Source organism: Xylanibacter sp., from assembly GCF_057607445.1.
Genome location: NZ_DBLZAX010000004.1, coordinates 83,872 through 246,453, shown reverse-complemented (window position 1 = coordinate 246,453; position 162,582 = coordinate 83,872). Strand labels below are relative to the sequence as shown.

The window sequence follows — 162,582 nt, the reverse complement described above, 5'->3', positions numbered from 1 at the left end:
AATAGGCAGACTTATGACACTGGAACGGGATATAAAACAGGCAGGGATGGATGAAAATTATACGCTAATGGCAAAAACCAAAGACCGATGGCAGAATTTAAGGGTGGTTGAATTCAAAAGGAAGAAAACTGCAAACTGACTCCGTAGAATTTCATTCCAAATAAATTTCTATGGAGTCATAAAATCTAAAAGTAATTAAATATAAAAAATAGATATTCAAAAATATTATCCTATGACAGTAATAGAATTATTTTAGCCCAATCGGTCATTAAATCACACATAGCTTTAGCTATATTGTGCATTCATGTTTTCAGCAATTATTTGTTCGCTTTTTCTTTACATAACCACTATGCTTATAGAAAATATAATAAAAAGCCTCTCAATATAAGGCAAAAATACAGACATAATGACCTCTAAGTTTGAAACAAGAAGCAACGCAGTCGCATAAAATGAATATAAATGCAGATAGCTCAAAACTGTTTCTTACCTTTATTAATGTGAGTTCGACGAATTGTAAATGCGTGTAAATTTGGTGATTATCGAAAATTGTTGTAACTTTATAGTGCTGAATTACAAAGTATTACAAACAATAATCGCTATGATAACCGAGAGCAAAGTTATAGAATTATTTTGTATGGCAGACGACTTCTGCAAATTTTTTGATGCTATGACAGCAAAATATACGTTTAAACCAACAGCAAAGCGCAGATATCACCGTGATTCTACCATGTCCAAGGCAGAAATCATGCTTATCATGATACTTTTCCATGACTCAGGATACCGTTGTCTGAAGCATTTCTATCAGGAAAAAATCTGCAAACATATGCACCATTTCTTTCCAAAGGTCGTTTCTTACAACCGTTTTGTTGAATTGGAAAAAGACGTTGCCATCCCGCTGGCCATATTCATCAAGAAGGTTCTTTTGGGCAAATGTACAGGCATCAGTTTTGTTGACAGCACTCCTTTACGGGTATGCAAGAACCAGAGAATCCACATTCATAAAACGTTCAAGGGAATAGCACAAAGAGGAAAATGTTCCATGGGGTGGTTTTTCGGATTCAAGCTGCATTTGATATGCAACGAACGTGGAGAACTTCTGAATTTTATGATTACGCCGAGGGATGTTAATGACCGTAAACCGCTTGAATATAAAGCCTTTGTAGAATTTATATATGGAAAGCTTGTCGGGGACAAGGAGTATATAGGAAAGAACCTGTTTCAGAGATTATTCGTTGATGGAATACAACTTATAACCAAGTTGAAGAGCAATATGAAAGGTGCACTGATGTCCGTTTCTGACAAACTGTTTCTCAGGAAACAAGCCATTATTGAGACCGTCAATGACGAACTCAAAAATATAGCACAAGTGGAACATTCAAGGCATAGGGCCTTTGATAATTTTATCGTTAACCTCTTGAGTGCAATTGCGGCATATTGCTGTTTTCCTAAGAAGCCATGTATCAATGTTACGAGAACTATTGACACACAGCTTGCATTATTCTAAATTCGTCGAACTCACGTTAATATAAAACAAAAATCCCGACCGAATCCTTATGACTGATTTGGGTTAAAAAACAAAAAACCTGCGCCAATCGAACAGAAACGGCATGGCGCAGGTTAAACGACAAGCATCTTCATGCTTGCAGCCCCTATAAAACTAACATCGGTATCAGACCGCTGTTAAACTGTTGTGGGCTTATGAAAAAACTAAGACATTTTCGGTCTTTTTCTCCAAACAGCCGTTATGTTTCAACGGCCAGGAGAGTTATCGCCGCACCGCCTACAGCAGATTTGCCCGCTGAAGGCGGCCGGCTATATTGTTTAGAACTCGAGCACGAGCACCTGGCGCGGAGTGAGCTTCAGGTCTTTATCAAGAGCCACGCTGCTGCCGGTCAGCACGTCGCGTGCCTGCTTTGTCTGTCCGATAACCTCGGCATAGCGCTTAACAGAGAGAGCGGCATCCTTGCGTGTGCCGTTGATAACGGTCATTACGGTCTTGCCGTTATACTGACGTGCAATGACATATACGCCCTTGTAAGGTATAAACTGCTTCTGGCTGCCCTTGATTATCACGTCGTTGCCCTGACGCCAATGGAGCAGATTGCTCAGCCATGTGAACATTGCGTTCTCTGCCTTTGTGCGTCCTTCTGCTGTAAAGGCATTACGCTCGTCGCCCTTGAAACCGCCGGGGAAGTCCTTGCGCACGTTGCCGTCGGTAACTTCCTTTGTGCCGTTCATCAGGATTTCAGTGCCATAATAGAGCTGCGGTATGCGGTTTACGGTGAGCAGCAGCGCAAGAGCCTGCTTCAGTGCCGTTGTGTCCTTGCCGTTGCCGAGGAAGCGGTCGGTGTCATGATTCTCGATGAAAGCCATGACGCTCGACGGGTTAGGATAAAGATAGTCGTAAACCAGACTGTTGTATATGCGGTTGTATCCGTTCCACCAGTCGTCGGTGTTCTCCTTCTTCGCCATGTTTATCTTGTCGTAGAAGCTAAAGTCCATCACCGTCTTCAGATAGCTGTTCTTCTTGGCAATCTTTGAATCTTTCTGCCATGCGGCTGTATATGCCGGCTCGGTTACCCATGTCTCGCCTACAACGTTGAAGTTAGGATATTCCTCGTCGAGAGTCTTCATCCAGAGGGCCATGGCGTCGGCATCGGCATAAGGATAAGTGTCCATGCGTATGCCGTCGATACCAACGGTCTCTATCCACCACTCGCTGTTCTGGATAAGATATTTAATTACATGAGGATTCTTCTGGTTAAGGTCGGGCATAGACGGAACAAACCATCCGTCAACAGTCTCGTGCAGGTCGATGTCGCTCACGTATGGATCTACCACCGGAGTAAGCTTATAGCTTGTCTGCAGATAGAGGTCGTTAACCTTGCCGCTGCCGTCAACATAGCCTGTAGTTACGTCTCTTCCGGTCTTCTCTCCGGCTGAAAGCCATTCGGGAGTGTTGAGCCAGTCTTTAGAAGGCATGTCCTTTATCCATGGATGCTCATAGCCGCAATGGTTGAAAATCATGTCCATAACCACCTTCAGCCCCTTCTGATGGGCCTCGTCGATGAGCTTGCGATACTCCTCGTTGGTGCCGAAGCGGGGGTCAACCTTGTAATAGTCGGTTGTGGCATAGCCGTGATAAGAGCTGTTGACGCCGTTGTCGGGTGAGTCGTTCTCAAGAACGGGAGTAAGCCACAAAGCCGTAACACCCAGTTCCTTGAAGTAGTCGAGGTGCTGACGTATGCCCTCGAGGTCGCCGCCGTGGCGCAGGCTCGGCTGCGAGCGGTCTATCTTGTAGCTGTACTTTGTCTTCACGGCATTGTTCTTCTGGCTGCCGTCGGCAAAGCGGTCGGGCATGAGCATGTAGAGCACGTCGGCGTTGGTGAAGCCCATGCGCTTGTCGCCGCTCATCTCGCGTGCCTTAAGCAGATACTTAACTTTCTTTGTCGAGCCGTTGTTCTTGAAGTTGAGCGTCATTGTTCCGGGCTGCGCTCCGTCAAGATTAAGGTAGACCAAGAGATAATTAGGACTGTCGAGGCGCACCAGGCTGTCCACCTTTACGCCGGGATAATCCGTTGTAACGTCTGCTGTCTTGATGCCTTCGCCGTAGACCATCAGCTGCAGTGACGTGTTCTTCATTCCCACAAACCAGTCTGTAGGTTCAATGCGGTCTATCTTTACCGCTGCTTTCATTGTCATAATGCTGAGCAATAAGCTTAAAGATAAAACTAATCTGTTCATGATTATTTGGTTATTTGTTTATGTTATTATTTTCAGTCGGGTGATGCCTTACATTCATCTACGCGGCATGTCAGTCGTGAATGATGAGTGCCGACTGCGCCGGAACGTTCACTTCGCTGCCGCTGACAATGCCGAGTCCGCTCTCGTTGATAACGCCGTCGCGGCAGACAACTGTGTAGCTGCCTTCAGGAACGGCTACGGTGCGTGCCTCCTTGGCAGAGTTGAGCACCACGATGATGTTCTTCCATGCGTCGCCTCCGGCATTGTCTTTCAGGCGGAAGGCCACGAGATTGTCCTGCACGGGCAGGAACTCAAGATGACGGCGCACCTTGTCGGCCGTGCCGAGGCGGAATGCCGGATGATTCTTGCGCAGCGAGATGAGTTTGCTGTAATAGTCCATCACCTGCGGATACTTCTCAAGGTTTATCCAGTCGATGCGATTGATGCTGTCGGGCGAGTTAAAACTGTTGTGCACGCCCTTCTTGTCGCGCAGCATCTCCTCGCCGCTCAGGATGAACGGCATGCCCTGCGATGTCATCACGGCTGTCTGTGCAAGCAGGTCGAGACGTATAAGCTCGTCCATGCCTATGCCCGGAATGCTTGTGCGCAGACGGTCAACTAGGCACATGTCGTCATGGCAGCTCACATAGCTGAGCATCTGCACAGGCTCTGCAGCCCATGCTTCCTTGCTGTAGTTTACCTTTGTCATGTCTACCTGCGGATGGCTGATTGCTCCGGCTATGCCGAACTTTATGCTCTCCTCGTTGCCGGGAACGGCTGCCAGGAAAGCACCCTTGTGGTCATCGTTGAACGGACCGCGCAGAGCGTCGCGCAGCTCGTCGCCAAAGGCAGATATGCCGGGCATGCTGCTCATGTTGGCCTTCATGGCCAGCTTGTCCTGCGGATAGGCACACGGACCTGCCGACCAGCCTTCGCCGTATATAATTGTGGCAGGATATTCCTTATTGAGCGCTGCACGTATCTGGTTCATCGTCTCTATGTCATGAACGCCCATGAGGTCGAAGCGGAAACCGTCGATGTGATATTCCTTAACCCAATACAGCACAGACTCTATCATAAACTTGCGCATGGCAGGGCGTTCGCTTGCCGTCTCGTTGCCGCAGCCCGAGCCGTCAGACCAGCGTCCGTCGGCTGTCTTGCGGTAGAAGTAGCCGGGATAGGTGCGCTCAAAGTTGCTTCCCTCTATGTTGAATGTGTGGTTGTAGACCACGTCGAGTATAACGCGTATGCCTGCCTTATGCAGAGCCTGCACCATCTGCTTAAACTCCTTAATGCGTGTTGCGGGCGTATAGGGATCGGTCGAGTAAGAACCTTCGGGCACGTTGTAGTTCACCGGGTCGTAGCCCCAGTTATACTGAGGTTCATTAAGGCGTGTCTCGTCTACCGAAGCGTAGTCGAACGATGGCAATATGTGTACGGCATTTACGCCCAGTTTCTTCAGATGCTCTATAGCCTTAGGCTCTGTCAGCGCCAAAAACTTACCTTTATTTAAAAGGCCCGACGAAGGGTCGACAGAGAAGTCGCGGTGGTGCATCTCATATACAATGAGGTCGGCCGGACTTACAACCGTGGTTATGCGGTCGGTGTCCCATCCTTCGGGATCAGTGGCAGACATGTCTATGATGGCTGCTCTCTGTCCGTTTACTCCCACTGCCTTGGCAAACACTCCGGCGCACTCTCCTGCCCCGGTGTCAAAGGTGTAGAACTTGCCTTTCAGGTCGCCTTTAAGCTCGGCAGAATATGTCTCGGCTGCCGTACGCTTCATCTTAACGGTCTTCACCGGCTTGCCGCCCTGTCCGTCGTCGTATATGCGCAGCGTAACCTGCTTTGCATTGTCGGGAGCAAAGAGCTGAAAACGGGTAAGCCCCGGAGTATAACAAGCCTCGCTGAAGGTCTGTGCACCGGCCTTTGGTGCCAGCAAGAAGGACAAGATGCCCATAACAAGAATCTTTTTAAATTTCATACTGTGGTATGCTTTATTGTTTTCTGGTATTTTTTTGTCGTTCATATAAAATATTACTACAGCAGGTATAACATCCTGTATGTCAGGGTATTATAAAAGGCCACCTTTCAGGCTCCAAAAGGTGGCCTTTTACATGCAGAAAGACGGCCTTTTGCACCCTGAAAGGATGCCTTTTGGAAAACGTCAGGTTTTCTTTCCTCTCCGCATTTCTGTATTTTGTATTGTTATTGAGCGATGAGCGACACGGCAAAGCCTCCGCCCGGAGCTTCCTGCAGCTTGAGCACGTCGCCCTTCTTAACAATCTTGTGTGTTATCTCGTATGCCTTAGGATTCTTCTCATAGTGAGCGTCCTTGGCATCGGCGTATATCGTGCAGTCATACTTGCGGCCCTTGTCGAGGAAGTCGAGCTTAACGACGGCCTTATGTCCGTTTTCGTCACACTTACCTCCGACAAACCAGTTGTCTGTTCCCTTTGCCTTGCGTGCAACGGTGATATAGTCGCCCGGCTCAGCCTCTAGATATTTTGAGTCGTCCCAGTCTACGGCAACGTCGCGTATGAACTGGAAGGCATCATAATACTTCATGTAGTTCTCGGGCAGGTCGGCAGCCATCTGCAGCGGACTGTACATAACGAGATAAAGCGACAGCTGGCCTACGAGCGTTGTGTGAACAAACGAAGTGTTCTCGCTCCATGTGTTGAGCTGAGTTTCAAGAATACCCGGAGTGTAGTCCATCGGACCTCCCTGAAGACGTGTGAACGGCAGCACGACAGTGTGGTCGGGACGGCTTCCGCCGAACGCCTCATACTCTGTTCCGCGTGCGCTCTCGTTGCCCACGAGGTTAGGATATGTGCGACAAAGACCTGTAGGACGTGTTGCCTCGTGTGCGTTGACCATGATATGATGCTTTGCAGCCTCCTTTACGGCACGCAGATAGTGGTTGTTCATCAGCTGACCGTAGTGGTACTCGCCGCGCGGAATGATGTCGCCAACGTAGCCGCTCTTCACGGCGTCGTAGCCATACTTGTTCATCAGCTCATATGCTTTCTCCATCCAGCGCTCATAGTTCCATGCCGACGAAGATGTCTCATGGTGCATCATCAGCTTGACACCCTTAGAGTGGGCATACTCGTTGAGCATCTTGATGTCGAAGTCAGGATAAGGAGTGATGAAATCGAAGACGTCGAGCTTTGAGTGTCCGAACCAGTCTTCCCATCCTTCGTTCCATCCTTCAACCAGCACCTCGTCGAGTCCGTTGTCGGCAGCGAAGTCAATATATTTCTTCACGTTCTCGTTGTTGGCAGAGTGTGTGCCGTTTGGCTTGCACTTGCTGTAGTCGGTAACACCGAGATGAACCGACGGAAGGTCGTTGGTGTAGCTCCATGTGCCACGGCCAACAATCATATCCCACCACACACCGCAGTATTTTATAGGACGTATCCAGCTTACGTCGTCGAGCGCGCAAGGCTCGTTGAGGTTGAGTATGAGGTTGGAAGATAGCATGTCGCGTGCGTCGTCGCTCACGATAATCGTGCGCCACGGCGTGTTGAACGGAGTCTGTATATAGCCCTTGTAGCCCTGTGCGTCGGGTGTGAGCCACGACTCAAACACCATGTTCTTGTCGTCAAGGTTAAGGTGCATTGTGGCATAGTTTACGCAGGCTGCCTCATGAATGTTGATGTAAAGTCCGTCGTCGGTCTTCATCTGCAGCGATGTCTGCACGCCTGTCGGCGAGAATGGGGTCTGCGATGAGTTTGGTGTTATGGCACTCTTCATCAGTTCGCGTATCTCCGAGAGCTTCGACTCCACGGTCTCATACTCCTGCGTGTCGTAGTCGCCCGGTATCCAGAAGGCCTTGTGATCGCCGGCCATGGCAAACTGTGTGTGCTCTTCCTTTATAACGAAATAGTTGAGCTCTTCCTGCTGCGGAAACTCGTAGCGCAGGCCCATTCCGTCGTCGTATACACGGAAACGGATAACGATGTTGCGCTTTGTTGCCGGCTGGTTGAGCGTAACGGCGAGCTCATTGTAGTGGTTGCGTATTGTGGCAGTCTCGCCCCACACCGGCTTCCATGTCTCGTCGAATGTTGAAGTGTCAGTCTTGGCAACTACGAAACCGTCCATCAGGCTGGTTTCCTCCATGCCCTTGCTGGCGTGCTTTGTCTTGGCCAGCTCAAGTCCCAGATAACTCGGCTTTACGACAGCCCGTTTTTTGTAGCTAACTTCATAAACAGGTCGCCCGTTGTCGAGCGAGAACTTCACCGACACATTGCCGTTGGGAGATTTTACGGTCTGCGCCATTGCCAGCATCGGCAGAAGCATCAATGCAAATAAAATCTTACGCATATTAGTTAAGTTAATATTGAATATAGGTTAGAAATCCATTTCTGGCATAAAAGACGGCAGACCTGACTGCCTGGCCTGCACGTCTTCAGTGTATCATGATGAAAGAATTACATACGTCCGCTCTCTTTGATAAGGTCGGTTATGTTCTGGTTATAGTCGTGTGCCTCCATGAGGTCTTCAATGCACATATGCATCCTGTAGCGCCAGTAGTGACGCGGATTGGAAGGTATGTTTATGCGCTCTGCATTGGCGTCGGCCAGGCGTATGCTCTCGTCTACAGCCAGCCAGTCCTGCACGGTCAGTATGCACAGCATGGACGGGCACAGCAGATGGCGTGATATGATGTCGCGTGCAAGCCATCCGGGCAGCGGATGAGGCGCAGCGCCATATTTCTGCAGCACGTTGTTATAGTAGTCTTGCGTGCGGCTCGCATCCTCGTCCCACCACTGACGCAGCGTCGGCGTGTCGTGGCTTGATATCGTGCACACCGAGCGGTAAGGATTGCGCGACAGCACACCGAAGCGCACGCTCGGATCTTTCGGCATCGACTGTAGCTCAAGACTGAGTATCTTAAGTTCGTTCATCACCCACTGAACACAGTCGGGCACCATGCCCAGGTCTTCGGCGCACACCAGCATGCGGGTGGCCTCAACGAGTTTGGGCAGCTTGTTCATCGCCTCACGATACCAGAACTGGCTGTTGCGGCGATAATAGTAGTCGTTGTATATCTTGTTGAACAGGAACTTGTCGCTGTCGTAGAGCGACTCGTAGATGAAGTCAAACTGCACTGATATGCGCGGATGGAACTTATTGGGGTCCCGATGGTCGCGCACAAAGAGCACGTCGCTTATCAGCGCATACAGGCCGTCGCGCAGGTCGGTGTCGGCCTTGTCGGTCTTGCCCTCAAAGGCAGCCTCAACCTTGCGCTGTGTGTCATATTCGGGCTTCATGCGGTAGCGGCCGTCGTGTGCAGGCTCAAGATAAGTGTCGCGCACCATTGCCGCCCTTTCACCGAACATGCGGTCGAGCACCCAGTCGGTGATGAACGGTTCGGTGAACAGTTCTTCCTGGAAGTGCAGGCCATAAGCCTCAATCTCCTCGCGTGTCATTCCGAGTGCAGGCGAGAACTGGCCCAGCAAGCCGTGTACGGCATTGTAAGGAATCTCCCATATACGGAAGAAGCCGAGCACATGGTCTATGCGGTAGGCATCAAAGAATTTTGCCATGTTTGAGAAGCGGCGCACCCACCAGCGGCAGCCGTCCTTTATCATCTCGTCCCAGTTGTATGTCGGGATGCCCCAGTTCTGACCGTTCACAGAGAAGTCATCTGGCGGAGCACCAGCCTGCCCGTTAAGGTTAAAGTAGCGCGGCTCCTGCCATACGTCGCAGCCATAGCGGTTTACGCCGATAGGAATGTCGCCCTTAAGTATCACGCCCTTTGAGCGTGCGTATTCATGAGCGTCAGCCATCTGTGAGTTAAGGATAAACTGCACAAAATAATAGTAGGCCACGTTCTTATAGGCTGCATTGCGCTGAACAGAAAGGGCATGACGCTCGCTCTCGTCGAACGCATGATGGTCGGGCCACTTGCTGAAGTCGGCCGTACCATATTTGTCGCGCAGATAGCAATACTGTCCGTAAGGCACCAGCCACGATTCTGCCTCCTTAAAGAAAACCTTAAACTCGGCAGAAGCCATCACAGTCTTGCCTTCCTGCTCATATATTATGCGCAGATATTCGTTCTTGGCGTTGTTCACGCGCTCATAGTCGATCTGCGGCAGGGCGTTGAGTTCCTGGCGCAGGGCCTCAAACCTTTCGCGTTCGGCCTTGTCGGCAATAGGCGGCAGGGCGTTGAGGTCGGCATACTGAGGATGCAGCGCGAAGATGCTTATGCAGCTGTAGGGATAAGAGTCGGTCCATGTGTGGGTGGTGGTTGAGTCGTTGATAGGCAGCACCTGCAGCACACGCTGCTGTGTCAGGGCAACCCAGTCAATCATCTTCTTCAGGTCGCCGAAGTCGCCCACGCCGAAACTGCTCCTCGACCTTAGCGAGAACACCGGCACCTGGGTTCCGGCGCAGCGTATATTGTATATCGGGAAGAAAGCGTCGTCGAGTTCATAAACCATGATGTCGTCCTTTTCCATCACGGGCACATCGATGGTGCGGTTGAAGCGGTCTTCCCACAGTATCTCGGCAGTGTCGGCCACGTCGACGGCCACAAACTTAAACTCTATTGTCTTGCCCGAAATCTTCAGCGCATTGATGTCTGCCACCCACTCGTTGTAGTTGTGCTCATACATCTGCTGGCCCTTAAACACGTCCCATGTGCCCAGAGTAACCTCGTTGCCCACAAGCACAAGGCGCTCATGGCCGCGGAGCTGCGGGGCGCGCACCTTTATGCGCAGCGTAGCCACATGGTCTGAAGGCGGCAGGGCCGACAGACGGCGGCGCTTTATGCAGTCGGTGAAGGCCGAACTGTAAAGATAAGAGTTGTCGGGTATGCCTATCCAGCGGTCGTAGGCAACTATGCGGCCGCCCTTTGCGGCGCCGAGTTCAAGCCTGTGGGGAGCCACGGTCCATTCCTTTCTCACGACGTTGCTCTCGCCTCTCACCACGCTGTAGTAATAATCTATATATTCACCGGTCTTGGCGTCAAGTTTCAGACTGTAGGTCCACACCTTTCCGTCGGACGTGCTCATCCTGTATGGAGTAACAACGTCTGCCCCGTTCTCTCTGCCGTTGATGACATTCAACACGAGTTCTTCGCCAAAAGCCGTATTATAAGCTATGTTTAAAAGTATATTCATAGGTCACGAGTTATGGTTTTCATTGTAAAAGATACATAATGAAATCATGCCCTGCAGGCCACGCCATGGCCTTTGTTTCAAGACACGACTTATCTTACCTGCAAAGATAATAATAAAAAAAATAAATGATAATCTAAATTTATCTGTTATCTTTCAATTAATCATGCAATCGTTTACACAAACCTGTCTGCATGCCCACACCATGCTCTATTTCAAAGATTTACAAGAAGCGTAAATCCGTTGGGCATAACAGCTACATCTACATTTTTCTTTTTCTCTCCGGTTATCAGGTCGCCAAGCCTGTAGCCGGCTTCGACAGACAGCACGCCAATGGCCGCACCTGCCACCACGTCGCCCCAGTGATGGCGGTTGCGTCTCACGCGGTCTACGGCAGTAACGGTGGCCACGGTGAATCCTGCCACGCTTATCCACGGACTCACCTTGCCAAACTCCTTATGCAGTATGGCGGCTCCGCAGAAGGCTATCGACGTGTGGCCCGACGGAAACGAATGGTCATCGGTGCCGTCAGGGCGCGTAGAATGTATGGTATGCTTCAGCGCATAGGTTACGCCGGCGTTGATGACAAACGACGTGGCCGAATTGACAAGCAGACGCTTCCACGAACTCTGGGCGTCAACCCCTGCTGCCTTGAGCACATAGGTTGATGCCAGCGGTACATACTGCAGATATTCGTCGATGCCGTCGCCATGATAGCGCTCATACTGCTGCTGTGCGTTGCAGGCCGATGACATAAAGACTGCAAAAACAATTATTATCAGTTTGCGTAGCATGGGTGCAAAGATAATGAAAGGTGAGAGCAATACAAAATAAAACTTGCTTTATTTTTATTGCCGAACCGCATCCTATCTTATCAAAAGATTACAAGACATTTAAATAAAAGACGAAAAGAGAACAATGAAAACGTTTTTAAGAAAGCTAAAACGAGAAAACCATTAATCAGACATAGGAAGCAAGCGGATTGAGAATTAGCTTCGCTGACCGTTGGCTCCTTATACTTTATTACGGATTTTCACTATGCTCATCAACTTGCATAAATCCGTCGGAACAATAGCATTGTTGCCATATATCCGGCATAACGGATTTCCGTCATTATGAGTAAATAATTTTGTCAGGATTTTGTGATTACGTCTATTATGCTTATCTTTGTGAACAGTGATAAAGATAATGATGAAAACTGCGATTTGCCTGGCTCTTCTTACGGCAACGCTGATATCCTGCAACGACAAAAAAGACCTAACCATATTTACGGCAGGATGCGAGCTAAAGACGGGAGACATTGTGTTTCGCCGGGGAGGAGGCATAAGCAGTCATGCGGTGATGATGGCCGACAGAAACGGACGCTACTCGCATGTGGGCATAGTGGTCGACTCGGCCGGCAAAAAGATGATTGTGCATGCCGTGCCGGACGAACCCGACTTTGAGGGAGACCCGGACAGGGTGAAGATGGAGACGCCCGAGAAATTCTTCTCACCGATAAACGCCAACGCCGGCGAGGTGAAAAGACTGAAGGGCGACACCATTATACCGCTGAAGGCAGCAGAATATGCCATGCAGACCTACCGCCGCAACACGCTCTTTGATCACGACTATGACGACAGCGACACCACGAAGATGTACTGCTGCGAACTCGTGGAGTTTGCCTACGCCAAGGCAGGACTGACGCTGGCCGGAACAGAGCGCCACGACATAAGTCTGCCGGGCATGAAAAAAATAAGGTGCATGCTGCCGTCTGACATCTGTAACAACAAGTCGCTAAAAAAGATTATTGCATTTTAAACCTATTATTAACAAACAAAAAAATTTTTGAACCATGAAAAAATTAATTGGAATTATGGCTCTTATGGCAGCCTTGTTTATCATGACATCGTGCGGTGGCGGCGGAAACACCCCTAAAGCCGTGGCAGAAAAGGCTGTTAAATGCTTGCAGGACAAAGACTACGACAAATTTGCCGACCTCGTTTATATGAAGGTTAAAGAGGGCGAAGACCCTGAAGCCGGAAAGAAGATGCTGTCGGGCATGATGCAGGGCAAGGCCGACAAGATGTATGAGAAAAAAGGCGGAATAAAGTCGTATGAGGCGCTGTCTGAACAAATAGACGAAAGCGGCGAGAGCGCTGTTGTTAAGATGAAGATTATGTACGGTGACGGCTCTGACAAAGAAGACGACATCAAGCTCAAGAAAGACGAACAGGGCAACTGGAAAATAGACATGGGCAAATAGTAACAGAGGCTTAATCATAATAAAAGACAGGGGGCAAGATGCTGATACATCTTGCCCCTGTCTTTTATCCCCTATCGGTAATTATACCGTATATGGCTTTATTATCTTGTATATATTGTCTGAAATATAACGCCCGACAAAGGTTTATCCTTGAATGTTATTCTGTGATGTCAAGCCGTTACTTCACCACAACCTTCTTGCCGTTAACGATGTAAAGGCCTTTGGCTAGTCCGCTTACAGCCTCATCGGCCGTAGCACCTCCCGACGTATGGCGCACGAGGCGTCCGTCTATGGTGTAGACACCTGCAGAGGTGCGTCCTTCGGCTTTGTCGGCCACGATACCGCCGATGCTTGTGGCATACTTGTCGGTAACATCGTCAACCTTATACTTGCCGCCCTCAGAGGTTGAAGAAATCTCGAAGTAGCTGTCTTTGCTGACGTTGTTCACGTCAACAGTCTGAGGCGAACCGCTCGCGGTGCTGAACACGAAGCACACGCAATCGTCCGACGAGTTCATCGTGTAGGTCTGATAATACCATGTCTTGCCGCCCACGGTCTTTGTAGTTGTAACGTTGTCGCCGGGCCATGAGCCGTTCACGGGCGAATGTGTGCCGTCGCCGCCCCACGACCAGAAGTTTACGCGGCTCCATCCTACGTTGTCGGCATTGACGCATACGGTTATCTCATGTGGCTGGAATGCCGTAACGGTGTAGTGACGTGTTATCATGCCGCTCACTGCGCCGCCTGTCAGCAGTGCAGCCTTGAGGGTTGTGGTGGCGTCGATGCTCACTGTTGCGCCGCTGCTGACCTTCGTGCCGTTAGATGCCGTTGGTTCGCTGCCGTCCGTGGTGTAGACAATCTGTGCGCCGGCATCGGTTGTGAGTGCGCTGAGAGTTACGCTCACGCCGTTGTCGTAAGAGCCGGAAGGAACATCGGCCCACACGCTGCCGGCATTGCGCGAGATATAATATGCAAAGTTCTGTCCCTTGTCAACGAGCTGATAATCGGCTTCCTTTACGGTTGACGAAGGCCATGAGGTTGAGCCCATAAGCACAACCACCGACTTGCCGTCAGTGCCGTTCACCTTGATGGCATACTGCGCAGCTGTGCGGTTCATGGTCTCAAATGTGCTCTCGTTGTTTATGCCGGCCATGTTGCGCGCATATATCATCTGCTTAATGTCCTGCTTATATTCCTTCCAGTGAGGCAGGAAGACGCACGGAGTGCCCGGCGCTGCCAGGATGAAGGCGTTGGCAGCCAGGATGTTGGCCTTCACCTCGCCGTCGTTGCCGCGGCCATAGGTGTCGTGGTTGTCAACGAAGGTTACGGCATAGCGGCGATAATACATGTCGTTGGCCAGACAGCTGCCGCCCAGCGTACTCCAGTTTGAAGACGAGTTGCAGCAGTCGCGCAGCAGATATTTCAGCGGGAAGTCGAACGCAGCCGACTGCTTTGCGCCGTTGGCTGTGGTGCCGTTGGCTGTGGTGCCGTCTATCCAGCTCTTTATCTGCGACACGCCGTCCCAATACTCGCCTACCGAATACTGCGGGTTAGCGGCCGTGTTGTATATGCCCGTAAACTCAGGCGCATAGCCCTTCACCATGTCGTAGCGGAAACCCGTATATCCAAGGTCGTTGAGCAGGAAGTCGAGATATGCCTTAACCATAGCCTGCACGTTGGCGCTGTTATGGTCGAGGTCGCGCGCTCCGTCGAAGTCGTCGCCCGTGTCGGTCTGTCCCGTAGGCTTAACCTCAGCCTGCGCAGCCGTCTTGCCTCCGTCGTCGTTAGAGCAGATGTCGGCAGCCCCCATCGTGTAGGTTACGCCCTTGTAGGTCTCCTCGGGGAAACTCATCCATGTGCCAGCCATCGACGAGCGGTGGTTGATAACCACGTCGGCTATAGTGCCCAGCCCCTTGCTCTTGAAGGTGCTGATCATGGAGCGCAGCTGCTGCTCGTTGCCGAACGTGCTCGTGTAGTTGTTAAACCAGTAGAGGTCGTTGTATCCCATGGAGTTGCCCGAGCCGCAGTTGCCACTCTGAGGTATCCATATCAGTTTGAAAAACTCAGACAGCTCGTCGGCCTGACTCTCGAGGTTGGTCCACTGTGTGTCTGAGAACGAGTCCCAATAAAAGCCTTGCAGCATCACGCCCTGCCAGCCCGACGGCCATCCCTGTGCCGAAACCGACAAAGCCATAAGTGACGATACGATTGTGGTAAATAATTTTCTCATGATATAAAAATGTTTTTTCACGGTGTAAAATTAAAGATATTATGAACATCTTGTTTACACGTCGCCACAAATATCAGCGAAACTTCTGTGCAAGCGTTTGTCTTGAGAACTGGAATGAATAATATTAAATCATTATACCATTTGACAAACGCCAAACCAGCCAACAAATTACAATTTATCAATAAGGTAACGTTTAAACCACGACGGAATATATTCAACCCCGTCAGCCATTGTCAGTTCACCGTCATTTACCGATGCCAACAACAAAGGCTTTGAACTGCTGTTGTCAAAGATATATGCTCTATCTGACAACCGAATTGCACTCAACATGAGATTAAGACTACGGTCATAGCGTTCAACTACCTTATCATCAGGTACATCATGTCCACCCAATTTTACACGTGCCTGCACACGTTCACGGTTCAAAGAAGGATTTTCGAGCGCCACAAAATACAGATAAACACGGAAGCCTTTACTCCGCGCCTTGCGGATATACTCCAACTTTGAAGGATGAGACATCACAGTCTCAAATGTAAACTTATCACAGTTATCCAATAAAGCCTCACGCAGATATGCCGACAAGAACGAAGTAAAATAATCATTCACTTCACACCTGAAATGCATAATACAACCATCCACATAACATGCATTACACATATCGTCACCTCCGGCCTTAATGAAAAGTGACGATTCCGAGAAGCTTTGCTTGAAATGAGATTCATCAAAGGTTTTTAAATAATGGCTAAAGTCGAAAGTTTTTGTTGCATTGATAATTTTCTTCATTTCGTCTGCGTTCACATAAATGCCAAGACTTACACCAGCCTCACGCACTATAGACGTAATCGTTGATTTGCCCGAGCCGTTTGGCCCTGCAAAAACACGCAGCCGTTTAACATTCATAATATTCCTCACTTCAGCTTATAAGTGTTCTGAGTCACCCGATAACGAGTCTGACCAAGCTCTTCTATTACAGAAACATCGCCACGTCCGTTAACACGACAGATTTTGTTGCCACGAAGCACAGTAGCCTCTCCACCTTGTTTTAAAGTTTCGTTATAAGCCCTGCGTCCGAATCGTTTCAGTCCGGCAACAATACGCTCTTCTTCAGAACCTGCACTGAGCAATTCTGAAACAGAAGTATTACGGTATGATGTCTGATTCTTTTTCATGTTGCTTTTAATTTAGATTATCCGTTTACAAATATAACAAATTTTCGTGATAGCATCTATAATTTCCGACTAATTTTTCATCTATAAAAAAGCATAATTCATACATGTCTGCCTCACGTGCCACCGGATGTGTTACCACAAGGCATTAGGATTTTTCACTCTTCACTTTTCGTTTTTCACTTATGTCAAAGCACGTCGAGATATTTCTCCAGAGGTATGCCGCGGTTCTTGTCAGTGTTGTCCTTGTTGAGGTCTATCAGCTTATACACCACGTCCATGGCCTTGCGTGTGCTTGGTTTCAGTTCCTTTCCGCCCAGCAGATAGCCTATGAGCACGGCTGAGAAGATGTCACCGGTGCCGGGGAAATGAACGGGTATCTCGGTGTAGGGCTGTGTGAAATACTCGCCGTTGACGTGGTTGTAGCCAACAACTGACGGCTGGCCGTCTACACGTATGCTCGTTATCAGGGCCGACTTTGTGCCTAACTTCAGAAGTGAGTCGAGCAGTCGACGGGCACCTTCGGCTGTTACTCCGGCAGCGTCATATTGGCTGTCGGTGAGATAGCAGGCCTCAGTATAGTTTGGAAATACAAGATGGGCCACGCTGACCATCTCGCGCATGCTCTTTATGGCCTCGTCGGTAACGCCGTTATACAGCTTGCCCTCGTCGCCCATTATCGGGTCGACATACACCACCGTTCCGTTCTCTGCCTGTTCGCGACAGTAGGCTGCTATGATGCGCGCCTGAGTCTCCGACGCCATGAAGCCTGTGGCTATGGCATCGAACGAGAAGCCGAGCTCGCGCCATACGGGGAACACGCCCTTGATATACTCTGTTGTCTCGAGTATGTTGAACTTTCCGTAGTCGAGCGTGTTAGACACAAGTGCCGTGGGCAAATTATATGTGGGATGTCCCATATACGACAGTATAGGGAGCATGGCTGCCGTGGCCACCTTTCCGTAGCCTGCCATATCGTTTATGAGCAATATCTGTTTCTTTTTCATAACATTCTAAGTTTCGGCTGCAAACTTACATAAAACTGATGAATTAACGCAAACAAAATTGAAAATATGGTCTGGCACAAAGCATATTTATATGACAAGCACAAAATGAAACCCGCAAAGCCCCAGCCGGCCATTATACCGCATACTATGTTATACACAACATAAGACAAAGACACAGGCTGAATCATAACGCTATATTTCAGTTAAAGCCCTGCCGGATATCAGTCGTTCAATGCGAAACCATCTTCAGTCCAATTATTGAGGCTATCAGCGTGGTGATAAAGAACAGGCGCAGGAATGATGCCGGCTCATGAAAGAAAATGATGCCCAGCAGCACCGTGCCAACGGCCCCTATGCCTGTCCACACGGGATAAGCCGTGCCTATGGGCAAAGTCTGCACCGCCTTGGCCAGCAACACCATGCTCAGGACAAGACACACAAGAAAACCGACGCACCACAGATACCACTCCGTGCCGGAGGCTTCCTTCATCTTGCCAAGGCAGAAGGCAAAGCCCGACTCAAAAAATCCGGCAATAACAAGAATAATCCAATTCATCTGCTTTTATTTTTTCTGCATATACAAAATCGCAAACAAAGATACGAATTTTAATCTAAAACAGAATGACATAAAAATCTAATCAGTCGACATACTGCAAATTGCGCTGTCACAGGCAACAGCTTTTATTCGCATGCGCAGCTTTATGACGCAAAAAATTAACTAAGATTATCGTCATAAGGCTTAATATTTTCGCATAAATTAATTACTTTTGTAAACGGATTGAGAATACTCTGTCCAAAATATATTTTAAGGATTTAAAGAAGCGTTATGCTTTTCTTGTAAGTTGGAAACGTAGGAAATTTCATAACTTGGCACAAGAGAGGGCATAGTGGTTCTCACGCTATAGCGTGGGCTGCTATTATCATATCTGTGCCAAAGGTTTCCTACGACCTCCAACTTAGACATGATAGCATTGCAGTTCCACGCTTTCATATTGTATAACCGCCCTCAGAGGAGCTTATGGGCACAAAACATACTTATATATGAAACAACACTTCTGCCAAAGTTGCGGAATGCCGATGCAACCATAACTATGTCATTCTGCATTTTAAAGGTACAGAAGCCACATTCTGGATTAACGGAGAATTTAATCACTCTACAATTTGATTTACATGAAAACAATAATTTCTGATACACAAAACATTGCGGCCTGCGGCCTTTACTGCGGAGCATGCCGCAAATACCTTGCCGGGAAATGTCCCGGATGCAGGCTGAACGAGAAAGCGTCATGGTGCAAGACACGCTCATGCTGCATGGCAAACAAATTCAACACATGCGCCGAGTGCCCGCGCGACGTGAACGACTGCAAACTGTATTCAAACTGGATAGCAAAAGTGTTTGCCTTTCTGTTCAACTCAGACAGGGCGGCATGCATACGCTATATCAAAGAGAAAGGCGAAAAGGCTTTTGCCGAAGAAATGAGCAAACGTAAATGTCAGACAATAAAAAGAAAATAAAAATATGAAGAACGAAATATTATATGTCCTGCTGGACAACTATGCCGACCACGAACCTGCGTTCCTTGCCTCGGCCATAACATGCGATGAGCGCGGCATGAAAGAGACACCTAAGTTTGTAAACAAGACCGTTGCCCCCACACTGGACGCGGTATGCTCCTGCGGAGGCTTCCGCACTCTGCCCGACTACTCGTTAGACACCATGCCCGAGGATTACGCAGCACTGATACTTATAGGCGGATTCGGCTGGCTTAACGGGCAGGAAGCCGACAGAGTGGTGCCAATAGTAAGAAACGCCATCGGTCGGGGCATCATTGTTGGAGCAATATGCAACGCGGCATCATTCCTCGCCAGACACGGATTTCTTAATAACATCAGGCATACCGGAAACGGACTGGAACAACTGAAACTTTGGGGCGGAAACAGCTATACGAACGAGGCCAACTATGTAAACGAACAGGCAGTGTCAGACAAGCGTATAGTTACAGCCAACGGCTCCGGCTATCTGGAATTTGCCAAAGAACTTCTTCTACTGCTTGAAAACGACACTCCAGAACGCACGGAAATGTTTTATCGCTTTAATAAAGAAGGACTTGTAAAGATTACTTCAAGTTCAAGCAAATAAGTCATTATGCAAACGGTCGGCAGCAACAAAAGTGACGTCACGCCGGAATTATTAAATCAAGGAATATTTTGATGCATACCATTTCATCACTTTTGTTGCTGCCACATTTTAACCTAAATCGCATTAGGATTCAGCCTTTCGCTTTGCCTGATAACAAGATGCCCTAAACAAGACATTCTGTTTATTATAATATACTCACCCCCCACAAAAACCACCTCGTCTCCCTCCTACCCCATTCGCCGGCCTAGAATTTTTCATGCCGAACCATTTCATTTTTGCAATATAAAACAAATTCCGGGTATCTTATACATAAAAACATAAAGGCGTTAAACCGTAGTCAGGATGTTAGCATGAAAAAGTAAAAAGTCAGGACAAAATATTTTTTCAATCTGGAAAATCAACATATAACGGATGTTAAAGAGTATGCATTGCAGCAGCAAAATATTTAACATCTGTTTGCTTTTCTCATGCAAAAATGGCGCAAAAGCATAAATTTTCAGAGCTAAAACGGCTGTTTTTGTGATGTAAAAGGGCAACATCCGAACGGTAAACCTATCGGTTTTGAGTGAAAAGTGGCCGAGTAACATTTTTTAACCATTACGTTTTAGTTCTGTAAAACGTATAAAGCACTATAAATCAACGTCTTAACAAAAATGTGCAAAATCTGCCATTTTTCACGCCAAACCACGAAACCGTGACGAGCATGGCGATTCTGGAGGCGTTAAACGTTCAATTTAGGAGATATTTTTTTAGGAGTTAAAGTCAAATGCCTTGTAACTTAAAAACAAACGACATATACCAACAAGGCTATTGTGCCGGCTGATTTGTAATTGTCGTGCAAGCGAGAGCAGAAGCAAATCTCATTTGATTATGCCGAGCGTAGCCGGCAATCAATAAAATTAATCTGCCGGAACTGAATATAAGGATTTTTTTATCCGATTACTTCCTATTTTTTATTAATAGGTATGAGTCTCGGATCAAAGATCCTTATATTTTTTGCTGTCGGATAGCATATCCGACAGAACAATAGTCTTGTTGCTTCAAAACAAAAATAGAATTTTCCATCACCATAAAGCATTTCAATTTAAGAGATTTTCCAGTGACGCCGGACATATACCAACAAGACTATTGTGCCGGCTGATTTGTAATCTGCCGGAATTGAGTATAAGGATTTTTCAATCCGCTTGCTTCCTATTGCTAATTTATAGGTATGTTTTTCGGATCACAGATTCTGATACTTTATGCTGTCGAATAGCATATCCGACAGAACAATAGCCTTGCTGATTCTCTACGACAATTCCATACAAAATTTTGCATCACCACAAAGCATTTGGATTTTTCACTCTTCACTTTTCGTTTTTCACTTACACATGTATAGCATATACAACAAAAAATATCTTGTGGATTCATAACAATGACAAAATCCACAAGATATTTGTTTTAAATCTTTAAATAAGAAGATTCTAAAGTTCAACCCTGCCGTCTGACGGATACGTGAAGTTGATTTCGTGGAGCGTGTTGTGGCTGTTTATCACGAGAATATACTTGCCGGCCTTCAATGGCCCGACCTCATAAGAGACGTCGAAGGGACAGATGCAGTTGCAGCTTGTGTCGGTCTCCTTTTCAACAACGCTTATGCGGTTGCCTGTAACGGTCAGCGTAACGTCTATTTTCTCCGAACAGCAGTTGTAAGACACGTTAGCATGGTTGATGTAGACATAACCGTCGCTCTTGCTCTTATACTCTACATACTCTGTATCAAACGGACTGCGTGTTGTTGCGGAGCCGGCCTGTGAGGGCTGTCCTTCAGTCTTACATCCAGTAGTGTAGACATTACGGACGTTTACCGTTGTCGTTCCTTCGTCGTCGCTGCTGCATGACGAAACAACGAACGCCGCACACATAGCGGCAAGACATGAACAAATTAGATTTAGCTTCATAGATTAAGGCTTTTTAGTTGAAAAACTCTTGTTGGCTGTAACCTCGATGCACCGCCTTGAGCGCTGACCTGAGGCGAAAGACGCCGGCCGCAGCATGGGTCTTTAAAGATACTGACGCCGGCGAGAGAGTGATGCGGCCATGAAAAATGTGCCGCAAAAAATCAAATGCGCCACGCACTTTGTATTTAAACAAGGGTGCATGGCGCATAACACAAAATCTGATATTATTCTGCTAAGAATACAAATTCAGTAGTAATGTCGTTGAAGTAGACGCTGTAGGTACCAGCCGGAACTGTCATGTTGCCACCGTTATAGTCGGCTTTGCCATAATAGTTGTCGGCAATGTTGGCACCGTTGCCCCAGCTGTCAGCCCAGTCGTGTCCTGCACGGAACTTGAGTCCGCCGTCAGACGGGATGCTGACCTTGGCATACCAGTTGTGGGGAGTAACCTGAGTGAGGTCTACGTCGCCGTTCCAGCTGTTGAAGTCGCCGATGAGCGAGATTGAGGTGTATTCCTTCGGAGCCTGGTCGCTGAGCTTAGTCCATGTATACTTCATGGTTGTCATGTCGATGGTGAAGGTGTAATACTCGGCAGAAGGAGCAGAGATAGACTGTGCGCCAGAGTTTACGATGTTGCCGGCAGGAGAGTTGTCGCCGTCAACTGCACATCCGTAAGCCTTGTCCCAGTTGCCGAAGTCGGCATCTGCCCAGAACTTCAGGTCGTAAGCACCCTTCCATTTTGTAGTGTAGCTCATCACGGTGCTTGTCTGCGGATAGAACAGACATGTCATGCCTGTAGCCGGGTCGTTGTTCCATCCCTGCAGGTCGCCCACCATGTAATACTCGCCGGCCATCTCTTCGATGGTGTAAGTATAGTCCATCATATTGACGGTGAGCTTATAGAAGCCCTGTTTCTCTATCTTACCGGCCTTTGGAGCTGTGGTTACGAGCGAGCCTGTGAGACTCGGGTCGCCGTCAATGGCAACACCCACAACACCGTCTGTTCCCTCATGCCACAAGTCGCCAGAGTCGATGTTGCCCTGCGGAACTATCTTCCAGTAGCAGTCGGCCTTAGGTGTTGTGAACACTACAGAGAACACAGGATCCTCATATACATCGGCACCTGAATGTGAGAACTTGATAGCTGCATCAGCAGCCCATCCGCACATGTCGCCAACAAGATAATAAGCGTCGGCAATGTAAGGAGCCTTAGGCGTAACTGAAATCTGAATCTTGCCGGCATCAACCAGGAACGACTGGCCGCCGATGACGATATCAGAATAAACCTGAGCGTCGAACACGCGGGCTGCCGGACGACGTCCGTAGAACTCAACCACGGCGTCCTGAAGCGCAGTGCTGTCGAGCATGCCGTCGGCGGTTGCCTCAAGCGTTTTCTTTGTTGCAGAAGAGCCGTCAGCCGGCAACAGTTCTACACGTGTATGCTCTATCGTGGCACCCTCAGGCAGGGTTGCAGCCGAAAGCGTGAACGCCTTGACGCTTGTGCCGGGGTTAGCCAGGTCGATAGGGTCGGCAGCCGTTGCCGTATAGCCCGGCAACGTAACTGCTTCTTCCTGCGGATTGCTCTGCGGGTCGGCCCAGTCGTCATAATCGCCGTTACATGAAACGAACGTCATGGCTGAAAGCAACAGACCGCCCAAAAATAATATCTTTTTCATAATGATATTTCTGTTAAATGGTTTAGATTATTGGTTATTTTACTTCTCCTCTGTCGTAGTCGAAGTCTACATAGAGTTTCTGACCCTTCTCGCAGGTAACAGAATAGTCGCTGCCCACGTTCTGAGCCCAGTTGTCAGGGATGTCGCAGTCGCGCCAGTAGAGGTCGCCCTTATAGAGAGTGAACTCTGTGCGCCACCAGTCGAGACCCGGCACCTTGATGCTTGCGCGGAGCTCGCCGCCGGCAAGGAAGGCAGGAGATACCCACTGAGCAGAAGCATCGGCAGGAGCTGTAAGCTGAGTTGCAGCGTCATGTCCCCATGTAACCTGAGACATAACAGTACCGAGGACATAAGCCTCGCCCGGATAAACAGTGAGGGCAGACTTAATCTGGTTGTTCTCAACCGAAACGTTCATAAACAGAACATACCATCCGCCGTTGGCCACCTGTATGCCGCCGTCAGCACCCTGAGACAAGCCTGCGCCGGCCTGGTCGTCAAACGAGTTGGTCAATGCATAGCCCTTGTCCGGTGTGTCTGTGTCGCCCCACATGAATGTTGAGCCTGCAGCAAGATAAGCCATGCCGTAGAACTGGCCCTCGAATCCGTAGACAGCAGCAAGAGGCTTAGCCTCAGAACCGTTGCGGATAGAAGAACCTGCGATATATACAGTCTTAGGCATTGTTGCAACATAAGATACAACAACCTTTGGCAGAGTGATTACGTTAGAGTTGCACCAGCCCTTGTCGCTGTTGGCGATGTGGGCACGCAGACGCACGTAAACAGGCATAACTATGCCGGATGGGTCGGCACCGTTGTTCTTCTCCTGATACATTCTTACAATGGCATTGTTCATTTCGGTAGCATTTACGTTCATGTTAGCCTGGTTGTATGTGGTCTCAAGAGTTGTGTAAGTGGCAGCCTCCACTTTGGCAGCATCGCCAGAAGCGAAGTCTGGGTCGATAGAAACCTGCACCTGATAGGTGGTTACAACAGGGAAGCCATAGTCGGGCTGCGATGTCGTAAGGTTGACATATGTAGAGTTAGCCAAGTCGTATACATTGTCGTTGGCATGAGCCGGCACGTTAAGCACAAACGATTCGGGCTGATTTAATATAGGGTTGCTCTCGTCGTCGGTCTCACATGAAGCCATGAAAGGCAGCACGCCCAACACCAGTGCCGGAACGAACAGTTTCTTTATTATATTTTTCATAATCATTTTCATTTTAAAACTTTATTGCAAACTGATTGCCATGTTATCAATAACCGGGGTTCTGTGTAAGGTTGCTGTTGTTGAGCACGTCGGTTGCCGGTATAGGATAAACATTATAGTGAGAGTCAACGGTTGTTCCGTTAGCGGCTCCGCCCTTCCAGTCCCATAGATATTTGCCTGTCGTGAAGCAGCCAAAGCGTACGAGGTCGCTGCGGCGACGGCCTTCGAGATAGAACTCGCGGCACCACTCGTCGAGGATATCCATGTCAGATGTGATAGAGCTTATCTGCTTTGCGTTGGCACGCTTGCGCAGCTCGTTGATGTCAGAAACAGCCTTCTCGGGCTGGCCCTTGCGATAATAAGCCTCTGCACGTGTAAGATAAACCTCTGCATAACGGAACAGCGGAATGTCTATGTCGGGATATTCGGTGTCGTGTGTGGGCTGACCGTCTGTACGGAAGTTGTTCCACTTAACGATAGAAAGTCCGTCATTGAAGCTTGATATAGCATCTGTCTGCAGCTTGCGTACACCACCGCCACGGCCGCCGTAGAACAAAGCTCGGTCGTCGCCGGCCTTAGCCACGATCTGAGCTGTTGACGAACCGTCCTGCTGGTCGAGAGCCTTGATTTCGGCCTCTGTAGCTCCGGCAGGAGCCGGCTCTGTAGAAATCGGGCAGTCAGACAGTGTGGGGAAGAACTTCTTTACCATTGCTGCACGTGCGAAGATACAGCTCCAGCCATTGGTTGTTCCCATGTCGGGCATTCCGGCAATACGTGTCGCGCTGACGAGCATGAATGAGCCGCTGTAGCTGCGGGTCTTCTGTCCGTCCTGACGGATAGGCAGGATAATCTCCTTCATAGCCTGCGGGTTCTCGTCGTTGTCGGCCATGAACAGCTGTGCATATCCAGAATAGCCGTTCTTGGCTGTCTTTGAAAGTTCGTAGGCTCCGCTGCCAATAAGCAGGTCGCAATAGCTGATAGCCTTGTCATAATCCTTAATCTCGCCCTTGGTGTAGATCTCAGAGTTGAGGGCCAGACGTGCATGCAGCATATAGGCAGCACCGCGGTCGGCACGGCCAAAGTTCTCAGAGTTGCAGTAAGCACCAACCTCGGCCATCTGCGGTTCAATCTCTGTCAGCTCCTGGTCGATCCATGTGTAAAGGTCCTTGCCGCTCTTCTCAACAGGAAGGTCGCTGATGTTGAAGTCGAGCTTGAAAGGTGACTTGCCGAACAGGTCGAGCATGTACCAATAATGGAGAGCACGCAGGAAGCGTACCTCGGCACGGTTGAGCTTGTTGGCCTCGTCGTCGGGCACCTGGCTCAGGTAGCTGTTGAACAGAGTGATGTCGTAAGTAAGGCGTGTGTAAACCCACTGAGTACGGATACTGCTTGAGTTCCATGCAATGTTGGTAAGCTGCGGAATGTCAGTATCTGTCTGCCAAGCCCATACACACTCGTCAGAGGGAAGCTCCATGCAGTTGAACGTTGTACGGTAGAAACCCGACTCACCCTCGTCGTCGCTCAAGTCGCCATTGCCGGCTACACCTTTCTGACCTGTAAGTCCGAGAGTGGCATAGCATTTAGCCAGCAAAGCCGTAGGATCAGCAGACGGCTTGGTCTGCGGGTCGATTGAGCTTATGTTAAGGTCGTTGGCACAACCGGTCAATCCGGCTGCAAGCACAGCGACTGCCAATGTTCTAAAAAATATCTTTTTCATTGTTATGTCCTTTATTTATTACTTTTATATAAATGCACAACCATTAGAAATTAAGGTTAAGACCGATCTGAACGCTGAATGGACGTGGGTAAGGATTTCTGTCGATACCGCCTGCAACTTCAGGGTCGAGTCCCTTATATTTTGTAATGATGAACGGATTCTGCACAGTTGCGAAAATACGTCCTGAGAAGTAATCCTGTCCTGCATACTTGAGCAGAGCCGGGAACGAATAGCCAAGCGTGATGTTGGTACACTTCAGGTATGATGCGTTGCGTACGAAATAGTCGCTGAGATAATACTCAGTACCGTTTGTTCCGCTGAAGCCGAGGTCAACGGCTGCCTGTGTAGTGTTTGTGAATGCGCTGTTAGAGTAGAGTCCTGATGCGCTTACGGCTGCCCTGTTAGACAGGAAGTCATAGTAAACATAGTTGCCGAGAGATGCGCGGAATGCTGTGCTCAGGTCCCAGTTCTTGTATGTGAACTTCATTGTAAGACCCATGAACACGTCAGCTGCCGGGCTCTTGTAGAAGTAACGGTCGTCGTTGTTGATGATGCCGTTGCCGTCGCGGTCAACATATACGCCTTCGAGCGGTTTGCCGTTCTCGTCGTAAACCTGCTGGTAAACCCAGAATGAGTTGGCCGGCTGACCTACTGTGTGTGCCTGAACGTGAGTGCTGTTACCGCGTGAGATGGTTGAACCAGACTCAACATAATAGTCTTCGTCACCGCCGATAAGCTCTGTAATCTCGTTGTGGTTCCATGCAACGTTATACTGAACGTCCCATACAAAGTCCTTAGTAACGATAGGCTTGGCTCCTACTGTGAATTCAACACCGTAGTTCTCAAGTGAACCGATGTTCTGTGCCATACGCTGACCGAAGTTCATAAGTGTAGAAAGAGTAACCTCCTGGATAAGGTCTGTTGTCTCACGATAGTAAGCATCGATGTTTGCAGTGATGCGGTTGTTCAGGAATGCAAAGTCAAGACCTGCGTTCCATGTTGTTGTTGTCTCCCATGTCAGGTCGGGGTTGTATTTGTTCGGACGCATTGTGTAATAGTATGTGTCGCCGAAAGGATACTGAGCATAAGAGTTGCTGTTTACATAGAGCGGAGTGTAGAGGAAGTCGTAACCGATGTCCTGCTGACCTGTCTGACCCCATCCGAGACGGAGCTTGAACTCGTTCCACCATTTGATGTTCTTCATGAACTTCTCGTCATTGATCTTCCATGCAAGAGCTACAGAAGGGAAGTAGCCCCACTTGTGTCCGTCGGCAAAACGTGAAGAACCGTCGGCACGGATTGTGGCTGTAAGCATATAGCGGTCGAGCAATGTATAGTTGAGACGTCCGAAGTAAGACACAAGAGAGTTGTGTGTGGCCCACTCTGTCTCATTTCTCAGAGCCGGGTTGTTGGCCTCGCCTGTATACGGGTCTGTACCCTGTCCGATGTTGTATCCGCTGCGGTGATAGTGTGACTCCTCGGCACCGGCCATCACGTCGATGTAGTGAGCGCCGAAGGTGTGTGTATACTGTGCATAGGCATTAGCCGTGATGCTGTATTTCCAATAGTAAGTACGGCCGTCCCAGCCATAATAGTTGTTGCTGTAACCGTAAGGAGAGTTTATGTCGCTCTGACGGCTTGCAGTATATTGTCCACCATAGCTTGCATGCAGGCGCAGGTCCTCAAATCCGTGAATCTTGTAGTCAACCTCAACGTTTGCAGTGAAGTCGTTAGAATGAGCATAGCACTCGTTCTGCTCAAGATATGCAACAGGGTTCTGAGGAGCGTTAGGATTCTTGGTGTAAGCCCAAGAAGGATCGCTGAAGTTTGCCGAAACGATGTTCTGCCAGTAGCCGCCCAGCCACTTGTAAGGCTCGCTGTCGTCCATTACAGGGCGTGTCGGGTCCATTGAAAGCGCACCGCCGATGGCTGCGCCGCTGTCAACATAGCGGTCTTTCTCGGCCATGTACTTGGCAGTGATGTTAAAGTTAAGGTGATCGTCAAGGAATGACGGCGCAAGGTTAACAGAAGCGTTGAAACGGTTCATGAAAGAGTTCTTGATGATACCCTGGTCGCTCTGATAGCCGATAGACACGCGGTAAGGCATGTTCTTGAGTCCGCCGGTCATTGACAAGTTGTGAGATGTGCTGACTGCAGTGCGGAATATCTCGTCCTGCCAGTCGGTGTTTGCATTGCCGAGCATGGCAACGCCGCTCTCGCCGATAACCTTGCCTACGAGTGCGCGGTATTCGTCGCCGTTGAGCACTTCATAGCGTTTCTGAGTTGTTGAAACGGTTACGTCGCCGTTGTAAGAGAATTTAGGACCAGAGCCCTTCTTTCCTTTCTTTGTGGTGATGATGATGACACCGTTAGACGCGCGCGAACCGTAGATGGCTGTAGCTGAAGCATCCTTAAGGATGTTGAAAGTCTCGATATCATTAGGGTTGATCATAGCCAGCACGTTGCTCATACCTGTAGCGGTGTTGTTGTCGATGGTAAGACCGTCGATAACGAGCAGCGGGTCGTTGCTTGCATTAAGAGACGAACCTCCGCGGATGCGGATCTGAGATCCTGAACCCGGGGCACCGCCGCTGGTGATAACATCCACACCGGCAACCTTACCGACAAGCATGTCGGCAGCGTTGTTGGTGATACCTTTACTCATATCATCAGGCTTCATAGCAGAAACAGAACCGGTGAGGTCGCCCTTCTTGACAGTTCCGTAACCGATAACGACAACGTCCTCAAGCAACTGCGAGTCGTCCTGAAGGGCTATCTTCATATTCTGCGATGCTGCCGTCTCCACCGTCTTGTATCCGATGTATGAAACCGACAGCATGCTGCCCGGCTCAGCCTTGATACTGAAGTTTCCGTCAATATCAGTTATCACACCGCCGCCCTGACCTGCAACACGGACAGTAGCTCCGATGATCGGCTCTCCGGAAGCATCTGTAACTTGCCCGGTAATAGTACTTTGGGCAAATGCTCCCACTGATAGGAACAGACCAAACAAGATGGCCAGAATCCTAATAGAGGTTTTCATTTTTACCTGCTTCATCTTCTTGTGGTTTTAAAGTTAACATTAATGATTTATTAATTAAATTGTTTATATTTGCAGTAGTTCAAAAAATAGAGCTTTAAGGTCATTTTTTCTAGCTGCAAAAATACGTTTAGATATGATAAAATTATCTTTTTTTAGCTAAAAAATACGTTTTGCTCTGTGCAAACGTTTACACAAATAAAACGATATAATAATAATAATGTGAAAGACAAGATAATTGTGTTTTGACTACTTTTGCTTTGTAAAATAAAATCCGATGCCAGAAAAGAACACACCCATAACGATGAAAGACATTGCCAGAGAACTTAAGGTTTCTGTGGCAACGGTTTCGAGGGCACTGAAAGACAGCCCGAGAATCAGCGCAAAAAGGCGCGACGAGATAAGACGATATGCCGAGGAACACAACTTCAGCCCCAACATAATCGCCGAGTCGCTGCGCAACAGACGGGTTATAAAAGTCATTGGAGTGATTGTACCGCAGTTCACCCACTTCTATTTCTCGTCAGTTTTGAGCGGTATCGAAGAGGAGGCCGACAAATACGGCTACCGCATACTTGTGGCGCAGAGCCTTGAACAGTATGACAGAGAGGTGGAAGTGTGCCGCTCGTTCTATGAAAACAAGGTGTGCGGCATACTTGTGTCGCAGGCTATCAACACATCAAAGTACGATCACTTTACCGACCTGATAAACAAGAACGTGCCGCTTGTGTTCTTCGACCGCATCTGCACGGGCATGAACACGTGCCGCGTGGTGGTGGACGACTACATGGGAGCGTTCTCGGCCGTGGAATATCTCATCAAGACCGGATGCAGGCATATTGCCTACTACGGCTCGAGCATGAACCTCGAGATATCGAAGAACAGATACAACGGATGGCACGACGCGCTGCGCAAGCACGGCATAGACCCCGACAGCTGCGTGAAAAGATTCTGCGACAACCGAGAACATGCCGAAAGGATTACGCCCGAGGTGCTCAACATGGAGGACAGGCCCGACGCCTTCTTCGCCGTCAACGACGACACGGCCATCGGCATAATGTACACGGCAAAGCACATGGGGCTGCGCATCCCTGAGGACATCTCGGTGTGCGGATTCACCAACGGACAGCGTGCCATTGCCTGCGACCCTATGCTCACCACGGTCGAACAGAACGGAAAGGAGGTGGGCAGACAGGCTGCATCTATTCTGATAGGCAAGGCCGAGGGCAGAATACCGCTCGACAAGATTGAGAAAAGAGTGGTAAGAACAAGACTCGTGGTGCGCGGGTCGACAAAATAACAGCTGAATACACTGACGACTGCGGCACATTAGCCGCGGCAACAGCAAGCATATAATAACATAAATAAAAATAAACGCCTTAAACTATGAGTTCTAACTTGAAGAAGAAACCCGACCTGAGTTTCGCAACGCTCTGGAATCTGAGCTTCGGCTTCTTCGGCGTGCAGATTGCCTACGCACTGCAGAGCGCCAACATCAGCCGAATTTTCGCAACACTGGGGGCCGACCCTCACAATCTTAGCTACTTTTGGATATTGCCTCCGCTTATGGGCATCATCGTGCAGCCTATAGTGGGCACGCTGAGCGACAAGACGTGGTGCCGCTTCGGACGGCGCATACCTTATCTGTTTGTCGGCGCACTGGTGGCCGTACTCGTCATGTGCCTGCTGCCCAACGCCGGCTCTCTCGGCATGGCTGTCAGCACGGCCATGGTGTTCGGTCTTATATCGCTGATGTTTCTCGACACGAGCATCAACATGGCCATGCAGCCGTTCAAGATGCTCGTGGGCGACATGGTGAACGAGAAGCAGAAAGCCCTGGCCTACTCTATACAGAGCTTTCTGTGCAACGCCGGCTCGCTGGTGGGCTATGTGTTCCCGTTCCTGTTCACGTTCCTCGGCATAAGCAACGTGGCTGCAAAGGGCGTAGTGCCAGACTCGGTAATCTATTCGTTCTACATCGGAGCCGCCATCCTCATCCTGTGCGTCATCTACACATCGGCAAAGGTGAAGGAGATGCCGCCGAAGGAGTATGCAGAATATCACGGACTAGACAAGCCGCTTAACGAAGAGAAGGTGAACGTCGTGAAACTGCTGCGCAACGCGCCGAAGGCTTTCTGGACCGTAGGTCTGGTGCAGTTCTTCAGCTGGGCTGCATTCCTGTATATGTGGAACTACACCAACGGTGCCATAGCCGAAACATGCTGGCAGACCACCGACCCTACGTCGGCAGGATTTCAGGAGGCCGGCAACTGGGTCGGCATTCTGTTTGCGGTGCAGGCAATAGGCAGTGTGGTGTGGGCTATGGCTCTGCCGCGCTTCTCTAACCGCAAGATGGCCTACGCCCTCAGCCTCGTGCTAGGCGGCATAGGCTTCCTGATGATTCCTTACATCAGCGACCAGTATGTTCTCTTTATTCCTTATCTTCTGATAGGATGTGCCTGGGCTGCAATGCTGGCCATGCCGTTCACCATCGTCACCAACGCCCTCAACGGCAGCCACATGGGTGCCTACCTCGGTCTGTTCAACGGCACGATATGCATCCCGCAGATCATAGCGGCAGCACTCGGCGGCGTGGTCCTCACGCTTGTAGGCAGCGCACAGAGCCACATGATGATTGTGGCCGGTGTGTTCCTCATCATCGGTGCGGCATGTGTTGGAATAATTAAGGAGACTATAGGCGAAAGCGAATAACAAGGACATGCTGCGCCACGGCGCCTGCATGAGCCAAATAATCAGCCTGCGAATACTGCACATGGGGCATACATAAATCGTAAACAGCATTATTCGCAGGCATAAACAAAGCATTTCGCGATTTTGCACTAATCGCAAACAAAATCACTTTTCAAGAGTGATTATTCAAGATTTTGCCGGAGCCGATCTGCTGTTACACTGCATAAAAAGCATGTAGCAAGCAGACCTGCTCCGGCAAATTTTATGTTACATCCCGAGGTTAAACTAAAGTCTGTCATCTGTATCCGGCAGGAATGCTCTCACGGCTATGCAGCACGCAGACACGACAGCCTGCATGCTGCCATGCCGACAAAGCCGGCGCGGCAGGGCTGTAACAGATAAAAGAATAAAGATGTTGCAGGGCTACGGCACATCAAAGGGCATCATCGTGCATCTGCCTGCCCTCGCTGTAACCCTCGTCGTAACCTTCCTCATAGCCATCTTCATAACATTCCTGAAACTTGCCTGAGTAGTCTGAAGCGTTTTCGCTGTAGTGAGTTTCGTATTTCTCGCCCACTTCGCCGTCTTCCATGCCGTCGTTATATCCGGCCTCCATTCCTTCGCGGCGTGCAGTTTCCTGCGGCGTCTCCTCTGTACGGGGCAATTGTCTTGTACTTACGGCAGGCTTGTCTGCTGCTGCATTATGGCGCAGCTGCCCGGTGTCGCGCATGATTATCGACGACGGCTGCTGCTGATGCACACTGTCGCCACATCGGTCGAGCGCAAAGACAGACACCAAGACCACAACAACGGCTATAATCGCAATGGTTTCGCCAGTTTCTCCATACCACGGCTTGCGGCGTTTACCATTGCGCCCACGCGTTTCTTCGTCGGCATTATTATTTTTCATAGAACTGCATTTTAAGGTTTTGTCGGTGGCAAAAATAGTTATTTTCAGCAATATACGCAACCACTTAATATTAAAACATAGTTAAATGAGAAAACTTAACATATCCCGTATATGCATCATGGGATATAAAGGGCAATGACGATCAGCTGCTTTCAAAACGTAAATTTTAGTTAAACCACATCTTTTATATTAACACTTTTATGCCTACTTTTTCATTCTGGAGTAAACATCGGCTCAGGATACGAAAAAGTGGGCATAAACGCCATTTACACATAAGAATCTGTATATCAGCGGTTTACAATAACCAAGCCGTAAATACAAATCGTCTAAAACCCGGATTTGCGCCTGAAATCATGCAAAAAGCCACGTTTCAGAGCGTAAAAAAGTACGTTTTACATCACAACTCAATGCCTTTTAGAAGCTAAAATAGTGCTTTTAGAGGTGCGAATAGTATATATAATCACAGCAACTATATTTATTCTCACATTTCAACAGGCAAAATTCATAAACAGAAAGCGCATTATTTAATTTATTAGAGAAAAAATACTGCTCATTAAAATGTTAAATACAGAAAGAATAAAATAGGCTATATGCAAACTAACGTTAACAGAATTAGGCATCAACATAATGTTTATTTTACAAGAAAAAACATGACGGCAGCACTAATGCGGACAAATTATGCCACACTGTACACCCGTGTCATCAGTACGGACAGAAGACCGGCACGGCACTAAAGGCAAAAAATAACCTTAAAGCATGGGCTTGTCTCAGTTTTTTTTAGTAAGTTTGCACAAAACAAACAGCCTCCGCCAAACCGGACGGCAGATAACATAAAGATAACGTAAAAAGAAAAATCAATATGCAGGAAACAAGACAAAACCGCATTGCAAGACTGTTGCAAAAAGAACTGAGCCTGATATTCCAGTCGCAGACAAGAGGCATGAGGGGCACGATGGTGAGCGTTACGCGCTGCCGCATCAGTCCCGACCTTAGCATCTGCACGGCATATCTGAGCATATTTCCGCCCGAGAAGTCGGAAGAACTGATAAAGAACATCACGGCTAACGAGAAAACCATACGCTACGAACTGGGTACGCGCGTGAGAAACCAGCTGAGAATTATCCCCGAGCTGCGCTTCTTCATCGACGACTCTCTTGATTATATCGAGCACATTGACGAGCTGCTGAAGAAATGAATTTTCCATTCTACATAGCACGCCGCTATCTCTTTTCAAAGAAGAGCACGCACGTCATCAACATCATCAGCGGCATCAGCGTCGTAGGTGTGGCCGTGGCCACAATGGCGCTGGTGGTAACTCTCAGTGTGTTCAACGGCTTTCACGACCTCGTGGCGTCGCTGCTGACATCGTTCGACCCGCAGATTGAGATTGTACCTACTAAAGGAAAGACAGCCCCGGCAGACGACCCTATACTGACAAAGATACGCAACCTGCCGCAAGTCGACGTGGCAACGGAGAGCGTGGAAGACCAGGCGATGGCCATATACAAGGGCAGGCAGGCCATGATTAAGGTGAAGGGCGTTGAGGATAACTTCAGCGAGCTGTCGCACATCAACGACATTCTGTATGGCGACGGCGAGTTTTCGCTGCATGCCGCCAATCTCCAGTTTGGCGTTGTGGGCATCCGCCTTGCCGATAACCTTGGCATGACGGCCGACTGGGACGGACAGCTGAAGATATATGCTCCGAAGCGCGAGGGACAGCTCGACCTGATGAATCCTACCGAAGGATTTGTTGAAGATTCGGTGATTTCGCCCGGTGTGGTGTTTTCCGTTAAACAAGCGCGCTACGACCGCGACTACGTATTGACTTCGATAGCATTCGCACGCAATTTATTCGGTCAGCAGGGCATGCTCTCACAGCTTGAGATCAGACTCAAGCCGGGCAGCGATCTTGACGCCGTAAAGGCTGAGATGCAGAAAATTGCGGGCAGCAAGTATCGCGTTCTCGACCGTATGGAGCAGCAGGCTGACACGTTCAAGATTATGAAGATAGAGAAGTTTATCGCCTATATCTTCCTTACGTTCATCCTTGCCGTGGCTTGCTTCAACATCATAGGCTCGCTGTCGATGCTGATTATCGACAAGAAGAACGACGTGGTTACGCTGCGCAACATGGGCGCGAGCGACAAGCAGATAGTAAGGATATTCTTGTTTGAAGGCCGCATGATATCGGCAATCGGAGCCATACTCGGCATATTAGTCGGCCTGTTGCTGTGCTGGCTGCAGCAGGTTTACGGACTTGTTTCGCTGGGACGCAGCAGCGGCTCATTCATCGTGGATGCCTATCCGGTGAGCGTTCATCCTGAGGACATCATCATAATATTCATCACGGTGCTTGCCGTTGGCTTTGCCTCAGTGTGGTATCCCGTAAGATATTTCGCCAAAAGACTCATTCAATAAAAGATTCTACACTAAGAAAAAATAAAAAAGGAAACATGAATGTTCAGGATTTTTATACCTACATTCATGTTTCCTTTTGTTTATTGTCAATTATAAAGGCCTACTGTTATTTAATTTTTTCTGCTGTAAAGCAGGCAGCAACATGCCTTATGCGCCTCCTCGCTCGGCCCAGTCGCTCCTGTCGAGGTTACGATAGCTTATGGCTTCAGCCAGATGCTGCGGCAACACACGCTCAGAAGCCTCAAGATCGGCTATGGTGCGCGCCACTTTCAGTATCCGGTTATAGGCACGTGCCGACAGGTTTAGCCTCTCCATGGCCATGCGCAGCATCTCAATGCCGTCTTCGCCGGGCTCGGCATACTGGTGTATCATGCGCTCGCTCATCTGCGCATTACAGTGAACTCCCTTGCATTCCCTGAATCTTTCCTCCTGTATGTGGCGAGCCTTGATAACCCTTTCGCGTATTACGTCGCTGCTCTCGCCCGGTGCTGCACGAGATATGTCCTTGAAGGGCACGGGCGTTATCTCTATCTGTATGTCGATGCGGTCGAGAAGCGGACCGCTGATTTTGTTCATATAGCGCTGTATCTGTCCCGGCGTGCACACACAATGGTGGGTAGGATCGTTGTAATATCCGCACGGACACGGGTTCATCGAGGCCACAAACATGAACGAGCAGGGATATTCTATGGTGTATTTTGCTCTCGAAATGGTTATCTTGCGGTCTTCCAACGGCTGGCGCAGCATCTCAAGAGTTGACTTGTTAAACTCCGGAAGTTCGTCGGCAAAGAGCACGCCGTTGTGTGCAAGCGATATTTCTCCGGGCTGCGGATTCATTCCTCCACCGACGAGTGCCACCTGAGATATGGTGTGATGCGGCGAACGGAACGGCCGCTGTGATATCAGCGACATGTTTTTACCCAGCTTTCCGGCAACAGAATGCACCTGCGTAGTCTCAAGACTTTCGGCCAGTGAGAGCGGAGGCAATATCGACGGAAGGCGCTTGGCCATCATTGACTTGCCGCTTCCGGGCGGACCTATCATTATCATATTGTGGCCTCCTGCAGCCGCAACTTCCATAGCCCGCTTAACGTTTTCCTGCCCTCTAACGTCGGCAAAGTCAAGTTCGAAATGACTCTGATGCTCGTAAAACTCGCGCCGCGTGTCGACAACGGTAGGCTCATAGTCGCCCTCACCGTTCAGGAAGTTCACAACATCCATTATGCTCTCCATACCGTAGACGTCAAGGTTATTCACTACGGCAGCCTCTCTTTCGTTCTGTTTGGGCACAATAAGTCCCTTAAACTTTTCCTTGCGTGCCCTGATAGATATCGGCAGAGCACCTTTCACGGGCTGTATCATGCCGTCGAGCCCAAGCTCACCTACTATCATATACTCTGACAGCAGGTCGGGCTTCACCTTTCCGATAGCAGCCAGAATGCCTATTGCCAGCGGCAGGTCGTAGCTGCTGCCTTCTTTACGGAGATCGGCGGGAGCCATATTCACGGTAATGTCGGCAACGGGAAACTTTATACCATTATTCTGTAGGGCAGCCACAATACGGTCGCGGCTCTCCTTCACAGCTGTATCCGCAAGGCCGGAGAGATGATAAAGCACACCTCGCGACACGCTAACCTCAACGGTAACGGTTGTTACGTCGAGGCCATTGACGGCCGCACAATAAGTTTTTACAAGCATATATCACCAATTATCCAATTAATCTTGTGTCAATTACAAATCGAGTTAGCTGCGAAAAACCGCGCTAACTCTACAAATGTATTCATATAGCTATAATGTCTGTAACTCAGAAACAGACAAAAATTCATGCTGAAGCTCCAACTGCCGGCATCACCAATGTCACAAATTCGCACCTCACAACAGGGTGCAGACAATGGCAAACGGCAAAAGCACAGCGTTAATTAAGCAGTACCTTGAGCTTAGTTTCAAGCTCATTGATGTTCAGGCTGCGCTCTACAATTCGTCCTTGCGCATTATATACAATGTTGTCTGCCACGCGTCCAAGGCCAAAGGTCTCAAGAAGCGGACTCTCAAACATAAGCTGATCGCATATTACAGGCGATGCCGTAGAGTCACTGCGCACAGCAAAACTGCATGTACGCTTGCTTGCATCAAGGCTTATGCCCATCAGTGCAAGTTTATTTCCATATTCATTTTTCAGTCTAAGCAGCCTGTCTCGCATATTACGGCTTTCATAGCTCCACTCAGCCCATGTATAGACAACGGCAACTTTACCCTGAAGATATGAAGCGGAAATATTCTTTCCGTTGATATCCTGTGCAGAGAACGACGGTATTCTGGCTCCACCCGCATTGTTTTTCATCATCTTCACATAACGCACAATGCGTGCAACCTCACCGTTCTTCGGCTGCGCCTTGTAAACTATATCAGCCAAACTTGCAGCCTTGTCAAGGTTTACATCAGGAACGAGGATAAAATATTTCTTAAGAACATACACGCTGGCAGCCGTAGCCGGATTGTTTTTCACAAAATTCTCAGCATAAGACATCTCCTCAGGAGGCGACGCCTTTACGAGCTGCTGACGGAAAGCCGTCATAAGTTCATTCTCCTTTGTACCTTCAATCTCAATTTCCTTAAGGTGTGATGCGTCACCCTTTACGGAAACAGACTTGCCCGGCTCGGCAAAGACCGGCACTTCGGAGAAGTTTGGAAATACGATGACGAGCGTGCCGCTCTCCTTGCATTGCGTCTCAAAAGTGAAGCGTCCGCCTTCAACCTTTATCGTGTCAATGCCGTCGAACACACCGTCAGGACTGTAAACATAAAACTCACCTTGGTTAAGGTTGAGTAGTCGGCCATCCAAGTTGAAATAGCCTCTGCGTGTTCCGCAGGCAACCAAAACCAAGGTGAGCGTAAGATATATCAATCGCTTCATGCGTCAGCGATGTTTACTTGCTTATTTTAGCCAGCTCAAGATCGTTGTTTGCGTATGTTGCAAGTGAAGGATCTTTCTGCAGAGCGCTCTTCAGATAAGAAGAAGCTGCGCTGTCGTTGCCCTGACGAGCATTCAGGATAGCCTGCAGATAGTCTGTCATAGCGTCCTTGTTCTTGATGCTGTTCAGAGTGTTAGCTGCACCGGCATAGTTCTTGTTAAGAATCTGAGCCAAAGCAGTTGTGTTGCAGTTGATACCGTTGAGGTTCTGCTCAGCTGTAGCATAGTCACCCTTAGCGAGGTTCAGAGTACCGAGAACCTTGTTGTAGTCACCAACTCCGTTAGCCTTAGCTATATAGTTTTCAGCCTCGCTTACATTGCCGTTCTTCAGTGCCATCAAGCCAAGGTTAGCGTTAGTCTCAGCAGCATTGCCGTTGATTGACTGAGCCTTAGCCAGATAGTTCTTAGCTTCAGCGTCGTTGCCCTTAGCGAACTCGATAGCAGCAACGTTGTTGTAAGCACGGTAATCGTTAGGATAAACCTCGATAGTCTTCTTGTAGATAGCCTCCTGAGCGTCTACGTTGTCCTCAAGAGTAGCTGAGTAAAGAAGTTCGTCAACGCTAAGCTTTGTAGCGTCAGCCTTATACTGCTCCTTAATCTGCTCGTCGCTGCGGCCGATTGTCTCATAGTTGATGATCAGGCGAGAACGACGGAGTTCGGGAAGAATACCGTCAGCGAGTTCACGGAAACCTGCAGACATGTTACGGATCTGCTGCTCACGCTCTTCAGGATCCTGATACATAGAAAGAACTCGGAGGATTACGTCCTTGTCCTGGATGTCAGAAGCCTGAACAAGCTGCTGGAAGCCTTCCCAGTCCTGTGCAGTATATTTACCAGTAACGTCAGACTGAACCTTAGCGCTCTTAAGCTGTTTCTTAGCGTAGTCTACAGAAACATCCTGACGTTTGCTAGCCAATTTGTCGTTGAAGTCGAATCCACCATCAGGAGAAGCGTAAGCCAAAACCTCTACGTTCTTGATGTTCAGACCTTCCTTATCAGCGTTGATCTTCTTAAGCAGCTCAACAAACTCCTTAACAGAGTTGTTCTTCAGCTCGCTCTTGCGCAGGTTAGCCTGGTTGATGAGGAACTTAATCTGAGCAGCCTGTCTCTGATCTCTAACACGCTGGAATGTGTCGGGAGCGATGCAAGCGCCGCTTCCGGCGAGAGTATTCTTATAAAGTTCAGATGTAGCGATAACACCTTCAGCAACCTTAACAGCAGGAATCTCTACCTTCTTCTTCTTTTTGCCAACATAAGCATCGAAAGTCATATAAAGGTCGCTCTTCTGCATTTCGGGAACATACTTGAAGTTAGACTTCATTGTATAGTTACCTCCAGCCTTGTAAGCAATTGTCTGGTCGTTGCCCTCAACCTTTTCGCCCTGGAACTTAGCAGCCTGACCCTGTGCAGCCTGTCCGTTGCCATAACGCAGTTCGGGGATAACTGTAACCATAGCCTTTTTCTTCATGTACTTCTCGGGGAATGTACCATTGATTGTTACAGCCACCTGTCCACCTCTAGACTCGAGCGGATTAGGTGTAACATTGAAATTGTCAGCAGACAACTCTCCAAGCTTAGAAGAGCAAGAAGACAGTGCAATCACTGATGCTGCCGATAAGAATAAGATAAGATTTTTTTTCATAATGAAAGGTTTTAGATATAAGTGCCGCGAGCGGGACTCGAACCCGCACAGCCATTACTGGCCAAGGGATTTTAAGTCCCTCGTGTCTACCAATTCCACCATTGCGGCTCCACTAGAGCGGAAAACGGGACTCGGACCCGCGACCCCGACCTTGGCAAGGTCGTGCTCTACCAACTGAGCTATTTCCGCATTAGAGCAGTGCAAAGATAAGTTTATTTCTCGAAAGAGCAAACTAATTTACACATTTTAATACTCTCACTGCCCATTAATGACCGAAAGCACGCCTGTCGGACCCGTTGTACTGCATCTGTAGCGTATAAGTTTGTCTCCGGGATCGCCGCTGGATATGATTCCGCCGTTGTTCATGTCGTACACGCGCTTGCAGCTCTTGCATGTCGCCTTGCCGGTTGTGTCCATCGTAAGTCCGTAGCGCGGCAGGTTGCTCTCCTTGTAGCAGTTGGGGCACTGATTGTCGTAGGCATAGAAGATGGCCGGCGAGTTTAGATTGCCGTAACCCACGATAATTCCGCTCTCGTTATATGCCCCGAGGATTAGCGTGCGCTGCTCGTCGACGGCATTGAATGCCACGCGCTCGGTCTGTCCGGGAGCGGTGTTTGTGTTGAACACGAAATATCTTCCGCTCACTGCCGCATGGCAGAACACGCCTGGCGAAAGCGAATTCATGGCCGTGCCGAGCATAGGACTGCGGTTGGCGCTGTTGTCGAATATGAAATAGCAAGAGTCGCTGCTGAACTCAAACTCGGCATCGTCGCACGACACGAAGAGTGCCAGAAGGGCTATTATATAATAGGTGTACTTTTTCATTTCAGTAAGTTTTTCTCAGCATTTTCCATTTTCTCGAAGTGGAAGCCGTCGAGACACTGCTCCATGAGAGCCTGTATCTTGTCGTTGCAGAGGTTTCCGATAGAACCTTCGTGAGTGTGGTGTATGTTCTTGTCGGGCACAAACTGACCTGCCTCGATGTCGAGTCCAACCTTCTTGTAGGCGTCTCTGAAGGGCATGCCGGCAGCCGCAAGGCGGTTTACTTCCTCAACGGAGAACATGAGGTCGTACATCTTGTTGTCGAGGATATTGCGGTTTACCTCCATCTTGTTGATAATGTAGGCAGCCATCTGCAGACAGTCCTTAAGCTCGTCGAAAGCAGGAAGGAACGACTCCTTGATAATCTGCAGGTCGCGGAAATAGCCGCACGGCAGGTTGTTCATTATCAGCACAATCTGCTGCGGCAGGGCCTGCAGCTTGTTGCATTTGGCGCGTATCAGCTCGAACACGTCGGGATTCTTCTTGTGGGGCATAATGCTGCTGCCTGTGGTACACTCCTTCGGGAGCTTGACGAACGAGAAGTTCTGGCTGTTGAACATGCAGGCATCGAATGCCATCTTGGCCACCGTGCCGGCTATCGATGCCATGGCAAATGCCACGTTGCGCTCTGTCTTGCCGCGTCCCATCTGAGCGTACACCACGTTATAGTTCATCGTGTCGAAGCCCAGCAGTTCGGTTGTCATGGTGCGGTTGAGCGGGAACGACGAGCCGTAGCCGGCAGCGCTGCCCAGCGGATTGCGGTTGGTCATGCGCCATGCAGCCTGCAGGAAGAGCATGTCGTCGGCAAGGCTCTCGGCATAGGCTCCGAACCAAAGGCCGAACGAGCTGGGCATGGCCACCTGAAGATGGGTGTAGCCGGGCATGAGCACGTCTTTAAACTGGTTGCTCTTTTCTATCAGCTCATCGAAAAGCACCTTGACGAGCATTGCAATGTCTCTGATTTCATGACGGATGAAAAGTTTAAGGTCTACCAGCACCTGGTCGTTGCGCGAGCGTCCGCTGTGAATCTTCTTGCCCATGTCGCCAAGCTTGCGCGTAAGCATGAGCTCCACCTGCGAATGAACATCCTCTACGCCGTCCTCAATGACAAACTCGCCGCGCTCGCACACGGCATAGATGTTCTTCAGTTCGGCCAGAAGTGCCTTAAGCTCGTCGCTGCCAAGCAGTCCGATCGACTCGAGCATGGTGATGTGTGCCATTGAGCCCAGCACGTCATACTTGGCCAAATACATGTCCATCTCGCGGTCGCGCCCTACGGTGAACCGCTCTATCTCTTCGTTAATTCCGTAATTTTTCTCCCAAAGTTTATTTGACATCGCAATACTAATTTTATCATAATGCCCCACTGCGGCCGGCGTCTGCGCGCCCGGCCGTAATGGGGCTGCATTTATTATATAAGGTATAAGCCCTAAACTCCGCGGCCTACTCGTAAGGAATGGCTGCCAGCGCATCGGCAATCTTGTCAACGCCGTCCTGCAGCTTGCTGCCTATCATGGGCTTCAGGAACATGGGTATGTCGGCCTTAACCGTAACCTTCATCTTGCTTGTGGTGTCGGTTACGGGCAAAAGCTGTATCCACATGGTGAAAGGCACGGGCGAGTTGGCCGTCTCGAACTTTATGCACTTGGGCTCTTCGCGCTCGATGATGTTGAGCGTTATGCTGCCCACGGGCGGCACGCTCACCGACACGCTGTCGCGACTGAACGTCAGGTCGTTGATCTTGTCGGCCGGTATGCGGTCTTTCACCTTCTCGATGTTCTCGAGATTGCTAAGCCGCTCATAAACATTCTGCTGCGGATATGGTATCTGCTTCACTCCGCTCTCATACTTGCTGCTCATGTCTCTATTTGTGTTATCCACACCGCCGCAGGCTGCGGCGTATGTGCTGTTAGTGTTATTTCTTCCAGTTAGCAGGATCCTTGCGCCACTCGTGCAGCAGCTCTACGTCGGCCTCAGAGATATATCCTGTCTCAACAGCCTCAGCCACTACGTGCTCATAGTCGGTAAGAGTTACCAGCTCTACGCCGGCATCCTCGAACGCCTTCTGTGCAACGGGGAATCCGTAAGTGTAAGATGCAACCATACCTACCACCTCGACGCCTGCCTGGCGCAAAGCCTCAACAGCCTTAAGGCTGCTTCCGCCTGTAGATATAAGGTCTTCAACGACAACCACCTTTGCGCCTTCGGGCAGCTCACCCTCAATGAGGTTGCCCATGCCGTGGTCTTTAGCCTTGCTGCGGACATAAACGAACGGCAGACCGAGAGCATCGGCCACGAGCGCTCCCTGAGCTATGGCTCCTGTGGCAACGCCGGCAACGGCATCAGCCTGCGGGAAATGCTCAAGCACTGCATGCACAAGCTCGAGCTTCACATAGCTGCGCAGGTCAGGATACGACAGGGCCTTGCGGTTATCGCAATAGAAGGGCGACTTCCATCCCGAAGCCCATGTGAACGGATTGTTTGGCTGAAGCTTTATAGCCTTAATCTTCAGCAGCTTTGATGCAAATGCTTTTTTCAGTGTGTCCATATTTGTATTGTTTTTATTGTTTTAAATTATGCCGGGCGGCGCGCCGGCCCTCATGCCTTGTTTGCCGTCGTGCCCGACTCACCGCCTTTTCATCCTGCAAAGTTACGTTTTTTTGGGTGCAAAACCAAATTATCCGGCCTTTTTTGCCCTAAACGTGCGCATCACGACTATGTTACGCCCCAGACACCGCGGCGCATCCGGCATCGCCGGAAAGGTCTTTCAGAGCATGGTTTCCATCGTCCTTCATAACTATCTGATATTCAACGCATTGCAAAAGGCCATGTTTTAGGCTCTAAAAGGCCGTCTTTTGCAGGCTAAAAGGTGCCCTTTTGCAATGCGAAAGGATACCTTTTAGAATACGCCCGATATTCTGCCGTCTGACAGCGTGCCGCGGCATGGGTATGTCATACACGTAGTACACCCGGCACAGGGACATAGTACACCTAATACACCTTATTATATTGCATATCGCACTACCAGCCGGCATGCCCCAGCATAGCTATTGCGGCTTCATAAGCGGCATTTTTCTTAAATTCTGTTTATATTCCCGCAACATTCAGCCACAAAGCGTAAACAGACGTTAAAAATTGCACTTTAATTGCATTTTCTTGCCCAAATGCTTGGAAGTTATGTTTTATTAGCCTACATTTGCAGTGTACTAATAAACTAGTACACTATAAGACATTAACAGACAAACAATTATTGACAATTAAAGACATTAACAATTATGAGTACTATTATCACAACAGCAACAATCATGGCGATGTATCTTAACGCCGCCGGAAGCGCAAACTCGCAATATGCATATAACGCCGACATTGAGAACGGACAGGTCAGCACAATGTATGTAATGAACAAGAGCGGCAAAAGCCTCAGCGGAAAACTGAAATACAGCTACACCTACGACGCCGCAGGACGGCTGACGGCCAAGACGGCAAGCCGCTACAACAGTCTGACGGGCAAGTATGTGCCGGCCTTCCGCCTCGACTTCAGCTATACGGCCGACGGATATGCCGTTGAAAGATGCACATGGAACAGTCGCAGCAAGAGCTTCAACCGCCCTGACAGCCGCACCGAATACCGCCATGAGATGAGTAATGTGATGGCCGTTACAAACTATGAATGGAGCGACGCCGAAGGCAAGATGCTCGCCGTGGACAACATGCTGGTGATGACACAGGCCGACGGCTATCTGCTGGCAGAACTGCAGTAAGAGGAGCGCGCAGCGGCAGCAATAATCACCCACCACTGCCCCATTCCTCCCATTACCCCCATCTCTCCCATTAACAACAAACACCCCTTAAAATAAAAAGAAACGATATGATAGAAATAAGCAACCTTAAATACAGATATGCAGGCGCAAAGCAGTATGTGTTCAACAACTTCAGCCTGTCTCTCAGCGAGAACAACATCTACGGACTGCTCGGCAAGAACGGCATGGGCAAGTCTACCCTGCTCTACCTCATCAGCGGACTGCTGCGCAAGGAGCAAGGCACGATAACCATAGACGGCATCGAGACCGACCGCCACGACCCTGCCGTGCTGAGCGAGATATTCCTCGTGCCCGAGGAGTTTGAACTGATGCCGATGAGCCTCGACGCCTATGTCAAGATGAACGAGCCGTTCTATCCGCGCTTCAGCCGCGAGGTGCTCAACAGCTGTCTGAGCGACTTTGAGCTTACGCCTGACATCAACCTGAAGGAGCTGTCTATGGGACAGAAGAAGAAGGTGTACATGAGCTTCGCCCTGGCTGCCAACACCAAGCTGCTGCTTATGGACGAGCCTACCAACGGATTAGACATTCCGTCGAAGAGCCAGTTCCGCAAGGTGGTGGCAAACAACATGAGCGACGACCGCACCATGATAATATCAACCCATCAGGTGCACGACGTTGAGTCGCTGCTCGACCACATCATGATACTCGACCACTCTGAGCTGCTGCTCAACGAGTCGGTGGCCGACATCTGCAGCAAGTACAGCTTTGAGTTCCGCTCAATGGGCGAGCCGGCCGACGACGTTATCTACGCAGAGCCGTCGCTGCAGGGCAACGCCGTGATAACACGCAGACGCGAGGACGAAGACGAAACTCAGCTCAACCTCGAACTGCTCTTCAACGCCGTAACAAAGAAGCTGCTGCCGCACGAATAACTGCCGATGCAGCACAAGACACATATAAAATATAAGATTAAAAACGATTCAAGATGAGCAACTTTAATACAAAACGATTCATACAGACGCTCAAATGGTCGGCCCAGGCCACCAAGAAAGAGATAGCAACCATAGCCGGATGCATGTTTTTCCTATACCTGGTGCCGTTCATAATATCGGTGATGTCAAGCCACGGCGAGCCCGACATTATAGTTGAAAGCAACATACAAAGCGCAACAATCACATGCACCTTCTTTTTCACTTTCTACTTAACTATCAGCGGATGCTGGATTATGAACAACATGAAGACCAAGGAGCAGCGCATAACATTCAAGATGCTGCCGGCATCCGACCTCGAGAAGTTTATCGTCCGCGTACTCTACATCACGGTGGTATGGGTGCTTATCGGCGTCGTAGCGTTCTGTCTGGCCGACTTCTGCCGCATGCTGATTTGCTTCATATCAGGCTCTCACGGAACCTACAGCACCATACCCGACGTGCTCAACATGTGGTTTGGCCCGGCAGACACACACTCAATGCGCATGACAGCCTGGGGGCTGGACTTTATAGCAGGCGTTATGGCCGTCAATGCATGGGCATTTTGGGCTCACTCGTTCTACGTTCTGGGCGGAGCCTTCTTCCGTCGCCGCCAGTTTATACTTACCTCATGCGCTCACTTCGCGCTCGGCATACTGTCGCTGATAATAATATCCTATATCCCTAAGGAAAGCATCTTTCTGTCAATCGAGAAGAGCCAGAATCTCGTGAACACCATTGCTTATGTTTATACGGCCGTCGCCATAATGGTCGGTCTGCTAAATTGGTGGCTGACCTACAGGCTGTTCAAGCGCTCGCAAGTTATCAACAATAAATGGATCAATCTATGAGCAATTTCAACTATAGCCGTTTCGGCATCACATTCAGATGGATTGAGCGATACTCACGCAATACAATGATAAGAGTATTGTTCCTCGCTCTCGCAGTATATCTGTTTATTCTTCTGATGAACACCGTCACTGCAAGCTACAAAGGCATTCCGGCCGACATGCAGCAGCTTACGCTGCTAAGGGCGATAAGAAGCTGCGGCATGGCCTACTTCTTCTGGGTTATCATCAGCGGAACATGGTTTTGCCAGAACATCAAGACCAAGCAGCAGCGCATAACGGTGAAGATGCTGCCGGCAACAGCCCTTGAGAAGTTTCTCTCTCACATGGCATGGCTCGCCATACAGCTTATAGGCATGGCCCTTATGTTCTGCCTTGCCGACGTGATACGCGTGGCGCTGTTCGCCGCATTGGGACTCGACTGGATACAATGGGGCATCCCTGTGTTCTTCAACATAAGCCGCGTAGCCGGCGACATGTACATCCTTGGCGTCAAGTCGGCAGCCGTCTATGCGGCATGTGCGGCATGGCTGCTGTGGGCACAGTCGCTCTATGTTCTCGGAAGCATATTGCTAAACCGCTACAATAGCGTCATCGTCTCAGCCATACACGTCATACTCATCGTTGCACTGGTATGGATTGTATCCAAATCCGGCAGCGGTACGGCACCAGCAGATATTACAATGACGGCAGAAACCGCGTCATATACAGCAATGACGGCATTCGCCCTATTGGGCATATTCAACTGGGTTATGGCCTACAGGCTATACAGCCGCATGCAGGTGATAAACAACAAACTGATTAATTTATGAAGTTCAACAACGACAAAGCCATATACGTACAGATAGCAGACCGCCTTTGCGACGAGATTCTGACCGGTAAGTATAACGACGACGAGCGCATTCCGAGCGTACGCGAATATGCCGTGCTGCTCGAGGTGAACACTAACACCGCCGTAAAGTCGTATGATCTTCTGGCATCCGCCGGCATAATATACAACAGGCGAGGACTGGGCTACTTTGTAACGAAGGGAGCCAAGGACATGATTCTGCAGGAAAGGCGCGAACAGTTTATGGAGGAAAAGCTGCCCGAACTGTTCCGCAACATGGAGATGCTCGGCATAACAATAGCCGACATAAGCGAAGCCTGGGACAAAAGAGGCTGACAAACATCATGCGTGCCACGGCAAGCGGCAGGCGCACTGGCCGCCGGGAACGGGCATACCGCCACTCTCTCTAACCATCGAAAACCACAATTGACGGTATCGCCGACACCTGCACACGTTTGCCGGGGCATCGCATGAAAAAAAACATTGCTCATGATGCAACCTGAAACCAGGTTATTACGTCTAATGATATAAAAGGAAAATACAATGATACATCTGAAAGACATCAACAAGACCTACAATAACGGACAGCCGCTGCACGTGCTCAAGGGCATCAACCTCGACATAGAGCAGGGCGAGTTTGTGTCTATCATGGGGGCGTCGGGCTCGGGCAAGTCCACGCTGCTCAACATTCTGGGCATTCTCGACAACTACGACTCGGGCGAATACACCCTGGCAGGCACGCTGATAAAGGATCTGTCGGAGACGCGCGCCGCCGAATACCGCAACCGCATGATAGGCTTCATCTTCCAGTCGTTCAACCTCATTGCCTTCAAGACTGCCGTTGAGAACGTCGAGCTGCCGCTGTTTTATCAGGGCGTCAGCCGCAAACAGCGCCACCGCATGGCCATGGAGTATCTCGAAAGGCTCGGGCTGGAGCAGTGGGCTAACCACTATCCCAACGAGATGTCGGGCGGACAGAAGCAGCGCGTGGCCATAGCAAGGGCTCTGATAACCAAGCCGCAGATTATTCTTGCCGACGAACCTACCGGTGCGCTTGACTCTAAGACCAGCGTGGAGGTGATGAAGCTGCTGAAGAAGCTCAACGAAGACGACGGCATGACCATTGTTGTGGTTACTCACGAGAGCGGCGTTGCCAACGAGACCAACAAGATTGTGCATATAAAAGACGGTCTGATAGGCAACATAGAGACCAACTTCGACCATCACGCTTCGCCGTTCGGCATCGACGGAATGATGAAGTAACACGGCGCCATGCGCTTGAAATGGCGGTCTGAAGGCTGCCTGAACAATTAATGAAAAACATTCAATGACAATAACATGAGAGACGTTTTAGCTGAGATATGGAGCACCGTAAGGCGCAACAAGCTGCGCACCGCGCTGACAGGCTTTGCCGTGGCGTGGGGCATCTTCATGATTATCTTCCTGCTCGGAGCCGGCAACGGACTCATCAACGCCCAGAAAATACAGAGCGACAGGTTTCTCGACAACTCGATGATGGTGGGCGCGGGGTATACGTCGAAGGCTTACGACGGTCTGAAAGAAGGCCGGCGCATAACCCTCAACGACAAAGACAAGGCCCTGACCGACCAAAGCTACAAGCAATACATTGAGGACACCGGAGCCGAACTGCAGCAAAGCGGCATAACGCTTACAAAGGACGCCAACTACGTGAGCGTCACTCTGTCGGGCGTTTATCCCAACGAGGTGAAGATAAACAAGAAGGAGATGCTCTACGGCAGGTTTATCAACCAGATCGACATAGAGCAGTCGCGCAAGTCGCTCGTGCTGAGTGAAGACGACGCAAAGGAGCTTTTGCCCGGCGACGTGAGCAATCTCGTCGGCCAGTATGTCAACGTCGGCGACATGGCTTTCCGCGTGGTGGGCATCTACGAGGCCGACAAGAGCGGCATGAACAGAGGAGCGTTCATCCCATTCACCACGTTCCGCACCATATACAACAAAGGCGACGAGGTTGGCAACATCGTTTTCTCCTTCCACGGACTTGAGACAGAGAAGGACAACGAGGAGTTTGAGACACAATACAGGGCACGCATCAACGGCAATCACCGCGCCGCTCCCGACGACGAAGGTGCCGTGTGGATATGGAACCGCTTCACACAGAACATGCAGATGAACAAGGGCATTGGCATAATACAGACCGCCCTGTGGATAATAGGTCTGTTCACGCTGCTCAGCGGCATCGTAGGCGTGAGCAACATCATGCTGATAACCGTCAAGGAGCGCACCCGCGAGTTCGGCATACGCAAGGCCATCGGAGCCAAGCCGCTGTCGATATTGCGCCTGATCATCACCGAGAGCATCATCATCACCACCTTCTTCGGCTACATTGGCATGGTGCTGGGCGTGGCTGCCAACGCATATATGGACGCTACGATAGGCCGGATGAAGGTAGACAGCGGACTTTTTGAGGCCACGATGTTCTACAATCCCACTGTCGGCATCGGCACATGCATATCGGCTACGGTAGTGATGATCGTTGCCGGAACGCTTGCCGGACTGATTCCTGCACGCAAGGCTGCCAAGATAAGACCTATCGAAGCACTGAGAGCGGAATAAGTTTTTTAATTCATAATTCACAATTCATAATGCATAATAGGGATGAGGGCAATTCATAATTCATAATTAATAATTCACAATTCATAATTGTGGATGAACGAAAGCCGCAAAAGCATGTTTTCTTAATTCTTAATTCATAATTCTTAATTAGAAAGCGATGAGATTTGACATAGACCGTTACCGCGAGATTCTCGACACGCTTACGAGAAACAAGAGCCGCAGCTTCCTTACCGGATTCGGCGTGTTCTGGGGCGTGTTCATGCTTGTGTCGCTTCTCGGAGGAGGACAAGGACTGAAAGAGTTGCTGCAGAAAAACTTTGAAGGCTTTGCCACCAACTCGGCGATAATATGGGCACAGCCCACCACCAAGCCTTATGCCGGATTCCGCAAAGGGCGTCAGTGGAGCATGGTTTACAAAGATGTGGAGCGCCTAAAGCAGCAGGTGCCCGAGCTCGAAGTTGTCTCGCCGGTGCTGTCCCATTGGGGAGGCAGCGCCACCTTCAGCGACAAGAAGTCGTCGTGCTCAATGAAAGGCCTGCTGCCGAACTATCAGGAGGTGGAAGCGCCCAAGATGTACTACGGCCGCTACCTAAACGACATGGACATTAAGCAGAACCGCAAGGTGTGCGTTATAGGCAAGAAGGTTTATAAAGACCTGTTTCCGGGCGGCGGCGATCCGTGCGGAAAGATGATATGCGTAGACAAGATCTACTATGACGTGGTAGGCGTCGACTACAGTTCGGGCAATATGAACATCAACGGACGCACAGAGGAGTCGGTAGTGGTGCCGCTGACACTGATGCAGAAGGCATACAACCTCGGCGACAGCGTCCACATGATATGCGTAACGGCAAAGCCGGGTATAACCATGAACAGCATATCCGACAAGATGAGAAGCGTGGTGGCACACGCCCATCAGATTGACCCTGCCGACGAAAAAGGCATCATGGTGTTCAACACCGAGGTGCTCTTCGGCATGCTCGACAATCTTTTCAACGGCGTAAACTTCCTCATCCTGCTCGTCGGCATAGGCACACTGCTCGCCGGAGCCATCGGCGTGAGTAACATCATGATGGTTACGGTGCGCGAGCGCACAACAGAGATAGGCATACGGCGAGCCATAGGAGCCACGCCGCGCAACATTCTCGGACAGATAATAACCGAGAGCGTCATACTTACGGCCGTGGCGGGCATGAGCGGCATACTGTTCTCCGTGATAATACTCGAAATGCTTGAACTCGGCAACACGTCCGACGGAATCGTGACAGCCCACTTCCAGGTGAAGTTCTGGACTGCCATTGGCGCCATCGTCCTGCTCAGCATTCTCGGCGTGCTGGCCGGCCTGGCTCCGGCTGCAAGGGCAATGAGCATAAAGCCGGTGGACGCCATGAGAGACGAATAGGCACACACGGCCATGATGACAACAGCCCGTATAGCAAAAAGATAAATCACTGATAAAAAGAAACAAATAATTTAAAACCATACTGAACATGAAGAAGTATTTTAAGTTCATTGTCGCAGCACTTATCGTTCTGATATTCATCGGAACATTCGTGTTCCTTTACCAAAAGTCGCAGCCCAAGCCGCTGACTTATGGAGAGTTTACTCCAAAGTTTACTGACATCTACAAGACCACGGTCATAACTGGCACGATAGAGCCACGCGACGAGGTGGAGGTGAAGCCGCAGATAAGCGGTATCATCACCGAGATTTACAAGGAGGCCGGCGACATGGTCAAGGCCGGTGAGGTGATAGCCAAGGTGAAGGTCATTCCCGACATGAGCCAGCTAAGCTCTGCCGAAAGCCGCGTACGCCTTGCCGACATCAACCTTAAGCAGGCTGAAATAGACTTCCAGCGCGAGAAGGGACTCTACGACAAGCAGCTCGTGAGCGCCGACGAATACGACAAAGTGCGCCAGACGCTCAATCAGGCTAAAGAGGAAAAGGCTGCTGCCATTGACGCCCTCGAGGTGGTACGCGACGGTGTGTCGCGCAGCAATGCCAGTGCAAGCAGCACTCTCATACGCTCAACCATCAGCGGACTTATACTCGACATTCCTGTAAAGGTGGGTAACTCGGTAATCTTGAGCAACACATTCAACGACGGAACCACCATAGCATCGGTTGCCGACATGGGCGACCTTATATTTAAAGGCAACATCGACGAGACCGAAGTGGGACAGCTCGTAACCGGCATGGAAATGAAGATTACCATTGGCGCACTGCAGAACCTGAAATTCAACGCACAACTCGAATACATTTCGCCAAAGGCAACAGAAAACAACGGAGCCAACCAGTTTGAGATAAAGGCCGCCGTAAGCGTGCCTGAAGGCAACAAGATACGTTCGGGCTACAGCGCCAACGCCGAGATAGTGCTGGCAAGTGCGAAGAACGTGCTGACAGTGCCCGAAAGCGCCATAGAGTTCAGCGGCTCAGACACCTTTGTCTATATCGTGAAGGGCAGCGGCGAGGACAAGACCTACGAGCGCAGGAAGGTTACCACCGGACTGAGCGACGGCGTGAACATACAGATAAAGAGCGGCCTGTCGGCCAAAGACCGTGTTCGCGGACCAAAGAAGGTTACCGACGACGGTGCAGACGAATAAAACTAACCAAAAAGCTCATTTGACATGAAAACCATAATAACCTCAATAGCTCTCATGGCAGCAACCGCCGCCGGAGCGCAGACTGAGCAGGCTGCACAGGGATGGTCGCTGCGCCAGTGCATCAGCTATGCCCTTGAGCACAACATCACCGTGAAGCAGCAGGACGTTACCAAGCAGCAGCGCGAAATAGACCTCAACACGGCAAAGAACAGCCGTCTGCCCGACCTCAACGGTTCGGCATCACAAAACTGGTCGTTCGGACGCGGTCTGACATCAGAGAACACCTACTCTGACACCAACACCAGCAGCACGTCTTTCTCGCTGGGCACAAGCGTGCCGCTGTTCAGCGGACTGAAGATTCCGCGCACCATAGAGCTCAACAAGCTCAACCTTGAAGCAGCCACAGCCGACATGGAAAAGGCGCGCAACGACATCAGCGTGCAGGTGGCACAGGCATACGTGCAGATTCTCTATGACCTGGAGATGCGCGACGTGGCACAGCGCCAGATTTCAATAGACTCAATGCAGGTAGCAAGGCTCAAGGAGATGTACCGCAACGGCAAGGCAAGCGGCGTTGACGTGGCACAACAGGAAGCCACGCTGGCCCAAAGCCGACTGACATACACACAGGCCGACAACGACTACCGGCTGGCACTGCTCGCCCTGACACAACTGCTGGAACTGCCCTCGCCCGAGGGTTTCGCCATAATTCGTCCCGATGCCGGCGGCATTGATCCGTCGGCCGGGGCAGTTCCCCCGTCGCCCGACGAGATTTATCAGGAGGCCATCACCTTCAAGCCCGAAATAAAGGCAGAGCTCTACAGGCTGAAAAGCACCGAGATGAACATCAAGATAGCCCAGAGCGCCCTGCTGCCCACGCTGTCGCTTAACGCCGGCATAGGTTCAAACTATTACAAGACAAGCGGATTCAAAGCCGAAAGCTTCGGCAGACAGATGCGCAACAACTTCAGCCAATATATAGGTCTGAGCCTCAACGTGCCGATATTCAACCGCTTCGCCACGCGCAACAGCATACGCTCGGCAAAGCTTGAACGCGAAACTCAGCAGCTTCAGCTCGACAACGTAAGGAAAAACCTGTATAAGGAAATACAGCAGGCATACTATAACACCATTGCCGCACGCGCCAAATACGAAAGCAGCATGGAGGCCAGCCGCAGCAACAAGGCAGCCTTCGACCTCATGTCGGCAAAATATGAATACGGCAAGGCCAACATCACAGAGTTTAACGAGGCAAAGAACAACTGGCTGAAGGCCGAAAGCGACCTCGTGATAGCCAAATACGAATATGTCTACGACACAAGCCTCATCGACTTCTACCGCGGCAAGGAGCTCGACTTCTGAAATTAATCTCTAATATTCCGTTATGGCCAAGCAGTAATCAGCCAAAGACGGTCTGCACTGCACGCCCAAGACATCAATACCTCTGCAAAAGTTAAGGCAATACTGCCGGCAGAACCTTTGCAGAGGTATTTTTTTATCCCATTAATGACGCCAAACAGTGCGGATACAAAAAAGTGCCATATCAAACTTTCATCCGAAAGTATTGATATGGCACTCAAATTATTTTAATCAGTCATTCAGGAATAAGCCGTCATCCTAAACGACAATAATGCAAGAGTCGTCTTATTATTTTACAACCTTAACAGCCTTGCTTGTTCCGTCAGCATACTTCATAACCATGATGCCGGCACCCTTCTGGATGTTGCTTATGCGACGGCCAGAGAGGTCGAAATATTCTGTAGAAACAACGTCCTTGTTCACACCGTCATTAACAACGTTTTCAACGCCTGCTGTACCAGCCTTTGCAATCTTGCTGTTCTTGTGACTAGTTGAGAAACCAATACCCTGCTGAGAAGCAAAAGCGTCAATCAGATCATAATTGCTGTCCTGAACATATGAATCGCTTGCAGCGTCATATGTAAAGTCGATATTGCCATCATAAAGCTGATTGCCAGACAATTTAGCCAATACTATGTCGTCTGCAAGTGTCTGAAGCAGAGGGAATGTGAGTGCAGACTCGGTGTAAACAGCACAAGTCCATGCTGTAGAATAGTCAGCGAGAATGTTACCCTGATTATCTTCCATCTTTTCTGTGAAAAGACCGTTTACATAGCATACTTCCTGATCACCCAAGTTAAGGTTAATCATAGATACAGTGCCTTCATGATTCTTTCCGTCATAATCTGTATATGAATAATTGTGAGTAGTAGGTGCCGGGAAATACTCTGCAGGAATATAATTTAAGCTACCAGCGATTGTATAGTATCCATTATAAGTGTCGTCAGTAATTGCCAGATAGCTGTCCTGATAATCCTTAGCATAAATCTGTCCTGTTGCTTTATCATAAGTGAGCACTAACGGATTCTCCTTATCAAAAGTAACATTGCCAGACTGATCAACATGTGCTCTGCACAAGAAGACTTCAGAACCCTGAATTGAGCCTATTTTCTGGCAGTTGTCAATGGTTATCTCTGTGCCGGCAGCATTGAGTGTTCCTGTTATCTTTGCATCAGGAAAAATGCTGGCGTATAACATGTTGGAGAAAGTAACCTTGCCGTCATTTCCAAACTCAACATCGGCAGCCACATGGAATCTTGTTGAAAATCCTATATTATAGGCACAATCAACATAATCAAGATAATAATTTGACGCATTCTTTTCAGCTGCATTGGCTTTTGCCTTTGCCATACCTGCAGAAATTCTTGTGGTCTGTGCCTTTGTTACAGTCCTCTCTGTCAAAGGATTAACGTCTACTTTTGTCATCTTTTTCAAAGGTGACTGTGCAAACATACTCACTGAAACGAACATTGCTGCTACGAGTAAAAATTTTTTCATAATAATTAATGATTTAAGTTAATAAATAAGAGCTTTTTTAAAAGTGCTGCCAAATATAATAATTATTTGCCAAAGAACAACAAGCTTATATAGTTTTAATTATTTTTTATACTTATTCGACCAGTTTTTTATACAAATTTATCAGTACGGCATTGAAAGACATACATTTTTCGCCATCATGGTTCTGTATCAAAAAAATTAATGCCGACAACAGAAAACTTTTTTATTTTGACGCTCTCAGAGTGGCGATGTCCGTCACGAATACGGCTTCGGGACGTAAAAAGTGCCAAAAACGTAAAACCAAGACAATCAACTGATATACTGACAGTTACACATTTTCAAGCAGAAAAAGCAATGAGTTAAAAAATATTACTCAGCCGTTTACCACACAAAAGTGGGCCGTTTACGATGTCAAAGTGGCTCACTTTTATGGTTAAACGCAGCAATTTAGCCGTGAAAAACGGCTCTTTCAAGAGAAAAGACAGGCGATAAAGACAACAGATGTTAATGAAAACAGCCATTACAGGCCAAAGATTTAACATCTGTTATATATTTGATTTCTATTTCACAGAAAACTTTATACATAATAATGTAAAAAGTTTTCGGATAAGCATGTATATTACCGGAGGTTTATTACTATGTATATACAGCATCTCCGACAAGCACCGAAACAAATTTGAAAATACATCTTTTTCAGATTACAGGCACATATGTTAATCTAACATCCTCTGAAAAAATTATTGCTGTCCGTATATAATTCATATTCATACGGACAGCAATAAAAGGATGCAAGATATTTTCTTGTAAATTACAAGTCGCTATTTTTTATATCTATATTTTTGACCTGATTGACAGCATCAATGTAATCAATCCACAACTGATATTTGAATGCATAATCAGCTTCTTCTATTTTCAATTCTATGAAGCCCAACATAGGAGAGTCTTCTTTTATGGGAGGCTGCATGACTAGCCAATTATACGCATCGGAATAGTCGTTTTCTTTATCCTGCATATCATCGTGGACAAAAGAAACTGCATCGTATTTATTACCCAATGCCGCCTTATAAGAGGCAAAATCCACACGTGCATCACTTTTCGAATTATAAAGATAGTCAAACACCACCCTGCACATATAAACAATCTTTGACCTATTATTGTAAAAGACGTATATTTTTGCACTTTCATTAGTAAAATAGCCTTCGAAAAGTCTAACTCCAAGAGGCAAATACTTATTTGATGAGGATGGCCTGAGCCCCTTTTTAATGAGTTTGTTCTGAAATGACGTTATCGTTCCGTCTATAGGCAGTCCCATAAACGTAAGATGATGCTGACTAAAACATAATATGGAGGTGCAGCATAAGAAAATAAACAAAATCAGCCTTTTCATATTGGTATGATTATTTCATGATTAATATAATGACTACTGCGCACATACATGAACAGCGCCGTCACGGATTCTTGCGTATCAACGTCAGTCCGTCGCGCAACGGCAAGAGGACCTTCTCTACGCGGCTGTCGTTCATCACGAAGTCGTTGAAGTTTTCGATGCCGGCAGTCTGACGGTCGCTGCTCTTGGGCACTTCGAGCACATGGCCGTCCCACAGCGTGTTGTCGGCAAGGATGAATCCGCCGGGACGGAGTACGGACAACGCCATTTCGTAAGACTCGATATATGTGCGCTTGTCGCCGTCGATGAAAGCCATGTCAAACTCTATGCCCAGTTTTGGTGCCTCCTTTATGGCGTCGCCAATGATAAAGCGTATCTTGTCGGCCACGGGCGAGTTTTCAATCCAAGGACGCGTGAAGTCTTCCTGCTCGTCGTTTATCTCGTATGTATACACCATTCCGCCCTCTTCCAGTCCTTCCGCCATGCATATAGCGCTGTATCCGCTGAACGTTCCCACCTCAAGGATATTCTTCGGACGTATCATCCTCACCAGCATCTTCAGCAGCCTGCCCTGCAGGTGTCCGCTCGCCATGCGTCCGCGCAGCAAGTGAACGTTAGTGGCACGCCACAGTCTGTAAAGATAGTCGCCCTCAGGGTCGATATGGGACAGAACGTAGTTTTCTAATTCAGAATTCATAATTCACAATTCACTTTTCTAATTCATAATTCACAATTCATAATTCATAATTGGGATGCTTTCTTAATTTTTAATTTCCTCCCCTTTCCTCCCAATTATGAATTATGAATTGTGAACTATGAATTAAATATTATTCCTTCTATCGCAAGTCTGTAGGAGTCGAGACCAAAGCCGCAGATGACGCCAAGGCAGGCGCACGAAATCATTGACTTATGGCGAAACTCCTCTCGCTTGTGTACGTTAGAGATGTGAACCTCAACAACGGGAGCTTTCAGCGAACGTATGCAGTCCTGCAGGGCAATACTCGTGTGGGTGTAGGCTCCTGCGTTGAGCACTATGCCGTCGTAGGTGAATCCCACTTCCTGCATCTTGTTGATAAGTTCGCCTTCTATGTTGCTCTGATAATAGTCGATGTTTACATCAGGCATCTTTTTTCTCAGTTCGTCAAGATAAGCCTCAAAAGAGTTGCTGCCGTAAATCTCAGGCTCTCTACGCCCCAGCAGGTTCAGGTTGGGGCCGTTGATAATCATTATGTTCATAATATATCGCGGATTTATACTTTAAGCGGCAACATGCGTGTTGCCATAAGCAATATCGTTTATTGTGATGCAAAATTAATAAAAATAAGGTAAACGCAAGAATCATAAATAAAAAAACGGCGCGGCAAGCATCTTGCAAGATGCCTGCCGCGCCTTATCTATTATAATATATGTCTGCAATTATTTGCCGAAACGCTGTCTCAGTTTCTCGATCATGTCGCGTGTCATGGCGTCAAGGTCATACTCGGGTTTCCATCCCCACTCCTCACGCGCACATGTGTCGTCAAGAGAATTAGGCCATGACTCGGCAATAGCCTGGCGCAGCGGGTCTACCTTATACACCATCTTGAAGTCAGGTATATATTCTTTTATCTTGTTGTAGATAATCTCCGGCTCAAAGCTCATAGACGCAATGTTGAACGAATTGCGGTGCTTCAGTTTAGACGGGTCGGCCTCCATAATCTCTATTGCGGCACGCAGTCCGTCGGGCATATACATCATATCCATATATGTGCCGGCTGCTATCGGGCACTCGAATTCCTCACCCTTTACGGCCGAGTAATAGATGTCAACTGCATAGTCGGTCGTGCCGCCTCCGGGAGGTGTAACGTAAGATATAAGTCCGGGGAAGCGCACAGAGCGTGTGTCAACGCCGAAGCGCACATTATAATAATTGCTGAGCAGCTCGCCCGAAACCTTCGTAACGCCGTACATGGTCTTTGGGTCGCGCACGGTGTCCTGCGGAGTCTTGTCCTTGGGCGTGTTGTCGCCAAACGAGCCAATCGAACTGGGAGTGAACACGGCGCATTGTTTCTCGCGCGCCACCTCGAGCACGTTGAAAAGTCCGCCCATGCCTATCGTCCAGGCAAGCTGGGGCTTCACCTCAGCAACGGCAGAAAGGATGGCAGCAAGATTGTATATTGTATCAATCTTGTATTTAGACACCACCTCGCCTATCTGTTCAGGCTTAGTAACATCAACGACCGCCGACGGTCCCGACTCCAGAAGTTCGCCCTTAGGCTCTGCTCCGGGAATATAACCGGCAACGATATTTCCATTGTAAAGTCCACGTAACTTCATTGTCAACTCCGACCCAATCTGACCGGTAGAGCCAATAACTAAAACATTTTTCATACTATAAATATTAGATTTACAATTAATCTTGATACATGCACAATATCTTCAATGGACACGCCACAACAACGGCAACACGCACCGGCAGCCACAACAACGGCTGCCTAAGAGCAACGCCACACCGGAAATGGCCATGCACAACATCAAATTAAGGTTAACCTGCCGAACCGCCGCCACACCAAGACAACAGACATGGACGGCATGCCGAGGCAGCAATAAGCAGCAGCCGTACACAAAACGGCGCATACATATAATGCAAAGATATGAAGAAAAGATTATATTATAACAAAATTTATCGGATTATTTACTCTATTTTCAAAAAAAAACAAGAACTTTGTAAAATGAAAACATTGATGTTAAACTTAATCTAAGAATTATGTACGGAAAAATGAAAGAGTTCCTCACGAAGGAACTGGACGGCATAAAGGCCGCCGGCTTATACAAGAACGAGCGTATAATAACAACTCCGCAGAGAGCCGGAATAAAAGTTGGCGACGGACAGGAAGTGCTCAACTTTTGCGCCAACAACTATCTTGGACTTTCTGACAACACACGCCTTGCCGAGGCTGCGGAGAAAGCCATGAAGGAAAGAGGTTACGGAATGTCGTCAGTAAGATTCATTTGCGGAACACAAGACATGCACAAAGAGCTTGAAGCCGCAATTTCCGATTATTTCAAGACCGAAGACACCATCCTGTATGCTGCATGCTTCGATGCCAACGGAGGTCTGTTCGAGCCTTTGTTTACCGAAGAGGACGCCATCATATCTGACGCGCTCAACCATGCATCAATAATAGACGGCGTCCGTCTCTGCAAGGCTAAGAGATACCGCTACGCCAACGCCGACATGGCCGACCTTGAAAGATGCCTGCAGGAAGCACAGGCACAGCGCCACCGCATAATAGCAACGGACGGCGTGTTCTCTATGGACGGAAACGTTGCCCCGATGGACAAGATATGCGAACTTGCCGAGAAATACGACGCACTCGTAATGGTAGACGAGTCGCACTCTGCCGGCGTTGTAGGCCCGACAGGACACGGCGTGGCTGAAAAGTTCAACGCTTACGGACGCATAGACATATTCACCGGAACATTAGGCAAGTCGTTTGGCGGCGCAATGGGAGGATTCACCACAGGCCGAAAGGAAATTATCGACATGCTGCGCCAGCGCTCAAGACCATATCTGTTCTCTAACTCTCTGGCACCAGCCATCGTAGGAGCCAGCATCGAAATGTTCAAGATGCTGAAGGAAAGCAACGCCCTGCACGCCAAACTGATGGAGAACGTTGAATATTTCCGCGACAAGATGACCGCTGCCGGATTCGACATCAAGCCTACGCAGAGCGCTATATGCGCAGTTATGCTGTATGACGCAAAACTGTCGCAGGACTTTGCAGCCCGCATGCAGGACGAAGGCATCTATGTAACCGGATTCTACTATCCAGTTGTGCCTAAAGGCCAGGCCCGCATACGCGTACAGCTGTCGGCAGGCCACGAGAGAGAGCATCTCGACAAGGCTGTCAACGCCTTCATAAAGGTAGGCAAGGAACTCGGAGTAATCAAATAACACTCAAGATAATACGGCCAAGGCGGCACCACACGCAAAACTTGGCTGAGAAATAAAAATCCGGGGCATGTCGGTCCCCGGATTTTTTAAGCTAAAACCGGGCGTTAGAGTTAAGCCTGTATTTCAGCCTTATATTGAGCTGATTTCCGTCTGACTTTCGCAAGCATGGCAGACTATGGCCAGAAAGACGGACGAAAAGGCGACAACAGAAAACAAAAGACGGCTGAAAGCACGAATAAGCAAGACAGATAAAAATATATGCTGTCTAAGAACCGATTGTAGAATAAATCCTGCCGTGCAGACATGGCCATGACGCTAAAGCCGGGAAAATACAGAATAAAGCAAAGATGATTCAGAAAGAACAAGACAACATTATACACAAATATATCCGCTACATGAAACTTCAGCGTAATTATTCAGGCAATACGCTCGAAGCATACATCCTTGACATCAACAAGCTATTAAAATTCCTGAAGGACAACGGCATCAGTCCGGAAGCGGCAAAACTAAGCGACATACAATGCTTTGCCGCCTCACTGCACGACATAGGGATATCACCTCGCTCACAATGCAGGATTCTAAGCGGCGTGAGAGCATTCTACAAATATCTGTATCTTGACGGATACATCAAGGACGACCCTACAGAACTGCTTGAATCGCCAAAACTCGGCGACCATCTGCCCGAGGTGCTCACCACGGAAGAGGTGGACAGACTGGAGCAGGCAATAGACCTGAGCAAATGGGAAGGACAACGCAACAAGGCCATAATAGAGGTGCTGTTCAGCTGCGGACTGCGCGTCAGCGAACTTGTAAACCTGAAGATGTCTGCGCTTTATCTCGACGAACAGTTCGTAAGAATAATGGGCAAAGGCAACAAGGAGCGGCTCGTTCCTATATCTGAAAATGCCATAAAGCAACTGAAATACTGGTTTATAGACCGCAGCCACATGAACATAAAGCCGGGAGAGGAAGACTACGTGTTCCTGAACCGCCGCGGAGCTCACCTGACGCGCACCATGATACTGATAATGATAAAGCGGCTGGGTGCCGAGGCCGGCATACAGAAGACCATAAGTCCGCACACGCTGCGCCACAGCTTTGCCACCGCCCTGCTTGAAGGCGGAGCCGACCTGCGCGCCATACAGAGCATGCTGGGGCACGAAAGCATAGGTACAACCGAGATATACACCCACATAGACACGCACACGCTGCGCGAGGAAATTCTGAACCATCATCCAAGAAACATAACAGCAAAGGATAATAAGGTGGAAGAATAAGCCGGCAAAGGCGTGAGACAAGTATGACAATAGCAATCCGTCAAATGAATATATTAGAAAGTAGTGATACCGACCGTAAACTTTTGAAATAAATTATTTTATCTTAATATTTACAGATTATGAAAAAATTACTTTTTGCTTTTTTACTTGCCCTCGTAATTCACAGTACATCTTATGCAAGTGATTTTTCAAAATATCGTGGAGTCTGGGCTTCAAATAATGCAGAAGCGGTTATAACAGACAGCATTTGTATGTTCTTTGAGAAAACTCCAACAGGTCTGAGAGCATTTCTCAATATCCCTACACAAGACATATACAGCTGTACCACTTATAAAGATTCGGCATTTGTCGTTGAAACCACTACGCCTCTTACACTCACTGACGAGGTCAAGACGGTTAACGGAACTGCCGTTAAGACTCTTCGTATTGGAGATAAAGTCATGTCTAAGGTAGAGGAGATAACTACCTGCAAGCCTTATGAAAAATCCATTGCCAAAAGCAAGTTAGACATCGGTAAGTGTCTACAGGAATGGAGACTTGGCGCCAGGTTTGGAAAAGATGGCGACGTTTTTATGTGTGAGGTCAATACAAACCGCCATATGTTTGTCTATTTGGTAAATGGCCGTATGATATATATCAGGGCAGCTGCAACAGCCAACAACAATAATGGCACACTGTTTTTTCAGAACATTCGTATGATGCGCAACGACAATACCGGAGAAATGACATCATATATTGAACCTGACAATTATAATATCGCCGCAAACAATTTGAATATTGACAATAGTAAGTTTAATCCCAACGCTTGCGTATTTAGTCCTGATGGCGGAATTTACTGGTCATTCATCTCGTTTACACCAGACCAAATCCAGCTAAACGGCTGTGGCGAAACTTATTATATAAAGCGTACTGATCAATTTGACGAATACTTTAAGTATATTCCCTACGAAAAAGCAGGCTTATAACAATTACTATTTCTGGGATAATGGGCTTTACCGTACCTTTGTGGCTTGGTAAAGCCCATATTTTTATTCAGGCCTGCCCGATGAACAGCTTTCGTCAAAGCATATTACCATAAGCTTACCCCAAAATCATCATACGGCATATAAGTTCTATCTGTCTTGTTTATTTATGCCTTCATCCGCTCAATGAAAAGCAGCAATCTGCCCTAATAATAAAAGGCTGTTTGGGTTAAAGGACCGTTAAAAGCCGGTATTTTATTGTTTTAATGTGTTAAATTATCGTTTTTCGATAAATTTTTATTGAAAATATTTGGAACATTCAAATATAGTTCATACATTTGCATATCGAAAAACGATAAATCAGCGAAGCTAAATCGTCTGCCATACAAAATAATTCTATAACTTTGCACTCGATGATCATAGCGATTATTGTTTGTAATACTTTGTTCTTCAGCACTATAAAGTTACAACAATTTTCGATAATCACCAAATTTACACGCATTTACAATTCGTCGAACTCACATTATAATAATAAACGCAATGAAATTATTAAGTATTTTACTTCTGCTTTTTTGTTTAAATTCAACAATTAGTGCACAAAAGCAAAAAGACCTGGTAACAATAACAGGAAAAGTTTCTGACTATAACGGCAATCCTATTGATAATTGTTCTGTTATGTTCCAAAATTCAAATTTTGATGCTCTCTTTGAGACTAAAACTGACGAAAAAGGGAAATATCAAATAAATATACCAAAAGGCAAATACAGCAACATGGGTGCTATAAATATGGATACTTATCCTCATACAATGAAAGTGGGAACAAATAATGAGAATCTGAGACTGGAGTTTTGGGGTTGGAATTTTATTGCAGACAGAGATACAACTTTAAATATACAATATAACCGAATGGAAGCATACGGAATGCACGTTTTTCAAATCCCCGGAGCTGTACCAGCCTATCAGATCTATGTCCGTCCTATGAGCTTAACAAGATTTCTTACAAATAAAGGCATACAAAACGCTCAACATAAAGAGGATTTGTCAAATATTACTCAAAAGTCATCTGCTGATACGGCCAAATGTGATAACATAGCTCCGACAATTGATAAGGTAGGCATAAAAGTATGGATTGATGGAGAAAGCGTGGATGTTTTGATGAAACAGCAAATAAAAGAATATTATAAAGAAACTGAATACGGAATAGCTTACTATATAACAGTAAGTGAACCTAAAAAAACGACAACACTGCCCTATAAAATATTTAAGATCGAATTAACTGATTTGGAAAATGGAGATAGAGGGGAGGCAATATATTATCTTGAGAATACAAATTATATAGAACATAAATGACAAAATTAAACATATTATAATCCTATTGATCTTTTTTGCAAGTTTAATGTCATTATAAAAGAGATAGCGGCTTATTGGAAAATATAAAGTCACTTGACATACTTTTTATACTCAAACTTTATATTATTGGGTGGGAAAAAGGGTGTAAATCTTTCAAATGCTTGATTTACATCCTTTTTTGCTTTATTGCGGAGAGAGAAAAAAGGAGGATAAAAAAGGCAGATGCCGGGCTATGAAAGCCAGCCGGACCCCGGCAGGTCGGAACACAGGAAAATCTACCAGATGGCACTATAAAATATTCTGATATGCCGACAGCAAAAAAATCAAGCTGTCAGCCACATAAAAACTAACCTTCATATACATCTGAAAACAACAAAACAAGGCTCCGTATCGGTTAAAAGACCGTTAAAAGCCGAAGATTTATTGTTTTAATGTGTTAAATTATTGTTTTTCGATAAATTTTTATTGAAAATATTTGGAACATTCAAATATAGTTTCTACATTTGCATATCGAAAAACGATAAATGATTATTGAATTTAGATAACACCGCTTCCCGCAGGATATTAAAAAGACAATATCACGACGTAGTTTTTCAGAACAAAGAACGTCTAACGACAAAACAGATAAAGAATTAAATAAACAAGAATAATAACGAAATAAAAAATATAGCATTATGGAACTGATTACAATTACCGCCGCAACAATTATGAGTTTGTTCACAAGCATCGCAGGAACATCCAACTCTGACAACCGCTTCGCATACAACGCAGAGATGCAGGACGGTAAAGTAAGCGCAATAGTTACTTACGACAACAGCGGCAAATATCTTACAGCCAAGACACGCAAGCAATATACATACGACGACCAGGACCGCGTGATAAGAAAAGAGGTGATGAAGTGGAACAGCGACAAGCAGGAATGGGAAAACTACCTCTGCATGGACTACACCTACAACGCCGGCAACACTGTGCTCGACATGAAGGTATGGAAGAACAGCGACAACGCCTACGTGCAGAGCCAGCGCATGACATACAGCAGCATCAGCGGAAACGCCACGGGAGTTGACTGCTACACATGGAACAAGAGCAGCAACATGTATGAGCTTAACGACAACTACGTACTGCTAAGCGACTACACCGCCAACCTGCTGGCCGACATGAAATGACAGCAACAACGACTCTCTCTAACTAAATAAATAAAGGCCTGCCCGCCGGCCGAGAAAACAGGGCGGCGGGCATTTTTATGAAAAATACGCAACAAGATGAAAACAAAGCTCAACATATTCTGCCTGCTTATCTTCGCCGTTATCATCGTAGACATATTGATGGCCACCGACCTTATGTTCAGCGGCATGGTCAGCGGATATAAGTCGGCCAAGCACATCCAAGAGACAAACACTGAAAGCGTGGACGGCTATCGCGTTGTTTCGCTCATACCAAACGAAATCACATGGCGCAACGCAATAACCATAACCGACAGCGCAACGAATAAGTCGTATAGGGCATGGCCTACACAGATAAACCTGCCGATAGAGGATTCTTCAGGCACAGCAGGCAGCATTCTGTCAGTGATCATAGGCATAGCAATAATGGTGGCAGGCATCATCACGCTGGTGTCGTTCATACGCTTCGTGCTGAACATCAACCGCAACAACATCTTCACACGGAAGAACACGAAATACCTTAAACGCATAGGCTGGTGCATGGTGATAATAGGTCTGCTGGCAACGATAAAATACTGTAACGACGTATATGCCGCCACACAGACGTTCAGCCTGACGGGCTACACCATCGGATATTCAGACGCCGTGTACACGGGAACGATACTCTTCGGACTATTCTCTCTTGTAATGGCAGAGTCGTTCTCCATCGGACTGAAGATGAAAGAGGAACAGGAACTCACGATATAATAACCTACGTAAACAACTCTAAAGCAACAAGTATGGGTAAAATAATAGTAAACCTCGACGTGGAGATGGCCAAGCGGAAGATTTCGCTAGGCGAGCTGGCCGAAAGAGTGGAGCTTACGCAGGCTAATCTGTCGATCCTGAAGACCGGCAAGGCCAAGGCCATACGCTTCACCACGCTCGAAGCAATATGCCGCGAGCTGGGGTGCCAGCCTGGAGACATTCTGGAATACCGGGAGGAAACATAAACCGGCTTACAGCATGGTATTTACACGAAAGTAACAATTTTGCATACAAAACGTATAAAATTTATTAAATATAACAACCAGTAACAACATTCGAGAGATAAAAAAACTATCTTTGTTGAACTATTTTAAACTCTTTTTTATGAAAATAAAACATCTAATCATCACAGCCGCACTGTTCTTGGCAAGCACAGTGGGCATCATGGCTCAGGGCATGCAGATGCCTCCCATCCCGGTTGACCCGGCAGTGAGGACTGGCAAGCTGGCCAACGGACTGACCTATTACATCCGCAACAACGGTTATCCGGAGAATCGTGTTAACTTCTACATTGCCCAGCGCGTGGGTTCTATCCAGGAGAACGACGACCAGCGCGGTCTGGCTCACTTCCTTGAGCACATGGCCTTCAACGGCTCAGACAACTTTAAGGGCAACAACCTCATTGAATATCTGCGCTCTATCGGCGTAGAGTTCGGTTCTGACCTCAACGCATACACAGGCGTAGACCAGACCGTATACAGAATATGCAACGTTCCTTCTACACGCATTGAGGCTCTCGACTCTTGTCTTCTCATCCTGAAAGACTGGTCTAACGGCCTTACACTCGACCCCAAGGAGATCGACAAGGAGCGTGGTGTGATCAACGAGGAGTGGCGCCTGCGCACTGACGCACAGACAAGAATGTTCGACCGCAACCTCGAGAAGATCTATCCGGGCAGCAAATACGGACAGCGCATGCCTATCGGTAAGATGGAGATCATCAACAACTTCAAGCCTGAAGTTCTCCGTCAGTACTACCACAAGTGGTATCGTCCCGACAACCAGGCAATCATCGTAGTCGGCGACATCGACGTTGACCGCACTGAGGCTAAGATCAAGGAGCTGTTCAGCGGCATCAAGCTTGATCCTAACGCTCCGAAGGTTGTCAACGAGCCCGTGCCCGACAACAACGAGGCTATTATCATCGTAGACAAGGACAAAGAGCAGCAGACTGACATCATACAGCTGATGTACAAGCACCCCGAAGTGCCAGACAGCCTGAAAGGCAGCCTTGCATATCTCGTTCAGAACTATGCAGTAAGCCTCTCAACACAGATGCTCAACGCACGTCTGCAGGAAATACAGCAGAATCCTGACTGTCCGTTCGTTCAGGCTTACGCTTACGACAGCGACTTCATCCTGGCTTCTACAACCAAGGCATTCACCCTGGTTATCCTGCCGAAACCGGGCATGAGCGAGCAGGCCATCAGCACAGCCACACGCGAGGTTATGCGTGCCGTTAAGTTCGGCTTCACAGCCACAGAGTTTGAGCGCGCCAAGGCCGACTATATGAGCTCACTCGAGAAGGTTTACACCAACCGCAACAAGCGCGACAACGCTATATACGGTGACATCTACCGCGACAACTTCCTCGGCAACGAGCCTATGCCTTCAATCGAAGACGAGTATCAGATAATGCAGCAGATTTCTCCGGTTATCCCTGTTGAAGCTGTCAACGAGATCACCAAGGAGCTGATAAGCGAAACTGACACCAACACAGTTGTAGTGGCATTCTACACAGAGAAGGAAGGTGCTAAATATCCTACAGCTGAATCTATCAAGAAGGCCATCGACGGCGTTCACGCTGAGCAGCTCACAGCATGGGTTGACAACGTTAAGAACGAGCCGCTGATAAGCGTTCTGCCCAAAAAAGGCAGCATCAAGAGCGAGAAAGAGAACGCTAAGTTCGGCTACAAAGAGCTCACACTGTCTAACGGTGCAAGAGTATTGCTGAAGAAGACTGACTATAAGGACGACGAGGTTATCCTCAGCGCTACATCTAAGGGTGGTGCTTCTCTGCTCGGCAAGGAAGACTACGCTAACATCAAGATGTTCGACACGGCCATCGGCTACAGCGGACTGGGCAACTTCAGCAGCACTGAACTGCAGAAGGTACTGGCAGGCAAACAGGTTAACGTTGACCTCACAATGCAGAACCTGCACGAGACTGTAAGCGGAAGATCAACTCCTAAGGACCTTGAGACTCTCTTCCAGATGACATATCTCTACTTCACAAACATCAACAAGGACGAGAAGAGCTACAACTCAATGGTGGGACTGATAAAGACCTCTCTGAAGAACAAGGAGCTTTCACCTGAGATGGCACTGTCAGACTCTGTAAAGAACACTCTCTACATGCACAACCCGCGCTTCGCCTCTATCGAGATGAAGGATGTTGAGAACGCTAACTACGACCGCATTCTGCAGATTGCAAAAGAGCGCACAGCCAACGCTGCCGACTTCACATTCACAATCATCGGTAACTTTGACGAGGCTGCCATCCGTCCGCTCATCGAGCAGTATATAGCTTCTCTGCCTGCAAAGGGCGCTAAGGAAAACTGGAAGCCTGTTACTACTTACAACAAGGGCAACACCGTTAACCAGTTCTACCGCAAGATGGAGACTCCGAAGGCTAACGCTTACATGTACTGGTATAACAACAAGACTCCTTACACTCTCGAGAACAGCATCTACGCTGACGCAGCAGGACAGATCCTGAGCATGATCTACCTGGAGAAGATCCGTGAGGAAGCCAGCGCTGCCTACTCTGCAGGAGCTGCCGGATACTCATCACTCGGAGGCGACGTTCCGTTCACATGCATCATCGGTGTTTGCCCGATGAAACCTGAGAAGAGCGACATGGCTATCGGCATCATGAACGACGAGGTTACTAAGATGACCAAGACAGTTGACGCTGAAATGCTCAGCAAGGTTAAGGAACTCATGCTGAAGCGTGCTGACGAAAACGTTAAGAAGAACAACTACTGGCTGGGCGTTATCCAGAGCTTCGACGAGTACGGAGTTGACACAAACACCGACTACAAGAAGATTGTAAGCGAAATGACTCCTGAGAAGATGGCTAAGTTCATGAAGAACGTCATCATCGGTGGCGGCAACAGCATCAAGGTTATCATGCTGCCTGACACAATGAAGAAATAACACATACGGTTATTAACCATACAAAAGGCTCCCTTACTTGCCGCACAAGGCAAAGGTAAGGGAGCCTTTCTTTTTGCCCTTTTATCAGGATAAGACACGGCTGACAGCATTGCAAAAGGCATGCTTTTACACGCTGAAAGGCGGTCTTTCGCAAGGTAAAAGCATACCTTTTGGAGATAAAGGAATGAGACAACCAAAACCGGTAATAGGCCTGTTTGGAGTAAACCTATATCTGGAATGACGATGCGATATAATCATAAAAAAGTTTTCGGAGAAACTCGTCACTCATCACAAAGGCACATAAACCGCTGCATATCAACATTTTACAGCGTGACGAGTTGTATTTTCAACTCATAACATACAGGTCATCGCCCCATCCAAACATCCAATTAACCGGTTTCTCAAAAACAATGTGACGAGTTGAACGACAAACTCGTCACACTATAACACACTGTTATTCAATAATTTACATAAGAATGTGACGAGTGATGAGTTTATTATAAAAACACATTAGTGTCCCGTTAAAATGGGACACTAATGTGTTGCTTTAATTAAAGCACGATTATTCTCCACGTATAAACATGTTCTGATAGTTGATTGTAAGCCGTTTGAATGACAACACAAAATCTGTCCCTAACGAACCTGCAAACAACCGACTGTTTATTCCTGTGTTCGTAATCACTTCTGTATTATGCAATGTCACCTTAGTACCTGCCGCCTCGAAACAGAAATTTGGCAATGTTACTGCTTTTATCTGCGATATTCCACCAAAGCCGCCACGTGAAGTTACATGTTCTGCCAATCCGGCAATGGCATCTGGAAATGTTTTTGCAAATTTATTCCCCAAGTCAGACTTTACATTTCCTGTATCAAAAATCAGGTCAAAAGGCTTTCCGTTATAGCCGATTCTTACTTGAGGCGTATTTGATGCCAGATACATATTTGGCTCTTCCTCAGACACTTTTTGCGGAAAAACAAACTTTCCGGCCTCATTGTCTATGATTATTTCCTTGGCGTCCCTGATAAAGTGGTAACCTATCACTCCATCAAAAGCAAATACCGAATCGACCTCATGATCGGGAGGCGCAACCATAAAAACAGGATTATGATATACCATTTCTCCTATTTTCATTGAATCTGCCACAGCAAGTTTTACAAGACCAATCTCCATACCTGATACAGGAATAGAATCAGCCACAATTTTCAGACCAACTTCTTCTGCATACTTTTCTGAAACGAAATTGCCAAAAGAGCAACCTGTATCGAAAATATAGTTTTTCGTTATGCCGTTTACCTCTACAGGTATATAGATATGTTTGCCTCTTCCCACAGTTTCAACACTTAGCGGCACGGTAACATCTCTATCAGGACGTTCAAGATAAGGTTTTGGAACATTGGCAAGTGCTTTGCTTACTTTTTCGATAAATACAAAACTGTAAAGAGATTCAAACGGAACTGATTCCTTTAGTGCATTCACCAGACTTTCTCCAACTTTTCCGGCTTGCTCATACATGCCCAAATTCAAGAGGTTCATGCCTTGCAAAGCAGCCATACCTATTGATGTTTGCGCACCAAGCTCGTTTTGGTGATGCGCCAACAAACTGTCAAGGGCAACGGCAGCATTTTCCAATTTATTAAATCCGATGCCTAACTGAGCGTCTGCCACCAGATTAAGCATCTTCACACTCACGGAGCCTTTTAGATTCGGATATTCTTTTCTCAATTGGAACAGATCACCGCCATTCAGGATTTCACCCATTTTCACATCAGCCTGTGTTTGTGAATAAACAGAGCTATACCCCAACAAAAAGGCAACAAGAAAAAATGAAAGTCTATTTATAATTTGCATACTGCTTGTAGATTTTGTATTAAACATGAAACAAATATACAAAATCCCATGAATTTTCCAGCAGTATTTATGATTTATTATTTATTTATCTTGCCGTCGGCCTTTCCATGGCATAGCCCTCTATAACAACACAAAGACAGACGGCAAGACGCTATATAATAATAGAATGACAATCCAAACAGATTATGATTGTGATATAATAACAGCAGAAATGCCATAAATATTCACCTTTATTGGCATACATTAAATTTGGCTTTTTTCCCATTAACCCGAAGCGTTACTTTTGGATTTGAAAATTTGGTAATATGAGGAAATACAAGTGTTACAGTAACTATGCCATTCTTTTCTGCTATTTTTACAGAAGTAGCAGAATATTCTTCTCCATTCCATGATGACGACCTGAGTTTTACATCTGAGACCAAATATCGCTCTCCTACTTGATTGTCCGTAAAAACGATTGTCACCTTATCATCGTAGTTGTTGAATCCTTGACAATGAGGCTTTGCTTTGGCAGCCAAAGCTATGACAACCCACAAAAATATAATTATAAATGTTTTCATATAAATATAATTTAAAAACGGTTCATTTCATTTACTCCTGCTCCTTGTCCACGGTACCTGTCTCGTGTCGAGTTAAAGGTGTATTGCAGAGTAAGCATAAAAGTACGGTTATTGGTTGTATTGAGCTTATAAATAGAAACATCTTTGCTCATGAGTGTTACATCACGATTGCTTTTGTTGAATATATCATTGGCCTCAATTGTTATGCTGAAACGATTATTGAAAAAAGCTTTATACAGTTTTGCATTGAGATAAGATGATGATTTCTGATACGTATTGTCGCTGTTTCCTGCACTCATCCATTGCATATCCACATTCATCCAAATATCAAAAGGCAGATGAACTGCATTTTGAAATTGCACAAGACCGATGGGGTTTTCCAACCTCTTACGACCATTTGAATATTCTATGGCCAGCCATTGTTTCATAATTCCCATGTTGACTCTCGGTTGCCATATACCAACATTAAACTGCCCACCTACAAAAGCCTGTAAGCCTTGAATTTTAGAGAAATTATCCATTGTTATAAGTTTTATCTCGCCATCATCACCATACGGACAAGTGGTGTTCATTATCGGGTCTTTCTTATAGGTATAGGTAATCTGACCGAAGAACTGATGCCATGCTCCCATTAGCTCCAAAGAATGTATTTTCTCCTGTTTAAGAAATGGATTGCCACTTTCAAGAGTAAACCGGTTAATATAGTCCACAGTACCGTCAAGATCTGCATATTCCGGACGTTGTGTCTTGTGTGTATAACTTATGGAGAGCTGTACATTCTTAATCTTAGTTGACAGCGATAACGATGGAAAAAGATTGTTATAACTTCTACTTTGATCGTCTTTTTTCTGGCCATTATCAAAATAATCAAAATTCACATGTTCATATCGTAAACCCACGTTGACATTAAAATTTCTGAAAGACTGGCCTATTTCAAAAAATCCGGCAATATTGTTTTCTTCCACGTTAGAAGCTGAGCTATCAATTATTGATGCATCTGTAATGTAATCAGACGAGAAGCGTGAAGATGTATATTCCTCTCCTATTTCTATTCCTCCTTTCCATAGCGGATAACTGAAAACAAGTCTTTCGGCAAACAGGTGGCTTCTATTTGCCCCGATGGAGTTGACAATAGAGTTATCCTGATTCTCGCTTGTCTCATCGTTCCACATATTCGTCCTGCTTTTGCGCCACATATAATCCATATTGAAGTCTATTCCAAGTTTGCCTATTTCACCATTGTAATAGAGATTTGCATGGTGTTTGGGGAGTATGTTATTTCTAGTGCGGCCAAGCATTACCAGATTATCATAAAGCATATCATCAGTAAATATTTGACTGATACCAATATGTTCTGTCTTTTGTTTCGTAAAACCATTAGAATAATAAGCTCCTATGGAATGATTTTCACTGAACATATATGAAAAGCCTGCTTTTCCAAAGAACTCATTTGTACACATATTTCCATCTTGAGCCAACGTCTGATTCCATATTACGGAAGACTGTGTGAGCATATCAACTTCGTTGCTACTTTGGAATTTACCCCACATATAGCCGAAATTGCCAAATAATTCAAGTCCGCCTGTACGGAATTTGAAGTTTGCTTGGTCAACGGTACGAAAATATTTTTGCATAACACCCTGTGTCCGAATAGTCATGCCAAAGCCGTCACCTTGAGGTCGTTTTGTTTGAATACGAATAACTGATTTTACCGAGGCATCATATTTTGCTCCAGGATTTGTTATTACTTCAATATTTTTAATATCTGCAGAACTCAACTGAGATAGTTGCGTAAGATCCATGACTTCACGACCATTTATATAAATAGCAGGAGAACCCTTACCAAATACTTCGAAATTACCATCACGTCCAAGAACCATAGGGACTTGTGTAAGAACATCATTTGCCGTACCTGCATGCTCAAGTTGAGAGCCTGCCACATTAGTGACAAGGACATCTCCTTTCATCGTTGTTACAGGGCGGTTTGCTTTTACAACCACCTCTCCCAGCATTACATTCTCCGTATTAAGCGTAATTATGCCCAGATTCCCAGAAGATGGAATGACAACAAGTTTGTCTGCATAGCCAATTGAAGACAATTTTAACAATTCGGCATTACTCTGTTCTTCACTGAAAAGGAAAATCCCATTTTCGTCAGTAACTGTACCTGTTATATAGGTAGAATCGGCTCTTAGTAGAACCACGTTAACAAAGCCAAGAGGAGAATTGTTTTCGTCCATAACCTTGCCAGTTATACTTTGAGCCATTGCTGTAACCGAAGTAACAGCCATAACAATTAATGTGAATATTGTTTTCATATTAAATTGATTATTGGTTTTTGATACAAAATTACAGCCGTCGTAAACTCTTTGCAATACCCAAAAGTATACAAATGTGTTTATTGGTAAAAAAATACACTTTTAGGTATGGCATATCGTCGAAGATAGACATAATTTTGCACCTCAAAAATAATAAAGAATATGACAAATGAAGAAATACGCCTTATTTCAGACTATAGGATTGTGATTGCTGGATCTACCGATTTTACAAACAACATTAAGACCGAATTGTATAAATCCGGTTTCAAGTCAATTACCATTATTTCATCAACAGACTGGTATCCAGATACTGTCTCTGTTGATATGATTATAGAGTATGTGGGTGATTGTATTTCCGGTTTAAAGGACAACATTTCAATACCTATAATATATCCTTTTGATTTTGTATATGGTGCAGGAGCAATTGTAATAAAACCTGACGACAAGAATGAATTACATCACAAAAGTGATATGCGCTTTTGGGTTGCTGAATATATGGCCGGTTATTGTGCTTTCTGGAATATAGAAGGATGCGAGTGGTTATATTCTGCCCTTTCGGCAATAAGAGAAGGCAAAACAAGTGAGGCTGCTCTGAAAACAGCGGCGCACGTCTGTGCACGGATAGCTGTCAACATCGCCGTTAATCGCAAAGTAAAATATTTTCCAAAATTCTACCTTTGCAGGAACTTAGATTAGTTTGTTGTTCGTGGCCGCGGCTATGGCTTCAGAGATATTACGTACATCAAGTTTCTCAAATATGCGTTGTCGATATTTCTTTATCGTGTCGGGAGACAAGCATAGTTTATCTGCAATCTCCACCATAGTATATCCCTGCATGGAAAGTGTAAGTACAGATTTTTCTCCATCTGTAAGCGTAGGAATCTGTTTTCTTTTCCATTTGCGAGAAACGGTATTATACTCAAAGAAATCAGATGTACCTATATGGTGCATCTCTATATGTCCAGCATCGGTATGTGTTGCCGCCGACACTACGCATAATGCAAGCCATACACGACCGTCGGAAGTGAGTCTAAGTGGTGTCAGCTTATGATTGACAAGGATTTTTCGTCCTTTGTTGAGAATATGAAAGTCGTATGAGATATACCAATCCTTGCGTTCCTCAACTGGGATATCATTGTAGAAAGCAAAACCTGTTCTATTTATACTCAACAACAATGACAGCTCATTTTCCGGAACATAATCGAGATAAAATCGGTAGCCTAACTCTCTCACACGCTCCTGTGATTGTCCACACAGAAACATAGGATTGGGTGACACATACAAAAAATTCTGCTTGAAATAATCGATGATATAGACACTCTGATAAGATATTCGCGAAAATGCCTCGACCGAACGGATGCATTCATCCACTCGGCTATAATCAAGTTCCTCTGAAAATTTAACCTCGTTGTCGGGTATGAAAAATTCGTCTGACTTATTCATATTAAAATGCGAAATATTAGACATGGAACAAATATACGAAATCCCATGAATTTTCCAGCAATATTTATGATTTATTATTTATTTGTCTTGCCGTCGGCCTTTCCATGGCATAAGCTCTATTCATGCAAAAAAAGCAGACGGCAAGACGCTCTGTATAAAACGATAACCCAACAGGATTATGATGAACGGTTCAGTTTAAAGCTCGTGAAGCTCTTTCAGCTTGTCAGCCATTTTCTCTATCATAACCGTTGACAGGATGATCTTGCCCTGGCGGTCGATAAGATACATGGCAGGAATCCACTTGATTTTATACATCTGCGAAATTTGGGTTTCCTTCCATTTCTTCAGTTCGCTGACGTTGAGCCAGTCCATGCCGTTGGCCTCAACATAGTTTTTCCAATTTTCTTTTTTGTCGTCGAACGACACACTTACAAACTTGATGCGCTCGCCGTATTTGGCATAAAGTTCCTTCAGCATGGGCACATCCTTTCGGCAGTCGGGACACCACGAAGCCCAGAAGTCGAGCACGACATAGTTTCCGCGCAACTGGCTCAGCGTGTGTTCTGTGCCGTTGATGTCCTTCAGAGTGAAGTCGGGAGCCTCAGTTCCGGGCTTCAGCAGTTCGGTGGCATAGCGCGAGTCGGCATCCTGAGCCGCAGCGCCAAGGACAGTCATGATGGCGAAAGCCGCCATAAAGATAAGTTTTTTCATAACGCTAAAATTTATTTTGGTTAATAAAATTCACTACAAACATCATGCCTGAACGAGAGCAGATGTGCAGGCACGACACGAAGAGTCAGAGCCGCTCCATGCGCAGCACACGGTCGCAATAGTCTACCACGGCCATGCGGTGGGTTACAAAGATGATGGTGCGCTGTCTGTCTGCCAGCAGATTGGCCAGCAGGCGGCGTTCTGTGTCAGGGTCGAGCGAGCTTGTTGCCTCGTCGAAGAGCACCACGCTGCCGTCGCGCAGCAGTGCCCGGGCTATGGCTATGCGCTGCGCCTGACCTTCGCTCAGTCCCCCGCCCGACTCAGAGCATACGGTGTCGAGCCCGTCGGGCAGCTCGCTGACAAAGTCGGCACAGGCACGATGAAGGGCGTTGAGCATATCATCGTCAGTGGCCGAAAGGTTTCCAAGCCTCAGATTGTCACGAATGGTGCCGCTCAGCAGCGTGTTGCCCTGCGGCACATATACAAAGTTGCAGCGCGTGAGCGACGACAACTGGTAGCTTTCGCCTCGTCCGTTGTATATCACGGCGCGTCCCGAGTCAGGGCGTATCAGGGCAAGAATCATGCGCACAAGAGTGGTCTTGCCGGTGCCGGTCTCGCCGAGCACGGCAGTACAGCTGCCCGGAGTGAAGTCGAACGAAAAGTTATTCATTATCTCGCGTTCGCCGTCGGCATAGGCATAAGCTACATTCTCAAAGCGCACGCCCACTCCACCGTCGGCAGCTACATGCAGCGGGGCGCCCTGCTCCTCAAGCGGATTTTCCTCAAGTTCCATGAGCCGTTCTGCCGCCGTGAGCACCGACACAAACTGAGGAACAAGCTTTGTCAGATTGCGTGCCGGCCCTTGTATGCGCGCCACGAGCTGCAGAAAGGCCGTCATGCCGCCGAAAGACAGCGTGTGTCCGTACATCCTTATGGCTCCCCACAGAAAGGCGATAAGATAGCCTGCCGCAAAGCCGAAGTTGAGGACAAAGCTCGAAAACAGCGAGAAGGCCGTGCGCCTTACCACATTATGCCGCAGTTCGCTCTGCGTTGCCTCTAGCCGCTCCACCATGGCGTCATCCTTTTCAAGAGTCTTTATGAGCATGCGGTTCTGTATGGTTTCCTGCAGCACGCTCTGCACGCGGCTGTCGCAGTTGCGAACGTTGCGCGTAAGACTGCGCATGCGCCCCACGTAGAGCCTGCTGACAAGCATAAACAGAGGCAGCATTATCACGATGACAACGGCCAGCATGGCGTCCATCGAGAACAGATAGAAAAACGAGCCGAGAAAAAGAGCCACCACCGAAAGCGTGTTGGGCATGGTTTCGGTAAGAAACTCCACTACAGTCCTAACGTCAAGCTCAAGCCTGTTGAGCACGTCGCCGCTGTGCATGCTGTCGCGTCCGCGCCACTCTGAGCGCAGTATGCGGTCGAGCATGTGCTGCTGCATGCGGTTCTGCGCCTTTATGCCGAGAATGTTTCTCACCCATACCGAAGCTATGCTGACGCCAAAGTCGCAAAGCACAAACACGCCCATAAGCGCCACTGCCGCATAGAGCGAGCCGCTGCGGACATGAGATGCCACGTCGATGGCATTCTGAACAGCCCACACGGACATCAAGCTGGCAGCCACGCCGAGCAGTCCGAGCGCGGCGTTGAGCACGGCCTGAAGCCGGTTGCCGCGCCAAGCGTGCCACAACCAGCGCAAAATAGCCTTGACGGGATATTTGCTTTGGGGTATTCTCAACAGGTTCTTTATCTTCATAAGCTTCTGCTAAAGGTGCTTCCGGGTATGCTGCAGACACCACGCCGGAATGCGAGGCTGATGTCAGCATACTGGTGCGGAGATGTTGTCAGCCGCGCGTGTCGGCTCCCCACATCATCTTCTGGCGCAAGGTGGAGAAGTATTTCTGACTGCTGCGCTTCACGATTTTTATGTTGTATGGTGCCTTGCGTATGGTGAGCCGTGTCTTCTCGCTGCACTTTGCCGACTGTCCGTCGACGGCAATGAGGAAGTTATGGTTACGGCTCTCCACGGTGAGAGTTATTTCAGAGTCGTCTGAAATCACCATCGGCCTGATGTTCAGGCTGTGCGGAGCCACCGGCGTAAGGCACAGGATGCCCGTCTGCGGCACGATGATAGGTCCGCCGTTCGACAGCGAATAGGCCGTTGAGCCTGTAGGAGTGCTGACTATGAGTCCGTCGGCCTGATATGTAACGAGATACTCGCCGTTGATGCTTGTGCGTATTGATATCATCGAGGCATTGTCGCGCTTCAGCACGGCTATGTCGTTGAGCGCATGGCTCACACCCGGCAGAGGCTTGCCGTCGGCCTCAACGCATATTACCGAATGGTTCTCCAGCGTGTAGTCGCCGCGATAGAGCGAGTCGAGCGCGCTCTCGGCTTCGGTAGGCACGATGTCTGCCAGGAATCCGAGCCGGCCCATATTGACTCCAAGTATTGGTATATTCTTGCTTCCTACGAGCCCCGCCGCACGCAACAGCGTGCCGTCGCCGCCCATAGATATGACGAAATCAGCCATGAAGTTGCCTCCCTCAAACACTTCAACGGAGCCAGGCGACAGTCGTCCGGTGCTTACAAGAAAGTCGTAAAAAAGTTTTTCAACGCACACTTCAGCGCCGCGGCGCGTGAGATACGACATTATATCCCGGATGTTAGCCGACTTCTTTGCCTGATAGATATTTCCAAATAGTGCGAATTTAAACTTGCGCGACCCCATAATTTTAAGCTTTTAAATTTCTTTTTTAGTACAGGATGCAGAAAAATGACAAACATTTAGTAACTTTGCCAATGAATAAATTTATCTGCAAAGATGTCACAAGCCTCGTATGACAACAGCCAGAAAGCCGCCTGCACAAGGCTTGTCATATGCAAAATTACATCATTTTGCGGAATAACAGATACTGCTAACTAAATAAATTTGTAAAAAATGACGAAATTAAGCGTAAACATCAACAAGGTGGCTACAATACGCAACGCACGCGGAGGCAACAATCCCGACGTGCTGAAAGTGGCCGTTGATTGTGAAAAGTTTGGCGCGCAAGGCATCACCGTGCATCCACGTCCTGACGAAAGACACATCAGATACCAGGACGTAAGAGACATCAAACCACTGATAACAACAGAGTTTAACATAGAGGGCAACCCAATTGACAAATATATTAAGCTGGTGCTCGAGGTGAAGCCCACCCAGGTAACACTTGTGCCCGATGCTGACAACCAGATAACGAGCAACCACGGATGGGACACAGTGGCCAACAAGGGCTTTCTGACCGACGTGATAGGACAGTTTAAGGAGGCAGGCATCAGAACGTCGATATTCGTCGATGCCGAGCCTAAGATGGTTGAAGCGGCACGTATGTGCGGCACCGACAGAATAGAGCTTTACACTGAGCCATACGCAGCAGGCTATGAGGCCAACCGCGAAGAGGCGATAAAGCCGTTCGTAGAGGCGGCAGAAGTGGCAAGAGAAGTGGGGCTTGGCCTCAACGCAGGACACGACCTCAGTCTGCAGAACCTGACCTATTTCCATCAGAACATTCCATGGCTCGACGAAGTCAGCATAGGGCACGCACTGATATGCGATGCGCTGTATTTCGGTCTTGAAGACACGATAAAGAGATATCTGGCTTGCCTGAAATAAGGCTATGCCATCATTATACAAATAAACGTTTAAACCTTAAAATTCAGAAAACCACATGGCTAAAGTTTATGAATTCCTGGCTACAGGCTTCGAAGAGATTGAAGCCCTCATACCATTAGATATTATGCGCCGCGCAGGCGTTGAGTTTAAAACCGTGAGCGTTACAGGCGCAAAGGAAGTTGAATCGGCACACGGAGTGAAAATCACTGCCGACCTGCTGTTTGAAGAGGCTGACCTCAGCGACGCCGACCTGCTCATGCTGCCGGGCGGACTGCCGGGAGCAACCAACCTCAACGAGCATGTTGGAGTAAAGAAGTCTCTCATAGAGCAGAACCGCAAGGGCAAGATGATCGGTGCAATATGTGCCGCACCTATGGTGCTTGGCGGAATTGGTCTGCTGAGGGGCAAGCGTGCCACATGTTATCCCGGATTCGAGAAATATCTTGATGAAGCAGAATACACACACGAACTGTGCACAGTAGACGGCAACATCACTACCGGAGAAGGTCCGGCAGCCACCCTGCCCTATGCCTACACACTGCTCGAGGCTCTTACCGACCATAAGACAGCCGACAGCGTGGCCGAAGGCATGATGTTCAAGCATCTCATGATGAAATAACAACAACCGGCTCATCAGCCCGGATACGGCAGCAAGACTTGTATTCGGGCTGATGAATATATAAGCACGGATTAGCCCCCGTGGCGGCGTGTATGCATGATGCGGAACACATACATCTGGCCTGCATCTGAAGATATAGCCTGCATGGGCACAGCAGCACGCCCATACACACATAGAAAACTTACTGACAATAAGACAAAACAAGAAGAATCACAAGAAGAATATTATGGACTATGTTGTAATCGTTGCCGGAGGCAAAGGATTGAGAATGGGCTCTGACATACCAAAGCAATTCTTGCCTGTCAACGGATTTCCTGTCCTTATGCACACAATAAAAAGATTCAAAGAATACAGCACCACGCTGAAAATAATACTTGTGCTGCCTAAGGAACAACAGGAATATTGGCACGAACTGTGCAAGAAATATCACTTCGCTGCTGAATATCAGATAGCAGACGGAGGCGAGACACGCTTCCACTCAGTCAGAAACGGACTGGCATGTATACCCGACGACGAAACAGGAGTGGTTGGCATACACGACGGTGTGCGCCCGTTCCCGTCGATTGAGGTGATATCCAACTGCTATGAAACAGCAAGAACACGCAAGGCCGTGGTGCCGGTTACGCCCGTAGTAGAGACCCTGATACATCTCAACACCGAAAACAAGAGCACCACCGTGCCAAGACAGGAGTATCGCCTTGTCCAGACGCCGCAGACCTTTGACATACAGCTGCTGAAGGAGGCATACAAGCAGCCCTACCGTGAGGACTTCACCGACGACGCCTCTGTGGCAGAAAGCATCGGGCAAAGTCCGACGCTCATAGAGGGCAACCGCGAGAACATAAAGATAACCACTCCGTTCGACCTGCTTATAGCAAGGGTGCTGGCGTAGATAATTTGCTGACATAATATTTTCATCTAATCTGAAACATCTCTCAAAACGCGACAATGCTCGACATATTAGACCAGGACATACAGTATCTTCCGGGCGTAGGCCCAAGGCGCAAGACTCTGCTCAGTAAGGAACTGGGCATCAGCACCTATAAGGAACTGCTTGAATATTACCCCTACAAATATGTCGACCGCAGCCGCATATACCGCATAAATGAACTTTCGGGCGACATGCCCTTCGTTCAGATACGTGCAAGAATACTGAGTTTTGAGACTTTCGAGATGGGGTTCCACCGCACAAGGGTCGTGGCACATGTGTCAGACGGAACCGGAGTGGCAGACATCGTGTGGTTTTCGGGAGCAAAATACATCATCAGCCACTATAAACTTTCTACCGACTACATAATATTCGGCAGACCTACCGTGTTCAACGGGCGCTACCAGTTTGCACATCCCGACATTGATCCGGCATCAGAAATGCAGCTATCACAGATGGGACTGCAGCCGTATTATGTAACTACGGAAAACATGAAGAAGACGGGCATGACGTCGAGAGCCATCGAAAAGCTCATAAAAAGCATGCTCGACAACATGAAAGAACCGCTCAGGGAAACCCTGCCCGACTTCATAACCAAGCCGCTGAACATGATATCAAGGGACGAGGCGTTCAGAAAAATACACAACCCCAAAACGCCCGACGACATGAGCAAGGCCCGCTACCGTCTGAAGTTCGAAGAGCTTTTCTATGTTCAGCTCAACATTCTGCGATACGCCAGCGACCACAGGCGCAAATATCGCGGCTATATATTCAGCCGTGTAGGCAAGACGTTCAACGACTTTTACTTCAACAACCTTCCTTTTCCGCTCACAGGCGCACAGAAACGTGTCATTAAGGAAATAAGGAAAGACATGGGCTCGGGACAGCAGATGAACCGTCTGCTGCAGGGCGACGTGGGCAGCGGCAAGACGCTCGTGGCACTGATGTCCATGCTCATCGCCATCGACAACGGCTTTCAGGCCTGCATAATGGCACCGACAGAAATTCTGGCGGAACAGCACCTTGCCACAATACAGGGAATGCTCGGCGGAATGGACGTAAACGTAGAACTGCTGACCGGCATGGTGAAAGGCAAGAGGCGCAAGGCCGTGCTGGAAGGACTGGCCAACGGAAGCGTAAACATACTGGTGGGCACCCATGCCGTCATCGAAGACACCGTGCAGTTTGCACGCCTCGGCTTTGTAGTCGTAGACGAGCAACACAGATTCGGAGTGGCACAGAGGGCACGGCTATGGAACAAGAGCGACAACCCGCCGCACGTGCTGGTCATGACAGCCACGCCTATTCCGCGAACGCTGGCAATGACCATATACGGCGACCTGGACGTGAGCGTCATAGACGAACTGCCGCCGGGACGCAAGCCTGTAGTGACAATACATAAATATGACGACCAGACAACAAGCCTGTATAACGGAATAAGGAAACAGATCAACGAAGGGCGTCAGGTATATATCGTGTTCCCGCTGATAAAAGAAAGCGAGAAGATAGATCTCAAGAATCTTGAAGACGGATTTGAAGGACTCAAAGAAGCGTTTCCCGAATTCAGGCTGAGCAAGGTTCACGGCAAGATGAAGCCGGCTGAAAAAGAAGAGGAGATGAAGCACTTTGTGTCCGGCGAGACCCAGATACTCGTGGCCACCACCGTAATTGAGGTAGGCGTAAACGTGCCGAATGCATCAGTGATGGTAATACTCAACGCCGAACGCTTCGGCCTGTCACAGCTGCATCAGCTGCGCGGCCGTGTAGGACGAGGAGCCGACCAGTCATACTGCATACTTGTAAGCAAGCGCAAGTTAAGCGAAGAGACACGCAAGCGAATAGACATAATGTGCGACACCAACGACGGATTCAGGATTGCAGAAGCCGACCTGAAGCTGCGTGGCCCCGGAGACCTTGAAGGCACACAGCAAAGCGGAATGGCCTTCGACCTCAAGATAGCCGACATTGCGCGCGACGGTCAGCTGGTGCAGCTGGCACGCGACGAGGCACAGAAAATAATTGACAAAGACCCCATGTGTCAGAAGCAGGAATATGCCATGCTATGGAAAAGGCTTGACTCACTGCGCAAAACAAACATAAACTGGTCTGCCATTTCATAGATATTTTAACTAAAATGCTAACAATATGAATATCAACCAGTTAGTATTAGTTAAATTAGGGACACCTTGCATGCCAGTTTGTTAAAGTGTCCATAAAGTTGTTAAACCGGAAAACAACTATCACACTTTTTTATTATCTTTGCAAAGGTTTTTATGATAGGCCGGAAAATTTTTATCTGTTGATTTTTTTCTGACTATCGCCCGCGGCAGCCTCCGCACTTTTATCTTAACCAAGAACAATAAATTATGTATTTAATAAAAAGAACAATAAAGACATTAGCATTTACGGCATTATTTACCCTTACGGCAGTAACGGCATCAGCCCAGGACCTGCTGGCCCGCCAGGCACCTATCGACAGAAAGATGAAGGCGGTTGACACTTTAGCCCTTAAAAACATAATACAGAGAGAACAGACCGGCTCCCCTTCGGCACAGCTTTACAAGGAATGGAGCAACAAATATGCTCACCGCGCCACAACCCTTCCCGATTCTTTTCCTATTAACCTCAAGCACTTCTGCATGCCTACGACAAGCAAAGTCATAACGTCTAACTTCGGACGTCGCTGGGGCCGCATGCACAAAGGTATCGATGTGAAGGTTTATATCGGCGACACAATACGTGCCGCATTCAGCGGAAAAGTAAGAATAGTAAGATACGAAGCCAACGGATATGGCAACTATGTGGTTATACGCCACTATAACGGACTTGAGACTATATACGGACACATGTCTAAACACCTGGTTGAAGAAAACCAGACGGTAAAAGCCGGAGAGCCCATCGGACTTGGCGGAAACACAGGACGAAGCACAGGTTCTCACCTCCACTTTGAGACACGTCTCTGCGGCGTAGCCCTCAACCCGGCACTCATGTTCGACTTCAAGAACCAGGACGTAACAGGCGATACATATATGTTCCGCCGCGACACTTACGACAACGACTCAAGACTTGCAAACAAGGAAAGAGGAAAAGACGACAACGAATATGCATCAGCAGAGAACAGTTCATCGTCTGACAAGAGAAGCAGAAACAACGACAGCGGCGACATACGCTATCATAAGGTTAAACGCGGAGAGACTCTGTCGAGCATCGCAAAGAAGCGCAACACAACTATCGAGGAGCTCTGCAAGCTTAACCACATAACAAAGAAGATGCGCATACGTCCCGGACAGATCTTAAGATACTCATAATTGTTAATGTCTATAAATGTCAAGCGGCTGTCAGCATTATGCTGGCAACCGCTTTTTTTATTCCAATCGGTCATCAGGCAGGCTGAAAGCATGAATACACAAAATTGATAAAGCTATGTGCGGTCTAATGACCGACTGGGGTTTATGTTTTTTGCCAGACATACCTGTTTTTGTCGCCTGTCTGAATCTGCATTTTCCTGATACAGCCGCAATGCCTGCGAAAAAGCAGACGGCAGCACTTCCGATATAAGAAGGCTATACTTTCTATATAAAACAACAATACGCCCAAATCAGCATGACCGATTTGGGCGTAATTTATAACTGATATTTCTGATTCTTATTTTTTTATCACCGCACGTATGACAAACCAGGCATGCATGACGATAGTGGTAAAAAGTCCGTAATGACGGCTCATAACATCAAAACGTTCAAGAAGCGAGGCCCTGTGGTTCTTTGTCGACTGCCCCTCACGCTGATAGTCGGCAATGGTGGCATGAACGTTCACCAGTGGCAGCGACTCTTTCTCTGCTTCTTTCATAATTTTTATACACCAGTCAACATCTGCCGAAAAACGATAACGCAAGTCGTAAGGAACCTTCTGCGCCAAATCAGTGCGCGCATAAAAAGCCTGATGGCACACAAGCATACCATGACGGAAAGAGCGCCACGTGAGTTTTTCTGGCGGTGTAAGCCTGCGCCGGCTCATATAGTTGCCGTCATTATCCACCCAGTCGGTGTCGCCATACAACACTCCCGGCAGCGGTTTTCCTTCGCTGCTGCACTCTTCAAGACGTGCGTTGGCAGCAATAACATCCAACGTATCGGCCGACGGGAAGAAGTCTCCGGCATTGAGGAAACACACATAATCGCCCGTAGCCAGCCGGCGCCCTTTGTTCATGGCGTCATACAGTCCCTTGTCAGGTTCGGAAACTATCCTCACCTCATGGCCGTTGCAGGCTGCATTTGAAGCCTTTTTATATTCTTCTGCCAAATTCTGCGTGCCGTCAGACGAAGCCCCGTCTATAATAAGATGCTCCACTGCCGCATAAGTCTGCCTCGCAACGCTGTCAGCCGTGCGCATAAACACATCGGCCGCATTATACGTAATTGTTACAATCGTAAACTTTATCATAATCTGTAATGCCTGTAAGCCCTGGCCTGGTTATAAACCTCGATATACTTCATCGCCACGCTCTGCTGCGAATAGCTTATTGAAACCTTTTTCACCGCATTGTCGCTCAGCTCGTCATAGTCGGCTTCAGAGAGCACCCATCGCATGCCTTCTGCCAGATCTTCGGCACTCTTGTATTCAGCCACATACCCATTCTTGCGGTGATCTATCATCTCCGGGATGCCGCCCGACTTAAATCCTACGCACGGCACGCCGCAGGCCATAGCCTCCATTATAGTGTTAGGCAGGTTATCTTCAAGCGAAGGCAGCACAAACAAGTCGGCCGCGTTATACACATCTATAATCTTCCGTTGGTCGCTGACATAGCCGAGCGGACACACCGGAAAAGCCAGCTTGTCGGCATAGTCTTCCGAGTGGCCTCCAAGGATAACTATGCTCGTGTTTTCCTTCATCTCAGGGCAACGCTCTGCCATAATCTCGCAGGCACGCACCATATAGTCCATACCCTTGCGCTTGTCTGTTATGCGCTGTGATACGACCAGAATAAGACGTCTGTCAATAGGCAGCGACAGACGCATGCGTGCCTCGCGCTTGTCAGCCGGCTTATATTCGCGCGTATCTATTGGGTTAGGTATGCTGACCACCTGCTTTCCCGTCAGCAGCCTGCTGCCGCGCACGGCTGAACACAGCCATTTGCTGCACGTAACAAAGAATATGTTGCGCGACGACCACACCTTGGCCTTGCGCCTCCATATCTTTGCCGAGAGGTCGTTGGCAGAGCCTCCGCCGGGCAGATACTGACAGTTATGACATCCCGTGGTCTTATAATAGTTACATTTGCGGGTGTAGTGACATATACCCGTAGCCGGCCAGAAGTCGTGCATTGTCCACACTACAGGCTTTCCGCTGTCGATAATCTTGCGTATATCCTTTATCGAGAGCATGCCCTGGTTTATCCAGCTCAGATGTATCACGTCGGCTTCCTTAAACTCGCGCATGCGAGTTATGTCCGTGCCGGCATTTGCTATGTCAACCTCAAAGAGATGCTTCCGTGAAAAGTGCATGTGACAGAAAATGCACCATCGCTCCCACAGGAAGTTCCAACGCTGCCATATACCTTTAGGCAGCTCCACCACCGTGATGTCCGAAGTCTCCTTGTCGCGCACCAGCATCTTAGCCTTAACGCCATTATTGTTAAGAGCCTCCATTAGCCGGTTGGCAGCCACGGCGGCGCCTCCGGTCTTCTCGCTTGTATTTACGATTAGCACCCGCATTGTTCAAAATGTTTATGTTTTTTATTGCAAACACAAAATTAAAATAAAATACTTATTCTACCAAATTTAACGGCTGTTTATATGCTGTTATCGCACACAATTTATTGATTTGCGTCAAGAAAAGCGTCTTTGATTGCAAAAAGACACGTACAAGTATTGACAGATAACGTTTTTCGCCGTATCTTTGCAGCATCAAAAGGTTAATAAATTGTTTAGGTTAGTAAATAGTATTAGTTTAAGGTAAAGTTTTCATGATTATTTAGGATGACAAAGGAGGCCGTGAGGTTCCCTTTCGAATCGAAAAAGGTTTTTTAGTTAAACATATTTTTAATACGCTGCAGCTTGCTGAAAGTTGCAGCGTGTTTTTTATACTCACAAAAGTTCCAAACAGGCATAGCTTCAGTCAGTCATTAGACCGTTTTTATCTATTCTGTACATTCATGCTTTCAGTCCGTATCCTTGCTTTATATAGGCGTTTTTTGTGCTACGTGATGTGCAGCAAAAAGAGACTACGACATAAACAATAGCGCACAAATTCAGACAGCCCGTAGGGCTACACTTTTGTAACCGGGTGTGGCGAAGCTCAGCGAAGCCACGCCCGGTTGTTCTGCTAAGATAAGCATGCACCCGAAGAGGTGCTACTTTAAAACATGTTTTCTAAGTGAGTGTTTTTTATAACAAGTATCACCACTTCGGGTGATTTCCCATGTTTATGCATCCGTGGGTGTGCCACCCACGGTTACTGAAATATAGCCCTTCGGGCATCTCTTACCAGATGTGCCGGTTGATTTACAATTATCGTGCAAACGAGAGCAGAAGCAAATTATATTTGGTTATGCCGAGCGCAGCCGACAATCAATAAAATTAATTTGCCGGAATAAAATATAAGAACCAACGGTCAGCGAAGCTAATTTTTCAATCCGATTGCTTCCTATTGCAGATTTATAGGTAGGAGTTGCGGATCAAAGATCCTGATATTCGATGCTGTCGGATCGCAGATCCGACAGAACATTAGCCTTGCTGTTTCTCTACAATTCTTATATTCAATGCTGCCGAAATTTCAATCCAAATGCTTCCTATGTATAATTTATTATAGGTAAGAGTTGCGGATCAAAGATCCTTATATTCAATGCAGCCGAACTACTGACCGAATTCCAATAACAGATTTGCTATGATCAGTCGTCCTTGCGTTCTATCAGCACCACGGCATAAGCGCTTATGCCCTCTTCACGACCCGTAAATCCAAGTTTCTCGGTTGTAGTAGCCTTTATGGATATGTTGTCCTCGTCGGTGCCTATAACTTCTGCAAGGCATGCCTTTATGGCCGGCACATGCGGATTGATCTTAGGGCGCTCGGCACACACTGTGGCGTCGATGTTGCCTACCACATATCCTTTGCCGGCAATAAGTTCAACGGTCTTGCGCAGCAGCACCTTGCTGTCTATATTGAGTGTGTCGGCCGATGTATCAGGAAAATGATAGCCTATATCACGCATATTGGCAGCACCGAGCAGTGCGTCGCATATAGCATGTATAAGCACGTCGGCATCGCTGTGTCCCAGCAGTCCCATGCTGTGCTCTATCTTTATTCCTCCGAGCCACAGGTCACGGCCCTCAACAAGTCTGTGAACGTCAAATCCAAATCCGGTTCTAATCTTCATAATCGTTTATTTTAGTTCTGTTTTGCTATTCAATATGATAATGTAAAACAAGAAGTCGCATGGGCGCGTTATTTCGGGCTCATGCGACTTCTTGTTTTTCCTGCTCCCTTCGGTTTATCTGCGGAACAGGTCCTTTATGCCGTCCATGTCGAATCCGAGAGTGAAACGCAGTGTCTGGTCGAGCGGGTTGCTCTTTGCCGTTGCGATTACATAACCGCAGTCGAGCGAGAAGGCGCTCATGCGGAAACCGGCACCTACGGTGAAGTATTTACGGTTACCCTTGTTCTCCGACTCATGGTGATAACCGGCTCTCAGCGTAAACTTGTCGTTATACACATACTCAGCACCTACACTCCAGTTTATCTCCTGCAGCTCTTCCTTGAATCCGCCGGGAGCATCACCGAAGCTCTTGAATATACCCGATATGCTCGACACGTCGTAATATTCTTTCTGAACGCGCTGCTGATAGTCTTCTGTCGACTCGCCTTCCTCCTGCTTAGGATATGTAGGCACAAGGAGCTTGTTGGCATCTGCAGCTATGGTGAATCTGTTAAACTCGTCGATGGGCACCATCAGGGCAAGACCAAGACGCATGTTCGTCGGTATAAACTCGCTGTTGTCATCGCCTCCGAACGTAATCTTACTACCGATGTTGCTTATGTTGAGTCCGATGCCGAGCTGACACTCGCGCGCACCAATGTTTATATAGTCGTTATAGTAGCAGGCAATGTCGGCTGCAAACGCACTACCAGGCGACGTATCGTCCGTGTAGTCGTATGTAAGGTCTGAGTAGATCCATCTTACGGCAGCAGCCAAAGAGAACTTCTCGCTCAGCATAAGCGAGTAAGCCACGTCGAACGACATTTCATAAGGGTTAATCGTCATGCCGTTGCTCTCGCCTGTCGTGCTGTCATAGTTGGTCATAACCTCACCCAGCGAGAAATATCTCAACGATGCCGACACGGCACTGTAGTCGCCAATGCGGTAATATCCTGACAGATAAGCAAGGTCCATGTCGCTTACGAGCTGACGCAGCCACGGCGTATAGTTGAGCGACACTCCTGCACGGCTTATACAGAAAGGATACTTGGCAGGGTTCCAATATTGCGAGTTGACATCAGGGTCGGTAGCCACACCGACATCACCCATACCGGCGGCACGTGCGTCGGGGGCTATCATCTGTGAAGTTACTGAGGTGTTAACCGGATTAAACATGTCCAGCTTGTCCTGAGCAAAGGCTCCGGCCGAGGCCACAGCAAGCATCAATGTCAACAATATTCTTTGACTATTCTTCATTCTTTGTCTTTATTTCTTTTTCTGTAATGATTATGCAACTAAAAAACTTTTGTCATGCGCAGAAGCGACATGCGCCTTGATATAATAACCGCTTTTCTCTCATTTTATTGTGTAGTGCGGTCATTAATGCCACATTTAGCGCCGCTATGCCTTATTGTTCCGGCTGCCGCCATGCAGTGTCAGACATGGCGCGTCACCGGTGCGGCTGCCGTGTCAGCGCGATATGATAATCAACTTCTTTGCCTTCGACACCATGTCGCTGCCGCTGCCGCCAATCTTCACGCGGTAGATATAGACGCCCGTCTGCAGCTTGCCGCCGTTGCTGCCCGTCAGGTCCCAGTCTACGGTATAGTTGTTGTTTGCCGACACACCGCTCTCCTTGTGTTTCCACAGAGGACGGCCGCTCATGTCGAACACCTCAATCTCCACGTCAAGGTTGCTTCCGGCGCGGTCGTGGTTGATGATAAACGTTGTCGACGTTCTGGCGGGGTTGGCCGTGCAGTTGATGTCTATCAGACCGGGGCGCAGACCGCTGACCACGTTGAACGTAAGTTCGGTGGTGGTCAGGTTGTTCATTATGTCCCATGCCTTAAACCTGAGCGTGTGCATGCCCGGCTCAAGCTCCGGTATGCTGTAGTATGTCGAGCCGCTGGTGTAGCTGCCGAAGTCGTAGCTGAAGTTGTCGTTCAGCACGTATGTCTTGTCGGCATCGCCGTCTATGGTCAGCATAAGGTCGTGGCCTATGCCGCTGCCCGTGGTGTTTATTCCGTCCTTGTCGGTTATCTCGGCCACGAAATAAGGCGTTGGATTTACGTTGCCGCCGTTGACAAAGGTCGGAGAGTTAAGATAGCAGTAGACAGACGGGCCTATGCCGTCGTTGTCGAGCGAGCCTGTTCCGCCCACGATGAAGTCTTCGCTGTAGCCATTCACGGCATCGCCCGTGTCGCCGTTTATTGCAAACACGTTTATCAGTCCGCTCTCGTCGCTGTAGTCGATGTCCTTGCCCACGGCAAACGACATGCTGAACTTGCCTGCCCTCACGCTGTCGGTGCCGTTGAACAGGGTGTTTGAGCGGTCGTAATATTCAAACGGAGTGCTTGCTCCCTCGCTCGACGTGTTGTTAAGCTTGCACACAACGAGCTTCTCGGCGTCTCTCACGGTCAGCGTGGCCACGCCTCTGAAGGCCTCGTCTATGCTGCCCGACGCTCCCTCTATGTGTCCTTTCACTGTGGCCACGGAGCCTGCCTTGAGCTGAGGCAGAGTCTCGGCAGAAGCCAGGGGCACGCCGTTGATGCTGTCTACCACCACTCTCATCTGCGGCAGGTTGAGCTTCAGGGCGGGGTCGCCCAGCAGCGAATATTGCAGCTTGTTCTCCGTCTTGTCGGCACCAGACTCTATAAGGTCGTTCTTGGCCAGGCGCTGCGCCTCGCCTATAGTGACATAGGTGCCGTTCTGCGGGGTGAGCAGGGCCTTAAGATAGGCACGGTTGATAGCCCTGTTGCGGTCTACCCACACCGTTCTCGTTGTTCCGTAGAATGCCACCGCACCGCCGTTGCTGTTGAGCACCGCCGTCTCGCCGATGTTCTGCTGCTGCGAGTCGAAGGGCATGATGTCGCACGACGCCGTTATCCACAGCGGCAGGTTGGCGTTGCTGAAGCCGGAAAAGTCGGTCAGCGTGAGCACACGCTCATGCGATATCTGGTCGGCACGTCCGTGTCCGCTGTAGTTCATTATCAGCGCGCCGGCGCTTTGCTGCTGCTTTATTATCTTGGTCACGTCGGGATATGTGTTTCCGGTAGACGTCGTTACGCAGGTGTATGCGTCCCACATGACGCGCTTTACCTGAATGGCGGGATTGATGCCCTCAACCACCTTTGCCATTTCGTCGGCATCGCTCATGTGCTGGTTGTTGTTGCCGTCGTCGCCCATAAACATCATCACGTTCTGCCAGCTGCCGGCATTTTTGTTCTCGGCGTAGCTTATGGTCTTGTCAACCATTATCTTTGCTTCTTCTGCGGTGCGCACGGGGAAGCGCCCCACAGCCATGTCGAGCTTGTCGGTCTTCGGATTGCCGCCCTCGCCGTCGTCTAACAGGCAGAAGAATCCGTCGTCAACGTAGCAGTCGGTGGCGCTGAATGAGTTTTCGCTCTCATTACACAGCAGGAAATCGTCCTGACTGAGACTCGAACACTCTTGCGTGTTCATGCGGTTGTCCCACACGCAGTCGCCAAACAGCAGCAGGTGCGACGGCATGTCGGCCTCTGTCTCGGCGCGGTCGTAGAGCATCTTCAGATAGCGGCGGTATGCGTTGGCGTCGGGCGTACCGCTCGAAAATTCGTTATACAGTTCGTCGGCCGGCACTATGCGCACTCTCATGCCGTCTTTCTCCTCGTGCAGTTCCTTTATGCGCTGCGCCTGAGCCGTAAGAGCGGCAGAGGTGGGCACTATGATTATCATGTCGGCAGCCTCGTCGGCATGATGGTTCTGGTTGGTTATGTTATACACATATTCGGGCACGCTGAACTCACGTCCGCTCAACGTGGGGCACGGGCGCGGCTCGTCCTGCGTTACGCTGATATAGTCGAGCCTTGCCGGACCGCCCGATACGGTGGTTATCGTTACCGTGTCCGACGGCGACGCGTAGGCATTGCTGTAGGTCATGTTGACCGACTTGCCGTGGTCATATTCGCCGAATGTCATGCTGAACGTGCGCGTGTCTGACCCGTTAATCTTTATCTGCACCGTGGTGGCCTGTCCTGCGGTGACGCTGGCATAGACCTTACGTATGCCCTGACACGGCGAAGAGTTCTCCAGGATATATGTCTTCGACGTTCCTGCGCTTATCGGCGTGTTCTCATAAAGGTTGCGTCCGCCCTGATACCATGCATAATTGTCTATCTCGTGCAGGAAGTGATAGTCGTCGGCAGAGGGATAGAACGAGTCTACAAAGGCTGTGCTGTCAACGGTGAGCGGCTCGCCGTCGCTCTCGGTAAGGAAGTAGTAGCCGTAGTCGGAGTAAGGATTGCGGGTGCGCGTGGTTGTTGTGTTGCTGCTCCACGACACCGGTCCCTGCGCATGGAACAGCCTGCGGCCGTCAACATAGCATGTGGGCACCTCCTTCAGGTCGTCATACTTTATCAGGTCGTCTGCTTCGAGACTTTCATTCTGCAGCGCGCCGCCGTAGCCATACACCTTTACGCGGCTCATGTCGCTGAATCCGGCGCGGCGTATCAGCGCGTCGGTTATCTGATATATGCCCGTAGAGGGCACGCGTATCTTTGCCCAGCGGCCTTCGGCCAGCACCGACTTGGCGGCATAGCGGCCGGCAGGACTTACGGCTTCGGCTCTCGAGGCTGTCCTGAGGGCAGCGTTCTTAGGCTTAGCCTCAACGTCTATCATAAAGCTCACCAGCTTCTGCCACTTGCCCCCGCGCTTTACCACCGGCACAAACGACACCTCGATGCGTCCGCGCTTGCGCTCCGTAACCACGTTGACCTCCAGCTCCGGCATTTCGGGCATGTTGTCGCCGGCAATCTTCAGGCAGCGCTCTACGTCGCCGCTGCTCATCTCGTAAAATTCGGGATATTCAATCTTTACCGTATATACAGAGTCGGCCCATGCGCCGCCGAGCGGCAGCGAACAGGCAAAGCGCGGCAGCACGCTGTCTATCTTAACCTCGTCGGCAGTGAGGTTAAAAAACTTCTGCACACTGCTGCCCATGATGTTGCAGCAGCAGAGCAGCGCGATAACCGACAATAATATTTTTCTCTTTGTCATTTAACGTTAAACTCCAATACCTTGCGGTCTTCAAGCCAGCCCGTAAGGTGGTCATCAATATGAACGGGGCCCACTCCGGCCGGAGTGCCCGTATAAAGGATGTCGCCGGTCTTCAGCGTGAACCATTGACTTATGTAGGCTATTATCTCGTCTACCTTGAAGAGCATGTCGCTCGAGCAGCCTTCCTGAACGGTGTTGCCGTTGATGTCGAGGCGGAAATGTATTGCCTGTATGTCGCGAAACTTCTCTATGCTCACCCATTCGCCTATTGCAGCCGAGCCGTCGAAGCCCTTGCACAAATCCCACGGCTTGCCTTCGGCGCGCAGCTTGTTCTGCAGGTCGCGGGCGGTGAAGTCGATGCCCACGGTTACGGCGTCGTAGTATCTGTGGGCGAAGCGCTGCGGTATGCTCTTGCCCAGGCGGCAGATGCGCACCACCAGCTCTGTCTCATAGTCGATGCGTCCGAGCTCGTCGGGCAGGAAAAACGGCTTGCTGTCTTTTAGCAGAGCTGAGTCGGCCTTTGTAAATATCACAGGCTCTTCCGGTTTATATAACGTTCCATCCAGCTCTTTATTGTGCTGGATATAGTTCATTCCTACGGCAAAAATCTTCATAATCTGATACTTGTTTATACTTTATCCTAATAACACGGCGCCAGCGTCTCTGCAACAACTATCCATACCCGCACCGTGTTGTCTGTTGCAAAGATAAGATTTTCTGACGAAACGGCAAAAGGATATTTATTAGGAGTTATTTATTAAGGAGTTAAAGAAGTTAGAGTAGTTAAAGGAGTTAAAGCCAAATGCTTTTTTTACAATAAAGCGCCGGCAGCATAGCGGAACATACCTATAAATCAGCAATAGGAAGCAAGCGGATTGAAAATCCTTATACTCAATTCCGGCAGATTAATTTTATTGATTGTCGGCTGCGCTCGGCATAACCAAATATAATTTGCTTCTGCTCTCGCTTGCACGACAATTGCAAATCAGCCGGCACATTAGTCTTGTTGGTACAGAATTGTAAAGAAACAGCAAGGCTATTGTTCTGTCGGATATGCTATCCGACAGCATAAAATATAAGGATCTGCGATCCGAAAAACACACCTATAAATCAGCAATAGGAAGCAAGCGGATTAAAAAATCCTTATACTCAATTCCGGCAGATTAATTTTATTGATTGTCGGCTGCGCTCGGCATAACCAAATATAATTTGCTTCTGCTCTCGCTTGCACGACAATTGCAAATCAGCCGGCACATTAGTCTTGTTGGTACAGAATTGTAAAGAAACAGCAAGGCTATTGTTCTGTCGGATATGCTATCCGACAGCATAAAATATAAGGATCTGCGATCCGAAAAACACACCTATAAATCAGAAATAGGAAGCAATCGGATTGAAAAATCCTTATACTCAATTCCGGCAGATTTTTCGCTGCGCTCAACAACACGTGCAAATCTGCCGGCACATTAGTCTTGTTGGTATATATCGTTGCTTGTAAGCCTCGTTGCCTGGGAGCCACAAGAGTAATGTTCTGTCGGATATGCTATCCGGCTGTATCGAATATCAGGATCTGCGATCCGAAAAACATACCTATAAATCAGCAATAGGAAGCAAGCGGATTAAAAAAATCCTTATATTATATTCCGGCAGATTAATTTTATTGATTGTCAGCTGCGCTCGGCATAACCAAATATAATTTGCTTCTGCTCTCGCTTGCACGACAATTGCAAATCAGCCGGCACATTAGCTTTGTTGCTGCATGTCCGTTTTTAAGCAACAATGCATTTGACTTTAACTACTTTAACTTCTATAACTACTTTAACTACTAAAAATTAGCTTTGTTTCTGCATATCCGTTTTTAAGCAACAATGCATTTGACTTTAACTACTTTAACTCCTTTAACTACTTTAACTACTAAAAAAATTGAGGCTGATGTTCAGTTTATTCACACAGCCAACACTTCAACGCTCAGCAAGCCAGTGCCGCCGTCATAGTCTATGGCCGAACTGTAGAGATAATCGGCCGGACGGCTTACATATTCCTGTCTTACCGGATTGTCGTGTATGTATCTCAGCTTTTGCTTAAAGAAGTAAGGCGTTGCTATCTGTTCCGGGTGGTAGCCGTCTTGCCAGAAACGGTATTTAGATGTCTTCGTGTCGTTTGCGGCTGCAAAGCCAAACTGACTTAGCATCCATTCCCTGCGGCTCTCCTGCATGTCGTCTTGCAGTTCGGCTATTATCCGTTTGCTTGTATGTTTTTTAAAGTCGCGCATGATGTCGGCCACGCTCTCGTCCGATTCACTGCGCACTATTGCGTGCAGATGGTTACTCATCAGCACCCATGCATAAATTATCAGTCCCTTGTGCTGCCGGCAATAGTCTAGCGACTCCAACACTATATGCTTATACTTTGGCCGTGTGAAGATGTCTATCCAGTTGACAACGGTTGTTGTTATAAAATATACTTCATCCTGTATTATGCCTTTTGCGTTGTTCATGATATATCCGTCGTTTTGCAGTTAACAAAACAAATATAAGCTTTATTTGGCTTATATTCAAATGTTTGCATCACATTTCTGCATTATTTCTCAACAATCATGTCATGTCGGTTAGCTTTTTGCTGTATGTTCCGCTGTTATTGGGTCTTGTTGCTGCATATCATTGCCTGGGAGCCACAAGGCTATTGTTCTGTCGGATTTGCAATCCGACAGCAAAAAATATCAGGATCTTTGATCCGAGACTCATACCTATTAATCAAAAAATAGGAAGTAAGCGGATTGAAAATCCTTATATTATATTCCGGCAGATTGCAAATCAGCCGGCACATTAGTCTTGTTGCTACATATCTGTCGGCACGGGAAGGCACAATAGCGTCGTTGCTACATATCCGTCGGCACGGGCAAATCCTTATATTATATTCCGGCAGATTACAAATCAGCCGGCACATTAGTCTTGTTGCTACATATCCGTCGGCACGGGGGCTAATGTTCTGCCGGATATGCTATCCGGCTGTATCGAATATAAGGATCTGCGATCCGAAAAACATACCTATAAATCAAAAAATAGGAAGTAAGCGGATTGAAAATCCTTATACTCAATTCCGGCAGATTGCAAATCAGCCGGCACATTAGTCTTGTTGCTACATATCCGTCGGCACGGGAAATCCTTATATTATATTCCGGCAGATTGCAAATCAGCCGGTACATTAGTCTTGTTGGTACATATCCGTCGGCACGGGATATCTGATGATTCTGTAATGTATCTTGTGCACAGTTTACGGCGTACTGCAAACCATTCATAATATCAGAGAATGAATTGGTTTGAACACTGTCCGGCTCATCGTCATTATTTTTCTTGCCTCTGTGAAAAAGTCCCATGTTTTTAATTTAATTACTTGATTTGTTGTCTTTAATGAGCACCAATCTTGACAATGTCCGGCTTACAGCTTCCATATTTACACTGGAGTCTATATTATTATTGACAATGCCTTGATGTCAAAACCTATATGGTGGATTCTCCGTGTGTTCCATCACGTCCTCCTTTCTTTATTGGGGTTATACTTCGGTTCTTTCCGTTGCGGGCGGAACTTTTTCCGCCCGACGTTTACTGCTTCCTCAAGGTAGGCAATGCTCCGTTAAGTTCGTAACGCCACTCTGAGCCTGCGTTCTGCAAGGCGGTGTTCATGGCATCAACGGCTTTCTGCCAGGTAACGTAAGTGCCGTCCACCTTCGTGGCTTCGGGGACGATGTTTTCTTTATTGTAGCCGATGCCTTGTTCATGATTGTTCTTCCAATAGCAGGCGGTCACGGTGGTGTAGTTATTTCCCAAAAAGCCGCCGATATGTACTTTGCCGGTGCTACTACCCGTACTGGTTACGTTGCCCGTGGCATAGCAGGCAAGGAGGCTGCTTCCTGCGTTCATTCCCACCAGACTGCCGCCAGCGATATTCTTTTTGGGGTTTATTTCTATGATCACGTTGCCCGTGGCATAGCAAGCGGTCAGGGTGGCACTCGAATTCGTCTGACCTGCCACGCCGCCGACATCGACCGTTCCCTTCACTGTGGCAGAGGAACTGCATCCGGTGATGGAACCGCCTATTTGAACACCCACCACACCGCCGACATACACCGTGCCGCTGACGTTGCCCGACACCGAGCAGTTTTCAATGGTGCCCCAGCTAGATCCTACCACGCCACCAATACTGCCGCCATATATTTGATTGCTTGTTATCTGTACGCCCTCCATCACCACGTTCTTCACCGTACCAGCTCTATTGAGCCAGCCGAACAGACCCGCATATTCGTCATTTGTCGTAAAGGTCAGCCCCGTAATGGTATGGCCGCCACCGTCGAAGGTGCCTTTGTATGAGTTGTCGTAGTCTGTGCCTATCGGTGTCCAGTCTTTGCCTGTGAGGTCAATGTCGGCGGTGAGGGTAATGTTAATGTCGCTCTTACCTCCGTTCACTAATTCGGCTATATTCATCAGACCATCGGCGGAGGTCACGGTGTAGCTGCCGTTGCTCTCTATGGTATAGCCCAGGTCTTTTGCCGCAGCGAGGGAGACGGTGTAGGTATATTCACCGCCCGCCTGCCAGTCGGTAGCATTCTTCATCTTATAAACGAAGGTTTTGCCGTTGGTGAAGGTGCAGGTAATGAAGGCCGTGCCAGCTGCCACACTTTGCGGGGCTACGAGGGCGGTGTAGGTGTTGCTGCCCTTGTCATACGGGGTGATTTCGGCAGGGTTGTCGCCTTCGGTGGAGAGGCCCGTCAGCCGCACGGATGCCAGTCCCTCGGTGTAGTCCGTCAGAACGATGGTCACCCGCGCCGTGCGGTGGGTGAAGCGGAGCGTGGGGCTACCGTAAGTCACCGTCTGTCCGTCGGCTACGATGAGGTCACTGCCCTCAAAGTCTTTCTGGGCACTTTGGTTGGCTTTTACCTTTACCGCAGGTGGAGTTGTCTCGCCCTCGGTGTAGGGCCACCACGCCGTGACGGTGATGTCGTTGTGGTTGGTCCAGTAGTACGGGTCGGTGGAGGTCAGTGTGGCGCTGGTGGGGTCGGCGGTGGAGGGCGTCACGTTGTACGTCTTCACCGTGCCGTCCATCAGAACTGCCACGCTCTGCACACCCGTCCAATTGCCATCCGCTGGGGCACGGGTGCCGGCGGTGGCTGTCGCGGCGGGGTTCAGCCCCGTGGCGGTGAAGACGATGGGTGTGCCTTCCGCCCCTTCCGGTAGGAAGCCCGCTTCGTCCTGCGTGCAGGCGGCAAGGGCGAACAGCAGGGCGATGGCTGCGAATATATGGATGTTTGTTCGTTTCATGATGCGTGTTGTTTAGGGGTTGTTATTGTTTCTTTTCAGTACGGGCAGGCCGTCGGTGCCGAGTGCCCACTGGTAGTCGTTACCGGTGAGGGCGGGGTTCATGCCGTCGACGGCTGTCTGCCATTTCACGGTCGCGCCGTCCACCTTCGTGGCAACTACCGTTCCTCCTTCATTACGGAGTACTCCTTGCCCGGCATTGCCTCCCCAATAACAGGAAGTTATATTCTTGTAGTTGAAACGCACTAGAGTTCCACAGCCAGACTCATCTATCAATGTGCCGTCGAACCAGCAAGCGATGATATCGCCATAATTTGCATTGGTTATACCACCACTATGTACAGTAAGTTTTCCCGTCACAGAGCAGGCAATGATTTGGCCATGATTTCGGTCCACCATTCCAGCAGCTCCTCCACTACTGCCATCCAGATTCACATCTATGAGTTGTAGGTTCTTTATCACTCCACTTACATTTAAAAAATAAAAAAGTCCAAAACTCGCTGCTGAAAAGTTTAATCCCGTAATGCGGTGTCCCTGTCCATTAAAGACGCCGGAGTAGCCTGGCCATGTGTCTAAACGTGTCCATTTCTTACCCGTCAGGTCGATGTCGGCGGTGAGGGTGCAATTTATCGATTCGTCTTTTTGTATGGCTTTGTTCCATGCCAGCAGGCCGTCAGCGTTATAGACCGTGTAGGTATTGGTGTTGCTGTCGTAGATGTAGCCCAAATCCTCAGCCGCGCCGCTCTCGCCGCCGTCAGTCCAGCTACCGATGGTGCAACCCTCTAACGTCAAGCCGGTGGCGTTCACCTTAACGGTATATTTATAGCGGTTGCCAGCCTCTAATACGACGTCGTTCTGCGGGCGGAAGTAGAAGGTGCCGCCGCCGAGTTCCACCTTGACGAACGGCTTGCCTGCCGCAACGGTCTGCGGGGCGGTCAGTGCCTCGTAGGTGTTGCCGCTTGCGTTGTAGGTCTTGATGGCGGTCGGGTTGCCGTTATCAGCGGACAGGCTCACGAGGCTCACCGTGGCACCGGTGACGCTCGTGAATCCCGTGCCGGGCTTCAGTTCGATAGTCATGCGTGCCGTGCGGTGGGTAAATTCAAGAGTCGGGTTGTTAAATTCCACCTTCCGGTTCTCAGCAGAGATGAAGTCGCTGTTCTGGAAGTCAGCCAGTTTGCTTTGGTCTTCTGCCACCTTCACGGCAGGCATCTGTGTGATGTCGGCATTGTCGAAGGGCCACCATGCCGATACGGTAATCGGGTCGCGGCTGGTCCAGTAGTACGGGTCGTTCTCGCGTGAAAGCGTGGCACTCTTGAAATCGGTAGAAGCCGTTACGGTGTATTCCTTTACCGCATCGCCCATCTTGAGTGCCACGGAAGTGACGCCCTGCCAGTCGCCGTCCACAGAGGCACGGGTGGAAGGGGCTGCCAGCGGCGTTGCTTCTACGGACAATCCGGTGGCACGGATGACGACGGGGTATTCACCTTCGGGCAGACGGTTATCGCCAGCAAGTTCGTCCTGCGTGCAGGCGGCGAGGGCGAACAGCAGTGCGGTGGCTGCGGGGATATATAATCTATGTCTCATAATTCTTCATTCTAATCGATTAATTATTAAAATCCTACAGGCCAGCACCCACATCTCCACCGTCTATATCGTTCCACTTTGCAATGGTGGCTTCGCTGACTTCAAGGACTTTGTTGCGTACCTTGACGGTATAGGTATAGTTGTTGCCCGCCAGCAGTGCGCCTTCGGGCATGGTGAGTGTGGCATGATATTCCTGACCTTTGTAATTCACAACCAACGGCAGGGATGCAACTGTCTGCGGGAAGAGGATGATCGATGACGTGAGATTGCCGTCTGCCAGATTCATGGTCAGTTCTCCGGTCTGTACTCCGTTGTCTGCGGTGGCAATACCGTCGGCCGTGTTGAACGTACCGGTGAGTAACAATCCGTCTAGCGTGTAACGTTCAGGCTTGACCACGCTGAAATTCACGCCGTCGCCCGCCTCGAAGGTAAGGGTTATCTGGCTCATGCGGTGGTGGAAGGAGTTGTCTTCACCGCCTTTGGCGGTTTTGTCGGTGAAGCTTACTACCGGGTTGTTTTTGTCTCCCGTGGCTCCTGAAGCAAAGAGGAAGTCGATGGCAGGCTGGTTTTGCTGCGCCGTGGCATCGGTCGTGGCTGTGAGGATGCCTCCCGCCGCGTTGTACGGATAGTAGGCGCGGAAAGTATGGGTCTTTGCATCTTCGATATAGATAACCTTTCCTTCTGCCTCAAATTTCCCGTTTTTCAGGATGAAAGGCACGTTGCCGTACTGGGAATCGTTGCCGATGTCGGTGATGCCGATACGGTCGCCGGCAGTCCAGGTGGTTCCGCTGGCGCGGGTGGCGGGGGCGATGTTTGCGGTAAACTGGGCGGCCACGGGGTCACCGTTCAGGTTCTCGTTGTCGTTGTTGCAGGCTACCAGTGCGAGGGCGAGCGCTGCAAGTGTAAAAAATCTTGTCTTCATTATATCTATAATTTTATTATTTACAAATCAGCATTTACATCATCACCTTTCACTTCTTCCCAGCCGTTGATTTCGGCTCCGTCCACTTCCATGCCTTCGGGAGTCTCAACCAGCGTTCCGCCGAGGGTCAGCGATTTGCCCTTTCTGGTGTTGAACTCCTTGAGAGCTTCTGTGAGGTCGCTTTTCAACGTGGTGGGGCTCGGGTTGCCGTCCGCATAGCGGATTTCAGCCGTCAGCAGTTGTTCCGTGCCGGTCACACCCAGCAACCGCACCGTGGCTTTCCACTTGCCGGCATCGTCACCTTCGGTTATCTTGGTGAAGGGCAGCACGACGTTTGAAGCGGCTCCGTAGGTATCGGTAGCGAAATCGAGTGTTCTGGCTGCACCCGTCAGATAAGCAACAATCTCCGTGATGCGTCCGGCGGCATCACCCGTCGGTTTGACGACAAGCGTCAGTTCGCGTACCTGCTGCTTCATTGCGGCGGTCAGCGGATAGTCCTTGTCTTTCTCGATGCTCACCTGTTTCGTATAGGTGAAGAACCATCCAGGGGCATTGTTCACAAAGGCATCCGTGCCTGCCCGGTTTCCCGTGGCTGCGGCAATGGTGGCGGTGGTACCATTTACCGTGATTCCTTCAGCTGGGTTCCACACCGCAAGGGTGTAGCTGCCCGGAGCAAACAGATGGTCGGGGGCATGGGTGGCGGAAGTCTCCGTACCCGTATAGTCGCCCATGGTGACCGTCCACGTGGCAGGTATGTTGATACCCTCACCGCAGGCCGACCAGTCGGCTGTCACCGCAATTTTCCCATAGTCGGGATGCGGCGTGTCATAAAGCGTGTCCTTCACGCAGGAAGATAGCAGCACGGCGGCTGTCATTCCTACCATATTTATATATTGTCTTGCTTTCATACTCTATTCCTCCGTATTAGAATAACTTCCATACCAATGTCACACCGGCGTTGATGGGGCCACACCAATTTTTTGTCTCGTTGCCACAGCGCACGCGCACACCATCGATGACTTCATATTTTTCGAAATCGGCATTCAGGTAGCCCAAGCCGAGGTTGAAATCAAGAGTCAGTGCCTTGTTCAGCCGCAGCTGATAGCCGGCGGTGATGCCACCACCCATCAGGTCGCCCTGCTTGCCTGCTTCGGAGAACTTGTAGTTGAACTGTCCGGTCTTGAACATCGCACCCAGATACCATGCCTTGCTGCTGCCTATATAATAGCGCACCTCGGGCATAACCTCCCACAGAGCGTAGCGGCGGTCTTTGTCGTTCCAGCTCCATGATGTCCATGAGCCGTTGACCAGTAAGCCCCACGACGGGCTGATGCGCCACTCGATGCCGAGGTCGGGCGTAAGCGTGGCCCAGCGCAGCAGGTTGAAGCGGAAGGCGAAGCCCCCTCCAACCTCCCCCCGATGGGGGAGGCTCAAGCCTTCTGATTCCGCTTGGGAGTTGTCTGAGGCTTTGCCGGCAGTATCATCTGAGACCTTGCCGACAGTATCATCTGAGACTTTGACATCAGTATCATCTGAGGCTTTGACATCCATAGCCTCATCCACACGGGAGAGGTTGGTGGGGACTTTCACTCTCACCACCACATAGTCGCCGTCAGTGGGATGGTTGGCTGTGACGAAGCAGTCTTCAGTAAGGTTTCTCCTTATTATAAGTTCTGACTTCACACGGTTTGAACGTATGGCAGCTGTGGCGAGGTTTTCTTTTTCGCTGCCCATGGAGCTACAGTATCCGTCGACATAGACAGGCACTGTGCCGTCGGTTATTCCAGGCATGAGCCGGTCGATGCAGTCGAGCAGGCGCGCCAGTTCGTTTTCGTTGTCATACATAGGCACATAGAACATATCCTTCTGAGGCAAGAAGCGGAACGTGTAAACCGTGTCGGCCCCGGAGTTGCCCTGTGCTGCAACAGGCGAAAACGCTGCCGTAATGAATAGAAAAAGTGTCAATAATAATGTTTTTTTGCTCATACTTTATATATTTCTGGATTATACGCATTAGATTTTCGGTGTATAAAGTAAGTAAAAATATTCATGTTTCAATAATTTTTTTTAATAAAAAATGTTTTAATTGTCAAAATCGCATATTTTTGTCGTTTTAGCAGTTTTATTTTTGACGTTTCAGCACTTTTTTGACGTTTCAGCACTTTTTGCTATTGTGTTCCTTGGGGGGATAAAAGGGGGGATAATTGAAAATTGAGAAGTGAAAATTGAGGATTGAGAAGTGAAAATTGGGAAGTGAAGTTCAGCGCAAGCCAATTATGAAATGCTTTGTGGTGATACAAAATTTTGTAGGGAATTGTTGTAGAGAAACAACAAGGATAATGTTATGGCGGATATGACAAATTAAGTGAAGAACGAAGAGTGAAGAGTGAATAATTCATATGCATTGTGGTGATACAATTGAGAAACAACAAGAGTAATGTTCTGGCGAATATGCACGTGTTGTTGAGCGCAGCGAAAAATTCGACAGCATCAAATATAAGAACCAACGGTCAGCGAAGCTAATTTGTGATCCGAAATTCATACCTATAAATCAGCAATAGGAAGCAAGCGGATTGAAAATCCTTATACTATATTCCGGCAGATTGCAAATCAGCCGGCACATTAGCTTTGTTGGTACATATCCGTTTTTTAGGCTACAATGCATTTGACTTTAACTACTTTAACTCCTATAACTACTTTAACTACTAAAAATTAGCTTTGTTGCTACATACCGAGAATTGCAGAGAAACAACAAGACTATTGTTCTGTCGGATATGACAAATTAAGTGAAGAACGAAGAGTGAAGAGTGAATAATTCATATGCATTGTGGTGATACAAAATTTTGTAGGGAATTGTTGTAGAGAAACAACAAGAGTAATGTTCTGGCGGATATGCTATCCGACAGCATCAAATATAAGGATCTGCGATCCGAAATTCATACCTATAAATCATAAATAGGAAGCAAGCGGATTGAAAAATCCTTATACTCAATTCCGGCAGATTACAAATCAGCCGGCACATTAGTCTTGTTGGTACATATCGTTGCTTGTAAGCCTCGTTGCCTGGGAGCCACAAGAGTAATGTTCTGTCGGATATGCTATCCGACAGCATAAAGTATCAGGATCTGCGATCCGAAAAACATACCTATAAATTAGCAATAGGAAGCAAGCGGATTGAAAAAATCCTTATATTCAGTTCCGGCAGATTACAAATCAGCCGGCACATTAGTCTTGTTGGTATTATGCCGCTTGTAGGGAATTATGGAGAAACAGCGTGAATAATTCATATGCATTGTGGTGATACAATTGAGAAACAACAAGAGTAATGTTCTGGCGGATATGACAAATTAAGTGAAGAACGAAGAGTGAAGAGTGAATAATTCTTGTTGCTACAGAATTGTAAAGAAACAGCGAAACAGCAAGACTAATGTTCTGTCGGATATGCTATCCGACAGCATAAAGTATCAGGATCTTTGATCCGAAACTCATACCTATAAATCATAAATAGGAAGCAAGCGGATTGAAAAATCCTTATATTCTATTCCGGCAGATTAATTTTATTGATTGTCGGCTGCGCTCGGCATAACCAAATATAATTTGCTTCTGCTCTCGCTTGCACGACAATTGCAAATCAGCCGGCACATTAGTCTTGTTGGTATTATGCCGCTTGCAGGGAATTGTGGAGAAACAGCAAGACTAATGTTCTGTCGGATATGCACGTGTTGTTGAGCGCAGCGAAAAATTCGACAGCATCAAATATAAGGATCTGCGATCCGAGACTTTAACTACTTTAACTCCTAAAACTTAACCTCTCCAGAATTGCCATGCTCATCACGAAACCGCGGTTTGGTGCGAAAAATTGCACAAAATCGACATTTTCGGTAAAGTGTTGATATATCGGATTTTACCAAGATTACAGAACAAAAAGGCAATGGTTAAAAAATATTACTCGGCCACTTTTCATCCAAAAGTGGGCCGTTTACGATTCGTAAACGTGCCATTTGCACGACAAAAAGCAACGCTTTAGAGCATAAAAACAGGCGTTATTCTGAATGAAACAGCGCATAAAAATAAACGAATGTTAATACCACATGGTCTAAAAGTGCTTAAAATTAACATCCGTTACGAATTAGTTTTCCAGATTGGAAAAAATTTTTGTCCTGACTTTTTACTTTTTATCACGTAGCATAAAAGCAATAAGGCTAATGTTCTTTGTGGTTGGAAATTCTTTGTAGAGAAACAACAAGACTAATGTTCTGGCGGATATGCTATCCGACAGCAAAAAATATAAGGATCTGTGATCCGAGACTCATACCTATGCAATAAGAAATAGGAAGCAAGCGGATTGAAAAATCCTTATACTCAATTCCGGCAGATTACAAATCAGCCGGCACATTAGCTTTGTTGATACATACCCGGCGGCACGGGGGATATGCTATCCGACGGCAAAAAATATAAGGATCTGTGATCCGAGACGCGGTCATGGAATGTATCGTCGTCCCATTCCTTTTTTACCACCTCGCTCTGTTCTTAATTATTTGATATTCAGCTCTTTTATACATCGGTTTACATTTTACGCAGTGGAATGCGTATTTTTACGCAGTGCAAATATAATAAAATTACCAAACAATATCAATTTATTGAAGGATCTTTGATCCGAAACACAAAATCCTTATACTATATTCCGGCAGATTTTTCGCTACGCTCAACAACTCGTGCAAATCAGCCGGCACATTAGCTTTGTTGCTACAGAATTGTAAAGAAACAGCAAGGCTATTGTTCTGTCGGATATGCTATCCGACAGCATAAAGTATAAGGATCTGTGATCCGAAAAACATACCTATAAATTAGCAATAGGAAGCAAGCGGATTGAAAATCCTTATATTCAATTCCGGCAGATTGCAAATCAGCCGGCACATTAGCGTTGTTGATACATATCCGTCGGCACGGACATAACCAAATATAATTTGCTTCTGCTCTCGCTTGCACGACAATTGCAAATCAGCCGGCACATTAGTCTTGTTGATACATACCGAGAATTGTAGAGAAGCAACAAGGCCAATGTTCTTTAGGCATAAAATTTACGCCGGCATCTGCATCAAAAAATTGCGGAATTGATAAATCGGAACAGTCAAACTATCTGTAATACAAAATAATTGTATAACTTTGCTTTCGGTAATCAGAGCGACTGTTGTTCGCAGTTCTTTATTCTTTATCATTATAAGGACACGGCAAATTTTCGACAATCATCTAAATTACAAGCATTTACGATCAATCAACATCACTTTAAGACAAGTATATATATGGAACAAATATTTCGTGTAGGCATCATCGGCGCCGGAAGCATTGCGGCATCAATGGCCGAAACTGTAGGGCGCATGCCGGAAGCACATCTTTATGCCATAGCATCGCGCAGCATTGAAAAGGCCAGGGAGTTTCAGAACAAATGGGGCGCAGAAAAGGCTTATGGCTCTTACGACGAACTGATACAGGATGAGCAGGTTGACCTGATTTATATTGCCACACCACATTCGCATCATTATGAGCAGGCGCGCCAGTGCCTGCTGAACGGCAAGGCCGTGCTGTGCGAAAAGACATTTACAGCCAACAAGGCGCAGGCTGAAGAGCTGGTGGCGCTGGCCCGTGAACGCAAAGTGTTCCTCGCTGAAGCCATCTGGACACGCTACATGCCGTTCTCTAAAGAAATAGTAAAGATGGCGCACAGCGGCGAGCTGATTGGCCGTCCGTATATGCTGACAGCCAACCTTGGCTATCCGATAGAGCACAAAGAACGCATAAAGAAACCGGAACTGTGCGGCGGCGCCTTGCTCGACTTGGGCGTCTACCCCATCAACCTTGCCTTCATGCTGTTTGGAAATTCGCCTGAGCGCATAATGTCATGCTGCAGCAAAAACGAGCTGGGAGTTGACCTGCAGAACAGCATGACCTTTATCTATCCCGAAGGAGAGATGGCCGTGATGCAGACCACAGCACGCTGTGCCAACGACCGCATGGGAGTGGTGTCGGGCGATAAAGGCTATATGGTTATCGACAACATCAACAATCCGCACACGGTAACTGTCTACGACACTAACCACAAGCAGACAGGCATATACACCTGCCCGCCACAAATCACAGGCTATGAATATGAAGTGCATGCCGCCATGGAAGCCATACGCAAAGGCGTGATTGAGCCTGAAGACATGCCGCACGCAGAAACCTTACGCATTATGGAGCTGCTCGACAGCCTGCGCAAAGAATGGGGCGTGGCTTATCCGTCGGACAAGCTATAAAAAGTTGTGTGGGCAAAATTGTAGAGAAACAACAAAGCTAATGTTCTGGCGGATATGCTATCCGACAGCAAAAAATATAAGGATCTGCGATCCGAGACTCATACCTATTTAATCAAAAAAATAGGAAGCAAGCGGATTGAAAAATCCTTATATTCAATTCCGGCAGATTTTTCGCTGCGCTCAACAACTCGTGCAAATCAGCCGGCACATTAGTCTTGTTGGTATATGCCGCTTGTAGGAAGCAGCAAAGCTATTGTTCTGGCGGATATGCTATCCGACAGCATCGAATATCAGGATCTGTGATCCGAGACTCATACCTATTAATAAAAAATAGGAAGTAAGCGGATTGAAAAATTAGCTTCGCTGACCGTTGGTTCTTATACTTAATTCCGGCAGATTAATTTTATTGATTGTCGGCTGCGCTCGGCATAACCAAATATAATTTGCTTCTGCTCTCGCTTGCACGACAATTACAAATCAGCCGGTACAATAGTCTTGTTGGTATATGCCGCTTGTAGGAAGCAACAAGGCTATTGTTCTGGCGGATATGCTATCCGACAGCAAAAAATATAAGGATCTGTGATCCGAAATTCATACCTATTAATAAAAAAAATAGGAAGCAAGCGGATTGAAAAATCCTTATATTCAATTCCGGCAGATTACAAATCAGCCGGCACATTAGCTTTGTTGATACATATCCGTCGGCACGGAGAAGCAACAAGGCTAATGTTCTGTCGGATATGCTATCCGACAGCATCAAATATAAGGATCTGCGATCCGAGACTCATACCTATGCAATAAGAAATAGGAAGCAAGCGGATTAAAAAATCCTTATACTTAATTCCGGCAGATTACAAATCAGCCGGCACATTAGTCTTGTTGCTACAGAATTGTAAAGAAACAGCAAGGCTATTGTTCTGGCGGATATGCTATCCGACAGCATTAAATATCAGAACCAACGGTCAGCGAAGCTAATTTGTGATCCGAAATTCATACCTATAAATCATAAATAGGAAGCAAGCGGATTGAAAAAATCCTTATACTTAATTCCGGCAGATTGCAAATCAGCCGGAACAATAGTCTTGTTGCTACATATCCGTCGGACAAGCTATAATGTAAATCCTCAAATCTTAATTGGCTTGCGCCGAACTTCATTTCTCCATTCTCAATTCTCCATTCTCAATTATTCTTCGTATTTTTGCAGATATAACAACTTTGCCATAAACAGATATGCAGAATAAGAAGAAACGAGTTTTTCATATAGTGTCGCATTTCGATGTGGGCGGAGCCGAGAGAGTGGCCGTGAACATTGCCAAGTCGCAGACTGAAGGCTTTGAATATCACGTGGTGGAACTGATACGCGCACACTCGGCGTTCACCAAGGTGTTTATAAAGGAACTCGAAGACGCGGGGATAAAATATCACCGGGGGCTGGTGCCAGAGGTGCATTTTCATTATCTGTTTGAGCGTCTCGCCGCAGTTACCTTTCCGCTGTGGTTTATCTTTCTGTTTCTGAGATACCGCCCTGCCGTGATACACAGCCACACCGAGATGCCCGACCTTGCCGTATATTCGTTCTTCAAGATGTTCCCGACGCTGCTCAGAGGCTGCAAGGTGGTGCGCACAATACACAACACACAGCTGTGGACAGGACTGAAAAAGACCGGGATGAAGGTGGAAAAATTCTTTATACGCAACAACTCAAACATAGCCATATCTGTAGCCGTGCGCGACAACTACACGGCAGAATATCACCAAACTGCACCTATTATATATAATGGTGTGGCTCCGTCAACGCAGAAACCGTTTGACGGAATTGTTGAAGGCAAGAAGAACATCCTGTTTGCCGGACGGCTCGAACCACAGAAAGGCATCGACGTGCTCGTGGAGATTATCAGCAGACTGAGCGGCGACGGCCGTTTCTTCTTCCACGTGGTGGGCGACGGCAGCATGCACGCCTTTGTACAAAGCAAGCTCGGCGGACTGCCAAACGTAAGTCTGCGCGGCCCTATACACGGACTGCCGGCATATCTGTCATCGTTCGACTATCTGCTCATGCCGTCGGTGTTTGAAGGTCTGAGCATAATGTCGCTTGAGGCAAGCATGGAGGCACTGCCCGTGATAGCCAACAGCTGTCCCGGACTGCGCGACACCCTGCCCGACGACTGGCCGCTGAAGGTGAGCGGCAACAGCATCGACGCCTACATGCACATATTCAACGACATTGTGGCAAAGGAAGACAAGAGCCGCTTAGGAGGCATCGCCCGCGACTTTGCCGCCGCAAAATTCGGCGTAAGACAGATGCAGACAAGCTACGAGAAGGTGTACGGCTGACCTGATGACGCCATGCAGGCCTCAACGCCTGCACCAACAGGCACATAACGCCCGGCAGGACGGCCCATGTTAAGCTACTTTTTACAAAGCCATGCGGCAAAAACATAAAAAAGCATTACCTTTGCATCAAACTGATTTACGCGGAAAAGATATGAAACGAATTACCGACATAGCCGAACTGCGCAAGGTGCAGACGGGCATACTCGACGACATACACAGATTCTGCACTGCCAACGGAATAATGTATTTTCTGTCGTGCGGCACTCTTATAGGAGCCGTGCGCCACAAGGGATACATACCATGGGACGACGACCTCGACCTGTATATGCCGAGAAAAGACTACGACAGATTTGTGAAGCTCTATACTGACGCAGACGGACGCTACCGCGTGCTCGACCCGAAGAAGGAGAAAAACTACTTCTACACATTCGCGAAGGTGGTAGACACACGCACGCTGCTCGTTGAGACAGAAACAGAAGGATACCAGATTGGCGTTTACGTAGACATATTCCCAGTAGACTACGTCAGCGACAACGAGGCCGAAAGGCAGCGCATATTCAAGCGCAAGCGGCTGCTGTATAAGATAAGGCGATGCAAAATTTCAAAGAGAAACTATCTGAAGTCGGCACTGGCCTACTATTGCTACAAGATGCTGCCCGTAACCGTGGGCATGCTAAACGGCATGATTGAGCGCATGGTGGTAAGACGGGAGCCTACAAACACCGTTGCCAACATGACCGAAGCCGGCCCGTCGGTAAAGGGATGCATGCCAGCAAAGGACATAGAGGGCGACGTTGACATTGAGTTTGAGGGAAAAATGTATAAGACCATGGCAGGATATAAAGACTATCTGAGCCGCACCTACGGCGACTATATGAAGCTGCCGCCCGTGGACCAGCGCGTAACCCACAGCTTCGAGGCTTACTGGACCGACGGCAACGAGCCGAAAGACGGCGAATAGCATCAAGAAAAAGAAAAAACGATTTAGACATAAGAGAAAAGAAAAGCCGGGCAATGGTCATTGTCCGGCTTTTCTTGTATTGTCACAACTGACATCTGGTCATAAAATCTTGCTCATTCCCCACTCGTAAACCTTGTCAATAACCGGACAAGGTATATGTTTTTCTTTTGCCAGATTGCGTATTATGGCAAGTCCGTAGGGAAAGTCCTCGGTGAAATATCTGCTCGAGAAATCGGGAACATAGCCCCCGTCGACCTTCTTCATTGGCGACGGTATGCCCTTGAAGGCTTCTATGGAGCGCAGCTTTGCCGCAAGAGAGGCGGCGTCGGTGCTCTCGTAATATTCGAGCACGCCGGGTATGCATCCGGGCGAAACGGGAAGCACACGGAGCAGCAGGCTAAGCTCGTTGTCCATGGCGATATAAATGGCTGCCGCCTCTTCGGTCCATTCCTCATAGAACATGCTGTTGCGGCTGTAGACATCACCCGGCTTCCAGTCTTTCCACATGCTGTAAAGGCGCGAGGGATGGAGCAGCGGATTGCTGTTGGTGAGACTCACCTCATACATATTGTCAAGAAGAGTTACCGGAGTGGCCATGAGGCGCTCTATGTCGCTACGCAGCTGTTCGGGATGCTCCACGTTGTCCGTGCCCATGCTCAGCGACTTTTTATACCCAAGGAGCGACGCCCTGTGGCCATACTCCGAGGTGCGGGCTATGAAGGGCACGCGCTGAAAGCCGAAAAGAGGTGTGCCGGAAGGCAGCAGGCGCCTGGCATGGAAATAAAAGCCCGTGCTCGACACGATGCTGCCCACAACCGTGGAGGCAGAGAGATGCGGACATATTTCGCTGAGCGTAGACTCTATTGAAAAGCCGGGAAGGCAGAGCAGAACGATGTCGGCACCGGGCACCACCTCGGCGGCATCTGCCGACACGCAGGCCAGACGGCCCTCGAGCGTGCCACGGTCAGGAGTGTCGACAAGCAAAGTTTCGCCCCACTGAGCCGGGCGGCGCGTAAGTATTCTCACTTCATCGGTGCCGGCTGCGGCAATAAATCCGGCTGTTACATGTCCGAGGTTTCCACCTCCGCAGATACATATTTTCATGTCGTGCGTATTGTTGTGTTATTGTTTGTCTAAAGCCAGCAGTGCATCCACAAGCCTATCGTTGTCGGCCGTGTCTCTCACTGATATCCTGACAAAGTTCTTGCCCTCAAGGAAGGTTTTAGTGTTGCAGTCTTTTATCATTATATTAAACTGCGCCAGGAGCTTCTTTGCCAGTTCGTGCGACGTGAACTTGCCAAGCACCTCACAGCAGAAATAGTTGGCCTGCGACGGCAGTACACGCATGTAAGACACTGTCTGCAAGCGCTTCATGAAACGTGCCCGTTCGCTAATAAACTTATGGCAGGCTTGGGTGTAGTCAGCCTGATATTTGTTGAATATCTGCATGTAGAACTCGGCAAACGAATTGATGTTCCAGATGCTTACATCCTTCTTCACACGGCTGATAAGCTGCTCGTCGGCCGACGCCATTATGCCAAGGCGAAGACCCGGCACACCGTATGACTTGGATATGCTCTTGATGACAACAAGGCGGGGATTGTCCTCGAGCGTTGAGTTGCGCAGCAACGTGTTATGCTCAAAGTCATCGCTGAAGTCGACAAACGACTCGTCAACAACGAGCCTTATGCCCTGCCCTGCGCACCAGCGGCTAAGGCGCAGGACATCGTCTGCCGGAATGAAGTTGCCTGAAGGATTGTCGGGATTGATAAGCAGAAGACTCTTTATGCCGCTGCCTTCGAAGAAACGCATAAGGTCGTCGGCGGTATAAGACAGGTCATTGTTGTCGGGATAAAACGCCACGATGTCGTCCTTACTGAGGCGGTGGGGATATTCCTCAAACGTAGGGAACACCACGCCCGTAAGTCCTGCCGACTGCTCCATGAGGCTCTTGATAAGCTCTGCCGCACCGTTGCCCACGACAACAAACTGCTGCCTGATGCCGAAATACTTGCCGGCCAGCAGCGAGTTGACATACATGCCCGACGGATATTCGCGCATGAGCGTGTCAAAGTTGGCCTTCATCTCCTCGGTGAGCTGCTCGGGCGGGAAGTAAGGGTTGACAAGATAGCAGAAGTCGAGCATCTTCGGGAAGCGCCAATGACCGCCGTAGCGGTAGTTATAGCGGCGCATCATCTCCTCGTCCTCGGCAAAGAGCGTCTCGGCAATGTCAAGGTCCTGCACGTCGTCAATCTCATACCATTTCTCGTTTCCAACAGGAAGCGCCTTAAGGTTAGAATTGTCGAGCAGCGTTATCACTCGCAGCACCTGCTCATAATATTCGTTGTTGCCCAAGGCCTTGCAGTAAGCATCGAGGAAAGGAACATACTGACGGCACGAAAACTCACGGCTGAACTTATAGATGTTTACGGTTTTATAGTAATCATCGACATCCTCAAACCTGAAAGCCTTCTTCGGGACAAAGTTCACGATATTGCGCTCCTTGTCTATCCTTACCATCGTTCCGTCCATCCACGACTCATATTTAGCCACAAGTGCAAGATTGGGATGCGAGTCGTTCAATATCATGGGCAGCATGCGGTCGGAGAAAATAAGGTCGGACTCTATAAGCAGCGTATCGTCCTGCTGCAGCTGCTCCTTGGCCAGCGAAAGCGAATAAATATTGTTTGTCTTGTTATATATAGGATTCTCCACATACTCTATGTTGAGCCTGCCGTCGTACCTGTTGCCTATATGGGCCTTTAGTTCACTGCCCTTATATCCCACAACGATAACCACGCGCCGCAAGTCAAGACGCGCAAGCTGTCCGAGCATACGGTCAATCAGTTTCACGCCGTTGACCTCTACCATACATTTAGTGTTGTTCTTGGTGTATTCGCCAAGTCTGCGCCCAAGTCCGGCCGCAAGGATTATTGCCTGCATAACAAATAGTCTTAAAAATTTGGATATCCGGCAGAAGCTTAAAGTGCCGCAGCACCATCAGGGCCGCTTACATATTCAGCATGTAAACAACGCCTAAGCCCAAAGCTGCACATTCTGCCGCCACAATCTGATTATCTTTCTGTCGGCAAAGATAATGAAAGGTGAGAGCAAAGCAAAATAAAAAACACAGTTTTTTTTACTTTTTGCTTAGCCGAACCGCATCTTATCTTATGAAAAGATAATGAAAGGTGAGAGCAAAGCAAAATAAAAAACACAGTTTTTTTTACTTTTTGCTTGGCCGAGCCGCATTTATTCTGCTGAAAAGGCATCAGGTTTTACGCTATACGCCGCCCGGCGGTAGTTAAACTAAGTTAATTAAATATAATACAACACATTCAACGCCCTTCCCTGCGAACGAGTTATAATAAAAATATGTACCTTTGCAGTCCGATTATTAAGGGGATAACTCTTAGAACCCCGGAACGGAGTGTTAATAGTCGTACTTTTGGCCGAGTGCGACGGTTAGTGAATCGCCGTTCAAGCAATAATGAATTTAAAAACGTTTTTTAGTAGTAATTTTAAAATTAAAAATGAACACTTTAAGTTACAAAACTATTTCCGCAAATAAGGAAACAGCAAAGAAAGAGTGGGTTGTTATCGACGCCACAGACCAGGTAGTTGGCCGTCTTTGCTCTAAGGTTGCCAAGATTCTGCGTGGAAAGTACAAACCTAACTTCACTCCTCACGTAGACTGTGGTGACAATGTTATCATCATCAATGCCGCTAAGGTGGTATTCACTGGCAAGAAAGAAACCGACAAGGTGTACACCCGTTATACTGGTTATCCTGGCGGACAGCGTTTCAACACTCCTGCCGAACTGCGCAAGCGCAAGGACGGTGCAGACAAGATTATCCGTCACGCAGTTAAAGGCATGCTGCCCAAAGGCCGTCTCGGACGTCATATCTTGAACAATCTTTATATATTCGATGGCACAGAGCACGATATGCAGGCTCAGCAGCCAAAAGCAATTGATATTAACCAGTATAAATAATTAAGCAATAATGGAAGTAGTTAATGCAATAGGTCGCCGTAAAAGTGCCGTGGCACGTGTTTACGTAAGCGAAGGTACAGGCAAAATTACAATAAACAAGAAAGACATTACAGAATATTTCCCATCAGCTATTCTGCAGTATGTTGTTAAGCAGCCTCTGCAGCTCCTTGACGTAGCTGAGAAATATGATATAAAGGTGAACCTCGATGGTGGTGGTTTCACAGGTCAGAGCCAGGCTCTGCGCCTCGCCATTGCACGCGCACTCGTTAAGATCAACGAGGAAGACAAGAAGAATCTGAAAGATCACGGATTCCTTACTCGTGACGCACGTGCCGTTGAGCGTAAGAAACCGGGTCGTCCGAAGGCTCGCCGTCGCTTCCAGTTCAGTAAGCGTTAATATCTGGCGGAAACTGTTCCTAAAGATAAAGGCATGCCTGTGGAAGCGTCGTCACAAGGCTTTATTTACCTTGTGTACGGCGAAGCCCCAAGTCTGCCGACTGAACATTGTTTAGCATCTAAACCGATAAGACCCGCCGCAACGGCGATAATCGGAAAGCGCTCATGGCCATGCCGCGGTGCTAATGCCGCAGAGCGGTTACCTGTCGGTTGGTTCTAACAAAACTAAAAAGAAAGTAAACAAAACAATTAAAAAGAAAAGAAAATGTCAAGAACAAATTTTGATATGTTATTGCAGGCTGGCTGCCACTTTGGCCACCTGAAACGTAAGTGGAACCCCGCAATGGCTCCTTATATCTTCATGGAGCGCAACGGCATCCACATCATCGACCTTCACAAGACTGTAGCCAAGATTGACGAGGCTGCAGACGCACTGAAGCAGATTGCCAAGTCAGGAAAGAAAATCCTGTTCGTTGCTACTAAAAAACAGACAAAGGACGTTGTAGCTGAGAAAGCTGCGTCTGTAAACATGCCTTACGTTATCGAGCGCTGGCCGGGCGGTATGCTCACCAACTTCCCGACAATCCGCAAGGCTGTTAAGAAGATGGCCAACATCGACAAACTGATGAACGACGGAACTTACTCAAATCTCTCTAAGCGTGAGATTCTGCAGATCACACGTCAGCGCGCTAAGCTCGAGAAGAACCTCGGCTCTATTGCTGACCTGACTCGTCTGCCTTCAGCTCTGTTCGTTATCGACGTTATGAAAGAGGCTATCGCAGTTAAAGAGGCTAACCGCCTGGGTATTCCTGTATTTGCAATCGTTGACACCAACTCTGATCCTAAGGATGTTGACTTCATGATTCCTGCTAACGACGACGCAAAAGACAGCGTTGAGGTTATCCTGAACGCTTGCTGCGCTGCTATCGCAGAGGGTCTTGAGGAGCGCAAGGTAGAGAAGGCTGACGAGAAAGCTGCAAAAGAGCAGGCTGAGGCTAACGCTATAGAGGACAAACCGAAGCGCGCACGCAAGGCTCGCAAGGATGCTCCTGCTAAAGAGGAAGAGGCTGCTAAGGCTGAAGAAACAGCTGAAGAGGCTCCCGCTGAGGCTTAATATCTGATTTTAACTAACTTAAAATAGAAAATACGAATTATGGCTGTATCAATAGCTGATATACAGAAAATCCGCAAGATGACCGGTGCCGGTCTTGCAGATTGCAAAAAAGCCCTCACAGACGCTGAAGGCGACTTTGACAAGGCAGTACAAATCATCCGTGAGAAGGGTCAGGCTATCGCTGCTAAACGTAGCGACCGCGAGACATCTAACGGCTGTGTACTCGTTAAGGCTGACAATGGTTTCTCTGCCATGATAGCCCTGAAGTGCGAGACCGACTTCGTTGCTAACGGTAAAGACTTCATCGCTCTGACACAGAGCATCCTTGATGCTGCCGTTGCTGCCAAGGCTAAGACTCTTGACGAAGTTAAGGCTCTGCCTCTGAACGGAAGCACTGTTCAGGACGAGGTTATCGCACGCTCTGGTATCACAGGCGAGAAGACCGAACTTGACGGATATCTCTATCTCGAAGGCGACAACGTGTCTGTTTATGACCACATGAACAAGCACTTGCTCTGCACAATGGTTCAGACTAACAAGCCGGCTGAAGAGCAGGCTCACGCTGTTGCTATGCAGGTAGCAGCTATGAACCCTGTTGCTCTCGACGAGGCAAGCGTTCCTCAGGAAGTTAAAGACACTGAGCTGACTGTTGCTATCGAGAAGACAAAAGAGGAGCAGATCAACAAGGCTGTAGAGGCTGCCCTGAAGAAGGCTGGCTTCAATCTCTACATCGCTGAGAACGAGGAGCACATCGCTGAGGGTATTGCTAAAGGCAACATCACAGAGGCTCAGGCTGAAGAGATACGCAAGATAAAGAAAGAAACAGCTGAGCAGAAGGCTGCCAACATGCCCGAGCAGATGGTTCAGAACATCGCTAAGGGCCGTATGGCTAAGTTCTACAAGGATTCTTGCCTGCTCAACCAGGAGTTCATCCAGGACAGCAAGCAGACTGTTGCTCAGTATCTGCAGGCTGCCGACAAGGAGCTCACAGTTGTTGCTTTCAAGCGTTTCACACTCCGTGCTGAATAATCCTTAAAGCAAAACAATAAACAAAAAGCTGTCTCAAACATTTTGGGGCAGCTTTTTTTATGCCTTGTTACATATACACAAAGACATGGAGAATAAATCAGGAATCCTGCCTGTAAGTATATGCAATAAAGGTTTCTAAATAAGCTCATCACTCGTCACATCTGTCTTTAATAAACTGAATGATAGACACATACAGCGTGACGTGTTGCCTTGTTAAACTCGTCACACCGGTACAAAACAGAAATTAGTTGAAGATAAGCCTGAAGATAGTCAGTCGGTTAGCCCTGTCGGTAACAAGAGAGATAAAGCCGTTGCTCACACGCATTATCTGCCTGGATATAGAAAGCCCTATGCCGCTGCCTTCTTTCTTTGTCGTGAAGAAAGGCACAAATATGTGAGAGGCCACATCGTCGGGTATCATCGGGCCGTCATCTATTACGTCTATCACCACGGTGTCGTTCTCGCCGGTGTAAGCCTTCATCCATATATGTCCACCGGCATATACAGCCTCGGCAGCATTTTTCAACAGATTAGACACCACCCTGCTTATAAGTCCCTCATCGGCATATACAATAAGATCGCCCGGAAGCACGTCGGCCTCAACAGTGCATCCGTCTTTAAGATACTGTCTGGCAAGACTCGCCATCCGCTCAAGAAACGGCTTAACGTAAAAGAGCGTAGGCTGCGGCGCAGGAACATGAGTAAATCGGCGGTAGTTCTCAACAAACCTGACCAGTTCCTTGCCTGTGCGGTTGATAACCGAAAGTCCCTCATGCTGTTCGCCTTCCGAATGGCGCAGCAGCGTATCACTGAGCGACACAATAGGCGTTACGGTATTCATGATTTCGTGAGTAAGCACACGTATTAGCTTAACCCACGAGTCGATTTCCTGATTGGCAAGCTCGCCTTTGATGTCGCTGAAGGCAACAATCCTCACACGGCGCCCTTTCAAGAATGTGTTGGTCTCGCGCGACGAGAAGTTTTTCATGCTCTCCTTTATCTGGTCGACGTGCGTTATCACCTCACGCTGCAGAAGTTTCTGTGCAGCACGGTTGTAGCGCAGCACCACCCCACGGCCTTCCTCAACCACGATAATGCCCGTATCGACAGAATCAAGTATAAGTTCAAAGTATTTCTCTCGCTCCATCTGCTCGTCGCGCGCATGCATCAGTATGTCCTTCACCCGGTTCAGCGACCTGTTAAGCACTCTGTCGCCTGCCGCCTTGTCGCCCTCGGCAAAGCGGAAGCTATAATCGCCGTTGTCGATAGCGTTGAAAAGGAAGGTTACCTTTCTGACGGTCGACCTGTAGCGCCGCCAGAAATACAGGCAGCCTGCGGCCGCGACGATAGCAAACAGAAGCAGAAGAGCAATATCAAAGTCCATACTTCTTTATTTTATTATACAATGTCTGGCGCGACACGCCAAGCCTCGACGCCACCTGCGACAGGTTGCCGTCACACTCGCGTATAGTCTTTTCTATCAGCCGGCTCTCCATCTCGCCTATTGTCTGCACGCCTTCCATAGGCTTCTCCGCAACAGACGCGCTGCCGCTTATGTCCTGCTCGCCTATCTCCCTGCCGTCGCTCAATATCACGGCCTTCTCTATTGCATGCTGCAGTTCGCGGATGTTGCCATACCACGGCATATCCTTTATTTTCTGTTCGGCAGCCGGCGTAAGCTCCATTGCGGGCTTGTTATACATTGCCGCATACCTGTTGAGGAAGAGGCGCGCCAGCGCCGGAATGTCTTCTCTACGCTCACGGAGCGAGGGCAGATGCAGATGTATCGTGTTGATGCGGTAGAGCAAGTCTTCGCGAAACTCGCCCTTAGCCACCATATCGCTCAGGTCACGGTTTGTGGCGCATATCAGTCTGACGTCGATAGGTATAGGCACACTGCCGCCCACGCGCACAATGCTGCGGCGCTGCAGGGCCGTCAGCAGCTTTGCCTGCAATGCGTAGCTCAGGTTGCCTATCTCGTCGAGAAACAGCGTGCCGCCTTCAGCCAGTTCAAACTTGCCTGCCTTGTCTGCCTTGGCGTCGGTGAATGCCCCTTTGACATGGCCGAACAGCTCGCTCTCAAACAGCGTCTCGCTCACGGCTCCCATGTCTATCGTCATCAGACTCTTGCCGCTACGGTGCGACAGACGGTGAATCTCGTTGGTCAGCACCTCCTTGCCCGTGCCGTTCTCGCCGGTTATCAGTATGTTGGCGTCGGTCGCTGCCACCTTAGTTACCATAAGTCTGAGTTCCTGCATGCACGGAGCCACGCCCCAGTACATGCCGCTCTCGCCGCTGCCTGCATCAGAGCCGCCGGCCGACTTGCTGCACGCCTCCTTCAGCGTGGCTATCAGCTTGTCGTTGTCAAACGGCTTTACGATGAAGTCAGTGGCGCCCGCCTTAATCCCGCTCACGGCCAGTTCGATGTCGGCATACGCCGTAAACAGCACCACCTTGGCCTGCGGACGCATCTTCTTGATCTGTCCGAGCCAGTAAAGTCCCTCGTTGCCGCTGTTTATTCCGCTCTGAAAGTTCATGTCAAGCAGCACCACGTCGGGCTTGTCCTCACGCAGGTGCGCCGGAATATTGTTCGGATTGGCTATGGCGACAATATGCTCAAAGGTGTTCTCGAGCAGCATCTTCACGGTGGTCAGGATGTTGCGGTTGTCGTCTACAATAAGTATTGTTCCCTGTTTCATTTCAATGCAAAGATAGGTTGTATAACCGACAAAAGCAAGAGTGTGTAAAGTTTTTGGACACTAAATTTTTAGATATTCACAAATAATATTACTATATGCCACCTTCATGCCCCATCACACGCACAGCCAAACGGCTCGCGGCACGGCTAAAAGCAGCAAGACAGCCTGCATAAAGCCATTTTCCGGCCTCAACCGTACCTGTTGTCTAATTTTTATACGCCAGTGTCTAATTTTTGGACACTCACAAAAACACGGATTTACCATATCTGCCTGATATACTGCAACATAGATATTTTGGCACGGTTTTGGCAATGATAATGGTGTATGAATATGAAAATTGCCATAATTACTCTCGCACTTGCCGCCCCTGTGGCTGCCGGCGCGCAACAGGAATGGTCGCTCGACCGCTGCGTCAGTTATGCCATTGAGCATGCTACCGAAGTGGGACGCGAGCGTATCGAGCAGAAACAGGCCCTGACGGAATACCGCACCTCGCTGCTCGACTTCCTGCCAAGCGTCTCGGCCCAGGTGAGCGGACAGTACAACTGGGGACGAAACATCGATCCGGAGACCAACACATATAACAACGTTACTACATTCAACAACGGCTATCAGATAAGTGCGTCGCTGCCCGTGGTTGACTGGGGGCACACATGGAACGCTTTCCGCAAGGCCCGCATAACCAAGAACACGGCTGCCACGGCGCTGCAGAAGGCTAAGGACGACAAGGCCATAGACGTGATGCAGAAGTTTGTCGACGCCGTATATGCCATCAAGTCGATAGAAATTACCGACAGAAAGCTTGCCGACTCGAAGGCTCTGCTGGCAAAGACGCGCAGACTGTACGAACTGGGCGAGAAGAGCCGGCCGGACGTGGTGCAGATGGAGAGTCAGGTGGCTGAGGACGACTACAACCTGCTGCACCAGAAGAACCTGGCACGCACCGCCCTTATTGCCCTAAAGACGGCAATGAACTATCCTGCCGCCGACTCGCTCAGCCCCGACTGCTCGATGGCTGCGCTTACGTCGCAGATGCCCTCAAGTCTCACGGTGGACAGCATGGCGCTGAGCGGCAAGCCCGACATAATAATGGCAGAAGCCAACGTCGAGAAGGCAAGGCTCGAATGGAAAATAAGACGTGCCGACCTGCTGCCGCAGCTGTCGCTGGGTGCCGGCGTATCAACCAACTACTACATAAATCTCTCTCAACATCAGGACAGACTGCCGTTCAGGTCGCAGTTTCGCAACAACTTGGGCGAGTATGTCTACCTGACACTGTCTATCCCCATCTTCTCTCCTTCCACATGGAGCTCGGTAAAGCGCGCCAAGGCCGACTATCAGCTCGCCATGCTCGACGCACAAGACGCACGGCGCAAGCTGAACGACGCCGCCCTGCAGGTCGTAACCGACTATGAGGGCTACCAGAAGGAAGTGAGACAGATGGAGAAGAAGGTGGCTGCCGACTCGCTGGCCTACCGCCTGTCTTACCGCAAATATGAGGAGGGCATGCTCTCTACGTTCGACATACATGAGGCGGCACAGACTTATCTCGAAAGCAGCATAACGCTGCTGCAGCTGAGGATGCTGCTCGCCATAAGACAGAAACTCGTAAGATACTACATAAACAACGAACCGCTATGGACATTAAACTGAAACAGAAGAAATACTGGATTCCAAAAAAATACTGGCTGTGGGCCGGCGGAGGCGCACTTATAATAGTGCTGCTGATATGGCTCGCCACAATGAACTTCACGTCGACGCTGCGTGTCGACCGCCGAGGCCTCAGCATAGGCAAGGTAAGCAAGGCGCAGTTTGACGACTACGTGAGCGTAGACGGCAGCGTGGTGCCCATACAGGTGGTGCAGATTTCGTCGGAAGAAGGCGGCGTGGTGCTCGAAAAGGTGAAGGAGGAAGGCACACACGTGAGCAAGGGCGACGTGATAATACGCCTCAACAACTCTAACCTCGACCTCGAGATTCTCAACGCCGAGAGCGAACTGGCTGAGAAGCAGAACATGCTGCGCAGCACGCGCCTGTCGATGGAGCAGGACCAGCTGAACAACAGCAACGAGGCGCTGCAGCTGAGCATGGACGTAAAGACAAAGCGCAGGGCATACAACCACCAGGCGGCGCTGCAGAAGGAGGAACTTAACTCGCGAGAAGACTATCTGAAGGCCAAGGAGGAATATGAGCTGGCGGTGCAGAAGGAGAAGCTGATAAGGCAGCGGCTCAAGAAGACCAACGAGCTTAACCGCTCGCAGGTGGAGCAGATGGCTTCAGACCTGGCGTCGATGCGCAAGAACGTTGAACTGGTACGCGAGCGCAAGGCAAGGCTGAACGTGCGCTCTACAATAGACGGCGAGATTGGTCTGCTGGACGTAGAACTGGGCCAGAGCATATCGCCGGGACAGAAAATAGGCGTCATCAACGACCTGAGCGACTACAAGGTGGAGGCGCAGGTGGACGAGCACTACATCGACCGAGTGCATGCCGGACTGTCAGCCACATTCGAACAGAACGGCAAGACATACCGCCTGACCGTGCGCAAGGTGTACCCGGAGGTGCGCGAAGGCCGCTTCAAGATCGACTTCACCTTCAGCGGCTCGCGCCCGAAGAACATACGCACGGGACAGACCTACTATGTCGACCTGCAACTTGGCGAGTCGAAAAAGGCAATAATCATACCCAAAGGCACGTTTTACAGCGTGACGGGAGGCTCGTGGATATTCGTTCTCGACAAAGACGGCCGCAAGGCATACAGGCGCAAGATACGCATAGGGCGGCAGAATCCGCAATATTATGAGGTGCTTGAGGGACTCGAACCGGGCGAGCAGGTGATAGTGAGCGGATATGAGGGCTATAAGAACAACGAAATACTCGTGCTCGAATAATCACGCCAAACTTGACATGCCGACAGAATGAGCCGTGTCTGACATCGGAAAAGATACATTACGGCAACCGTCAGATGTAAATATATTTCGCGTTGGCAACAGTGCTGCAAGACAACAGCCGCAAAGGCGTAATGCAAAAGGTGGCCTTTCGCACTGCAAAACATGGCCTTTCAGGCTGTAAAAGGGCACCTTTCAGAGGCTAAAAGACGGTCTTTTGCAACGCGCTGCGTAACATTTTGATTATCAATCGGTTATAAACCAACAAACCAAATGCGGCAAACAGCACAGAAAAGGGCTGCAAAGCGCACGAAAAATGAAACATAATAACAGCATAAAATATGAGCAACTTTAACCTTAAAAGCTATTTCACGTTCCTCTCGAGGAACAAGACATACACGGCTGTGAACGTGTTCGGACTGGCCGTAAGCCTGACATTCGTCATCATCATCGGACTGTACACATGGCAGGAGTTCTATATCGACCGCCAGCACAGCAAGGCAAAGCGCATTTACAACATAGGCCTCAACATGGACGACGGCACATGGCGAACAGCCAACTGCCACCACGCCGTGCTGCGATACCTGCGCTCACAGTATCCTGAAATAGAACAGACGTGCGGCTTCACGGCAGGAAGTCTGAAACTGAAGGATAACGGCAACTTTGTAAATCTATATGTTCTCGAGGCAGACTCGACGTTCTTCTCGATGTTCGACTTCCCCTTACTGCAGGGCAATCGCACAAACTGCCTCAAACAAAAGGGCAATATCGTGCTGACGGAGAGTGCCGCACGCCGTCTGTTCGGCAACACTGCGGTAATAGGCCGCACCCTGACAACAGCCGAAAACAATCATTTCCGTGTTACAGGCGTGGTTAAAGACTTCGACAACACCTTCATCGACAAGGACATACAGGGCGTGATCGACTTCTCATACACCATCAACATGGCCAACATGGACGAAAATTTTCCGCACATGGTCAACATAACCGGTGCGGCATCGTTCGTGCAGGTGCGTGAGGGCTGCGACTTTGCAGCAAAGCAGAAAGACGTGGACGCCTACTTCCAGACGTTCTGGGAAGACTTCCACCCAATCATCACACGCCTCGACAAGCTGTATTTTTCAGGGCTTGATGCCTTTCTTATGCAAATGGGCAACCTTACATTGGTAAAGATACTGCTCGCCGTCGGCATTGCGATACTTCTATTTTCCATAATGAACTACGTCAACCTGACCGTGGCACAGAGCGGATACAGGGCACGCGAAATGGCCACCCGCCGCCTCTTCGGCTGCACCAGGGGCACCGTCGGCGTAAACATGTTCACCGAATCGTTGGTGATGTGCGTCATCTCCCTGCTCATAGCCGTGGCGTTGGCCTGTATGTGCGCGCCATACGCAAGCCAGCTGCTTAACACAAAGCTCGACCTCAGCCTGCTTGCAAGTCCGCTTACTTTAGGCATTATGGCGGCTTTCATCCTGCTGGTGAGCCTCGCCTCAGGTGTGCTTCCGGCAACAATACTGTCAAGGGTGAAGCCTATCGAGGTGGTGCGCGGCACGTTCCGCACGCATACCAAGATGATATTCTCGCGCGTTTTCATAACGGTGCAAAACATTATAACCATAACCATGCTGGCATGCGCCATGATAATGTCGATGCAGATGCTGCATCTTACAAAGGCACCGCTGGGCTTCAACACCGAGAACATTATCTGCATAGAATATCTTGACAACTACTCCAGCCAGAATTCAGGCGAATTTGAAGACCGTCTGCGCTCGTTGCCGTTCGTCAAGGCAGTGGCTCCGTCATGCGGAACTCCGGCTACCGGCGGCAACAACAACACTGTAACGTTTGACGGAGAGAAACGCGAATGGTCGTTCCAGTTCATCAGCGGCACACCCGAAATGATGAAAATATACGGCCTTACGCTGAAAAACGACCTGCACGCCAAAGGCGACAGCATTGTATATCTTAACGACATGGCGATGAAGGCATTGCAGATGAAACCCACGGACAGACACCTTAGCAGCCGATACGAACAGATAAGGTATGGGTATTTCCGCAAGAATGCTGAATTCGGCGGCGTGCTCAACGAATTACGCATACGCAACATTCTCGAAGAGCAGCACCCTCTGCTCGTACAGGCGTGCAACAACATACAGAATCCGTGGAACATCTCAATACTCGTCAGCGGCGACCCCGTGGAGGCATATGCCAAGATAAAGGATGTATATAAGGAAGTGTTCCACGAAGACATCGATGAGTCCAGTTCGCCGTTCGTAGACAAGTATGTGCAGGAACGCTTCAAGCAAGAGTTGCGCACAACCAAAATCGTGTCGCTCTTCGCCTTCATAGCCATCATAATCTCGCTGCTCGGACTTGTGGCCATGTCGACATACTTCATACAGCAGCGCGCAAGAGAGATTGCCGTGCGCAAGGTGTTCGGCTCTACCGGCAACCAGATACGCCTGCGACTGATACGCACGTTCATGCTATACGTGGGCATCGCATTTGTCATAGCCGTGCCGATAGTGGTTCATTTCATGTCGAAATGGATCGAGCAATACAGCTACCGCATCGTATGGTGGCCGTGGATTGTTGCGGCAGGAGTAATCGTTATGCTTATCAGCTTGGCTGCCGTGGCTGTGCAAAGCTGGATGGCGAGCAACGAAAACCCCGTGAAGAACATCAGGCAGGAGTAAGAGTCACAGAAAAAACATCGTGAAGAAAAGGCTTCGCTATGACCGGGAAACTCTGAAAAATGAACGGACAAGTATAAAATTTGTGTAACATAACAGATACAGGATATGAGCAACTTCAACCTTAAAAGCTATTTCACGTTCCTCTCGAGGAACAAAACATACACGGCAGTGAACGTGTTCGGACTGGCCGTAAGCCTGACATTCGTCATCATCATCGGACTGTACACGTGGCAGGAGACAAGCATCGACCGCCAGCACAGCAAGGCAGACAGAATATATAACATAGGACTTGAGTTTATGGATGACAGCAGCCGGGTGATGGGCTGCCATCACGCGTCGCTGCGGAACCTGCGCATGCACTATCCGGAGATTGAAAACACATGCGGCATGGTGACAGGAAGCATAAAGGTCAGAGACCGCGACGATGTTCTGAACGTGAACACTATCAACACCGACTCGACGTTCTTCTCTATGTTCGACTTCAAGCTGCTGCGCGGCGACCGTGCCACCTGTCTTAGCAACAAGGGCAACATTGTGGTTACAGAACAGTTTGCGCACCGGTATTTCGGCACTGACGACGTACTTGGACGCACCATAATGACCACCGACTCGCTACACTTCAGGGTTACGGGAGTGGTACAAAACTTCGACAATACGATAATATCAAAGAACACAGATGCGCTTGTTGACTTTGCTTATGCCGAACGTGAAGGTGAAGGAAACATGGACAAATATTTTCCGGGACAGATAAACGTAACCAACTGTGCCTGCTTCGTGCAGGTGCGCGAAGGCTGCGACCTGATGCAGAAAGAAGCCGACATACAAAAGTTCTGGCCTACATTCTGGCCCTATGAACCGGCTATGCCCCTACGGCCGTTCCTGACACCGCTCAACAAGCTCTACTTCAACGACACGCCGAAAGTAAACGTCATGCAGTTTGGCAATATTAACATGGTAAGAATCCTGCTTGCCGTTGGACTGGTGATTCTGCTGTTCTCAATCATGAACTACATCAACCTGACCGTGGCGCAGTGCGGCTACCGCGCAAGAGAGATGGCCACGCGCCGCCTCTTCGGATGCAGCAGGGCCGGCATCATCACCAACATGTTCAGCGAGTCGCTCACCATGTGTGCCTTTTCATGCATTATAGCCGCTGCAATGGCCACAGCCACAGCCGGATTCGCAGGCCGCATAATCGGCAAGGACATAGACACAGGAATACTGGCCACACCATGGGCCATAGCCGCAATAGTGCTGTTTGTCGTAGCTGTAAGCCTGCTGGCAGGCATCATTCCGGCCACTGTGCTGTCAAGGGTAAAACCGATTGAGGTGGTGAGAGGTACGCTGACAAAGCACACAAAGATGATTTTCTCGCGCATCTTCATAACAACCGAAAACCTGATTACGATAGTGCTGCTGTCGTGTGCACTTATAATGTCTATACAGATGCGGCATCTGCTGAATGCTCCGGTAGGATACAACAGGGAAAACATAATAAGCCTATTTGATCCGTGGAAGTTCAACGGCAACGACCTCACCGTATTTCTAGACAAAGTGCGCGAGCTGCCGTGTACAGAAAAAGCCACAGCCACCTGTGGATGTGCCGTATATGGAGGAAACAATACCGGAATAACTTTTGAAGGAGACAAGGCGCAGACAACCGTACACATATTCAACGTAACGCCGGAATTTATGGAGATATACGGCATAACGCCTAAAAACGGCGAAAAGATTCAGTCAGGCAACACGCTGTATCTTAACGACCAAGCCCTGGAACTGCTGCACATGAAACCTACGGACACACACCTCAGCCGCAGATACAAAAGCTCAAAGTCAAACATGCTGCCTGTCGACGTAAGATACGGAGGAGTAATAAACAATTTTCATACGACAAATATTCTGCAGCCGATAAGTCCGTATTTCATCTTCGTAAACGACAAGATTGAATATCCCTGGTATGTAACGATAAAGGTGAAAGGCGACATCGTTGACGCACTAAACGAAGTGAAGAAGGTTTATAAAGAAGTGTTTAAGGAAGAAATAAACGACAGCAGGCCTATGACTGTAACCGGCCAGATAGCAGAACTTTTTGAGAAAGACATACGCACATCCAAGATTGTATCGCTCTTCGCCTTTATAGCCATCATAATCTCGCTGCTCGGACTTGTGGCAATGTCGACATATTTCATACAGCAGCGCGCAAGGGAGATTGCCATACGCAAGGTGTTCGGCTCTACAGGCAACCAGATTCGCGTAAGACTGATACGCACGTTCATGCTATACGTTGGTATCGCATTTGTCATAGCCGTGCCGATAGTCGTTCATTTCATGTCGAAATGGATCGAGCAATACAGCTACCGCATCGTATGGTGGCCGTGGATTGTTGCGGCAGGAGCAATCGTTATGCTTATAAGTCTGGCTGCCGTGGCTGTGCAGAGCTGGATGGCGAGCAACGAAAACCCCGTGAAGAACATCAGGCAGGAATAAATCTCTACAACTGAAGACGATGCCTCTGGCAAATGTCCACATGGGCAAGACAGCCGCATAAGGCATAAGAAAAAACAATATTTGTAATGTATATACGAAAACAGCAATGAGCAACTTCAACCTTAGAAGCTATTTCACGTTTCTCTCAAGGAACAAAATATACACGGCAGTGAATGTGTTCGGACTGGCCGTAAGCCTGACATTTGTCATCATCATCGGACTGTACACGTGGCAGGAGACAAGCATCAACCAGCAGCACAGCAAGGCAAAGCGAATATACAACATAGGACTGATGTCCAACGACAGCATCGGCACGGCCAACTGTCACCATATAGTCCAAAGATACTTGCGTGACAGATATCCTGAAATAGAAAAGACATGCGGCTTCACAACCGAAAACATGAAGCTGAAAGACAGGGACAACTTTGTCAACATAAATGTAATGGAGACCGACTCGACATTCTTCGACATGTTCGACTTCCCCCTGCTCTATGGCAACCGCGCCACTTGTCTCATGCAGAAAGGTAACATTGTGCTGACGGAGAGCTTGGCGCTCCGCATGTTCGGAACGGCAAATGCCGTTGGCCGTGACATAACAACCGCCGACAACACCCACTTTCGCGTTTCCGGAGTGGTGGCAGACTTTGACAACACCATCATAGATAAAGACATTGACGCAATAGTCGACTTCTCTTTCTGCAAGAACCTTGCAAACAAGGATGAGTATTTCTATCAGTTTGCAAACTACCTTATGTGCTCGGTTTTCATACAGGTACACGAAAACAGCGACTTCATGGCTAAACGGAATGAAGTGAAAACGTATCTGCATGAGACCGTCAAAGACTGGCATCCCACGATAACGCGCCTTGACAAACTGTATTTCTCCGGACTCAACGCCTATTCAGGACTACATCTCGGCAACCTTATGCTGGTAAAAATTCTGTTCGCCGTGGGACTCGTTACGCTGCTTTTCTCCATTATCAACTACATAAACCTGACCGTTGCACAAAGCGGTTACCGCGCAAGAGAGATGGCTACACGCAGGCTCTTCGGGTGCAGCAAGAACAGAGTGGCAGTCAACTTATTTATAGAATCGCTCGTGATGTGTGCCATTTCGCTGCTTATCGCCGTTATGCTGGTACATATAGCCGCCCCTTATGCAGGCCGATTGCTCGACACAAGGCTCAATCTGTCTTTGCTCATACACCCATATTGCATTGGTCTGACGGCTGTTGTCGTCATTGCGGTGAGCATCATTGCCGGCATACTTCCTGCCACAATACTGTCACGGGTGAAGCCCATCGAGGTGGTGCGCGGAACATTCCGCACGCAGACAAAGATGATTTTCTCGCGCATCTTCATAACCGTACAGAACATCATAACCATAACCATGCTGGCATGCGCCTTTATTATGGTCTGCCAGATGCTTCATCTGACGAAAGCTCCACTTGGCTTCAACACGAAGAACATAATAGCCTTAAAGCTTAACTACACAACGGACAACGACCTTACCAACGAGTTTATCAACCGTCTACGTGCTCTTCCGCCGGTAAAGGCTGTGGCCCCGTCTAACGGAACCCCGGCTGACGGAGGCAACGACCCGTCTGTGCAATTTGAAGGAGACAAGGACATAAGCCGCTTCAACTTCATAACAGGCACGCCTGAAATGATGAAGATATACGGCATAAAGATGAAAAACGACTTCAACCTGAAAGGTGACAGCATAATTTACATGAACGACCAAGCCCTGCAATATCTGCATATGAAACCAAACTCAACGCATATGAGCGAAAGGTTTGACAGTTTCGTGCTGACATACTTTGCAAAAAGCGCAAGATACGGGGGTGTAATCAACGACTTCCACGTGCGCGACATATGCAACAACACGAAAGGCATAATATTGCTGACGTGCAGGAACATTAAGCAACCCCTCAACATATCAATACTCGTAGAGGGCGACCCCGTGGAGGCATACGCCCGTATAAAGGAGATATATAAAGAGGTGTTTCATGAGGAAGTGGACGAAAGCACACCGCCGTTTGTAGACAAACAGATAGAGAAACGCTTCGAGCAGGAAATCCGCACGTCTAAAATCGTGTCGCTCTTCGCCTTCATAGCCATCATAATCTCGCTGCTCGGACTTGTGGCCATGTCGACATACTTCATACAGCAGCGCGCAAGAGAGATTGCCGTGCGCAAGGTGTTCGGCTCTACCGGCAACCAGATACGCCTGCGACTGATACGCACGTTCATGCTATACGTGGGCATCGCATTTGTCATAGCCGTGCCGATAGTGGTTCATTTCATGTCGAAATGGATCGAGCAATACAGCTACCGCATAGTATGGTGGCCGTGGATTGTGGCGGCAGGAGTAATCGTTATGCTTATCAGCTTGGCCGCCGTGGCTGTGCAGAGCTGGATGGCGAGCAACGAAAACCCCGTGAAGAATATCAGGCAGGAATAGGCCGGGCACCGTAAGACAAGACTGCGGCAAGCAGACAACAAGAAAAATCATTAAACAACATATCAGAAGATGAACAACATAACGCAAGCATTAAAGAACCTGACACGCCGTGGACAGCACAACATAATAAAGATATTGTGCCTCGGCATTGGCTTTGCACTGGCGTCGGTGCTGATAGCGAAACTATGGTATGAGCACGAATACGACACGTGCTACCCCGACCATGACCGCATATACCGCATAAGCGAAAAGATAAGCCGGGGCTCTGATCCGGAAGCTACATACGGCAACACGCCCGGAGGTATAGCCACGACGCTGAAAAAATATATTCCCGAGATAGAAACGGCAACAAGAATAAACCCTGCATGCAATGATGAGGAAATGAAGATAAACGGAGAACGACGCGTCAAAGGTAACATATACGTTGTTGACTCGTGTTTCTTCAAAATGTTCCCGACCAGGATATTGGAGGGCAACGCCGACGAGGTGCTGGCAAAGCCGTATTACTGTCTTGTGTCACGGACTATGGCTGAGCGTATGGGCGGCAACGTGATAGGACGCAAGCTGGAGCTTACTTCTATTCCGGGACTGACGATGACCATAGGCGCAGTATACGAAGACTATCCGTGGAACTCTTCTTTTCACGACTATGACGTGATGCTCTCAATGACGACACAGCGCAGCTTCAGCTACGACGGACAGGACAATCTGGCGGGCAACGACCGCTACTACTCGTTCATAAAGGTGAGCAAGGGATGCCATCCTGAGCAGGGCGACTTTGACAATAAGGTGAACGAAATAGTAAGCAAATTTCTTGCCCTACTTGAAAAGGAAGAGATAAAATTCTCACTGAAGTTCACTCCCATATCAAAATATCACCAAGAGGACAGCTACTTCAGGCAGACATTCCTCATGATGATGATATTAGCGGCGGTGATTCTCGCGGCAAGCGTGCTCAACTATCTGCTGATTGTGATTGGCAACACGGTTACGAGAGGACGCGAAATGGCCGTAAGAAAATGCTACGGAGCCATGCCGCGTAACATATTAGGCATAACCATGGCCGAAACCCTGCTGCATATCGTGCTGGCAATGATGCTGGCCGCAGCACTGATATACGCCTGCAAAGGCTCGATAGAGACGCTGCTGTCGGCCCCGGTCAGCTCACTTTTCACCGGCAAGGGCACACTGTTCCTCACAGCATTGCTGATAGTGGTGTTCATCGTTAGCGCCCTGCTGCCGGGCAGGATATACAATGCCGTGCCCGTAACAACGGCGTTCCGCAACTTCACCGAGAGCCGCAGGCGCTGGAAGATGGCACTGCTGGCGGTGCAGTTTTTATTCGTCAGTTTTCTGGTATGCCTGCTGCTGATAGTCAACAGCCAATATTCCAAGCTCACAGACTTCGACCTCGGCTACTCTTATGACCGCCTCGCGATAGTCAACGTAAACCAAATAAAGGGCGAAAAGCGCAGCGCCATGGTTACAGAACTAAGCAAAATGCCAGAGATTGAGGCATGGACGGCTGTAACATCTCCCTTGTTTTCAAACGGCGGCGGCAACAACATTGTTGACCCGGAAACCGGTGAGGAGATGTTTAACGCCACCGACCTGTATATGGCAGGCGACAACTATCTCGACATGTTGGACATAAAGCTCAGACAGGGACGCGGATTCAACGCCAGCAGCGACAGTCTGAAAGAGATGATGGTAAGCCCCGACTTCGCCCAGAAGCTGAAGAACGAGAAGAAATGGAAAGACGTGATTGGACGTAAGATTCTGATAACGGAACACAGCCAGACGGGCAAAGACCTGTTCACCATAGTAGGAATATACGATAATTTTCACGCCAACACGGCGCTCGACGACGACGACCGCCCCACGATGATGTTCCACTCCGACCCTTACGGCAGCTACATCAGTTATTTTCTGCTGAAGTTTCACGACCTTACGGCAGACAATATGCAGGCGGTGCAACAGCGGCTGCAGAGGCTTTATCCTGACGAAACAATCATCGTGGACAGCTATGCACGGCAGCTGGACACATGGTATGACAGCGTAAAGCATTTCCGCTCGGCTGTCATGACGGCAGGAATATGCGCGTTGCTTATAGCTCTGATGGGACTCATAGGCTACGTGAACGACGAGATGCAGAGGCGAAGCAAGGAAATAGCCATACGCAAGGTGAACGGTGCAACCGCCATAAGCGTGCTGCGCATGGTGCTGGGCAACGTGCTGCTGACGGCCGTTCCGTCGGCAATAGCAGGAGCTATTCTTGCCGGGATTGTGGCGGGCAAATGGCTTGAGGACTTCAGCGTGAGGACAAACATGAGCCCGTGGCTCTTCGTGGCAGGCATATTGGCAGTGGTGGCGGTTATTGCTGCGACCGTGGCCGCCAATGCTTACCGCACGGCAAACAGCAATCCTGTAAAATACCTGAAGAACGAATAAGCACTTAACGCCTGAAAAGCAGGCTTTGAAGAAAATATAGAAACAATAAAACTAACCGAGCTCACGAATACGGCGAAAGCCGTGAGGGGGCATAAAATAGAACAGAATATGATAAAGGTAGAAAATCTTAGCAAGTCGTTCCGCACTGAAGAAGTGGAGACTATAGCGCTTGACAACGTAACGTTCAACGTGGAAGACGGTGAGTTTGTGGCAATAATGGGGCCTTCGGGATGCGGCAAGTCTACGCTGCTGAACATTCTCGGACTGCTGGACAACCCCACTTCGGGCCAATACTGGCTCGACGGCCAGGAGGTGTCGCTGCTGAAGGAAAAAGACCGCACGGGCATACGCAAAGGACAGATAGGCTTTGTGTTCCAGAGCTTTAACCTCATTGACGAACTTAACGTGGAGGAGAACATCGAGCTGCCCCTGACATATCTGAAAGTAGGTAAGGCTGAAAGAAAACAGAAGGTGCAGGAGGTGATGAAGCGCATGGGCATAACTCATCGTGCAAAGCACTTTCCGCATCAGCTCTCGGGCGGTCAGCAGCAGAGAGTGGCAATAGCCCGCGCCGTGGTGTTCGGCCCCAAGCTGATTCTGGCGGATGAGCCTACGGGTAACCTCGACTCTAAGAACGGCGCCGAGGTGATGCGCCTGCTGACAGAACTGAATCAGGACGGCACGGCAATAGTGATGGTTACGCACAACGAGCACGACGCTCAGATAGCTCACAGAACGATACACCTGTTTGACGGAAAAATCGTTGGATAGTGTGTCTGATGGTATTGTCATGGCCATAACGCCACAAAGGCTCAGGCAACAGCATTAGACCAGCAACACAAAAGACGTCCTTCTGCAGTGCAAAAGGTATGCTTTCACGCTGTAAAACGTGCCCTTTTGCAACGTGAAAGGACGTCTTTTGCATAAGCAGAAAACACGGAACGCCATAGGGAAAGGACTCTTTAAAGTAAACCAAATTTAGGGAAGTACACTGTAAACAATTTAGGTTTATTTTTTTGCGAAGAAACTCGTCACTCGTCACATTGCGACATAACGTCCTGAATGTCAAATCGTTGCGGTGTGACGAGTTGCCGTTGCAACTCATCACACAGAGTAAGCCCAAAGCAGGAAAATACATTAAATTGCTCCGATGTGATGAGTTGAAAATTCAACTCATCACACATTAACAGTCGAACTGTCAGCAACTTACGCACGGATGTGACGAGTGATGAGTTTTTTCAAAAAACTTTTTACGGCTTATTTACGGCGGACAGTTTGTCGGCAAACTGCCGAATACAATAATCGCCCATTACAGACAGGTCATTATAAGGACCAATAAAACCATGCTTTTAACCAAGCAACACGCTGGCGTATAAAAGAGAAACACAAGCAAAACATGCATAACAGACATCAGAATTTTGCGTTCAATGCTCACGATTGATCATCGTGCGCAAAATCGTCAACGCGTGATTAATCTTAATCATACATGTTCTGAATCTTCAATAAAAAAACAAGCTGCCTCATAAAATAAATGAGACAGCCTGCGAAATTGTCAGTTATATATAAAATTGCAGTAATTATTTTACAACAACCTTCTTGCCGTTCATGATATAAACGCCCTTCTTAACACCTGTAAGAACAGTTGCAGCAGGAGCCTCCTTAACGAGGATACCGTCGATTGTGTAAAGCTTAACAACGGCATTGGCATCTTCACCAAGAACTGAATCTATACCTGTAGGATTAGTGTTGAATTTACCTGTAATCTCAATGCTGTCGCCATTGCTGAGCATACCACCTTCTACAGTCAATGTAACCTCACGGTCCTTGCTTACGCCGGCGAGTGGAATATGGCTTACATAACCCGCATAAGATTTATCATAAGCAAACGGAACATCCTCTGCCTTGAATTCCTTAGTCTGGAGTGTGCCGCGGTTGTTGAGCCACTGCAGCAGAACCTTGTCAAAAGTAATAACGCCAACTTCCTCCGGCAACCAGATTATAATCTCGCTGCAATCAGCCAAAGAACTGCCTTCTGTAGGCAAGAAATCATAGATGAAATCTATTTCCTGTTTCTTAAGAGGATAAGTAACAACGATGCCACTTGTTCCAGCAGAAGCGTTGTTTGTGATAATGGGACGTCCGTCTGCGGTTGTAAGGCCCTTGATATTCATTGTTATCACAGTCTGTACCTCGCCATCTCTTGAACTTTCTACTGTTTCAGGGAAACGATAACCGCGGATGTCTACAACAACAGTATTACCATTGATTGTAAATTCAGGATTAAATGAGCCCATAGAACCGGCCTCTGAATCGCCATAAGTCAGGTCTACTGTTACCTTGCTCTTATCAGTATTAAGTTCGTCTGTGAAAGTAAATGTCAGCAAGCCTTCATCTCCTGTTTCAGGATAATATGTGTAAAGAGTTGTACCCTGTGCAGGAGTTACAGAAACCAGCTCACCGGGCATCTCACCCATAATCAGTGTAACAGAATAGTTTCCGTCTTCACCATAGATTACGCTCTCATCGTTAGCATCGCAAATACCTTCAAGAGTGATTTTAAACTTATCACCAACCTCAAGTTTACCGTCTTCAGCCATCTCACGGATAAACTTGCTCAGCTCGATGCTATAGAAATACTGAGTAGTATAGGTACCATTGATATATGCTGCGGGAATCTCTTCCTTTGTTTTAAATACGCCGTCAGCCTCCTCACCATACTCAATCCAGTTGTGGGCTATATCAACCGTACGGTCAAAAGCCAATTCAAGGTTTGAGCCAGAAACTGTATAGGTATCACCATCCGAAAAGTTAGATGTCAATGTGATAGGCATGCCTTCTCCGTTACCATAATAAATTGTAACATCTATTGAAGGCTCAGTAATCATACTGGTTGAGAAATAATAAGTTTTTCCTTCCTCAACCTCACTACTGAAGATTTTGTGACCTTCAGCGTCATAGCTTATAGAAAGGTTGTTGCCCTCTTCACCCATGGCATTACATTCAAACATCATAATGCCAAAATATCCGACATTAAAGTGGATGGTGTTGCTCTCAATAGCCTTCAGCTGTAAATAGTTTGCACCTGGCTGCAATTTAATAGTTACAGACTCAGACGGGTCATTAATCTCAATCGGAGTAAAAGTAACAGCCTTTAAACCTGTCAACCCCAATACAATACCGATTAAAGTAAAAATAAGTCGTTTCATGTCTAAATATTCTTGTCTGTTTTATTTTGAGGAAAAAGCTAAAGGCTGGTCGATGCGCTATTGCCATAAGGCTAAAGCGACAGGCTGCAGCCTTTAGCTTTTTATTTAAAATCTACGGCAGATTAGCGGATAACCACTTTCTGGCCGTTGATGATATAGATACCCTTAACGAGTTTCTTCATTACGTCAGCTTTCTTACCCTTGCTTACGAGGCAGCCGTCTACGCTGTAAACCTCAACAACAGCATTAGCATCTTCAACTTCTACGCCACCGATGTTTGTAGAATTGTCAACGATGAATGTGTATGTCAACTCAGGATTGAAGAGATTGCCGTCAAGATTATAGAATGTTTCTTCAGGAATAACAACAGTGTAAGTACCATCTTCTGTTATTTCCGGAGTAAACGTAATCATCATCTTATTCATGTCATCACCTGTAGCATAATCGATCGCTGCAGAGATATTGCTTGCCTCAGCACCGTCTTTCTTAACTGTGATAACATTGTTTGTGTTCAGTTCACCAACACCATACTTAGAATCTACAGTAAGTTCAACAGTAGCAATTGACTTAACAGTGCTTCCGTCTGCAGGTGTAACCTCTGTAGGAACGAGTATGTTCCTAGGCATCTGATATGCGAGCAGGATAACACCGTCTGTACCGTAGCTGATAGGTGTACCATTTTCATTAACAGCAGAAACTGATACGCCAATGTTGTTCTCTGCGAGGGCAGCCTCAGGAACTGTAACAGTTATAACCTTGCCTTCAACCTTTGCTTCAGCAGGAACACGAGTGTTCATACCATAAGTTACAAGAGCAGAGTTTACTTTAGCATTCTCACCGCTCAATGTAATCTTGATCTCAGCAGGAATCTCCTTGCTGTACTCGCCACCTTCTACGTAAGGAGCCGGGTCTACAGATTCAACAGTGATAATAACCGGGTCAATGTTGAATGCTACAGTGAAGTCAGGGTTACATATACCATGACCCTGCAAACCATCAGTCCAAGGAGTTTCTTCGTTGAACAATTCGTTAGCAATTGACTGTGAATCTACCTTAAGTACATAAGCACCAAACTCATTGATTTCTTTCGGAGTCTGTGTACCAATTTCAACAAACTGAGCTGTTACGATAAGACCTGTTTCATCTTCATTTGAAGTCAAAATTGCATCAGCAACTTTCTCTTCACCTTTGTAAACGGCTGCATTAGCTGTAGATGTAATATATACACGCTCATCGTATGCAAATTCCATCTTACCCAAACTTGTGCTGTAAGAATTCTCTGCAGGAGTTACAGACTTGTATTTCAAAGAAGCGTCTGCAAAACGACCATCGTTCACACCAAATGTAAAGTTGTAACCGCTTCCGAATACAACACTTTCAGGGAAGCCTTCTGCCTTAGGCTCAATTTCATTGCCCTCTTCATCAGTCAGATCAAGCTGAAGGATAACGTCTGTTACAATAGTTCCCATAAAATTATAGAACGCTTCAGACATAGTACACTTGATAATAGAGTGGCCTTCTTCTGTATATGATACTTCTGCCTTTTCCCAGTCTAATGTTCCGTACATACCCATCGGGTAAACACAGTTCTTAACTTTAACCTTCTTGTCAACTTCAACAGTTACAACCTTTCTGTCATCCTTAAAGCTGAGCAGTTGGTCTTCTGTAGGATAAACGACATTTGGTTCCGGTTCAACTTTTACAAGATTTACAACAGTCTTTTCAACTTTTGCTGTACCACCTTCAAATGTCAGAGTTGTTGTCTCAGGAGTTTCAGTACCCTGCTCCATACCTTCCTTAGTCTGATATGACTCAATAATGATTTCGTATGTATTTCCTTCATACATATACCATGCATTATCAAGAACGCGGTCGTCTTTTACAATTTTCTCAGGACCAACCATGATAACATCTTCACCTTCTTCAGCCTCAGATGTATAATACTGGTGCATAATGCCTTCATCACCATGGAACTTACAGTGAACATACTTAACCTTCTTGTTCAATGTAACCTTAACCTGATTATCCCAGCTGATTTTCTCAACCTTTGAACCCTGCTCAGGCTCTGAACTTAAAATTTACAAAGCGTCACCAGATGCCGCTGTAAATGAAACTGTAATAGTAGTCTCCCAGTCAATTGTATTTGCATTATAAATTACATAGGTTTCACCAGATTTAACCTCCAAAGTAGAAGTACTTGGAGCACCCATACCCCATGTAAACGGCATAACATCACCGCCAACTACAGTAAACGCGGGATCTTTCATTAAATTGTATGACAATGTTAAGGTACCATCTCCAGGAGCTGTGAAGCTTGCATAAACGGGAGCATTTACCACATAATTGTCTCCATCGGCAATCACATACGGATCCTCTTGGGTACCCGAACCTGTCGGGGTTGCATTGACCCCCAAGACACATAGGAATGCCATCAAACTGATTAGTAAAGATTTCATAATACTTAATTTTAAATTAATAATAAGTTAGCATTAAATTATATAGGAAGGGTTGGGGACTAGCCCCATACCCTTTTCTATATCTTAGGTTCTTAAGGTCCATGCCTTGCTGTCTGCTGTATTATGTTTTGTGAAGTGTTTTTCTGATACAAACATACAAGGCCGATCTAAATATTTATTTAACGATTACTTTCTTAACAACGCTTACGCCGTCGCTTGTAGCCTTAACGATAAACAAGCCGTTCTTTCCGCCTGTGCTTACCTTAACAGCACCAGAAGTAGAGTTGACATTGCTTATTACGCTTCCGCTTACATCATAAACTGTAACGTTGAGATCGCTTCCGCCGTTAACGCTTATTGAACCGTTCTCACCAGAAATTGTGATACCGTTTTCAGATACTGTTGCATCGTTGATTCCAGCTGTTCCGGCTGACATCTTAAGTCTTGCAGCATTCAGAACGCGCTCTGTATTTGCATCAAGCAACATAACAACAACCTTAGTGTTATCCCAGTTCTTAACGTTTTCAGGCAGGCTGAATACCTTATTGAATGCAACAGGCTGACCTGCAGTTACGCTTACAGGGATGAAACCTGATTCACCTGCGAAGTTGTCGTTTGGCACTTTACGTGCAACATCGTTGAATGTTACAACAGCAACGCTTGAACCATACTTGCCGCCCTTACCGAACTCACCGAATATAGGCTGGTCGAGAACGTAGAAGCCATTAAGCTGAGGTCCTTCCAAACCATCCTCAAGAACAACAAATGCAAGATTGTGGTTCAGAGAGTTCATGGTTAGAGCATAGTTTACATTACCTGTAATCTGTATGTTCTTGCTTGAAGCATCGTAAATAGCCTTGTCGATGCTTACATCTGCAATTGCATAATTTTCGAACTCACGCTGAGCTACATCATAGAATGTATTGTTGCCTTCTGGTGAATCGAAGTGATACTGCTCGCTTCCATCAACATACATCGGCGCATAAAGAGTGTCTATACGGTTAACCAGACCCATAGGCTGTGCTGTTATACCGAAATATGTATTATAGTTCTCATAAGCAAACTGGTCTGTTCCGATTATAGAGCTATGAATAGCGATAGGTATAACCTGCTCACCGTAAAGTTTCTCAAGATTTTCCATTGCAAGGATTCCCTGAGGACAATTCTTACACTGCTGACCAGTGCTTTCTTCTATAACTACATGCTTTGTTGTCTCAAAAGCAAGGTTGCTGATAGTGTTTGTCTGGCTGTAAACAGTACCGCCGAGATCAATGCTTATAGTATACTTATTCTGTGCACCTACAGTCAGAGGCAACTTGTCAGGGAATGTGAAAGAATAATTCTCTGCACTTGTTATAGGCTTGCTAGGTGTATCTGTATAAGTGCTCTTGAATGAGCCGTCTTCAGAAGTAAGTGTTGCATTAATAGTGTTATAAGTCTTATCACTTGTGACCTTAACTATTACACCAACATTTGTAGACTCTTTGTTAACCTGCGTGCTTTCTACATTAGGAACGAAGTTGAAGTCGCCCTTGTAGTAAACCTTCAGATTATCCAAGAAGATCATACTCTGATTTTCGTTCTCATTAACGAAAGCGATATAGATATTCTTACCTGCATATTCTGCGAGAGATTTCTCAACATGTGTCCAGTCACCTGTCAGATTTTCCTCTGACTCACCGGGAGAAAGCTGCTCGTCATAAAGAACCTTACCATTAGCCTTGAACTTCTCATAAAGTTCTGTTGTGAAGTTAGAATAAACAGCATCATCCTCAAGAACGAGAACCTTAAGTCTGTCTGCCTTTGACTTATAGTATGACTGAACGTCAAAGCTGAGATAATAGTCGGCATTTTTTATTGACAGACGAGGTATTGACATCCAGTCGTCTGATTTTCCTGTAGGATTATAGATAGATGTTGAAGCTGCACAGTAGTCAGAGCTGCTTTCTGATTCACGGATTACGAAAAGCCAAGGAGAATTGTCGGCATCAAAGCCTAAATCCTGCATTGCACTTGACGGCTTGTTGTGGTCACCTTCATAAAGGAGGTATTTAACCATAGAGTTGCTAGGATCATTGAAGTCATCAGAGAAGAGGCTTCCGTCAGAACTGATTTCAGGCTCGTATGCACCTGTGTAATTAATTGTAATCTCATTGTTCGGACAGAATCCAATAATATCTGTAACAGAACCAGCCTCTACAACAACCTTATATTTCTCATCTTTTTCAAGATAACGCTTGAGGCTAGGATACAGAAGGATTGTGCTTTCTGCTCCCTGCACAAAGTTAAGTTCACAAACCGGTGATGTCTGACCATCTCTATACAGATAAGCCTTAGCATCTTCAGATATAGCGATAGACAAATCGAAGAGAATCTGTACAGGATGCTCTGAACTTATTTCAGATACATTTGCCTGATCTGCAGGAGAAACCTGCTGTACAGCAGCCGGAGCCTCGGCACGGCCGATATACTTAATTGAGATTTCATCACTCTTGATAGAGTTGTCTGCCATCAAATAGAATGCCCCAGCAGGGATCTTCATTGTATATTCCTCGTCAGCATTGAGAGCCTGAGGTATACCACCAATAGTGAATGTCTTGTTACCAGACTGAGCTGTAATGTTATACTCTCTCAACACCTTACCAGAAGCGTCCATGAACTGAGCCTTAACACCAGATGTTACAGCGGCAGACTTAGAGAAAGCCAACTTCATCTGACTGAATTTAGCAAACTTAGAGCCATAAGCAGGAGAAACGCCATAAGTGCCTAATGGATTAACGCTGCTTGCAGCTTCGCTGATAGTTTCAGGGAGACGAATGATATAACCCTTTGTCTTTGTCTCAGACATACCGATCATGGTCTTTTCATCATCAGAAACTCCTTGAATTGTTCCTGTGAAATCATAGCCAGTACGCTCATAGAAGTTCATATCATAACGGCCAGAAAGAATTTCGTCTATTCCGTACCAAAGACTACCCACACGTACGTAAGCAGAACGGACAGGGTTTACGGCAGGACTGCAAGCAAATACAACGCCTGTATTTGAAACAGCACTTCCGGCACGGTCTTGCTCTTCGCTTTCTGTATTATATAATATACAAGAGTTGTCGCTTGTATTGTAAAGATAGCTTGAAATGTATGAACCACCAGCCACCTGTACGATACCGGTAAGATATTTACCATTGTTACTCATTGTTGACTCGTCAACAAATGTTTCGTCAGGCACTTCTCCGAGAGCATTGTCTACATATTTGCACTCCTGAGTTGTCTTGTTGTAAACATAATAGCAAACAGTTGCAGGAGTTACAAAGTTAATAATACCAGAAAGGATGTTACCATCAGGACTAACCTTGTCTATACGTACCTGCTGAGTGTTTGTTCCAAGCTTTGTTTTCTTTGGGAAGTTAGGAAGTTCAGCATACACATCAATTGCACGATATGTACCATCAGACTGCTTCTCCCACAAAAGCGGTGTTTCAACATAAGCATCACCTGAGAAGCTACTAGAATTGCTCCATCCGCTGATGTATTTACCATCAGGTGTTACAGATGTAGCTTTTCCAGGATTCTCAGACTGAAGAGTGATCCACTTACCCTGATTCATGTCATAATAAGCAGGCTTGCTGTCATAGGTACCAACAATGATTTTTCCATCATTAGTAACGTCTGTAGCTTCGAGTGACTTTATCAAGTCTGCTTCAACCCAGAGTTCAGTAAGAGCACCTGTCTCTACATTAATAAGATAAGGATAGGCATACTTACTTTGATCATCATCATTCACACCAGCAGCAGTAGCCCACAAGCCATTGTCTGACAAAGATGTGAAAGCTGCAGCCTTGGGGAAACTCACAGTGGTAAGCTGTGCTTCCTGTGCTGAAGACGGAATTGCCCACAGCAGGCCCAAAGCCAACAGGATACATAAATATAAACTTTTCTTTACCATACAATAAAAATTAAAAAATAGGATTTATTTTACTTTACAATCACTTTCTCTATACGTCCGTCAGCATACTTCAGGATGTTTATGCCTTTCTGAGGAGCATCAAGAAGCTGACCATTGATTGAATAGCGTGCTACGACCTTATTATCTGCATTATTCTGAATACCGTCTATACTTGCAGTACCATCATAAATGAAATTAATAGTAATTTCAGAATCAGGCAGCATAGATTTAGATCCCTGAGCTGATATTTTCACTGTAGTTGTACCTGCAGCAACAGGAATCCACTCTGTATCAGTTGAGATATCAATAGTTTTGCCAGCATCTGCATTGGCATTCTTCTCTATTGTACCTTCACTATCCAAATTTGAACAGTTTTCTGCACAGCAGGCAGCAAATGTGCCATTAGGCAAAGCCGTAACATTATAAGTAACTTTACAGCTCTGAGATTCTGAAGAGTTATTCTTAATATAAACTCCACTTAAAGGAATCATGGGCACCTGTATAATCTCATAAGAGCCATCAGGATTAAATACGAAATCCTCTTTATAGGATACCTGATCCATTGTAAGAGTTGCGCCATTTTCAATGGTATTGCCTTCACCATCGACAAATATAAAATTCTGTGCATTCATTGCTACACAGCTAAATAACAAAGCGATACAAAGAGTAAATAACTTTTTCATCTTGTTCTTTTTATTAAAATGTTAAAATTGTTTTTATAGTTAAGATTAAAAGAGGGTATCAATGAGAGTGCATAAAAATGAAATACACTCTCATCGACATTATTTATCATTCATTCGGCTGTGCGTCGTCTTCAGTACTGATAACGGGTACTTTAACTACCTGCTGAACGCCACTATTGTTATAAACAAATGCTACAACAGACATATTTTCAGCCTTCCAGTCTTCATCCAAGACATAAGTGTTTGTTACAGTCTTTTCTTCGTCCCAAGCTATGCTGAAATCTTCTCCGTCCTGTCCGTTGACAGCTGTGCGGAATACATGATTATGCACATATGACGGATTAATTATGTCATTCTCCATATACTGAATGTTTGTTATATTGTCTTCAGTAAGCCAAAGCTGCAGTTTACCTGTAACATCAAGCACGCCTTTTGCATTAACATTTATGGTTACGGTTCTTGTTGCTTCATCATAAGATGTTGTTGCGTCAAGTTCGAGTGGAGCAGCAACCTTTATCGCATCATACACTAATCCCATCCATTTGTCAACATCACTCGACTTAGCCTTCCTATCAAATAATGCTGTCGGTGATGCCTCTATATTATTCTTTTGGTAATAATATTCGCCTGTCTCGGTCCATAGCTGGAATGGTTGTCCTGTTGTAGTCTTGGCAAACGGGCCACCATGTATGCCTACAGCTATTATGTTATCGGCGCCATACTCCCTCATCATATCCTCTATCTTCGCCGCTCCCTCAGGGCAATTGACGCAGCGCTGTCCCGTAAAGTCCTCGATGAGCACGCGCCTTGCGACCTGCACCGGTTCCACCTCTATCAGTCGGTCGTCCTCATCAATGTTGCTACATGCCATCAGAGAAAGTGCTGCTGCACAGATGGCAAACTTATTATATATGTTATTTTTCAGCTTCATCTCTGTTTAGAAGTTATAGTTGTACGAAAGTGTTACACCCTTGCTTGCCGGAACGTAACGGCATACACCGCCTGAGCAGTTATATCCTGCACGTGTACGGCCATAGCCGAGCTGTATACGGTGTGATCCTTTGTTGAATGTTACGTATCCCTGATAGTAATGAAGGTCTGTCACGCCACTGTTATACTCGTCGGCAATTGTGAACATCCAGTTGGGAAGCACTGACAGCTCCAACAGAGCATACCACCAGTCGCCGAGGTCGTCGTCTGTAGACAGATACTGAAGTTCGCCGCGCAGAGTGAATTTATTGTTGAACTGATATTTTGCATCGGCGATGAAGATGTCTGAATGAATCATACCACCCTCACCCTCTACTATTGTCTTATTGTAGAACTGGTTCATGTACATGAGGTTGAGTTTGAACTGACGTGTCAGCTTCTTCTCAATCTGTACGTTCAAGTCCTGATAGAAAGTCTCGTCGCCCATCTTCCAGAAAGCAGAGCCATATCCGTCTGTGCCAGCTCCACCCACTACGTTAGTATCAATACCACGAATGTGAGAGAAGTTCACCTTTACGTTTGTGCCATACTTACCGCCAAGGAGCGTATGACGCTTGAACTTATAGCCGAACTCACCCTGGAAGGCCCATTCGCCGTCAGGATTGGTAGCATAAGGATACATGGCAGCCAACGCATAAGTCTGATCCATGGTGAAAGCCGGCAGGTGGTTGATGAATGAAGAAGTGAGCGTCATCGACCTGCGACTGCGGAACGACATGTTGTCGCTGCGCTTTGCCTGCAGCAATACGCTCAAGCCTCTCTTTGAATAAGAAGCTGACAACATTGCCACGTTTCCTTTACGATATATATATCCGTTGTCGAACGTCGGGTCTTGTGTCTTCCACGCGTATTCTGCGAGAAGGCTGAAGTTTCCTTTCTGTAAATTTGCACGCACGTCAAAAGCGTTTACCGTTGTAGGCAGGTTAAGCTTGTGCGTAGCATCAACCATGACGTCTTCTTCTTTCTCGTACTTGTTTACCCATGAAGCACCGAGTGTAAGATATGTTCCGCTGTTGCTCAGGCCCTTGAACCACTGGTCGAGACCGAGTTCAACGTCTGCACCAGACACCCATGAGTCGTTGTGTGACCAATATCTTCGCTGCTTACCGCTAAGAGCCTTTATCGAAACTCCGGGCAGCGGCTTTATTGTCAGGCGTCCTCCAAGCAAAGAGTTGTCGATGCCCAGTGTGCGCTCCTCGTATGTACGGAGGATAAAGCCTGAGCCGAACTGCTCGTAGAAGTTACCTAACGTAAGGTCCCAATTTTTAAAGTGTGTTTTCAGATAGAAATAAGGAACTCCCCATCCCTTGTAGGCTTTTTCGAATCCGGGTAGAGGATGTTTCAGAAATTCGAAACGTGCTCCGGCATCGATATGCTCGCTCATTACATTCACATCAGCGAATGTGTTGGTCAAAGCCCATTCATTAACTTTTTCGGTGCCAATTGCTTCATCGTCTTGCGGAATAAGGATGTCGCTTTGGATACTTCCGCTGACGGTTATCTTTTTTTCTTCTGTCTCTTGTGCCATTGCTGTCAAAGACAAAGCAGGCATAAGCAAGAGACAGAAAATTTTATTATACTTGTGCATAAGTGTCAATTATTCTATAGTCAGCACTATGTGACATTATTTGTTTACGAGCTCTCTCACTTTCTCAATGAGTTCCTGTTCAGCTCCTTCTGTGTATCCGTTGTGTTTATAAACAATATTACCCTTTCCGTCAACGATCAGTGTGTAAGGAATCATCTGAATTCCAAGTGCACGCTTGAAATCGCTGTTCGGGTCAAGCAGTACTTCATACGGCCACTCATGACTGTCAACAAGAGGTTTTACTTTGTTGATGTTCTGTGCCTGGTCAATAGAAACGGCTATCACCTTTACGCCGGTCTCTTCCTGCCACTCGTCATAAACTTCGCTGATGGCAGTCAGCTCACGGTTGCAAGGCTTGCACCATGTGGCAAAGAAATCAATGATGAAAGGTTTGCCATTGTTTGACAACGTGTCTGTTCTCACTGTCTTACCATTAATGTCTTTAAGTGTTACAGACGGTAACTGCGCATTTGCAGAACACAATATTCCTAGCGCAAAAACAATTGATAATAAAAATTTTTTCATTATTAATGCAATTTTACTGTTTTAACTTGGACAAAGTTAGTAATAATTTTGTAACGCGCTAACTTTTTTATTAGAAAAAATGCATAAAAATATTTGTTTATGATAAATATTCAGACCAAAAGACCTATTTAATAAATATTAACTATAAAGATGCAATTTTTATGCATAAATTGTTCTTTTATAGAAATGACTTAGTCGTTTTTTCTTTGTTTTTTCCTTTTTTAGGCTATTGCATACCTTCGTGATAACTAAAAAGATTATATAATAACATTATGCAAAGTAAAACTATCCGGCATTTTTCGATGTGAAAACTTTGCGCCTTATACGCCCCGTTATATCATGGCAATAATTATTGCTGCTCATATTTCTGCAAATTTAAGTGTAAAACGGACATTATTCTTTTACTTTCAAATAGATGACAGGTCAATAAAAAACAAAAGTCAATATTGTCATTTTAACAACAAAAAGCACCAGGCAGAAAAGCAGTAAAATGATACGGAAAAATTATCAAAACACTAAAAAAATTAACGCCCTATATATATAAATAGGTGTAAAGCCTTGATTAATATCAAGAGCTGCTGAATGGGCCTGATGATAGAGATGCTTAATAAGGGAACAAAAACACATCATGCAGCGGCATAAATATAAAGTATATCTATGTAAAAAAATCAGAAGCGAAGACGCCTGATAATGCGGCGAGAAAGAAGGCTGGCATAAGTCCGAAAAATATTTACATTTAAAGCTAAACGTAACATCTTTGGGGCACTGAAAATCACGTAACAATAATAAACAGGTTAAAAGTTATCGGGCATCCATTTGTAACTTTGCAGGCAGAAAAGCGCACATTATGTCATTTAAGTTTTGTCATGATTTTCAGGCAAAATAGAAAACAAAATTAACGGAACAGGCTTTAAAAATAAAAAATTATTTACGATGCCCATCAAAAGGGCATGTTTTACATGCCGAAACAATGCCTTTTACGACTTAAAACACGGCTTTTGAAGGCTTAAAATAATACATATTTTGGTGAAAAAACATATGTTTTAAGCCTAAAAAGGACGGGAAAAATTGCACACTTTGACACACATACGGTTAAAGGTTCTAACAATCAGGAAGTTATGCTTGCACGCGTTTTCAGACAATATTTACAGACAAAAGATTTTATTTTTGAAATAACGCAGTTTAGAAGCGTTATTAAAATCCAATATGTAAGCAAAACGCACATAACGGCAGCAATCTGACTCTGATTTAAACACAAGCTATACCACAGCTGCAATGCCGTATCCGGGCTTGCGAAATAACAACATTTCATCTGCATTTATTTTGCTTTTCGAGCAGTTTGCACTATCTTTGCATTAAGTGGAAAATGGCTTTGCCTATATTGAAGGCAAAAGACTAAGCTGTTTGAAATGAAAGACTGCAATAAATACATAATATTCTACCAGGCAATGAAAAGGCTGTTCAGAAACAAAACGGGCGTCGGAGTTTCTGAATGGCAGCTGAAGACATTGACCGGTAGAAGGAAAAAGAACATTGAGAACGCTGCTAGGACGAAAGTCTTTGTTCTGGCGGCATACACGGCCGGAGAAGCAGCCGCACTGTCGGCTCACAGAATCAAGAACCTATAGAATGGAAACATTAAAAGAGAAAACAGCCAAAGGGCTGATATGGGGGCTGATGAACAATGGCTCCACGCAGATTTTAAACCTGATATTCGGCATATTCCTTGGCCGGCTGCTTACGCCGTCTGATTACGGAATGGTAGGCGTGCTGACCATATTCACCGCAATAGCCGGCAACCTGCAGAGCAGCGGATTCACTCAGGCACTGACAAACATGAAGCATCCTGAAAGCCGCGACTATAATGCGGTGTTCTGGTTCAACGTTATCGTAAGCATCAGCATCTACACCATTCTGTTCTTCTGTGCCCCGCTCATATCGCTGTTTTTCCATCAGCCAGCACTGACCGAACTGTCGCGCTTCGTCTTTCTAAGTTTTGTTATATCGTCGTTCGGCATTGCCCACGGAGCATACATGTTCAAGAACCTCATGGTAAAGGAAAACACCGTGACAGGATTTGCGGCATTGGTGACATCAGGCATAGTGGGAGTAGTACTTGCAATAAACGGACAGTCTTACTGGAGCCTGGCATGGCAACAGATTATATATATCACCATAATCAACATAGGGCGCTATTTCTACACGCCATGGCATCCTACGCTCCACATAGACCTGCGGCCAATAAAGAAGATGCTTAACTTCAGCATGAAGATTTTGCTGACGTCAATTATCAACACGCTCAACAGCAACATCCTTGTGTTCATCTTCGGACGCCTCTACCCCATAAAGGCTGTTGGAAGCTTTACGCAGGCCAACAAATGGAACACCATGGCCTATTCGTTTCTCAGCGGAACGATGGCGCAGGTGGCACAGCCGGTAATGGCACAGGTTACGGGCGACAACGAGCGTGAGCGCCGCGTGTTCCGCAAGATGATGCGCCTTACGGCCATGCTTTCCTTTCCTGCCATGTTCGGTCTCGCCATGGTGGCCGAAGAGTTTATCCTGCTGACCATCCACGAGCAGTGGCTAAGCAGCGTGCCGCTGCTCCGCATTCTATGCATCGGCGGAGCATTCATGCCGCTTTACACTCTGTATCAGAACCTTATGATAAGCCGCGGACGCAGCGACATATACCTATGGTGCACCGTTGTGCAGATTGTCATACAGATAGCCATCGTCGTAGCATTCGCCAAGTTCGACATGCAGGCAATGGTTTGGGCATATACAGCCGGAAACATTGTGTTTATCGGCATATGGCAGTATTTCTTAAACAAGCTTACAGGCATACGGACTATAGAGATAATGCGCGATATATGCCCGTTCATGATTTCAGCGGCTGCGGTCATGGCTGCGGTGTGGCCACTTACAGCTCCAATATCCAACCTATGGCTGCTGCTAATCTGCCGCTTTATCCTTGCCGCCGTTCTTTATCTTGCGATAATGCGACTGGCGCATGCCGAGATTCTGAATGAAGCTATCGAGTTTGTCAAGAACAGGAAAAAGCGATAAAGACGATAAGCCTAGGGACATGGTATCGTGCCATAAAGACAAATGTCAGCGATAAATGCGGCATGCAGAATGCCTCTTTTATCGCTGACATCTTATTATGCTTAACCTTAATCGGCCATAAGGATCTATCCAGCATTTTTGCTTTATATTGAGCGGATTCTCGTTTGATTTTTCGCAGGCATAGCGGCTATATCAAAAAAAGCGTACTAAAATACGGATGAAAGCATGAATGCACAAAATATATAAAATAATGTGCTGTTTAATGACCGGTTGGTATCTAAGACTAAAAGAAACGACTGCATATCTTTCGCGCCGTGAGATATGCGAAATTGGCTATACTGAAAGGGCAACGCCCACGGAACATTGCGGCAAGCATCTTGAACAGCGGTCCCGACGGACGATAAGGCAGAAGGCCGTAAGCCTCGTCAAAGCTATATCCGTCAGTGCGCACACAACGCAAGGCATTGATCATGCCCAGCTGCAAAGGCACGGCATACACGCGTCGCGAGTCGTTCTCAGTGAAGAAGTCAAGCACTATGCGGTTTGCCTTCAGATATGAACGCAGATGGCGTTCCGAACGTGTATGTGTATAAGAAGCCGTGTTTTCGTCGCTGTAATAATAAACAACATCGTTGATAAACGACCGCTTGGCGTAGAACATCAGCCTCGTCATTATAGAATAATCCTCGCTATAGTCTACTCCCGGCACAAGGGTTATGCCGTGGTCGGCATACAGACTGCGGCGGAAGAGCCGTCCCCACATGCGGTTTGACACTATATTCTGGCACAGCATAAGCGAGAGATAGCGCCTGGTGTCGCGGCTCTGGCATGGAAGCACCGGCTCAGACAGTCCTGCCGACGTGAAACGTTGCCAGGCTCCGTCGACGACATCGGCACCGCTGCGCTCCATCTCGGCGCACAACAGCTCCACAGCCCGCGGTGGCATATAGTCGTCGCTGTCGGCATGCATGATACATTCGCCTGTTGCAGCAGCAATGGCCACGGCACGCGTAGCCCCCACTCCGCGGTTCACCTCATTGTCTATTATGCGCACCTGCGGCGCACGATCAGGATAACGCTCTATGACTGAGCGCAAGATGCTTATGCTGCTGTCTGGAGTACAGTCGTTTACAAACACATACTCCATGTCGCGATGTGTCTGCTCGAACAGCGAAACAGCACAACGCTCAATATACTTTTCCACCCCGTAGACGGGCACAAGCACTGATACCTTCATAAAATCTCTTGCGTTAAGCGTTAAACCAACCTTACAGTCAGACCGTTATCCTCACAGGCTGCTGCCGTTTATCCCAGCAGATAGCCTGCAAGCAGAGTGCCGTTATATGCCCAAAGCCACAGCGTAAGCACAACGAGCAGCACGCGCAGCCATGTTCTGAATCTTCCGTTCTCAGCCTGTTTCACCACAAATGCCATTGCCATAGGCATTACAAACAGCCAATGGGCACCCATTATATACACTTCGTTGATGCCGAAGCCAAGTCCCATGTGCAGGAACATGTCGAAAGCAAAGCCGCCCAAAGCCATCCAAAGGAAGCGCGAACGGCGTCCGTACCATATTCCGCCGATAAATAGCAGAACAATGACAGCCTCAACCACGTAGTTGATAATCCAGCTGTAAGGCACTATCACCGGCCTGCTGCGCAGCGTATCCTGCAGCAGATGCTGGTCGTGCAGCTGTATAGACTCGCCAAAAAGGTTCTCTACAGCCGTTTCAGAGCGCGAAGTAGAAATGTCTGTCCACTTGATAAATTCGCCCTTGCCCATCGGCTTGCCGGTATGCTTGTTCCATGCCTTCTGGTGGTCTTTCACATATTTTGCCTTCACACGCTTGTTCATCTCTTTTGCAAAGGCTTTTTTTATCTCGGCACTGTCCTTCAGCGACGTTGTGTCAGCAAATGCATTGAACAGTTTCTGACGTGTCTCGGCACTCTTTTTCAGCCGTGCTTCGTGGCGTGCCTTTTCTTTAGGCAATACGAAAGTGCGGTATTCCCATCGTGCAAAAACCCATATAAGGGCTGAAGGCAGCAGCACTGCAAGCAGCAGATACTTGATGCGGAAGAACTTCTTTCCGTTGGTAAAGAGCGCATATATGAATATCTTCACGCCGTTGCTAAGCGTCACGCCGGCCGTAACAAAGAACAGCAATACCGTCTGCCAGATGCTTAAACTTGTGCCGTTCTGCATTTTCAGGCCTGATATATACAACGTGAACACAAGCAGGAACATCGACACGCAGAAATGATCGGGCACTACGGCTGCTATCATGACATACGCAAACGAGAACAGCATGGCCGAAAGCACCGTGGTCTCAAAACGCCGTATCTTTATTATGTCGCGGAAGATGCGGAAGATGAATATAAACGAATAGAATGCAAAGAAGAGGAGCGGAACAGCCACTATAAACTGCACAAGGTTTAGTCCCGTCATATCCATCAGCCAACCGTCGAGCAAGGACAGCGGCCAGACCATGAACGAAAGGAACGGATGGCGGTAAACATTATAGTTGGCTTCCCAATACGTAACCATAGAATAGGTTATCGGATCGAAGCCTGACACTACAAAGTTCTTTATAAATATATTCCAGTGCGCCCCGCCTGTATGCAGAAACGTATTGAAAGTCTTGCTTATCATCATTGCGTGCAGAGCAATCAGCACACAGAGAGCGCAGACCGACGCGGCCATTTCCTCGCGCCTTATTTTAAACATTCTGAAAAATTTCTTCATATCGTTTGTTTATATTTTCTAAAATCCAAAATCCCTGACAGCCCAATGTCCCTCATTGCGTCAGCCAAGCATCATGCCAATCCGTCAGGCATGCCGGTCTATTAGCGGCAGTCTCACCGCAACGAAAGCGTCAAAGGCTATTTTCTGAAAGGCTTATAGTGGCTTTCGTTGGCAAAGTCAAGCAGTTCGAAGTCGCCTCTGCTGTCGCCATAAGCCGCAAGCCAATAGCTATTACGACCGGGATAAAGCTGTATCAGGCGTCTCACTTTCTCTTCGCCATAGCAGTTCTTTGAGATAAAACGACCCGTAACAACCCCGTCGCGTTCCTCTATCATGGTGCCGATGACCGTCACGCCGTCAAGTCCGGCAAAGAACGGTTCCACCCAGTTGTTTATACTCGCGCTTACAATAACCACCTTGCAGCCTTCCTCAAGCACCTCGTTAATCTTCTGTATGCCCTTTGGCCGCAATAAAGAAATGTTCTCACTCGCAAAGCGCACGCACCATTTGTTGAACTCGTCGAGCTTCATCCCGCCGAAGCAATGGGCAAAGACTTTCTGCTTTACCTTCCAGTTGGGATAAAGGCCAAGCTTCATCAGCAACAGCAACGGCAGATAGCGCAGCATGCAAAGAAAGAAAGCCTTGTCGCCACGGACGAACCTTATAAACTCCAGAAGGGTGTCGCGGTTGGTCAGTGTGCCGTCGAAATCAAAGGCGTATATCTTTAAAGTACTGTCCATAATCTAAATCACAAGAAATGCTTTATACGCTTAAATCAGCTATTGTCCTTACTTTATTACATATATCAGCACAAGGAACGTAAGCGCCCATAGCAGCACCACGCACTGCGTGAACCTGTCGCGGAGCATCATCTTTGTAGGGTCGCCGCTCCTCTTGTCAACAACGGTTATCTGTATGTAGCGCAACAGTCCGAGCAGCACGAAAACAGAAGTGAGATAAAGCAGGTCTGAATGGAAACGGTTTACCACCTCTGGCGACACGGTGTACATGATATAGCATACAAGCGTCACCGACGCCGTGATGGTTATTGCCTGATTTATGAAGGTAAGGTTATACCTTATAGTATTCTTTCTCGGCGGCTCTCCCGTCTCGTTCATGCGCAGCACATCATCGCGCCGCTTGGCAAACGAGAGAAAAAGAGTGAGCAGGAAGGTCATGAGCACGAGCCACTTGCTCAGGGCAATGTCCGTGGCAAAACCTCCGGCAAGCACGCGCAGCACAAAGCCGAAAGCTATGATGCAGACATCTACAATGGCATACTGCTTCAGCTTAGAACAATAAAGGATGTTCAGAATATAATAAATAAGGATTACCAGTCCCACATTTATAACATGGCTGTATGTATCGAGCAGACACACCGTTCCTACCGACAGCAGAAACATTAGAGCCATAAGGGCCCAGGCACTCCTGACGCTTATGGCGCCCGATGCTATTGGACGCTTGCACTTAACGGGATGGCGGCGGTCGGCCTCAACGTCGATAATGTCGTTGAAGCAATAGACCGACGACGCAATGAAACTGAATGCAAAGAACGTTACGACCGATGCCCTTATGTCAGACGGGTCGAGCAGACTGCCGCCGAAGAACATGGGTATCATAACAAACACATTCTTTAGCCACTGGTGCGGACGTATCAGTTTTAACAGATTACTTTTCATTACTTCTCGTTTTTAATTTCATTTTGCCGACCAGGCTGAAGACTTGCTCTCCCAGCAGGGCCATATGCCTCAGGCCGCCCGGTCAGTGCCATGCATTATCAATATCCGTCACATGCCGTTGCCCGCTATATGTTCTTCGGCAAGAATCCTATCACGAACGACACAAGTCGGTGCAACAGCCACGCAAGTACAAGAGAAACGGCTATCATGATAAGAGCCGTAAGACAGTAACCCAGCTTGTAGGGGGTTATGTATTTCATGACAAACTGTATGTGGATGAGATAAAGCTCAAGGCTTACCGTGCCCACAAAGGCAAGTGCCCGGCAGATAATAGCAGGCGTATGGCATAGCAGCTTCACAAGCAGCAATATCATCGACACGGTGAGCGGAATGTAGACCATGCGCTCAAGGAACAGCGGAAAACGGCCTCGCCACGACTCCTCGAACTCCACACACATGGCCAGACTCATGACAAAAATCAGCAGCACGAGCCACAGCGACGAGCCGTCGAGGCTGCGTCCGCCCTTTACGAGCGCGCCGCAGTTGATGCCGATAAGAAATATAGGTATGCGGCTGAAGAATATCTCCACATGCCCTACAGCCTTATGCACAGGCGGATAATACTGCACCATGACGGCAAGCACCATAGCGGCCACCGCAAGCCAACGGTATTCGGGATGCTTCTCTATGAGTTTCATGTATGCCGGGGCAAAGGTGTACATCATCATTATGGCAGGTATAAACCAGAACGTCAGGTCGTCAATGCGCCAGAAGCTCCAGTTTATCAGGATGTTTGCAACAAGGTCGGGCACGTTGCGGCTGTAGCCTCCGCCGGGAGTGTTGATAAACGCCGGAATGTAATACAGGCAGGCCATAAGTATCCATGCCGGATAGATGCGTATGTAGCGGCGCCAGAAAAAGTTTTTCAGCGTTGGCTTCTTGCTCCATGCATACCAAAGGCCTATGCCGCTGAGGAAGAGGAACATGTCAACGCCCACATTTCCGCATCTCACAAAGCCGTACATCGGATTGCTCTTGGGCATCCACACATGGAACAGCATGACAAATATCATGGCCAGTCCCATCAGTTCGCTGCGATAGCGGCTTATGTCCGAAAGGTTTATGGCTTTTATCATATCTTCAGCTTTGGTTTTGGAATATAGCGGAACATCAACTTAAACAGCCATGCCAGAAGTATCGACGCAACGATATACGTGATCAGTCCGGTGTAGATGTATCCGCGGTAAGACATCTTTATAATTATCTCGCGCGTGATGGGGTGCATCACGAACAGCGCCGACGATATGGCACCGAACCATACGCACGGGGCAAGCGCCTTGTCGGGTATCAGCTTCATGGTGGCAACGGCTCCGGTTACGATGAACAGCGGCACAAACAGCCACGACCAGAAATAGAAGCTGCCAATGAAAACGATGAATGCCGACACCACTACTATGGTGAGATTTATCGGCAAGGGCAGGTTGCGGCCGTGGCGGGCATAGAGTATGCCGGCACCAAAGGGAAGCATGCCGCCTATAAAGTTGTAACGTATGCGGTTGAGAATCTCGCCTCCCTCATCGACCGACGGCGGAAAAAATGCCTGGACAGCCGTGCACAGCACTATCAGAGCCAACGTAACAGCCGAACTGCGGCGATAAAGCACTAGGCGGTAGACGATGTAGAGCTGAAGCATGAGTCCGAAATACCAGTAAGGCCCGGGCTTTATGATGTGGTCGGGGTCGGGCATCAGGTTGATATACATCAGCAGCTGGGCTATGACGCGGCCCACGGTGTAGCCGTGATAGCCGTGCGGATGGAGATAGCTCACCACGGCGAAGCCTATATAGCCAAGGAACATAAGGCGCAGCAGCTTGGCATAATGGAAACCGATGAAGGGCAGCGCCCTTACTCTCGTCGGCGTGCTGCGCTCATACTTGTAGACGAGGCCGAAGCCGCTGATAAACAGGAACACGGGCACTCCGTAGTGTCCGAAGAACGACATAACGTGTATAAACAGGTTGTCGTCGAGCGTCAGCATGCGCTCAAGCAGCTGTCTCGGCTTAGATGCCGTGAAGGTGTATTCGTTCTCCTTTACGGCAAAGCCCAGAAAGTGGCAGTAGTTGTGAAGAATTATTCCCAGTATGGCTATGCCCCTGAGGGCCTTCGACTCAGCCATGCTCAGCAGTTCTTTTTTCATTGTCTTAAGTTATTTTTGTCACGGCGCCATTGCCGCGCTGCCCGCACCTCACCGGTTGCGGCGGCCTGCGCGTCAGTCTTCAACGCCGAGTTTGTCATAGTCGGTAGTGTTCTTTAACATTCTTGGTCTCTTTTCGTTATACCCGTCGCTCAGCACGTTCAGGTCGTCGCGATAGTGGGGCGAACTTATGCCGCCCAGATACAGCAGCAGATGCGGCAGCGCGTCGGTCATGTAGCGACGGTCTTTGGCCTTCACTATGTCGTTGAACAGCGACGGATGACCAACCATAAAGCTGTGTGAGCACCAAATCCAGAACGGAATGTCGAACTCCTCGCGTGCCAGGCGCGCCGTTATCTCGGTAGAGTGCATGCGGCCGTAGAAGTGGACGTCGCCCTCATAGCACTCCTCGCCATGGTCGGGCACATACACCACGATGGCGTCTTCATCCTCGAAGCGCTTTATTATCTGGTCAACAATCGAGTCGTTATACAATATTGCGTTATCGTAGTCGGCAAGCACGCGCAGCTCTTTCTGCTTGAGCTCGGGCCTGTCGTAGTCTTCCGGATTAAAGTGTCTGCGGTCTCTCGGGAAGCGCGTGCGATAGTCAACGTGCTGCCCCTTCAGATGGAATATTATCAGGTTGTTCTCTCCGTTGTTGCGCTGCAGCCTGTCATAGTCGCCCAGCAGTCCGTCGTCGTACCGATATAGCCGCGTGTTGCGCGTGTCGAACATGGCGTGGCTCAGCTGCGGATTGTTCAGGAAGAAGCCGCCGCTGAAGTCGTAGACAGCCTCCTTAGCCTGAGGCAGAAACTGGTTGGTAAGGAACGTTACATGATATCCTGCCTTGCGGAACAGCTCGGGGAACAGCGGATAGTCGCACCATTCGCCCTTGTCGCCCACTGTATAAAGCGAGAAGAGAGCCTTGAACACAAAGCTCGTAAGATTCCACGGCGCCACAACGTCGCTGAACGGTATCAGCTCGCCCTTCTGAGCGCGTGCCTCCTGTCTTGGCGTGGTGTCTTTATGGTATCCGTACAGTCCGGCATGATGGCGGTTGTAGCTCTCGCCTATTATCAGCACGATATTCTTGCTGCGGAACGAGCAGCTGTCCACCTTTGCCTTGTCGATATTTTCCACCAGGGTCTTCACCTGCTTGGCCGTAAGTTCGTTGGCATATATGCTGAACACAAGGCGGTAGCCGGGCAGATACAGCTGGGCCTTCTCCTTCTTGGTCAGTTCATGTTCCACCTGCCCTATGTTGTCGTAGGACATCAGGCGCACAAAGGCCGTCTTGTCGGCAAAACACTTGACCGTGCTGACCACAAACATCACAAGGAACAGCAGTCCGAGCCACGGCTCAGCCATGCGCCACCATCCGGGCACGCCTAAAGCCATGCCGGTCTTGGCCTCCAGCCAGGCCTTGCACTTGGGGCGGTTGTGCCATATCAGCACCCATGCCACATGGGCAAGCAGTACGAGCAGCACCCAGCCCAGACGGCTGAACACCACGGAGCCCGTGAGATACGACTCGAGAAACTCTGCCGCCTCGCGGCTGTCGGTCTCGCCCACAAGCAGCAGCATCGTGGGGGTTATCGTCGTGTCGAACTTCACGAAGCAATAGACGTCGACAAGCACTATCATGTAAAAAAATACGTAGATAAAACGCTTCAGCCACTTGGCCACGCTGCGCGGCAAGAGCCACAGCACAACGCAGATTATGCTGACATCGAAAAACAGCTCGTAGGGCGCAAGCGGCCATGCGTGATATCCGCGCTTGTCGGGCACTACGGCATAAGTGCACACGATGCCGAGCACATACATGAATACAAAGAAAGCGGCATTGCCTTTTATCGGCTTGAAGATATTGGTGAACACACGTCCTGCCAGATTCAGTATTTTCATCAAATTCTAAATATTTTTGGCAAAATTACATCTTTTTATTGTATCTGCAATGCAAATGCACCGCAAATCGAATGCGGCAAAGATAAATCACACATATTTTATTATATTATATACGTTTAATGCGCAAAAGAATGAAACGCAACGGCGCAAATAACTAAAAAAGCATAAAAAATGTTTTGTAATGTAACATAAACATTGTACCTTTGCGACTTCTTTAAAACAAATAACATTTCAGAATAACAACAAATCAGAACAAATGGAACCTTTTGCATTCAGGCCGCGCCTGCTGTCAACGCTGAAAAGCTATAACCGCAAGACGCTGATGGCAGACATCATGGCCGGAGTAATAGTAGGCATTGTGGCCCTGCCGCTCGCCATAGCCTTCGGTATAGCGTCGGGCGTAACTCCCGAACAGGGCATAATAACCGCCATCGTGGCCGGACTTATCGTGTCGGTGTTTGGCGGAAGCAAGGTGCAGATAGGCGGACCCACGGGCGCCTTCATCATCATCATCTACGGCATAATACAGCAGTACGGCATGGAAGGCCTTGCCATAGCCACGCTCATGGCCGGCGCGTTCCTCATCCTGTTCGGCCTGCTGCGCCTCGGAGTAATCATCAAGTATATACCCTACCCCATAATCGTGGGCTTCACGAGCGGAATAGCCGTAACCATATTCACCACGCAGATAAAAGACCTGCTGGGCCTTAGCATAACAGATGTGCCTGCCGACTTCATCGAGAAGTGGGGCGCTTACGCCGCCAACATAAGCACCATTGACATGTGGAGCGCCATTATCGGCGTGGCAAGCGTGCTGCTGATAGCCGTAACGCCGCGCTTCAGCAAGAAGATTCCCGGCTCGCTGATAGCCATAATCGTGATGACGGTGGCGGCGCTGCTGCTGAAAAACTTTGCCGGCGTGACGTCGATAGAGACCATTGGCGACAGATTCTCGATTAGCAGCGAACTGCCTGACGCACAGGTGCCGCAGATGACATGGGAGACAATAAAGAGCCTCGTGTCGCCGGCATTCACCATAGCCATACTTGGAGCCATAGAGTCGCTGCTGTCGGCAACAGTGGCAGACGGTGTAACTGGCGACCATCACGACTCTAACACCGAGCTTATAGCCCAGGGCATTGCCAACCTGGCATCGCCGCTGTTTGGCGGAATACCGGCAACGGGAGCCATAGCGCGCACAATGACCAACATCAACAACGGCGGACGCACGCCCGTGGCGGGCATAATACACGCTGCCGTGCTCATGCTGATATTCCTCTTCCTCATGCCGCTTGCGCAGTATATCCCCATGGCCTGCCTGGCCGGAGTGCTGGTGATAGTGTCATACGGCATGTCGGGATGGCGCTCGTTCACAGAGCTTATGAAGAATCCCAAGAGCGATGTGGCAGTGCTGCTGATAACGTTCTTCCTCACCATAATATTCGACCTCACCATAGCCATCGAGGTGGGCCTGCTCATAGCCTGCCTGCTGTTTATGAAGCGCATGGCCGAAACCACTGACGTAAAGGTGATTATGGACGAGATTGACCCCAACGACGAGCTTGACATCGAGCAGGGCAACCTTGAGCACCTCACTATACCCAAAGGCGTGGAGGTGTACGAGATTAACGGTCCTTACTTCTTCGGAGCCGGAAACAAGTTTGAGGAGGTGATGGCCGTGTTCGGCGACCGTCCCGTTGTGAGGGTGATACGCATGAGAAAGGTGCCATTTGTCGACTCTACGGGAATACACAACCTGAAGAATCTCTGCATAATGAGCCGCAAGGAGGGCATCGAGATAGTGCTGTCGGGCGTTAACAGCAATGTCCGGGCCGTACTAGAAAGGTCTGGCTTCAACGAGCTTATAGGCAAGGAGAACATCTGCGACCACATAAGCACTGCCCTTAAACGTTCAAAAGAGATTATCGGAGAGAACGCGTAAGTGAAAGTAAAAAACGAACAGTGAAAAGTAAAAAATCCAAATGTTTTGTGGCTTCTGATCAACCACTCAGCATTTGGATTTTTCACTTTTATTTTTTAATTTTCATTGCGCTCTACCCTGTTTTTTCTATTAAATTCCGATAATGCAACCTTAATATCTTCGCTTTCGTAACCGGGACATAGGAAGTAAGCGGATTGAAAAATCCTGATACGCCATTCCGGCAGATTACAAATCAGCCGGAACAATAGTCTTGCTGCTACATATCCGTAAGCACAGAGACATAGGAAGCAAGCGAATTGAAAAATCCTGATAATTAATTCCGGCAGATTAATTTTATTGATTGTCTGTAACCACGGAAGCAACAAGACTATTGTTCTGTCGGATATGCTATCCGACAGCATTAAGTATCAGGATCTGTGATCTGAAATTCATACCTATTAATCAAAAAAATAGGAAGCTCCGGCAGATTACAAATCAGCCGGCACATTAGTCTTGCTAGTACATATCCGTAAGCACGGATAGCGGGAGAGTTGCTGTGGTGTTGCCGTGAAGCATTATTTGTTTTGATAATGCACGATTTTGTGGGACGGGATACGAAAAGAATGTAAGAATAGCAGATTGCCAGCAGATATTTTGTATATTTGCCTATGGAAATCAAGAGGTTAATAAAGACATCTGATAAAATTAAATGTTCAAATATGAAAACCATAATCACTGTTATTTTACTTGGTGCAATTTCTCTTGGTCTACATGCCCAGAATTTTACGCTTAAAGGGCATTTTACAGACATTGCGGATGATACTTTGCTGATAGAATATGTCAGGCGTGAACCTGACAAAAGAGTGGTGAGTGAAAGAATCCCTGTTGACTCAAACGGATTTTTTAATTACAGTTGCAACATTAAGTGGGCGTACAATGCTGAGTTGACAGTTAAATCAAACGGCTACAAGTCGCATATATTTCTTGTTCCCGACGAAAGTGCGGAAATAGAGGGACCATGCGCATATTGGAAGATTAATGGCACGGCGTTCTATCAGAGGATGGACAGCATAAACCAAATGCTGCAGCCATTTTACAAAGAGTTTGACGCCGCTAAATCAGAATATGACAAGGGCATGGCCGACGGACTCGACAAAGCCGTGCTGGACAGCATAAAGAAAGCTGCCAACATGGATATAAACAAAAGGATGTGGAAAGTAACGCATCAGTATATAACGGAGCATCCGAACGATGAAATTTCGGCCGCCATCCTCCTTTCTCAAGACTATACGGACATCTTACCTGCCATAAGGATGCTGTCTCCGGAAGTGCGCAACGGGCGTTTCAGAAACTACATAGACATAATAGACAATATGTTTTCAAGGCTTGACAAGGAAATAAAGGCGAAAAAATCAGAAAAATTAAAGTTGCAGGAAGGCAAGCTTGTGCCCGACTTTACGTTGAAAGATATAGACGGCGAAGATTTCAGCCTTCATTCCATTTTAGGCAAAGGCAAATATATTGTTGTTGATTTCTGGGGTTCCTGGTGCTCTTGGTGCATAAAGGGATTTCCGAAAATGAAAGAATACTATGACAGGTTCAGGGACAAGTTAGAGATAGTAGGTGTGGCCTGCTATGACAAGGAAGATAAGTGGAAAGCTTCCGTAAGAAAGAACAATGCGCCGTGGATACATGTGTTCTCACCCGACGGCAAAACAGAAGTACGCTTCGGCGTGACAGCCTATCCCTATAAGGTTGTTGTCTCACCGGACGGAAAGGTAATAAAATGCTTCACGGGCGAGACAGATGAATTCTACAATATGCTTGATGATGTGCTAAAGTGATTCGGAGTCATGCCGTGTAAAGCGGGCACACCGCATCATGGCCATGAATGTGACGGACTGCGAAAGGCAAGGCAGGCCGTGTATAAGTAGGGCGCGCCTTGTTTGCGTCATGATGCCGTACAAAAAAATCAGCCGGCACAATAGTCTTGCTGCTACATATCCATAAGCACGGAAGCAACAAGGCTATTGTTCTGTCGGATATGCACGTGTTGTTGAGCGCAGCGAAAAATTCGACAGCATCGAATATCAGGATCTGTGATCCGAAATTCATACCTATTAATCAAAAAAAATAGGAAGCAAGTGGATTGAAAATCCTGATACGCCATTCCGGCAGATTACAAATCAGCCGGAACAATAGTCTTGCTGCTACATATCCATAAGCACGGAAGCAACAAGGCTATTGTTCTGTCGGATATGCACGTGTTGTTGAGCGCAGCGAAAAATTCGACAGC

The 162,582-nt window shown here is 48.0% G+C and carries 117 protein-coding genes and 2 tRNA genes; 51 read left to right on the top strand and 68 right to left on the bottom strand.

Features of this window, described 5'->3' with window-relative positions:
- The first annotated feature begins 598 nt into the window (after positions 1-598).
- Positions 599-1,504 (top strand): IS982 family transposase, encoded by a 906-nt coding sequence (locus tag ACZMIG_RS05470; protein WP_418874405.1) that lies wholly within the window; start codon positions 599-601, stop codon positions 1,502-1,504.
- 317 nt (positions 1,505-1,821) lie between these two features.
- Here ACZMIG_RS05470 and ACZMIG_RS05465 read toward each other — a convergent pair whose 3' ends face one another.
- From ACZMIG_RS05465 to ACZMIG_RS05445, 5 genes are all read right to left on the bottom strand, one after another.
- Positions 1,822-3,744: an alpha-amylase family glycosyl hydrolase gene (locus ACZMIG_RS05465; RefSeq protein ID WP_487889212.1), complete on the bottom strand. Its 1,923-nt coding sequence runs from the start codon at positions 3,742-3,744 to the stop codon at positions 1,822-1,824.
- Positions 3,745-3,814: 70 nt separating this feature from the next.
- The gene (pulA, locus tag ACZMIG_RS05460) at positions 3,815-5,728 is read right to left on the bottom strand and encodes a type I pullulanase (protein ID WP_487889211.1); all 1,914 of its coding nucleotides are present in this window, start codon (positions 5,726-5,728) and stop codon (positions 3,815-3,817) included.
- Between the two features lie 224 nt (positions 5,729-5,952).
- Positions 5,953-8,073, bottom strand: coding sequence for a glycoside hydrolase family 97 protein (locus tag ACZMIG_RS05455; protein ID WP_487889210.1), 2,121 nt, complete (start codon positions 8,071-8,073; stop codon positions 5,953-5,955).
- 107 nt (positions 8,074-8,180) lie between these two features.
- The gene (locus ACZMIG_RS05450; RefSeq protein ID WP_487889209.1) at positions 8,181-10,880 is read right to left on the bottom strand and encodes a 4-alpha-glucanotransferase; all 2,700 of its coding nucleotides are present in this window, start codon (positions 10,878-10,880) and stop codon (positions 8,181-8,183) included.
- A gap of 212 nt (positions 10,881-11,092) precedes the next feature.
- Positions 11,093-11,671: a phosphatase PAP2 family protein gene (locus ACZMIG_RS05445; protein WP_053398948.1), complete on the bottom strand. Its 579-nt coding sequence runs from the start codon at positions 11,669-11,671 to the stop codon at positions 11,093-11,095.
- Between the two features lie 394 nt (positions 11,672-12,065).
- Here ACZMIG_RS05445 and ACZMIG_RS05440 point away from each other — a divergent pair, with 394 nt between their 5' ends.
- Together ACZMIG_RS05440 and ACZMIG_RS05435 are read left to right on the top strand one after the other, a co-directional pair.
- Positions 12,066-12,677: a YiiX/YebB-like N1pC/P60 family cysteine hydrolase gene (locus ACZMIG_RS05440; protein ID WP_487889208.1), complete on the top strand. Its 612-nt coding sequence runs from the start codon at positions 12,066-12,068 to the stop codon at positions 12,675-12,677.
- Between the two features lie 34 nt (positions 12,678-12,711).
- The gene (locus ACZMIG_RS05435) at positions 12,712-13,122 is read left to right on the top strand and encodes a DUF4878 domain-containing protein (RefSeq protein WP_082335276.1); all 411 of its coding nucleotides are present in this window, start codon (positions 12,712-12,714) and stop codon (positions 13,120-13,122) included.
- A gap of 178 nt (positions 13,123-13,300) precedes the next feature.
- Here the strand turns inward: ACZMIG_RS05435 and ACZMIG_RS05430 are convergent, their stop codons facing one another.
- The 5 genes from ACZMIG_RS05430 to ACZMIG_RS05410 form a co-directional block, all read right to left on the bottom strand.
- Positions 13,301-15,352, bottom strand: coding sequence for a chitobiase/beta-hexosaminidase C-terminal domain-containing protein (locus tag ACZMIG_RS05430; RefSeq protein ID WP_487889207.1), 2,052 nt, complete (start codon positions 15,350-15,352; stop codon positions 13,301-13,303).
- Positions 15,353-15,520: 168 nt separating this feature from the next.
- Positions 15,521-16,252: an ATPase gene (locus ACZMIG_RS05425; RefSeq protein WP_288949143.1), complete on the bottom strand. Its 732-nt coding sequence runs from the start codon at positions 16,250-16,252 to the stop codon at positions 15,521-15,523.
- An 8-nt stretch (positions 16,253-16,260) separates the two neighbouring features.
- Positions 16,261-16,521, bottom strand: coding sequence for a hypothetical protein (locus ACZMIG_RS05420; protein ID WP_053398953.1), 261 nt, complete (start codon positions 16,519-16,521; stop codon positions 16,261-16,263).
- A gap of 185 nt (positions 16,522-16,706) precedes the next feature.
- Positions 16,707-17,525 carry a pyridoxamine kinase gene (locus ACZMIG_RS05415; RefSeq protein ID WP_021853378.1) on the bottom strand — a complete coding sequence of 273 codons (819 nt, stop codon included), beginning with the start codon at positions 17,523-17,525 and terminating at the stop codon, positions 16,707-16,709.
- A 229-nt stretch (positions 17,526-17,754) separates the two neighbouring features.
- Complete coding sequence (locus ACZMIG_RS05410) at positions 17,755-18,081, bottom strand: DMT family transporter (RefSeq protein ID WP_021853377.1); 327 nt, start codon at positions 18,079-18,081, stop codon at positions 17,755-17,757.
- Between the two features lie 614 nt (positions 18,082-18,695).
- Here ACZMIG_RS05410 and ACZMIG_RS05405 point away from each other — a divergent pair.
- Together ACZMIG_RS05405 and ACZMIG_RS05400 are read left to right on the top strand one after the other, a co-directional pair.
- Complete coding sequence (locus ACZMIG_RS05405; RefSeq protein WP_370799233.1) at positions 18,696-19,040, top strand: DUF3795 domain-containing protein; 345 nt, start codon at positions 18,696-18,698, stop codon at positions 19,038-19,040.
- Positions 19,041-19,044: 4 nt separating this feature from the next.
- The gene (locus ACZMIG_RS05400; protein WP_302024286.1) at positions 19,045-19,665 is read left to right on the top strand and encodes a DJ-1/PfpI family protein; all 621 of its coding nucleotides are present in this window, start codon (positions 19,045-19,047) and stop codon (positions 19,663-19,665) included.
- Between the two features lie 1,463 nt (positions 19,666-21,128).
- On the opposite strand, the gene ACZMIG_RS05395 is transcribed toward ACZMIG_RS05400, so the two are convergent.
- The 5 genes from ACZMIG_RS05395 to ACZMIG_RS05375 form a co-directional block, all read right to left on the bottom strand.
- On the bottom strand, positions 21,129-21,605 hold the full coding sequence (locus ACZMIG_RS05395; protein ID WP_147630868.1) for a hypothetical protein: 477 nt from the start codon (positions 21,603-21,605) through the stop codon (positions 21,129-21,131).
- A 224-nt stretch (positions 21,606-21,829) separates the two neighbouring features.
- A complete protein-coding gene (locus tag ACZMIG_RS05390; protein ID WP_487889206.1) occupies positions 21,830-23,281 on the bottom strand; it encodes an Outer membrane protein SusF domain-containing protein in 1,452 nt (483 codons plus the stop codon).
- Between the two features lie 34 nt (positions 23,282-23,315).
- Positions 23,316-24,491, bottom strand: coding sequence for a SusF/SusE family carbohydrate-binding protein (locus ACZMIG_RS05385; RefSeq protein WP_487889205.1), 1,176 nt, complete (start codon positions 24,489-24,491; stop codon positions 23,316-23,318).
- Positions 24,492-24,537: 46 nt separating this feature from the next.
- Positions 24,538-26,208 carry a starch-binding outer membrane lipoprotein SusD gene (susD, locus tag ACZMIG_RS05380; protein ID WP_021854381.1) on the bottom strand — a complete coding sequence of 557 codons (1,671 nt, stop codon included), beginning with the start codon at positions 26,206-26,208 and terminating at the stop codon, positions 24,538-24,540.
- A gap of 43 nt (positions 26,209-26,251) precedes the next feature.
- Positions 26,252-29,266 carry a SusC/RagA family TonB-linked outer membrane protein gene (locus tag ACZMIG_RS05375; RefSeq protein WP_487889204.1) on the bottom strand — a complete coding sequence of 1,005 codons (3,015 nt, stop codon included), beginning with the start codon at positions 29,264-29,266 and terminating at the stop codon, positions 26,252-26,254.
- A 259-nt stretch (positions 29,267-29,525) separates the two neighbouring features.
- Between ACZMIG_RS05375 and ACZMIG_RS05370 the strand changes: the two genes are divergently transcribed.
- Together ACZMIG_RS05370 and ACZMIG_RS05365 are read left to right on the top strand one after the other, a co-directional pair.
- Positions 29,526-30,548: a LacI family DNA-binding transcriptional regulator gene (locus tag ACZMIG_RS05370; RefSeq protein WP_021854379.1), complete on the top strand. Its 1,023-nt coding sequence runs from the start codon at positions 29,526-29,528 to the stop codon at positions 30,546-30,548.
- Between the two features lie 98 nt (positions 30,549-30,646).
- Positions 30,647-31,960: an MFS transporter gene (locus ACZMIG_RS05365; RefSeq protein ID WP_053398970.1), complete on the top strand. Its 1,314-nt coding sequence runs from the start codon at positions 30,647-30,649 to the stop codon at positions 31,958-31,960.
- Positions 31,961-32,372: 412 nt separating this feature from the next.
- Here the strand turns inward: ACZMIG_RS05365 and ACZMIG_RS05360 are convergent, their stop codons facing one another.
- On the bottom strand, positions 32,373-32,849 hold the full coding sequence (locus ACZMIG_RS05360; protein ID WP_487889203.1) for a hypothetical protein: 477 nt from the start codon (positions 32,847-32,849) through the stop codon (positions 32,373-32,375).
- Positions 32,850-33,708: 859 nt separating this feature from the next.
- Here ACZMIG_RS05360 and rbfA point away from each other — a divergent pair.
- Both rbfA and ACZMIG_RS05350 read left to right on the top strand, forming a co-directional pair.
- Positions 33,709-34,044 carry a 30S ribosome-binding factor RbfA gene (gene rbfA, locus ACZMIG_RS05355; RefSeq protein ID WP_021854376.1) on the top strand — a complete coding sequence of 112 codons (336 nt, stop codon included), beginning with the start codon at positions 33,709-33,711 and terminating at the stop codon, positions 34,042-34,044.
- A complete protein-coding gene (locus ACZMIG_RS05350; protein ID WP_021854375.1) occupies positions 34,041-35,270 on the top strand; it encodes an FtsX-like permease family protein in 1,230 nt (409 codons plus the stop codon). Before rbfA ends, ACZMIG_RS05350 begins: the two co-directional genes overlap by 4 nt.
- A 147-nt stretch (positions 35,271-35,417) precedes the next feature.
- Here the strand turns inward: ACZMIG_RS05350 and ACZMIG_RS05345 are convergent, their stop codons facing one another.
- From ACZMIG_RS05345 to pyrE, 9 genes are all read right to left on the bottom strand, one after another.
- Positions 35,418-36,968, bottom strand: a complete 1,551-nt coding sequence (locus ACZMIG_RS05345) for a YifB family Mg chelatase-like AAA ATPase (RefSeq protein ID WP_418874418.1) — start codon at positions 36,966-36,968, stop codon at positions 35,418-35,420.
- A gap of 217 nt (positions 36,969-37,185) precedes the next feature.
- Positions 37,186-38,184 carry a DUF4369 domain-containing protein gene (locus tag ACZMIG_RS05340; RefSeq protein ID WP_021854373.1) on the bottom strand — a complete coding sequence of 333 codons (999 nt, stop codon included), beginning with the start codon at positions 38,182-38,184 and terminating at the stop codon, positions 37,186-37,188.
- A gap of 13 nt (positions 38,185-38,197) precedes the next feature.
- On the bottom strand, positions 38,198-39,883 hold the full coding sequence (locus ACZMIG_RS05335; RefSeq protein WP_487889202.1) for a hypothetical protein: 1,686 nt from the start codon (positions 39,881-39,883) through the stop codon (positions 38,198-38,200).
- Positions 39,884-39,905: 22 nt separating this feature from the next.
- Positions 39,906-39,991, bottom strand: a tRNA-Leu gene (locus ACZMIG_RS05330).
- A gap of 8 nt (positions 39,992-39,999) precedes the next feature.
- Positions 40,000-40,072 (bottom strand) — tRNA-Gly (locus ACZMIG_RS05325).
- Between the two features lie 66 nt (positions 40,073-40,138).
- Entirely contained in the window at positions 40,139-40,708 is a 570-nt protein-coding gene (locus ACZMIG_RS05320) for a hypothetical protein (RefSeq protein ID WP_021854371.1), read from the bottom strand.
- Positions 40,705-42,042 (bottom strand): argininosuccinate lyase, encoded by a 1,338-nt coding sequence (gene argH, locus ACZMIG_RS05315; RefSeq protein ID WP_053398962.1) that lies wholly within the window; start codon positions 42,040-42,042, stop codon positions 40,705-40,707. The genes ACZMIG_RS05320 and argH overlap by 4 nt, the downstream gene beginning before the upstream one ends.
- A 106-nt stretch (positions 42,043-42,148) precedes the next feature.
- Positions 42,149-42,565 carry an SRPBCC family protein gene (locus ACZMIG_RS05310; protein ID WP_021854369.1) on the bottom strand — a complete coding sequence of 139 codons (417 nt, stop codon included), beginning with the start codon at positions 42,563-42,565 and terminating at the stop codon, positions 42,149-42,151.
- A 55-nt stretch (positions 42,566-42,620) separates the two neighbouring features.
- Complete coding sequence (pyrE, locus tag ACZMIG_RS05305; RefSeq protein WP_021854368.1) at positions 42,621-43,253, bottom strand: orotate phosphoribosyltransferase; 633 nt, start codon at positions 43,251-43,253, stop codon at positions 42,621-42,623.
- A gap of 724 nt (positions 43,254-43,977) precedes the next feature.
- Between pyrE and ACZMIG_RS05300 the strand changes: the two genes are divergently transcribed.
- The 10 genes from ACZMIG_RS05300 (at position 43,978) to ACZMIG_RS05255 (ending at position 53,680) form a co-directional block, all read left to right on the top strand.
- Positions 43,978-44,466, top strand: a complete 489-nt coding sequence (locus ACZMIG_RS05300; RefSeq protein WP_418874425.1) for a DUF3836 domain-containing protein — start codon at positions 43,978-43,980, stop codon at positions 44,464-44,466.
- 107 nt (positions 44,467-44,573) lie between these two features.
- Complete coding sequence (locus tag ACZMIG_RS05295) at positions 44,574-45,401, top strand: ABC transporter ATP-binding protein (RefSeq protein WP_418874419.1); 828 nt, start codon at positions 44,574-44,576, stop codon at positions 45,399-45,401.
- A 53-nt stretch (positions 45,402-45,454) separates the two neighbouring features.
- On the top strand, positions 45,455-46,288 hold the full coding sequence (locus tag ACZMIG_RS05290) for a hypothetical protein (protein WP_418874420.1): 834 nt from the start codon (positions 45,455-45,457) through the stop codon (positions 46,286-46,288).
- The gene (locus ACZMIG_RS05285; RefSeq protein ID WP_418874421.1) at positions 46,285-47,097 is read left to right on the top strand and encodes a hypothetical protein; all 813 of its coding nucleotides are present in this window, start codon (positions 46,285-46,287) and stop codon (positions 47,095-47,097) included. Before ACZMIG_RS05290 ends, ACZMIG_RS05285 begins: the two co-directional genes overlap by 4 nt.
- Positions 47,094-47,450: a GntR family transcriptional regulator gene (locus ACZMIG_RS05280; protein ID WP_053398967.1), complete on the top strand. Its 357-nt coding sequence runs from the start codon at positions 47,094-47,096 to the stop codon at positions 47,448-47,450. The genes ACZMIG_RS05285 and ACZMIG_RS05280 overlap by 4 nt, the downstream gene beginning before the upstream one ends.
- 207 nt (positions 47,451-47,657) lie before the next feature.
- Positions 47,658-48,377 (top strand): ABC transporter ATP-binding protein, encoded by a 720-nt coding sequence (locus ACZMIG_RS05275; protein WP_418874422.1) that lies wholly within the window; start codon positions 47,658-47,660, stop codon positions 48,375-48,377.
- A 75-nt stretch (positions 48,378-48,452) separates the two neighbouring features.
- Entirely contained in the window at positions 48,453-49,712 is a 1,260-nt protein-coding gene (locus ACZMIG_RS05270) for an ABC transporter permease (protein WP_443732854.1), read from the top strand.
- A gap of 157 nt (positions 49,713-49,869) precedes the next feature.
- The gene (locus ACZMIG_RS05265) at positions 49,870-51,114 is read left to right on the top strand and encodes an ABC transporter permease (RefSeq protein ID WP_021854359.1); all 1,245 of its coding nucleotides are present in this window, start codon (positions 49,870-49,872) and stop codon (positions 51,112-51,114) included.
- A gap of 88 nt (positions 51,115-51,202) precedes the next feature.
- Positions 51,203-52,318, top strand: a complete 1,116-nt coding sequence (locus ACZMIG_RS05260) for an efflux RND transporter periplasmic adaptor subunit (RefSeq protein WP_053398968.1) — start codon at positions 51,203-51,205, stop codon at positions 52,316-52,318.
- A 24-nt stretch (positions 52,319-52,342) separates the two neighbouring features.
- The gene (locus tag ACZMIG_RS05255; RefSeq protein WP_302024271.1) at positions 52,343-53,680 is read left to right on the top strand and encodes a TolC family protein; all 1,338 of its coding nucleotides are present in this window, start codon (positions 52,343-52,345) and stop codon (positions 53,678-53,680) included.
- Positions 53,681-53,965: 285 nt separating this feature from the next.
- Here ACZMIG_RS05255 and ACZMIG_RS05250 read toward each other — a convergent pair whose 3' ends face one another.
- The 5 genes from ACZMIG_RS05250 to ACZMIG_RS05230 form a co-directional block, all read right to left on the bottom strand.
- Positions 53,966-55,174, bottom strand: a complete 1,209-nt coding sequence (locus tag ACZMIG_RS05250; RefSeq protein WP_487889201.1) for a hypothetical protein — start codon at positions 55,172-55,174, stop codon at positions 53,966-53,968.
- 808 nt (positions 55,175-55,982) lie between these two features.
- Positions 55,983-56,486, bottom strand: a complete 504-nt coding sequence (locus ACZMIG_RS05245; RefSeq protein ID WP_487889200.1) for a hypothetical protein — start codon at positions 56,484-56,486, stop codon at positions 55,983-55,985.
- A gap of 136 nt (positions 56,487-56,622) precedes the next feature.
- Entirely contained in the window at positions 56,623-57,258 is a 636-nt protein-coding gene (locus tag ACZMIG_RS05240; protein WP_302331478.1) for an O-methyltransferase, read from the bottom strand.
- Between the two features lie 116 nt (positions 57,259-57,374).
- Complete coding sequence (gene aroQ, locus ACZMIG_RS05235; protein ID WP_053399010.1) at positions 57,375-57,797, bottom strand: type II 3-dehydroquinate dehydratase; 423 nt, start codon at positions 57,795-57,797, stop codon at positions 57,375-57,377.
- Between the two features lie 180 nt (positions 57,798-57,977).
- Positions 57,978-58,931: an NAD-dependent epimerase/dehydratase family protein gene (locus tag ACZMIG_RS05230; RefSeq protein WP_053399011.1), complete on the bottom strand. Its 954-nt coding sequence runs from the start codon at positions 58,929-58,931 to the stop codon at positions 57,978-57,980.
- A 376-nt stretch (positions 58,932-59,307) separates the two neighbouring features.
- On the opposite strand from ACZMIG_RS05230, the gene kbl reads away from it, so the two are divergent.
- The 8 genes from kbl to ACZMIG_RS05190 all read left to right on the top strand — a co-directional run bounded on the left by kbl (position 59,308) and on the right by ACZMIG_RS05190 (position 69,216).
- Positions 59,308-60,498, top strand: coding sequence for a glycine C-acetyltransferase (kbl, locus tag ACZMIG_RS05225; protein WP_021855511.1), 1,191 nt, complete (start codon positions 59,308-59,310; stop codon positions 60,496-60,498).
- 347 nt (positions 60,499-60,845) lie between these two features.
- Entirely contained in the window at positions 60,846-61,775 is a 930-nt protein-coding gene (gene xerA, locus ACZMIG_RS05220) for a site-specific tyrosine recombinase/integron integrase (protein ID WP_487889199.1), read from the top strand.
- A gap of 119 nt (positions 61,776-61,894) precedes the next feature.
- On the top strand, positions 61,895-62,740 hold the full coding sequence (locus ACZMIG_RS05215) for a hypothetical protein (protein ID WP_487889198.1): 846 nt from the start codon (positions 61,895-61,897) through the stop codon (positions 62,738-62,740).
- Between the two features lie 537 nt (positions 62,741-63,277).
- Positions 63,278-64,087 carry a carboxypeptidase-like regulatory domain-containing protein gene (locus ACZMIG_RS05210; RefSeq protein WP_487889197.1) on the top strand — a complete coding sequence of 270 codons (810 nt, stop codon included), beginning with the start codon at positions 63,278-63,280 and terminating at the stop codon, positions 64,085-64,087.
- Between the two features lie 671 nt (positions 64,088-64,758).
- Positions 64,759-65,253 carry a DUF3836 domain-containing protein gene (locus tag ACZMIG_RS05205; RefSeq protein WP_302023790.1) on the top strand — a complete coding sequence of 165 codons (495 nt, stop codon included), beginning with the start codon at positions 64,759-64,761 and terminating at the stop codon, positions 65,251-65,253.
- A 96-nt stretch (positions 65,254-65,349) separates the two neighbouring features.
- The gene (locus ACZMIG_RS05200; protein ID WP_125104942.1) at positions 65,350-65,997 is read left to right on the top strand and encodes a DUF2975 domain-containing protein; all 648 of its coding nucleotides are present in this window, start codon (positions 65,350-65,352) and stop codon (positions 65,995-65,997) included.
- Between the two features lie 32 nt (positions 65,998-66,029).
- A complete protein-coding gene (locus ACZMIG_RS05195; protein WP_021855519.1) occupies positions 66,030-66,242 on the top strand; it encodes a helix-turn-helix domain-containing protein in 213 nt (70 codons plus the stop codon).
- A gap of 139 nt (positions 66,243-66,381) precedes the next feature.
- Positions 66,382-69,216: a M16 family metallopeptidase gene (locus ACZMIG_RS05190; RefSeq protein WP_053399022.1), complete on the top strand. Its 2,835-nt coding sequence runs from the start codon at positions 66,382-66,384 to the stop codon at positions 69,214-69,216.
- Positions 69,217-69,778: 562 nt separating this feature from the next.
- On the opposite strand, the gene ACZMIG_RS05185 is transcribed toward ACZMIG_RS05190, so the two are convergent.
- The 3 genes from ACZMIG_RS05185 to ACZMIG_RS05175 all read right to left on the bottom strand — a co-directional run bounded on the left by ACZMIG_RS05185 (position 69,779) and on the right by ACZMIG_RS05175 (position 73,943).
- Positions 69,779-71,065 (bottom strand): retropepsin-like aspartic protease, encoded by a 1,287-nt coding sequence (locus ACZMIG_RS05185; RefSeq protein ID WP_487889196.1) that lies wholly within the window; start codon positions 71,063-71,065, stop codon positions 69,779-69,781.
- 230 nt (positions 71,066-71,295) lie between these two features.
- Positions 71,296-71,625, bottom strand: a complete 330-nt coding sequence (locus tag ACZMIG_RS05180) for a DUF8177 domain-containing protein (protein WP_021855523.1) — start codon at positions 71,623-71,625, stop codon at positions 71,296-71,298.
- 11 nt (positions 71,626-71,636) lie between these two features.
- Positions 71,637-73,943 (bottom strand): TonB-dependent receptor domain-containing protein, encoded by a 2,307-nt coding sequence (locus tag ACZMIG_RS05175; protein ID WP_487889195.1) that lies wholly within the window; start codon positions 73,941-73,943, stop codon positions 71,637-71,639.
- A gap of 162 nt (positions 73,944-74,105) precedes the next feature.
- On the opposite strand from ACZMIG_RS05175, the gene ACZMIG_RS05170 reads away from it, so the two are divergent.
- A complete protein-coding gene (locus ACZMIG_RS05170) occupies positions 74,106-74,639 on the top strand; it encodes a hypothetical protein (protein ID WP_021855525.1) in 534 nt (177 codons plus the stop codon).
- Here ACZMIG_RS05170 and ACZMIG_RS05165 read toward each other — a convergent pair.
- The 4 genes from ACZMIG_RS05165 to ACZMIG_RS05150 form a co-directional block, all read right to left on the bottom strand.
- Entirely contained in the window at positions 74,631-75,386 is a 756-nt protein-coding gene (locus ACZMIG_RS05165) for a helix-turn-helix transcriptional regulator (RefSeq protein ID WP_021855526.1), read from the bottom strand. The two genes, ACZMIG_RS05170 and ACZMIG_RS05165, sit on opposite strands and share 9 nt — an antisense overlap.
- A 195-nt stretch (positions 75,387-75,581) precedes the next feature.
- Entirely contained in the window at positions 75,582-76,097 is a 516-nt protein-coding gene (locus tag ACZMIG_RS05160) for a TlpA family protein disulfide reductase (RefSeq protein ID WP_287602807.1), read from the bottom strand.
- An 85-nt stretch (positions 76,098-76,182) separates the two neighbouring features.
- On the bottom strand, positions 76,183-77,862 hold the full coding sequence (locus ACZMIG_RS05155) for an ABC transporter ATP-binding protein (protein ID WP_487889194.1): 1,680 nt from the start codon (positions 77,860-77,862) through the stop codon (positions 76,183-76,185).
- A gap of 88 nt (positions 77,863-77,950) precedes the next feature.
- A complete protein-coding gene (locus tag ACZMIG_RS05150) occupies positions 77,951-78,838 on the bottom strand; it encodes an NAD kinase (RefSeq protein ID WP_021855529.1) in 888 nt (295 codons plus the stop codon).
- Between the two features lie 210 nt (positions 78,839-79,048).
- On the opposite strand from ACZMIG_RS05150, the gene ACZMIG_RS05145 reads away from it, so the two are divergent.
- From ACZMIG_RS05145 to ACZMIG_RS05125, 5 genes are all read left to right on the top strand, one after another.
- Positions 79,049-79,762: a pyridoxine 5'-phosphate synthase gene (locus ACZMIG_RS05145; protein ID WP_125104947.1), complete on the top strand. Its 714-nt coding sequence runs from the start codon at positions 79,049-79,051 to the stop codon at positions 79,760-79,762.
- Between the two features lie 55 nt (positions 79,763-79,817).
- On the top strand, positions 79,818-80,381 hold the full coding sequence (locus ACZMIG_RS05140; protein ID WP_021855531.1) for a DJ-1 family glyoxalase III: 564 nt from the start codon (positions 79,818-79,820) through the stop codon (positions 80,379-80,381).
- Positions 80,382-80,607: 226 nt separating this feature from the next.
- Positions 80,608-81,273: a 2-C-methyl-D-erythritol 4-phosphate cytidylyltransferase gene (locus tag ACZMIG_RS05135; protein ID WP_487889193.1), complete on the top strand. Its 666-nt coding sequence runs from the start codon at positions 80,608-80,610 to the stop codon at positions 81,271-81,273.
- Positions 81,274-81,329: 56 nt separating this feature from the next.
- Positions 81,330-83,429 carry an ATP-dependent DNA helicase RecG gene (gene recG, locus ACZMIG_RS05130; protein WP_288950678.1) on the top strand — a complete coding sequence of 700 codons (2,100 nt, stop codon included), beginning with the start codon at positions 81,330-81,332 and terminating at the stop codon, positions 83,427-83,429.
- A gap of 246 nt (positions 83,430-83,675) precedes the next feature.
- Positions 83,676-84,617, top strand: coding sequence for a peptidoglycan DD-metalloendopeptidase family protein (locus tag ACZMIG_RS05125; RefSeq protein WP_487889192.1), 942 nt, complete (start codon positions 83,676-83,678; stop codon positions 84,615-84,617).
- Between the two features lie 337 nt (positions 84,618-84,954).
- On the opposite strand, the gene ACZMIG_RS05120 is transcribed toward ACZMIG_RS05125, so the two are convergent.
- The 12 genes from ACZMIG_RS05120 to ACZMIG_RS05065 form a co-directional block, all read right to left on the bottom strand.
- Positions 84,955-85,749: a glycosyltransferase family 2 protein gene (locus ACZMIG_RS05120; RefSeq protein WP_487889191.1), complete on the bottom strand. Its 795-nt coding sequence runs from the start codon at positions 85,747-85,749 to the stop codon at positions 84,955-84,957.
- On the bottom strand, positions 85,746-87,023 hold the full coding sequence (locus ACZMIG_RS05115; RefSeq protein ID WP_053399021.1) for a glycosyltransferase family 4 protein: 1,278 nt from the start codon (positions 87,021-87,023) through the stop codon (positions 85,746-85,748). The genes ACZMIG_RS05120 and ACZMIG_RS05115 overlap by 4 nt, the downstream gene beginning before the upstream one ends.
- A 1,175-nt stretch (positions 87,024-88,198) precedes the next feature.
- A complete protein-coding gene (gene ispF / locus ACZMIG_RS05110) occupies positions 88,199-88,684 on the bottom strand; it encodes a 2-C-methyl-D-erythritol 2,4-cyclodiphosphate synthase (protein ID WP_021855538.1) in 486 nt (161 codons plus the stop codon).
- Positions 88,685-88,798: 114 nt separating this feature from the next.
- On the bottom strand, positions 88,799-89,980 hold the full coding sequence (porV, locus tag ACZMIG_RS05105) for a type IX secretion system outer membrane channel protein PorV (protein ID WP_021855539.1): 1,182 nt from the start codon (positions 89,978-89,980) through the stop codon (positions 88,799-88,801).
- Between the two features lie 213 nt (positions 89,981-90,193).
- Complete coding sequence (gene porU, locus ACZMIG_RS05100; protein WP_487889190.1) at positions 90,194-93,757, bottom strand: type IX secretion system sortase PorU; 3,564 nt, start codon at positions 93,755-93,757, stop codon at positions 90,194-90,196.
- Positions 93,754-94,371, bottom strand: coding sequence for a fumarylacetoacetate hydrolase family protein (locus tag ACZMIG_RS05095; protein ID WP_021855541.1), 618 nt, complete (start codon positions 94,369-94,371; stop codon positions 93,754-93,756). Before ACZMIG_RS05095 ends, porU begins: the two co-directional genes overlap by 4 nt.
- A gap of 1,328 nt (positions 94,372-95,699) precedes the next feature.
- Complete coding sequence (locus tag ACZMIG_RS05090) at positions 95,700-96,251, bottom strand: REP-associated tyrosine transposase (RefSeq protein ID WP_125104953.1); 552 nt, start codon at positions 96,249-96,251, stop codon at positions 95,700-95,702.
- A gap of 1,105 nt (positions 96,252-97,356) precedes the next feature.
- Complete coding sequence (locus tag ACZMIG_RS05085; protein ID WP_487889189.1) at positions 97,357-99,069, bottom strand: fimbrillin family protein; 1,713 nt, start codon at positions 99,067-99,069, stop codon at positions 97,357-97,359.
- Between the two features lie 12 nt (positions 99,070-99,081).
- Positions 99,082-100,650 carry a fimbrillin family protein gene (locus tag ACZMIG_RS05080; protein ID WP_487889188.1) on the bottom strand — a complete coding sequence of 523 codons (1,569 nt, stop codon included), beginning with the start codon at positions 100,648-100,650 and terminating at the stop codon, positions 99,082-99,084.
- 34 nt (positions 100,651-100,684) lie between these two features.
- The gene (locus tag ACZMIG_RS05075; RefSeq protein ID WP_487889187.1) at positions 100,685-101,572 is read right to left on the bottom strand and encodes a fimbrillin family protein; all 888 of its coding nucleotides are present in this window, start codon (positions 101,570-101,572) and stop codon (positions 100,685-100,687) included.
- 20 nt (positions 101,573-101,592) lie between these two features.
- A complete protein-coding gene (locus ACZMIG_RS05070; protein WP_349046080.1) occupies positions 101,593-102,480 on the bottom strand; it encodes a FimB/Mfa2 family fimbrial subunit in 888 nt (295 codons plus the stop codon).
- A 16-nt stretch (positions 102,481-102,496) separates the two neighbouring features.
- Positions 102,497-103,558 (bottom strand): DUF3575 domain-containing protein, encoded by a 1,062-nt coding sequence (locus ACZMIG_RS05065; RefSeq protein ID WP_487889186.1) that lies wholly within the window; start codon positions 103,556-103,558, stop codon positions 102,497-102,499.
- A 3,317-nt stretch (positions 103,559-106,875) separates the two neighbouring features.
- Here ACZMIG_RS05065 and ACZMIG_RS05060 point away from each other — a divergent pair.
- The 3 genes from ACZMIG_RS05060 (at position 106,876) to ACZMIG_RS05050 (ending at position 111,160) form a co-directional block, all read left to right on the top strand.
- Positions 106,876-107,865 carry a Gfo/Idh/MocA family protein gene (locus ACZMIG_RS05060; protein ID WP_482692776.1) on the top strand — a complete coding sequence of 330 codons (990 nt, stop codon included), beginning with the start codon at positions 106,876-106,878 and terminating at the stop codon, positions 107,863-107,865.
- A 1,230-nt stretch (positions 107,866-109,095) separates the two neighbouring features.
- Positions 109,096-110,199 carry a glycosyltransferase gene (locus tag ACZMIG_RS05055; protein WP_487889185.1) on the top strand — a complete coding sequence of 368 codons (1,104 nt, stop codon included), beginning with the start codon at positions 109,096-109,098 and terminating at the stop codon, positions 110,197-110,199.
- A gap of 151 nt (positions 110,200-110,350) precedes the next feature.
- Complete coding sequence (locus tag ACZMIG_RS05050; RefSeq protein ID WP_487889184.1) at positions 110,351-111,160, top strand: LicD family protein; 810 nt, start codon at positions 110,351-110,353, stop codon at positions 111,158-111,160.
- 99 nt (positions 111,161-111,259) lie between these two features.
- On the opposite strand, the gene ACZMIG_RS05045 is transcribed toward ACZMIG_RS05050, so the two are convergent.
- Together ACZMIG_RS05045 and ACZMIG_RS05040 are read right to left on the bottom strand one after the other, a co-directional pair.
- Entirely contained in the window at positions 111,260-112,264 is a 1,005-nt protein-coding gene (locus ACZMIG_RS05045) for an NAD/NADP octopine/nopaline dehydrogenase family protein (protein ID WP_487889183.1), read from the bottom strand.
- 18 nt (positions 112,265-112,282) lie between these two features.
- On the bottom strand, positions 112,283-114,103 hold the full coding sequence (locus tag ACZMIG_RS05040) for an aminotransferase class I/II-fold pyridoxal phosphate-dependent enzyme (protein WP_487889182.1): 1,821 nt from the start codon (positions 114,101-114,103) through the stop codon (positions 112,283-112,285).
- Between the two features lie 590 nt (positions 114,104-114,693).
- On the opposite strand from ACZMIG_RS05040, the gene rplM reads away from it, so the two are divergent.
- From rplM to tsf, 4 genes are all read left to right on the top strand, one after another.
- Positions 114,694-115,155 (top strand): 50S ribosomal protein L13, encoded by a 462-nt coding sequence (gene rplM, locus ACZMIG_RS05035; RefSeq protein WP_021855731.1) that lies wholly within the window; start codon positions 114,694-114,696, stop codon positions 115,153-115,155.
- 10 nt (positions 115,156-115,165) lie between these two features.
- Entirely contained in the window at positions 115,166-115,552 is a 387-nt protein-coding gene (gene rpsI, locus ACZMIG_RS05030; protein ID WP_021855732.1) for a 30S ribosomal protein S9, read from the top strand.
- A gap of 264 nt (positions 115,553-115,816) precedes the next feature.
- On the top strand, positions 115,817-116,665 hold the full coding sequence (rpsB, locus tag ACZMIG_RS05025; RefSeq protein ID WP_021855733.1) for a 30S ribosomal protein S2: 849 nt from the start codon (positions 115,817-115,819) through the stop codon (positions 116,663-116,665).
- Between the two features lie 39 nt (positions 116,666-116,704).
- Positions 116,705-117,694 carry a translation elongation factor Ts gene (gene tsf, locus ACZMIG_RS05020; RefSeq protein ID WP_021855734.1) on the top strand — a complete coding sequence of 330 codons (990 nt, stop codon included), beginning with the start codon at positions 116,705-116,707 and terminating at the stop codon, positions 117,692-117,694.
- 244 nt (positions 117,695-117,938) lie between these two features.
- Here tsf and ACZMIG_RS05015 read toward each other — a convergent pair whose 3' ends face one another.
- Entirely contained in the window at positions 117,939-119,078 is a 1,140-nt protein-coding gene (locus ACZMIG_RS05015; RefSeq protein ID WP_487889181.1) for a sensor histidine kinase, read from the bottom strand.
- Positions 119,068-120,393 carry a sigma-54-dependent transcriptional regulator gene (locus ACZMIG_RS05010; protein ID WP_287602860.1) on the bottom strand — a complete coding sequence of 442 codons (1,326 nt, stop codon included), beginning with the start codon at positions 120,391-120,393 and terminating at the stop codon, positions 119,068-119,070. The genes ACZMIG_RS05015 and ACZMIG_RS05010 overlap by 11 nt, the downstream gene beginning before the upstream one ends.
- A gap of 324 nt (positions 120,394-120,717) precedes the next feature.
- Between ACZMIG_RS05010 and ACZMIG_RS05005 the strand changes: the two genes are divergently transcribed.
- The 7 genes from ACZMIG_RS05005 (at position 120,718) to ACZMIG_RS04975 (ending at position 134,153) form a co-directional block, all read left to right on the top strand.
- Positions 120,718-122,046, top strand: coding sequence for a TolC family protein (locus tag ACZMIG_RS05005; RefSeq protein WP_487889180.1), 1,329 nt, complete (start codon positions 120,718-120,720; stop codon positions 122,044-122,046).
- Positions 122,031-123,284: an efflux RND transporter periplasmic adaptor subunit gene (locus ACZMIG_RS05000; RefSeq protein ID WP_053398880.1), complete on the top strand. Its 1,254-nt coding sequence runs from the start codon at positions 122,031-122,033 to the stop codon at positions 123,282-123,284. Before ACZMIG_RS05005 ends, ACZMIG_RS05000 begins: the two co-directional genes overlap by 16 nt.
- A 338-nt stretch (positions 123,285-123,622) precedes the next feature.
- A complete protein-coding gene (locus ACZMIG_RS04995; protein WP_487889179.1) occupies positions 123,623-125,980 on the top strand; it encodes an ABC transporter permease in 2,358 nt (785 codons plus the stop codon).
- A gap of 105 nt (positions 125,981-126,085) precedes the next feature.
- Positions 126,086-128,467: an ABC transporter permease gene (locus ACZMIG_RS04990; RefSeq protein WP_487889178.1), complete on the top strand. Its 2,382-nt coding sequence runs from the start codon at positions 126,086-126,088 to the stop codon at positions 128,465-128,467.
- 106 nt (positions 128,468-128,573) lie between these two features.
- Complete coding sequence (locus tag ACZMIG_RS04985) at positions 128,574-130,931, top strand: ABC transporter permease (RefSeq protein WP_487889177.1); 2,358 nt, start codon at positions 128,574-128,576, stop codon at positions 130,929-130,931.
- A gap of 69 nt (positions 130,932-131,000) precedes the next feature.
- Positions 131,001-133,382, top strand: a complete 2,382-nt coding sequence (locus ACZMIG_RS04980; RefSeq protein ID WP_487889176.1) for an ABC transporter permease — start codon at positions 131,001-131,003, stop codon at positions 133,380-133,382.
- Positions 133,383-133,490: 108 nt separating this feature from the next.
- The gene (locus ACZMIG_RS04975) at positions 133,491-134,153 is read left to right on the top strand and encodes an ABC transporter ATP-binding protein (protein ID WP_021855743.1); all 663 of its coding nucleotides are present in this window, start codon (positions 133,491-133,493) and stop codon (positions 134,151-134,153) included.
- Positions 134,154-134,959: 806 nt separating this feature from the next.
- Here ACZMIG_RS04975 and ACZMIG_RS04970 read toward each other — a convergent pair.
- The 8 genes from ACZMIG_RS04970 to ACZMIG_RS04935 all read right to left on the bottom strand — a co-directional run bounded on the left by ACZMIG_RS04970 (position 134,960) and on the right by ACZMIG_RS04935 (position 146,773).
- Entirely contained in the window at positions 134,960-136,588 is a 1,629-nt protein-coding gene (locus tag ACZMIG_RS04970; RefSeq protein ID WP_487889175.1) for a hypothetical protein, read from the bottom strand.
- A 122-nt stretch (positions 136,589-136,710) separates the two neighbouring features.
- A complete protein-coding gene (locus ACZMIG_RS04965; RefSeq protein WP_487889174.1) occupies positions 136,711-138,594 on the bottom strand; it encodes a hypothetical protein in 1,884 nt (627 codons plus the stop codon).
- Positions 138,595-138,666: 72 nt separating this feature from the next.
- Complete coding sequence (locus ACZMIG_RS04960; protein ID WP_487889173.1) at positions 138,667-139,044, bottom strand: hypothetical protein; 378 nt, start codon at positions 139,042-139,044, stop codon at positions 138,667-138,669.
- 175 nt (positions 139,045-139,219) lie between these two features.
- The gene (locus ACZMIG_RS04955) at positions 139,220-142,987 is read right to left on the bottom strand and encodes a choice-of-anchor J domain-containing protein (protein ID WP_487889172.1); all 3,768 of its coding nucleotides are present in this window, start codon (positions 142,985-142,987) and stop codon (positions 139,220-139,222) included.
- Between the two features lie 29 nt (positions 142,988-143,016).
- A complete protein-coding gene (locus ACZMIG_RS04950; protein WP_487889171.1) occupies positions 143,017-143,670 on the bottom strand; it encodes a hypothetical protein in 654 nt (217 codons plus the stop codon).
- A gap of 106 nt (positions 143,671-143,776) precedes the next feature.
- Positions 143,777-144,601, bottom strand: coding sequence for an Omp28 family outer membrane lipoprotein (locus ACZMIG_RS04945; RefSeq protein ID WP_487889170.1), 825 nt, complete (start codon positions 144,599-144,601; stop codon positions 143,777-143,779).
- Positions 144,602-144,607: 6 nt separating this feature from the next.
- Positions 144,608-146,248: a DUF6029 family protein gene (locus ACZMIG_RS04940; RefSeq protein ID WP_302698233.1), complete on the bottom strand. Its 1,641-nt coding sequence runs from the start codon at positions 146,246-146,248 to the stop codon at positions 144,608-144,610.
- Positions 146,249-146,284: 36 nt separating this feature from the next.
- Positions 146,285-146,773 carry a TlpA family protein disulfide reductase gene (locus ACZMIG_RS04935; RefSeq protein WP_418874615.1) on the bottom strand — a complete coding sequence of 163 codons (489 nt, stop codon included), beginning with the start codon at positions 146,771-146,773 and terminating at the stop codon, positions 146,285-146,287.
- Positions 146,774-148,182: 1,409 nt separating this feature from the next.
- Here ACZMIG_RS04935 and ACZMIG_RS04930 point away from each other — a divergent pair.
- Positions 148,183-148,401, top strand: coding sequence for a hypothetical protein (locus ACZMIG_RS04930; protein WP_418874909.1), 219 nt, complete (start codon positions 148,183-148,185; stop codon positions 148,399-148,401).
- A 1-nt stretch (position 148,402) separates the two neighbouring features.
- Entirely contained in the window at positions 148,403-149,842 is a 1,440-nt protein-coding gene (locus ACZMIG_RS04925) for a lipopolysaccharide biosynthesis protein (protein ID WP_302023461.1), read from the top strand.
- Between the two features lie 283 nt (positions 149,843-150,125).
- Here the strand turns inward: ACZMIG_RS04925 and ACZMIG_RS04920 are convergent, their stop codons facing one another.
- From ACZMIG_RS04920 to ACZMIG_RS04890, 7 genes are all read right to left on the bottom strand, one after another.
- Entirely contained in the window at positions 150,126-151,079 is a 954-nt protein-coding gene (locus tag ACZMIG_RS04920; protein WP_302953514.1) for a glycosyltransferase family 2 protein, read from the bottom strand.
- 68 nt (positions 151,080-151,147) lie between these two features.
- Positions 151,148-152,587 (bottom strand): DUF6080 domain-containing protein, encoded by a 1,440-nt coding sequence (locus tag ACZMIG_RS04915; RefSeq protein WP_418874910.1) that lies wholly within the window; start codon positions 152,585-152,587, stop codon positions 151,148-151,150.
- A 137-nt stretch (positions 152,588-152,724) separates the two neighbouring features.
- Positions 152,725-153,327, bottom strand: a complete 603-nt coding sequence (locus ACZMIG_RS04910; RefSeq protein ID WP_370799178.1) for an HAD family hydrolase — start codon at positions 153,325-153,327, stop codon at positions 152,725-152,727.
- 48 nt (positions 153,328-153,375) lie between these two features.
- Positions 153,376-154,266, bottom strand: a complete 891-nt coding sequence (locus tag ACZMIG_RS04905; RefSeq protein ID WP_287601314.1) for a decaprenyl-phosphate phosphoribosyltransferase — start codon at positions 154,264-154,266, stop codon at positions 153,376-153,378.
- Between the two features lie 125 nt (positions 154,267-154,391).
- Complete coding sequence (locus ACZMIG_RS04900; protein ID WP_053398897.1) at positions 154,392-155,402, bottom strand: acyltransferase family protein; 1,011 nt, start codon at positions 155,400-155,402, stop codon at positions 154,392-154,394.
- Positions 155,399-156,463 carry an acyltransferase family protein gene (locus ACZMIG_RS04895; RefSeq protein WP_053398898.1) on the bottom strand — a complete coding sequence of 355 codons (1,065 nt, stop codon included), beginning with the start codon at positions 156,461-156,463 and terminating at the stop codon, positions 155,399-155,401. The genes ACZMIG_RS04900 and ACZMIG_RS04895 overlap by 4 nt, the downstream gene beginning before the upstream one ends.
- 72 nt (positions 156,464-156,535) lie before the next feature.
- The gene (locus ACZMIG_RS04890) at positions 156,536-158,365 is read right to left on the bottom strand and encodes a phosphoethanolamine transferase family protein (RefSeq protein WP_053398899.1); all 1,830 of its coding nucleotides are present in this window, start codon (positions 158,363-158,365) and stop codon (positions 156,536-156,538) included.
- Positions 158,366-158,621: 256 nt separating this feature from the next.
- Here ACZMIG_RS04890 and ACZMIG_RS04885 point away from each other — a divergent pair, with 256 nt between their 5' ends.
- Together ACZMIG_RS04885 and ACZMIG_RS04880 are read left to right on the top strand one after the other, a co-directional pair.
- On the top strand, positions 158,622-160,307 hold the full coding sequence (locus ACZMIG_RS04885) for a SulP family inorganic anion transporter (RefSeq protein ID WP_021855761.1): 1,686 nt from the start codon (positions 158,622-158,624) through the stop codon (positions 160,305-160,307).
- 698 nt (positions 160,308-161,005) lie between these two features.
- Positions 161,006-162,130 carry a TlpA family protein disulfide reductase gene (locus ACZMIG_RS04880; protein ID WP_303054293.1) on the top strand — a complete coding sequence of 375 codons (1,125 nt, stop codon included), beginning with the start codon at positions 161,006-161,008 and terminating at the stop codon, positions 162,128-162,130.
- The last annotated feature ends 452 nt before the right edge of the window (positions 162,131-162,582 follow it).

Coding starts and splice junctions, on each gene's coding strand:
- ACZMIG_RS05200 (WP_125104942.1), top strand. CDS start 65,350: ATGAAAACAAAGCTCAACATATTCTGCCTGCTTATCTTCGCCGTTATC.
- ACZMIG_RS05320 (WP_021854371.1), bottom strand. CDS start 40,708: ATGAAAAAGTACACCTATTATATAATAGCCCTTCTGGCACTCTTCGTG.
- ACZMIG_RS05265 (WP_021854359.1), top strand. CDS start 49,870: ATGAGATTTGACATAGACCGTTACCGCGAGATTCTCGACACGCTTACG.
- xerA (WP_487889199.1), top strand. CDS start 60,846: ATGATTCAGAAAGAACAAGACAACATTATACACAAATATATCCGCTAC.
- susD (WP_021854381.1), bottom strand. CDS start 26,208: ATGAAAAAGATATTTTTTAGAACATTGGCAGTCGCTGTGCTTGCAGCC.
- ACZMIG_RS05455 (WP_487889210.1), bottom strand. CDS start 8,073: ATGCGTAAGATTTTATTTGCATTGATGCTTCTGCCGATGCTGGCAATG.
- ACZMIG_RS05210 (WP_487889197.1), top strand. CDS start 63,278: ATGAAATTATTAAGTATTTTACTTCTGCTTTTTTGTTTAAATTCAACA.
- ACZMIG_RS04885 (WP_021855761.1), top strand. CDS start 158,622: ATGGAACCTTTTGCATTCAGGCCGCGCCTGCTGTCAACGCTGAAAAGC.
- ACZMIG_RS05215 (WP_487889198.1), top strand. CDS start 61,895: ATGAAAAAATTACTTTTTGCTTTTTTACTTGCCCTCGTAATTCACAGT.
- ACZMIG_RS05190 (WP_053399022.1), top strand. CDS start 66,382: ATGAAAATAAAACATCTAATCATCACAGCCGCACTGTTCTTGGCAAGC.
- ACZMIG_RS05115 (WP_053399021.1), bottom strand. CDS start 87,023: ATGCGGGTGCTAATCGTAAATACAAGCGAGAAGACCGGAGGCGCCGCC.
- porV (WP_021855539.1), bottom strand. CDS start 89,980: ATGAAGAATAGTCAAAGAATATTGTTGACATTGATGCTTGCTGTGGCC.
- ACZMIG_RS05125 (WP_487889192.1), top strand. CDS start 83,676: ATGTATTTAATAAAAAGAACAATAAAGACATTAGCATTTACGGCATTA.
- ACZMIG_RS05095 (WP_021855541.1), bottom strand. CDS start 94,371: ATGAAGATTTTTGCCGTAGGAATGAACTATATCCAGCACAATAAAGAG.
- ACZMIG_RS05000 (WP_053398880.1), top strand. CDS start 122,031: ATGGACATTAAACTGAAACAGAAGAAATACTGGATTCCAAAAAAATAC.
- pulA (WP_487889211.1), bottom strand. CDS start 5,728: ATGAAATTTAAAAAGATTCTTGTTATGGGCATCTTGTCCTTCTTGCTG.
- ACZMIG_RS05230 (WP_053399011.1), bottom strand. CDS start 58,931: ATGAAAAATGTTTTAGTTATTGGCTCTACCGGTCAGATTGGGTCGGAG.
- ACZMIG_RS05295 (WP_418874419.1), top strand. CDS start 44,574: ATGATAGAAATAAGCAACCTTAAATACAGATATGCAGGCGCAAAGCAG.
- ACZMIG_RS04935 (WP_418874615.1), bottom strand. CDS start 146,773: ATGAAAAAATTTTTATTATCAATTGTTTTTGCGCTAGGAATATTGTGT.
- ACZMIG_RS04970 (WP_487889175.1), bottom strand. CDS start 136,588: ATGAAACGACTTATTTTTACTTTAATCGGTATTGTATTGGGGTTGACA.
- ACZMIG_RS04905 (WP_287601314.1), bottom strand. CDS start 154,266: ATGAAAAGTAATCTGTTAAAACTGATACGTCCGCACCAGTGGCTAAAG.
- ACZMIG_RS05010 (WP_287602860.1), bottom strand. CDS start 120,393: ATGAAACAGGGAACAATACTTATTGTAGACGACAACCGCAACATCCTG.
- ACZMIG_RS05240 (WP_302331478.1), bottom strand. CDS start 57,258: ATGAATTCTGAATTAGAAAACTACGTTCTGTCCCATATCGACCCTGAG.
- ACZMIG_RS05440 (WP_487889208.1), top strand. CDS start 12,066: ATGATGAAAACTGCGATTTGCCTGGCTCTTCTTACGGCAACGCTGATA.
- ACZMIG_RS04930 (WP_418874909.1), top strand. CDS start 148,183: ATGAAAGACTGCAATAAATACATAATATTCTACCAGGCAATGAAAAGG.
- ACZMIG_RS04950 (WP_487889171.1), bottom strand. CDS start 143,670: ATGAAAAAGTTATTTACTCTTTGTATCGCTTTGTTATTTAGCTGTGTA.
- ACZMIG_RS05425 (WP_288949143.1), bottom strand. CDS start 16,252: ATGAATGTTAAACGGCTGCGTGTTTTTGCAGGGCCAAACGGCTCGGGC.
- ACZMIG_RS05375 (WP_487889204.1), bottom strand. CDS start 29,266: ATGAAGCAGGTAAAAATGAAAACCTCTATTAGGATTCTGGCCATCTTG.
- ACZMIG_RS05170 (WP_021855525.1), top strand. CDS start 74,106: ATGACAAATGAAGAAATACGCCTTATTTCAGACTATAGGATTGTGATT.
- pyrE (WP_021854368.1), bottom strand. CDS start 43,253: ATGGACACACTGAAAAAAGCATTTGCATCAAAGCTGCTGAAGATTAAG.
- ACZMIG_RS04955 (WP_487889172.1), bottom strand. CDS start 142,987: ATGGTAAAGAAAAGTTTATATTTATGTATCCTGTTGGCTTTGGGCCTG.
- ACZMIG_RS05450 (WP_487889209.1), bottom strand. CDS start 10,880: ATGAATATACTTTTAAACATAGCTTATAATACGGCTTTTGGCGAAGAA.
- rpsB (WP_021855733.1), top strand. CDS start 115,817: ATGTCAAGAACAAATTTTGATATGTTATTGCAGGCTGGCTGCCACTTT.
- rpsI (WP_021855732.1), top strand. CDS start 115,166: ATGGAAGTAGTTAATGCAATAGGTCGCCGTAAAAGTGCCGTGGCACGT.
- ACZMIG_RS04985 (WP_487889177.1), top strand. CDS start 128,574: ATGAGCAACTTCAACCTTAGAAGCTATTTCACGTTTCTCTCAAGGAAC.
- ACZMIG_RS05160 (WP_287602807.1), bottom strand. CDS start 76,097: ATGAAAAAACTTATCTTTATGGCGGCTTTCGCCATCATGACTGTCCTT.
- ACZMIG_RS05370 (WP_021854379.1), top strand. CDS start 29,526: ATGCCAGAAAAGAACACACCCATAACGATGAAAGACATTGCCAGAGAA.
- ACZMIG_RS05445 (WP_053398948.1), bottom strand. CDS start 11,671: ATGCTACGCAAACTGATAATAATTGTTTTTGCAGTCTTTATGTCATCG.
- ACZMIG_RS05195 (WP_021855519.1), top strand. CDS start 66,030: ATGGGTAAAATAATAGTAAACCTCGACGTGGAGATGGCCAAGCGGAAG.
- ACZMIG_RS05335 (WP_487889202.1), bottom strand. CDS start 39,883: ATGAAAAAAAATCTTATCTTATTCTTATCGGCAGCATCAGTGATTGCA.
- ACZMIG_RS05255 (WP_302024271.1), top strand. CDS start 52,343: ATGAAAACCATAATAACCTCAATAGCTCTCATGGCAGCAACCGCCGCC.
- ACZMIG_RS05165 (WP_021855526.1), bottom strand. CDS start 75,386: ATGAATAAGTCAGACGAATTTTTCATACCCGACAACGAGGTTAAATTT.
- porU (WP_487889190.1), bottom strand. CDS start 93,757: ATGACAAAGAGAAAAATATTATTGTCGGTTATCGCGCTGCTCTGCTGC.
- ACZMIG_RS05055 (WP_487889185.1), top strand. CDS start 109,096: ATGCAGAATAAGAAGAAACGAGTTTTTCATATAGTGTCGCATTTCGAT.
- ACZMIG_RS04915 (WP_418874910.1), bottom strand. CDS start 152,587: ATGAAGAAATTTTTCAGAATGTTTAAAATAAGGCGCGAGGAAATGGCC.
- ACZMIG_RS05360 (WP_487889203.1), bottom strand. CDS start 32,849: ATGAAAAATAATAATGCCGACGAAGAAACGCGTGGGCGCAATGGTAAA.
- ACZMIG_RS05415 (WP_021853378.1), bottom strand. CDS start 17,525: ATGAAAAAGAAACAGATATTGCTCATAAACGATATGGCAGGCTACGGA.
- ACZMIG_RS05090 (WP_125104953.1), bottom strand. CDS start 96,251: ATGAACAACGCAAAAGGCATAATACAGGATGAAGTATATTTTATAACA.
- ACZMIG_RS05250 (WP_487889201.1), bottom strand. CDS start 55,174: ATGAAAAAATTTTTACTCGTAGCAGCAATGTTCGTTTCAGTGAGTATG.
- ACZMIG_RS05180 (WP_021855523.1), bottom strand. CDS start 71,625: ATGAAAACATTTATAATTATATTTTTGTGGGTTGTCATAGCTTTGGCT.
- ACZMIG_RS05150 (WP_021855529.1), bottom strand. CDS start 78,838: ATGGGGTCGCGCAAGTTTAAATTCGCACTATTTGGAAATATCTATCAG.
- ACZMIG_RS04980 (WP_487889176.1), top strand. CDS start 131,001: ATGAACAACATAACGCAAGCATTAAAGAACCTGACACGCCGTGGACAG.
- ACZMIG_RS05140 (WP_021855531.1), top strand. CDS start 79,818: ATGGCTAAAGTTTATGAATTCCTGGCTACAGGCTTCGAAGAGATTGAA.
- rplM (WP_021855731.1), top strand. CDS start 114,694: ATGAACACTTTAAGTTACAAAACTATTTCCGCAAATAAGGAAACAGCA.
- ACZMIG_RS05005 (WP_487889180.1), top strand. CDS start 120,718: ATGAATATGAAAATTGCCATAATTACTCTCGCACTTGCCGCCCCTGTG.
- ACZMIG_RS05470 (WP_418874405.1), top strand. CDS start 599: ATGATAACCGAGAGCAAAGTTATAGAATTATTTTGTATGGCAGACGAC.
- ispF (WP_021855538.1), bottom strand. CDS start 88,684: ATGAAGATTAGAACCGGATTTGGATTTGACGTTCACAGACTTGTTGAG.
- ACZMIG_RS05050 (WP_487889184.1), top strand. CDS start 110,351: ATGAAACGAATTACCGACATAGCCGAACTGCGCAAGGTGCAGACGGGC.
- ACZMIG_RS04995 (WP_487889179.1), top strand. CDS start 123,623: ATGAGCAACTTTAACCTTAAAAGCTATTTCACGTTCCTCTCGAGGAAC.
- ACZMIG_RS04920 (WP_302953514.1), bottom strand. CDS start 151,079: ATGAAGGTATCAGTGCTTGTGCCCGTCTACGGGGTGGAAAAGTATATT.
- ACZMIG_RS05430 (WP_487889207.1), bottom strand. CDS start 15,352: ATGAGAAAATTATTTACCACAATCGTATCGTCACTTATGGCTTTGTCG.
- ACZMIG_RS05135 (WP_487889193.1), top strand. CDS start 80,608: ATGGACTATGTTGTAATCGTTGCCGGAGGCAAAGGATTGAGAATGGGC.
- ACZMIG_RS05345 (WP_418874418.1), bottom strand. CDS start 36,968: ATGCTTGTAAAAACTTATTGTGCGGCCGTCAATGGCCTCGACGTAACA.
- ACZMIG_RS05350 (WP_021854375.1), top strand. CDS start 34,041: ATGAATTTTCCATTCTACATAGCACGCCGCTATCTCTTTTCAAAGAAG.
- ACZMIG_RS04945 (WP_487889170.1), bottom strand. CDS start 144,601: ATGAAGCTGAAAAATAACATATATAATAAGTTTGCCATCTGTGCAGCA.
- rbfA (WP_021854376.1), top strand. CDS start 33,709: ATGCAGGAAACAAGACAAAACCGCATTGCAAGACTGTTGCAAAAAGAA.
- ACZMIG_RS05435 (WP_082335276.1), top strand. CDS start 12,712: ATGAAAAAATTAATTGGAATTATGGCTCTTATGGCAGCCTTGTTTATC.
- ACZMIG_RS05290 (WP_418874420.1), top strand. CDS start 45,455: ATGAGCAACTTTAATACAAAACGATTCATACAGACGCTCAAATGGTCG.
- ACZMIG_RS05270 (WP_443732854.1), top strand. CDS start 48,453: ATGAGAGACGTTTTAGCTGAGATATGGAGCACCGTAAGGCGCAACAAG.
- ACZMIG_RS04880 (WP_303054293.1), top strand. CDS start 161,006: ATGAAAACCATAATCACTGTTATTTTACTTGGTGCAATTTCTCTTGGT.
- ACZMIG_RS04990 (WP_487889178.1), top strand. CDS start 126,086: ATGAGCAACTTCAACCTTAAAAGCTATTTCACGTTCCTCTCGAGGAAC.
- ACZMIG_RS04890 (WP_053398899.1), bottom strand. CDS start 158,365: ATGAAAATACTGAATCTGGCAGGACGTGTGTTCACCAATATCTTCAAG.
- ACZMIG_RS05405 (WP_370799233.1), top strand. CDS start 18,696: ATGAAAACAATAATTTCTGATACACAAAACATTGCGGCCTGCGGCCTT.
- ACZMIG_RS05285 (WP_418874421.1), top strand. CDS start 46,285: ATGAGCAATTTCAACTATAGCCGTTTCGGCATCACATTCAGATGGATT.
- ACZMIG_RS05120 (WP_487889191.1), bottom strand. CDS start 85,749: ATGATAAAGTTTACGATTGTAACAATTACGTATAATGCGGCCGATGTG.
- ACZMIG_RS05420 (WP_053398953.1), bottom strand. CDS start 16,521: ATGAAAAAGAATCAGACATCATACCGTAATACTTCTGTTTCAGAATTG.
- ACZMIG_RS05075 (WP_487889187.1), bottom strand. CDS start 101,572: ATGAAGACAAGATTTTTTACACTTGCAGCGCTCGCCCTCGCACTGGTA.
- ACZMIG_RS05390 (WP_487889206.1), bottom strand. CDS start 23,281: ATGAAAAAGATATTATTTTTGGGCGGTCTGTTGCTTTCAGCCATGACG.
- ACZMIG_RS05065 (WP_487889186.1), bottom strand. CDS start 103,558: ATGAGCAAAAAAACATTATTATTGACACTTTTTCTATTCATTACGGCA.
- recG (WP_288950678.1), top strand. CDS start 81,330: ATGCTCGACATATTAGACCAGGACATACAGTATCTTCCGGGCGTAGGC.
- ACZMIG_RS04960 (WP_487889173.1), bottom strand. CDS start 139,044: ATGAAATCTTTACTAATCAGTTTGATGGCATTCCTATGTGTCTTGGGG.
- ACZMIG_RS05400 (WP_302024286.1), top strand. CDS start 19,045: ATGAAGAACGAAATATTATATGTCCTGCTGGACAACTATGCCGACCAC.
- ACZMIG_RS05155 (WP_487889194.1), bottom strand. CDS start 77,862: ATGAAGATAAAGAACCTGTTGAGAATACCCCAAAGCAAATATCCCGTC.
- ACZMIG_RS05040 (WP_487889182.1), bottom strand. CDS start 114,103: ATGCAGGCAATAATCCTTGCGGCCGGACTTGGGCGCAGACTTGGCGAA.
- ACZMIG_RS05145 (WP_125104947.1), top strand. CDS start 79,049: ATGACGAAATTAAGCGTAAACATCAACAAGGTGGCTACAATACGCAAC.
- ACZMIG_RS05045 (WP_487889183.1), bottom strand. CDS start 112,264: ATGAAAATATGTATCTGCGGAGGTGGAAACCTCGGACATGTAACAGCC.
- ACZMIG_RS05070 (WP_349046080.1), bottom strand. CDS start 102,480: ATGAAAGCAAGACAATATATAAATATGGTAGGAATGACAGCCGCCGTG.
- ACZMIG_RS04975 (WP_021855743.1), top strand. CDS start 133,491: ATGATAAAGGTAGAAAATCTTAGCAAGTCGTTCCGCACTGAAGAAGTG.
- ACZMIG_RS05260 (WP_053398968.1), top strand. CDS start 51,203: ATGAAGAAGTATTTTAAGTTCATTGTCGCAGCACTTATCGTTCTGATA.
- ACZMIG_RS04910 (WP_370799178.1), bottom strand. CDS start 153,327: ATGGACAGTACTTTAAAGATATACGCCTTTGATTTCGACGGCACACTG.
- ACZMIG_RS04940 (WP_302698233.1), bottom strand. CDS start 146,248: ATGCACAAGTATAATAAAATTTTCTGTCTCTTGCTTATGCCTGCTTTG.
- ACZMIG_RS05280 (WP_053398967.1), top strand. CDS start 47,094: ATGAAGTTCAACAACGACAAAGCCATATACGTACAGATAGCAGACCGC.
- ACZMIG_RS05385 (WP_487889205.1), bottom strand. CDS start 24,491: ATGAAAAATATAATAAAGAAACTGTTCGTTCCGGCACTGGTGTTGGGC.
- tsf (WP_021855734.1), top strand. CDS start 116,705: ATGGCTGTATCAATAGCTGATATACAGAAAATCCGCAAGATGACCGGT.
- ACZMIG_RS05275 (WP_418874422.1), top strand. CDS start 47,658: ATGATACATCTGAAAGACATCAACAAGACCTACAATAACGGACAGCCG.
- ACZMIG_RS04900 (WP_053398897.1), bottom strand. CDS start 155,402: ATGATAAAAGCCATAAACCTTTCGGACATAAGCCGCTATCGCAGCGAA.
- argH (WP_053398962.1), bottom strand. CDS start 42,042: ATGTCAAATAAACTTTGGGAGAAAAATTACGGAATTAACGAAGAGATA.
- ACZMIG_RS05185 (WP_487889196.1), bottom strand. CDS start 71,065: ATGCAAATTATAAATAGACTTTCATTTTTTCTTGTTGCCTTTTTGTTG.
- ACZMIG_RS05310 (WP_021854369.1), bottom strand. CDS start 42,565: ATGAGCAGCAAGTATGAGAGCGGAGTGAAGCAGATACCATATCCGCAG.
- ACZMIG_RS05410 (WP_021853377.1), bottom strand. CDS start 18,081: ATGAATTGGATTATTCTTGTTATTGCCGGATTTTTTGAGTCGGGCTTT.
- ACZMIG_RS05340 (WP_021854373.1), bottom strand. CDS start 38,184: ATGAAGCGATTGATATATCTTACGCTCACCTTGGTTTTGGTTGCCTGC.
- ACZMIG_RS04925 (WP_302023461.1), top strand. CDS start 148,403: ATGGAAACATTAAAAGAGAAAACAGCCAAAGGGCTGATATGGGGGCTG.
- ACZMIG_RS05015 (WP_487889181.1), bottom strand. CDS start 119,078: ATGGACTTTGATATTGCTCTTCTGCTTCTGTTTGCTATCGTCGCGGCC.
- ACZMIG_RS05060 (WP_482692776.1), top strand. CDS start 106,876: ATGGAACAAATATTTCGTGTAGGCATCATCGGCGCCGGAAGCATTGCG.
- aroQ (WP_053399010.1), bottom strand. CDS start 57,797: ATGAACATAATGATTATCAACGGCCCCAACCTGAACCTGCTGGGGCGT.
- ACZMIG_RS05245 (WP_487889200.1), bottom strand. CDS start 56,486: ATGGGACTGCCTATAGACGGAACGATAACGTCATTTCAGAACAAACTC.
- ACZMIG_RS05395 (WP_147630868.1), bottom strand. CDS start 21,605: ATGAAGCTAAATCTAATTTGTTCATGTCTTGCCGCTATGTGTGCGGCG.
- ACZMIG_RS04895 (WP_053398898.1), bottom strand. CDS start 156,463: ATGAAAAAAGAACTGCTGAGCATGGCTGAGTCGAAGGCCCTCAGGGGC.
- kbl (WP_021855511.1), top strand. CDS start 59,308: ATGTACGGAAAAATGAAAGAGTTCCTCACGAAGGAACTGGACGGCATA.
- ACZMIG_RS05175 (WP_487889195.1), bottom strand. CDS start 73,943: ATGAAAACAATATTCACATTAATTGTTATGGCTGTTACTTCGGTTACA.
- ACZMIG_RS05465 (WP_487889212.1), bottom strand. CDS start 3,744: ATGAACAGATTAGTTTTATCTTTAAGCTTATTGCTCAGCATTATGACA.
- ACZMIG_RS05080 (WP_487889188.1), bottom strand. CDS start 100,650: ATGAGACATAGATTATATATCCCCGCAGCCACCGCACTGCTGTTCGCC.
- ACZMIG_RS05085 (WP_487889189.1), bottom strand. CDS start 99,069: ATGAAACGAACAAACATCCATATATTCGCAGCCATCGCCCTGCTGTTC.